This window comes from Pseudomonas beijingensis, from assembly GCF_030687295.1.
Classification (GTDB): Bacteria; Pseudomonadota; Gammaproteobacteria; order Pseudomonadales; family Pseudomonadaceae; genus Aquipseudomonas; species Aquipseudomonas beijingensis.
The window spans coordinates 173,015-402,693 of sequence record NZ_CP117425.1 but is presented as its reverse complement, the minus strand read 5'-3'; the positions used below and the strand labels follow the sequence as shown (position 1 = coordinate 402,693).

The window sequence follows — 229,679 nt, the reverse complement described above, 5'->3', positions numbered from 1 at the left end:
GCGGACTGACAGCCGCCAATAACAAAGAGGCTGCCTACTGCTTCCAGCGATCCGCCGCCGCATGATCACTGTCCCGCCCTTCAACCCAGCGCGGGCCGTCGACGGTGTTTTCCTTTTTCCAGAACGGCGCACGGGTCTTGAGGTAGTCCATGACAAAGGCGCAGGCGTCGAACGCCGCCTGGCGATGGGCACTGGCGGCCGCGACGAAGACAATCGGCTCGCCCGGTTCCAGCGCACCGATACGGTGCAGCACCTCCAGCTTGAGCAGCGGCCAGCGCTGCTCGGCCTCGGTGGCGATCTTGCCCAGGGCTTTTTCGGTCATGCCCGGGTAATGTTCCAGGAACATCCCGGACACATCGAGGCCGTCATTGAAATCACGCACGTAGCCGACAAAGCTCACCACCGCCCCCACGCCGACATTGGCCGCGTGCATCGCATTGACTTCGCCCCCTGCGTCGAACGGTTCGACCTGCACACGAATCGCCATGGTTCAGCCTCCGGTCACGGTGGGGAAGAACGCGACTTCATCACCGTCCGCCAACGGTTCGTCGAGCTGGCACAGGTCTTCGTTGCGCGCGCACATCAGGTTTTGCTCCTTCAGCACTTCGGCACCGTCCCGCTGGGCGAGCAGTGCGCGCACATCGTCGACTGTGGCGAAATCACCTTCTACCTTGAGCGAATCCACGCCAAGCGCTTCACGGTAACGGGCAAAGAACTTCACGGTAATCTTCATGACGCATCCGCCTGGAAATGGCCGCTCTTGCCGCCGAGTTTCTCCAGCACTCGCACGCCTTCGATGGTCATGCCACGGTCGACGGCCTTGCACATGTCATAAATGGTCAGCGCGGCGACGCTGGCGGCGGTGAGAGCTTCCATTTCCACGCCGGTCTGCCCCGACAGTTTGCAGCGGGCGACGATGCGCACCCGATCCTCGCCTTCGGCGTTGAGCTCGACCTTGACGCCGGTGAGCAGCAGCGGGTGGCAGAGCGGAATCAGGTCACTGGTTTTCTTGGCAGCCTGGATGCCGGCAATGCGCGCGACGGCGAACACATCGCCCTTGGGATGACCGCCGCTGACGATCATCTGCAGCGTGTCGGGCAGCATGCGCACAAAGGCCTCGGCCGTGGCTTCACGGAAGGTCACGGCCTTGTCGGTCACGTCGACCATATTGGCGCGACCTTGGGAATCGAGATGAGTCAGCACAGGGTTACTCCTGATCGGGAGTGTCGATTGTAAACCTGTGGGTCAGATTCCGGCAGGGCTGATTGTCGCACCCACTTGCGCCTTGGATTCGGAAGTCACCGCAAAAAACCCTGTGGGAGCGAGCTTGCTCGCGATCGCGGTGTATCAGATAAAAATATTTGGCTGACACACCGCGATCGCGAGCAAGCTCGCTCCCACAGGGGGTTATTTATCGGGCACCAAAAACCGGGCGACCTTGAGGTCGCCCGGTTGTGATGGTCAGTTACAGATGGGATTCGGCGTATTCGGCCAGGATCGAGCGCGGTACGCCCTGCAGGGTGATGTGGACCCCGTTGGGGAAGTCCTTGAAACGTTCGGTCAGGTAGGTCAGCCCGGAGCTGGTCGCGGACAGGTAAGGGGTGTCGATCTGCGCCAGGTTACCCAGGCACACCACTTTGGAACCGGCACCGGCACGGGTGATGATGGTTTTCATCTGGTGCGGGGTCAGGTTCTGGCATTCGTCGATCAGGATCAGGCTCTGCTGGAAGCTGCGCCCGCGAATGTAGTTAAGGGATTTGAACTGCAACGGCACTTTGCTCAGGATGTAGTCGACGCTGCCATGGGTGCTTTCGTCATCCATGTGCAAGGCTTCGAGGTTATCGGTGATCGCCCCCAGCCACGGCTCCATTTTTTCCGCCTCGGTGCCGGGCAGGAAACCGATTTCCTGGTCCAGGCCCTGCACGCTGCGGGTGGCGATGATACGCCGGTAGCGTTTGCTGACCATGGTCTGCTCGATGGCGGCGGCCAGGGCCAGGATGGTCTTACCGGAACCGGCGGCGCCGGACAGGTTGACCAGGTGGATATCGGGGTCGAGCAAGGCGAACAGGGCCAGGCTCTGGTAGATGTCACGAGGCTTGAGGCCCCAGGCTTCCTGGTGCAGCAGCGGTTCCTGGTGCAGGTCGAGGATCAGCAGTTTGTCGACATGGATTTCCTTGATCCAGCCGACGAAGCCTTGTTCGTCGATGATGAACTCGTTGATGTGCACGGCCGGCAGGTTGTCGATCAGTTGCACCTGGTGCCAGGTGCGACCATGGTCCTGGCGGGTCTCGACCTTGCTCACACGGTCCCAGAATGAGCCGGTCATGGTGTGGTAGCCGTTGGGCAACAGCGAAACGTCGTCGACCAGTTGGTCAGTGCTGTAGTCCTCCGCCGCGATCCCGCAGGCGCGGGCCTTGAGGCGCATGTTGATGTCTTTGGTCACCAACACCACGGCCTGGTCCTTGTTGCGCGCGTGCAGGTCGATCAACTGGTTGATGATGATGTTGTCGTTCAGGTGTTCAGGCAGCACCAGATTGGGTTCGGTGCGCTTGCTCATCAGGATCGAAAGCAGGCCCTTGGGACCACTCTTGCCGCGCTGGATCGGCACGCCGAGTTCAACGTCTTCCGGGGAGGCATCACCCAAGGTCTTGTCGATCAGACGGATCGCCTGCCGGCATTCGGCCGCAACGCTGTGGTGTCCGCTCTTGAGCTTGTCCAGCTCCTCAAGCACGGTCATCGGGATGGCAACGTGGTGTTCTTCGAAGTTCAGGAGCGCGTTTGGATCGTGGATCAATACGTTGGTATCGAGTACATAGAGGATTGGCTGGTTGGAGGAAAGGCTACGTCCGTGGTCATCCATACTCGGTCACCTATGTGGGGGCCATTCGACGCAATACCTTGACAGTGCTGCGCCTCGAGGTAGCCACCGAATTCACCCGCGAGGATTCAGGTGAACTGCACACAATCTGGGTCTTGGAAGACGCCACCTGTGTTGCAGGTTTCGGCGGTCTGACTTCTTGATACTCCAAAAACCATGACAGGAAAAAGCACTTTGACGCTTTTTTGAAGTTTATTTTTCAGAGTGACGAATAACCCTTGGCGTACCGCCATTGCACCGTTAAAGTCGGAAGTCCGGTTGTCATGAATGTGTCCCGGGTTTTCCTCCTTCCCCAATGTTTCCGGGCCTTTGCCGGTTTCAGCGAAACGCCTCCTGACAGTCAGCCCAACCGATCCCGCTCTGCGCCGTCTGCGCCATGAGCCAGGGCACCGCCGTTTTCACCCCATCCTGCTTGGCGTTGAAATTGATCACCCCGTGGCGCCACAACAGCATCAGGGTCAGCACACGCTGGGCGCTTTGCTCAGGCTTGAGCCGATTGCCGCTGTCCTGGGGGTCGATATCCCACAACGCCACCTGCAAGCCCTGCTGCCGGAAAAACCCTTCGGCATCGCCACGACGCTGGCCTTGGGGCGGGCGGAACAGCGGCACATAATTCTCGGGCAGCTTGCCCTTGACCAGCTCGACACTGCGCCGGACCGAGTCTTGCCAGTCCTGCCAATGGCTGTGGGAACGAAACTCCCAGCCCTGCACACCCACGCACTGTCCGGCATACAACATCTGAAGACTGTTGGCCGAGCGCTCTTCCAGTCGCGCCTGGATGTCCTTGCCCAGCACGAAGAAGGTGCCGTTCATGTTCGCCTTGCGCAGGTAGTCGGTCAGCCACGAGGTGTTGTCCGGCACAACGTTGGCAGCGCTGTCGAAGGTCAGCAGGAACAGCCGGTCGTTCATGTCCTCGCCGTTGCGCTCGTAATCACCGAAACGGGCGATTTCACTGCTGGTTTGCGGAAAAAGCGCGGCTTTACGCAGTAGTTCATCGCGGTATTGGGTATGAAAGATCTGGCTCGGTGCCGCCCACTTGATGTAGTAGGAATTGTCATCCAGATGGAACCTGCGGGCCTCTTCGCGCAGGGTCGCCATGTCCTCGACCAGATAACAGAAGGACGCATCCTGATCGCAACTGCGCTGGGCAAAGTTGTAGTTGGTCAACAGCCGCTGCCACAGCCGTGCGCGTAGGGCATCAATCGCGGCCATATTGACCGTGCGCAGCCCCAGGTACTGCTTGAGCGCGATTTCGTCCATGGCATCGACGTCCAGCAACCCCCGGGCGAACATCAGGATCTCGGCCCGCGAGGCCACATCGAACAGCGTCGGGCTGGTGAGTTGTTCCGGCCAGGTGCTGCGGTCCAGGGTGGCGACGTCGTTGGGCGCGGCACTGGCGCCCAGGCTCAACAACCAGGCCAATAACAGAAGGGCGATACGCAAAAGGGATGTCTCCATAACGAAACCCGCGCGGCATCATAGCCGATCCTGGTGTAATCCCCTTGTGATCAGCGGACTTGGGGAGCAGTCCTGTGGGAGCAAAGCTTGCTCGCGATGCAGGCGACACGGTCCATCTGCAAGACTGCGCCATCGTTCATCGCGAGCAAGCTTTGCTCCCACAGACTTTGCTCCCACACCTCCCTTACCAAAAATGCCCGTCAATACTCGCCCATCCATCACCTATCACCCCAATAGCTGGAGTCCACCCGGACAACCCCCTAGAATCGCCGCACCTTCAAGGAGACGATTGCATGCTGATGGTGATTTCCCCCGCCAAGACCCTCGACTACGAAACACCGCCGGCTACCGCGCGTTTTACCCAGCCGCAGTACCTGGATCATTCCCAGGAACTGATCGAACAGCTGCGCGAACTCTCGCCGGCACAGATCAGCGAGTTGATGCACGTCTCCGACAAGATCGGCGGCCTCAATGCCGCGCGATTCGGCAGCTGGACGCCGGCGTTCACCCCGGCCAACGCCAAGCAGGCGCTGCTGGCCTTCAAGGGCGACGTGTACACGGGCCTGGATGCGCAAAGCTTTGGCGAAGCCGATTTCGACTATGCCCAGCAACACTTGCGCATGCTCTCCGGCCTTTACGGCCTGCTGCGGCCATTGGACCTGATGCAGCCCTATCGCCTGGAGATGGGCACGAAGCTGGCCAATGCCCGGGGCAAGGACCTGTATGCCTTCTGGGGCACACGCATCAGCGAATGGCTGAACGAAGCCCTGGCCGAACAAGGCGACGACGTACTGCTGAACCTGGCGTCCAATGAGTACTTTTCGGCGGTCAAGCGCAGCGCATTGAAAGCGCGCGTCATCGATACCGAATTCCGCGACTTGAAAAATGGCCAGTACAAGATCATCAGCTTCTACGCCAAAAAAGCCCGGGGCCTGATGAGTCGCTTCGTCATTGAAGAACGCATCAACGACCCTGCGGCACTCCGCCAATTCGATGTGCAGGGCTACCGCTTCAACGCACAACAGTCGAGCCAGGACAAACTGGTGTTCTTGCGCGATCACGCTCCCGAATAAGGCATAACCTTATATCGCTCTCTGATCAGGGGCTTCGATCAAGCCCCGATCTGTCATCTTAGTTCCCCACCTGTTTCGCCAGTTTCATGACGCCAATAAATCGGCCCACTCCCCCGCTAACTTTTCTTTCACTCGACACTCGTCAGTTTTTTGCGTAGTGGCACCAAAAATTTTTATCGGTAGTGGCACAAAACTATCCCCCCCTCCTAACTCCCCATTAATAAAGGATGAAACGGCAAGTGCCATCATATTGAGGGCAGTGCCATCTTCGATAATATTTCGAAAAATTTCGAAAATCGCGATGAGCGGATCGGAACTATGTGAAATTGCACGGCTCATACCACCCGTAACGATTCTCACGGAGCGTGTAAGAGAAGACTTACATAGGCCGTCGATCCAAGTAACCAAGTTGTCATGGCAATTTAGCGAAACGGTCGCCTATTTGGATCCATCTTATAAAGGACAGGAGATAACGCACCATTACTATCCCCTACAAGGCCAAGGCTGCGCCCCTATAACGTGCTCACCCGAGCACACAAGCTTCTGATTTTGTGGGCTTTTTGCCAGGAGTCGGAAGTGAAGGACCTTTGCACGAGCGTTCCCGATAACGAGGACTGGCTGCATAACAGGGCAGGTCATAACAACTAGGCCACATTGCGCACAACTTGAGTGCATTTATTTAGACACTCGGAACTTAGTATGCCTGCACACGGCATTGTGGCGCCTGCATTCCACACTTCCGAGTGCACTATGACCGCTGAACACTATTAACTCCGGCCATTTAATGGCGTGAAAAACAGAGGGAAATGCGATGCGCATTAGCATATTTGGTTTGGGTTACGTCGGTGCAGTATGTGCCGGTTGCCTGTCTGCACGGGGCCATGACGTAGTTGGCGTAGATGTCGCCAAAGACAAAATCGACATGATCAACGCCGGCAAATCGCCCATCGTTGAACCGGGTCTTGGCGAGCTATTGGCGCAAGGCATTCAAACAGGTCGACTGCGCGGTACTACCAACTTCGCCGAAGCCATTCGCGATACTGACTTGTCGATGATTTGCGTCGGTACACCGAGCAAAAAGAACGGCGACCTGGAACTGAACTACATCGAGGCCGTGTGCCGCGAGATCGGTTTTGTCCTGCGTGACAAGACCACCCGCCACACCATCGTCGTACGCAGCACCGTGTTGCCGGGTACCGTGGCAAACGTTGTCATCCCGATCCTGGAAGACTGCTCCGGCAAGAAAGCCGGCGTCGATTTCGGTGTCGCGGTGAACCCTGAGTTCCTGCGCGAAAGCACCGCGATCAAAGACTACGACCAGCCGCCAATGACCGTTATCGGTGAGTTCGACACCGCCTCCGGTGACGTTCTGCAGTCGCTGTACGAAGAGCTCGACGCGCCGATCATCCGCAAGGACATCGCCGTCGCCGAGATGATCAAGTACACCTGCAACGTGTGGCACGCCACCAAGGTGACCTTCGCCAACGAGATCGGCAACATCGCCAAGGCCGTCGGTGTCGATGGTCGTGAAGTGATGGACGTGGTCTGCCAGGACAAGACCCTGAACCTGTCCCAGTACTACATGCGCCCAGGCTTCGCTTTCGGCGGTTCCTGCCTGCCCAAGGACGTTCGCGCCCTGACCTACCGCGCCGGCGCCCTGGACGTGCAAGCGCCGCTGCTCAACTCGCTGATGCGCAGCAACGAGTCCCAGGTGCAGAACGCCTTCGACATCGTTTCCAGCCACGACAAGCGCAAAGTCGCCCTGCTGGGTCTGAGCTTCAAGGCCGGCACCGACGACCTGCGTGAAAGCCCGCTGGTGGAACTGGCGGAAATGCTGATCGGCAAGGGTTTCGACCTGAAGATCTACGACAGCAACGTCGAATACGCCCGCGTCCACGGTGCGAACAAGGATTACATCGAGTCGAAGATTCCTCACGTCTCGTCCTTGCTCAACGCCGACTTCGACTCGGTGATCGACAGCTCCGACATCATCATCCTGGGTAACCGCGACGAGAAGTTCCGCGCGCTGACCGAAAACGTACCGGAAGGCAAGCAGGTCATCGACCTGGTCGGCTTCATGTCCAAGGCCTCCAACCCGAGTGGCCGGACCGAAGGCATCTGCTGGTAAGTCTGTTTGCCGGCCGGGGCATGCCTCGGCCGGCCTTTCGCCTGCCTTAACCCATCGGGCCGCCCACAAGGCCCGCCCGAGATAGAGACGGATGCAGATTATGCACAGGCTAAAGCACGGCCTGCTTCAGGCCGCCGGTTGGCTGTTTTACTTGAGTTTATTGATGGGCATCGCCATGGCGCTGCCCACGTCCACGTTCGACTCCGAATCCAAGGACTTCATTTTCCTGATCGGCGCCGTGGGCATCTGGCGTTACTCCATGGGAGCAACGCATTTCGTGCGCGGCATGATCTTCCTGTACATCGTCTACCCACACCTGCGCCGCAAGGTCCGCAAGCTGGGCAAGGCGGCGGATCCGTCCCACGTGTACCTGATGGTCACCAGCTTTCGGATCGACGCGCTGACCACTGCACAAGTGTATGGCTCGGTGATCCGCGAGGCCATCGACTGCGAGCTGCCCACCACCGTGGTCTGCTCCATCGTGGAAATGTCCGACGAACTGTTGGTCAAGAGCCTCTGGGCCCGCATGAACCCGCCAGAACGGGTCAAGCTGGACTTCGTGCGTATCCCAGGCACCGGCAAGCGTGACGGCTTGGCCTACGGCTTCCGCGCCATCTCCCGCCACCTGCCGGACGATCGCGCCGTGGTCGCCGTGATCGATGGCGACACCGTGCTCGCCGAAGGCGTCGTGCGCAAGACCGTGCCGTGGTTCCAGCTGTTCGGCAATGTCGGCGGCCTGACCACCAACGAGTTCTGCGAAGTGCGCGGCGGCTACATCATGAGCGAGTGGCACAAGCTGCGCTTCGCCCAGCGTCACATCAACATGTGCTCCATGGCCTTGTCCAAGCGCGTGCTGACCATGACCGGGCGGATGTCGGTGTTCCGCGCCACCGTGGTCACCAACCCGGACTTCATCGCCGACGTGGAAAGCGACTCGCTGCAACACTGGCGCCTGGGCCGCTTCAAGTTCCTGACCGGCGATGACAAGTCGAGCTGGTTCAGCCTGATGCGCCTGGGCTACGACACGTTCTACGTGCCCGATGCGGCGATCAACACCGTCGAGCATCCGCCGGAGAAGAGCTTCATCAAGGCCAGCCGCAAGCTGATGTTTCGCTGGTACGGCAACAACCTGCGGCAGAACTCCCGGGCACTGGGCCTGGGCATGCGCCGTCTGGGCCTGTTCACCTCGGTGGTGCTGTTCGACCAGCGGGTGTCGATGTGGACCTCGCTGCTTGGCCTGACCGTGGCACTGATCGCCAGCTTCAAGTACGGCACCGCGTTCATCTTGGTGTACCTGCTGTGGATCGGCATCACCCGGTTCCTGCTGACCCTGCTGCTGTCGTGCTCCGGACACCGGATCGGCCCTGCCTACCCGGCGATCCTCTATTACAACCAGATCGTCGGTGCCCTGGTGAAGATCTACGTGTTCTTCCGCCTCGACCAACAGTCCTGGACTCGCCAGCCCACCCACCTGACCCGTGATCTCGCCAGCTTTCAACGTTGGTTCAACACTTGGTCGTCTCGGACCATGACCTTCTCCGCCGGCAGCATTTTTGTCGCCGTGCTGCTGACGATGGTCTGACCGGACTTGAATGAATTAACCAGGAAATCGCCCCTATGAACACCGCCGTGAATGTCAACGTAGTGCATGAATCCGAAGCCCAGCGCCAACACGCCCGGGTCAAAATCCCGGCCAAGCTGCGCTTCTTCGGTCCCGACCGCACGCCCATGGAAGTCAAGGTCCTGGACCTGTCCGCCGGTGGGCTGTGCTTCAACGCCGGCCAACTGCCGCTCAAGGTTGGCGAGACCTACAAGGCTCGCCTGCAGTTCGTGATCGACAACCTTGGCCTGGCCATGGACGTGGAATTGCAGATCCGTTCCTACGACCGCCAGACCGGCCGCACCGGTTGCCAGTTCCAGAACCTGGAGCCACGTGACATCTCGACCCTGCGTCACATCATCACCTCGCACCTGGCCGGCGACATCGTCGGTGTCGGCGACGTGCTGGCGACCCTGCAACGCGACAACTTCACCAAGGCTCGCAAGCAGAAAGACGAAAACGGTGGCATGAGTGCCTTCGGTCGCCTGCGCGCCGTGACCTTCAGCCTGGGGATCTTCATCGTTGGCCTGGCGGCGTTCGGTTTCATCTTCAAGTCGGTGTACGGCATGTACTTCGTCAGCCACGCCCAGGCAGGCCTGGTGAACGTACCGGGCATGGCCATCACCATGCCGCGCGACGGCACCGTGCAGAGCCTGGTCAAAGCCGATGGCGTTGCCGCCAAGGGCGCTCCGCTGGCGACCTTCAGCACCAGCATGCTCGATGTGCTCAAGGGTCACCTGGACGACAACCAGTTGCAGCCGGCCAAGGTCGAGGAGCTGTTCGGCAAGCAGATGACCGGCACCCTGACCTCCCCATGCGACTGCATCGTGTCCCAGCAACTGGTCGCCAACGGACAATACGCCAGCAAGGGTGACGTGATCTTCCAACTGGTTCCACGGGGCACCGAAGCCAACGTCGAAGCGCGCTTCTCCTATCGCCAGTTCGGCGACGTGCGCCCAGGCACGCCGGTCAGCTTCCAGGTCGCCGGCGAAGACACCACCCGTACCGGCAAGATCGTCAGCAGCACCAGCCTGAAAAGTGCCGACCTTTCCTCCGATATCCGTGTGCTGATCCAGCCTGACGAACCCCTGGACAGCTCGCTGGCCGGCCGTCCGGTAGAAGTCACCAGCGACCGTGGCCCGAACCTGAACTGGCTGATCGACAAAGCCATGGCCGTCGGTATTTAAGTCGAGGATATGCCCGTGATCACTCCACAAAACAACAATGCACCGCATTCCCTGTGGGAGCGAGCTTGCTCGCGATGGGATCGACGCGGTCTGTCTGGTACACCGAGCGGCCTGCTTCGCGAGCAAGCTCGCTCCCACACGGGGTATGCATTGTGTGCACTGGCGCTGGCGATCGGCCTCAGCGGTTGCGCCGGCCTGCCCGACCAGCGCCTGGCCAACGAAGCCCTCAAGCGCGGCGACACGGCGTTGGCGCAGCAGAACTACCAGCAACTGGCCGACCTGGGCTACAGCGAGGCCCAGGTAGGCCTGGCCGACATCCAGGTGGACAGCCGCGACCCCGAGCAGATGAAAAAAGCCGAGGCGACTTACCGCGCCGCGGCCGATATCTCGCCACGGGCCCAGGCGCGCCTGGGTCGCCTGCTGGTGGCCAAGCCCGGTTCCACCGAAGCGGAAAAACACGAAGCCGAAGGCCTGTTGAAGAAAGCCTTCGCCAATGGCGAAGGCAACACCCTGATCCCGCTGGCAATGCTGTACCTGCAATATCCCCACAGCTTCCCGAACGTCAACGCCCAGCAGCAGATCAGCCAATGGCGCAGCGCCGGCTACCCGGAAGCGGGCCTGGCGCAGATTCTGCTCTACCGCACCCAGGGCACCTACGACCAGCACCTGGATGAAGTCGAGAAGGTCTGCAAGGCCGCGCTGGCGACCACGGACATCTGCTACGTCGAACTGGCCACGGTCTATCAGAAACGCGGCCAGCCGGAACAACAGGCCCAATTGCTCAAGCAGATGCAGGACGGTCACGCCCGTGGCGTCGTGTCCGCCCAGCGCGTGGACAGCGTCGCCCGTGTCCTGGCCGATGCCAGCCTGGGCAAGACCGACGAAAAGACCGCCCAGTCGTTGCTCGAAGGCATCGCCCCCGGCTACCCCGCTGCCTGGGTCAGCCTGGCGCAACTGCTCTACGACTTCCCGGAACTGGGTGATGTCGACAAGATGATGCAATACCTGGAAAACGGCCGCGCCGCCGACCAGTCGCGCGCCGAGCTGTTGCTGGGCAAGCTCTACTACGAAGGCAAGTGGGTCCCGGCCGATGCCAAGGCCGCCGAGGCGCATTTCCAGAAAGCCGTTGGCCGCGAAGTAGCCGCCGATTACTACCTCGGCCAGATCTATCGCCGCGGTTACCTGGGCCAGGTGTACTCGCAAAAAGCCCTGGACCACCTGCTCAAGGCCGCCCGCAACGGCCAGAACAGCGCCGACTTCGCCATTGCCCAGCTGTTCTCCCAGGGCAAGGGCACCAAGCCCAACCCGGTCAATGCTTATGTGTTCAGCCAGTTGGCCAAGGCGCAGAACACCCCGCAAGCCATCGAGCTTGCCCAAACCCTCGAAGCACAATTACCGCCGCAGCAACTTGCACAAGCGCAACGCCTGCTACAACAAGAGCAGGCCATTCGCGGCGCAATGAGCCCCGATACGCTGGAACTGCAAGCCCTAAAAGAAGATGACGGCGAGGAACCTCTATGAAGCTTTTGAAGCTCAATCCTTTTGTACAGGCTGGTATTGGCCTGTCGTTTGCCCTGTTGTGGTCCAGCCCGAGCCTGGCGGCCCTGACTGACACCAAGAACTTCGGCCTGGAAGTGAAGATCACCGGCCAGTCCGAAGACGACCGCGACCTCGGCACCCAGAGCGGTGGCGACGTTAACGGTGTCGGCCTGGACCTGCGTCCGTGGGTCTACGGTGAAAGCGAAAGCGGCGCCTGGAGCGCCTACGCCATGGCCCAGGCCGTGACGTCCAGCGACATCATCGAAACCGACACCCTGCAACAATCCGACGGCGCCACCCAAGAAACCGACAGCGGCGATCGCGAAGCCAAGAAAAGCTACCTGGCCATGCGCGAGTTCTGGATCGGCTACCGCGGCCTGACCCCCTACCCGGGCGAGCAGTTGAAGTTCGGTCGCCAGCGCCTGCGCAATGACGACGGCCAATGGCGCGACACCAACATCGAAGCCCTGAACTGGACCTTCGACACCACCTTGCTGCGAGCCAACCTCGGCGTGGCCGAACGCTTCAGCGAATACCGCACCGACCTCAAGGAATTGTCCCCCAAGGACAAGGACCGCCTGCACGTCTATGGCGACGTGGGCTACCAGTGGATGCCAGGCCAGTGGGCCGGTATCCGCGCCCACCATTCCCATGACAATGGCAGCCTCGATTACCCGACCCCGGGCGAAGCCACCGATACCCTGGACAAGACCGAGAATGGCGACTTGACCTGGCTGGGCCTGGAAGCCAACAGCGACGCCTACAACTGGCGCAACACCAACACGGTCAACTACTGGGCCAGCCTCACCGGCATGACCGGCGACCGTGACACCGTCAATCCGCTCAACGCCGACGGCACGCGCCCAACAGAAGCCAAGCACAGCGATGACGTGGACGGCTGGGCCACTGACCTGGGTATCCGCCTGCGTCTGGACCCGCAATGGCAAGTCGGTGCGGCCTATGCCCGCGCCAGCGAGGACTACGAACAGAACGGCCTGCAAAGCAACCGCTCGAACTTCACGGGTACCCGCTCGCGGGTGCACCGTTTCGGCGAAGCGTTCCGGGGCGAAATGGCCAACACCCAGAGCGCCAGCCTGTTCGGTTCCTGGCAGTTGCGCGACGAATACGACGCAAGCCTTGTGTACCACAAGTTCTGGCGCGTGGACGGCAACAAGCCGGTGGGCAGCAACGGCATCAACGCCGTGGAAAACAACACCGACGACGTGACCGGCGCAATCCTGTCCACCTCGTCCCTGCCACTGCGCGACGGTAACAAGGACCTTGGCCAGGAAGTCGACTTGGTCGTCACCAAGTACTTCAAGCAAGGCCTGCTGCCGGCCGCGCTGAGTCAGTCCATAGATGAGCCGTCGGCGCTGGTGCGCTTTCGTGGCGGCGTGTTCAAGCCAGGCGACGCCTACGGCAAAGAGGTCGATTCGTACATGCATCGCGCCTTTGTCGACGTGATCTGGCGCTTCTGATGCGAATGGCCATGGGAGTGCCCGATATGAACCGCTACCTCAGGAACAGCCAGGCGATGAAAGGTTCGATCAGCCTGTTGGTCGCAGCGATGCTGCTGACCGGCTCGCCGGCGTTCGCCAACGTTGAACCGGTGGTCAAGCCGGGCAACGTGGTCAAGGAACTGCAACAAGCCAGGACCTACACCGTCAGCAGCGCGCCGACCGCACCGCTGGAGCTGGCCGCGCCGACCTTGCCCGACCTCAAAGGCTATACCGCCGAAGCCGTCGCGGCCAAGATCGTGCGCAGCAAGCCCGGCAAGATCAGCGTGCGCCGGATGATGCAGGAAAATGCCTTGAAGGACTTCATCGGCGGCGACAACAAGATGGCCGAGTGGGTGGTGCGCCAGCGTGGCATCCCTCAGGCCGTCTTCCTTGACGACGGTTACATGAACCTCAAGGACCTGGCCAAGAAAGTCCCTAAGTACGTCATCGAAACTTCGCCAGGTGTGTACCTGGCGAAGATTCCGATCGTGGTCGGCCAGAAGGGCATCCTGGAAATCGACAAGCAGACCCAGGAATTGCGCCTGTCCCAGGAGGGCGGCTCATTCCTGGTCAACGATGGCCGGATGTTCATCCGCGACACCAAGGTCACCGGCTGGCGTGAAAAGGACAACGGCCCCGCCACGTTCCGTTCGCCCAAGGAGTTCCGTCCGTTCCTGCTGTCCTGGGGCGGCACCGAGACTTACATCGTCAATACCAAGATGGCGAGTTTCGGCTACGCCAACAGTAAGTCGTACGGGGTGAGTATTTCCCAGTACACGCCGAACATGGCCAAGGTCCTCAAGCGCCCGGAACCGACCGGCTGGATCATCGGTTCCGAGTTCTCGGACATGTGGTACGGCTTCTACTGCTACGAAACCAACGATTTCGTGGTCAAGGGCAATACCTACAAAGACAACATCGTCTACGGCATCGACCCCCACGACCGTTCCCATCGGCTGATCATTGCCGACAACACCGTCTACGGGACCAAGAAGAAGCACGGGATCATTATTTCCCGTGAGGTCAACGACAGCTTCATTTTCAACAACCGCAGCTACGACAACAAACTCTCGGGCCTGGTGATCGACCGTAACAGCGTAAACAACCTGATCGCCTACAACGAGATCTACAAGAACCACACCGACGGCATCACGCTTTACGAGAGTGGTGACAACCTGCTGTGGGGCAACAAAGTGATCAGCAACCGCCGCCACGGCATCCGGATTCGTAACAGCGTGAACATCCGCCTCTACGAAAACGTGTCCATGGCCAACGGCCTGACCGGTCTCTACGGTCACATCAAGGACCTGTCCGACACCGACCGGGACATCAAGCTCGACCCGTTCGACGCCCAGGTCTCGCTGATCGTGGTCGGTGGCGAACTGGCCGCCAATGGCAGTGGCCCGTTGTCCATCGACTCACCATTGAGCGTTGAGCTGTACCGCGTGTCCATGCTCGCGCCGACCAAATCCAGCGGCATCAGCTTCTCGGGAATCCTCGGCGAGCGCCAGGATGAAATTCTCGACCTGCTGGTGCGCCAGCAGAAAGCCGTGCTGATCGACCCTGTCGAACGCCAGACCGAATTGCGGGACTGAGGATGACCTTTATGAACCCACAGATGATCAAACTCCTGGGCCTGTCCGCGCTGACTGCCGGCATTCTCGCCGCTGCAAGCGGCGCACGCGCCGATGAAATCAAGGCGCCGAGCTTCACCGCCGAACCGTGCTGCAACCTGTGCCCGGCGGCCCATGACGCGAAGAACTACACCACGCGCTACCAGCAGAACTTCACTACGCTGGTGCAGGCCCAGGGCGACTGGCTGTTCCGGACCCAGGAAGACCTGCGCACCGAATTCAACACCACCCCGGCCGGCTACAAGCGCATGCAGCAGTTGCACGATGCGTTCAAGGCAAAAGGCGTCGAGCTGGTGCTTGTCTACCAGCCGACCCGAGGCCTGGTGAACCGCAACAAGCTCAATCCGCAGGAGAAGGCCAGCTTCAATTTTGACAAGGCCCTGACCAACTACAAATCCATGCTCGGCCGTTTCGCCCAGATGGGTTATGTGGTGCCGGACCTGTCGCCGCTGACTAACGAAAACCTGCCCGAGACCCTGCCGGCCCACGATTTCTATTTCCGTGGCGACCAGCACTGGACCCCATACGGCGCCCAGCGCACGGCCAAGATCGTCGCCGAGAAGGTCAAGCAGATTCCGGCCTTCGCCGACATTCCCAAGCGTGAATTCGAGACCAAGAAGTCCGGCCGCATGGGCAAGACCGGCACCCTGCACAACATGGCCGGGCAACTGTGCGGCACCAGCTATGCGATCCAGTACATGGACCAGTTCACCACCGAACCCAAGGGCGAGGCCGGCGACGGCGACCTGTTCAGCGATTCCGGCAACCCGCAGATCACCCTCGTGGGCACCAGTCACAGCGGCAAGAACTACAACTTTGCCGGTTTCCTGCAGGAAGCCATCGGCGCCGACATCCTCAACGTCGCCTTCCCTGGCGGTGGCCTGGAAGGCGCGATGATCCAGTACCTGGGCAGCGAAGAGTTCCAAAAGAACCCGCCGAAAATTCTCATCTGGGAATTCTCCCCGCTGTATCGCCTGGACCAGGAAACCATCTACCGCCAGATGATGGCGCTGCTGGACAACAACGGTTGCGAAGGCAAGCCGGCACTCATGAGCAGCAAGACCGCGCTCAAGCCGGGCAAGAACGAATTGATGGTCAATACCAAGAACATGGATCTGCGTAATGGCAGTCACCAGGTCGACATCCGCTTCACCGACACGTCGGTGAAAACCTTGCAAGCCACCCTCTGGTACATGAATGGGCGCCACGAGGATATCAAGATCGAAAAACCGGATACCTCCGACACCGACGGACGTTTCGCCTTCCAATTGCGCACCGACGAGGACTGGGCTTCGCAAAACCTGCTAGCCGTTGAAGTCCAGGGTCCTGAAGCCGGTAAAGAGCCGCTGCAAATCGAAGCGAAAGTCTGCAAACGCAACGCATCTCCGCAAGCCGGGCAACAAACGGCTCAAATCGGACAATGAGGTCTCGTCTCATGACCAGTACCACGCGCACCCGAACGTTGAAAACGCTGCTGGCGCCCTCCCTGCTGACCCTGGCGCTGTTCGCCGGGGCCACGCAGGCGGCGGCCCCGCTGCGCCCGCCCCAGGGTTACTTCGCACCGATCGAAAAGGTCAAGACCGGCGACGCCGCCAAAGGTTGCGACGCCACGCCGACGCCCTACACCGGTTCCCTGCAATTTCGCAGTAAGTACGAGGGCTCCGACAAGGCCCGAGCGACATTGAACGTACAATCGGAAAAGGCGTTCCGCGACAGCACCGCCGACATCACCAAGATCGAGCGTGGCGTCAGCAAGCAAGTCATGCAGTTCATGCGTGACGGCCGCCCCGAGCAACTGGAATGCACGCTGAACTGGCTGACCGCCTGGGCCCAGGCCGATGCGCTGATGTCCAAGGACTTCAACCACACCGGCAAATCCATGCGCAAATGGGCGCTGGGCAGCATGGCTTCGGCCTATGTGCGCTTGAAGTTCTCCGAATCCCGTCCATTGGCCAATCACCCGGAACAGGCGCAACTGATCGAAGGCTGGTTCAGCCGGATGGCCGATCAAGTGGTCAGCGACTGGGACAACCTGCCGCTGGACAAGACCAACAACCATTCCTACTGGGCCGCCTGGTCGGTAATGGCCACCTCCGTGGCAACCAACCGCCGCGACCTGTTCGACTGGGCCGTCAAGGAATACAAGGTCGGCGTCAACCAGGTCGATGCCGACGGTTTCCTGCCCAACGAACTCAAGCGCAAGCAACGCGCCCTGTCCTACCACAACTACGCCCTGCCGCCACTGGCGATGATCGCCAGTTTCGCCCAGGTCAACGGTGTGGACCTGCGCCAGGAAAACAACGGTGCCCTCAAGCGACTGGGTGACCGGGTGCTGGCCGGGGTGAAAGACCCGGAGATCTTCGAAGAGAAAAATGGCGACGAGCAGGACATGAAGGACCTCAAGGTCGATTCGAAATTCGCCTGGCTCGAACCGTTCTGCAGCCTCTACACCTGCTCCGAGGATGTGCTGGAGCGCAAGCATGAAATGCAACCCTTCAAGACCTTCCGCCTCGGCGGGGACTTGACCCGGGTGTATGACCCGTCGCGGGAGAAAGGCGAAAAAGGAAGCTGACACCACATCTCCTGCCTGGCAGGAAACCTGTGGGAGCGAGCTTGCTCGCGATTGCGGTCTGACATTCACCATGGATGTCGACTGACACTCCGTCATCGCGAGCAAGCTCGCTCCCACAGGGAATGTGGTCTGTTTCGAATGCAATAGCCCCCCGGTTTTCACGGGGGGGTTTGGGGGGGCTCTGGCCCTTGACTGTTGATTCAACATGGAGAGATCGGGATGGTATTTTCATCCAACGTGTTCCTGTTCCTGTTCCTGCCGATCTTTCTCGGCTTGTACTACTTGAGCGGGCAACGCTATCGCAACCTGCTGCTGCTCATCGCCAGCTACGTGTTCTATGCCTGGTGGCGGGTGGACTTCCTCGCGCTGTTCGCCGGCGTGACCCTGTGGAACTACTGGATCGGCCTGAAAGTCGGGGCCGCCGGTGTGCGCACCAAACCGGCCCAGCGCTGGCTGTTGCTCGGCGTGGGCGTGGACTTGGCCATCCTGGGCTATTTCAAGTACGCCAACTTCGGCGTGGACAGCCTCAACGCCATCATCACCGGCTTCGGTCTCAACCCGTTCATCCTGACCCACGTGCTGTTGCCGATCGGGATTTCGTTCTACATCTTCGAGTCCATCAGCTACATCATCGACGTCTATCGCGGTGACACCCCGGCGACCCGCAACCTGATCGACTTCGCAGCGTTCGTGGCCATTTTCCCGCACCTGATCGCAGGCCCCGTGTTGCGTTTCCGCGACCTGGCCGACCAGTTCAACAACCGCACCCACACGCTGGACAAATTCTCCGAAGGCTGCACCCGCTTCATGCAGGGTTTCATCAAGAAAGTGTTCATCGCCGACACCCTGGCGGTGGTAGCCGACCATTGCTTCGCCTTGCAGAACCCGACCACGGGCGATGCCTGGCTCGGCGCCCTGGCCTACACCGCGCAGCTGTACTTCGACTTCTCCGGCTACAGCGACATGGCCATCGGCCTGGGCCTGATGATGGGTTTCCGTTTCATGGAAAACTTCAAGCAGCCCTACATCAGCCAGTCGATCACCGAGTTCTGGCGCCGCTGGCACATCAGCTTGTCGACCTGGCTGCGTGACTACCTCTACATCACCCTGGGCGGTAACCGCAAAGGCACGCTGATGACCTATCGCAATCTGTTCCTGACCATGCTGCTCGGTGGTCTGTGGCACGGCGCGAACATCACCTACGTGATCTGGGGTGCCTGGCACGGCATGTGGCTGGCCATCGAAAAAGCGGTGGGTATCGACACCAACCCACGCAGCATCAACCCGATCCGCTGGGCACTGACCTTCCTGCTGGTGGTGATGGGCTGGGTGATTTTCCGCGCCGAGAACCTGCACGTGGCCGGTCGCATGTACAGCGCCATGTTCAGCTTCGGCGACTGGTCGCTGTCGGAACTGACCCGCGCCAACCTCACCGGCCTGCAGATCGCCACGCTGGCGGTAGCCTACGCCACCCTCGCCTTCTTCGGCCTGCGGGACTTCTACACCAACCGTCCGCCAGTCAAGACCAAGCCTGAAGTGACTACCGAGGCCGATGGTCCGGCCACTGCACAACCGGGTCTGATCAAAGCCGCGCCGGGCGAAAATCCGACGAACATTCATGAACCTGGCTACACCGTTGGCGTCGAAGCCCAGGTGCAACCGGCCTACTGGACCGTGGACTGGTCACGCTACGTGATGCGCACCCTGGTGCTGCTGCTGTTCATCGCCTCGATTCTCAAACTCTCGGCGCAAAGCTTCTCGCCGTTCCTTTACTTCCAGTTCTGAGGGATCTGAACATGACCCGCTCATTACGCATCTTTTACATCGCACTGTTCATGCTGATCCTGACAGCGCTGGGTATCTGGTCGATGCGCAGCTTCCTAGGCTTCAGCACCAACCCCGACGCGACCGTGCTCAACGGGCGCTGGGCCAAGGCCGTGGAAACGCACTACGATGAAGAGTTCCCGATCAAGCGCCTGGGCACCAACATCTGGGCCGCGCTGGACTACAAGCTGTTCAACGAGGGCCGCAAAGGCGTGGTCCTGGGCCGCGACCAGTGGCTGTACAGCGACGAAGAGTTCAACCCGATCGTCAACGAAGAGCTGAACCTGCAAGGTAACTACGCCCTGGTCGAAGGCGTGCGCCAGAAGCTCAAGGAACAAGGCATCACCTTGGTCATGGCGATCGTGCCGGCCAAGGCGCGGCTGTACCCCGAGCACCTGGGCGAAGTGAAGCCATCGAGCATTCACACCAACCTCTACCAGGATTTCCATGCTCGCGTGGCGGCCGACAAGATCCTCGCGCCCGACCTGCTCGGCCCGATGCAACAGGCCAAGCAAAGCGGCCAGCAAGTGTTCCTGCGCACCGACACCAACTGGACCCCGGAAGGTGCCCAGGTCGCTGCCGAGAACCTGGCCAAGGCCATTGCCGAACGCACGCCGCTCAACGGTGAGCCGCAGCGCTTCGTCACCGAACCTGCGGAAAAAATCACCCACAAGGGCGACCTGCGCCAGTTCCTGCCGCTGGATCCGCTGTTCGAAAACCTGATGCCAGCCCAGGAGCCGCTGGTCAAGCGCAACACTCGCGAAGCCGACGACCAGCCGGCCGGCGACGACGCGCTGTTCGCCGATGCCCAGGTGCCCGTGGCCCTGATCGGCACCAGCTACAGCGCCAACCCTAACTGGAACTTCGTCGGTGCACTCAAGCAAGCCCTGCACAGCGACGTCGTGAACTACGCCGAAGACGGCCACGGCCCGATTCTGCCAATGCTCAGCTACCTCAAGAGCGATGCCTTCAAGAACAGCCCGCCACAGGTGCTGATCTGGGAGTTCCCTGAACGCTATCTGCCCGTGAACAACGAAATCGGCGACGCCGACCCACAGTGGGTCGCAGAGCTCAAGCAAGCCGGCGCTCGCCAACAGAATGTCGCCGCCAACACCCCATCCGAGACGCCCGACCGGGCGCAAAACTGAAAGAGAGGTCCACCATGACTTTCAACACTACTCCTCGCCGTCTCGCTGCTCGCTCCTTCAAGGCCGTTGCCCTCGTCGCCAGCATGAGCGCCCTTTCCCTGTCCGCCTTTGCCGGTGACTCGGCCCTGTACGGCCCGGTCGCGCCAAAAGGCTCGAGCTTCGTGCGGGTCTATAACGCCGCCAACGCCGAAGTCAGCGCCACCGTCGGCAGCACCAACATCAGCGACGTAGCCCCCCTGGCCAGCAGCGACTTCAGCTTCATGCCCGGTGGCGACTACAGCGCCAAGGTCGGCAGCCAGACCGTGCCGGTGAAACTGGCCTCCGATCACTATTACACCCTGGTCAACAACGCCGCCGGCCAGCCTCAACTGATCGAAGAACCGCCGTTCAAGAACAAGCAGAAGTCCCTGGTCCGCGTCCAGAACCTCAGCGACAAGGCACTGACCCTCAAGACCGCCGACGGCAAGACCGAAGTGGTGCCTAACGTGGCCGCCAAGGGCCGTGGCGAACGTGAGATCAACCCGGTGAAAGTGTCCCTGGCCCTGTTCGAAGGCGACAAGAAAGTCGGCGACCTCAAGCCCGTGGCCCTGGAGCGCGGCGAAGCGGCCGTGCTGTACGTCACCGGTTCTGGCAGCAGCCTGTCGCCAGTGTGGGTGAAACGCCCTGTGTCGACCCGCTGATGAATTCACCTGATTGACGCTGTACCCCTGTGGGAGCGAGCTTGCTCGCGATTGCGGTACGACATCCAACCTTGATGTCGACTGACACTCAGCCATCGCGAGCAAGCTCGCTCCCACACTGGACACAGGCGTCATTCGGGTACGGAACAACAACAAGAGAGTGAAACGACAGAACGCAGTAGCTCTAACAACCATTTCGCTTCAAGGAGTAACAAACATGATTCCGGTGATCATGTCAGGTGGTAGTGGCTCACGTCTTTGGCCGCTTTCGCGCAAGCAATTCCCTAAACAGTTCCTGGCCCTGACCGGTGAACACACCCTGTTCCAGCAGACCCTCGAGCGCCTGGTGTTCGAAGGCATGGACACGCCGATCGTGGTCTGCAACAAAGACCACCGCTTCATCGTCAACGAGCAGTTGACCAACCGTAAGCTCGAAGCCCAGCGCATCCTGATGGAACCGTTCGGGCGCAACACCGCGCCGGCCGTGGCGCTGACCGCGATGATGCTGGTCAACGAAGGCCGCGACGAGCTGATGCTGGTGCTGCCGGCCGACCACGTGCTGGAAGACCAGAAAGCCCTGCAACGCGCCCTGGCCCTGGCCACCGTGGCCGCCGAGCGTGGCGAGATGGTGCTGTTCGGCGTACCGGCCACCAAACCGGAAACCGGCTATGGCTACATCAAGTCGACCAACGATGCATTGCTGCCCGAAGGCGTGAGCCGCGTCTCGCACTTCGTCGAAAAACCCGACGTCAAGCGTGCCACCGAGTTCGTCGAGGCCGGCGGCTACTTCTGGAACAGCGGCATGTTCCTGTTCCGCGCCAGCCGTTTCCTCGAAGAGCTTAAAAAGCACGATCCGGACATCTACGACACCTGCCTGCTGACCCTGGAGCGCAGTGAGCAGACGGCCGACACCATTACCTTCGACGAAGCCACCTTCGCCTGCTGCCCGGACAACTCCATCGACTACGCGGTGATGGAAAAGACCCAGCGCGCCTGTGTGGTCCCACTGTCGGCCGGTTGGAGTGATGTCGGCTGCTGGTCGTCGCTGTGGGAAGTCAATGCCAAGGACGCCAACGGCAACGTTACCAAGGGCGACGTAGTCGTCCAGGACAGCCGCAACTGCATGATCCACGGCAACGGCAAGCTGGTGTCGGTGATCGGCCTGGACAACATCGTGGTGGTCGAAACCAAGGACGCCATGATGATCGCCCACAAGGACAAGGTCCAAGGCGTCAAGCAGATGGTCAACACCCTCAACGCACAGGGCCGCACCGAGACCCAGAACCACTGCGAGGTCTATCGTCCGTGGGGTTCCTATGACTCGGTGGACATGGGCGGTCGTTTCCAGGTCAAGCACATCTCGGTCAAGCCGGGCGCGTGCCTGTCGCTGCAGATGCACCACCACCGCGCCGAACACTGGATCGTGGTCAGCGGCACCGCCGAAGTGACCTGCGACGAGAACGTGTTCCTGCTCTGCGAAAACCAGTCGACCTACATCCCGATCGCGTCGGTCCACCGTCTGCGCAACCCGGGCAAGATCCCGCTGGAAATCATCGAAGTGCAGTCCGGCAGCTACCTGGGCGAAGATGACATCGAGCGTTTCGAAGACATCTACGGTCGCTCCACCCCGATCGAACGCGGCGTCTCGGTGAAAACCATCGCCCAATGATGATCGGCTACGATCAGTAAGGATCAGCCGTACAAGAAGCCCCCGTCCAGCCCACTGCGTCCCCTATCCGCAGTGGGTTGGGTGGGGGCTTTTTTTTCAAGTGGACGCTGGGCAGGCATCATTGCTTCAACATTGCCCGCTGCCTTCGGTAGGATGTGCCTACGGTAACGGAGGTTTCCACCATGCTTATCGGCGTCTTGCTGGTCATCACCTGGCTCATCCTGCTGTTGCGCTACCCGGCCAAGGCCTTGCCGGTCTCCCTGGCTGCGTTCATCGGGCTGGGGCTGGTCGCCGCGTGGGTGCTCTGGCAGGAAAACCGCGAGACCCGGCAGTTGGAGCGCCTGGAATTGCGCATCAGCTATGCCCCCGGACAATGCCCCGCCGACCGGCCGCTGTCGCTGACCATAAAAAACACCAATGACGTGCCGCTGATCGAACTGCAGTGGCGGGTCGCGGCCTATGCGCCCGGCGATACCATCAACCTGGCCGACACCCCCTACGACGCACCGCGCTACCGTGGTCCCGGCGAATTGCAGGCCGGCGCCGACTGGCAAGACTGCCTGCCGCTGCCGCCCCTGCGCCCGGGTTATCGCCCGCAGACCCTGGAGTTTCGCGCCGAGCGATTGCACGGGAGTTTTTCCAACTGATTGCCCTCCCCCCAACTTTTTAACCCAAGGAACGCGTCATGCCTGTTGCGTTGATTACCGGATGTTCCAGCGGCATTGGCCGCGCCCTCGCCGACGCCTTCAAGGCTGCGGGTTATCAGGTCTGGGCCACGGCGCGCAAGGCTGAGGACGTGGCGACACTCGGCGCGGCCGGGTTCACCGCCGTGCAACTGGACGTCAACGATGGCCAGGCCCTGGAACAACTGGGTGAGCGGATCAACCAGCAGCACGGCGGCCTGGATGTGCTAGTCAACAATGCCGGCTACGGCGCCATGGGCCCGCTGCTGGACGGCGGCGTGCCGGCCATGCAGCGGCAGTTCGAAACCAACGTGTTCGCCATCGTCGGAGTCACCCGGGCGCTGTTCCCGGTGTTGCGTCGGGCCAGGGGCTTGGTGGTGAATATCGGCAGCGTGTCCGGGGTGCTGGTCACGCCATTTGCCGGCGCTTATTGCGCCTCGAAGGCGGCAGTGCATGCCCTGAGCGATGCCTTGCGCATGGAACTGGCGCCGTTCGGCATCCGCGTGATGGAGGTCCAGCCCGGCGCGATTGCCTCCAGCTTCGCCAAGAATGCCGGCCATGAAGCCGAGCAATTGATCAGCGAGCAATCGCCCTGGTGGCCCCTGCGCGATGGTATCCGCGCCCGGGCCAAGGCCTCCCAGGACAACCCGACCCCCACCCACGAATTCGCCGCCGCGCTGCTCAAGGCGGTTCAACAACCCAAGCCACCCCGCCTGCTGCGCCTGGGCAATGGCAGCCGGTCACTGCCCTTGATGGCCGGCTGGCTGCCCAAAGGGTTGCTAGAGAAGGGGTTGATGAAGCGGTTTGGGTTGGGTAGGTCGCTTTGATAAATGGCGGCCACCTCGAAAACTGTGGGAGCGAGCTTGCTCGCGATGACGGCGGCACAGTCAACATCCTTGCAAACTGACCCACCGCTATCGCGAGCAAGCTCGCTCCCACAGGGACTTGGGGTGAACACAACACTCATGCCCGCTCCCACGGGGGCTGTGGTGTGTATCAAATCTCCCTAGCCAGTGCGCTCAGCGCTTGCCGCGGGGTTCTAGCACCACCGTACAGGTCATCCCCGCCGCCAGCAGCACACCCTCCGGCACTTCATCGAGATGAATCCGCACCGGCACCCGCTGGGCCAGGCGAACCCAGTTGAAGGTCGGGTTCACGTCGGCGATCAGTTCGCGGCTTTCGGGGTTGTCGCGGTCGTAGATGCCTCGGGAAATGCTTTCCACATGGCCCTTGAGCGTCTCACCGCTCATCAACTGCAACTGCGCCGAATCTCCAACCCGCACCTTGGGCAATTTGGTCTCTTCGAAGAAGCCATAGACCCAGAACGAATTCATATCCACCACCGCCATCTTCGCCTCGCCGATGCGCGCATAGTCGCCACGATGCACATTGAGGTTGGTGACGTAGCCATCCACCGCCGCGCGAACCTCGGTGCGCGACAGGTTCAGCTCGGCGGCTTCCAGTTGTGCCTGGGCCTGCTGGTAGTCGGCCAGGGCCGAGTCGGCGATGTTGCTGGCGTCGTCGCGGTTTTCACGGGAGATCACCAGGCTGTCCAGGTCGGCGCGGCGATGGGCGTTGACCTTGCGCATTTCCCAAGTGGCCTTGCGCGACGCCACCAGGGAGCGAGCCTGTTTGACCGCGATGCGGTAATGCTCAGGATCGATGCGCATCAGCAGGTCGCCTTTTTTCACCGATTGGTTGTCGCGCACCGGCACCTCGACCACCTCACCGCTGACATCGGCGGCCACGTTGATGATATCGGCTCGCACCCGGCCATCGCGGGTCCACGGCGTGTTCATGTAGTGGACCCACAGCGTACGGCCGATCCACAACGCCAGGGCCAGTACCAACAGCGTCGCCAGCAGGCTGAAAAATTTTTTCATCGCATCGATCTCAACGGTAGACCGTCAGCGCCAGCGCGCCGAACAGACAGGTAAACAGACTCAGGCGCAACAACGCCGGGTGCCAGAAGAAGCGGTACAGGTCCAACCCCGACAGGAAGCGGTCCAAGGCCCAGGCCAGGCCGGCGGCGATGAAAAACATCAGGGTCATGGTGGGCATGTACACGCCATGGAAGGCGATCTCACGGGGCATGTTCAGGTTCCTGGGAAAGCGGTGTGGCATGGGGCATGGCATAGCCGGCCAAGGGCGATTGCGGGTCCAGTAGCGAGGTGCGGATGAAATGCAGGTAGCTTTTCACCCGACGCAGGGCCGAGGTGTCGAAATGCGGGGCGAAGGGTTCGTCGGTGGCCTGCACGCGACCGATGGCGTGGTCCACCGCCACCAGCGCACGCTCAAGATTGCTCGGGCTCGGTTGGCGGAACAGCCGCACCAGCGCCCGCCCCATCACCCGAATCGCCTGGCGCCATGACTGGCTTTCGGCATACGCAGGATGCACCGGCAAGATTGCCTGTTCCTTGCGCAATTCGATAATCGCGTGACCGACTTCCAGCACCACGAACATCCAGCGCAGCAAGTCCCGTTGCACCCGCGGCTGCCCCGCCGCCAACCCGTAGGCCTGATGCAGCAAGTCGCGGGTACGGCTTTCGAAACCCGAGGCCAAGCCCTTGAGCTTGCCACTGATGGCGAACACCACTTGCTCGCGCAGGTCCTGTTCCAGCCGGCGCCACAACCAGCGGCTGTTGGGCGGCAAGATGATCGCCCCGGCCGCAGCGCACACCAGCATGCCGAGGATCATCGCGATGTAGTCGTTGATGAAGGCGTAGGGGTTGTAGAGCGTCAGGTTGTCCGGCACCGAGCCGGTGCAGAAAAAGATCAGCAGCCCCAGCCCAACCCCGGCGTATTGGGGTCGCGAGCTGAGGAATGAACCCAGCATGATCACCGGCGCGAGCATCACACACAGCAGCGCGAAACCGTCGATCAACGGGAAAATGAAGAACATCTCGACGAAGCCGATCAACGCCCCGAACAACGTGCCGCAGGCCATCTGGAAGGCCATGCGCTTAGGGTTCGGCGTCGCGGCCGACAAGCCCACGGTGGCGGCGGCGATCATCGTCATGGTCGCGCCGCTCGGCCAGGCCGTGGCGACCCAGTAGCTGCCCAGCACCAACAGGATGAAGGCGGCGCGAACCCCCGATGCCGTGGCGGCCAGCCAGTTGGTCTGTGGTACGAACGGTTCATCCCAGCGCTCGCGTTCGTGGCGATGCTCGGCCAGGGAAGCGTGGGTCTGGGCGTAGCCGTGCAGGTCTTCGACGAAGCGATAAAGCAACTCGTAGGCGGTATGGAAATCCAACTGCTGTCCGTCAGTGGGCGCCGTTTCCTGGAACGACACCCGCAGCCGGCGCACCTGGGCTGGCAAGTCGGCTTTGTACTCGGCCAGCACCGCCGCCAGACGGGCCGCATCGGCGTCGGTCAGGGCGCGGCCACTGAACCCGTCGAGCAGTTCGGCCAGGGTTTGCAAACCAGGCTTGATGGCGCTGACCACATGATCCGCCGCGCTGCCGCGCAAGCGCTCGAGCAACTGGTGCAAGGCGTTGAAACGGGTGGTGATGCCCATGAACTCGCTGTTCAAGCGACTGAGCCGGCCGTTGCGCCGACGCATGTGCGGGTCTTCGAACACGGTCACGCTGCGCAGGCTTTCCAGACCCACCGCCTCGGCAATGAAACCCACGTTGCGCGCTTCGAAGGCCTCCCGCTGGCTGCGCCCACGCAGGCCATCGGTGACGAACAGGGCAAATACCCCAAAGCGCTGGTACAAGGCGTTTCGCATGGCGGCACTGGCGGTTTGCGGCAGGATCGCGGCGCTGATCAGGGTGGCGCAGAGAATCCCCAGGGAAATCTCCAGCACCCGCCAGACCGCCGCCATGAATGCGCCTTCCGGATGGGCCAGGGCCGGCAGGCCGATCATCGCCGCGGTGTAGCCGGCCAGCACGAAACCATAAGCGCGGAAGTTGCGATAACGCGCCGCCCCCGCCGAACAGAGACCAACCCAGATCGCCAGGCAAGCGAGAAACGGCTCGGTGTTCTGGGCAAACAAGGCGATCAACGCCACCATCACCGCCGAGCCGGCCAAGGTGCCGAGCAAACGATAGAAACTCTTGGCGAACACCTGCCCGCTCTGGGGCTGCATGACGATGAACACGGTGATCATGGCCGTGCGCGGCTGTGGCAATTCCAAGCGCATCGCCAGCCACAAGGTCAGGAACGCGGCGAACAGCACCTTGAAGATGTAGACCCAGGTCACCCCGTCGCTGCGGGCCCAGTCGAAGAAACCTCGGCGCCATTCGAGGCGATGGAGCCAGCGTGCGGAGGCGAACAAAGACATCACAATAGAACGACTCAGCATCGTGGCGAGGGAGCTTGCTGTGGGAGCAAGGCTTGCCCGCGACGAGGGCAATGTGGTCTTCCAGAAATCGAGTCGCCCCGGTCGCGAGCAAGCTTTGCTCCCACAGCAAGCTCCCCTCGCCACGGGGCATAACTCACGTCAGGGGTATCGCTCCCAGCCTCCAACCCACCACCCAACGCCGTCACCAGGTCAGCATGGGCACTCAGCCGGGCGGCTTGCACCTGCTGCTGCACCTGTTGCTGCTTGAACAGCAGGCTTTGGGCATTGAGCACGTTGAGGTAGTCGGTGAGCCCACGCTGGAACGCCACCATCGCGATGTCGTAGGTACGCTGGGCGGCGGCCACCGATTCGGCGGCGAAGGCCTGCTGTTTGTCCATGGACTGGCGACGGATCAACTGGTCGGAAATACCCTTGAGGGCATTCACCAGTTGTCTGGTTGTAGTGCGCCACGGCGATGTCATACCCGGCGGCCGCCTCGCCCAACTGCGCACGCAGGCGCCCGCCGTCGAAGATCGGCAACGTGATCGCCGGCCCGACGTTGTAGGTGAGCTTCTTGCCGGTCAGAAACTCCAGCGCCCCGCCACCGGTGGCCATGTAGCCGAGGCTCCCCACCAGATCGACGTTGGGATAAAAACCGGCCCGGGCCACATCGATGCCCCGGGCCTGGGCCGCCACTTGCCAACGCCCGGCCACCACATCCGGACGCTGGCCAAGCAGCTCGGCAGGCAAGGCCGACGGCAACTTCAAGGACGCGCCGAGGGCCAGGGTGGGTCGTTGCAACTGCGCGCCCGCTCCTGGTCCCTTGCCGGCCAGGGCCGCCAACTGATTGCGGCTCAAGGCGATGGCTTCGTCCAGGACGTCGAGTTGGCGATGGGTTTCGGGCAGTGGCGCCTGGGCCTGGCTGACTTCGAAATGAGTGCCGATGCCACCGTCCAGGCGCTTTTGCGCCAGGTCGAGAATCTGCGTTTGTTGGCGCAGGGTCGCGGCGACGATATCGCGCTGGGCGTAGTGCAGCGAAAACTGAATGTAGGCGCGCACGATGTTGTTCTGCAGTTCTAGCTGCGCCTGTCGCGCTTCAGCGACGCTGACGTGGGCCAGGTCAACCGCCCGTTCACTGGCATTGCGCTCACGGCCCCACAGGTCCAGGGCATAACTCAAACCCAGGGAAGCATTGTTGTCCCAAGTCGTGGTGTCGGCCAGCTCGCCCGGCCCGTAGAACTGATCGGAGGGCCAGTTATGGCGCTTGAGTGACGCCTGACCATTGATCTGCAACGACTCGGCGGCCTCGGCGATGCCGGCCATGGCCTTGGCCTGGCGCACCCGGGCAGCGGCCATGGTCAGGCTCGGGCTGTCGTGCACGGCCAGGTCGATCCAGCGATCCAGTTGCCGATCGCCATAGGCTTGCCACCACTGGCGGGTGGGCCAGTGGGCGTCGCGGGCGGCCTCGCGGATGGCCGCATCGGTAGCCAATTGGTTGGCCGGTAATACCTGGCTTTGCGGCCCAATCCCTCCTGTCCCGATGCAACCACTGATGGTTAATGTCAGAACCCAAACACTGAGAGTCTTCAGCTCTCTGCTGATGCAACGCGGCACTTGCGTAAAATTCCTGAGAGGGGGGCATGACGACGAGGATGGCTGCCTGTTAACGCAAACCTGTGGGAGCGAGCTTGCTCGCGATGGCGTCTGGACACTCACCTCAAATGTTGAATGTGACGGCCTCATCGCGAGCAAGCTCGCTCCCACAAGTGTCCGCCAAGGCCCGCTCCTGCTTTGGCGGCAATTCTAGGCATCGCCCCCGACCGCGATAAGCCGACCTTTCTGCGAATCTTTGTTACCGTTAACGCGATAATCCATTAGTCGGGTCCCGCATCTCTGTAACTTCATGTCACAATTTGCCACCTCCCAAGAGAGCCCTCCATGGACACCTTGCAAAACATGCGCGCGTTCAGCTGTGTGGCCGAAGCCGGCAGTTTCACCGCCGCCGCCGTACAACTGGATACCACCACAGCCAATGTCTCGCGTGCGGTTTCCAACCTGGAAGCCCATCTGCAAACCCGCCTGCTCAATCGCACCACCCGCCGTATTGCCCTGACCGAGGCGGGTAAACGCTACTTGCTGCGTTGCGAGCAGATCCTGGCTTACGTCGAAGAAGCGGAAGCCGAGGCCAGCGACGCCCATGCGCGCCCGGCCGGGCAGTTGAAGGTCCACACCATGACCGGCATCGGCCAGCATTTCGTGATCGACGCCATCGCCCGCTACCGCAAGACGCATCCGGATGTAACCTTCGACCTGACCCTGGCCAACCGGGTGCCGGACATCCTGGACGAGGGCTACGACGTCTCCATCGTGCTCGCCAGCGAGCTGCCGGATTCAGGCTTCGTCTCCCAGCGTCTGGGGATCACCTACAGCATCGTCTGTGCGTCGCCCGCCTACGTGAAAGCCAGCGGCTGCCCGCAAAAACCCAGCGACCTGCTCAACCACGCCTGCCTGCGCCTGGTCAGCCCGGTCATCCCGCTGGAAAAATGGGTGTTCGACGGCCCGGAAGGCCAAGAGATGGTCACCATCAACAGCTCACCGTTCCTGGTGAACTCCGCCGATGCGATGAAAACCGCGATCACCAGCGGCATGGGCGTGGGAGTATTGCCGGTGTACGCCGCCATCGAAGGCTTGCGCAACGGCACGCTGGTGCGGGTCATGCCCAACTACCGCTCCCAGGAACTGAACCTCTACGCCATCTATCCATCGCGCCAATACCTGGATGCGAAGATCAAGACCTGGGTCGAATACCTGCGCGGCTCGTTGCCGGAAATCCTCGCGGCGCACCAGGCTGAACTGACGGCTTACGAATTGAGTGGCAGCCTGGCAGGCGCACGGGTCACGAGCTGAAGTCGTCCCCGTGCTTGAAGAATGAATTCAGCGCTTGCCCATGGAACGCCGCGTGCCGGGAGGCGCCGCGCCCGGGGTCTTGGTATGGCCATTCTTCGCGCCATTCTTGTACCACGGCTGTTGCCCGGCGCCCTTGGCCGCAGCCAGTTCACCGGGTTTGAACGGGAATTTGAAAGCAGGGATCGCCGCCTTGACGTCCTCACTGCTGGAAACATCGCTGTCCGTTTGGCCAGACGATTCGCCTTGCGAACGTTCGTCCGCAGGCGATGGTATTGAGGAAGTCATTTGAATTATTCACCTGAGTAGGACAACAACCCGTGGCGAGGGAGCTTGCTCCCGCTGGGCTGCGAAGCAGCCCATCCCTGTGAGCGCTTCGCACTCAAGCGGGAGCAAGCTCCCTCGCCACAATTCAGTATGTCGGGCTCCGTAGGCGAGCCGCGAAAGGCGGCAGTATACCTGCCCGATATCACCGCGCGCTGGCCGTTTCATCCGGCATCTGCATTCATCCGACAGCAAACCGGGACAAAACTGACAAGCCTGTCAGTTAGCCGTCACCTTCCTGACCGGCTCGCAACGCTATATAAGAAAGCTCCAACTCCTGCGTCCCGAACCGGCCCTTCATATCCATGCGCATCCAGAAGAAAACTGTCCTGCTTGTCGTGCTGTTGATCGCCCTGGCGGCCCTCGCCCTCTGGTTTGTGCTCAAGCCCGTCACCGCCAAGCCCGGCGCTCCCGCCGCCGTTCCGGTACGGGCCATCAGCGTGATGCAAAAGGATGTACCGCGCTTCGCCAGCGGCATCGGCACGGTGCTCTCGCTGCACAGCGTGGTGATCCGGCCGCAGATCGACGGCATCCTTACCCGCCTGCTGGTCAAGGAAGGGCAACTGGTGAAGAAGGGTGACCTGTTGGCGACCATCGACGACCGCTCGATCCGCGCCAGCCTCGACCAGGCCCGGGCCCAGCTTGGCGAGAGCCAGGCGCAACTGGCGGTGGCCCAGGTCAATCTCAAGCGCTACAAATTGCTGAGCGTCGATGACGGCGTTTCGAAGCAGACCTACGACCAGCAACAGGCGCTGGTCAACCAGCTCAAGGCGACCGCCCAGGGCAACCAGGCGGCCATCGACTCGGCCCAGGTGCAACTGTCCTACACCCAGATCCGTTCCCCAGTGAGCGGTCGCGTCGGCATTCGCAACGTGGACGAAGGCAACTTCCTGCGTACCAGCGACGCCGAAGGCCTGTTCACGGTGACCCAGATCGATCCGATCGCCGTGGAGTTCTCCCTACCCCAGCAAATGCTACCCACCTTGCAACGGTTGATCGCCGCCCCCGAGCAAGCCTTGGTCAAGGCCTATATCGGCGCCGATGGCGCCCCCGGGGAGCTGCTCGGCGAGGGGCGCCTGAGCCTCATCGACAACCAGATCAACGCCAACACCGGCACCCTGCGGGCCAAGGCCGAATTCAACAACGCCGCGCAACGGTTGTGGCCGGGGCAACTGGTGACGCTGAAGATCCAGACCGCCGTCGACAAGGACGCCCTGGTGGTACCGCCCACCGTGGTCCAGCGCGGCCTGGAGCAACACTTCGTGTACCGGATCAAGGACGACAAGGTCGAGAGCGTGCCGGTGGTGATGGTTTACCAGGACAGCGACCTGCACATCATCAAGGGAGTGAACGCCGGCGATCAGTTGGTGAGCGACGGCCAGTCACGGCTCAAGCCGGGCAGCCATATCCAGGTGCTCAGTGATCCGCCCGCCCTGGCCAAGACCGCGGAGCCCCAGCCATGAAGGGCCGCGGCTCGGTTTCGGCATGGTGCATCGACCACCCCATCGCCACGGTACTGCTGACGTTTGCCCTGGTACTGCTGGGAGTGATCGCGTTTCCCCGCCTGCCCGTCGCGCCGTTGCCGGAGGCGGAATTCCCGACCATCCAGGTCAACGCCCAGTTGCCCGGGGCCAGCCCCGAAACCATGGCGTCGTCGGTGGCGACGCCGCTGGAAGTGCAATTCAGTGCCATTCCCGGCATCACCCAGATGACCTCCAGCAGCGCCCTGGGCTCGACCAACCTGATCCTGCAATTCAGCCTCGATAAAAGCATCGACACCGCCGCCCAGGAAGTGCAGGCGGCGATCAACACCGCCGCCGGCAAACTGCCCAACGACATGCCGAACCTGCCCACCTGGCGCAAGGTCAACCCCGCCGACAGCCCGGTGCTGATCCTCAGCATCAGCTCCAGCCTGATGCCCAGCACCGAACTGAGCGACTACGTCGAAACCCTGCTCTCCCGTCAGATCAGCCAAATCGATGGCGTAGGGCAAATCTACATCACCGGCCAGCAACGTCCGGCAATTCGGGTCCAGGCCTCGGCCGACCGGCTCGCTGCCATCGGCCTGACCCTGGCGGACATTCGCCTGACGCTCCAACAGGCCAGCCTGAACCTGGCCAAGGGCGCCTTGTACGGTGAGTCGAGCATTTCCACCCTGTCCACCAACGACCAGTTGTTCAAACCCGCAGAGTACGGCGAGCTGATCGTGTCCTATAAGGACGGGGCACCGGTTCATCTCAAGGACATCGCCAAGGTGGTCAACGGCTCGGAAAACGCCTACGTCCAGGCCTGGTCCGACAACGAGCCCGGGGTCAACCTGGTGATCTTCCGGCAACCGGGGGCCAATATCGTCGAGACCGTCGACCGCATCCAGGCGGCCCTGCCCACCCTGCAAGCCATGTTGCCCGCCGCGGTGCAGGTCAAGGTGTTGATCGACCGCACCCAGACCATCCGCGCCTCGCTGCACGAAGTGGAAATCACCTTGCTGATCGCGGTGCTGTTGGTGGTGGCGGTGATGGCGCTGTTCCTGCGCCAGCTCTCGGCGACCCTGATCGTCTCGGCGGTGCTGGGGGTGTCGCTGACCGCCAGTTTCGCCCTGATGTACGTGATGGGGTTCAGCCTGAACAACCTGACCCTGGTGGCCATCGTCATCTCGGTGGGGTTCGTGGTGGACGATGCGATTGTGGTGGTGGAGAACATCCACCGGCACCTGGAGGCCGGCGACGGCATGCGCGAGGCGGCGATCAAGGGGGCCGGCGAAATCGGCTTTACCGTCGTTTCCATCAGCTTCTCACTGATCGCCGCGTTCATTCCGCTGCTGTTCATGGGCGGCGTGGTCGGGCGCCTGTTCAAGGAGTTTGCCCTGACCGCCACGTCGACCATCCTGATCTCGGTGGTGGTGTCCCTCACGTTGGCACCGACCCTGGCCGCGCTGTTCATGCGCGCCCCGATGCACCCTGCCCACGGCGCGCCAGGGTTCGGCGAACGCCTGCTGGGTGGGTATGAACGCGGTCTGCGTCGGGCCCTGGCCCATCAAAAGCTGATGATCGGCGTGTTCGGCCTGACCCTGGCACTGGCGGTGGTGGGCTATGTGTTCATTCCCAAGGGCTTCTTCCCGGTACAGGACACCGGCCTGGTGCTGGGCACCAGCGAAGCCGCCGCCGATGTGTCGTTCCCGGACATGGTGGCCAAGCACAAGGCCCTGGCCGACATCGTCGCTGCCGACCCTGCGGTGCAGACCTTCTCCCATTCCGTCGGTGTCTCGGGCAACAACCAGACCATCGCCAACGGCCGCTTCTGGATCGCCCTCAAGCCTCGGGGCGAGCGGGATGTCTCGGCCAGCGGGTTCATCGACCGAATCCGCCCCAAGCTGCTGAAAATCCCTGGCGTGGTGCTGTACCTCAGGGCTGGGCAGGACATCAACCTCAGCTCCGGCCCCAGCCGCGCCCAGTATCAATACGTGCTCAAGAGCAACGACGGGCCGAGCCTCAACGCCTGGACACAAAAACTCACCGACAAGCTGCGCGGCAACCCGGCATTCCGTGACATCTCCAACGACCTGCAACTGGGTGGCAGCATCACCCACATCAACATCGACCGCAGCGCGGCGGCGCGCTTCGGCCTCACCGCCACCGATGTCGACCAGGCCCTGTACGATGCCTTCGGCCAGCGGCAGATCAATGAGTTCCAGACCGAGACCAACCAGTACAACGTGATCCTGGAACTCGACACCGCGCAACGGGGCAAAGCCGAGAGCCTGGCGTATTTTTACCTGCGTTCGCCCCTGAGTGGGGAAATGGTGCCGCTCTCGGCCCTGGCCCGCTTCGATGCGCCCAGCAACGGCCCGCTGTCGATTGCCCACGACGGCATGTTCCCGGCCGCCAACCTGTCGTTCAACCTCGCGCCCGGCGTGGCCCTGGGGGACGCGGTGCGCCTGCTCGACCAGGCGAAGAACGAAATCGGCATGCCGGCCGCCATCACCGGTAATTTCCAGGGCGCGGCCCAGGCCTTCCAAAGCTCGCTGGCGAGCCAGCCGTGGCTGATCCTCGCCGCGCTGGTGGCCGTGTACATCATCCTCGGCGTGCTCTACGAGAGTTTCGTGCATCCCTTGACGATCATCTCCACCCTGCCCTCGGCCGGCCTCGGCGCGCTGATCATGCTCTGGCTGCTGGGCCAGGATTTTTCGATCATGGCGCTGATCGGGCTGGTGCTGCTGATCGGGATCGTCAAGAAGAACGGCATCCTGATGATCGACTTCGCCCTCGATGCCCAGCGCAACAAAGGGCTGGCCCCCCAGGAGGCGATTTTCCAGGCGTGCCTGACACGCTTCCGCCCGATCATGATGACCACCCTGGCGGCCCTGCTCGGTGCCCTGCCGCTGATGCTCGGCTATGGCCCCGGCGCGGAACTGCGCCAGCCCCTGGGCATCGCGGTGGTAGGCGGCCTGTTGGTGAGCCAGGCGCTGACGCTGTTCACCACACCGGTCATATACTTGTGGCTCGAGCGAGTGTTCCATCGGCCCGCCCATCAGCCAGGGTCGGCGCCGACGACGGCGCTGGCGAGCACAGACCACTGAGGCGGGGCCATGCGCGTTCTGATCATCGAAGACGAAGAAAAAACTGCGGACTACCTGCACCGCGGTTTGACCGAACAAGGCTACACCGTGGACGTGGCGCCGGACGGCATCGAGGGGCTGCACCTGGCCCTGGAAACCGACTATGCGGTGATCGTGCTCGACGTGATGCTGCCGGGCCTGGACGGCTTCGGCGTGCTCCGCGCCCTGCGCGCCCGCAAGCAGACCCCGGTGATCATGCTCACCGCCCGGGAACGGGTCGAGGACCGTATCAAGGGTTTGCGCGACGGCGCCGATGACTACCTGGGCAAGCCCTTCTCCTTCCTCGAACTGGTGGCCCGCCTGCAAGCCCTGACCCGCCGCAGCGGCGGCCATGAACCGATGCAGGTGAGCATCGCCGACCTGTGGATCGACCTGATCAGCCGCAAAGCCACCCGCGCCGGCCAGCGCCTGGACCTGACCGCCAAGGAGTTCTCCCTGCTCAGCGTCCTGGCCCGCCGCCAGGGTGAAATCCTCTCGAAAACCGCCATTGCCGAAATGGTCTGGGACATCAACTTCGACAGTGACGCCAACGTGGTGGAAGTGGCGATCAAACGCTTGCGGGCCAAGCTCGACGGGCCATTCGAGCAGAAGTTGCTGCACACCATTCGTGGCATGGGATATGTGCTGGAGAGTCGCAGTGATGACCTTCCCTGACAGCATCGCCTTGCGCCTGAGCGGCATGTTCACACTGGTGGCGGCGCTGGTGTTCCTGTTGATCGGGGGCGCTTTGTACCAACAGGTCGCCAAGGGCCTGGGCCTGTTGCCCGAAGCCGAGCTCGATGCCCGCTACAGTGTCCTGGAGTCCACCGTCGGCCGCTACGGCACGCCTGAACACTGGGTGAAGATCAACAACAAGCTGCGTTTGCTCGGCGAGGAAGACAAGCGCATCCATTTCTGGATCGTCAGCGACGACCCGCGCTTTGAATATGGCAATCCCGATGCACAGATCCGCGCTTTTGCCCAAGGCCCCCTGGGTAAACGCGACCTGACGTTGCCCCATCGGCACTACCCGATGAAAGTGCTGGTGAGCCAGTTCCCGGCCAAGGACCAACGCCCGCCACTACGCTTCATGATCGGCATCGACACCGAGACCTTCTACCAGACCCAGCATCGCCTGTTGGTGGCGCTGGTGAGCCTGGCGATTGTCGGCGTGTTTCTGGCTTCGTTGCTGGGCTACTGGGTCGCGCGCATCGGTCTCAAGCCGCTGATCAAGCTGTCCGATGAAGCCCAACGCCTGGCCCCGCCCCGCCTGTCCGGGCGCTTGCAACTGTCGCCCTTGCCGCCGGAGCTGAGCCAGTTCGTCAGTTCCTTCAACGCCACCCTGGACCGGGTCGAACAGGCTTACTCGCGGCTGGAGTCGTTCAACGCCGACGTCGCCCATGAATTACGCTCGCCCCTGACCAACCTGATCGGCCAGACCCAGGTGGCGCTGACCCGTGGACGCTCGGCCGAACACTACTTCGAGGTGTTGCAATCGAATCTCGAGGAGTTGGAGCGGCTGCGCTCGATCATCAACGACATGCTGTTCCTGGCCAGCGCCGACCAGGGCAGCAAGGCCACCAAGTTGACCAGCACCTCCCTGGCCGGCGAAGTGGCGACCACCCTCGATTACCTGGACTTCATCCTGGAAGATGCCCAGGTCCAGGTCCGAGTCTGCGGCGACGCCCAGGCCAACATCGAGATCGCCCACCTGCGGCGGGCACTGATCAACCTGTTGAGCAATGCCGTACAACACACCGCGCCCGGGCAAGTCATCGACGTGCGCATCGAAACCCTTGGCGAGCAGATCAGCCTCGCCGTCACCAACCCCGGCGAACCGATTGCCGGCGAGCACCTGCCACGCCTGTTCGAACGCTTCTATCGCGTCGATGCCTCGCGAAGCAACAGTGGCGCCAACCACGGACTGGGGCTGGCCATCGTCAAGGCCATTGCACTGATGCATGGTGGCGATGTGTTTGTGCACAGCGACCAGGGCGCCAACACGTTCGGGATCCGCTTGCCCACCTGACGCCCCTCCCCCCTAAGTTTGTACGAGTCATCAGGCCTTTCCTGGCCAATGAATGCTGGGCGAAAGGCAGCTGTAGCAAAATCGGAAGACCGTCCGAACGCGACCCGGGCTTTCATCAATTACCGGGTTATTGCGCAAACACTGATTGCCCGCTCTCATTGATCCAAGCACAATCAGCAAAAGGCCAGCATCTGGTGCATTGCCGGTTTGCAATCCTTGGGGACGGATCCCAGCCACATGACAATGCAGACATCGGAACCATGAGCGCGCGCAGTGCGACACCCGGCAACACCCCGCCTTCGATACGTTCGGAACGGGTACTCGTACTGGCCAGCTCGCTGGTTGTCATTGCCATCCTAAGCATCGTGACGTTCCTGTTGATCCGCGAACATGCCGCCGCACAACAGGCAGCGACACGTGCGGCGACCAATATCGTGCAACTGATTGACGCCGATGTGCTGCGTAACGTGGAGCTCTACGATCTGTCGCTACAAGGTTTGGCCGCCGCCGCTAAACGCGACGACCTGAAAGACGTTTCGCCGGCGATTCGCCATCTGGCGCTGTTCGACCGCGCCACCGCCGTTCCCTATAAAGGCGACATCCTGCTTCTGGACAAACACGGCGATGTGATCGCCGACTCCGCCTCGGTCGAACCGCGCAAAGGCAATTACGCCGACCGGGAATATTTCCAGTCTCATGTCCAGGACCCGAGCCCGGGCATGATGATCAGTCGTCCGTTCCGTTCCAGGAGTGCCACCCACGATTGGCGCATCAGCTTCAGCTATCGACTGAGCGACGAACGGGGCGAGTTCATGGGCGTCGCCGAGGCAGCGATGCGGTTGAACTACTTCAACCAATTATTCAAAAGCCTGAACATCGGACATGGCGGGACGGTTAATCTGGTCAGCAGCAAAGGCATTCTATTGGCCCAAGAGCCGCCCTTGGCTGACGATATGATAGGCAGGGACTTCAGCAACCGCCCGAACTTCGTACGAATCCTGCGCGAAGGCAACGGCAGCTTCACCAGCGTATCTGGCCAAGATCAAAAAACGCGCCTGTACACCTTTTCCCAGGTAGGCGACTTACCGCTGATTGTCGTGGTAGCCCTCTCGACCCGGGAGGTTTTTGCCTCCTGGCAACGCACGGCATTGTTGGTCAGCGGCGCCACCGGTGCGCTGTGCATCGGTTTGCTCTGGCTCACCTGGCTGCTGCGCCGCGAATTGCGCCGCCGCTACAGAGCTGAACGGGAATTGGCCCAACTGGCGTCCGTCGACGCTCTCACAGGCCTGGCCAACCGACGAACACTGGACGAGACATTGCAACAGGAATGGCTACGTGCCCAACGTTCGGGCCAACCGTTGTCTGTGCTGATGATCGATGCCGATCACTTCAAGGCGTTCAACGATCGTCATGGTCATCAACAGGGTGACGAGGCCCTGCGCACCTTGGCGCAATTGATCGGCCAACATGTCCGCCGTCCCGCCGACCTGGCGGCGCGCTATGGCGGTGAAGAGTTCTCGGTGGTGCTGCCGGAGACCACCACCGCTGGCGCCTTCACCATGGCCCAGCATATTCGCGACGCGGTTGAACAACTGCCACCGATGTCGGAGGGGGGAGCGCCCATGACGGTGAGTATTGGCATCGCTACTTGGACTCAGGGACCGTACAGCGAACTCAAACAACTCTTGTTCGCTGCGGACAAGGCGTTGTACCAGGCCAAGGCCAGCGGGCGCAATCGGGTGGTTTGTGCGATGTGATGCCCGTCTTGTTGCTGTAGGGCGCTCTGTGTGTATATCCGTTTCTGCGGTAACGGCCACTTAGGGTTCCGCCCTTACGGCCATCCCTTTCAAGGTCTTAGGTAAAATCCCCTGAAGTTTCTATCAGGGATACCCGAACGATGTGGGCCGATGTTCTGGAGCGTTTCGAGAAAAAAGCACCTGCCAGCGTTATGGCCAAATTGGCGCTGGAGCACGCTATTGCTCCTGAGTGGGTCGATCAGGTTTTCGAAGAACATCGGCAACGGCAGTATTCTCGTGAGCTACTGTTCTCGACCATCATCAAGCTGATGTCCCTTGTTTCATTGGGTTTGAAGCCATCCCTGCACGCCGCGGCGCGGCAACTGGAAGATCTTCCTGTCAGCCTGGCGGCCCTCTACGACAAGATCAGTCGTACCGAGCCAGCTTTGTTGCGCGCCCTGGTCACGGGCTGTGCGCAGCGCCTGGCTCCAACCATCAAGGAGTTGGGTTGCACGACGATGTTGCCGGGTTGGCAGGTTCGGGTGGTGGACGGTAATCACTTGGCATCCACTGAGAAACGACTGGGGGCTTTACGCCACGAGCGCGGCGCCGCTCGGCCCGGGTTTTCGGTGGTTGTCTACGACCCCGACCTGGATCAAGTCATCGACCTGCAGGCATGTGAAGATGCCTACGCAAGCGAGCGTGTTTGCGTGCTGCCTCTCTTGGCGGATGCCGAGCCGGGCCAGGTGTGGCTGGCTGATCGACTCTATTGCACGCTCCCGGTCATGGAGGCTTGCGAACAGGTCAAAACCTCCTTTGTCATTCGTCAACAAGCCAAGCATCCACGCTTGATTCAAGAGGGGCATTGGCAAGAACCCGTGCCTGTGGACGCGGGCACTGTGCGTGAGCAGATCATTCAGGTCAGAGGCGGTTATCAGTGTCGGCGTGTCGAACTGACGCTTCATTCGCCAACAGACTCGGGTGACAGCAGCTTGATGTTCTGGAGCAACCTGCCTGAAAGCGTCAGCGCGCAGCAGATCGCGGAACTCTATCGCCGCCGCTGGAGCATTGAAGGCATGTTCCAGCGACTGGAAACAATCCTGGAGAGTGAAATCGAAACCCTTGGTAGCCCAAAGGCTGCGTTGCTCGGGTTCGCTACTGCGGTGTTGGCCTACAACGTCCTGGCCGTACTCAAACGAAGCGTCGAGCAAGCCCATCAGGCTTCCCAGCCTGACGGCTGGGAAGCCTCAACCTATCACTTGGCGGTTCAGGTCCGGAGTGGTTATGAAGGCCTGCAAATTGCGCTGCCCTCGGAATGTTTTCCCGTCATACCTCTGGAAAAACTGGCCCATCGCTTGTTGGAACTGGCCAGAAACATCCAACCAAAACAAGTTGCGAAAAATCCCCGGGGCCCCAAGGTGCCTAAACCCAAAACATGGGTGCAAGGCACTGCGGTGCATGCACATGTTTCAACGGACCGGGTAATCAAGGCCGCCAAAACGAAAAGACCTTGAAAGGGATGGCCCTTACGGCGGGTCACTTTTGAAGAGCCCGGAAGCCGGCCCAGTCAAAAGTGACTAAAACGCTTCTGCCCCACCACTCGGTGCCTCGCCTAGGCTCGGCATGCCTGAACGAAGGCATTGCTCCGTGGGCCGCCGCGAAGGCGGAGTGTCAGTTTGCGGTGATGTTGGATGTGGCGGCCTTTTCGCGAGCAAGCTCGCTCCCACAGTGGTTTTGTGTTGGACTTAAATTTCGTGGCTGTTGAATATCGAAATGTGGGAGCGAGCTTGCTCGCGATGGCGGTGGTTCAGTCACAGGGATGTTGGGCTTGCCGGCCTCATCGCGAGCAAGCTCGCTCCCACAGGAGAAACGCGGTCCTCATCAAGAATCAGGTCGGCTATAAGGCCGCCTCGCGGTGGACGTTGATCTCGGACGCCCCGTTAACCACGATGGCCGAACGCAGGCATTGTGGAGTGGGCATCCCGGCATGGATGCCGGGATAGCCGCGCTGGGCCATGGATGGCCCTTCGCGGCGGGCCCACGGAGCAATGCCGGAGTGAGGGCATGCCGAGCCTAAGCGAGGCACCGAGTGGTGGGGCAAAAGCGCTTTGGTTACTTTTGACTGGGCCGGCTTCCGGGCTTCTCAAAAGTGACCCGCCGTAAGGGCGGAACCCTAAGCAGCCGTCACCGCAGCAATGGATATACACACCAACCAAGCACCCATAAAAAAAGGCCACCCAAAGGCAGCCCTTAAAAAACTAGAGAGGTTTTTTGCTTACACAGCCGCAACAGGGCGCATGTAAGAGATTGGTGCGGTGCTGGCGTCTTCGAACGTCACGACTTCCCAAGCATCTTTCTGCTCAATCAACTTGCGCAGCAGTTGGTTGTTCAGTGCGTGGCCGGACTTGAAGCCCTTGAACTCACCAATCAGGCTATTGCCCAGCAGGTAGAGGTCGCCGATTGCATCGAGGATCTTGTGCTTGACGAATTCGTCTTCATAACGAAGACCGTCTTCGTTCAATACACCATCGGAATCGACCACGATCGCATTTTCAACACTGCCGCCGAGTGCGAGGTTGTGCTTGCGCAGATACTCGATATCACTCATGAAACCAAAGGTACGGGCGCGGCTGACTTCTTTTACGAACGAAGTGCTGGAAAAATCCACGCTTGCACTCTGGGTGCGGTCACGGAAAACCGGGTGATCGAAATCGATCTCGAAGCTCACCTTGAAACCTTCGAAAGGGACGAAAGTGGCGCGCTTGTCGCCGTCTTCCACTGTCACTTCCCGCAGGATGCGGATGAACTTCTTGGCTGCGTCCTGCTCTTCCAGGCCAGCCGATTGAATCAGGAATACGAAGGGTCCGGCACTGCCATCCATGATCGGGACTTCGGACGCGGAGAGCTCGACGTAGGCGTTATCGATGCCCAGGCCAGCCATGGCCGAGAGCAAATGCTCCACCGTATCCACTTTGGTGTCACCGTTGACCAGTGTGGTCGACATAGTGGTTTCACCAACGTTTTCCGCGCGAGCAGGAATCTGCACCACAGGGTCGAGGTCGGCACGACAAAACACAATGCCGGTATCGATAGGCGCGGGCTTGAGGGTCAGGTAGACCTTCTCGCCGGAGTGCAAGCCGACACCTGTGGCACGGATAATATTCTTCAGGGTGCGTTGTTTAATCATGGCATGGGCCGCTTCAGCGCAAATTGCGAACTGGTATCAACAAAGGCTGGCGATGATAGCAGACCAGACCTTTGCTGAACACCAATCACCCGTATCCCCCTGATACATTTCATCAATCGGCCTGACGACGCAGGAAAGCCGGGATGTCCAGGTAATCCAGATCGTCTTGCGGATTCATCTTCGCGGCAGTCGCAGTACCGGCCCTGGGCCTGGTTGCGCATGACGGTCGGACGGTCCAGGTCACGGTAGTTCACCGCAGGCGCTTCCTGACGCGAAGCCACTTGTTGTTGCGGTTGCGAAGCCATGGAAGTGTGAACGGTGTTGTCGATGACCTTCACGGGCTTCTCGATTTTCGCGCCCAGGCCCGTGGCAACCACGGTCACGTGCAACTCGTCGCGCATGTCTGGATCGATAACGGTACCGACCTTGACCATCGCGTGCTCGGAAGCGAAGGCTTCGATGATGCTACCCACGTCGGAGTACTCACCCAGGGACAGGTCAGGACCGGCGGTGATGTTCACCAGGATGCCGCGTGCACCTTGCAGGTTCACGTCTTCGAGCAACGGGTTGCGGATGGCCGCTTCGGTGGCCTCGCGTGCACGGTTCGGACCGCTGGCGCAGCCAGTGCCCATCATCGCCATGCCCATTTCGCTCATGACAGTCCGTACGTCGGCAAAGTCGACGTTGATCATGCCCGGACGCTTGATGATGTCGGAGATACCGCGAACGGCACCGGCCAGTACATCGTCAGCCTTGGCGAAAGCCGACAGCAGGCTTGCGTCTTTACCCAGGATGGTCAGCAGCTTCTCGTTAGGAATGGTGATCAACGAGTCAACGCTTTCAGACAGCAGACGGATACCTTCGTCGGCGATCTGCATACGCTTGCGGCCTTCGAACGGGAACGGACGAGTCACCACCGCAACGGTGAGGATCCCCATTTCCTTGGCCACTTCGGCAATGATTGGCGCCGCACCGGTACCGGTACCGCCGCCCATGCCCGTGGTGATGAACACCATGTTGGTGCCTTGCAGGACTTCAGCAATGCGCTCACGGTCTTCGAGAGCGGCCTGACGACCGACTTCCGGGTTGGCGCCGGCGCCCAGGCCTTTGGTTACGCCAGTGCCCAATTGCAGGATGGTCCGCGCGCCGATGGATTTCAGCGCCTGGGCATCAGTGTTGGCGCAGATGAATTCAACGCCTTCAATGTTGCTCTTGACCATGTGGTTGACAGCGTTGCCGCCGCCACCGCCGACACCGATTACTTTGATAACCGGGCTAGCGGGGATGTTGTCTACGAGTTCGAACATTTTCCCTCTCCTTTCATTCTCTAGTTTTTTCGCCTACTGCGTTTGCTGCGTCTTCCAGCGCCAAGCCTGAAACCTGCCGCGTGAAGCTTTGAAACTGTTTAGAAGTTGCCTTTGACCCAAGCCTGGAGCCGCTCGAACAGCGGTGCCTTCGGCTCGTCGCTGCTGTAGCTGTCGCGGCTGCCAATCCCCGAAAACGAGATCCCGTCGGACTGTTTCTGCAGGCCGTACATCAACAGGCCTACGCCAGTGGAATAGATCGGGTTGCGGACCACGTCATCCAGGCCCTTGACGCCATGGGGCACGCCCAGGCGCACCGGCATGTGGAAAATCTCTTCGGCCAGCTCGACCGCGCCTTCCATCTTCGACGTACCGCCCGTCAGCACGATGCCGGCCGGGATCAGGTCTTCGTAGCCACTGCGACGCAGCTCGGCCTGGATCAGCGTGAACAGTTCGTCGTAGCGCGGCTCGACCACTTCGGCCAGGGCCTGGCGCGACAGTTCGCGCGGTGGACGGTCGCCGACGCTCGGCACCTTGATGGTTTCACCGGCACCGGCCAGCTTCGCCAGGGCACAGGCGTAACGGATCTTGATTTCCTCGGCGTACTGGGTCGGGGTGCGCAACGCCATGGCGATGTCGTTGGTCACCTGGTCACCGGCAATCGGTATCACCGCCGTGTGGCGGATCGCGCCTTCAGTGAAGATCGCGATGTCGGTGGTACCGCCGCCGATGTCTACCAGGCACACGCCCAGTTCTTTCTCGTCGTCGGTCAGCACCGAGTAGGCCGAGGCCAGTTGCTCGAGGATGATGTCGTCGATTTCCAGACCGCAGCGGCGCACGCACTTCTCGATGTTCTGCGCGGCGTTCACCGCACAGGTCACGACGTGGACCTTGGCTTCCAGGCGCACGCCGGACATGCCCAAGGGCTCACGCACGCCTTCCTGGTTATCGATCACGTAATCCTGTGGCAGGGTGTGCAGCACACGCTGGTCGGCCGGGATCGCCACGGCCTGGGCCGCGTCGAGGACGCGCTCAAGGTCGGCGGAGCTGACTTCGCGATCACGGATCGCCACGATGCCGTGGGAGTTCAAACTGCGGATGTGATTGCCCGCCACGCCGACGAACGCCGAGTGAATCCGGCAACCGGCCATCAGCTGCGCCTCTTCGATGGCGCGCTGGATCGATTGCACGGTGGACTCGATGTTCACCACCACGCCTTTTTTCAAGCCGCGGGACGGGTGTGTACCGATCCCGACGATGACCAGCGTGCCGTCGTCCGCGACTTCGCCTACCAGCGCCACCACCTTGGAAGTGCCGATATCGAGACCGACGATCATTTTCCCGCTTTGCACGTTTGCCATGGGTCCTGCCTCTTCTTAATTCTTCGCGACGGCGGGTACGGCCGTCGTCGGCGCTACAGGTTCCCGCCAGCCAACAGCCAGGCCGTTGGCGTAGCGCAGATCGATGCGCGCAATGTTCGTAATCTGTTCTTTGAGCGTCTTGTCATAGATGGCGATGAAGCGGCGCATCTTTTCCACCAGGTTGCCGCGCCCGAGCAACAGCTCGATGCCCGGCCCCGAGCTGCCCGCGCCAGTGGTCAGGAACCAACTGCCGCGCTCACGCAATTCCAGGCGCGCGATGGAGAAGCCCAACGGCCGCAACATCTGGCTCAACACCTGGTACTGCTGCATCACTTGCTGCTGGGCCCGCTGTGGACCGAACAGTTGTGGCAAATGTTCATAGTTGGCCAGTTCTCGCGGCGTAAACGCCTGGCCCTGGTTGTTCAACAGCGACTCGTCGCCCCAACGGGCCACCGGCAGTTGTTCTTCCAGGCGTATCGACACCTGGTCGGGCCACACCCGCCGGACTTCGGCGTGAGCGATCCAGGGCATCTGCTCCAGCTCCGTGCGCATGCCCGCCAGGTCGATGGTGAAGAAGCTCGACGCGACGAACGGGGCGATCCGTTGCTGCACCGCCTGCTGGCTGATGTAGCTCAGGTCGCCCTGGACGTTGATCCGGGCGATCGGCCGGTCGGCATAAGGCAGTAACCGCTGCGCGCCTTCATAGGTGCCGAACCCCAACGCCACCAGCAGTACCGGCCAGAACAGGCTCTTGAGAAAACCAAAATTGGCTTTCGGCAAGCGCGCCGACATCGGCTCTTTGGCCACCATTCGGCTGGCACCCCGCGGCACCGGCTTGCGACCGGGTGCGGATGGCTGATGACGAAGCGATGCGCCTTGCATGGCTTAACCTCTTGGCTCTTGATGGCCGACACTGGCGGCCAGGATCGACAGCACCAGTTGCTGGAAATCCAGACCGGCGGCACGGGCCGCCATGGGCACCAGGCTGTGATCGGTCATGCCAGGTGCGGTATTGACTTCCAGGAACCAGAACTGCCCATCGGCGTCCTGCATCACGTCTGCCCGGCCCCAACCGGCGATACCCAGCGCCTCACAGGCCTTGGCCGTGAGGTCCATCAGTTCTTTTTCCTTGGCAGCGTCCAGCCCGCAGGGAATGCGGTACTGGGTATCGTTGGCGATGTACTTGGCGTCGTAGTCGTAGAACGTGTGGGGCGTGCCCAGCGCAATCGGGGGCAACACCTGGTCACGCAGGGTGGCGATGGTGAACTCGGGACCGGTGATCCATTGTTCGACCAACACTTGCGAATCGTAGGAACTGGCGTCTTTCCATGCCGCGGTCAACTCAGGCAGCGAAGTCACTTTCGCCATGCCGATACTTGAACCTTCATGGGCCGGTTTGACGATCAAAGGGAAGCCCAGTTCCGTGGCCGCCGAAATACAATCGGCCTCGGACGCCAGCACGGCGTGACGCGGCGTCGGAATGCCAAGGCTGTGCCAGACCTGCTTGGTGCGCAGCTTGTCCATCGCCAGGGCGGATGCCAGGATGCCGCTGCCGGTGTAGGGAATCCCCAGGCATTCGAGCAGGCCTTGCATGCTGCCGTCTTCACCGCCACGGCCGTGGAGGATGATGAACGCGCGGTCGATCTTTTCGCTCAGCAGGCGCTGCAGGAAATCGTCGCCCACGTCGATGCCGAAGGCGTCGACGCCGGCGCTTTGCAAGGCTTGCAGCACGGCATTGCCGGACTTGAGGGACACCTCGCGCTCGGCGCTCTTGCCACCGAACAGCACGGCCACGCGGCCGAAGGCTTTCGGATCGAGGGTCGAAACCAGGTTGGCGTAGGCAGCAGTCATTTCAGTTTCCCCTCGCTGGAGGCCACGATTGCTCCGGCGAATAACGGACTTTTCAATAGTTTCGGGGCCAGGCCACCGATGTCACCGGCACCCTGGCACAGCAGGATGTCGCCGGCGCGCAGCAGCGGCTTGACCAACGGCGCGAGGTCCACGCCGCGTTCGATGTAGATCGGGTCCAACTGGCCGCGTTGACGAATGCTGTGGCACAGCTGGCGGCTGTCGGCCCCCGGGATCGGTTCTTCACCGGCCGGGTAGACTTCCATCAGCAGCAGCACGTTGGCGTCGGCCAGCACTTGGACGAAATCGTCATACAGGTCGCGGGTGCGGCTATAGCGGTGCGGCTGGTAGACCATCACCAGGCGCCGCTCCGGCCAGCCACCGCGCACGGCCTTGATCACCGCCGCGACTTCGGTCGGGTGATGGCCGTAGTCGTCCACCAGCATCACGTTGCCGCCGTCCACCGGCAGTTCGCCGTAGACCTGGAAGCGTCGGCCCACACCCTGGAACCCAGACAGGCCCTGGACGATGGCTTCATCGCTGACACCTTCGTCGGTGGCGATGCAGATGGTGGCCAAGGCATTGAGCACGTTGTGGTTGCCGGGCATGTTCACCGACACGTCCAACGGCTCGCGATCAGGGCGCAACACAGTGAAGAACGTCTGCATGCCCTGCTGGCGCACGTTGATGGCGCGCACGTCGGCGTCTTCGCCAAAGCCGTAGGTCACGGTCGGACGCTTGATCAGCGGCAGGATTTCACGCACCACCGGGTCGTCCAGGCACACCACCGCCAGACCGTAGAACGGCAGGTTGTGCAGGAACTCGACGAAGGTTTTCTTCAGTTTGTTGAAGTCACCGTCGTAGGTCGCCATGTGGTCGGCGTCGATGTTGGTCACCACGGCCACCAGCGGTTGCAGGTGCAGGAAGCTCGCATCGCTCTCGTCGGCTTCGGCGATCAGGTAGCGGCTGGTGCCGAGCTGGGCATTGGTGCCCGCGGCATTCAGACGACCGCCGATCACGAAGGTCGGGTCCAGGCCACCGGCAGCGAACACCGAAGCGATCAGGCTGGTGGTGGTGGTCTTGCCGTGGGTACCGGCAACGGCGATGCCGTGGCGATAGCGCATCAGCTCGGCGAGCATCTCGGCCCGTGGCACCACGGGAATACGGCGCTCCAGGGCGGTGGCGACTTCCGGGTTGGAGGTGTTAACGGCGCTGGAAACCACCAGCACGTCGGCATCGGCGGCGTTTTCGGCACGGTGGCCGATAAAGATCTGCGCACCGAAGGACTCCAGGCGCTCGGTGACCGGGGAAGCCTTCAGGTCGGAACCCGAGACCTGGTAACCCAGGTTCAGCAACACCTCGGCGATCCCGCACATGCCCACGCCGCCGATACCGACGAAGTGGATGCGGCGGATACGGCGCATTTCCGGTTGCGGCATGGCTTTGCGATTCTCAACCATGGGCCACCTCCAGGCAGGTATCGACCACTTGGGCCGTGGCATCGGGTTTGGCCAGGCGGCGGGCGGCGCGGGCCATGTCTTCAAGTCGTTGCGGCTGCATCAAAACCTCTGTCAGGCGGGCGGCAAGATCCGCGGCGCCAGTCGTTCTTTGCGGCATCAGGAAGGCAGCGCCTTCACGGGCCAAATAATCGGCGTTACGGGTCTGGTGATCGTCGATGGCGTGGGGCAAAGGCACCAGCATCGAGGGCAGACCGGCGGCAGCCAGTTCACTGATGGTCAGCGCGCCTGCGCGGCAGACCACCAGGTCGGCCCAGCCATAGGCTTGGGCCATGTCTTTGATGAAAGGCTGCACTTGCGCCTCGACGCCGGCGGCGCGGTAGCGCTCGGCGGTCACTTCATCGTGGTGCTTGCCGGCCTGGTGAAACACTTCCGGGCGCAGTTCGGGGGCGACCTGCGACAGGGCTTCGGGCAGCAATTTATTCAACGGTTCTGCCCCCAGGCTTCCGCCCAGGACCAGCAAACGCGCTTTGCGTCCGGCCAGGGCCGGGCGCGGTGTTTCGAGGAACAGCTCGGTACGCACCGGGTTACCGGTGGTGCGGCGGCTGCCCGACAGGGTAAAGGTGTCGGGAAAAGCTTCACAGACCCGGGCGGCCAACGGCACCAGTAACCGATTGGCGGTACCGGCCACGGCGTTTTGTTCGTGAACGATCACCGGCACACCGGCCAATTTCGCCGCAACACCGCCAGGACCGGTCACATAACCACCGAAACCGACCACGCACACCGGGCGCAACCGACGGATGATCGCCCGCGCCTGCCAGATCGACTTGAGCAGCATCAGCGGCGCCTTGAGCAACGACAACTTGCCCTTGCCACGCAGGCCACTGGCGTCGATCCGGTGCAGCTCAAGGCCCGCACCCGGTACCAATTCGTTCTCGATACCCCGTGGCGTACCCAGCCAATGCACGGTGTAGCCGCGCGCCTGGAACTCCCGGGCACAAGCCAGCGCCGGGAACACGTGCCCGCCGGTACCGCCGGCCATGATCAGCACATTAGCGCCCATGAGTCGGCTCCTCGGCGAAGTCGCTCTCCTGGAATTCCATCTCTTCGCTGCCCAGGTGGGTTCGACTCTCCCATTCGATGCGCAGCAACAGGCCGAGACAGGCGCAGCAGATCACCAGGGAACTGCCGCCATAACTGAGGAACGGCAACGTCAGGCCCTTGGTCGGCAACAGGCCGACGTTCACACCGATGTTGATCAGGAACTGGCCGATCCACAGGAACGACAAGCCATACGCCACGTAGGCGGCGAAAAACTGCTTGGCCTTCTCGGCCCACAAGCCGATGTACATGCCGCGCACACAGACGAACACGAACAGGGCAACGGTACACAGGGAACCCACCACGCCCAGCTCTTCGGCCAAGACCGAGAACACGAAGTCGGTATGGGCTTCCGGCAGGTAGAACTGTTTCTGCACGCTGTTGCCCAGGCCGACGCCCAGCCATTCGCCGCGACCGAAGGCGATCAGGGCCTGGGTCAACTGATAGCCGGAACCGAACTGGTCGGCCCACGGGTCGGTAAAGGTGATCAGGCGCGCCATCCGATACGGTTGCGCCTGTACCAGCACCGTCACCGCGCCGACCGCCAGCGCCACCATCAGGGTGAACCGGAACAGCCCGACGCCGCCCAGGAACAGCATCGCCGCCGCCGCGCCCATCATCACCACCGTGGCGCCGAAGTCCGGCTCCATCAGCAGCAGGCCCGCCATCGGCAGCAACACGATGAACGGCTTGAAGAAACCCATCCAGCTCTCACGCACTTCCTTCTGGCGACGCACCAGGTAACCGGCGAGGTAGATCACCACGAAGACCTTGGCGATCTCCGAAGGCTGGACGTTGAAGAAACTGAAGCCGATCCAGCGCATGGAACCGTTGACCTCGCGGCCGATTCCCGGCACCAGCACCATCACCAACAGGCCAAAGGCACCGAGCAGCATCAGCCAGCCCAGGCGTTGCCAGGTGGCGATCGGCACCATCATGGTGACGATGCACGCGCCCAGGCCGATCACCAGGTAAATGAGGTGGCGGATCATGTGGTAAAGCGTGTTGCCCGACTGCACGGCGGCCACTTCCGACGACGCGGAGGTAATCATCACCAGGCCCAGGCCCAGCAAGGCCAGGCAACCGGCGAGCATCGGGAAATCCAGGTCGATGCCGCGGCCGGTGATCAGCGGCGACGGGTACGGCTTGATGATGTTCATCAGGCTCATGCCAAGTCCTCCGCGGCCCGGGCGAACAACTGCCCGCGCTCTTCATAGTTCTTGAACATGTCGAAACTGGCGCAGGCCGGTGACAACAGCACCGCGTCGCCCGGGTGCGCGAGGGCGCGGCACTGCTGCACCGCTTCGTCCAGCGAACTGACGCGAACCAGCGGCACGGCGTCGCCGAGGGCCTGGGCGATCAATTCGCGGTCGCGGCCCATCAGCACCACGGCACGGCAGTTGGCCGCCACCGGGTCGCGCAGGTCCTTGAAGTCAGCGCCCTTGCCGTCGCCGCCGGCGATCAGCACGAGCTTGCCTTCGATGTCCGCACCCAGCCCTTCGATGGCCGCCAGCGCAGCACCGACGTTGGTGGCTTTGGAGTCGTTGTACCAAGCCACGCCATCGAGGTCGCGCACCCACTGGCAGCGGTGCTCAAGGCCGGCGAAGGTGCGCAGGGCCGCAAGCATGGCGTCGAACGGAAGGCCAACCGCGTGCCCCAGGGCCAACGCGGCCAGGGCATTGGCCTGGTTGTGGGCGCCACGAATCTTCAGCTCGCGCACCGGCATCAGGTTCTGGAATTCGAAGGCCAGGTATTTCTCGCCATTCTCTTCGCGCAAGCCGAAGCCTTTGAAATCAGGAACGCCCAGGCCGAAGGACCAGCACGGCATGCCCTCGCCCAGCAGCGGACGGGTCAACGCATCCTGGCGGTTGAACACCACTTGCCGCGCGCCACGGAAGATCCGGTGCTTGGCCAGGTGATACGCCGGCAGGCCGCTGTAGCGGTCCATGTGGTCTTCGCTGATGTTGAGCACGGTGGCCACTTCGGCGCCCAGGTGGTCGGTGGTTTCCAGCTGGAAGCTCGACAGTTCCATCACGTACAGCTCGACGTCGTCGCTGAGCAGGTCCAGCGCCGGGGTGCCGAGGTTGCCCCCCACGGCGACGCGCTTGCCGGCCGCCGCGGCCATCTCGCCCACCAGAGTGGTGACGGTGCTCTTGGCGTTGGAGCCGCTGATGGCAATGATCGGCGCCTTGGCGTTACGCGCGAACAGCTCGATGTCACCGGACAGTTTCACGCCACGGGCCGCGGCAGCCTGCAGGGCCGGAGTCGCCAGGGCCAGGCCGGGGCTCACGTAGAGCTCATCGGCGCGGCACAGGAACTCGACGTCCAGCTCGCCACAACGCACGTCCACCTGGGGATAGTCACGGCGCAGCGTGGCCAGCTCAGGCGGATTTTCCCGCGTATCGGCCACGGCAAACGACACGCCCCGGTTCGCCAGGAAGCGAACCAGGGACATGCCGCTCTTGCCGAGGCCGACAACGATGCGGAAGTGGTCAGAAGCGATCAGGGACACTCGTTCTACCTCAGCTTCAGGGTGGCAAGGCCGATCAGCACCAGAATCACGGTGATGATCCAGAAACGGACGATCACACGCGGCTCGGGCCAGCCCTTGAGTTCAAAGTGGTGGTGGATCGGCGCCATGCGGAATACGCGGCGGCCGGTCAATTTAAAGGAAGCAACCTGAATGACGACTGACAGGGTCTCCATCACGAACACACCGCCCATGATGAACAGGACGATTTCCTGGCGAACGATGACGGCGATGGTGCCCAGGGCCGCGCCCAGCGCCAGCGCGCCGACGTCGCCCATGAAGACTTGCGCCGGGTAGGTGTTGAACCACAGGAAGCCCAGGCCGGCACCGATCAGCGCACCGCAGAACACGATCAACTCGCCCGCCCCCGGCACATACGGGATCAGCAGGTATTCGGCAAATTTCACGTTACCCGACAGGTAGCAGAAGATCCCCAGCGCGCCGCCGACCATGACCGTCGGCATGATCGCCAGGCCGTCGAGGCCGTCGGTCAGGTTGACCGCGTTGCTCGAACCGACGATCACCAGGTAGGTCAGCACGATGAAACCTGCGCCCAGCGGGATGCTGTAGTCCTTGAGCATCGGCAGGATCAGGGTGGTCTCCACCGGCGAGGCAGCGGTCATATAAAGGAAGATCGCCGCGCCGAGGCCGAACACCGACTGCCAGAAATACTTCCAGCGGCTTGGCAGCCCACGGGAGTTCTTCTCGATGACCTTACGGTAGTCGTCGACCCAGCCGATGGCGCCGAAGAACAGGGTCACCAACAGCACGACCCAGACGTAGCGGTTCGCCAGGTCAGCCCAGAGCAAGGTGCTGATGCCGATGGACGACAGGATCAGCGCGCCGCCCATGGTCGGCGTACCGGATTTGGACAGGTGCGATTGCGGGCCGTCGTTACGGACCGACTGGCCGATTTGCAGGTTCTGCAAAGTGCGGATCATCCACGGGCCCAGGAACAGCGACAACGACAACGCGGTCAGCACACCCAGGATCCCGCGCAGGGTCAGGTACTGGAAGACCGCGAAGCCTTTGTGGAACTGTTGCAGGTACTCCGCTAGCAGCAGCAGCATTAATGTTTCTCCATGGCGGTGCCGCACAGGGCCGCGACGATGTTTTCCATCGCTGCGCTGCGTGAACCCTTGATCAATAAGGTGGTGTTCGGGTCCTGCTCGGCGCCCAGGGCCTGGATCAGTTCGGCCTGGGTGGTGAAATGCCGTGCGTGGTCGCCAAACGCGGCGACCGCATGGGCCATCATTGGACCAACCGCATACAGTGCATCGACCTTGCCGCGTGCATAGGCTCCGACGTCGTGATGGCCCTGTTGCGCCCATTCGCCCAGTTCACCGATATCCCCCAGCACCAGCACGGTACGGCCGGAGAAACCGGCGAGGATGTCCACGGCCGCGCACATGGACGACGGGTTGGCGTTGTAGGTGTCGTCGATCACGCGCATGCCGTTGCTGGCCAGTTGCGCGACGGAGCGACCCTTGACCGGCTGCACGGCGTTCAACCCGGCGACGATGCCCGGCAGCGACACGCCCAGGGCATGGGCGGCAGCCGCGGCGGCCAGGGCGTTGGCAACGTTATGGGTGCCCAGCAGGTTCAATTGGACCCGCTCGGCGCCGTCGGGGCTGTGCAGGTTGAAGGCCGGGCAACCACGGGCATCACGGTCCAGGTCGCTGGCGTAGAAATTCGCGGCGAGGTTGCTCAGGGCAAAGGTCAGCACCTTGCGCTCCCCCGCCCGGGTCTTCCAGATTTCGAAAGCCTTGTCGTCGAGATTCAACACGGCGACGCCATTGGCATCCAGCCCCTCGATGATCTCGCCCTTGGCCTCGACGATTTTTTCCGGGCCACCGAACTCGCCGACATGGGCGGTCCCGGCGTTATTGAGCACCGCCACATGAGGCTTGGTCATGGCCACGGTGTAGGCGATCTCGCCGAGGCGCGAAGCCCCCAATTCAATAACGGCGGCGCTGTGTTCCGGCGCCAGTTCCAGCAAGGTCAGCGGTACGCCAAGGTCATTGTTCAGGTTGCCACGGGTCGCCAGCACCGGACCACGGGTGCGCAGGATGCTGGCAAGCATTTCCTTGACCGTGGTCTTGCCGCTGGAGCCGGTGATGGCCGCGACCGGGTTGCCATACGCCGCACGGTTCAACGCACCGAGCTGGCCCAGGGCCTGCCGAGTGTCGTTGACAAGCAATTGCGGCAACGTACTGTTGCTCACTTCCCGCTCGACCAGGGCCGCGACCGCACCTTTGCCCGCGACCTCGTTCAAGTAATCGTGACCATCGAAACGCGGCCCGGTCAGGGCGACGAACAATTGCCCCGGCGCGATCGCCCGGCTGTCGATGCTGACACCGTCGAAGCTGGCGTCCGTACCGATGAGGCGTGCATTCAGGGCGTTGGTCAGTTCGCTGAGTTTCAGGGCCTTAAGCATGGGCCACCTCCCACGCGGTCAGGGCGTGATCGGCTTCCACCAGGTCGGAAAACGCATGGCGTTCGCCGTTGATTTCCTGATAATCCTCATGGCCCTTGCCGGCCAGGACGATGACATCGTCCGCCGAAGCGCTGGCGATCAACTGGGCAATGGCCTCGCCGCGTCCGGCGACGAAGGTGACGTTATCCACAGCGGTAAAACCGGCGCGGATGTCGTCGAAAATCCGCAGCGGGTCTTCGCTGCGCGGGTTGTCGTCGGTGACCAGCACGCCGTCTGCCAAGCGCTCGACCACTTCGGCCATCAGCGGGCGCTTGCCGCGGTCGCGATCGCCACCGCAGCCGAACAGGCACAGCAACTTGCCCTTGGCATGAGGACGCAGGGCCGTGAGGACTTTTTCCAACGCGTCGGGGGTATGGGCGTAATCGACCACCACCAACGGTTGGGCACCACCGCCCAGGCGCTGCATGCGCCCGGCTGGCCCTTCCAGTTTTGGCAACACCTTGAGAATTTCGTCCAGCGCATAGTCCAGGCCGAGCAAGGCGCCGATGGCCGCCAATACGTTGCTCAGGTTGAAGCGACCCAGCAAGGTACTGCGCACATGGTGCTCGCCCTGGGGCGTGACCAGCGTGGCGCGCACGCCTTCGTCGTCGAACTGCGCCTGACGTATATAAAGGTAGGCGCTGGCATCTTCCAGGCTATAGGTGATCAACCGGGACTCGCGCTTGTCGGCGGCCAGTTGCCGACCGAATTCGTCATCGAGGTTGATGACCCGGCACTTCAAATCATTCCAGGCAAACAGCTTGGCCTTGGCTTCGCCGTAGGCCTGCATGGTGCCGTGGTAATCCAGGTGGTCCCGGGACAGGTTGGTCAACACCGCCACATCGAATGCCAGCGCCGTCACTCGGCCCTGGTCCAGGCCATGGGACGAAACTTCCATCGCAACGGCCTTGGCACCGGCCTTTTTCAGGTCCGCCAGGGTCGCTTGCACGGCAATCGGGTTCGGCGTGGTGTGCAGGCCGCTTTCCAGCGCACCATGAAAACCGTTGCCCAAGGTGCCGACAATGCCGCAATGCTGGCCGAGCAGGTCCAAGGCCTGGGCCACTAGTTGGGTCACGCTGGTCTTGCCGTTGGTGCCCGTCACGCCCACCAGGTTCAGGTGGCGGCTCGGGTCGCCATAAAAACGCCCGGCGATGTCCGACAGCTGCGCCGCCAGGCCCTTGACCGGAATCAATGGCACGTCAGTGATTGGCAGCACGGTGGCGCCTTGCACTTCATAAGCCACGGCAGCCGCGCCACGCTTCAGGGCGTCGGCGATATGGTCGCGACCATCGACACGGGCGCCCGGCACCGCCAGGAACAAGTCCCCAGCACGTACATTACGGCTGTCCAGGGCCAATTCGCGAATCAGCAGATCGTGACCGGCGTGGGCAAAAATCTTGTTCAGGCTCAGGGACATCAGCCACGCCCTCCTTCGGCTTTCAAGGGAATGACCGGTGCGGTATTGGCCTGCTGGGTCGGCGGCAGGTTATCCGGGGTAATGTTCATCAGGCGCAGGGTGCCGGACATCACTTTGCTGAACACCGGCGCCGAGACCAGGCCACCGAAGTAGCCCGCCTTGCTCGGTTCGTCGATGACCACGACGATGGCGTAGCGCGGGTCGCTCATCGGGCCGAAGCCGGCAAACAGCGAGCGGTAGGAGTTCTCGGCGTAGCCTTTGGTGCCCACGGAGGTTTTACGGGCCGTACCCGATTTTCCTGCCACGTGGTAGGCCGGCACCTGGGCGCGATAGACACCGCGCGGCGCCTCGATCACCTGTTGCAGCATGCCCTGCATGGTCTTGGCGACGTTTTCCGGGATCACCTGGGTGGTCTGCGGCGCCTTGTCGGTCTTGATCAGGGTCAGCGGCGCCATGCGCCCGTTGTTCGCCAACGCGGAAAACGCGTGGACCAACTGGATCGCGGTCACGGAAACACCGTAGCCGTAGGACAACGTGGCGGTTTCAGCCTTGCGCCAGTCACGGTAGTTCGGCAGGTTGCCAACACGCTCGCCCGGGAAGCCCAGGCCTGTGTCCTGACCGAGGCCGATTTTCTGGGCCAGCCGATAGATCGTTTCCCCGCCGATATCGAAGGCGATCTTGCTCATGCCGACGTTACTGGAGTTGATCAGGATGCCGGTCAGGTCGAGCACCGGGCCTTCGGTCTTGGACACGTCGCGGATGGTGTACTTGCCGATCTGCAGGGTGCCTGGGTACACCTCGACGGTGTCGCTCGGCTTCCAGCGCCCGGTTTCCAGGGCGGCGGCCATGGACACGGCCTTCATGGTCGAACCCGGCTCGAACACGTCGATCATCGCGCGGTTGCGCATCATCGCCGGTTGCAGGTTGCGACGGTTGTTCGGGTTGTAGGTCGGCTGATTGACCATCGCCAGGATCTCGCCGGTCTTCACGTCCATGATCACCAGGCTGCCGGCCTTGGCACCGTTCTCGACGATGGCATTGCGCAGCTCGCGGTTGGCCAGGTATTGCAGGCGCAGGTCAATGGACAACGCCAAGGGCTTGCCGGCCTTGGCGTTTTTGGTGACTTGGACATCCTTGATCAGCCGGCCGCGCCGGTCCTTGATGACCTGTCGCTTGCCGGCGACCCCGGCGAGCCATTCGTCATAGGCCAGTTCGACACCCTCGCGCCCTCGATCATCGATGTCGGTGAACCCGACCATGTGGGCGGTGACTTCACCGGCCGGGTAGAAACGCCGGAACTCTTCGATGCCGTAGACACCGGGCACTTTCAAGTCGAGCACGCTCTGGCCCTGCTCGGGCGTCAAGCCGCGCACCAGATAAATGAACTCCTTGTTGGCCTGGGCTTCGAGGCGTTCGGCCAGGGCCTTGGGATCCTGCCCGAGGGCGGCGGCCAGCGCCGGCCACTTTTCTTTGGCCTGCTGCATTTCCTTGGCGTTGGCCCACAAGGTGGTCACCGGGGTGCTCACGGCCAGGGGTTCGCCATTGCGGTCGGTGATCAGGCCACGGTGAGCCGGGATCGGAATATGACGCACACTGCGGGCATCGCCCTGTTCCTTGAGGAAGTCACGGTCGACGACCTGCAGGTCGATGATGCGCCAAGAAATCGCCGCCACCATGAGCCCGAGCAAGCCCAGGACCAGACGAAACCGCCACGGGAACAGCGCCCCTTCGAGTTTCATCATGGCGCCACCATCTGCACTTCGGCGGCGCCGGGAATGCGCATTTTCAACTGTTCGGTGGCCAAGACTTCGATACGGCTATGGGCGGTCCAGGTGCTTTGCTCCAGGATCAACCGGCCCCACTCGGCCTGCGCCTTGTCACGCACGCTCAGCTCGCTGTAAAGATTATTGAGCAACTGCCGGTTCCAGTGCGCGCTATAGGAAACGGCGATGGCCGACACGAGCACGCCGATAAACAGCAACAGCATGAAAAAGCTGCCGCCGGGCAGGGGCTTGGCGAAGAGCTTGCTCACCGCAACTTCTCCGCGACACGCATGACGGCGCTACGGGCGCGAGGGTTAGCCTTGAGTTCGGCGTCGGACGCGAACTGCGCTTTGCCATGGATCTTGATTTTCGGCACGAAGGCTTCGAAACGCACCGGCAGGTTGCGCGGCAGGTTATCGGCTTCACCCTTGGTGAGCTTGCGCATGAACAGTTTGACGATGCGGTCTTCCAGGGAATGGAAGCTGATCACCACCAGGCGACCGCCGATCTCCAGCGCTTCCAGCGCCGCCTCGAGACCCACTTCCAGATCGCCCAGTTCGTTATTGACGTGGATGCGCAAGCCCTGGAAAGCCCGGGTCGCCGGGTTCTTGCCCTTTTCCCAGGCCGGATTGGCAACCTTCAGCACCTCGGCCAGGTCGCCGGTGCGCTCGAAAGGCTTGATGTCGCGGCGCTCGACCACGGCGCGGGCCATGCGGCCGGAGAAACGCTCTTCACCGTATTCCTTGAAGACACGGGCGATTTCTTCCACCGGGGCGGTGTTGACGAATTCGGCGGCGCTGATCCCACGGGACGGATCCATGCGCATGTCCAGCGGGCCGTCATTGAGAAAACTGAAGCCGCGCTCCGGGTCGTCCAGTTGCGGCGAAGACACGCCCAGGTCGAGCAGCACGCCACTGACCTTGCCGGCCAGGCCACGCTCGGCAACTTCCGCGCCCAGCTCGGCAAAGCTGCGCTGCACAACGACAAAGCGGCCGTCTTCGGCCGCCAGCGCTTGCCCGGTGGCAATCGCTTGAGGATCCTTGTCGAACCCCAGCAACCGGCCGCCCGGACCAAGCTGGCTGAGAATCAACCGGCTGTGTCCGCCACGCCCGAACGTGCCGTCCAGATAGCAGCCATCAGGACGTACGGCGAGAGCCTCGACGGCTTCGTCAAGCAGTACGGTGATGTGGTTAAAGCCGCTATCAATAGTCACAGGATCAAATCACGCAGTTCATCAGGCATGGCGCCCGGTTGTTGAATAGCAGCAAGGTCAGCGGCAGAAACCGCATTCCAGGCGTCTTCGTCCCACAGTTGGAACTTGTTCAGTTGGCCCACCAGCATCGCGCGCTTGTCCAGCTTGGCGTACTCGCGCAGGCGCGGTGGCACCAGGAAACGACCGCTGCCATCGAGTTCGAGGTCGACGGCATTACCGATCAGCAAGCGTTGCAGGCGGCGGTTTTCTTCACGCAGCGAAGGCAGTGCGCGCAGTTTGGTTTCGATGATTTCCCACTCATCCAGAGGGTAAACACACAAACATGGGTCAACGGCATCGATCGTGACGATTAACTGCCCCGAACTTCGCGAAACGAGCTCGTCACGATACCGGCTGGGCATGGCGAGCCGGCCTTTTGCATCGAGACTGATAGCGTTAGCTCCGCGAAACACGTCAGCGTTTCTCCACTTTTTGGCGTTTTACCTTCAAAAAAACCCACTTCATGCCACTTTCCGCCACTTGCGCACACTATAGGAATGCGCCCACCGCACCGTCAAGGCGCGTAATGAAGGAAAAGCCTTATAGATCGGAGATTTAGGAGCGTTTCAGGAGGGGTAACAAGAATCTGACGTAGGAAAATTCGCCTCAACCTGAAGCAGCACAGGGGACTGCGCGCACAAGTTAAAGTGATTTGTTAAGAGTAAGATTTTTTTGGTATTAGGAACTGCGTCTGCCAGTGATTCCGGCAGGAAGGGAAAAGGTGGAGAGTCGATCTGTAAGCCGGGTTCTGTCTTGAACAGTCATTCGTCTACGATGGCCATCACTGGACATCTTTAGCAACCTACCCGGTCCCAGCGCGGGCCACGCCTTGGGACCCTATTTGGTCTTGCTCCAAGTGGGGTTTACCTAGCCACGAACTGTTGCCAGCCGTGCGGTGCGCTCTTACCGCACCTTTTCACCCTTACCGGCGCCGAAACGCTTAGGCGGTTATTTTCTGTGGCACTTTCCGTAGGCTCACGCCTCCCAGGCATTACCTGGCACTTCGCCCTATGGAGCCCGGACTTTCCTCCCCCCCCTAATTCTCATAGAGGGCAGCGACTGTCCGATCGACTCTCCGCCGCGAAGGTTAACGGTAGAGCGCTTGAAGAACAAGCGCTAAAAGCCCCGGGCCAGCACCGCGCCCCGGTTTCACTGGTCTTTCTGTTTTTCCAGTGCGACCTGATACAGCACATTCTTGCGCTCGCCCGTGATCTGCGCCGCAAGGGCCGCGGCGCGCTTGAGGGGCATTTCCTCGAGCAGCAGGTTCAGGACGCGCATCGCCTCGCTACTGACGGCGTCCTCGCTTTGCGGCGGCGTCCAACCTGCCACCAGCACGACACACTCGCCGCGCTGCTGGTTGCTGTCGCCTTCGACGAAGGCGCGCAATTGGGCCAACGGCAGGCCCTTGAGGGTTTCAAAGGTCTTGGTCAACTCACGGGCCAACAGTGCCTGGCGCTCGGGGCCGAACACCAGCTCCATGTCTTGCAGGCATTCCAGGATGCGGTGCGGTGCCTCATAGAAGATCAACGTGCGCGGCTCTTCCTTTATAGCTTCCAAGCGTGCCCGCCGCCCCACCGCCTTGGCCGGCAGAAAACCTTCGAAGATGAAACGGTCCGACGGCAGGCCTGCCGCCGACAGCGCCGCGATCAACGCGCAAGCCCCCGGCACCGGCACCACGTTGATACCAGCCGCCCGGGCCTGGCGCACCAGGTGGTAGCCGGGGTCGGAAATCAACGGCGTACCCGCATCGGAAATCAGCGCGACGTTATCGCCTGCCAACAACCGGGTAATGAAACGACTGCCTTCGTCTCGCTCATTGTGTTCATGACAGGCCGCCAACGGCGTGGAGATGCCGAAATGTTGCAGCAGGCGCTGGGAGTGGCGGGTGTCTTCAGCCGCGATCAGCGCCACCTCCTGCAGGATTTTCAGCGCCCGAGCACTGATATCGTCCAGGTTGCCGATGGGCGTCGCCACCACATAAAGCGAGCCGGCAGCGGAATTCAAAGCACCTGGAGCAGTCAAAACGCGCACCTCATGATCGTAAAAACCGCCATTGTAGCGTGTGCCAGCCATCTCAGTTGTTCACATCAGCCATTGTGGTGAGTGTCGCCACCTGAGTGAGTAGCGGCTTTTGTGCTGCGCCGCACTCTTTGAAATACCTAAATTGATCGATTCACGCCACTAACATCGCGCCCCGGCCAGTGCTTGGGTACAATTCGACGCTAATTTGATCTCGTATCAGGAACACTTACATGATCGCTTGCCTGCGGCTGCTCTCCGCCCTCTGCCTCGCTGCCCTCCTGGCGGCCTGCGCCAGCTCGCCCTCGTCCAGCCTTGGCGAACTTCCACGCACCCCGGATGCCAGTATCGAGCAGTTGCTCGAACAGGCCAACCAAAGCAAAACCCCGGAAAAAGCCGCCCTGCTGCGCCTGAGCGCCGCAGACCTGGCCTACCGCCAGGGCAATGCCGGCCAGTCCGCACAAATCCTGCAACAAGTGCCGATGGAACAACTCAAGCCCGGCCAGCAGATTTTCGCCAGCACGCTGTCGGCTGAACTGGCGATGACCCGCAACCAGCCCAAGGCCGCACTGACCGCCCTGAGCCACCCAAGCCTGCAACACCTGAGCGAAATGCCGGTGGAGCAGCAGGTCCGCACCGGCACCGTTCGCGCCCGCGCCCTCGAGGCCGATGGCCAGACCCTGGCCGCCGCCAAGGAGCGCATCTTCATCGCGCCTCTGCTGGAGAACGACGCCGCGGCGAAAAATCACGAAGCCATCTGGTCGCTGATCGCCTCCCTGCCCACCGATCAGTTGCAGCCAGCCTCCAACGATGACCTCGGCGGCTGGCTGAGCCTGGCCCAGGCCGTCAAGACCGCCGGCACCCTGGAACAGCAGCAGGCAGCCATCGACCATTGGCGCGAACAGAACCCGAAACACCCCGCCGCCCTGCAACTGCCGACGCCCCTGGTCAAACTCAAGGAGCTGGCCAGCCAGCCACTGAGCAAGATCGCCCTGCTGCTGCCACAGAGTGGCCAGTTGGCCGCGGTTGCCAAGGCCTTGCGTGAGGGTTTCATGGCCGCGCACTACCAGGCCCAGCAGGCCGGGCAGACGCCGCCAAGCATCCAGTTCTACGACAGCGCCAGCCTGACCTCCATGGACGAGCTCTATCGCAAGGCCCAGGCCGACGGCGTGCAACTGGTCATCGGCCCGCTGGAAAAACCCCTGGTCAAGCAGATCAGCACCCGCCCGCAATTGCCGATCACCACCCTGGCGCTGAATTACAGCGAAGGCGAACAAGGGCCACCGCAACTGTTCCAGTTCGGCCTGGCACCTGAGGATGAAGCCCGTGAAGTGTCCCGTCGCGCCCGCGCCGATGGCCTGCACCGCGCAGCTGCCATGGTGCCGAAGGGCGAATGGGGCGATCGTGTACTGAAGGCCTTCAGCCAGGACTGGCAGGCCAACGGCGGCACCATCGTCGCCATCGAACGGGTCGACCAGCCGGTCCAACTGGCCCAGCAGATCGCCGACATGTTCCAGTTGCGCCAGAGCGAAGGTCGCGCCAAGAGTCTGCAAAGCACCGTTGGCACCACAGTCGCGGCACAGCCGTCCCGTCGCCAGGACATCGAGTTCATCTTCCTGGCCTCGACACCGCAGCAGGCCCAGCAGATCAAGCCGACCCTGAACTTCCAATACGCCGGCGACGTGCCGGTCTACGCGACGTCTTCGGTGTTCAGCGCCAGCGGCGACCAGAACCAGTACAACGACATGAGCGGTATCCGTTTCTGCGAGACCCCGTGGCTGCTCGACGCCAATGACCCGTTGCGCAAGCAGGTCACCGCGCAGTGGCCCCAGGCGGCTGGCAGCCTGGGTCGGTTGTACGCGATGGGCGCGGACGCCTATCGCTTGGCACCACGCCTGGGCCAGCTCAAGACGTTGCCGGACAGCCGCATCGAAGGCCTGTCGGGCAGCCTGGCCGTGTCTCCCACCCAGCGTGTACAGCGTCAACTGCCATGGGCCGAGTTCGTCAACGGCCAAGTGCAGCGCCTGCCGGACACCCAGCGCTGATGCCTGACCGATCATGCCAGCAAAGCGGACGGGATGCCGAGGGCCAGGCCCTCGCGCATCTCCAGCAACACGGCCTGCGGCTGGTGGCGCAGAACTGGTTGTGCAAACGCGGCGAGCTTGATCTGGTCATGCTTGACGGCGATACAGTAGTATTCGTCGAAGTCCGCTACAGAAAAAATACCCAATGGGGTGGCGCGCTCGACAGCATTGACGAGCGCAAGCGCCGGAAGCTGGTGTTCGCCGCGCAGTATTTCCTGCAACGCGAATCTCGCTGGGCCGATTATCCCTGCCGCTTCGACGTGGTTGCCATCGACAGCGACGCCGCCCAGTTGAACTGGCTGCAGAACGCCTTCGACAGCTGAGCGCCCATGCCGAGCCGGACACCTTCACCTAACTCTTTTGCTCTTTGCTTTGCGCGCCGCACATGTTTGTGCCCATAAGCCGCGCTACTTAAGGTCACACAGATGGACATGCAATCGCGAATTCGCCAGCTTTTTCAGGCCAGTATCGACACCAAGCAACAGGCGATGGACGTACTTGCACCGCACATCGAGCAAGCCAGCCAAGTGATGGTCAACGCCTTGCTCAACGAGGGCAAGATGCTTTCGTGCGGCAATGGTGGCTCGGCCGGCGACGCCCAGCACTTCTCCTCGGAACTGCTCAACCGCTTCGAGCGTGAACGCCCGAGCCTGCCGGCGATCGCCCTGACCACCGACAGCTCGACGATCACCTCGATTGCCAACGACTACAGCTACAACGAAGTCTTCTCCAAACAGATCCGCGCCCTGGGCCAACCCGGCGATGTGCTGCTGGCGATTTCCACCAGCGGCAACTCGGCCAATATTATTCAAGCGATCCAGGCCGCACATGATCGCGAAATGATTGTCGTAGCATTGACCGGTCGTGACGGCGGTGGCATGGCATCACTGCTATTGCCCGAAGACGTCGAGATCCGCGTACCGGCCAATGTCACCGCACGTATCCAGGAAGTCCACCTGCTGGCGATCCACTGCCTTTGCGACTTGATCGACAGCCAACTGTTCGGGAGTGAAGAATGACCCCTAATCGCCTAGGCCTTCTGGCCCTGACCCTATGCCTCGGCATCAGCGGCTGCACATCGGTGGTTAACGCCAGCCGGGAAAAGCCGATTGAAGACGACCGCGGCACCCGCACCTTCGGCAGCAAGATCGACGACTCCCTGATTGAAACCAAGGTCGGCGTGAACATCGCCAAGGCCGACCCGGACCTGGACAACAACTCGCACATCGTCGTTACCAGCTTCAACGGTGTCGTGCTGTTGGCCGGCCAGACCCCGCGTGCCGACCTCAAGGCCAAGGCCGAGCAGGAAGCCAGCGCCGTGCAACGGGTCAAGACCGTGCACAACGAACTGCAGGTCCTGCAACCTTCCTCGCTGCTGGCGCGCCAGAATGACGCCTGGCTGACCACCAAGATCAAGACCCAGATGCTCACCGACGCCAGCATTCCTGGCTCGCGCATCAAGGTTGTGACCGAGAATGGCATTGTCTATTTGCTGGGGTTGTTGACCAAGAAAGAGGCCGCGCAGGCGACTAATTTGGTGCAGGGTGTGTCCGGGGTGCAGAAAATCGTCAAGTTGTTTGAGTACATTGACTGATACTTCAGTGGCCCAAGAAAAACGGCGCTTCTTCCGAGACGGAAAGCGTCGTTTTTTTTGGCTTCGTTTTTTGGTGTCGGCGTGTATATCCGTTGCTGCGGTAACGGCGGCTTAGGGTTCCGCCCTTACGGCGGGTCACTTTTGAGAAGCGCAAAAGTAACCAAAACGCTTCTGCCCCACCACTTGGCACCTCGCCTAGGCTCAGTGTGCCCTCACTCCGGCATTGCTCCGTGGGCCCGCCGCGAAGGGCCATCCATGGCCCAGCGCGGCTATCCCGGCATCCATGCCGGGATGCCCACTCCACAATGCCTGCGTTCGGCCATCGTGGTTAACGGGGCGCCCGAGATCAACGTCCACCGCGAGGCGGCCTGATAGCCGACCTGGTTCTTGGTCGGATCGCGTTTCTGCCGCAGGAATGAGTGTGGGAGCGAGCCTGCTCGCGACGGTGGTGGTTCAGCCACATGGGTGTTGGGCTTTCCGGCCTCATCGCGAGCAAGCTCGCTCCCACAGGGGGGCTGTGTTTGGACATGAATTTTGTGCCCACTGAAGATCGAATGTGGGAGCGAGCTGGCTCGCGATGGCGGTGGTTCGGTCACATGGATGTTGAGCTGCAGGCCTCATCGCGAGCAAGCTCGCTCCCACAGGGGGCTGTGTTTGGATATGAATTTTGTGCCCACTGAAGATCGAATGTGGGAGCGAGCTGGCTCGCGATGGCGGTGGTTCAGTCACATGGATGCTGGGCTTGCCGGCCTCTTCGCGAGCAAGCCCGCTCCCACAGGGGGTCTGTGTTTGGACATGAATTTTGTGCCCACTGAAGATCGAATGTGGGAGCGAGCTTGCTCGCGATGGCGGTGGGTCAGTCACATGGATGCTGGGCTTGCTGGCCTCATCGCGAGCAAGCTCGCTCCCACAGGGGATCTGTGTTTGGACATGAATTTTGTGCTCACTGAAGATCGAATGTGGGAGCGAGCCTGCTCGCGACGGTGGTGGTTCAGTCACAAGGATGTTGGGCTTGCCGGCCTCATCGCGAGCAAGCTCGCTCCCACAGGGGGTCTGTGTTTGGACATGAATTTTGTGCCCACTGAAGATCGAATGTGGGAGCGAGCTTGCTCGCGATGGCGGTGGTTCAGTCACATGGATGCTGGGCTTGCCGGCCTCTTCGCGAGCAAGCCCGCTCCCACAGGGGAAACGCGGTCCCCATCAAGAGCCAGGTCGGCTATAAGGCCGCCTCGCGGTGGACGTTGATCTCGGACGCCCCGTTAACCACGATGGCCGAACGCAGGCATTGTGGAGTGGGCATCCCGGCATGGATGCCGGGATAGCCGCGCTGGGCCATGGATGGCCCTTCGCGGCGGGCCCACGGAGCAATGCCTTCGTTCGGGCATGCCGAGCCTAAGCGAGGCACCAAGTGGTGGGGCATGTAGCGTTTTGGTTACTTTTGCGCTCTTCAAAAGTGACCCGCCGTAAGGGCGGAACCCTAAGCCGCCGTTACCGCAGCAACGGATATACACACAAACCATGACACCACAAAAAAAAATGCCCGTATCTCACGACACAGGCATTTTCCTAACCAAGCTGCCAGGCTTTCACCCAGTCCATGACCGGATGGCCTTTAGCACAACCCGCTATTTCACCACTTTCAAACTCGGCCGCCCGCTAGGACGCGGCGGCTCGTCATCCGGTGGCGGCAGGTCATCATCCGGCTCGAACTCTTCTTCACCGTCCAACGGCGTTTCCAGCTCAAACACCATACCCTGGCCATTCTCCCGGGCATAAATCCCCAGAATCGCAGCAACAGGCACGTACAGGGTGTGTGGCACACCACCGAAACGCCCTTCAAAGCTGACGGCGTCATTATCCATATGCAGGTGACGCACAGCGGCTGGCGACACGTTCAAAACAATCTGCCCATCATTGGCAAAACCCTGCGGCACCTGCACCGACGGAAACTCGGCGTTGACCAGCATGTGCGGGGTGCAATCATTGTCCACAATCCACTCGTAGAGCGCGCGGACCAGATAAGGTCGACTGGAGTTCATAGCGGCTCCCTAAGCCTTAGCGCATGTCGCGTTCGACGCCAGACAGACTCGCCTGGAATGCCTCACGCGCAAATTGGCGCTCCATATAATCAAGCAGCGGCTTGGCAGGCCGCGGCAGTTCGATACCCAGAATCGGCAAACGCCAGAGTATGGGCAATAGGCAGCAATCCACCAGACTTTGTTCCTCACTGAGGAAAAACGGTTTGTCGACGAACAGCGGCGATACGCCCGTCAGGCTTTCACGCAACTCCTTGCGCGCCACGACCCGCGCCGGCTCCTTGGTCCGGGAATCCAGGATCAGATCCACCAACCCGCACCAGTCACGCTGGATGCGATGGATCAGCAAACGGCTGTTGGCACGCGCGACAGGATAAACCGGCAGTAAAGGTGGATGCGGATAACGCTCATCCAGGTATTCCATCACCACGGTCGACTCCCACAACGCCAGGTCACGATCGACCAGTGTGGGCAGGCTACCGTAAGGGTTCACTTCGATCAGCTTCGGCGGCTGACGACCCGCTTCGACGTAAATGATCTCGGCGCTGACACCCTTCTCTGCCAGTACGATACGTACCCGGTGGGAATAGTGGTCGGCGGGGTCGGAGTAACAGGCCAACCGATTGGTCACGCCCATGGCGATCCTCCTCGCTTGTTGAAATTATCGAAAAACGGAAAAACGAGCGCGCCCAGAGGGCGTCTCCCGTAACACCTGGCGGGCCAGGTTCGTTACATATCTAGAGACGCCCTTGGGCGCGCACGATTAACAGCAATGGCTTACAGCTTTATCAATGCACGTCTTTCCAGTATTCACGCTTGAGCAGGTAAGCGAATACGAAGAAGAACGCCAGGTACAGCAATACATAGGTACCGATGCGCTGATGCTCCAGCTTCACCGGGTTGGCCGAATAGGCCAGGAAGGTCACCAGGTTCTTGACCTTCTCATCGAACTGCTCCGGGGTCAGGCTGCCGGTGTTCGGCAATACGGTCAGCTGGTCGCAGGCTTCATGGGTCAAAGCGGAGCCTGTCAGCGGGTCGAATTGCTTTTTGCCGTCTTCAACGATCTGAACCTGTTTGCAGCCTACCACCTGACGCCCCTGGAGGCCGACCAGAACGTTAGGCATGCCGACGTTCGGGAAGACCTTGTTGTTCACACCCCAAGGACGTGCAGGGTCTTCGTAGAACGAACGCAGGTAACCGTAAAGCCAGTCGGTGCCACGCACACGGGCCACCAGGGTCAGGTCCGGCGGCGCGGCGCCGAACCAGGTCTTGGCGTCCGCAGGCTGCATGCCGATGGTCATGTGATCGCCCAGTTTGGCACCGGTGAACACCAGCTTCTCGAGCATCAGCTCGTGGGGGATGCCCAGGTCATCGGCAACGCGCTCGTAGCGCTGGAACTTGGCACTGTGGCAACCCATGCAGTAGTTGGCGAACGTACGTGCGCCGTCCTGCATGGCCGCTTTGTCGGAAACGTCGATGTCGACCTTTTTCCAGTTCCGGCCCACTCGACGTGGACGCAAAGGACAGTACGGGCAAAGCAGCAAGAATCAGTACAGAAAATAGCTTTTTCATCAGCCAGTCACCCTTTCCGGAACCGGTTTGGTCTTCTCGAGCCTGGTGTAGAACGGCATCAGAATGAAGTAGGCGAAGTACAGGAAGGTGCAAACCTGCGACAGCAGCGTACGCCCCGGTGTCGGTGCCAGTACGCCCAGCACGCCCAGGATCACGAACGAGATGCAGAACACCACGAGCCAGATCTTGCTCAGCCAGCCTTTGTAGCGCATCGACTTGACGGGGCTGCGGTCCAGCCACGGCAGGACGAACAGCACGGCGATGGCCGCGCCCATGGCAATAACGCCCAATAGCTTGTCCGGAATCGCTCGCAGAATCGCGTAGAACGGCGTGAAGTACCAGACCGGGGCAATGTGCTCAGGGGTCTTGAACGCGTTCGCCTGTTCGAAGTTCGGCTTCTCGAGGAAATAACCGCCCATTTCCGGGAAGAAGAACACGATGGAGCAGAAGATGAACAGGAAGACCACCACGCCGACGATGTCTTTCACGGTGTAGTACGGGTGGAAGGCGATGCCATCCAGCGGTACGCCGTTCTCGTCCTTGTGTTTCTTGATGTCCACGCCATCCGGGTTGTTCGAGCCGACTTCGTGCAGCGCGAGGATGTGCAGCACCACCAGACCGAGGATCACGATCGGCAGGGCGACCACGTGCAGGGCGAAGAAGCGGTTCAGGGTGATGCCCGAGATCAGGTAGTCACCACGGATCCACTGGGTCAGGTCGTCACCGATGACCGGGATCGCACCGAACAGCGAGATGATCACCTGGGCGCCCCAGTAGGACATCTGGCCCCACGGCAGCAAGTAACCCATGAAGGCCTCTGCCATCAGCGCCAGGTAGATCAGCATGCCGAAGACCCACACCAGCTCACGCGGCTTCTGGTACGAACCGTAGAGCAAGCCACGGAACATGTGCAGGTAGACCACGATGAAGAACGCCGAAGCGCCGGTGGAGTGCAGCAGACGCAGGATCGAGCCGTACTCGACGTCGCGCATGATGTATTCGACGGAGGCAAACGCTTCTTCCGCCGACGGGGTGTAGCTCATGGTCAGCCAGACACCGGTGACGATCTGGTTGACCAGAACGAGCAGTGCCAGGGAACCAAAAAAGTAGAAGAAGTTGAAGTTTTTCGGAGCGTAGTACTTGCTGAGATGGTCTTCCCACATTTTGGTCGCGGGAAAGCGCGCATCAACCCAATCCATTAGTTTGCTCATCACGCTTTCTCCGTATCGACGCCAACGACAATGATGTCATCGGTCTCATAGGAATGCGGGGGAACTGGCAGGTTCAGAGGTGCAGGTTGCGACTTGTAGACGCGACCGGCCAGGTCGTAGTGGGAGCCGTGGCATGGGCAGAAATAACCACCGACCCAATCCTTGCCCAAATCGGCAGGGGCCACTTCAGGGCGGAACGTTGGCGAGCAACCCAGGTGCGTACAAATACCGATCAGCAGCAAAACCTCTGGCTTGATCGAACGCGTTTCAGGATTGACGTATTCCGGTTGGACCGAGTTCTTGGAGGTCGGGTCGGACAACTGACCCTCGATCTTTTTCAGATTCCCCAGGATTTCCTCTGTACGGCGGACGATGAACACCGGCTGGCCGCGCCACTCAGCAATCATCTGCTGGCCTGGCTCGATCTTGCTGACATTCACTTTCACCGGTGCACCTGCGGCTTTCGCCTTGGCGCTGGGAAACCATGACCCCACGAACGGGACCGCAGCCCCCACCGCTCCTGCAGCACCCACCACGGATGTGGCTGCTACCAGGAAGCGACGCCGGCCTGCATTCACGCCGTCATTGCTCATTCAGTCCTCTCCCATCAGCTTTGTGGCCTGTTAGATCAGGCGTCTACTAAGTAAAAATCTGAACTTATAAAAATTTTGCCGAATGGTAATGAAAAGCCCCAATTCTGACAAGGTAATTACCAAGCGGCCAAACCGCCAAGCCTTGTAGTATAGGGGCTCTACGAATGTGGCAAGTTGTCACAGAGCAATTATTTTGCCCATAAAAAAACGCCCAGCTCCGTGAGGAACTGGGCGCCTTTTGAAAGCGGAAGCGAAATTAACGCTTCGAGTACTGCGGACGCTTACGCGCTTTACGCAGACCGACTTTCTTACGTTCAACTTCGCGAGCATCGCGAGTTACGAAGCCGGCTTTGCGCAGAGCACCACGCAGAGTCTCGTCGTAATCCATCAGGGCGCGAGTGATGCCGTGGCGGATTGCGCCAGCTTGACCACTTACACCACCACCGATAACAGTGACGTAGATGTCGAATTTTTCGACGGTCTCGGTCAGTTCCAGCGGCTGACGAACTACCATGCGGGCAGTTTCGCGGCCGAAGAAGTTATCCAGAGAGCGGTTGTTGATGGAGATGTTACCAGTGCCCGGAGGCAGGAAAACGCGTGCGGTTGCAGTCTTGCGACGGCCAGTGCCGTAATTTTGAGTCGCCGACATAATGAACTATTCCGTTAAAACTTCAGTTCTTGGGGCTGCTGAGCAGTATGAGGGTGAGCAGCGCCCGCATAAACCTTCAGCTTACGATACATGTCGCGACCCAGTGGGTTTTTAGGCAGCATGCCTTTAACCGCGGTCTCGATCACGCGCTCAGGGGCTTTGGCGATCAGCTTTTCAAAGTTGATCGACTTGATGCCGCCAGGAAAACCGGAGTGGGAGTAGTACATTTTGTCAGTGGTTTTAGCGCCAGTAACACGTACTTGCTCAGCGTTGATCACGACGATGTAGTCACCGGTGTCAACGTGAGGGGTGTACTCAGGCTTGTGCTTGCCACGCAGACGGCTCGCGATTTCGGTGGCCAGACGACCCAGGGTCTGACCAGCAGCGTCGACGACAAACCAGTCGCGCTTTACTGTTTCCGGTTTAGCAGTAAAAGTTTTCATTCTTTATAGCCTCAGGGGCCGCCCTGTAAATTAGACGGCGGATCTTACTGAATAGTGCGTACTTTGACAAGTCAAAGGCAGCCGGATACAGACGCTTTCGGGGGCTCGGGTCGGCGCGTCCGTTCAACGGCAAGATTCTTCGGCGGCGGCGCATCACTTCCACTGCAGAAAGAGGTGCGCAATTATGCAGATTGCGAAAAATATTTCAACCTGCTTTTATGATTGTTTTGCCCAAGGAGTTCCCGATGGACTATCGCCAGCTAGGCCGTACCGACCTGAACGTGAGCGCCCTGTGCCTCGGCACCATGACCTGGGGTGAGCAGAACAGCGAGGCCGAGGCCTTCGCCCAGATCGAACGCGCCAAGGGTGCCGGCATCAACTTCATCGACACCGCCGAGATGTACCCGGTGCCGCCCAAAGCCGAGACCTACGCCACCACCGAGCGCTACATCGGCAATTACTTCAAAAGCCGCGGCGACCGCGCCGACTGGATCCTGGCGAGCAAGATCGCCGGCCCCGGCAACACCATCGACTACATCCGCGACAAGAACCTCAAGCACAACCGCCGCCATATCGTCGAAGCCGTGGACGCCAGCCTCAAGCGCCTGCAGACCGACTGGATCGATCTTTACCAACTGCACTGGCCGGAACGCAGCACCAATTTCTTTGGCCAACTGGGCTACCAGCACAAGGCCGACGAAACGTTCACTCCGCTGGAGGAAACCCTCGAAGCCTTGGACGAACAGGTCCGCGCCGGCAAGATCCGCCATATCGGCCTGTCCAACGAAACGCCGTGGGGCACCATGAAGTTCCTCGCCCTGGCCGAGGCCCGTGGCTGGCCGCGGGCGGTGTCGATCCAGAACCCCTACAACCTGCTCAACCGCAGCTTCGAGATCGGCCTGGCGGAAATCGCCATTCGCGAGCAATGCGGCCTGCTGGCCTATTCACCACTGGCGTTCGGTTTCCTGTCGGGCAAGTACGAAAACGGCGCACGCCCCGCCAAGGGCCGCCTGACCCTGTACAGCCGCTTCATGCGCTACTTCAACCCGCAATCGGAAGCGGCCTGCAGCCGTTATGTCGCCCTGGCCCTTGAACATGGCCTGGACCCGGCGCAGATGGCCCTGGCGTTCGTCACCCAACAGCCGTTCGTGACCAGCAACATCATTGGCGCCACCACGCTGGAGCAACTGGACAGCAATATCGCCAGCTTCGACCTGAAGCTGTCCGATGAAGTGCTGGCGGGGATCGAGGCGATTCACAAGGATCAGCCGAACCCGGCGCCTTGATCCGCAGGCCTCATCGCAAGCAAGCTCGCTCCCACAGGGTTCGATGCTGATTACGAAATAGCGATCAGACATGAATTCCTGTGGGAGCGAGCTTGCTCGCGATAGCGGCCCCAGGCTCACCACCGCATCAAAGCGACCGCGCAATGATCTCCTTCATGATTTCATTGGTCCCGGCATAGATCCGCTGCACCCGCGCATCCGCCCACGCCCGTGCGATCGGGTATTCCCACATGAAGCCGTAGCCGCCATGCAACTGCACGCACTCGTCGAGCACCTTGCATTGCAGGTCGGTGCCCCAGTACTTGGCCATCGCCGCCGTCGGCACGTCCAGCTTGCCTTGCAGGTGCAATTCCAGGCAACGGTCGACGAAGACCCGACCAATCTGGATTTCGGTGGCCATTTCCGCAAGCTTGAAACGGGTGTTCTGGAAGTCGGCGATGGTTTTGCCGAACGCCTTGCGCTCGCGGGTGTAATCCAGGGTCCATTGCAGCGCCGCTTCGGCCGAAGCCAGGCCGCCGATGGCAACCGTCAGGCGCTCCTGGGGGAGCTCTTGCATCAGGTAGGCAAAGCCCATTCCAGCCTGCCCGAGCAGGTTGTCCTTCGGCACGCGGACATCCTGGAAGAACAATTCCGACGTGTCCTGGGCTTTCATGCCGACTTTTTCCAGGCGCTTGCCCTTTTCGAAGCCCGGTGTGCCCGCTTCCACCAGAAACAGGCTGGTGCCCTTGGCGCCAGCCTTGGGATCGGTCTTGGCGACCACGATCACCAGGTCCGCCAGGAAGCCATTGGTGATGAACGTCTTGGAGCCGTTGATGACGTACTCATCGCCGTCGAGCACCGCCGTGGTCTTCACGCCTTGCAGGTCGGAACCGGCGCCCGGCTCGGTCATGGCGATGGCCGTGACCATTTCGCCGGACACCAGTTTGGGCAAGTACTTGTGTTTCAGCGCTTCACTGCCGTAATGCAGGATGTACGGCGCGACGATGTCGGAATGCAGCGAGAAACCGATCCCCGTCAGCCCCAGGCGCCCGATCTCCTCGATCACCACCGTGCTGTAGAGGAAGTCCGCGTCCAGCCCGCCATAGGCTTCTGGAAGGTGCGAGCACAACATGCCCGCCTCCCCTGCCTTGTTCCAGAGCTGGCGATCGACATGCCCCTGTTTTTCCCACTGGCTGTGGTACGGCACGGCTTCTTTTTCGAGGAAGGTTCGTACGCTGTCGCGAAATAATTCGTGCTCGGGACTGAACAGTGTTCTTGGGATCATGGCTCACCTTTGGTTATTGTTGGACGTGGTTATCCGACAGAGCCTAAGCCTGCGGTGTGCGACAGGACACTGGACACATCCGACAAAAAATAAGACGATCCAGCCGTCTGTTGACCACTTTCCCCTATAAAAATAAAGATGAACTATGTCTATGCACGTCTCCACGCCCTTGCGGCGCGTCAGCATCCTGGCAATCGACCGGGTCTTCGCCTTCACGCTCATGCAAGCCAAGGATTTTTTCCACCTGGCCAGCCTGCGCTATGGCAAACAACTGGGCCAAGGCCTGACGCCGGCGTTTGAAACCCGCCTGGTCAGCCCCGATGGCAAACCGGTGAACAGCTTCAGCGATGTGATCATGCCGGTGGACGGTGGCCTGGAAAATACCGACGTCATCATCCTGCCAGCCTTCTGGGATGATTTCGCCAGCCTCTGCCAACGTTACCCCCAGATCCTGCCCTGGCTGCGCGAACAACACGCTCGCGGCGCGGTGCTCTGCGGCGAAGCCACCGGGGTGTTCTGGCTGGCCGAGGCCGGGCTGCTCGACGGCAAGGAAGCCACCACCTATTGGCGTTTCTTCAATGCCTTCAAGGAACGCTTCCCCCAGGTGCACCTGAACCAGGACAAGCACCTGACCGACGCCGACAACCTGTTCTGCGCCGGCGGCACGACCTCAGCCTGCGACCTCTACATTTACCTCATTGAACGCTTCTGTGGCGCCAACGTGGCCCAGGCCGTGGCGCGGGACATCCTGTATGAAGTGCAACGCAGCTATTCGCCAGGACGGATCGGCTTCGGCGGGCAGAAATTGCACCAGGACGTGATCATCCTGCAGATCCAGCAATGGCTCGAAGAGCACTTCGCCGACAAATTCCGCTTCGAGGACGTTGCCCGGGAACACGGCATGAGCATCCGCAATTTCATGCGCCGCTTCCAGACCGCTACCGGCGACAAACCGCTGCATTACCTGCAACGGCTGCGGATCGAAACCGCCAAGGGCCTGCTTTCCGGCAGCCGCAAGAGCATCAAGACCATCAGCTACGAAGTTGGCTATGACGACGCGAGCTTTTTCGCACGGCTGTTCCGGCAACATACCGACCTGTCGCCGAACCAGTATCGGCAGCAGTTTCAGCAGGCGGCGTGAATCAAGGGTTGAATACAGTCCAATGTGGGAGCGAGCTTGCTCGCGATGGCGACGGCTCAGCAGCATGGATGTTGACTGACACGGCGCCATCGCGAGCAAGCTCGCTCCCACAGGGTTATGCAGTGAACTGCTCAATCTCACGCGCACAAAAAAGGCCTGCAATCGCAGGCCTTTTTTTGTGCTCCGAGTCATCTATGGCTTATGCGCCCGCGACAGGAACTCGTGGGATTGCATCTCCAGCAAACGACTCAAGGTCCGCTGGAACTCGAAGGTCAAGCGACCGCCGGTGTAGAGGTCCTTGAGTTCGACTTCGGCCGAAATGATCAGCTTCACGTTACGGTCGTAGAACTCGTCGACCATGTTGATGAAGCGCCGGGCGATGTCGTCAGTGGTGACGCTCATCTGCTCGACGCCGCTGAGCAACACGGCGTGGAAGATCTTGCCCAGTTCGATGTAGTCGTTCTGGCTGCGCGGGCCGTCGCACAGTTCGCGGAAGTCGAACCAGGCCACGTCGTCGCAGGTGCGGATGGCGCGGATCTCGCGGTTTTCGATGATCAGCACATCGTTTTCCACCGCCTGGGTGCACTCCGGCGTCAGGGCGCGAAAGCTCTTGCGCAGGCTTTCTTCGGCGGCGGCATCCAAGGGAAAGTGGAACAGCTCCGCTTGTTCGAGGTGACGCAGGCGGTAGTCGACGCCGCTGTCGACATTGACGATTTCGGTGTGTTCCTTGATCAGCGCAATGGCCGGCAGGAACCGTGCCCGCTGCAGGCCGTCCTTGTACAGGCCGTCCGGCACGATGTTCGAGGTGGCGACCAGGGTCACGCCGTTCTTGAACAGCTCTTCCATCAAGGTGCCGAGGATCATGGCGTCAGTGATGTCGGAAACGAAAAACTCATCGAAGCAGATCACCCGGGTCTCGTCGGAAAAACGCTTGGCGATGATGGTCAGCGGGTTCTTCTCGCCACCCAAGGTCTTCATTTCCTCGTGCACGCGCTTCATGAAGCGGTGGAAGTGCGTCCGTGTCTTTTCCTTGAACGGCAACGCTTCGAAGAAGGTGTCCACCAGGTAGGTCTTGCCACGGCCGACGCCGCCCCAGAAGTACAGGCCCTTGACCGGTGCCTGGTCTTTTTTGCCGAACAGTTTGCCCAACAGGCCCGGCTTGTTGTTCGAGGCCGCGACCAGGTCGTCGTACAGGCGCTGCAAATGCCGCACCGCCGTTTCCTGGGCTGCGTCGTGGAAGAACTCCGGGCGTTTCAGATCAGCTTGATATCGTTCTAGGGGCGTCATATTCGTTAGCAAGGCAACAAAAACGGGCCGTCACTGTAGCGATGGCCCAGAGGAATGGCAATCGGCCCTTATTCGGGCCGATGGTCGGGTGACGCGCCGGAGTCAGTCCTGGGCAGGCGTCAGGGCGACGCGTAGCGCATCGATGGCCGCATCCCGGGCGGCGCTGTCGGCGAAGGCCGGGCTGTTCGCCACGCACTCGCCTTCGAGCCAGACGCTGAAGCTCAGGTCGTCGCTGCGCACGTCCAAGGGCTGGCCGGACTGCAATTGCTTGGTCACCTGCCCGGCGGTCTTGCCGTCGGCAAAATTGTTCGACAGCAACAGTTGCTCGCCATCGGCAGAAAGCAGGCGGAAACGGAAGCTGCCGTCCTCCTCGCGAAAGCTGACGAAACGTGCCGCCTTGGCCGCTTTCTTTTTGGTCTGGGTGGCCACCTGGACCTGGCTGACAAACGAACGCAGGCCAACAGCCTCGCGCAATTCGTAGAGGAACGGCGTTGCCACGGCCCGGGCCTTGCTCGCGCCCAGTTGCAGGATGTCTTCAAGGTCCGATGGACGCTCGATGAATTGGTGATAACGCTCGCGCGCTTCACCCAGCTCGCTGTCGAGCAACTGGAACAGACGGTTCTTGGCTTCGCCCCAACCCAGGCCTTGCAGCAGCTCGCTGCGGAACTCGGCGGACTGTTCGGCAGTGGCGAAGGCCTGGAACAGGGTGAACAGGTGCGAATTGTCCGGATCCTTGGCTTCGCCCGGGGCGCGGGAGTCGGTGACGATCCGCGAGATCGCGTCTTTCATGTCCTTGGCGCTGGTGAACAACGGGATGGTGTTGTCGTAGCTCTTGGACATCTTGCGGCCATCGAGGCCTGGCAGCGTGGCCACGCTTTCTTCGATCAGCGCCTCGGGCATGGTGAAGAACTCTTTGCCCTGGCCAAACAGATGATTGAAACGCTGGCCGATGTCGCGGGCCATCTCCACGTGCTGGATCTGGTCGCGGCCGACCGGCACCTTGTGGGCGTTGAACATCAGGATGTCGGCGGCCATGAGGATCGGGTAGCTGTAGAGGCCCATGGTGACGCCGGCGTCCGGGTCTTCACCGACTTCGACGTTCTTGTCCACCGAGGCCTTGTAGGCGTGGGCGCGGTTGAGCAGGCCCTTGGCGGCGACGCAGGTCAGCAGCCAGGTCAGTTCCGGGATCTCGGGAATATCGGACTGGCGATAGAACGTCACACGCTCCACGTCCAGGCCGCCGGCCAGCCAAGTGGCGGCAATCTCCAGACGCGACCGCTGGATACGCAGCGGGTCATCGCACTTGATCAGGGCGTGATAGTCGGCCAGGAAGTAGAACGAATCGGCGTTGCTGTCGCGGCTGGCGAGGATCGCCGGACGGATGGCGCCGGCATAGTTGCCCAGGTGCGGGGTGCCGGTGGTGGTGATGCCGGTCAGGATACGGGTACGCGTCGTCATGGGTTATCGCTTGTCAGACTGCTGTCAATTCGAGAGGCGCGGCAGGATCAGATCCTTGAGATCGGTCAGCTTGCCATGAAAAAAGTGTCCGCATTCTGCCACTTTCAGCAGCTCATGGGGGCGCTGAAGCGTATCGGACCATGCGTAAACCAGCTGCGGATCGACCACTTCGTCGGTTTCCGGCTGGATCACGGTCAACTCGCCACCGGTCGGCAAGGGCGATTGCTCGTCCAGGCGCATCACCGCCGGGGCCACCATGAACAGGTGCTTGACCGGTTGCCCCTGGGCTTCCAGGCGCCCGCCCAGGCTGGCGGCGACAAAGCCGCCGAAGGAAAAACCGAACAGGGTCAGGGGCAGTTGCGGGTATTTTTCACGCAGCCATTGGGCGACCGCCTGGGCATCGTCCACCTCGCCGGTGCCCATGTCATGACTGCCTGCACTGGCGCCCACGCCACGATAATTGAAACGCAACGTAACCAGGCCAGCATCACGGGCAGTGCGTTGCAGGGTCGAGACTACTTTGTTGAGCATGGTCCCGCCTTGCACCGGGTTCGGGTGGCAGATCAGCGCCAGGCCACGGGGGGCCTCACTGTCCAGGTACAAGGCTTCCAGTTGGCCCACGGGGCCATCGATGACGACAGGGGTTTCGCGCATAAGCAAGGGAAAGAACTCCGTGACCCCGAATTGGGTCGACTCGTCTAGCTAAAGTCTGTGCCTGGCATGATTGCGATGTTCTTCGCGGTATACAGCGCAGGTCCGAGCCGTTAACGTAAAGCAAAGCCGTTTATAGAGGAAGGACTCGTGGAACACTCGCTCTTAGTTTGGTTGTTGCCGACTCTTGCCCTGGTTGCCGGTGTCGCCATTGGATTCCTGCTTGCCCGACTGCTGCCCAACGCGGTGCCCAACAGCACGCAACGTCAGCTGGACGACATTCAGGAACGTTTCGACAGTTATCAGAATGAAGTGGTCACTCACTTCAACAGCACCGCTTCTCTGGTGAAAAAACTCACCCAGAGCTACCAGGATGTCCAGGATCATTTGTCCGAGGGTGCCAATCGCCTGGCCCTGGACGAGCAGACTCGCCAGCGCCTGCTGGCCGCCCTGCAAGCCGATGCGGCACAGACTCCACGGGAACGCCTGACCCCACCCAAAGGGATTCAGGAACCGCCGCGGGACTACGCCCCCAAGGCCCCGAATTCACCCGGCATGCTCGATGAGCATTACGGTTTGAAGAAGTAATACCGAGCGACACCCAAAAGCCCGCCCGATTACCTGATCGGGCGGGCTTTTTATTGACTTAAGAAAACCCCTCTGTGGGAGCGAGCTTGCTCGCGATGACGGTGGCATATCCAACATCATCGGTTCAGGCGGACCGCTATCGCGAGCAAGCTCGCTCCCACAGGTGTGATCGGGGCATGCGCAAATGCTGCGTCCGCCACAAACTCCCTGTGGGAGCGAGCTTGCTCGCGATGACGGATGGCGATTGCCCAGGCGCTGGCGATGCGGCTCACCACAAAGGTCTAAACACTAGCGGCAAAAAAAGGGCCCCCTGTTTCCAGAGGGCCCCTTTCATTTACCACCCAGCGGTTTACGGGTATTGCTGATAAGTCTGGCCCTGCTGCTGCGGTGCCTGCTGGTAATTCTGGCCCGGAATGGCCTTGAGGTTGACCTCGACCCGACGGTTCTGCGCACGACCATTGACGTCGGCGTTGCTCGCCACCGGGTTGTCCGGGCCGGCGCCACGGGCCGACAGGTTGGCACCGCTCACGCCCTGGGACGTCAGGTAGGTCGCCACGCTCTGGGCACGGCGCTGGGACAGGTCCATGTTGTGCTGGCGGCTGCCGGTGCTGTCGGTGTAACCGACGATCTCGATCTGGTTCTGGTTGAACTCCTTGAGGGAGTTGGCCAGGTTGTTCAGCGGCTGGTAGAAGCTGGACGCGATGTTCGCCGAGTCAGTGGCGAAGGTGATGTTGCCCGGCATGATCAGCTTGATCTGGTCACCCTGGCGCTGCACTTCAACACCGGTATTGGCCATGCTGGCGCGCAGTTTCTTTTCCTGCTGGTCGGCGTAGTAGCCGTAGCCGGCCGCGGAAGCCCCCACCACCGCCGCGCCGATCAACGCGCCCTTGCCACGGTTATCGTGACCGATGGCCGCACCGGCCAAAGCTCCCGCCAGCGCACCAAGGCCGCCGTACTTGGCGGTTTTGCTCATTCCCGACGATTCGGTAGAGGCCTGGCCCTGGTTGTCATAGGGGTTAGGCGACGCACAGCCGGACAACAAGGCCACAGCAGTAGCGACAACGATCAAGCGACGCGAGGTGAACATGGAATGCTCCTGGTTTTCAGTCTGAAGTGCCAGGGCGTAGGCAATCGACTCTGGCAGGCGTTGGAACGCGCCAATCGTTAAAAATTCCGTCCCGCTGCGTTGCGCTTCGCCCGGCTCACCGATAAAAACCGTCCGCCGGGCGAACGCCCCTCAGCCCTGCGCCAGACAGCGGCTCACGCCCCTGACAATCATCTCCACTTCCCGCCCATCGAGCGTCAGCGGCGGCAGCAGGCGGATGGTCTGCCCCCGGGTGACATTGATCAGCAGGCCGTGGTCCTGGGCGGCGCGAAGGGTCAGGTCGCGGACCGGTTGCTTGAGCTCAATGCCGATCATCAAGCCCTGGCCGCGAATCGCCAACACATTCGGGTTGTCCGCCAACTCCGTCCGCAGCCGGCTCAGCAACTGTTCGCCCTGGTGCCTGGCGTTATCCACCAGCGCTTGTTCCTCGATGATGTCCAGCACCGTGCAACCGACCCGACAGGCCAGCGGATTGCCGCCAAACGTACTGCCATGGCTGCCAGGGGTAAACAGCTCGGCAGCCTTGCCCCGTGCCAGGCAGGCACCGATGGGCACACCGTTGCCCAGGCCTTTGGCGAGGGTCATGACGTCCGGCACGATGCCCTCGTGCTGGAACGCGAACCACTGGCCGGTGCGACCGATGCCGGTCTGGATCTCGTCGAGCATCAACAGCCAGGCGCGCCGGCTGCACAGCTGCCGCAAGGCCTTGAGATAACCCGGTGGGGCGAGTTGCACACCGCTTTCGCCCTGGATCGGCTCCACCAGCACCGCGACGATGCGTTCGGCGTGAGCCTGTTGAATCTGCTCCAGCGCCGCGAGATCGCCGAACGGCACCTTGATGAAATCCCCCGGCAAACGGTTGTAGCCCAGCCGCACGGACGGGCCGTCGCTGGCGGACATGGTGCCCAAGGTGCGCCCATGGAACGCATTGTCCATGACCACCACCAACGGCTGCTCGATGCCCTTGTGCCAGCCGTATAGGCGCGCCAGTTTCAGCGCGGTTTCGTTGGCCTCGGCGCCTGAGTTGTTGAAAAACGCCCGCTCCAGCCCCGACAGCCGGGTGAGCTTTTGCGCCAGGCGTTGCTGCCAATCGATGCTGTACAGGTTGGAAGTATGCAACAGCAGGCCGGCCTGCTCGCTGATGGCGGCCACCAGCCGCGGGTGGGAATGGCCGACATTGGTCACCGCCACGCCCGCCACCGCATCGAGATATTCGCGGCCGTCCTGGTCCCACAGGCGCGTCCCCAAGCCATGGGTGAAATTCAGCGCCAGGGGTTGGTAAGTGGTCATCAGGCAGGCAGCAGTCATGGCATCAGGCTCCATTGGTTGGTTTTTTCCAGTATGGTTAGCCACCAAGACTGGATAAACACTGCTTTACTTCAATCATTTAAAAGCCGAGCTTGATAATGGACCTGTTCCAGGCAATGACCGTTTACGTGAAGGTGGTCGAAACCGGAAGCCTGACCGCGGCATCCCAGGCGTGCGAAATGTCCACCACCATGGTGGGCAATCATCTTCGTGCCCTGGAGCAACGCCTCGGCGTGCGCCTGATCAACCGTACGACACGGCGCCAGCGCCTGACGGAATTCGGCTCGACCTACTACCAGCGCTGCCTGGAAGTACTGGGGCTGGTGGCCGACTCCGAGCGCCTGGCCGAACAGACCCAAGGCGAGCCCACCGGCACCCTGCGCATCACCGCACCGCTGACCTTCGGCACCGAACGCCTCGCGCCGGCCCTGGCCGAATTCAGCCAGCGCTTCGCCCAGGTCAAGCTCGACGTGGTGCTGACCAACCAGCGCCTGGACCTGCTCGACCATGGATTCGACGTCGCCATCCGCCTCGGCCATCCCGACCCGAAACTGATTGCCCGCCCATTGCTGGACTACACCCTGACCATCTGCGCTTCCCCCGCTTACCTGGCCCGGCGCGGCACGCCGGAACAACCTGCGGATCTGCAGCAACACGATTGCCTGTCGTTCGCCTATTCGGCAGCAGACGAATGGCGCTTCGCCCAGGATCACTGGCCCATCAACGGGCCGGACGGCGAGATCAAAGTGCCGGTGAACGGACCGATGCTGATCAACAGTTCCTCGGGTCTGCATCGCGCAGCCCTGGCCGGGATGGGCGTGGTGATGCTGCCCGATGCCCTGGTCGCCCAGGACCTGAAGCATGGACACCTGGTGGCGTTGCTGCAGGACTACCAATTGCCCCATCGGCCGATGAGCCTGATGTATGCGCAGGATCGCTACCGTTTGCCGAAACTGCGCAGTTTTGTCGAGTTTGCGCTGGAGAAATGGGGCAAACCCCACCCCCCAGCCGGGTGATGTTGTGGCGAGGGGATTCATCCCCGCTGGGTTGCGCAGCAACCCCAAGGCTGTCGGTTCACATAGCAGGTGAGTCGGGTTTGATGACTTTGGGGGCCGCTATGCGACCCAACGGGGATAAATCCCCTCGCCACAAAAGCAAATCCCGCCTGAACATCCCCCGCTAGTGACGCCCCGCCCCATCAGCTACTCTTTCTCCTTGGACGAGCATTTTGATATCAAGGCTGATTGAGGAAACGACGATGGGAGATGCCTCGAACATCGACATGCTGCGGTTCGACCTGTCCGATCTGGACGAAGGCGTGCTGCACACCATCCTGGAACTGGTCAGCGATGGCATCTGGGATTGGAATGCCAACACCGGCTTCGTCTACCGCAACCCCGGCTGGTACACGATGCTTGGCTACCTGCCCCATTCACTGGACAACACCGTGCTGACTTGGGAAAGCGTGATCCACCCGGAGGATTACCCACGGGTCATGGCGTTGTTCGACAACTACCTGGAACAACGATCCCACCGCTACCAGGCCGAATACCGTTGCCGCGCGCGCGACGGGTCCTACATCTGGATCGAGGATCGCGGCTACGTGATCGCCCGCAACCCGGACGGCACGGTGGCACGCATGATCGGCGCCCATCGCAGTATCGACGACAAGAAGCGCCTGTTCGAACAACTGGAACGGCGCAACAAATCCCTGGAAGCCATCATCGAAGAACGCACCCGCGAACTGTCCCGGGTCAACCATCAGTTGCAGATCCAGCTCGACGAAAACCGCAGGCTTGCCGAAACCGATGCCCTGACGCGAGTCGCCAACCGCTATCGCCTGGACCAGGCGCTGCCGCTGGCCTGTGAGCGCGCACAGCGTTTCCGCGAACCGCTGTCGCTGATCGCCATGGACGTCGACGACTTCAAGGACATCAACGATCGCTACGGCCACGCCTTCGGGGACGCAGCGCTGGTGCAAGTGGTGCAGAGCGTCCAGCACTGCGAGCGCGACGGTGATTTGCTGGTGCGCTGGGGCGGTGACGAATTCATCATGATCTTGCCCAACACCACCCTGGCCGACGCCTGCCTGCTGGGCGGAGAACATTCGCCGAGGCCTGTCCGACCTGCTGCCGGTGGGCGACTTTCAGATCACCATGAGTTTTGGCGTGGTGCAGCGGTACGACGATGAACAGCACGCGACGTTGTTGCACCGTGCGGACCAGGCGCTGTATCGCTCCAAGATGGCGGGCAAGAATGTGATTTGTGAATGAACGGTGCCCCGCCAACGACAAAAAACAATGCAGACATGAGGCGCTGGCTGCGGTCATAGGCTGTATCCGCCGCCATCAGGCCTTCGCCCTTGCCGACTCGACCTCTCCCCCCCTCATCACGTCTTTACCTGGGCTGCGCCGGCTGGTCGCTGCCCCGGGAGCATTGGCCGGCCTTCGCGGCGGAAGGAACGCATTTGCAGCGCTACAGCAGCCGATTCCCCGCCGTGGAGATCAACAGCTCGTTCTACCGCCCGCACCGACCCGCCACGTATGCAAAGTGGGCCGACAGTGTTGCCGGGGACTTTCGCTTTTCGGTCAAGGTGCCCAAGCAGATCACCCATGAACGGCGGCTGATCGATTGCGAAGGGCTTGTGGATGAATTCCTCGGGCAATGTTCGCAACTGGGGGGAAAACTTGGCTGCCTGTTGATTCAGTTGCCACCGTCGCTGGCCTTCGAGGCGGCCGTGGCCGGAGCGTTCTTCAAGGCCTTGCGGGACCGTTACCAGGGGTATGCGGTGCTTGAGCCGCGACACCCGAGCTGGCTCGCCCCCCAGGCTGCCGCGATCCTGCAAGACGAATGCATCGGCCGTGTCGCCGCCGACCCGTCGCCATTACCCGGCGGCGATCAACCCGCTGGCTGGCCTGGCATTCGCTACTACCGGCTGCACGGTTCGCCACGGATTTACTACTCGGCCTACGAAGACGCCTGGCTGGAGCGTCTCGCCCAAGCATTGAAAGCCGACTCCGACACACCGACCTGGTGCATTTTCGACAACACCGCCAGCGGCGCCGCGACCGCCGATGCGTTGCGACTGATGGACCTGATGCGAGACTGAAACCCGCCACCGGCAACAAATGGTCAGTTGCTACCGGTCCGACCGTGACAACACCGCTCGGGTCCAATAGATTAGGCGACCGGAAAAAAGCTCAATGCCTTTCTCGCCTCATCCCGCTAACAGAAGTAGTGAAATTTCAATGTCCGATTCCAACACCGCTGAATCCGTAGTCACCCTGTCGTCCAAAGCGGAATACGAAAACTCCATCAATCTTTCACAGCATCTGCCCCAGGCCAAAACCATCAGCGAAATGGTCCTCGATGCGTTCCAGTCGAACCGCGAAAGCGACCAGATCCGCGAACTGCGCAACGCCATCCGCCAGGCCCACGATGCCTTCGACGACGACAAGGCCTACGAACTGATGGGCCAGCTCAAACAACTCAAGGACGCCGAAGCCGCCGACTTCGCGGCCCTGGAAGACCTGAGCAGCCGCTTCCCGATCAGCCGCATCCTCTCCAGCTATAAGGACGACCCGTCGTTCCAGGAACTGGTCTACGGCCTGGCCCTGAAAGTGCTGAACCAGACCCACCAGGCCATCAGCAACCCGAGCGGCAGCAAAGGCAAGGCCTCGCGGGCCAAGAAGGAAGCCGAAGTGTTTGTCATCAGCAAGGACGGCATCAGCGTCACCCTGCCCCTGCGCACACCACGCTCCAAGCCGAACGTCGACCGCGAAGCCTTCGAATTCCTGGGCTTCAACTTCGTCGGCGAAGGCGACGAAGCCGAGCTGGAAAGCGAAACCTTCCTGGACAACGACGGCACCGAACAACCGGCCACCCGCAAGGGCATCGTCACTGCATTGCAGCAGCAGAAAGCCTTCGACGGCTACAGCATCGCCCAGCAATAAGCCGAGGTTGAGCCCGCTCCCACAGAAGTCCAAAGTGATACCCATTAAAAAGCCCCGCGCTTCTCTCGAAGGCGGGGCTTTTTAATGGGGACCAGCTATTCAAACAGCGCCAAGCCGTTCAACCATATCTGGAAACTTCTCGACCAGTTTGATCAACAAAGCCGCCTGAGCATTAGGCTTGGATTTTTCCTGTTCCCAGTTTCTAAGGGTACCTGGGCTGGTCCTGATGCTCTTGGCGAAAACGGCTTGAGACATGTGGAGCTTGTCGCGCAACGCCACGATTTCCTGGGCCGACACCTCGGGAGCCGGTTTGTCTTCGATCGATATCTGGCGAAGGGTAATCTTGCCATCGCGGTGAGCGGCCATCTCCTCGACACCTTGCATCATCTCGGCAAACAGATCGCGCTTTTTCATAAGGTACCTCGTACTTTCAACTCAGCTTCTATGGCACGCTTGAGCGTCTTCTCTTGCTCGGAGGTCAGGTTTTCCAACTCATCCTTGTCATAAATCGCGAACATCCAGAACTGACGATCGTTCATGAGCCAATAGTAAATGACTCGCAACCCACCTCGCTTCCCTTTGCCACGACGTTCATCGAACCAGCGCAGCTTACGAAAGCCACCGGTACGTGGCATGACGTCACCGACCTCTGGATGCTGCAGCATATAGGACTGAAGCAGGCGATATTCATCGTCAGTCAGGTAATTGCCAACCGTAGAGGTGAACGTAGTCGTTTCAAAAAATAGGGTACGCATGGCAGAAACTATAGGCAAATTGCGCATAGTTCAACAAACCAGAATCTATTGCGACGAATGACAGCCAATCCATGCCCTCCTCGACAAAAAGCCCCGCGCTTCTCTCGAAGGCGGGGCTTTTTTTGCAGCGTCTGAAGCTTAAGGCGCGTACGTCAGCAACAGCTCACTCGGCACTTTGAAGTCCAGGGACATCATGACGCTCAGGGCGGTGATGGTGAGGATCGAGAACACGAACAGCTTGCGTGCCCAGACCGTGTCATCCACCGCCTTATAGCCGGTCCAGGCCATGTACAGCCAGTACATGCCCATGGCGGCGGCGACGGCGAGGTAGCTCATGCCGGCGTAGCCGCTGAAGGTCAGCATCAAGGTCGCCACCAGGAAGGCCAGGATGTAGAGCAGGATGTGCTTCTTGGCCACGCGGATGCCGCGCTTGACCGGCAGCACCGGAATCGAGGCCGCCAGGTAGTCGTTGAAGCGGAAGATCGCGATGGCGTAGGAATGCGGCATCTGCCACAGGCTGAACATCACCAGCAGCGTCAGCGCCGCGATGTCGAAGCTGTTGCTCACCGCCACGTAGCCAATCACCGGCGGCATCGCCCCCGACAGACTGCCCACCAGCGTGCCGTGGACCGACTTGCGCTTGAGGTACAGGCTGTAGAGGCCGACGTAGATGACAAAACCGATCACCGCGAACAACGCCGCCAACGGATTGGCCACCCAGTACAGCAGCGCCACGCCGGCCACGCCCAGCACCGTGGCGAATGCCAGGGCCAGTTGCACCGGAATCAGGCCTTGGACCAGCGCCCGATTCTTGGTGCGTTCCATCTTGATGTCGATGTCGCGGTCGATGCAGTTGTTGAACACGCAACCGGACGCCACCACCAGGGAAGTGCCAATCATCGCAGCCAGGAAGATGGCCAGATCGACATGCCCTTTCGAGGCCAGGAAAAACCCGCCTGCCACAGAAAGCACGTTACCGAAAATGATCCCCGGCTTGGTGATTTGGATAAAGTGCTTCAGGGACATCCGGATTTTCCTCAGTGCGCCATCATGTTGGTGTGGATGCTGAACATGATCCACAACGACAGGCCGACCAGCAGGACAATCACGATCGCGGCAAAGACAAACGCGACCACATTGTTACGTTGGGCGGCGGAGCGGTCCAGGTGCAGGAAGTACACCAGGTGCACCAATACCTGGACCACGGCGAAGATCAGGATGATCCACAGGGTCAGGCTCTTGGGCAGCGACGGGTACATCACTAGGCCGAACGGGATGACGGTCAGGATCACCGACAGGATGAAACCGATGGCGTAGGACTTGACGCTGCCGTGGCCGGCGTCGTGACCATCATGAGAATGAGCGTTAGCCATTTACAGGGTCCCCATCAGATAAACACCGGTGAATACGCAGATCCACACCACGTCCAGGAAGTGCCAGAACAGGCTCAGGCAGCTCAGGCGTGTCTTGTTGGTAGCGGTCAGGCCGTTTTTGTGGACCTGGTACATCATGATCGCCATCCAGATCAGGCCGCTGGTCACGTGCAGACCGTGGGTGCCGACCAGGGTGAAGAACCCGGACAGGAAGCCGCTGCGGCTAGGGCCGTAGCCTTCGGCGATCAGGATATGGAACTCGTTGATCTCCATGCCGATAAAGCCGGCACCGAACAGGAAGGTCATGCCCAACCAGCCCAGCACCTGGCTCTTCTTGCCTTTGAACAACGCCAGCATGGCGAAGCCGTAGGTGATCGAACTGAACAGCAGCAGCGCGGTTTCGCCCAGTACGTACGGCAGTTCGAAGATGTCGTGGCCCGACGGGCCACCGGCGACGTTGTTAACCAGCACCGCGTAGGCCGCGAAGATCGACGCAAACAGAATGCAGTCGGTCATCAGGTAGAGCCAGAAACCGAATACGGTCATCTCGCCCGAGTCGTGGTGATGGTCATCGTGCCCATGGTCATGACCATGGGCGTGTCCAACAGTGGTCACTAAGTTCGACATGGTTTAAGCCTGTTCCAACGAGGTTTCAACACGGGTGGCGGTGGCTGGGACTTTCCCGGCCGCTACCAGACGTTTGTGCTGCTCGGCTTCGATGCGCTCGATAACATCCACCGGCACCATGTAGCCCTGATCGTCACGGGCGGCATGGATAGTGAAATACACCACGGTGCCGACCAGGCTGGCGATGGCCAGCCACCAGATGTGCCAGATCATCGCGAAACCGAACACGGTCAACAGAGCGCCCATGACCACACCGGTGGCGGTGTTGTTGGGCATGTGGATCGGCTCGTACTTGGCCGGAACCGGGTACGCGGTGCCGTTTTCCTTGGCTTCGGTGAACGGGTCGATGACGTCGGCTTTTGGCAGCACGGCGAAGTTGTAGAACGGCGGTGGCGAAGAGGTCGACCATTCCAGGGTATGGGCATTCCACGGGTCGCCGTGTTCGCACATGTTCTCTGGCTTGTTGCGGTCACGCACGCTCACATACAACTGGATCAGCTGGCAGGCGATGCCGACAGCGATCATCACCGCACCGAACATGGCGACGTACAGGTACGGCACCCACTCAGGGTTGGTGGTGGTGTTCAGGCGACGGGTCATGCCCATGAAGCCCAGTACATAGAGCGGCATGAACGCGACGAAGAAGCCGGTGATCCAGAACCAGAACGCAGCCTTGCCCCAGCCTTCGTGCAGCTTGAAGCCGAACGCTTTCGGGAAGTAGAAGGCGAAGCCGGCGATGTAGCCAAACACCGCGCCGCCGATGATCACGTTATGGAAGTGCGCGATCACGAACAGGCTGTTGTGCAACACGAAGTCAGCACCCGGGATCGCCAGCAGTACGCCGGTCATGCCGCCGATGGCGAAGGTCACCATGAAGCCCAGGGTCCACATCACGTGGCTGGTGAAACGCAGGCGGCCCTGATAGATGGTGAACAGCCAGTTGAACAGCTTCACCCCCGTCGGGATCGAAATCAGCATCGTCGCCAGGCCGAAGAAGGCGTTGACGCTGGCACCCGAACCCATGGTGAAGAAGTGGTGCAGCCAGACCATGAAGCCCAGTACCGAGATCGCGCCGGAAGCGTAGATCATCGAATGGTGGCCGAACAGTTTCTTGCCGGAGAAAGTCGAGATGACTTCAGAGAAAATACCGAACGCCGGCAGGATCAGGATGTACACCTCAGGGTGACCCCAGGCCCAGAACAGGTTCACGTACATCATCGGATTTCCACCCAGTTCATTGGTGAAAATGTGGAAATCCATGTAACGGTCAAGCGTCAGCAGAGCCAGGGTAGCGGTCAGGATCGGGAAGGAAGCGACGATCAGGACGTTGGCCCAGGTGCAGGTCCAGGTGAAGATCGGCATGTCCATCAGCTTCATGCCCGGGGTACGCATTTTCACCACGGTGGCCAGGAAGTTGACCCCCGTCAGCGTTGTCCCCAACCCGGATAGCTGTAGCGCCCAGATGTAGTAATCCATCCCCACGCCCGGACTGTATTGCAAGCCCGACAGCGGTGGATAGGCCACCCAGCCGGTCTTGGCGAATTCGCCAACGCCCAGGGACAGGTTGATCAGCACCACACCGGACACCAGCAACCAGAAGCTCAGGGAGTTCAGGAACGGGAAGGCCACGTCACGGGCACCGATCTGCAGCGGCACCGCAAGGTTCATCAGGCCGGTGAAGAACGGCATCGCCATGAAGATGATCATGATCACACCGTGGGCGGTGAAGATCTGGTCATAGTGTTCAGGCGGCAGGTAGCCAGGCGAACCCTCGGTGGCCATGGCCAGTTGGGTACGCATCATGATGGCGTCGGCGAAACCGCGCAGCAGCATGACCATGGCGACGATGATGTACATCACGCCGATTTTCTTGTGGTCGACCGACGTCAGCCACTCGGTCCACAGGTAGGTCCACTTCTTGAAATAAGTGATACCGGCGAACAATGCCAGACCACCGAGCGCGATGATGGCGAGGGTCACCATGACAATCGGCTCGTGGAACGGGATCGCTTCCCAACTTAATTTACCTAACATCGTTTACTCCTCTGCCCCGGCAGCTGAATGCGAGCTCATGTCCATCCCTTCCATGTTGTGAGCCACTTCCTTCTCTTTCTTCTCGTGGTGCATCGGCTTGCCCGGATTCATCCCTTCATACTTGTCGATGATGGTCTGGAACAGGTTCGGCGTAACCGACGAGTAGAGTTCGACTGGGTTGTTCTGGCTCGGTTTGGAAAGGGCTTCGTATTCAGCTTTTTCAAGCTGTTTAGGTGCCTTCTTCACATCGTTGACCCAGGCGTCGAAATCTTCCTGGGTCGTGGCGATTGCTTTGAACTTCATGCCGGTAAAGCCCGCGCCGCTGTAGTTGGCGGAGATACCGTCGAGTTCGGCGTTCTGGTTGGCGATCAGGTGCAGCTTGGTCTGCATGCCCGCCATCGCGTAGATCTGGCCGCCCAGGCCCGGGATGAAGAACGAGTTCATCACGGTGTCGGAGGTGACCTTGAAGTTGATCGGCGTATGGGCCGGGAACACGATCTTGTTGACGGTGGCGATGCCCTGTTCCGGATAGATGAACAGCCACTTCCAGTCCATCGAGACCACTTCAATGGTGATCGGCTTGACGTCGGAATCCAGCGGACGATACGGGTCCAGGGCATGGGTCGACTTGTAGGTGATGTAACCCAAGGCAATGATGATCAGCACCGGAATGGTCCACACCGCCACTTCGATCTTGGTCGAATGCGACCATTTTGGCGTGTAGGTGGCCTTGGTGTTGGTTGCGCGGTACTTCCAGGCGAACAGGAAGGTCATGACGATGACCGGCACGACGACCAGCAACATCAGCAGCGTGGCGGTGATGATCAGGTTTCGTTCATCCAGGCCGACCTGGCCCTTGGGATCGAGCAAGGTCATGTTGCAGCCTCCCAGCAGCAACGTGCCGAGCAGCGGCAACAAGCCTAGTAATCGGGGGTACCTGTTTTTACTCATCTCACGACCTCTAAAGCAGCTTGCGCAATGCAGTTGGGTTTTGATCGCCAACACTTCACCCTGCCAAGGGTTGGCATTTTCTTGGATTGAATAAGGGCTGCCCATCGAACGTCAGCGGCTGTTCGACACATCCTGGGCCAGCGGTGAGTTCTTATTCGTTGGTCAAAAGGCCTAGTTCAAGCCCAATTCCATTTGGTGCGGGTAGTTGGAGGCACCGACACCTGGGGTCGCATGGGGCGCTGGCGCCCTTCGACCACTCTCATGCTCAAGCCTGAGCCGGGTCGGAAAATCGGTGCGGGCGATTGTAGTGAGGTGAGGCGCTGTAGACCATGTCTCATCCCGAAATAATTTTTATCCGATCCGGCAACAATCTCTTGCCGATATTGCAACGGGCCAGCATCTTATCGAAATTAATTCTCAACAAGAACCCCAAAAAACGTAGGTCTACTACGCCCGATTTAGACAGCTCGAGAGGATTAAGAAGGGCTTTTTCGTCTGGCAAGGGCCCAGTTTTCGGGGCCTTCGGCGCCTGACGCTACGCTGTTAAAAATGCCTGCTGCAGGTCATGCGCGGGTTGCGAAAGCAGACGTTTTTTTGTTACAGGAAACAGCGCTTGATCACCTTCGCAGAGGCTAAACGCCGCAAGATATGTGACAACGTGTCGCACATTGCCGCAGGTCATTCTTGCCTCGGATCAAGGACGCTCCGGTTCTAGCGTGAAACGCAAAACGCCCCGGTTCTCCAAGAGAGAAACCAGGGCGTTTCGTTGAGGCGTTTCAGCGAAGCGGTTTGCGGTTACGTGACACCAGCAACGGCACCAGAATCGCCGTCAACACGAAGGCCACCAGTGCCCATTGCGCCAGAGACAGGCCCAGGATCGGTGGGTAGGGGGTGGAGCAAAAGCCATCGACCTGGAAACCCAGCGGGAAGATCTTCGCCAACGGCAAGTCATCGACAATCGGTTGCAACACGTCGATGCCGCAACTGACTGCGGGGAAGAACTGGGTGTACACGTGATGCCCAGCCACACCGGCACCCGCCAGGGCACAGAGCACCACCAGGCCTTCGAAGATCGTCAGGCTGCGACGGGTGCGCATGGCGGCGCCGATGAAGGCGAAGATCGCGATCAGCAACAGCGCATAGCGTTGCAAGATACACAGCGGGCACGGTGCCTCGCCGAGGGCTACCTGCATGTACAGCGCACCGCCGATCAGCGCTAGGCAGATCAGCCCCAGCAGCACCAGATAGCGCCGCTCACGGCCCAATCGCATCATTTCCTCACTCATTGCGTTTCCCTTTGTCTGCATGGATCGACGCGCAGCCTCGCGACACCCGGCGCGCGATCGGATGTACCGAAGTCTACACGCTGACCATGACAGTGAACGAGCAGAGGACGTCGACATTGGAGGGGAATAGACCGCAAGAAGGTTAACTGCGGATTAATGCGGGTCCGTTGGACAGGGGCGGACCTGCCGCCGCTATCGCGAGCAAGCTCGCTCCCACAGTTTTTTTGTGGTGTTCACAGGAGTTGTGTCCACCGCCAATCCCTTGTGGGAGCAAGCCTGCTCGCGATGAAGGCAACCGGGTCTTCCGGTTTGCCGCGACCTTACTCCAGCGCCGCCGCCGGGCCGAAGAATTCGTAGCGGCTCTGCCGGTCCGGCACGCCCAGGGCCTTGAGGTGGCGCTTGACGGCGCCCATGAAACCCTTCGGCCCAAGGAAATAGGCATCCAGGTCACGCTGCTCCGGCAGCCATTGCGCCAACTGCTCCTGGCTCAACAGCCCCACCTTGTCCGCCGCCGGGCTCAAGCCGTCGTCTTCGTCGTAGCAGTAGAAGCGCTTGAGTTGCGGATGCCGCTTGGCCAGATCGTCGATCCAGTCGCGGAAGGCATGGGCGCGGCCGTTGCGTGCGCAGTGAATGAAATGCACCGGACGCTCGGTTTGCAGCGCCGCCTGCAACATGGCCAGGGTCGGGGTGATGCCGACGCCGCCGCTGATCAGCACCAGGGGCTTGTCGCTGGCGGTCAGGTAGAAGTCCCCGGACGGCGGGAACAACTGGATGCGGCTGCCAACCTCGAAATGATGATGCAGGTGATTCGACACCCGCCCGCCCGGCTCACGCTTGACGCTGATCCGGTACTGGCCATTGTCCGCCAGGGCCGACAGCGAATAGTTACGGCGCACTTCCTCGCCATCGAGGATGAGCTTCATGCCGATGTACTGGCCCGGCTCGGCCACCAGGATCGAGCCCTTGTCCGCCGGTTCGAAATAGAACGAGGTGATCTCCGAGCTTTCCTGGACCTTGGCCGCCAGGATGAACTCACGCTCGCCACGCCAGCCGCCCGGCGCCTCGGCTTTCTTGTCGTACATGCCGGCTTCGGCACCGATCAGGATATCGGCCAATTGGTTGTAGGCAGCGCCCCACGCCGCGATCACTTCGGGCGTGGCGATCTCGGCACCCAACACCTCGGCGATCGCCCGCAGCAGGCACGCACCGACAATCGGGTAATGTTCCGGCAGGATCTGCAAGGCAACGTGCTTGTTGACGATTTTCGCCACCAGGTCGCCCAATTGGTCGAGTTGGTCAATGTGTCGCGCATACATCAACACACCGTTGGCCAGCGCACGGGGTTGATCGCCACTGGCCTGGTGGGCCTGGTTGAACAGCGGGCGCACTTGCGGGTATTCGGACAGCATCATGCGGTAGAAGTGAGTGATCAGCGCTTCACCGCCGCTTTCAAGCAGGGGCACGGTGGAGCGAATGATGGCGCGTTCTTCTCGACTGAGCATAAGGTGACTCCTGACGTATGACCGATAACAGTTGTGTAATTCATATCAGTTTCCGTGCCATAAATTTTTATCTTTAATATCAGCAAGTTAAAAACAATGTAGTCATATCGACACGACCCGTTTTATAGTCGCTATGACTACATGGAGTCATTATGACCGCAACTGCCCTGCTCACCTCGCTGCTGCCGCTGGTGGCCGACTTGTCCCGTGAACTGCCTGAGGGCGAACGTTATCGACGCCTGCTCGGCACTTTGCGCGCCCTGCTGCCTTGCGATGCGGCGGCGTTGTTGCGCCTGGACGGCGACTGCCTGGTGCCGCTCGCCGTGGATGGCTTGAGCACCGATACACTGGGCCGGAGATTCCGCGTCAGCGAGCACCCACGCTTCGAAGCGCTGCTGGCCAACCCGCAGCCCACCCGCTTCGCCGCCGACAGCGGACTGCCCGATCCGTACGACGGGCTGGTCGAGGGGCTGGCCGAGCACCTGGAAGTCCACGACTGCATGGGCTGCCCGCTGTTCGTCGACGAGCGCCCCTGGGGCCTGCTAACCCTGGACTCTCTGGATCCGGAGCGCTTCGAGCCCATCGACCTGAGCGCCCTGCAAGCCTTCGCCAGCCTTGCTGCCGCCACGGTCAGCGCCGCCGAACGCATCGAGCGCCTGGCCTTGAAGGCCGAGGACGAACACCGCCGCGCCGAGGTCTATCGCCAAGCCAGCGGCCAGCAACACCGCGACATGGTTGGCCAGAGCAAGGCCCACAAGCGCCTGGTGGAAGAGATCACGCTGGTGGGCGGCAGCGACCTGACGGTATTGATTACCGGCGAAACCGGCGTGGGCAAGGAGCTGGTTGCCCAGGCCATCCATGCCGCGTCGAAACGCGTCGGGCAACCGCTCATCAGCCTCAACTGCGCCGCCCTGCCGGATACGCTGGTGGAAAGCGAACTCTTCGGCCATGTACGAGGCGCCTTCACCGGGGCCACGAACGACCGGCGCGGCAAGTTCGAACTGGCCGACGGCGGCACCTTGTTCCTCGACGAGGTGGGTGAGTTGTCCCTGACCGTCCAGGCCAAGTTGCTGCGGGTGTTGCAAAGCGGCCAACTGCAGCGCCTGGGTTCGGACAAGGAGCATCGGGTCGATGTGCGCCTGATCGCGGCCACCAATCGCGACCTCGCCGACGAAGTGCGCAACGGCCATTATCGGGCCGACTTCTACCATCGCCTGAGTGTGTACCCGTTGCAGGTGCCGGCGCTGCGCGAGCGTGGACGGGACGTGTTGCTGCTCAGCGGCTTCTTCCTGGAACAGAATCGTTCGCGCATGGGCCTGGGCAGCCTGCGCCTGACCAGCGACGCCCAGGCCGCATTGCTGGCCTACGACTGGCCGGGCAACGTACGCGAACTGGAACACCTGATCGGTCGCAGTGCCCTGAAGGCCTTGGGCCGGTGCCCGACGCGCCCGAAAATCCTCAGCCTCAGCGCCCAGGACCTGGATTTGCCCCAGGCGCCTGTGGATAACCCTGCACCATCGTCCACCGGCCCGGCACCGGCCCTGTCCGGCGTGACGGGGGACTTGCGCGAAGCGGTGGACCAATTCCAACGCAATTTGATCGCCGCCTGCCTGGAACGTCACCAGCACAACTGGGCCAGCGCCGCCCGGGAGCTGGGTCTGGACCGGGCGAACCTGGGGCGGATGGCCCGCAGGTTGGGGCTGAAATAGAAACCTGTGGCGAGGGGATTTATCCCCGCTGGGCTGCGCAGCAGTCCTGAAACCTTTCGCCTGCGAGTATCAGACCGAACGCGCTCGACCGCTCTGGGGTTGCTACGCAACCCAACGGGGATAAATCCCCTCGCCACAGATAAATCCCCTCGCCACGGTTCGCACATTCAAAGGAGGTTGATCGAGTGATTTGGGTCGCCGATGGCTTTCGCCCTAAAGCCTGCCCCCGACAAGTCGATAACCCGATATCACAAGCTGTTCTGGCGATCTCTTTGCTCGCCCCACCTTTTTCCACAGAAGGTTTTTATGTCTTCCAACAAAGCCCGCGCAGATTCACTTTCGCTTCTGCTGTTTACCTTGCGCAGCGGCAAGCTGATGGCGATCAACCTGCTCAAGGTCAGTGAAATCATTCCCTGCCCACCGCTGACCAAGCTGCCGGAGTCCCATCCACACGTCAAAGGCATCGCCACCCTGCGCGGAACATCGTTGTCGGTGATCGACCTGAGCCGCGCCATTGGCGAGCGGCCGCTGGAAGACCCGGACGGCGGCTGCCTGATCGTCACCGACGTGAGCCGCTCCAAACAGGGTCTGCATGTACAGGCGGTGAGCAAGATCGTGCATTGCCTGACCACCGACATCAAACCGCCGCCCTACGGTTCCGGCGGTGTGCGCGCGTTCATCACCGGCGTGACCTCGGTGGACGGCACGCTGGTGCAGGTATTGGATATCGAAAAGGTCATCCATGGCATCGCACCGGCGCAGATCGAAACCGCACCGACCGAACTGAGCATGGAAGATGCCGAAGTCCTGGGCAACGCCCGGATCCTGGTGGTCGATGACAGCCAGGTGGCATTGCAGCAATCGGTGCACACCCTGCGTAACCTGGGCCTGCAATGCCACACCGCCCGCAGCGCCAAGGAAGCCATCGATTGCCTGCTGGAGCTGCAAGGTACTGCGCAGGAGATCAACCTGATCGTTTCCGATATCGAAATGTCGGAAATGGACGGCTACGCCCTCACCCGGACCCTGCGCGAAACGCCGGACTTCGCTCACCTCTACGTGTTGCTGCACACTTCCCTCGACAGCGCCATGAACAGTGAGAAAGCGCGACTGGCGGGCGCCAACGGGGTGCTCACCAAGTTCTCGTCGCCCGAATTGACCAAGTGCCTGATCACAGCGGCCAAGGCCGTCGCTGAACAAGGTCGCTGAACTCTATCCGCGTCGATGCGGGCCAAGCTCAACGAGGCTGCGATCTTCGCGGCCTCTGAACACTGTCCTGACCTCAGGCATACTCCTGCCCTGATTCCCCTGAACAAGGACATTGTTGATGAAAACCCCTACGCTGATCCTCCTCGGCCTCACTGCCGCCATGGCCTTTCAGGCCCAGGCTTCCAGCCCCGACGCCTGGGCCGCCTACGACAAAAAAGTGCTCGCCAGTTGCCTCAAGGCCAGCGGCCTGAAAGATCCCAAACCCGTCGGCACCGCCGCGCAATTCGACGACCGGGTGGGCTACACCGCTTTGTTGCTGCAAGGCCAGTACCCGCAGAAACACATGAAGGGAGCGACGGGCACCGAGCTATGCCTCTACCGCAAGAAAACCAGGACCGCCTTCGTGACCGAATGGGACTCGATCCGTCCGACCGACGCCCCTCGATGAATGGCGCATAACTTGCTTCGCACGGCTTATCGCGGCGTTTTTCTGTCGCCGCTTTCAGCCTATTGCCTTCGGTCGATCAATGAACACAACGTTTTCCTGCGTAGGGTGCGGTAAATGCTGCACGGGTCATCACGTTCCCCTGACGCTCGACGAAGCCAGGATGTGGGCGAATGACGACGGCCAGGTGATTGTCCTGGTCGAGGCCTTCCTGGCCAATGGTCTCGGTCTGCCGGTGGCGCAACGCGAACACGCCGAACGCCGTTCGGCGGTGGTCCGTAGCGGCAATTGCGAGGCCCTCGTGGCGATCACCTTCGCCGCTTATAACCCCGGCCCTTGCCATAATCTGGACGCTGACAACCTGTGCCGCATCTACGAGCGCAGGCCCTTGGTCTGCCGCATCTACCCCATGGAAATCAACCCCCACATCCCGCTCAATACCGCCGCCAAGGATTGTCCCCCGGAGTCATGGGAAACGGGGCCGCAGTTGATCGTCGGCGGTGAACTGGTGGACCAGGACCTGGCCCGGCTGATCGAGCGTTCACGCCAGGCCGATCGTGAGGAAATCGCCATCAAGGAACGCATTTGCGTGTCCCTGGGCATCCACACGACAGCGTTGAAGGGCGACGGATTCACGGCCTACCTGCCGAACATGGCTGCGTTTGCCGCCGCTATCGATCAGGCTCGCTCGCAGCCGGTGGACCAAGAGGCGGGTGAATGGCAGTTCCATCTGTCCGGTGATGACATTGCCAGCCAAGTAACGGCCAGTGGAGCAAGCGTTGTCAGCGAAGCGCCGGTCAACTACGCTTTCATTTCCTTGCGGGCCGCCTGAGCTTGTAAAGATCCCCCTGTGGGAGCGAGCTTGCTCGCGATGGCGCCAGCCCTGTCACTCTCAATTGATTGGCATACCGCTATCGCGAGCAAGCTCGCTCCCACAGGAGACTGGCGGCGCTGCGATTACACTCTCCCCTCTCGCCTAACCCGCGCCAGGAATGTTAGCGTGCTTGGTATTCCCTGCAGATGAGCCTTGCACGATGAAAAAAACCGTACTTGCCTTCAGCCGTATCACGCCGCCCATGATCGAACGCTTGCGCCAGGACTTCGACGTGATCGTGCCCAACCCGTCGAACGGCGACATCAACGCGCAGTTCAACGAAGCCTTGCCCCACGTCCACGGGCTGATCGGTGTCGGTCGCAAGCTCGGCCGCGAACAACTGCAGAACGCCACGAACCTGCAAGTGGTCTCCAGCGTGTCGGTGGGCTACGACAACTATGACCTAGCCTACTTCAATGAACGCGGGATCATGCTCACCAACACCCCGGACGTACTCACCGAAAGCACCGCCGACCTGGCCTTCGCCCTGCTGATGAGCAGCGCCCGGCGCGTGGCCGAGCTGGACGCCTGGACCAAGGCCGGGCAATGGCAAGCGACGGTTGGCCCGCAGTTGTTCGGCAGCGACGTGCATGGCAAGACCCTGGGCATCGTCGGCATGGGCAACATCGGCGCAGCCATTGCCCGACGTGGCCGGCTGGGGTTCAACATGCCGATCCTCTACAGCGGCAACAGCCGCAAGACCGAGCTGGAAAACCAGTTGGGCGCACAATTCCGAGAATTGGACCAGTTGCTGGCCGAAGCCGACTTCGTCTGCCTCGTTGTGCCGTTGAGCGAGAAAACCCGCCACCTGATCGGTCAACGTGAACTGGGCCTGATGAAGTCAAGCGCCATCCTGGTCAACATTTCCCGTGGCCCTGTGGTAGACGAACCAGCGCTGATCGAAGCCCTGCAAAACAACCGCATCCGCGGTGCCGGGCTGGATGTCTACGAGAAAGAGCCACTGGCCGAATCGCCGCTGTTCCAGCTGAAAAACGCCGTCACACTGCCCCATATCGGTTCCGCCACCCACGAAACCCGTGAGGCCATGGCCAATCTTGCTGTGGATAACTTGCGCAGTGCCTTGTTGGGCGAGCGACCGCAGAACCTGGTCAACCCGCAAGCCTGGAAATAACCCGCAGATACCACGAGAAATACGCCGTGGGGAGGGAGCTTGCTCCCTCGCCACGGGGGTTCGCTAGACGTTGTGTCTCAGCGAGCACCCAGCGCGACTTTCGCTGCCACTGGCCGGGGCTTGCGAAACACCAGTACGTTCCCCAGCATCACCAGCACCAACCCCACCAATGCCGGCGCCGTCCACTGGTAGCCCTCGACAAACGCCGAGACATTCAACGCCACCACCGGGAACAATACGGTGCAATACGCCGCCCGCTCCGGCCCCATGCGCCCCACCAGTGTCAGGTAGGCGGTGAAGCCGATCACCGAACCCGGGATCACCAGGTACAACAACGAGCCGATGTAGCGCGTGTTCCATTCCATGTCGAACGGGATGCCTTTGACCGCACACCACACCGCCAACATCGCTGCGCCATAAGCCATGCCCCAGGCATTGGTGGTCAGCGGCTTGAGGCCGGCTTTCTGTTGCAGGCTCGACAGCATGTTGCCTGCCGAGAAACACAACGTCCCCAACAGCGCCAGCGCCAAGCCAAGCAAAGTTTGCGGACTCGCGCTGTGGCCGGCCAGTTCCGGCCAGAACAGCAGCGCCAACCCCGAAAGCCCCAGGGCGCCACCCAACAGTACGTTACGTGCAATCCGCTGACCGAAGAACACGCGAGCATTGAAGGCGTTCCAGAGCGTGGCGGTGGAAAACACCACGGCGACCAAGCCACTGGGAATCCATTGGCTGGCGGTCAGGAAGCACATGAAGTTGATGCAGAACAGACACAGGCCCTGGGCAACGCAAATCAAATGGCCGCGCCGGTTCATCACCTGCAAGCGCCGGCGGAGCAAGAGCATCGCAAACAGGATCAACGCCGCAAGGCCAAAGCGATAAACGATCGAAACCGGGATGGCGACCACACCCAGTTGCAATTTCAGGGCAATCCAAGTGGTGCCCCAGATGAGCACGGTAAGCAGGTACAACGAGAGGTTCATGACGGCGACTCCTGGCAATGGCTCCCAGTGTCATGCCGATGCTTGTCCGTCGCTTGCGTAAACTTGCGGTTTTTATGAGCGATGGGCTGGCAGGGAGCGGTCTACGGAGTAGGATGCAAGCGTTGGAGAACCAATCATGTCCACACTGCAAAGCCTGCAAGTCTTTCAAGCCCTCAACAGCTCGCCCAACGCTCGCCTGGAGCACAGCGCCGAGCTCGGAGACGGCTTGGCGGCCGCTTTGTGGAGCAATCATCACGACGCCCAGGACTATGAGGGGCCGACTCACCATACGTTGTCCTGCTACATCGCCGGCGGCACCGGTACGTTTCGCCGCGAGCGACCCGATACCACGGGGGCGCCGGGCAAACTCTGCGTACTGCCCGCCGGGCATGAATCGGCCTGGGTCATCAACGGCGACATTCGCCTTGCCCACCTGTATTTCAGCCCTGAACAATTCGCCCTGGGTTGCATCACGTTGCTGGACCGCGAGCCCCGGCAGGTGCAACTGCACGAGGAGACCTTTCTCGACGACCCGCAACAGGCACAACGCTTTCGCCAGTTGATCGCGCTGAACTGGGACGAACCCGCTGAACGCCTGCTGACCACCAGCCTGGCCCATGACCTGCTCAACCACCTGCTGCTCAGCCAGGTCGGCCAGCGCCAGGGGCTTCGCCTCAAGGGCGGCCTGGCGGCTCACCAGCGGCGGTTGCTGGTGGATTACGTCGACAGCCACTTGGCCGAGGCCATTAGCCTCGGGCAACTGGCGGCACTGTGTGCATTGTCCGAATACCACTTCGCGCGGATGTTTCGCGAAAGCTTCGGGCTGCCGCCGCATCAATATGTGCTGGCACGACGGCTTGCCCTGGCGCGGCATCTGTTGCGTAGCACTTCGCAACCGTTGGGCGACGTGGCACTGGCCTGCGGATTTGCCAGCGCCAGTCACTTCACCCATCGTTTTCGCCAGGCCCTGGGCGCGACGCCCGGAGAGTATCGGCAGGCGTTTTTGCGCTAGCCCCGGCTATCGCCATCGCGAGCAAGCTCGCTCCCACAGGGGTTCTGTGCTGAACATAAAATTCATCCACTGAAGATCCAGTGTGGGAGCGAGCTTGCTCGCGATGACGCCGGCACATTCAACATCCATGCAAGCCGACCCACCGCTATCGCGAGCAAGCTCGCTCCCACAGGGGTTCTGTGCTGAACATAAAATTCAATCCACTGAAGATCCAGTGTGGGAGCGAGCTTGCTCGCGATGACGCCAGCACACTCAACATCCATGCAAGCCGACCCACCGCTATCGCGAGCAGGCTCGCTCCCACATTGATTGCTCTTCACCAGATAAACGGGTCACATACAAAAGCAAAACGGGCCTGCAATTGCAGGCCCGTTTTTTTTCGGTAGGAATTGAAATGAACAAGGCTTCAGCCGTGAAGCGAGGCCCGTTCGTTCTCCAGGAATTCTTCTTCCAGCATGGCATCAGCCACGGCCATCGAGTCGGTCGGACCGTTGGTCACGGCACGCTTGCCGCGCAGTTTGCCGAACAAATGCTCCAGGGCATTTTCAAGTTTGGTGGCCGCGCCTTCGATCGCCAGTTCCAGCGAATCGGCCTTGTGGGTCACGGAAATCGGCTGATGGCCCTTTGGCCGTGCTTCAAGCTGGCAACGCAGGTCATGAGGACCCGGCTTGTCGCCGTTCTCGTCCCGCAGATGAACCTCGACCCGTGTCAGGTCCTCTTCGTAACGTTCGAGCGTGCTTTCGATGGTAGTACGTACCCACTCCTCCAGTCGGATGCTGCTTTGAATATGGTTATCGCTGTTGACTTGGATTTGCATAGTTCATCCCTTATTTCAGCTAGCTCGCCGGGGGCCGTCGACGTTGATGCAACGACCCCTTGAATACAGAGTCGGGCTGGCGGAGGAACAATTCAACCCCTGGGAAAAGATAAATATTCATATGCAAATAAAGCCGGACAACGGGCAAAAGCACTGTTAATGTCGGGAGTTGCCCCGCCCTGCCCACCCTCCGCAAATTGCCTCCCCTCCTGCACCGTCAACGAACATCCGCACGTTATTGCCCCGAAACGGGCAGCCGCATTCCAGAGCGTTCGGCGCTTGGGCACCGGGATCATTGTCCGACGGTTTTTCCGGCATGCCACTTGCTAACTCCCTGTAGGAGCTGCCGCAGGCTGCGATCTTTGATTTTTGAAGTCTGCCTGGTCCCAGGAATCTCGAGATGAACACGATCATGGAATGGCCGATGGTCCGGTGTTGCGAACTAATCCCGATCACGGCCGGTCAACAACTGCACGTTCAATCAGGCGGTGACGCATCATGGACAACCCTTTTCAGATCATTACCGACGCTTTTGCGCCGCACTATCAGATCAACCTGAGTATCCAGGGCCTGGATGGCAGCATCATGCTGACCCTGTCCAAGAGCGGGCGCATCGTCGCCAAACGCATGATCAGCGCCCAGCAACGCAACGACCCGGAGCGGCTCAAGCGCCTGGTGCAAAGCATTCAGTTCGGCATCGCCATCGAGCAGGGCCACAGCGCTGTGGCCATCCTCGAAGCCATGACCGGCGGCGACAACATCAAGTTGCCGCCACCGCATGCACAGGGTGTGGCACCTTCTGCCGCTGGCCTTTAAATCTCGCCTTTCTCCACTTCGGCATGTTCGCTTGAACCCGCGCCGACCTTGCGGTGCGGGTGCTCGATCTTCACCGAGGGGAACTGCGACGACGCATAGCGCACCACCAGGATCGAAAACGCCAGCAGCAGGATGCCACCGCACAGGTAGATGATCCCCAGGTCGGGCGGGCTGTGGTGGGAAACGTTGGAAATCAACAGCCGCGTCAGCGCAGTGATCGCCACGTAGATCAGAAACCGCACCGGCATGTGGTTGGTTTTGAAGTAGATCCCGACCATCGCCCCCAATTCCAGGTAGATGAACAGCAGCAGGATGTCATCGATCTTGATGTGCCCCGCCTCGAGCATCTGCAAGAACTCCATCACCGCGGCCCACGCGGTCACCGCACCGATGGCGAACAGCGCCAGGTAGTGGAAGGTCTCGACGAACAGGTTTCCCAGGGACTCGGCCAGTTGATGGACGTTCTGCCGCAGATTCTCGGCCCAGTTGATTTTCACGATGTAGTTTCCTTAGGTCGACTCGACCGGATGATGCGGGTTGGACGTGACGGTTGTTCTGCATGCAGAAAAAAGGCCAGCGACTGAGGGTGAGATGGCGATAGGCTGGTATGCGGCACTTTTGGGGCTTCATGCGGCCGGATCGCGAGCAAGCTTTGCTCCCACACAAGCTTTGCCCACATTAGCTTCGCGCTCACATGCCGAAATCGGTCTACATTAAAAAGCCACTATCCAAAGCAACAGGATTCGCTTATTCTTTTGCCTGTATATAAATACAGTAGCCGCAAAGACAAACCAATGTGAAGGCATGTGAGGTGGTGAATGGCCGTCGAAGTGGTATACCGCAGCAGCCGAGATCTGGAGCGCTTGTTCATGGATAAAGCCGAAGCTGACCGTCATGACAAAATGCTGGAACTCGCCGAATTGCTGGCTGAAGTGTTGCAAAAAGCCGTTCCATCGCTGAGCGAGCAACAGGTCGAGGAAGCCGGGATCTACATGGCGAAGAATCGGGATGTGTTCGCCAAGGCATTCAAGAGCCAGCCGGACGCCTTGTCCGAACTGCTCAACCCGTCGGACGAGTAACCAAAAAGATCGCAGCCTTCGGCAGCGCCTACACCGCGTAGGAGCTGCCGAAGGCTGCGATCTTTTTTTTCAATAATAACGACGTGGGTCCGAATCGATCAGGCTCGCCAGCTTGGTCAGGGCGAAGCGCAGTTCGTCCTGGCTGGTGGGCGACATCAATACCAACCGCACGCACCGGGTGGTCCCTGAACGCTCGGCCTGGAACTGGGTGCCGCTGAGCACCAATACGCCGTTGGCCCGGGCGAGCATGGTGAATTCGTCGCTGGTCCATGGCTCGGGCAGCGTCAACCAGACGTGATAGGAATACGGCTGGGTCTTGAGCTCGAAATTGGCGAAAATTTCCCGGGCGATCGCTTGTCGCCCCGCCGCCTCGTTGCGCTGGATGCGGATCAGTTTCTTGTCCAGGCCTTCGGTAATCACATTGCTGGCCAGTTGCGCAGTCAACGGCGACGGCATCCAGACACTGCTGCGGACCATCGAAGTCAGGCGTGACAGCAATTTCGGTGGACTGTAGATATAACCGATGCGAAGCGCCGGCATGACTGACTTCGACAGGCTGGTCAGGTACACCGAACGATCCGGCGCAAAGGCCGACAACGGCTTGATCGACGGATCGGTAGCCAGGAAGCCATAGATGTCATCGTCCAGGATGATGAAGTCGAATTCCTCGGCCAGCGCGGCAATCTGGGCCCGACGTTTCTGCGACATGATCGCCGCCGTCGGGTTCTGGCAGGTCGCCACGCACACCAGCATCGCCGGCTTCTCTCGCAGGCACAGTTCGCGCAAGGCTTCAGGGATGATGCCTTCGTCATCCATCGGCACGCCGCGCAGGCGACGCTCAAGGCCGTGAGCCAGGGAAATGATACCGGGGTAGCAGAGCGCCTCGCAAAGCACCAGGTCACCGGCGTTGGTCAGGGCGCTCATCGCAACCATCAAGCCGTGCTGGGCCCCGGCGGTAATCACCACTTGCTGCCATTGCGCGTCGGGCAATGAATGACGCAACCATTGCGCCCCCGCCTCACGATGGGCCGGGTGACCGCCGTCCGGCGCGTAATCCAGCGCGCGCGCGAAGTCGGTGCTTTTCGCCATGCCCACCAGCGCGCCGCGCAACCAGTACTCCAGGGTCTCGCTGTAGGGCTTGATGATCGAAAGGTCGAGCAGTTCGGATTGCCCCAGGTTCAGCGGCGCGGCGGCGCTGTTGCTGGCCGGCAGTTCCAGCTGCTTCTGGTTGAGCACATAAGTGCCACGCCCCACTTCTCCCTGCACCAACCGACGCCGATGGGCTTCGCTATAGGCACGGCTGATGGTGCCTGGCGTGACATTCAAGGTGGTGGCCAGCTCCCGCAAGGTCGGCAAGCGATCGCCCTCGTTCAGCACGCCGTTGTTGATATCGCGCGCCAACGCATCGGCAATCGACAAATACATCGGCTGGCTGAACTCGCTTAGCTGGGGAACCCACATGAATGATCACTGCCCATCGTAGAAATGATGAATATCCGAGCATATCACATGGAGGTTAGGCAACTAATAATTCGACACATACGATTCATTGAGTCGATTGATACGATTTTTGAATTGTTTATCAATGTGGATTCAAGAAATCTTACAACAAATAATAATTATAAAAATCAATATATTAACCATCAAATATCCTAAAAATGCTCCGTAATAGCAGAAAAATATCTCGTAACAATCCCGCCACCTATTGAATCAACTCAATCCATTCAAATACACTGATTCCGAATCGAAGCAATCGACTCAATCATCCACTGCGCGCTCCTGCCGCGCCAAGTCGAGACATCATGGACACACTCAGAAAGGATCTATCCCTGTCAGCGATCATCGCGGGCTTCATCGCCGTGATCATTTCCTACGCCGGCCCGCTCATCATCGTGTTCCAGGCAGCCAAGGAAGCGCACCTGCCCGATGACGTGGTGTCTTCGTGGATCTGGGCCATTTCCATCGGCAGTGGGATTACCGGCCTGCTCCTGAGCTGGCGCCTGCGTGCCCCCGTCATCACCGCGTGGTCGACACCGGGGGCGGCGTTGCTGGTGTCGATGCTGCCTACCGTGACCCTGCCCCAAGCCATTGGTGCCTATGTAGTGGCATCGGTGATCATCGCCCTGGTCGGTTTGTCCGGGGCGTTCGACAAGCTGATGAGCCGCCTGCCCAAGGCCATTGCCGCCGCCATGCTCGCCGGCATCCTGTTCCGCTTTGGTGCCGAGCTGTTCACGTCGATCAAGCTGCAGCCGGCATTGGTGCTGGCGATGATCGCGGCGTACCTGGCCTTCAAGCGCTTTTCGCCACGCTACGCGATCCTGTCGGTGCTGATCGTCGGTTGCGCGGTGGCCGCCTCGTTCGGTGAGCTCAACAGCAGCTCGATCACCATCGCCGTGGCCCACCCGGTCTTCGTCGCCCCTGAATGGAACTGGCACGCAATCATCAACATCGGCCTGCCACTGGCGCTGGTGACACTGACCGGCCAGTACGTGCCAGGCATGGCCGTGTTGCGCACCTCGGGCTACAACACGCCAGCGCGCTCGATCATTTCAGTCACCGCAATTGGCTCGGTCCTGATGGCCCCGTTCGGTTCCCACGGTTTTAACCTGGCGGCCATTACCGCAGCGATCTGCACTGGTCGCGAAGCCCACGAGGACCGCGACAAACGCTACATGGCCGGGATAGCCTGCGGGGTGTTCTACATTCTGATGGGCACCTTTGGCGCGACCCTGGCCTCGGTGTTTTCCGCCCTGCCAAAAGAATTGATCGCTTCCCTCGCCGGCCTCGCCTTGTTTGGCGCGATCAGTGCCGGGCTGACCGGCGCCATGGCGGATGAGAAGCAGCGGGAAGCAGCACTGATCACCTTCCTGGTGACGGCCTCGGGCATGAGTTTCCTCGGCCTGGCCGCCGCGTTCTGGGGGCTGATTTTTGGTCTCGTGGCGCACTTCGTGCTGACCTACACCCGGGAAAGCAAAGCCGCCGCTATCGCCGAGGGCAGCCGACCATGATCGCTCGTTACGACTTCATCGTGGTCGGTGGCGGCATCGCCGGCGTCTCAGCCGCTTATGAGCTGGCGACCCATGGCAGCGTCTGCCTGCTCGAACAGGAACAGCAACTGGCCTACCACACCACGGGGCGTTCGGCCGCGATCTCGATGGAAAGCTACGGCAACCAGCAGATCCGCTCGCTGACCTGTGCGTCCCGACGCTTTTTCGAGAACCCGCCCGAGGGCTTGGCCGAGCATCCGCTATGGGCGCCGCGGGGCGCACTGATCGTGGCCCAGGCGGCACGGGTGGACAAACTCAAAGCACGTTTCAACGCCGTGCTGGAGCAAGTGCCCACGGCCGAGTTGCTTGATGACAAGCAAGTACAGGAACTGGTCCCCTACCTCGCCGAAGGCGCCTGGAGCGCCGGGATCTACGAGCCCAGCGCCTTCGACCTGGATGTGCATGGCATTCATAGCGCTTACCTGAGTGGCCTGCGTGCCCGTGGTGGCGTGGTCAAGCGCGAGACCGAAGTACTGCGTGGCGAGCGTCGCGACGGGTACTGGCGCTTGCACACCCGGGACGGCCAGCAACTGCAAAGCGCCATTGTGGTCAACGCCGCCGGTGCCTGGACCGATGAGTTTGCCGAGCGCTGTGGCGTGCCCAAAGTCGGTGTCCGACCGTTGCGGCGCACCGTGCTGGCGGTCGATCCACAGTGCGACGTGCACCACACGCCCTACCTGGGCACGGTGGACGAGGACATTTTCATCAAGCCTGAAGCTGGGCGACTGATCGTCTCCCCCTGCGATGAAAGCCCGTCGTTGCCCTGCGACGCGCTGCCGGAAGAGCTTGACCTGGCCATCACCATGGATCGCCTGCAAAACACTACGCGCCTGCGCCCCCGCTCGATCATCAATAAATGGGCCGGTCTGCGCACCTTCGTCGCCGACCGCTCGCCGGTGCTCGGCCAGGACCCGCAGCAAGAGAGCTTTATCTGGCTTGCGGCCCTGGGTGGCTACGGCATCCAGGCCGCACCCGCCATTGCACGCCTGTGCAGTCATGCGGCGCTGGGCATCGCCATGCCGGCCGACCTGGCGGCGCTGCAACTCAACTACCAGCACTTTTCCCCGGCCCGTTGCCGCGACGAGGAATTTTCCAGCCTGGCTGTCAAGCAGGTTGCCGATTTGCACTAACCCCATCCACTTAACAAGGAACGTCACCATGCAAACCACCGCTCAAATCCAGCCGGCCGCCAAACCTTTCCTGGGCGAAGAGAACGTCATTTTCACCGACAAGGCGCCACTGCCGCTGGGCACCTATTCCCAGGGCATCAAGGTCAGCCACGGGCAAACCATCTACCTGTCGGCACAGACCCCGGTCTCGGCGCTGAACAACGAAGTGCTGGCCAAGGATTTTGAAGGCCAACTGCGCCAGACCCTCGACAACCTGGTGCAAATGGCCGAAGCGGCAGGCGGCACCCTGGCGAACGTGGTCAAGGTCACGGCGTTCATTACCGACCTGAGTGAGTTCCCGACCCTCAATCGCGTCATGGAGGAGTACTTCACCAAGCCCTACCCGGCCCGCACCACCGCCGGCGCCAGCGCGCTGGCACGCCATACCCTGGTCGCCATCGACGCCATCATGGTGATCTGAAACACCTTCTGTCAGCGGAGTGCCCGTCGGTCCGGTGAGCCGGACCGACGTTGGCAAGGAAAGCACCAGCACAGCGTACTTTCAGAGGGTGACCATGAAAAATTCGTACAGAGAGTATGTATTGCAGTGCCTGGTTTGCGATCGAAGCTACCAGCCCCATGAGGTCAGCTACTACTGCCCTCATTGTAAAGTCGATGGTGCACTGGACGCGCTTTACGATTACCCGACGCTCAAGCGCGAATGGTCCCGGGACAGCCTGGCCCATAACCATGCCCGTGGCATGTGGCGCTATGACCGCTTGATGCCGTTGAGCTCGACGCAATTCATTCCACCATTACTGGTGGGCAACACGCCGCTGTACTCGCGCCCGGAACTGCTCGGCAAAGGTGCCCGGATCAAAGTCTTCGTAAAAGACGAGTCGCGGCAACCGACCGGGTCATTGAAGGATCGCGCCAGCGCCCTGGCCGTGGCCCACGCCATGCAATCCGGTGCCCGCACCGTGGCGGTGGCCAGCACCGGCAATGCCGCTTCGGCACTGGCCGGGATGAGCGCCAGCCTGGGCTTGCACAACGTCATCTATCTGCCCAGGAGCGCGCCCCGCGAAAAGCTCGCGCAGATGCAGGGCTACGGCGCCGAGATCGTGCTGGTCGACGGACAATACGACGAAGCCTTCGAACAATGCCTCAACGCCTGCGAAAAACACGGCTGGTACAACCGCACCACCGGAATCAACTCGTACATGAGCGAAGGCAAGAAGACCGTCGCCTTCGAAATGTGCGAGCAGCTCAACTGGCAAGTGCCGGACCTGGTGTTCGTGCCCGTCGGCAACGGCTGCATCCTGGGTTCGGTCTACAAAGGCTTTTTCGACTTGCTGCAATTGGGCTGGATCGAACGCATCCCACGCCTGATCGGCGTGCAGGCCGAACACAGCAACTTCATGTACCGCGCCTGGCGCTACGATCGCTCGATGCAGCAAACCGAACGCGTGCCACCTACCAGCCTGGCCAGCAGCATCAACGTGGCGTTGCCGCGTGATCGCCTCAAAGCCATGCGTGCGGTGACCGCCAGCGACGGCGAGTTCATTTGCGTCAGCGACCCGAGCATTGTCGCCGCCGCCTCCCGATTGGCCGCCAGCACCGGCGTGTTTCCGGAAGCCGGCGCCGCCAGCGCCTTCGCCGGCCTGCTCCAGTACGCGCAAACACACCCCGACACCCCGCAAACCGCCGTGATCCTGATCACCGGCAGCGGTTTGAAAGACACCTCCATTTTTCTATCCGATTCGTCCAAAAGCCAGCCACGGGTGTTGCCGCACCACGTGACTGCGTCACCGGCCGAAGCGCTTATCTAAGGAATCACACCATGAGCCTGCAAAATTTCGACCCCACCATTGCCCGCCTGATCGACCGCGAGCGCAACCGCCAGGAAACTCACCTGGAGTTGATCGCGTCGGAAAACTACGTCAGCGAAGAGGTGCTCCAGGCCCAGGGCTCCGTGCTCACCAACAAGTACGCCGAAGGCTATCCGGGCAAGCGTTACTACGGCGGCTGCAAGGTCGTCGATGAAATCGAGAACCTGGCCATCGAACGCGCACGCAAACTGTTCAACTGCGAATACGTCAACGTGCAGCCGCACTCCGGCTCCCAGGCCAATCAGGCGGTTTTCCTGGCGGTACTGGAACCCGGTGACACGATTCTGGGCATGTCCCTGGCCCACGGCGGCCACTTGACCCACGGCGCCTCGGTAAATTTTTCCGGTAAAATCTACCGGGCCTTTTCCTATGGCCTGGACGCAGAAACCGAAACCCTCGACTACGAAGAAATGGAAGCCCTGGCCCGGGAACACCGGCCGAAGATGATCATCGCCGGGGCCTCGGCCTATTCGCGGACCATCGACTTCCAACGCTTTCGCAAGGTCTGCGATGAAATCGGCGCCTACCTGATGGTGGACATGGCGCACTACGCCGGGTTGATCGCTGCCGGCGTATACCCCTCGCCGGTGGGCATCGCCGACTTCATCACCTCCACCACCCACAAGACCCCTGCGCGGCCCCCGCGGCGGCTTGATCCTGGCCAAGGCGCAATACGCCGCCCTGCTCGACAAGACGATTTTCCCGGTGTACCAGGGCGGCCCGCTGATGCATGTCATCGCCGCCAAGGCCGTGGCCTTCAACGAAGCCTTGGGCGACGGGTTCAAGCATTACCAGCAGCGGGTGATCGACAACGCCCGGGTCATGGCCGACATCCTGACCCGGCGCGGCTTGCGGGTGGTGTCCGGCGGTACCGACTGCCACATGTTCCTGCTCGACCTGCGTTCGATGAAATATCACCGGCAAAGACGCCGAAGCGCTGCTGGAAAGTGCCCATATCACGTTGAACAAAAACGCGATCCCCAATGACCCGCAGAAACCGGCGATCACCAGCGGCATTCGCATCGGCACACCAGCGCTGACCACACGTGGCTTTGGCGAAGCGGAATGTGCCGAAGTGGCGAACCTGATCGCCGACCTGCTGGAACAGCCGGACAACGCCGCACGCCTGGATAACACCCGGCGCCGGGTGATGCATTTGTGCGAGTGCTTTCCGGTGTACCTGTTGAGGTAATGGCAGCTGTGGGAGCAAAGCTTGCTCGCGATGAACGATGACTCGGTCAGCCTGAACAGCCGCGGCACCTGCATCGCGGGCAAGCCTTGCTCCCACAGATAGGCAGCTTCACTGCTACCCATTACTTCCTTTTGATTTTCAGCGGTACAGCAGGCGCTCCGCCAGCTCATCGGCCACCCGGGCCGGTGAGCGTTTTTCCGCCTGGGCGTGGGCGAAGACTTCCGTAAGCCGCGCACCGATCTTCGACAAATGCGCGGTGATCGTCGACAGTTCTTCGCCGCGATGCTTGAGGGCGACGTAGATCAGCCCGCCGGAGTTGATCACATAGTCCGGCGCATAGAGAATCCCGCGCCTCTCCAACTGGTCGGCCACTTGCAGGTTGCTCAACTGATTGTGGGCCGAGCCGGCAACGGCCGAGCAGCGCAGTTGCGCCACGCTGTGGCTGTTGAGTACCCCGCCCAGGCCGCAGGGGGCAAGGATGTCGCAGGGGGTACTGAGTAGCGCGTCGTTGGCGATCGGATGGGCGCCCAATTGCTCCATGGCCAGTTGCACCTTACCCGGATCGATATCGCTGACCAGCAATTCGGCACCCGCCGCGTGCAGTTGTTCGGCCAGGGCATAACCGACATTGCCCAAGCCCTGGATCGCCACCCGCAGGCTTTCGAGGTTATCGCTCCCCAGGCGGGCCATGGCGGTGGCACGGATGCCGGCGAAGACGCCCATTGCCGCGTGGGGCGCGGGATCTCCCGAGGCCGTGGTGCTGGTGACGTGGCGGGTCTGCTGAGCGATGCAATCCATGTCGGCCACCGACGTGCCGCTGTCGATGGCGGTGATGTAGCGCCCGTCCAATTGCTCAATGCAACGGCCAAAGGCTTCGAACAGCGCCGCCCGACTCTCGACATGGGCCGGTCGCATGATCACCGCCACCCCACCGCCCACAGGCAAACCGGCCAGCGCCGCCTTGTAGCTCATGCCTTGGGCCAGGCGCACGGCGTCAGCCACGGCACTTTCGTCGTCGGGGTAGGCAAGATAACGACAGCCTCCCAGGGCGGGCCCGGGACGGCTGCAATGAATGGCAATCACCGCCTTCAACCCGGTCGTCGGGTCTACGCTTAGGTGCAGCGATTCAAGGCGGGAGCTTTGCATGAGAGCAAACATCGTAAGGCTCCCGAATCACTTTTGTTTGTTTCGCCAGTATAGGCGTGCAGTCGAAAATTGCTGGAGCACGCCGGAATAAGTCGCCAGGGTGGTCAGTCTTTTTCGGCATAACCTGTCACAGCCCATGTCCGAGACTGGACGAAAATCCATGGCAGGGCTAAAACGGGAGCATAGCCCGGAGAGTTTGATGAAACCGCGCCAAGCCTTTTTTGACTGTCTGCACCGCTCACCGCCGGCGCTGTTCGAAGCGGCGTTGTGGATCGCTGCCGAACATGATCGCGACGTCGACGTCCCGGCCTTGCTGAAGGATTTCAAGGAGCTGCAACAGCAGGTCAGCCATGACCTGCCGATGCTGCCTGTCAGCGAACTGGGCCAGCCCCTGTTGCGACGGCTCAATGACCTGGGCTTCGCCCAGGACGACTTCACGCCCCTGCGACCGCGAGCGGCGCTACTGGATAAAGTCCTGGCCCGCAAAACGCGGGCAGCCCCTGGCCCTTGGACTGATTGCCCTGGAATTGGCCCGGGGCCTGGAAATTCCGATGGTCGGTGTCAATTTTCCCGGGCATTTCCTGTTGAAGGTGCCCGGCGCCGATCACCTGCTCGATCCGTGCGGTGGGCGCCGGCTGTACCCCAATGACTGCCGGGAACTGCTGCAACGCCAATACGGCGCGAACATGTCGCTCAAGGCGGAGCACCTGGTCAACGCCGAGCCGACGCAGATCCTGCAGCGCCTGTCGCGCAACCTGCGCCAACTGCATCTGGCGAATGACGATTACATCGCGGCACTGATAGACGCCGAACGGGTGCTGGAACTGGGCAACGCCAGCGCCGCCGATTACCTGGCGCGCGCCAGCCTGTATCAGCGACTCGATTGCCCCAACGCCGAACGCTTCGACCTGGAACATGCGCTGATGCTCAGTGAAGATCCGATCCAGCGAATCCGGCTGACGGAGCGGCTGGGGCATTTGCCGCCGAATTCGGTTGTGCATTGAGCGGTTGCAAGCGTGCAGATTCAGGTTGCTTGTTGAATCGCTATCGCGAGCAAGCTCGCTCCCACATTGGATCTGCGGCGAACATCAACAGTGAGTTCAATGCGATCAACTGTGGGAGCGAGCTTGCTCGCGATGAGGCAAGCAGCCTCACCATCATTGTGTCTTCCCTATTGCTATCGCGAGCAGGCTCGCTCCCACAGGAGGGATCAAGGGGTATCCGGCTGCTTCGCCGGATGCGCCTGTTGGAACGCCGGATGCCCTGCCACCAATGCCGCCACGCGCCGGATCCGTGGGTATTCCTGCAAGGAAACATTGAACCGCTCGGCCGCGTACAACTGCGGGATCAGGTACACATCCGCCAGCCCCGGTAGCGCGCCGAAGCAATAGCCGTCGTCGCCAATCAACTGCTCCACCGCCGCCAAGCCCTGGCTGATCCAATGCCCGATCCACTCCGTCACCTGCGCTTCATCGTGGCCCCACTGCCGCAGCTTGTTGAGCACGCTGACGTTGTGCAGGGGATGAATGTCGCAACCGATCAGCGCAGCGACACCACGCTCGTGGGCGCGCACTGCCAGGTCGGCGCTGAGCAGCGGTACCTGGGGATAACGCTCCTCCAGGTATTCGATGATGGCCGGCGATTGCACCAGCAACGCCCCTTCATCGGTACGCAGCGCCGGCACCCGGCCCTGGGGGTTGATCGCCAGGTAGGCCGGCTGGCGATGTTCGCCCGCAGGCGCAGCGATCAGGTTGACAGGCAAGGCCTGGTAATCCAGGCCCTTGAGCGCCAGCGCAATACGCACCCGATAGGACGAGGTGGAGCGGTAGTACGTATAGAGTTCCATGCACTGCCCCTCAACGCGCCGGCAGGATCTTGCCCCGACACTCGCCGAAGCCGATGGAGGCGAAACCCTCGCGGCGGCAGCGGGCCCGCAAGATGATTTCGTCACCGTCCTCGAGGAATCGGCGCACTTCGCCAGACGCCAGTTCGATCGGTTTTTTACCGCCTTCGGTGATTTCCAACAGGCTGCCGAACTGATGGTTTTCAGGCCCCGACAAGGTGCCCGAACCAAACAGGTCGCCGGCCTGCAACTGGCAGCCATTGACGCTGTGGTGCGCGACCATTTGCGCCACGGTCCAGTACATGTACTGGGTGTTGCTCAACGTCAGGCGCTGGGCCGGCAGGTTCTGCTCGACCATGGCCTCGGTCAGCAGCAGGACTTCCAGCTCGATGTCGAAAGCACCGCCGGCCTGGTCACGGGTGTCCAGCAGATACGGCAGCGGTTGCGGATCGCCTTCCGGGCGCGCCGGTTGCGGGCGGCGGAACGGTTCCAGGGCTTCAGCCGTCACCACCCACGGCGAAATGCTGGTGAGGAAACTCTTCGACAGAAACGGCCCCAGGGGCTGGTATTCCCAGGCCTGGATATCCCGGGCCGACCAGTCGTTGAGCAGGCAGAACCCGCCAATGTGCTCGGCGGCATCGCCGATGGGAATCGGTTCGCCCAGTGCGTTGCCTTTGCCGATCCAGATGCCCAGCTCCAGCTCATAGTCCAGCCGCGCACACGGGCCGAAGGTCGGTTCGGTCTGGCCGGCCGGCAAGGTCTGGCCCTTGGGCCGGCGCACGTCGGTGCCGGACGGGCGAATGGTCGAGGCGCGACCGTGGTAACCGATGGGCACGTATTTGTAGTTGGGCAGCAATGGATTGTCGGGGCGAAACAGCTTGCCGACATTCTGCGCGTGCTCGATACCGACGTAGAAGTCGGTGTAGTCGTTGATCCTGGCCGGCAGGTGCATTTGGCAGTCAGCGGCGACGAGCAGCAGCTTCGCCTCCAGCGCTTCGACCTTGCCGCGCAGCGGACTGTCTTCGCGCAACAGTTCCAGCAGCCGTTCACGCAGGGCCACCCGGGCGTTGCGGCCCAGGTCGAAAAAACCATTCAACTGGCCGCCGGCCATGGCTTCGACGGCTTGTTGCGCCGCGCCATCGAACAAGCCCGCGTGCAATGCCGCCTGCAGATCGAAAATCCGCTCGCCAATCGCCACGCCGCTGCGCAAGGCACCGCCATCGACGCTGAAGACACCCAATGGCAGGTTCTGCAACGGGAAGTCGGCATGGCCGTTGGCGCTGGCGACCCAGCTACGGGCAGGGGAAAGTTGAGTCATGGTTATCTCCGGGTCGGGTCGAACGTGACAGGCAGCGAGGCCCAACAAGCATCGTAGTCGGTTTGCAGTTGCGGGCAGTCCAGGGCGAAACGGCTTGGGCGCAAGACCTGGCTGGTCTCGAACATGAACGCCATGGTGTTGTCGATTTTCGCCGGCTGAAGGTCAGCGTTGATCGCCTTGGTACAGGTCTCGCCGTCCGGGCCATGGGCGCTCATGCAACTGTGCAGCGACGCACCGCCCGGCAGGAAACCTTCGGCCTTGGCATCGTAGGCGCCTTGGATCAGGCCCATGAATTCGTTCATCAGGTTGCGATGGAACCACGGCGGACGGAAGGTGTTTTCCGCCACCATCCAGCGTGGCGGAAAGATCACGAAATCGAGGTTGGCCAGGCCGTGGACGCTGGTGGGCGAGGTCAGCACGGTGAAAATCGACGGGTCCGGGTGATCGAAGCTGACCGTGCCAATCGTGTTGAAGCGGCGCAGGTCATATTTGTACGGCACGTTGTTGCCGTGCCAGGCCACCACGTCGAGGGGCGAATGATCCAGCTCGCACCCCCACAACTCACCGAGGAATTTCTGCACCAGGGTGGTCGGTTGCGCGAGGTTCTCGTAATGGGCGACCGGCGTCAGGAAGTCCCGTGGGTTCGCCAGGCCGTTGCTGCCGATGGGCCCTAGGTCCGGCAAGCGCAGCGGCGCGCCATGGTTTTCGGCGAGGTAACCACGGGCCTGCGGGTCGAGCAGTTCAACGCGAAACTTCAGGCCCCGGGGCAACACGGCGATTTCCAGCGGCGCCAGTTCCAGCACGCCCAGCTCGGTGGCGATCCGCAGCCGTCCCAGTTGCGGCACGATCAGCCATTCACCGTCGGCATTGAAAAACACTCGCTCCATGGCGCGGTTGGCCCGGTAGTGATAAAGGCTGACGCCGGCCGGTTTGTCCGCGCCGGCATTGGCCGCCATGCACACCAGCCCGTCGATGAAATCGGTGGGCTCGGCGGGAATGTCCAGCGGGTTCCAGCGCAGGCGATTGGGCGTGACTTCGCCCAATGGACCGCCCGCCAATTGCCGTTCGAGCTTGGTGAAGGCCGGGTGATTGGCCGACGGCCGGATGCGATACAGCCAGGTACGCCGCGCTTCGCTGCGGGCCATGGTGAACGCCGTGCCAGAGAACAACTCGGCATAGAGACCGTACGGGGCTTTCTGTGGGGAGTTCTGGCCGACGGGCAAGGCGCCGGGCAAGGCTTCGCTGGCAAATTCGTTGCCCAAGCCTGATTGGTAAGCCAGGTCCGACGCGGTGGAATCGAGGTTCATGGAGCCTCCTGGGGATGCGGCCCGTCACTCATCGGAGTGATTGAGGCGCACCGGGTTATTTTTATCGTAATCCAATTACGCATAACGTAATTTGCTCGACAGCGACCGTCAAGCTATAAAGACGCCCATTCGCCTCTGGACCCTGCGCCTCCATGGAAACCCCGCTCAGCAACGGTAAACAGAAAGTCCGCTCGGCCGAAGTCGGCACCGACATTCTCAAGGCCCTGGCCGAACTCTCCCCCTCCACGTCGCTGTCGCGCCTGGCCGAACACGTGCAGATGCCGGCCAGCAAGGTTCATCGCTACTTGCAGGCCTTGATCGCCAGCGGGTTTGCCGAGCAGAACGCCGCCACCAACCACTATGGCCTGGGCCGCGAAGCCCTGCGCGTGGGCCTGGCAGCGCTGAACGGCATGGACGTGCTGCAAGTGGCCGCCCTGCCCCTGGCCGAACTGCGCGACGACTTGAACGAAACCTGCTTCCTGGCGGTGTGGGGCAACCATGGCGCGACCGTGGTGCGCATCGAGCCCGCCGTTCGGGCCGTGACCGTGGTGACGCAACTGGGCTCGGTACTGCCGCTGCTCAGTTCGTCCACGGGGCTGGTGTTCAGCGCTTATCTGCCGGCACGCGAGACGATCGGCCTGCGCGAGCAGGAAGTGCAAGGCACCGAACACCACGCCCTGGCCGACGACCGCGCCTATGCCGCGCTGTGCGAGCAAATTCGCAGCCGTGGCCTGCACCATGTGCATGGCTTGCTGATGCCGGGCGTGGACGCCTTGTCCGCCCCGGTCTTCAATGCGGTCGGCGAGGTGAAGGCGGTGATGACCATCGTCGGCCCGACCTCACTGTTCCACGCCGACGAAAACGGCCCGGCGGCGCAACGCCTGTTGGCGGCGACCCGGGCCGTGAGTTGGCGGATGGGGTATGAGGCGGGTCCAGGATCAGCCCAGGAAATCCGGGACAATCCTGATCACTAGATCGTTGAGATGCGAGGTGATCAGTTGCGGATGGAGATAGCGATCTTCGCCGCTGAAGGGGACAGTAAAGACCCCTTGGTGGCTGCCCTTGGAATGATAGGGAATCACATCATTCTCGAAGTGGCCCAGTAGGTACTCGATCAGTCCCTCGGAAGACGACACCAGGCGCTTGCCGTGGCCATCCTCAACAAAGCTGGTCAGGTACACGCCGTCCGGATCGACGCTGGGCACATGGACTTTCAATGCACCGTGAATATCCTCGACGGTCAAGGGCCTGAGGGTACGCGGGGCTAAATCGATCGCAGGTTCTTCAGTCAAACTTACAACAACGGCGGTGACGATTTTTTCAAAGGCTATCAAGTCCAGCGCCTTTAACCGGTCTTCGGCGGCGAAGGAATAACGCTTGCTGAATAGATTGCTGGAGCCTTGCGTATAAGTGGGCAGGTTTTGCTTTTCAACCCAGGCCAGGGTTTCGTCGAACAGTGTTCGAGAACTTTCCACTTCAGGACTTGGAAAGGGTTTCAATGTATTCACATAGGCCGTGAATGGGTTAACGCCCAACGGCTCCAGGTAATGCCCCAATAGCACCTGCACGGCAAAATCCACGCGGGTGCTCTTCAGCGCGATCAATCTTTCGGAGTGGGAAGAAAACAACGGGGTATTCATAAGACATCCTTGTCATTTCATGGACTCGAACTTCCTGTTCGAGCCGTTTTTAGTTGTGCGGCTGATGCAACAGTACGGCATCTCGGTTCAACTGAAGCGACAACTTAGGCTTGAACTTCAGTCACGCAGTTATACACAGGCCAGTGCCCGACTGTAAAAAAGGCAAGTGTAAGCGTGCGTGAAGTTTCGAAATCATTGCATCTAACCCATCACGCCCATGACCTTGGCTTTTGCCACCGCCTGTGTACGCCGTTGTACACCCAACTTGCTGTGGATACGCCGCGCATGGGTTTTCACCGTATGCAACGAGATGAACAACTGTTCGGCAATCTGTTGGTTTGAATGACCCTGGGCAATCAGCTCCAGGACCTCCAGCTCGCGATGGCTGAGCAAGGTGTCCTCGACGGTGACGGGAGACTCGACCTGTTCTGCCGATTGGCCCCAGCGCAACAGCTCGGGCTGGCGCATGCGCAGCTCCCACAATGCCTGGTGGGCCCGCCAGCACGTGACACGCTTGAGTCCCTCTTGCAGGCGTTCCCGGGCCTGGGCGCGATCGCCGGACAACCAGACGACCTCCGTCAGCACCAGGTGCAGTTCGGTTTCCAGGCTGTGCATTTCGCCGTGCTGCGCCTGGGCGATCAGGACCTGCAGGCGCGCCTGCGGATCCTGTGCCCGCTGCAAGTAGACCTCGGCCAGCACCAGCAGATATTCAAGTTTCGCAATCAACTCCAGGGTCGCGGGAGGCGCGTGCTTGGCCTGCGGCCCGCGGAAATGCCGCAAGACGCGGGTCAAGGCTTCATGGGCCAGTTCCGCCCGCCCCTGTTGCAACCAGAACTGGCAGCTGGTTTGCAACAACACGCCACGGTAGACGGTGTCGGGGATGTGCCGTTGCTGCATGGTCCGCTCGGCGTCGCGCAGGTGCATGAAGGCCTCGCCATAGTCACCCTGGTTGGCCGCCAGGCAGGCCTTGCCGAGAAAACCATAGAGCACCTGTTTGTCTTGGCTGTGCAGGCCCGTTTCCAGGCCCGTTTGAAAGTGCTCGGCAGCCCGTTCCTCAAACCCCATGCGCAGCGCCAGGCGACCGCGCCGCAGGACAATACGCCCCAACAATGGAGAAAAATCCTGGCCCGGTTTATCCAGCAGCGCCTGGACGGCGGCCAGCAAATGATCGGCCCGATGCGGCGCGCCGCGTTGTTCCAGGACCTGGGCGTGATCCAGTTCCAGCAATCCTTCGAAGACCAGCGAGCCTTGCGCACGCGCCAGGCATAACGCCTGACGGTTGAGCCCGTGCGCCGAGGCCAGTTCTCCAGCAAGCAGCGCCTGCTGCGTCAGTCCACCCAGGCACAGCACCCGTTGGGCCCAGGCCTCGGGGTCCAGGCTGGCCTGGGCCTGGAGGAAATGTTCACGCGCCGGTTCACCATCGCCCGAAAGGTGCAGCAACCAGCCGCGCAAGACCAGCCACCTTGCCAGCACCTGTCGCTGTCGACAGGCCGAAGGCTGCGGCAGGAACCTGGCCAGTTGCTCGATACAGGTCGACGCCTGGTCGAAGCGTCCGGCGAACAACAGCGCAGCGGTGACCAGCCCCACCGATTGCGGCGTGCCGAGGGTCAGCGCGTCGCCTTGTTGATCATGCAAGCTCAGCAACAGCACCGCGTTGCGGCGCTGCAAGACGTGCTCGAAGCTCAAATGCTGCAAAAAACTGACGGCGGTCTCGAATTCCTCGGCCAACATGGCTTGCTCGAACGCCATTTGCCAGTCCTGCTCGGCCGCAAACCACTGGCAGGCCCGTCGATGCCAGGAGCGGCCTTGCGACCAGGGCTCTTCACGCACCAGCAGGGCCAGGGCTGGGAAGATTTGCAACCAGTCCGAGGGTCTGCTCCCACGGTTCGATGAAACATCCCAGCTCCAGCAACAACGGCAGACATTGCGCACCCACCGTGTCGCCGAACAGGTGCTCGCACAGCCGGGCATTGAAACGCGGCAGATGCGCCAGTACCCGCCAGGCCTGTGCGAGGTCCGGGGTCAGCGTGCTGAACAGTTCGTACTCCAGGTAGTCGAGCAAGGTCCCTGGCCGGCCTGGCGATGCATGACTGCGCGCCCATTCGCAGCGCTCAAGCAGGGTGATGCGCACCCCGGCACACAGCCACCGTTGCGCTGAATCACCTCGCGGGCCGTGCGGGCGGCCTGGGGAGCGGGCAGATGACGAAGCAGTGGCTGGACATCGTCAGGGGTGAAGAACAACGCCTGCGGGTCAAACTCGTACAACTCGTCATCGAGCAACAACCGCGGCCAGTTGCAGTGGGGGCGGCGGCGACCATTGAGCCACAGGTGCAACGCCGGGCTGCTGGTGTTCAACAAACGGTCGAGCAGTTGGTCCAGCTCGGGATTCGGCACCCGGCAATAGTCGTCCAGGAATAACCAGGTAGGCGTCTGCAAACGCGCCAGGTGGGCCAACAGCCCCCCTTCATCCAGCATCGCCAGCCCGAGGGTCTGTGCCAGGAGCTCGCACATTTGCACCACGCTCAATGCCGCGCCCCCCAGGGGCAGCCAATGCAGCCGACAGTCGCCGGGGGCCTGCAGGAAACACTCGGCGAACAACGCACTCTTGCCACTGCCCGCCGGCGCGCAGAGCAGTTTTACCCGCGCCTCGGAAGTCAGCAGCGACTCGCTCAGGGACCGCCGCGGCAGATGCGTCGAGGACAGGCGAGGCAGCAATCCTGGACGGTCCGGACACGGGGTCATGGCGGTCATGTGGGCGATCCTGTTTATTGTTATCTCAACACCCTAGTCCTGTGTCGCCGACCTTTGGAGAAGTATTCAGCGCGCTGATTGGCGCCCATAAAAAAACGACCGGCAGGGGCACTGCCGGTCGATCACGATTATCAAGTCAGGCACAACCTTGCGAGGGTTGGATTTACTGTGGGAGCAAGGCTTGCCCGCGATAGACTCACTGCGGTCCAAAAGCTGAACCGCGTTATCGTTCATCGCGGGCAAGCCTTGCTCCCACAGATAAATCCCCTCGCCACAGTTGACTGCAGACCTTAGCGAACCCCGGTCGAGCGCAGCGCCGCCGGCGTGTAGTCGGCTGCCCGGGCTTCGAAGCCGTACTCGTAGCTGTGTTTCTCTTCGTTCTTCATCCCCAGCGCGATGTAGCGGCCGGCGATGATGTCGTAGAGCGCCTCCAGGGTGTAGCCCGGGTTCTGATGGTCGTAGTAGAACTGGGCATGACCTTCGGCCACCCGCCACAGTTGGCCGCGACCGTCATAGTGATCCACCAGCGCCGCCTGCCAGCTGTCCTCGTCGATGTACATGTGGCGCTTGGCATAGATGTGCCGTTCGCTGGGCTTGACCGTCCCCACCACTTCCCAGACCCGGTGCAGCTCGTAGCGGGTCAAGTCCTGGTTGATGTGGCCGGCCTTGATCACATCGTCGTACTTGAGGCTTGGCGAATCGAGCTTGTAGCTGTTGTACGGGATGTACATTTCCTTCTTGCCGATCAGCTTCCAGTCGTAACGGTCCGGCGCGCCGGAAAACAGGTCGAAGTTGTCGGAGGTACGCAAGCCGTCGGCGGCGGTGCCCGGGCCGTCGTAGGCCACTTGCGGGGCGCGACGCACACGACGCTGGCCGGCATTGTAGATCCAGGCCAGGCGTGGCTCCTTCACTTGGTCGAGGGTCTCATGCACCAGCAGCACGTTACCGGCCAGGCGCGCCGGGGCGGTGACCGATTGTTTGAAATAAGTCAGCACGTTGCTGGCCTTTTCCGGGTCGGCGTCCTTGATCAGGAACGGCACGGCGATTTCTTCTTCGAAGCGGATCGGTGTGAAGCTGCCATTGGTCTGCGGCGTGACCTGGGTGATGACCCGACGCAGGTTGCCACCGTGATAACGGGTGACGTGGTTCCACAGCACTTCCACGCCATTCTTGGGAATCGGGAAAGCGTAGTAGCGGTTGCCGGTAAAATTCGACAGGCCGTTACCGTCGTTGATGGATGTCACGTTGAGGGCGCTGCGCTTGGCCGACTCGTAGATTTCCGGCGGCAGGCCGACGCTGCGATGGGTCGGGTAGACCGGAATCTTGTAGGTCTGCGGGTAGCGCTTGAACATCGCGACCTGGCCTTCGGAGAGTTTGTCCTTGTACTTGTCCACGGTCGCGGCGGTGATGGTGAACAGCGGTTTTTCATTGGCGAACGGGTCGGCCAGAAAGCCCTTGCTGTCCACGGCCCCGGCATTTTTCGGGATGCCGCCGGTCCAGGCCGGGATCGAGCCATCGGCATTGCCGGCCTTCTCCGCACCGATTGGCGTGAGGCTGGTGCCCAGTTTGTTCGCTTCCTCCGGCGAAACCGCCGCCATCACATTCGCGGCCAGCAGGCTCAAGGCCAGGGCACCGCATTGCAGGATCATCTTGCGCATTGGGTTTTCCTTGTCAGCCAGATCAGAAGTTCACGCCGAAGCTCAACGCGAGGAAATCGCGGTCTTCGAGAACGTTGTAATCGCCGCCAAAAAAGTCGGTGTAGCTCAAGCTGGCGGTGTAGGTGTTGCGGTAATCGGCATCGACACCAACGCTGACGGCCTTGGCGCCTTCGTTGAACAGACCGTTGGGGCCATAGCCGGCCACGTCGTGGGACCAGGACACGTTGGGCTTGAAGTTCACCCCGCCGATCACGTTGGAGTAGTCGAGAATCGCCCGGGCGCGATAGCCCCAGGACGTCGAGGTGACGAAGCCATCGGTGTCACCGTTGAAGCCGTACTGGCCGTAGACCGAATCACGCCCATAACGCAGCTTGTCCTTGGACTCCAGACCGCCGACATGCACCACCGCCGCCTCGCCGACCAGGGTCAGGCGATCAGCCCCCAGCACCTGATCGAAGAAGTGCGTCAGGGTGCTCTGGACCTGGGTGACTTCCTTGCGGCGGTAGCCGGTGTTGTCGGCGCCCGGCGTGGTCGCGATGGGCGACGCCGCGCCACCGGCAATCGGGTTGACCAGGGCCAGGGTCAGGTCGTTGGTATTGACCTGCACTGGCGCGTTTGGACGGTAGCTGACTTCCCCGGTCCACGCCGTGCCGGTGGGCAACGTGGTGGAGAAACTGGCGCCGTACAGGCGGATGTCTTCCGGGTATTCAAGGTAGTACCCACCACGGCCCAGCATCACGCTTTGCGCCAGACCCGCACCGCTGCCAGGGGCCAGGCCGTTGGCAATCGCGACCATTCCCGGCAACGCCGCCAGCGTCGAGAGCCCCGCCGTGGTGGTCCCGACGGTAGGCGTACGGCTGTGGTAATTCATGAAGTACAGGCCGTACTCGGTGTCATCACCGAGCCAGCGCAACGCCGTGCCCCACTGGCCAGAGTCGCGGGCGTCGCGGTCGCCGCCACGGGGAATGATCACCCCTTCGCTGGACACCTGGATCCCCTGCCCGAATGCCTGGGTCAAGGGCACGAACGGCGCAATCGCCGGGCTGCCCACGGTGTAGCCACTGGTGCAACCGTCCGCCACCACGTCATTGCCGAAGAACGTGCCGCAGTTATCAACAACCGTCTGGTCCCACTCCAGCTGGTAGAACCCTTCGATGGTCAGCTTGTCAGTCAAGCCCTGGGAGGCGAACAGCATGTTCACCGGGATCAGGCCTTCCTTGATCTCCGCACCGGGACGACGGAAGGCGGACACGTCCACCGGGTTGATGCTGTTGATGGAGTTGCCGATGAAGGTACTCTCACCCCAGCTGACCACCTGCTTGCCGGCGCGCACGGTGCCCGGCAGATCGGCGATGGAATAGTTGTGATAGACGAAGGCATCGAGAATCTGCGCCCCCGAGGACTTGGCGCCTTCCTTGCGATTGCTGTCGCTGATGTCCTTGAACTCGCGCCCCTCATCCTTGAGCTCGAAGTCATACCAGTACTTGCCACGCACGAACACACCAGTATCGCCGTACTTGAGCTCGAGGTCGTGCAGGCCCTTGAAGATTTTGGAAAAGGTTTCGCCTTTCTTGAAGTTCAGCCGTCCGTCATCACCGGTGGAGGATTGGCCCCGCCCGCCGTTGACCGTGCCGACCAGGTCCTTGTCGGCATCGCGCATGCCCCAGCTCGCGCCCACGGACAGCGACGAATCGAACTGACCCTCGATCTCGCCAATGTTGAATGAAACGGCCTGCGCCTGGGCACAGCAACCCAAGGCCACCGCGACGGCCAGCGCCTGCGGCTTGAAGATGGCGCGCATTGTTATTGTTGTCATGCGTCTTCCCCGGTGAGTGACAGAGGCTTCACCCTACTGCCGCACGCCATGGGCGATAAGCGCACCAAGGAGGTATTCGCGCTGTACCTCAAAAGGATTACAGCCCCTGCGCAGCGGGCCTTTGCGCGGCGCATGGACGGACTGGATGATGGGTCATCAGCGCCACGCATACTCCTGTCCCGCCTGCGACTGTTACGCGCCCTGCAACGGTGCATGTCCGGATCCGGGCTGTTTCCCGTCGGGCTCGATCCCTATGCTGGCCGGGCTTGCAGGGCAACGGGCCTGCAAGCGCAAGTCGGCCATGGCATTCCTCCTGCCTGGCGCACCGTCATTCGGATGGATTGGCGCATCGGTCCATCATCCCGTGTTCACCGACGTTGGTTTGTAGCTCCTTTGCAACGTCACGCTTAGGCCGCTGCTTTTGCAGTGGCCTTTTTTATGTGAACGAAAGACAGCGCGCCCGGCATACGGGGATGAGCCGTTGGGGAGTCGACGCAATCTGAACGAGACTTCGAGTGGCGTTGAAATCGTCGACCTCGTCACTGATCACCAAGGGCACTTTCGCCCGGCGAAATATGACGGTGTGATGGATATCGAGACCGCCGAGAACCCGGCGGCCCTAGCGAAAACATTGTCCATGAGCACGGTTGCCACAGCTGGCAGCAACCGGCCCGGGCAGTGAGTCTTAAATGGCGTGATGTTGCAGATTCGCCATCATTTCCTTCAAGGCTTCCAGATTGTCGTTCGGGTGCACGGCATTTTCGAAATCGCAGATCTGCTGCCAATGGGCGGCGACGTCTTCAGGTGAAAAGCCTTTGCGCGGGTCGAAGCCCGCCCCCAGGCTGCGCTCCCAGCGCACCTTGCCCATCCAGCCGCCGCCCACTTCGAACAAGCCGGAGGTTTCCTGGCAGGTTTCGCTGGCCAGGTACACCACCAGCGGGCTGACGAGTTCGGGCTTGAGTTGTTCGAAGACCTGCGGCGGAATCAGGCCTTCGGTCATGCGGGTGCCGCCGGTGGGGGCGATGGCGTTGACCAGGATGTTGTTCTTGCGGCCTTCGATGGCCAGGGTCCGCGTCAGGCCATAGAGGCCGAGCTTGGCCATGCCGTAGTTGGATTGGCCGAAGTTGCCGTAGATGCCCGAGGTGGAGGCGGTGAAGATCACCCGTCCGTAGTTTTGCTCACGCAGGTGCGGCCAAGCGGCGCGGGTCACCTTGTAGGCGCCCTCGACGTGGACGCGGTAGACCAAGTCCCAATCGGCGTCGTCCATTTTGTGGAACGTCTTGTCCCGCAGGATCCCGGCGTTGTTGACCACCACATCGACGCGACCGAACGCGTCGAGCGCGTTTTGTACCAGCTTGTCGCCATCGGTCACCGAGTCGTGGTTGGCCTCGGCGACGCCGCCCGCCTCGCGGATTTCGGCGACCACCCGGTCCGCAGCCGAGGCATTGGCCCCTTCCCCTTGCGCCGAGCCGCCCAGGTCGTTGACCAGCACTTTCGCGCCTTGTTTGGCGAACAGCAACGCATGGGCGCGTCCCAGGCCTCCGCCTGCTCCTGTGACGATCACGACTTTATCTTCGAAGCGCACAGACTCACTCATGGCAGAACTCCAGCAGGCGGATAGGACAATGGGTACGAGTGTCCGGCACCTGTCGGCCGGTCACAATCAACACGGTTGCCAGTGAATGGTGGGCGATAAGGTGGGGGGATGATGCACGCTCAAGCCTCGGCGGCGCATTCGATTTTCCTGCTGGCAAATGCACCGCCATCGCGAGCAAGCTCGCTCCCACAGGGTGATTTTTGTTGTCCACAAATGCTGTATTCACCATCAATCCACTGTGGGAGCGAGCTTGCTCGCGATAGCGGTCTTTCAGTCAATACACAGGGTGGCTGTGCTGACGCTATCGCGAGCAAGCTCGCTCCCACACACAGATCTGCTTCTGCAGTGCCGAGTCGTCAGGAGCAGGCCATTTGTCTGTGCGGCGCGGCGATGGCTTCGCGAAACGCCTGGTAATGCTTGAGCACCTGCACCGGTGCCTCGGTGTGCGGGTAATGACCGATGTCGGGCAGCAATACCGTGTCCGGGTTCGGGATCAGCGCCTCGTAGCGCGCCACCATGTGCTCACCGGAAATCGGATCGACCGCGCCGTCGATCACCCGCAACGGCACGTCGCCGCGCTGCATCGCCTGCACCCAGCGATCACGCTGCACACGGCGTTCGGGAATATAGCCGATGAGTTTGTGCATGATCCGCGGACCGTGATGGGTCTCCACCAGGCTCCAGAAGTCATCCAGCTCACTTTCGGTAGGACCGGTCCTGGGGCCGAAAATCTTCCGAAAGCTGCAGGCCAGGCTTTCCCGGCAGAACATCCGCCCCAGCAGCCAGCCCAGGGGGCTTAACAAGAGTTTCTGGGCCCATACCGGACGGTGGGTTTCGGGGAACAGTCCACCATTGAGAAAGACACAGCTGTCGAGATGGATGCGTGCTTCGTAATGCCGCGCAAGCAGCTCCTGGGCCACGCTGTCGCCATAATCATGGGCCAGCACATGCACCGCGCTCTTCACATTCAGGTGCGCCAGCAAGGCCTGTTGCAGATCGGCCTGCTCCAGCAGGCTGTAGACGTGATCCGCCGGTTTGGCGGAATCGCCGAAACCGAGCATGTCGCACGCGATCACCCGATAGCGTTGCGCCAAGGGTTGCCACAGGTGATGCCAATCCCAACTGGCAGTGGGAAAACCATGGATCAGCAGCAGCGGCTCGCCCTGGCCCGCCGTCCAATAATGGATGGCATGGCCACGGAACAGGAAGGTCTGGCTGCGCTGGCGCCAGATACGCAGGGGAATCTGGGCCAGGGGCATCAACTTCTATACCCGGTGTCGTGTTGATCGAGCTTGCGCAGCAACGCCGGCCAGGCCAACGCGCCGCCCATGCCTTGGGCGCTTTTGGTCACCCCGGCGATCATCGCCCGGGCGCCGGCCAGAATCTGCGGCTCGATGGCTATCAATTCGGCTCCACCATTCTGGGCCAGGACCTGGATGTCACAAGCTCGTTGAAAGGTGAACATCATCAGGAAGGTATCGGCGATGGTGCCGCCGCAGGTCAGCAAGCCATGGTTGTGCAGCATCAGGAAATTGCTTTCCCCCAGGTCGGCCTGCAGGCGCGCTTTCTCTTCGTGATTCAAGGCCACCCCTTCGTAAGCGTGATAGCCCAGGCTCGACAGCACGAACAGCGCTTGCTGGCTGATCGGCAACACACCTTGCTTCTGCGCCGATACCGCGACGCCGGCGGCGGTGTGGGTGTGCAGCACACACGCCACATCATGGCGCACCTCATGCACCGCACTGTGGATGGTGTAGCCGGCCGGGTTGATCTCGTAGGGGCTGTCCATCAACTTGTTGCCGGCCTGGTCGACCTTGACCAGGCTCGAGGCGGTGACTTCATGGAACATCAACCCGAACGGGTTGATCAAGAAATCCTCGGTGCCGGGGACCTTCGCGGAGATATGGGTGAAGATCAGGTCATCCCAGCCGTGCAGCGCGACAAGCCGATAACAGGCGGCAAGGTCCACCCGGGTTTGCCATTCGGCCGCACTGACCTGTTCCTGGATACTGAGTGTCGTTTGGACGGGCGCTACGCTCACGGCTCTGACCTCTGGTTTCTTCTTATAGGAGTCTTGTCATCAAAACGTCTTACGCAAGAAAATCAGTCTAGTCAGGTCTTCCAGAGGCGGTAGTTGCATTGGCAGCCAGCTTACTGGCCAAACGAGTCACCACAATCGCTTCAGGGGCGCAACGTGTCGATCAATTCAGCCAGCCACGGCTCGGCGTCGGTTTCCGGGGTGACGCTTTCGCTGGCATCCAGGCGCAGCATCGGCAGCACCTCGCGCACGCCCAGTTCGGCGAACAGCTCGCCCATCTGCTCGCCGCCGGCGCAGAAAGTATCCCCGTAGCTGGCGTCGCCCAGGCCGATCACCGCGCCGGGCAAGCCGCGAAAGAACCCTGGCAATTGGTCGCGAATGGTCGAATACAACGGCATCAAACTGTCTGGCAACTCTCCCATGCCGGTGGTGGAAGTCACCGCCAACAAGGCTTCTGGCGCAAATGCCTGGACATCCGCCAGGGTCGCACGAGGGTTGTGCCAGGCATCGAAGCCCGCGTCGCGAAGCAGTTTGGCAGCATGCCGGGCGACTTCTTCGGCGGTGCCATACACTGAGCCGGAAAGAATGGCGACTTTCATCAATCTGATCCTGAACCTGAAAAAGAGCCGGGATAGTAACAGTTGCACCTGCCAGGCTGCGAATGGCTCTCAACGGCAGTAGTGGCCAGTAGACATCCCTTCGATTTCTTCTAGAATGCGGCTTCAACAGGGATGTTCAAAAGGGCTCTTCCCATGATCAACGCTCAACTGATGCAACTGGTCATCAATGCTTCCAACGATGGGATTGTCATCGCTGAAAAAGAAGGCGAAGACAACATCCTGATCTACGTGAACCCGGCCTTCGAACGCTTGACCGGTTATCACCGCGACGAAATCCTTTATCAGGATTGCCGTTTCCTGCAGTCGGGTGATCGGGACCAACCTTCCCTGGAGCCCATTCGCAAGGCCTTGAGAGAAGGCGGTGTCTGTCGTGAGGTGCTGCGCAACTATCGCAAGGACGGCACGCCGTTCTGGAATGAGCTGTCCTTATCCACGGTAAAAAACCAGGCTGACGGGCACACCTATTTCGTGGGCGTGCAAAAAGACGTCACGACTCAGGTCAAGGCTCAACAACGTGTCGCCCAGTTGGAAAAGGAGTTGGCCGAAGCCCGAGAAACGATTGCCCGGCTTGAAGCGACGAACGGCACAAACAAAACCACGAATTAATGGTCAGTCACTACAATCACCAGTGAAAATGTAAATTATCATTTCGAGCCGACCATGCAGCGCGATGCCCTCCTGACGCAGGATGAACTGGATTTCATCCGGACCATGCAACACAACCCGCAGTTGAACGAGCGGGATGTCACGTCGAGCTTGCTGGTCAACGGTGGGTCGCAGATCCGTGACTTGCTGACGCGCCTGGCGGCGAATGAGCAGGTCACGCTCCAAGCCAATTTCGAAAACCAGCAAATGACCTTTCCGCTGCATCTGGTGGAAGACGAATTCCATGCGATGCACCTGCGCCTGGGTGTGCCAAGCATCTACGAGGACGGACCGAAGATCCGCCCGTGGCGCCTGACGCTCGACGAGCCGGTGGCGCTGGAAAATATCAAGGGCCAGCCGGGACCGCTGTGGGTCCACGAAGTGTCCTGCAAGGGCGTATTGCTGGAAAACCGCAGCCGCACCAAGCCACCGAAGCAGTTTGCCTTGTGGTTCAGCCCGTCAGGCTACGAGAGAATTTCGTTGCGAGGCACCTTCGAACGGGAAACCGATCGAGGATGGCTTGCCTATCACCTGAACCAGAATGACCAGGACGAGACCGAGCGCCTGCGCCAGTACATCCTGCAGCAACATCGCCTGACCCATCCCACCATGCATCTCTAATATCCTGTTTCGCAGGATGCTCCCTCAGGTATCGAGGTTGCCTTCCAGAAATTGACGCAGGCGCTGGCGCATCACCGTTCCTTCATTACCCAGGCAACCGATTGACGAGCCAGCCAGGCTTTCCTGCGCCAGATCGGATGCATCACCGGCCAGCATCAACGGACAATCCAGGCTCATCGCCAATTTGCCCAGGCGCTTGGGCAAGTCCGGGAGCGGCGCATGATTGGAAACCAGCACCAATGCCAGCGGCTGGATCTTCTGGCACACCAGGGCCAGCTCGTTGAACGGCAGGCCGATCGACAGCGCCCTGACGCCCACGTCCGCCTTGGATAGAAACAGCGCCGTGACCAGCAACTCCAGTTCACGGCATTGGCCGGCAAGGGCGCAGACCAAGACTCGCGGCGACTGGCCTTCGCGCTTGAGCAACAGCCGCTGGATGATGCGCGAACGCAGGAACCCATCCAAAAACACCCATTCACTGATCTGCCCGAACTCTGGCTGGCGATGCAGCATTCGTCGCCAAAGCGGCATCAGGATGTCCTGGAACACGATCGGCACGCTGTAGGTGGAAAAAACCTGCCCGTAGACGCGATCCAGTTCCACATCGTCAAAGTTGCCAACCGCGTCCGCCACTTGTTGCTGCCACCGGGCGTGATCGGCCATGACCAGATCCGATGAAATCAGCGTGGAGACCGGTTGCACCGACTCGGTCTTCGCCAGGATCTTTCCCACTTTGCTCACGGCTACCCCGCGCTCTATCCAGGCCAAGATGCTGCGAACCTTTTCGATATCGCTCAACGAGTACAGGCGATGCCCGCTTTCGGTGCGGGTGGGCTGGATCAGACCGTAGCGTCGCTCCCATGCACGCAGGGTCACGGGATTCACGCCGGTCATGCGCGCGACTTCGCGGATGGGAAACAAGTCTTCCCGCTTCAAGGCACCTGATGCCTGGAAAACAAAGCCATCCTCTGTGATTACACTCATTTTGGCAGACAATTCCGGCTGGCAAATTGGATCCCAGTGTCCTCCTCCAAGACACGTCATGACAAGAACAAACGTAGTCGATGCGCGGTTTTGTTGTTTTTTGCGCAATCGGGAATAATCCTTGCCTGTTTTTTGGCGACCAGACGCTACCCACCATCCCGGGGCGTCCCCCGCGAATCTCCTACCCGGAGTGCTGCGCTTGTCTTACGGAGATACATAATGTCTACCTCACCCGTCACCCTGATGGTTGCCCGCCGCGTCGCCAATGGACGCTATCAGGATCTGATCGCCTGGTTGCGCGAAGGCGAACGACTGGCAACTGACTTCCCCGGCTACCTGGGTTCCGGCGTGCTCGCACCACCGCCCCAGGACGATGAATTCCAGATCATCTTCCGTTTTGCCGACGAGCAGACGCTGCACGCCTGGGAACACTCCGCTTCACGCACGGCCTGGCTGGGACGGGGCAGCGACCTGTTCGCCCATCCCTCCGAACATCGGGTGCGTGGCATCGATGGCTGGTTCGGCGCGGTCGGCCAGCGCCCACCACGCTGGAAACAGGCCGTGGCCATCTGGCTGGCGTTCTTTCCCGTGTCGCTGTTGTTCAATTTCCTGCTAGGCCCGCTGCTGGGCGAACTGGGCCTGTTGAGCCGTGTGCTTATCAGCACCGTCATCCTGACGCCGCTGATGGTCTACCTGTTTATCCCGATGTCGACCCATCTGCTGGCGAACTGGCTCAACGGCGCGCCGCAGCGGGCATTGCCGGCTACGCAGAATCATTGATGCCACCCGCCTACACAGTGATTCCTGTGGGAGCCCCGGATCCATGGACGACAAAAAACCGGTGGGAGCGAGCTTGCTCGCGATAGCGTCAGTTCAGCCGACATTGATGCTGACTGACATACCGTCATCGCGAGCAAGCTCGCTCCCACTGGGGGCAGTTGAGTCGTTGCTGGATTGACCTTTGTACATAGGACGCGCCCCGTGTCGCTGTTATAGTTTTGCTCTTGCCGCGAACCGAGCCGTCCTATGTCCAGCGCCACCGCTCCGATCCTGATCACTGGTGCAGCCCAGCGCGTCGGCCTGCATTGCGCCCGGCGCTTGCTGGAGGACGGGCACCCGGTGATCGCGACCTATCGCACCGAACGCCCCGGCGTGCAAACGTTGCGGGACCTGGGAGCGGTGGTGCTATTCGCCGACTTCTCCAGCGAAACGGGGATCCTGGCCTTTATCGAACAACTCAAGCAGCACACCGACCGGCTGCGAGCCATCGTGCACAATGCCTCGGCCTGGATGACCGAGGCGCCTGGCAACGAAGCGGCAGCCTTCAACGCCATGTTCGGCGTGCACATGCTGGCGCCTTACCTGATCAACCTGCATGGCGCCGAGTTGCTGCGGCGTTCAACGCCGGCCGATATCGTGCACATCAGCGATGACGTGACTCGCAAAGGCAGCGCCCGGCATATCGCCTATTGCGCCACCAAGGCCGGCCTGGAAAGCCTGACCCTGTCGTTCGCGGCCAAGTTCGCCCCGGCGATCAAGGTCAACGGCATCGCGCCGGCCCTGCTACTGTTCAATCCCGAAGACGACGCGGCTTACCGCGCCAAGGCCCTGGCCAAGTCCGCATTGGGTATCGAACCCGGCAGCGAAGTGATCTACCAGAGCCTGCGTTATCTGCTGGACAACCCTTATGTCACCGGCACGACCCTGACCGTCAACGGCGGGCGGCACGTCAAATAGCCTTGTTTCGAGGATGCACCATGACGCTATCCCTGCCCCAGAACTACCGCGAGATCCTCATCGGCCTGGGGGAAAATCCCGAGCGCGAGGGTCTGCTCGATACCCCGGTACGTGCCGCCAAGGCCATGCAGTACCTTTGCCATGGCTATGAACAAAGCGTCGAGCAGATCGTCAATGGCGCGCTGTTCGCCTCTGACAGCGATGAAATGGTGATCGTCGCCGACATCGAGCTCTATTCGCTCTGCGAACATCACCTGTTGCCCTTCATCGGCAAGGCCCATGTGGCTTATATTCCTACCGGCAAGGTCCTGGGGGCTGTCGAAGATCGCCCGGCTGGTGGACATGTTCGCCCGCCGCCTGCAAATCCAGGAGAACCTGACCCGGCAAATCGCCGACGCGGTGCAGCAGGTCACCCAGGCCGCTGGCGTAGCGGTGGTGATCGAGGCCCAGCACATGTGCATGATGATGCGCGGTGTCGAAAAACAGAACTCGACCATGAACACCTCGGTGATGCTCGGCGCCTTTCGCGACTCCAGCACCACGCGCCAGGAGTTCCTGCAATTGATTCGACGGAGCAAGTAAATGCCACAACTTCAGCCAGCCATGGCACGCATCAAGGTCAAAGGACCTGCGCCTGCGCACCTTCATTGGCATCAACGAGGATGAAATCCTCAACAAGCAGGATGTGTTGATCAACCTGACCATCCTCTATGCCGCCCAGGAGGCGGTGCGCGACAACGACATCGACCATGCGCTTAACTACCGCACCATTACCAAGGCGATCATCGCCCACGTGGAAAGCAACCGCTTCGCCCTGCTCGAACGCCTGACCCAGGAATTGCTCGACCTGGTCATGGCCAACGAGTCGGTGCTGTACGCCGAAGTCGAAGTCGACAAGCCCCACGCCTTGCGATTTGCCGAGTCGGTGTCGATTACCCTCGCGGCAAGCCGGGCTACTGCGTAGCCGCTAAAAGCTTCAAGCTGTAAGCTTCAAGCCTGAAGACCGCATACCCACTTGCAGCTTGAAACTTACAACTTGAAGCTGTCTCGCAGAGATCACCATGAACGACCAACAACGCCTCGAACTCGAAGCCGCCGCTTTCCGTCGGCTGGTTGCCCACCTGGACAGCCGCAAGGATGTGCAGAACATCGACCTGATGAACCTCGCCGGCTTCTGCCGCAACTGCCTGTCCAAGTGGTACAAGGCCGCCGCCGATGAACGCCAGGTGGACGTCAGCCTCGACGACGCCCGCGAAGTGGTCTACGGCATGCCGTACGCCGAGTGGAAAGCCCAATACCAGAAAGAAGCCAGCGCCGAACAACAGGCGGCGTTCGCCAAAGGAAAACCCGATGCTTGATCTTGCTACCCTGCGTACCCGCCTCAAGAGCGGTGAACATGCCTTCGCCGACACCCTGGCCTTTATCGCCGCCGGCTACGACTACCAGCCCCAGGCCTTCAACAACGGCGGCGTGGAAAACGCCGCCGGGCAGAACGAAGGTTCGTGCAAGACCCTGGGCCTGGCGCTGCTCGAAGGCTTGAGCGATGAAGAAGCGCTGCTGGCATTTGGCGAACATTACCGTTCGGTGCTGGCCACGCCCGAAGGCAGTGATCACGGCAATATCCGTGCGCTGATGATCCATGGGCTGGCAGGTGTGAAGTTCGAGGCACCGCCACTGCAACGGCGCTGATCCACAGACTCTTGCAACCCTCTTTTGTGGCGAGGGAATTCATCTGTGGGAGCATGGCTTGCCCGCGATGGGCGCGCCGAGGTTTAACAGCCGAACCGCGTTATCGTTCGTCGCGGGCAAGCCATGCTCCCACAGGTCTTCCTCCCCCAAATAAATCCTTCCGCTCCACATCCCGACTTTTAAGATTGACCCAGCAACTTTATTTCGTTTGCCGGGCCCCTCTGCTCGCGGCTTAGATAACGGAAATTTCTCCTTCGTCCGAGCCGTCATCCATGAGCAGCGACACCATCAGTCAATCGATCTCCATCGTGCACCCCGTCAGTCTCAGCCACGGCAAGAATGCCGAGGTCTGGGACACCGACGGCAAACGCTACATCGATTTTGTCGGGGGCATTGGTGTGTTGAACCTTGGGCATTGCCATCCGCGCATCGTCGAGGCGATCCGCGAACAGGCTACCCGGCTGACTCACTACGCCTTCAACGCTGCCCCTCACGCGCCCTACATTGAGTTGATGGAACGCCTGGCGGCGTTTATCCCGCTGGATTACCCGGTCAGCGGCATGCTCACCAACAGCGGTGCCGAGGCGGCGGAGAACGCCTTGAAGATCGTGCGGGGCGCCACGGGCCGTACCGCGGTGATCGCGTTTGACGGCGCCTTTCACGGCCGCACCCTGGCGACCCTCAACCTCAACGGCAAGGTCGCGCCTTACAAACAGAAAGTCGGCGTCCTGCCCGGGCCGGTCTATCACCTGCCCTACCCCAGCCAGGACAACGGTGTCACCTGCGCAGAGGCCTTGAAGGCCATGGAGCGGCTGTTCAGCGTCGAGATCGACGTAAACGACGTCGCCTGTTTCATCGTCGAGCCGGTACAGGGCGAAGCTGGCTTCCTGGCAATGGATGTGCCCTTCGCCCAGGCCCTGCGGCAGTTCTGCGACGACAAGGGCATTGTGCTGATCATCGATGAGATCCAGTCGGGCTTCGGCCGCACCGGCGAGCGTTTTGCCTTCTCCCGGCTGGGCATCGAACCAGACCTGATCCTGTTGGGCAAAAGCATTGCCGGCGGCGTGCCCCTGGGGGCCGTGGTGGGACGCAAGGCGCTGTTGGACAACCTGCCCAAGGGTGGCCTGGGCGGCACCTATTCGGGCAACCCCATCGCCTGCGCCGCCGCACTGGCGACCTTGGACGAAATGACCGACGCCAACCTGCGCGCCTGGGGTGCACAACAGGAAGAGGCGATCGTCAGCCGCTACCAATCCTGGCGCAACCGCGGGCTGAGTCCTTACCTGGGCCGCCTGACCGGCGTCGGCGCCATGCGCGGCATCGAACTGAGCCACGCCGACGGTACCCCGGCTTCGGCACAATTGACCCAACTGCTGGCCCTCGCACGGGAATCGGGCCTGCTGCTGATGCCCAGTGGTAAATCGCGGCACATCATTCGACTGCTGGCGCCGTTGACGACCGAGCCGGCCGTGCTGGAAGAGGGGTTGGATATTCTGGAAGCGTGCCTGGCGAAGCTGGCCTGAAATGCAGTGTTTTTGACTGCACACAAACCCTGTGGGAGCGAGCTTGCTCGCGATGACGGTGTATCAGTCACCATCCATGTCGACTGACCTGAAGCCATCGCGAGCAAGCTCGCTCCCACAGGGGTTCGCTGGCAGATATCCAGGCATAAAAAAACCGGCCGAAGCCGGTTTTTTAATGCCCGATAAATCAGAACGAAGCGTTCTGCAGGCCATCCAGGTAACGCTCGGTGTCCAAGGCTGCCATGCAACCAGCACCGGCCGAGGTGATCGCCTGACGGTAGACGTGGTCGGCCACGTCGCCAGCCGCGAAGATACCTTCGACGCTGGTGGCAGTGGCGTTGCCGTCGCGACCGCCCTTGACCACCAGGTAGCCGTCCTTGAGTTCCAGTTGGCCTTCGAACAGCGAGGTGTTCGGCGTGTGGCCAATGGCGATGAAGACGCCGTCGACCTTGATCTCGTCAAAGCTGCCGTCGTTGTTCTTCAGGCGGGCACCGGTCACGCCCATGTTGTCGCCCAGCACTTCGTCCAGGGTCGCGTTGAGCTTGAGGATGATCTTGCCTTCAGCGACACGGGCGTTGAGCTTGTCGATCAGGATCTTCTCGGCGCGGAAGGTTTCGCGACGGTGGATCAGGGTGACCGTGCTGGCGATATTGGCCAGGTACAGCGCTTCCTCGACCGCAGTGTTGCCGCCACCGACCACAGCCACTGGCTTGTTGCGGTAGAAGAAACCGTCGCAGGTGGCGCAGGCCGAAACACCTTTGCCCATGAAGGCTTCTTCCGACGACAGACCCAGGTAACGCGCACTGGCGCCGGTGGCGATGATCAGGGCATCGCAGGTGTAGGTCGCGCTGTCGCCGGTCAGGGTGTACGGCTTGGCGGCAAAATCCACGGCATTGATGTGGTCGAAAACGATCTCGGTCTCGAAACGCTCGGCGTGTTCCCTCATGCGCTCCATCAGCGCCGGGCCGGTCAGGCCGTGGACATCGCCCGGCCAGTTGTCGACTTCGGTGGTGGTGGTCAATTGACCGCCGGCCTGCATGCCGGTGATCAGCAGCGGCTTGAGGTTGGCACGGGCCGCATAAACCGCAGCGCTGTAGCCGGCAGGGCCGGAACCGAGAATAATCACTCGCGAATGACGCACTTCAGACATGACCTGCTCCTGTTGACCGGACCTTGCGGGCCGGAACGCCGGGTGAGCGGCGCGAATAAAAAGGACCGTTGACGCACTTGGGGAAGGCTTGGGTTCGACAGTCCTGAAAAAGAATGGGTGCAGCGTATCGAGGGAGCGAAGATTAAGGAAATACGGTTTAACAATCCAGCTCATAGGTGAGCTCTATCTGCAGCAAGCCTTTCAATAGGCGCCTTCGCCTCAAGAAACGTTGTTACACGCCATGTCGCCGCTTTCCCAGGCGGGGCAAAGCCGGTAAGGTCGGCGCGTTCATCCTCGCTCGGAGCCACCTATGCCCGCCCCCGTCCTGTCCGGCCCGCAATATTTGCAAGAAGGCCTCAAGCTGGTCCTGAGCCCGGGCCTGCGCCTGTTTGTACTTTTGCCCCTGGCGATCAACCTGGTGCTGTTCTTCGGATTGATTTACCTGGCCGGCCATCAGTTCAGCCTCTGGGTCGATACGCTGATGCCGTCGCTGCCAGAGTGGCTGAGTTTCCTCAGCTATGTGCTCTGGCCGCTGTTCGTGGTGCTCGTCGTGCTGATGGTGTTTTTCACCTTCACCATGCTCGCCAACATCATCGCCGCACCGTTCAACGGTTTTCTCGCGGAAAAAGTCGAAGTGGTCATCCGTGGCACCGACGACTTCCCGGCCTTCAGTTGGACCGAGTTGATCGCCATGGTGCCGCGGACCCTCGGTCGGGAAGCGCGCAAGCTCGGCTATTTTCTGCCCCGCGCCCTGGGGCTGTTCGTGCTGTCGTTCATCCCCGTGGTCAATCTGGTGGCGGCACCGCTGTGGCTGCTATTCGGCGTGTGGATGATGGCGATCCAGTACATCGACTACCCGGCGGACAACCACAAGCTGGGCTGGAACGAAATGCTCGCCTGGCTGCGGGAAAAACGCTGGCAGAGCCTGGGTTTTGGCGGCAGCGTGTATTTGGTGCTGCTGATCCCGGTGGTGAACATCCTGATGATGCCGGCGGCGGTGGCCGGGGCGACCTTGTTCTGGGTGCGCGAGCAAGGCGCCGAGACCGCGTTGGCCCGCCAGGGCTGAGCCGTCACAAATCCATCATCCTGTCGTCACAATGACGAAATGGCCCCGGTCGACACTGGGGTCATGACCACACCCCTGCACATTACCCTGATCACCGAAACCTTCCCGCCGGAAATCAATGGCGTGGCCAATACCTTGGGCCGCCTGTACGACGGCTTGCGCGCCCGCGGGCACCAGGTCGAGCTGATACGGCCGCGCCAGGTCGACGACCCACGCCAGGCCGGTGACGAGCAGTTGCTGCTGTGCCGGGGCTGGCCGTTACCGGGTTATCCGGGGCTGCAGTGGGGCCAGGCGTCGATGCACAAGCTGCTCCGGCGCTGGAAACGTCATCGTCCGGACGTGCTCTACATCGCCACGGAAGGGCCGCTGGGCTTGTCGGCACTGCGGGCGGCACGGCGCCTGGGCATCTCGGTAGTCAGTGGCTTCCACACCAATTTCCAGCAATACACCCAGCAGTACGGCCTCGGGCTGTTGAGTCGCATGCTCACCCATTACCTGCGCTGGTTTCACAACCGCTCCAGCCTGACCCTGGTGCCCAGTCTCAGCCAGCGCCTGGAACTGGAGCGACGACACTTCGAGCGCGTGGCATTGTTGTCCCGGGGCGTGGACAGCCAACTGTTCCATCCGGTCAAGCGCTCGTCGAGCCTGCGCGAAGCGTGGGGTCTGGGCGACGACGACATCGCCGTGCTCCATGTCGGGCGCCTGGCACCGGAGAAAAACCTGGGGCTGCTCAAGCGCAGTTTCGACACGCTGTGCAGCGCTTTTCCGGGGCGACGGATAAAGCTGGTGGTGGTCGGCGACGGCCCGCAGCGGTCCGAGCTGGAGCAGGCATTGCCCGAGGCGATCTTTTGCGGCTCGCAACGGGGCGAGGCGTTGGCCAGCCACTATGCGTCCGGGGATGTGTTTGTCTTTCCGAGCCTGACCGAAACCTTCGGCAATGTGGTGTTGGAGGCGCTGGCGTCCGGGCTGGGCGTGGTGGCCTACGATCAGGCCGCGGCGGCGCAACATATTCGCCACGGCTATAACGGCGTGCTGGCGATGCCGGGAGATGAAGAGGCATTCTGCGATGCCGCCCGTTGGCTGCTGGAAGAGCGCGAGACCTTGCGTTGCGTGCGGCTCAATGCGCGCCAGCATGCCAGTCGCCAGGGTTGGACGGCGGTGATTGAGCAGTTTGAAGCGCAGTTGCGCGGAGTTTGCGTGGGTGAGCAGTTGATGCCTGTTACACCAACTGTGCGTTAATTATTCGGTGATACTGATATCGCCATCGCGAGCAAGCTCGCTCCCACATTGGATCTTCAGCGAACGCGATATCTGTGTCCGGCCGCCCGCCCCTGTGGGAGCGAGCTTGCTCGCGATGGCGTCAGTTCAGGCGATACTCAAACCAGGGTCATCAAAGCCTCGCGACTGAACGGCAAGATCTCCTGCTCGCGCCCTTCACGGACTTTTTGCGCCCAGTCCGGATCCACCAGCAGCGCACGCCCCACCGCCACCAGGTCGAACTCATCGTTGTTCAAGCGCTCCAGCAGTTTTTCCAGGCTGGCCGGCTGCGCGACTTTGTCGGTGTTGACCATGAACTGCAGGAACTCGCCATCCAGGCCAACGCTGCCGACGGTGATGGTCGGCTTGCCGGTGAGCTTGCGGGTCCAACCGGCCAGGTTCAGCTCGGAGCCTTCGAATTCCGGCTCCCAGAAACGCCGTGTCGAACAGTGGAAAATATCCACGCCCGCCTCGGACAACGGCTTGAGGAATTCGCCCAAGGCTGCGGGGGTCTGCACCAGCCGCGCGGTGTAATCCTGCTGCTTCCATTGGGAGAAACGGAAAATGATTGGGAAGCCCTCGCCTACGGCGGCACGCACGGCACGGATCAATTCGATCGCAAAGCGCGAGCGGTTGGCCAGACTGCCGCCATAACCGTCCGTGCGCTGATTGCTGCCTTCCCAGAAAAACTGGTCCACCAGGTAACCGTGGGCGCCGTGGATCTCCACCCCGTCCATGCCGATGCTCTGGGCATCTTTTGCCGCTTGGGCGAACGCGGCAATGACGTCATCAATATCCGCCTGGGTCATGCCGTGGACGACCACCTGGCCGTCCTTGAGCTTTTCGCTCGGACCATAACCCGGCACGCTGGCGTCCGGCTCGGTGCCGATGCGTCGCACACTGCCCACGTGCCACAACTGTGGAACGATCTTGCCGCCTTCGGCATGCACCGCATCGACCACCTGTTTCCAACCGGCCAGCGCGGCATCGCCATAGAAATGCGGCACGTTCGGATAACCGTTGGAGGCCTTGTGCCCGACCGTCGTGCCCTCAGTGATGATCAAGCCGACCCCGGCCGCCGCACGGCGACGGTAGTACTCGACCACCTTGGCGTTCGGCACGCCGCCCGGCGAAAAGGAACGGGTCATCGGCGCCATCACCACCCGGGTCGGCAATTCGAACGCGCCGAGGTGGAAGGGTTTGAACAGGGCTTTTGCAGGCATGGGGCACTCCACGGGACAACGTCACAGGTCGATATGACGAGGATAATATGTGCCGTGCTGGGTGCTGGGTAGCACTATTGATTTGGGTGATTAAGGATTAGAAGATCGCGACTGTCGGGATTGAGCCGAATGCCCAGCCGGGTGCAAAACCTGTGGCGAGGGGATTTATCCCCGCTGGGTTGCGAAGCAGCCCCCCAAAACCTGCTAACTCGGCGTGTCAGAAAGGCCCGGTCGCAGTTGATGGGGTTGCTGCGCAACCCAGCGGGGATAAATCCCCTCGCCACAAGGGTCCAGTGCCTGACTTCAGCTCAGCGCTTTTTCGATCGCCTGGATCACGGAAGGATCATCCGGCGCCGTGCGCGGCGAGAAACGCGCCAGCACCCGACCGTCCTTGCCGACCAGGAATTTCTCGAAGTTCCAGGTAATGTCCCCGGGAAACTCGGCCCCCTCGCCCGCTAGCAGGCGGTACAACTGATGACGATCATGACCATTCACTTCCAGCTTGCTGGACAGCGGGAACGTCACGCCATAGTTGAGGCTGCAGAACTCCTGGATTTCCTGCTCGGTCCCAGGCTCCTGCCCGGCGAACTGATTGCAGGGCAGGCCCAGCACGCTGAACCCCTTGTCCTTGTATTGCTGATAGAGACTTTCCAACGCCGCGTACTGAGGCGTCAGGCCACATTTGGAGGCGACGTTGACCACCAGCACGACTTGCCCCTTGAACGGTGCCAGATCAAGCTCCTGACCATCCAGGGCTTTCAGTTTAAGGTCGTGGAAAGCACTCATGACGAACTCCAGGGTTTGCGGATCTTTTGAAACAGACATGGGCGATGCTAACAGCAAGCGACTAAAAAGGCGCCATAGGGCGCCTTTCCAATTCACTGGTTACCTGAGCGTAGCGCAGAAATCAGTGGTGATGGCCGCCTTCGCCATGGACGTGACCATGGGCGATTTCTTCCTGGCTGGCGTCACGGATATCGACGATCTTGACTTGGAAGTTCAAGCGCTGGCCGGCCAACGGGTGGTTGCCGTCGACAGTGACGTCGTCGCCTTCCAGGTCGCGGATGGTGACGATCTGCATCTGGCCGTCGGGCGCCGAGGCGTGGAACTGCATGCCCACTTCCAGCTCATCCACACCTTCGAACATGCTGCGGCTCAAGGTGCTGACCAGTTCAGCGGAATATTCGCCATAGGCGTCTTCCGGCTCAACGGCCACTTTCAGCTCGTCACCGACGGCTTTGCCCTCCAGAGCCTTTTCCAGGCCTGGAATGATATTACCTGCGCCTTGCAGGTAGACCAGCGGAGCGCCGCCGGCAGAACTGTCGATGACCTCACCAGCGTCGTTGGTCAGGGTATAGTCAATGGAGACAGCCTTATTGGCGGCGATCAGCATGGGGCGAGACCTTTTGCATAAGAATGAAGAACGGACAAGTCTAAACAAGGATTTGCCCGAAAGCGAACGGAACCCGGACAAACGGGCCTGCTCGAACAGACCGACGGTCATCGGTTTCCATCAGGACGAGGACGGGCACTGGGTGGCCGAGCTGTCCTGTGGCCATACCCAGCACCTGCGCCACCAACCCCCGTGGCAATCCCGGGCCTGGGTACTGGACTCGGCGCAACGTATTGAAAAAATAGGCCAGCCCTTTGATTGCGGCTGGTGCGCTCAAGGCCCGGTTAGCGATAACCTTGGCGACTGAATTGTGGGTAGACGACCAGTCATAGGTCGCGCCATTCCCCCTTAGAGAATTCGCATGCAAACTTTTTTTATCGCACCCACCGATTTTGGTGTGGGTCTGACCTCCATCAGCCTCGGGCTGGTGCGTACCCTCGAACGGGCCGGGCTGAAAGTCGGCTTTTTCAAACCGATTGCCCAGCCGCATCCCGGCGACACCGGGCCGGAGCGCTCCACCGAGCTGGTGGCCCGCACCCATGGCCTCAAGCCTCCACAGCCCCTGGGTTTGGCTCATGTCGAGCGGATGCTTGGCGACGGCCAGCTCGATGAGTTGCTGGAAGAAATCATCACCCTGTACCAGCAAGCGGCCATCGGCAAGGACGTGCTGGTCGTCGAAGGCATGGTCCCGACCCGCAACGCCAGCTACGCCGCCAGGGTCAACCTGCACCTGGCCAAGAGCCTCGACGCCGAGGTCATCCTGGTGTCGGCACCGGAGAACGAAGTGCTGACCGAGCTTTCCGGGCGGGTGGAGTTGCAGGCTCAATTGTTCGGCGGGCCTAAAGATCCGAAAGTCCTCGGGGTGATCCTGAACAAGGTACGCACCGAGGAAAGCATGGAAGCGTTTTCCGCACGACTCAAGGAGCACTCGCCCCTGTTGCGCAGTGGCGATTTCCGCCTGCTGGGTTGCATCCCGTTTCGCCCCGAACTCAACGCCCCGCGCACCCGCGACGTGGCCGACCTGATGGGCGCCCAGGTGCTCAATGCCGGCGACTACGAAACCCGGCGCATGAGCAACATCATCATTTGCGCCCGCACCATGCGCAACACCGTGGAATTGCTCAAGCCTGGCGTGTTGGTGGTGACCCCCGGCGATCGTGACGACATCATCCTCGCCGTGAGCCTGGCGGCGATCAACGGCGTGCCACTGGCCGGCCTGCTGCTGACCAGTGACACCCTACCCGACCCACGCATCATGGACCTGTGCCGCGGCGCCTTGCAGGCAGGATTGCCGGTGCTGTCGGTAAGCACCGGCTCCTATGACACCGCCAACCTGCTCAACGGCCTGAACAAGGAAATTCCCATCGATGACCGCGAACGTGCGGAGATCATCACCGATTTTGTCGCCAGCCACCTGGACGCCAACTGGCTGCACCAACGCTGCGGCACACCACGGGAAATGCGCCTGTCGCCGGCGGTGTTCCGCTATCAGTTGATCCAGCGCGCCCAGGCCGCCAACAAACGCATTGTGCTGCCCGAAGGCAGCGAACCGCTGACCGTCCAGGCCGCCGCCATTTGTCAGGCCCGGGGCATCGCCCGCTGCGTGTTGTTGGCAAAACCGGCCGACGTCGAAGCGGTGGCCCGCGCCCAAGGCATCGAGTTGCCGCCGGGGCTGGAGATTCTCGACCCGGATTCGATTCGCGAGCGTTATGTCGAGCCGATGGTGAGGTTGCGCAAGAGCAAAAGCCTGAACGCGCCGATGGCCGAGCAGCAATTGGAAGACACCGTGGTCATCGGCACCATGATGCTGGCCCTGGATGAAGTCGACGGACTGGTCTCCGGGGTCATTCACTCCACCGCCAACACCATCCGTCCGGCGCTGCAACTGATCAAGACCGCGCCGGGATGCTCCCTGGTGTCCTCGGTGTTTTTCATGCTGTTTCCCGAAGAAGTGCTGGTCTACGGCGACTGCGTGATGAACCCGCACCCCAGCGCCGCGGAACTGGCGGAAATCGCCTTGCAAAGCGCCGACTCGGCCGCGGCGTTCGGCATCACGCCGCGGGTGGCGATGCTCAGCTATTCCAGTGGCGAGTCGGCCAGTGGCGAAGAGGTGGAAAAAGTCCGCGAAGCCACGCTGCTGGCCCACGAGGCCCAGCATGGCCTGCTGATCGACGGTCCGCTGCAATACGACGCCGCCGCCAACGAAACCGTGGCGCGACAATTGGCGCCCAACAGTCAGGTGGCCGGCCGGGCGACGGTGTTCATCTTCCCGGACCTCAACACCGGCAACACCACCCACAAGGCCGTGCAGCGCAGCGCCGACTGCGTCAGTCTCGGGCCGATGCTGCAAGGCTTGCGCAAGCCGGTGAATGACTTGCCCCGCGGCGCCCAGGTCGACGACATCGTGTACACCATCGCCCTGACCGCGATCCAAGCCGCCAACCGACCATTGGATATTTAAATGCTGGACTTCCTGCCTGCCCCCTTGCGCGGCGTCATTGCCTCGCTGCTGTTGGCGCTGAACACCATCGCCTGCTGCACACCGCTGTTCATCGTGGCAATTTTCAAGCTGTTGCTGCCCTTCCCCGCCGCCCAGCGCTTCACCAACTGGTTGATGAGCCACATCCATGAAGCCTGGATCAGCAACAACAAGGCCTGGATGAACCTGCTGCGTCGTACCCGCTGGCACCTCAGCGGCCTGGAGAGCCTGGACTACCAGCATTCATACCTGATCACCAGCAACCACCAGAGCTGGGTCGACATCATGGTGCTGCAGTACGTGCTGAACCGACGTATCCGGCCGTTGAAGTTCTTTCTCAAGCAGGAACTGATCTGGGTGCCGGTGATCGGCCTGGCCTGGTGGGCCCTGGGCTTCCCGTTCATGAAACGCTACTCCAAGGCTTATCTGGAAAAACACCCGGAAAAGAAAGGCAAGGACCTGGAAACCACCCGCAAGACCTGCGCGAAGTTTCGCGACAACCCCGTGGGCATTTTCAACTTCGTCGAAGGTACGCGCTTCACTGAAGGCAAGCATGCCCAGCAGCAATCACCGTTTCGCTACCTGCTCAAGCCCAAGGCCGGCGGCATCGCCTTCGTGCTCGATGCCATGGGCGAACAACTGGAATCGATCATCAACGTGACCATCCATTACCCGGGCGGCCGACCGGGGTATTGGGATTTGCTCTGCGGCAACGTTGGGGAAGTGGTGGTGCATTTCCAGGAGCTGAAGATCCCACCGCAGTTCATCGGCAAGAACTATGACCAGGACGGTGTGTATCGCCTGGAGTTCCAGGGCTGGATCAACCAGTTGTGGCAGGACAAGGATGCGTTGTTGGAACAGATGCATCGGGAGTATCCCTGCAAGTCTTGAGGCGCCTGTACTGGCCTCATCGCGAGCAAGCTCGCTCCCACAGTCGATTTGTGGTGTTCACACATACCCTGTGGGAGCGAGCTTGCTCGCGATGGCGTCCCTCCAGACAACGAAAAAGCCCGCGGATGATCACTCATCCGCGGGCTTTTTTATTTACAGCGGCGGTCCTTAGATCGCCCCACGCTTGCGCAGCAGATCCAGCACCTGCTTGACGCTCTCTTCCAGTGTCAGCGCCTGGGTGTCGATCACCAGGTCGGCATCCAGCGGCACGTCATACGGGAAGGATTCGCCCGGGATGTTGTCGCCAGCGGCGGCATATAGCCCTTGCGGGTCACGCTGGGCACACACCGTTGGCGAAGCCTGGACGTAGACCGTCAGCAGACGCTCACGTCCGATCAAGTCCTTGGCCTGCTCACGCCCTTCGGCACTCGGTGCGACGAATGCGGCGAGGGTCAGCAGGCCGGCTTCGTTGAACTGACGAGCGACATGGGCCGCACGGCGCCAGTTCTCGGTCCGCCCAGCGCGATCCTGGGGCAGGCCCTTGTTCAGGTCATGGCGCAGGTTCTGGCCATCGAGGACAAAGACCGCACGACCCGAATCGAACAACTTGCGCTCGACCGCGTAGGCCAGCGTGCTTTTGCCCGCGCCCGAAAGGCCACTGAACAAGACCGTGGCCGGTTGCTGGCCGAAGCGCTGGGCGCGTTCTTCCACCGACACATGGGCGAGTTTGCCGTGGTGCGTGCTGCTGCCGTGGGTCAGCGGCTGGGCGACGATCATGCCGGCGCCGACCGTACCGTTGGTCAGGCGATCGATGACGATGAACGCGCCGGTGGTGCGGTTGCTCTCGTAACCGTCCAGGGCGATCGGCGCATCCAGGGCGATCTTCACCTTGCCGATTTCGTTGAGCTGCAACGCGCTGGCCGGGCCTTCTTCAAGGGTGTTCACATCGACCTTGTTGACGATGCTGGCAATCGAGCCCGGCACATAGCTGGTGGCGCGCTTGATGTCGTATTTCTTGCCCGGCAGCATCGGCTCTTCGGCCATCCACACCAGCATCGCTTCGAAGCTGTCGGTGACCGGCGGGACGTTGTCGGCATGCACCAACAGGTCGCCACGGGAGATGTCGATCTCGTCTTCCATAGTCAGCGTGACCGCTTGACCAGGGCCTGCGTGTTCCAGCTCGCCTTCGAAGGTGACGATGGATTTCACGCGGCTGCTCTTGCCCGACGGCAGCACCACCACTTCGTCGCCCTTGTGCACGATGCCGCTGGCGAGGGTGCCGGCAAAACCGCGGAAGTTCAGGTTCGGACGGTTGACGTACTGCACCGGGAAACGCAGGTCGGTGAAGTTGCGGTCGCCCGCCACCTCCACGGTCTCGAGGATTTCCATCAGCGACTGGCCGGTGTACCACGGCGAACGCTCGGACTTGTTCACCACGTTGTCGCCCTTGAGGGCGGACATCGGCACGAAGTGCATGCTGGTGGGCTTCATCTTCAAGCCTTCGGCGAACTTCAGGTAGTCGGCCTTGATCGACTCGAACACGCCCTGGTCGAAGTCCTTGAGGTCCATCTTGTTGATGGCCACGACGATGTGTTTGATGCCCAGCAACGAGGCGATGAAGCTGTGGCGACGGGTCTGGGTCTGCACGCCGTAGCGGGCGTCCACCAGGATGATCGCCAGGTCACAGGTGGACGCACCGGTGGCCATGTTGCGGGTGTACTGCTCATGGCCCGGGGTATCGGCGATGATGAATTTGCGCTTGGCGGTGGAGAAATAGCGGTACGCAACATCGATGGTGATGCCTTGCTCGCGCTCGGCCTGCAGGCCGTCGACCAGCAACGCCAAGTCGATATCGTCACCGGTGGTGCCGACTTTCTTCGAATCGCGGGTGATGGCTTCCAGGTGATCTTCGTAGATCATCTTGGAGTCGTGCAGCAGGCGCCCGATCAGGGTGCTCTTGCCGTCGTCGACGTTACCGCAGGTCAAAAAGCGCAGCAGCTCTTTACGCTCGTGCTGGCCCAGGTAGGCGAGGATGTCCTCGCTGATCAAATCAGATTGATGCGACATGACAGCCCCTTAGAAATAACCTTGACGTTTTTTATCTTCCATCGAGCCTGCGCCATCGTGGTCGATGACCCGGCCCTGGCGCTCGGAAGTTCGCGTCAGGAGCATTTCCTGGATGATGTCCGTCAGGCTTTCGGCCTCGGACTCCACCGCGCCCGTCAACGGGTAGCAGCCAAGGGTACGGAAACGCACTTTCTTCTTGACGATACGGGCTTTGTCTTCGTCGGACAGGTGCTCGAGGATGCGCTCGTCGTCGATCATGATCAGCGTGCCGTTCTTCTCGATCACTTCACGCTCGGCAGCGAAGTACAGCGGCACGATCGGGATGCCTTCGAGGTAGATGTACTGCCAGATGTCCAGCTCGGTCCAGTTCGACAACGGGAATACCCGGATCGACTCGCCCTTGTTGACCTTGCCGTTGTAGACGTTCCACAACTCCGGACGCTGGTTCTTCGGGTCCCAGCGGTGCTTGCTGTCACGGAACGAGTACACACGCTCCTTGGCGCGGGATTTCTCTTCATCGCGACGGGCACCGCCGAACGCGGCATCGAAACCATACTTGTCCAAGGCCTGCTTGAGGCCTTCGGTCTTCATGATGTCGGTGTGCTTGGCACTGCCGTGGGTGAACGGGTTGATGCCCTGCGCCACGCCATCCGGGTTCACGTGAGTGATCAGGTCCAGGCCGAGTTCCTCGACCATGCGGTCGCGGAACTTGTACATTTCCTGGAATTTCCAGCGGGTGTCGACGTGCATCACCGGAAACGGCAGCTTGCCGGGGAAGAACGCCTTGCGTGCCAGGTGCAGCATCACGGCGGAGTCTTTACCGATGGAGTACAGCATCACCGGGTTATCGAACTCGGCGGCCACCTCGCGGATGATGTGGATGCTTTCCGCCTCCAGCTGTTTCAGATGCGTCAGTTTGTCGACCATGGCTACTCACGAAAACTTTCTTATGAACGGCCAGCGGGCCGTGTTCGAGCGGGGAATCCTAGCACAGCGACCTCTTCTAATCAGGGCGCCAACTAGATCGAAACAGCATATGGATATGCCTGGTGGTTCGGGCATTGCACGGGCCTTTTGTGGGAGCGAGCTTGCTCGCGATAACAGTGTATCAATCGGCATTGAAGTGGACTGACCCACCGCTATCGCGAGCAAGCTCGCTCCCACAGGGGTTACAAGCAGTCAGATGGGGTTCGGGCAATCGATGAAGATGTGCTCCAGGGCAAAGCGTCGCGCCAGGTACTCACCCAACGCCTGCACGCCGTAGCGCTCAGTCGCATGATGCCCGGCGGCGATGAAGCTGATGCCGTTTTCCCGCGCGCTGTGGAACGTCTGCTCCGAGGCTTCGCCGCTGAGGTACAGGTCGACACCGGCCAGTACCGCCTGATCGATATACCCCTGGCCGCCGCCGGTGCACCAGCCGACCCGGCGGATCATCTGCTCGCCTTCGATCAGCAAGGGCTCGCGGCCCAGGGTTTCCTGGACCTTGCGCGCGAAGTCCCGCGCCGTCATCGGTTCGGACAGGGAGCCGACCAGGCCGACAACCTTGGGGTTATCCGGGTCCAGCGGCCCCTCGACGGTGATGTCCAACTGGCGAGCCAGTTGCACGTTGTTGCCCACCTCGGGGTGCAGGTCCAAGGGCAAGTGGTAAGCCAGCAGGCTGATGTCATGCTTGAGCAATGTCTTGAGGCGACGCTGCTTCATGCCGGTGATGCAAGGGTTCTCGCCCTTCCAGAAATAACCGTGATGCACCAGCACCAGGTCGGCCTCGGCCTCGACAGCCGCATCGAGCAGTGCCTGGCTGGCGGTGACGCCGCTGACGATGCGCATCACCTGGGGCGCGCCTTCGATCTGCAGGCCGTTGGGGCAATAATCGGCAATTCGGCTGCTGGCCAGATAACGGTCCGCTTCTTCAACCAGGGTGTTCAGGGCTACGGCCATGAAAAGACTCCTAAATATCCCGTTCAGAGGCGCGCGCGGCCTCGTATAATGCGCGACATTATGGGCGGTCTCATACCGCCTGCAACCTTTGTAGGACGTGCTTAATGCTCAAGGCGCTGCGTTTTTCCGGCTGGCCGCTGTTGGCCGGCGTGCTTGTCGCTCTACTGATTATCCAGCGCTACCCGGAATGGGTCGGCCTGCCGAGCCTCGACGTCAACCTGCAGCAGGCGCCACAAACCAAGGCGGTGCAACAGGGGCCGGTGTCCTATGCCGACGCCGTGACCACCGCCGCGCCGGCGGTGGTGAACCTGTACACCACCAAGGTCATCAACAAACCCAGCCATCCGCTGTTCGAAGACCCGCAATTCCGGCGCTTCTTCGGCGACAACTCGCCCAAGCAGAAGCGCATGGAATCAAGCCTGGGATCGGGTGTGATCATGAGCCCGGAAGGCTACATCCTGACCAACAACCACGTCACCAGCGGTGCCGACCAGATCGTGGTGGCCCTCAAGGATGGCCGTGAAACCCTGGCCCGGGTGATCGGCAGCGACCCGGAAACCGACCTCGCGGTGCTGAAGATCGACCTCAAGAACCTGCCGGCCATCACCATCGGCCGCTCCGACAGCATCCGCATCGGCGACGTCGCCCTGGCCATCGGCAACCCGTTCGGCGTTGGCCAGACCGTGACCATGGGCATCATCAGCGCCACCGGGCGCAATCAATTAGGCCTGAACAACTACGAGGATTTCATCCAGACCGACGCCGCGATCAACCCCGGCAACTCCGGCGGCGCACTGGTGGATGCCAACGGCAACCTCACCGGGATCAACACGGCGATCTTCTCCAAGTCCGGCGGCAGCCAGGGCATCGGTTTCGCCATTCCGGTGAAGCTGGCGATGGAAGTGATGAAGTCGATCATCGAACACGGCCAGGTGATCCGTGGCTGGCTGGGGATTGAAGTCCAGCCGCTGACCCAGGAACTGGCGGAATCCTTCGGTTTGTCCGGGCGGCCCGGCATCGTGGTGGCGGGGATCTTCCGCGACGGTCCGGCGCAGAAGGCCGGTCTGCAACTGGGCGATGTGATCCTGAGCATCGATGGCGAACCGGCCGGCGATGGCCGCCGCTCGATGAACCAGGTGGCGCGGATCAAGCCCACCGACAAAGTGACGATCCAGGTCATGCGCAACGGCAAGGAGCTCAAGCTCACCGCTGAAATTGGCCTGCGCCCACCGCCGGCGCCGGTGGTGCTCAAAGAAGAGCAGTAAACCGCGCAACGCTCCCTGAAGTGGCCAAACAAATCCCTATGGCGAGGGGATAAATCCCCTCGCCACAAAAAAATCCTACCCGCCCCTCCAGAGTGATCCCCCTGACAATCCATCCGTATTTCCCTCGAAAATACAGATAGCATGAATTCTCATTAGTAGTGTTATATTATTTCAATACTAAAAATTGGAACAACATAACATGTCATCCCTAAAACGGATTTCCGTTGCCAGTCTCGCCCTGGGCCTGCTCGGCGATCCCGCCTACGCCGAAGAAATCCAGCCCCTGGAACTGGACGCCATCAGCGTCACATCCGAGTACGAATCGCCCACTGGCCCCGTGACGGGCTATCGTGCCACCCGCTCTGCCAGTGCAACCAAAACCGACACGGCCCTGCGCGACATCCCGCAATCGATCAGTGTAATTCCCGCCAGCGTACTCAAGGACCTGGGCAGCACCAGCGTCGAGCGGGCATTGGAATATGCCGGCGGCGTGTCGAAGCAGAACAACTTCGGTGGCCTGACGCTTTACGAGTACAGCGTGCGCGGCTTTACGACGTCGGAGTTCTACAAGGACGGCTTCAGCGCCAATCGCGGTTATCCGAGCACGCCCGACGCGGCGAACATCGAACGCATCGAGGTGCTCAAGGGCCCGGCCGCCAGCCTGTATGGCCGGGGCGATCCCGGCGGTACGGTGAACATTGTCACCAAGAAACCCCAGCCTGAAGCCTTCACCACCCTGCAGACCAGCGCCGGCAGTTGGGACCGCTACCGCACCGCATTGGACGTCAACACGCCCCTGGACGCCGAAGGCCAGTTGCTGTCGCGGGTCAACCTGGCGGTCGAGGACAACCACAGCTTTCGCGATCACGTCGACAGCAAGCGCGTCTTCGTCGCGCCTTCCATCAGCTGGCAATTGAACCCCGACACGCGGTTGCTGGTGGAAAGCGAAATCGTGCGCCACAGCTCGACGTTCGACCGTGGCATCGTCGCCCCGAACAATCGCTGGAGCGGCGTTTCCCGCTCGACCTTTTTGGGCGAACCCAACGACGGCGACATCGACAATCACAACAACATGCTCCAGGCCGCCCTCGAACATCAGCTCAACGACACTTGGCAGTTGCGCCTGGCCAGCCACTACAAGCAGGGGGAACTCTGGGGTTTCGCCTCCGAAGCGCGTCCGCTGAACCCCGACGGCCACACGGTGAACCGCCGCTATCGCGAGCGCGACAACAATTGGCATGACAGCATCACCCAACTGGAATTGCGCGGCTTGTTCGACCTCGGCCCGTGGCAGCACGAACTGCTGATCGGCAGCGAATACGAGGACTACCGCAAGAACGAGCGCGTGACCACCATCGGTGGCAGCACCTACCCCATCGACATCTATCAGCCGATCTACGGCCAGCCGAAACCCAATGGTGCTCGGACCGGCACCGACTTCTTCGAACATGTGCAAAGCCGCGCGCTGAACCTGCAGGACCAGATCGTTTTCACCGACAAGCTGCGGGGCATGCTTGGCGTGCGTTATGAGCATTTCGAGCAGAGCATCGACGATCACACCCGCAGTAAAACCAGCCGCCAGCGCCACGACACCCTGACGCAACGGGCCGGCCTGCTGTATCAACTGACCCCCGAAGTCGGCCTGTTCGCCAACGCTTCCACCTCGTTCAAGCCCAACAATGGCCTGGATGCCAGCGGCAAGACGTTCGATCCCGAGGAAGGGGTCGGCTATGAAGTGGGGATCAAGAGCGAGTGGTTCGACGACCGCCTGAGCACCACCCTGGCGGCATTCCATATAGAGAAGGAAAACGTCCTGAGCCCGGTCGCCGGGACCGACTTCAGCCGCGCCATCGGCAAGGCCCGCAGCCAGGGCATCGACCTCCAGGTGACCGGGCAGGTGACCGACGCCGTGCGGGTGATCGGCGCCTATGCCTACATCGATGCCGAAGTGACCCAGGGTGACCGGGACAATCCCACCGGCAGCCGGATCCTCGGCGTTGCCAAACACAGCGGCAGCCTGCTGGGGGTCTACGAATTCCAGGATGGGCACCTGCGCGGTTCGGATGTCGGCGCGGCGTTCACGTACGTCGGCGATCGTTCGGGCGAAGCCGGCAAGGATTTCGAATTGCCGGCCTACCACACCGTGGATCTGCTGGCCCATTACAAGGCCAGCGATGACGTCACCGTGGGCCTGAACCTGAACAACGTCTTCGACGAAAAATACTACGAGCGCGCCTACAGCAACTACTGGGTCACCCCCGGCGATCCGCGCAACTTCACCATCAGTCTTACCCTCGCTCTGTAAAAGGAAAATCGCAATGAAACACCCCAAGACCTTCGTCCTGCTCGGCCTGCTCCTGGCCACACAAGCCTCGGCCCATGGCCTGTGGACCGAGCAGCGCCGCGGCAACATCGAAGTGATCTACGGCCACGGCGCCGAAGACAATGCCTTCAAAGCGCAGAAAATCAGCGGTGCCTGGGCCTATGACTTGGGCGGCAAGATGATTCCGGTCACCGTAGAGCGCCTACCGGACCACGCCCGTCTGCAACCGCTCAAGCTCCCGGCCGTGCTGGCGGTGGCGCTGGACAATGGCATGTGGTCCCAGACGGCGGACAAGAAATGGATCAACGAAGGCCGCAGCAAAGTGCCCGGGGCGATCGAGTCGACCCAAACGTTCAAGTACAGCCTGGCGATCTATGAGCCGGGGGCGAAACTGCCGGCGCTTGCACCGATCAAGTTCGTGATCCTGCCGGAAGTCGACCCGCTGACCGTAGGTCCGGGCCAGTCATTGCCGGTGCGGGTGCTGCTGGACGGCAAACCGGCGGCCGGTGTGAAACTGGTGGGCGACTACCGCAGCGCGCCGGACACCGTCTCGGCGGAAACCGACGCAGAAGGCCGGGCCAAGGTGCTGGTGCGCAACGAGGGCTTGAATGTGATCGCGGCGCAGATGGAAATTGCCCTCAAAGACAACAAGGACGTGGCCACCCGTGGTGTATTCACCTCGCTGACCTTCCTGGGCGAACCGCACCACGAGTAACCCCAGAACCTAATGTGGGAGCGAGGTTGACTGACACGGCGCCATCGCGAGCAAGCTCGCTCCCACAGGGAATAGCGGTGAACACATTTTTTGTAGACACCGGCAGCCTATTGTGGGAGCGAGCTTGCTCGCGAAAGCGGTGGGTCAGCTTGCATGAATGTTGGATGTCACGCCCCTTTCGCGAGCAAGCCCGCTCCCACAGGGGATGGCGGGTGTACGGAAGATTTGAATACACCTGCCGCCCATTGTGGGAGCGAGCTTGCTCGCGATGAGGCCAGCACAATCGCCGCAAGACTCAAGCCGGCGTCAGGCACTCCGGCCCATTGAGCTTCGGATCATTGACCATGTTGGCCAATACCCGCTCGCGCAGCGGCGCTGGCTCGCTTGCCAGCAGCCCTTGCAAGGCATGCAACGGTGTCTCGGGGTCGAGCCAAAGGCGCTGGCCTTCTTCGTCCAGGATCAACGGCCGGCGTTGACCCGCCGCAGGCTGGGTGATGACCGCCGTGCTCAGCCACACCTGTTCCTGTACCGGGTACGCCTCCCAGATCGCGGCGAAAAACAACGACGAGCCCTCCCCCGGCGTCAGCCAGTACGGACGCTTGCGCGTGCCTCCGCGCCATTCATAAAAGCCGTTGGCCGGCAGCAGGCAGCGGCGCAGGCGCAAGGCCTCGCGGAACATCGGTTGCTCGGCCACGGTTTCGGCCCGGGCATGGGCCGGGGTGCGGGACAGGTCGGTCAGCCACGGCGGCGTCAGGCCCCAGCGCGCCCGAGCCAGTTCACGCTGGCCCTCGGCGCCAACCCGCAGCATCAGCACCGAGTCGTTGGGCGAAATATTCCACTGCGCCTTCTGATCGGCGGGAAAGCCGGGCAGGGCCGCGAAGGCGGGGTTCCAGCGAAACAGGGCATAACGTCCACACATGGGGTAACACGACTCTTGATCAACAAACGACCGCCAGCCTAACAGACCAGCGTGCCGGGGTAGCTGTCCGGTTCATCGCCGGGCAGCGGCAGTGCGGCATTGTACGCGGCGATCAACTCCCGGGCGTATTGCGCCTGCTCGTCTTCCACCGCCAGCCCCAGCAGGCCCTGCATGGGCAACTCCCCCGCGCCGCCCAGCAGATCGCGCCCCACCAGATGCGCCGTGATGCCTTCGCTGGCAAGCATGCCCTGCAATAATTCACCTTCCATCAGGTTTTCCAGCTCGTAGATTCGCTGCATGGGCGCCCCATCATTCGTTTTCGCTGAAGACTTCCAGATGCCATTCCTCGCCGTGGACCTGCAACACAAAGGTGATCGGCCGACAGCACACCTGACAGTCCTCGATGTAGGTCTGGTCGCCGCCGGACAAATCCACGGATGTCTCAACTTCCTCCCCGCAATAGGGACAATCATAACGAGCGTTTTCCAGCATCGCGGTCTCCCAGGTGACTTGTGCGTATAATCGCCGGTCTATTTGCAGGGCTATTTTCGTCTGGCTTATCTTCCAGGCCGTGCCCCGTCGTTTTTTCGATCCGAACCTTTACTTACCCTAGCCGTTTCCAACAAGAGAGCATGATGGGCGAATTCGATGCCATCCGACCTTACGACGACAGCGAAGTCCCAGCGGTGCTGGCACGGCTGCTCGGCGACAAGGCGTTTCTAGATATCCTCACCCACTTCCGCTTCCCACGCCTGGCCGGCGCCTTCGGCTGGATGCTCAAACCCCTTATAGCGCAAAGATTGCGCCGTGAGTTCGCCGGTGTGACGTCGGTCGCCACTTTGCAGGACAAGGTGGAGTTTTACGTCGACCACACCATCGAGCGCGCCACCGATGGCGTGACCTACACCGGGGTGGAGCAATTCAAGTCCGGCAGCGCGTACCTGTTCATCGCCAACCACCGCGATATCGTGATGGACCCGGCCTTCGTCAACTACGCCGTGTACCACGCCGGCCTGCCGACGCCACGCATCGCCATTGGCGACAACCTGCTGCAAAAGCCCTTTGTCAGCGACCTGATGCGCCTGAACAAGAGTTTCATCGTGCACCGCTCCATCACCGGGCGGCGGGAAAAAATGGCGGCGTACCAGTTGCTGTCGGCGTACATCAACCACTCGATCCGCAACGACTGCGCCTCGATCTGGATCGCCCAGGCCGAAGGTCGGGCCAAGGACGGTGACGACCGGACCGAATCGGCGATCCTCAAGATGTTCCACATGAGCCGCAAGGACGAGCCGTTCGGCGAGGTGATCCAGTCGCTGAACCTCACGCCGGTGTCGATCAGCTATGAATACGACCCCTGCGACCAGGCCAAGGCCCGCGAGTTGTACATCCGCGCCACCACCGGCACCTACACCAAGGCACCGGGCGAGGACGACGTGAGCATCGCCAAGGGCATCACCGGCTATAAGGGCCGGGTCCACGTGAACTTCGCCGCGCCCATCACCGAGCTGTTCGAGGATACCAAGCAATTGGCCCTGGAAATGGACCGGCAGATTCTCGGCGGCTACCGCCTGTTCCCGGTGCATTACCTGGCTTACGCCCAATGGGCCGACGCCGACCCGCAGTTGCAGGTGCCAACGGCGGCCGAGGTGTTTGAAGCCGATGAACTGGCCAAGGCCCAGGAAGAATGGCAGCGCCGGCTGGACGCTTGCCCGCCGGAACACCGGCCATTCCTGGTGCTGCAATATGCGACGCCGGTGCGTAATCAGTATCGGGTCAAGGCGGGGTTGGCGCTTTAAGCGATAGGTCTGCGGACACCGGTTCCCTGTGGCGAGGGAGCTTGCTGTGGCGAGGGGATTTATCCCCGCTGGGCTGCGCAGCAGACCCAAACCCTGACAGCTCGGTGAGTCAGGTCGATCACATCAAACCGATCAGGGCTGCTACGCAGCCCAACGGGGATAAATCCCCTCGCCACAGGTCACCATGTCCCAGATCAAAACGGCTGCTTCGTCAGAACTGCGTACTGATCCACGACACCAGCAACGCCAGCGCCAGGCAGCCAAAGCCGAAGCGGTAGAAAAATCGGTTCATGCGCTGGGTGGCCAGGTCCAGCAGTGCTTCGAAACGTTCCTCGCCCTTGCCATTGCGTGCTTGCAGGCAGGCCCGCGCCCGTTGTTCACGGCGGCGCGTCGCATGTAGCACCCAGCCGCCGGGACAGGCAAACAGCAGCGCGAGCAGGTTGATCAGTTTGGCGGGGTGGGCGGCGAACAACGAAAACAGATGCGACGACATCACGAACCTCAAGCGAAAAACGGACAGGACAGACACGCCCGTGGCCTATGAACAGGGCGCGGATTCTACCGAAAGCCTGACGCCCTGCGCCGTTTTTTCCGACCAGTAACGACCCCGCCGCCGCACTGTAATGCTGTTCACTTAAGGCTTGTGTGAGTCATTGTGACGAGGGAGCTTGCTCCCGCTGGGCCGGGCTGGCGCTCCAGCGCGAAGCGGCCCTGTTTTGGGGCTGCTGCGCAGCCCAGCGGGAGCAAGCTCCCTCGCCACAGGATCGTCGCCAGGCGTTCGGGCCGTGTGCATTTTGTTGAGCAGGCTTGGTCATTACAGGGTCGGCAACCACGTCTTGGATTAATTTCCCCGTCACGGTTTCGTCATCTGATTAGGCCACTCTGTCGCCCTTCAAACCTGCACGGAACCCGTCATGCTGCACGCCGAAAACCAGGATCGCCTCTATCTCATCAGCCCGAGCGACGAACAACAGAACCTCGTCGACAGCCTGTCCTTCAATGTGCAGGACCGCCATTGGCTGGTGTATTGCGCCCTCGGCGGCCATCAACATGCCGACCTGCCGGAGACAGACCTGCTGACCGGGATCAGTGTGCTGGAATTTTATTCCCAGGCAGCCTGAAAATCTCACCCATAAAAAACCCCTGTGGCAGCGAGCTTGCTCGCGATAGCGGCGTGTCAGCCATCGCAATGTCAGCTGATCTACGCTATCGCGAGCAAGCTCGCTCCCACAGGGGATACAGGGCTTAACGCTTACTCGGCCAGCACCTGGCCAACGGTCGGGTCCTTGAACAGCCGGGTCAGGGCATCGCTCAACACGTCGCTGACCAGCTTGGTGTTGGTGTCCTGGTTAGGCGCCATGCCGAAGCGTTGGTCCAGGGACGCACCGTAACGACCGCTGTAGCGGCGGTTGGCGTTCTGCACATCGGAGCGGAAAGTCGCGCCGATGGTGGCTTCGGTCACGTACATGCCTTCCTTGGGCGACTGATACTTGAGCTCGGCCAGGGTCACGGTCAGTTGCGGTGCATTCAAGGCATTGGCGGTCGGCGTGAAGCCCAGCAAACGCACCGCGGCTTCAGCCTGGGCCTGCAGCTTGGGCAGGATCTGCGCGCCCTGCACCGTGATCACGCTGGTTTCCGGATACAGCCCGCCACGGGTGCCGAGCGTCGGCGACGGACGACCGTCCACGACCCGCACCACCACCGGCTGGCCACGACCCACAGGCGCCAGTTGGGCATTGAGCTTGGGCTCCGGGTTAAGTTGTTGCGGGCTGTGGGCGCAGCCGACGAGGGTCAGACTGGTCACAGCGATCAAACCGAACAACAGGCGTTGCAACATGCTCTTCTCTCCAGAATCGGGCACAAACAGGCCGGCAGTATAGCGGTGCGCCATCGCGGTGAACTAGCGCCTTACGATGAATACTGAAATGTCTGACACGGGGCATGGTTGCCGGTTCCTGTCACCCCATTGTCACGGTCCTTACACCGGCATGTCATGCCTCGCTGTCAGGCTTGCTCCAAGCTTCCTGACCCGGTATCCGCTCATGCGCTTCCTCATTTCCCTGTTCACCCCGCGTCCCCATCACCGCAGCTTCGCCCTGCTCGATCGCAACGGCCGTTGCCAGGCCTTCAAGCAGTGCAGCCTGCAACCCATGGGCGAAGGCTGGGTGGAAATCGACGAGATTCGTCTCAACTGGTTGCACCAGCCATTGCCTGCCAGCGCCCGCGTGCAACCGCTCCGTGCCCGCGCACGCAACCGGCAACTGTTGACCATCTGACCGGACGGCTAATAAAAGTCATTAAACACGACCATTTCCCTGCGTTTCTTCGATACAATCTCCCCCCGATTATAAGGACGTCTCCTGATCGGGCCTCGCAACACCGCTGATGCGCTGGTATTGGCACCCCGCACCGCCCACAGAGAGCCGCCCACACAGATCGAGTGAAGCTGGCGCGCTTGCTGTTCTCTCAGGCAAATCACCACTTTTCGCGAATCTGCAGAGCTGTCATTACGCTCGGTCACTGAGCTGTCTGCCCGTTTTGCCTGTCATGTACTCCATGGGGGCAACCAAACCGGGCGCAGTGCCAGGCTGGGACAGCCCTTTTTTGAGGTTCACGTCTTCAAAAGAGCGTGAAAAAACGGGTTTTCACAACTTCACGAGAGTGTGGCGAGCAAATGAAGAGTTTTGCGTCTGAACAAGCACCATTAGCGTCTGGAACAGCCCAACGACACAGGACCGGATATCGCTCAAGAACCGGCGCCTGAAGCCTGTCCGCTACGGATTTGGTTGCACGAACGGATGTCTCGGCCATAAGTCGAATTGCCCGCCCGGCGCTTAAATGAGTTCATGTGACTCTTGAGGCCAGGCTGCATGCATCCGCAGTAGGTGCGAAAAATTGCGAAGATTCGGACATGGCGATCCTGGCCATGGATAACTGGGGCGCAACTGACCTGCCCCGCCACTCCTGGCCGCTATGCCGACAATTTGGTGCTGCAGATTTTGGAGACGCGTTAAATGGCGCATAACGAAGCAGTCGATGTAGTTCTGGTAGGGGCCGGCATCATGAGTGCCACCCTGGCCGTGCTGCTCAAGGAGCTCGACCCCGCGATCTCGCTGGAAGTCGTCGAGCTGATGGATTCCGGTGCCGCGGAGAGTTCCAACCCGTGGAACAACGCCGGCACCGGCCACGCCGGGCTGTGTGAGCTCAACTACACGCCCCAGGCGGCCGACGGCACGGTCGACATCAAGAAAGCCGTGCACATCAACACCCAGTTCGAAGTGTCGAAGCAGTTCTGGACGTACCTGACCAAAAAAGGCACGTTCGGCTCCTCCAAGTCCTTCATCGCCCCGGTGCCACACCTGAGCTTCGTGCAAGGCGAAAAAGGCGTGGAGTTCCTGAAGAAGCGCTTCGAGCTGATGCACCAGCATCACGCCTTCGCCGACATGGAATACACCGAAGACAAAGACCAGATGGCCGAGTGGATGCCGTTGATGATGCCAGGCCGGCCGGACGATGAAGTCATCGCCGCCACCCGCGTCATGAACGGTACCGACGTCAACTTCGGCGCCCTGACCAATCAGTTGCTCAAGCACCTGACCAGCGCTCCGGACACCCAGGTCAAATACTGCAAGCGCGTCACCGGCCTCAAGCGCAACGGCAGCGGCTGGACCGTGAGCATCAAGGACGTCAATTCCGGCAGCACCCGCGACGTCGACGCCAAGTTCGTCTTCCTCGGTGCCGGCGGCGCGGCCTTGCCGCTGCTGCAAGCCTCGGGCATCGAGGAAAGCAAGGGCTTCGGTGGCTTCCCGGTCAGCGGCCAGTGGCTGCGTTGCGACAATCCGGAAGTGGTCAAGCACCACCAGGCCAAGGTCTACAGCCAGGCCGCCGTAGGCTCGCCGCCCATGTCGGTACCGCACCTGGACACCCGCGTGGTCGATGGCAAGAAATCCCTGCTGTTCGGGCCATACGCCGGTTTCACCACTAAGTTCCTCAAGCACGGCTCGATCATGGACCTGCCGCTGTCGGTACGCGCCGGCAACATCGGCCCGATGCTGGCCGTGGCCCGGGACAACATGGACCTGACCAAGTACCTGATCAGCGAAGTGATGCAGTCCATGGAGCAGCGCCTGGAATCCCTGCGTCGCTTCTACCCCGAGGCGAAAGCCGAAGATTGGCGTCTGGAAGTAGCCGGCCAACGGGTGCAGATCATCAAGAAAGACCCGAAGAAAGGTGGCGTCCTGCAGTTCGGCACCGAACTGGTGGCCGCCAAGGACGGCACCCTCGCCGCCCTGCTCGGCGCATCGCCGGGTGCTTCGGTGACCGTATCGATCATGCTGGAACTGATCGAACGCTGCTTCCCGGACAAGGCCAAGGGCGAGTGGGCCAACAAGCTCGCAGAGATCTTCCCGGCCCGGGAAAAAGTGCTGGAAACCGACGCGGCGTTGTATCGCAAGATCAACGCGCAGAACAACATTGCGTTGGAGTTGGTTGAGGACAGCAAGGCTAAAAGTTACGCCTGATACCTTGCAGTCAATATAAAAAGCCTCCCATGCAAATGGGAGGCTTTTTATTTTCCGCGTCGTTAGTTCATGCTGAATTTGATACGCGTTCCACCGTGACGAACATACTCGTCATCATCTTCAACATAAAACAATTCAGCGACACAGGCACCCGCCGGTTCCGCTTTGACCCAGCGATGATAAAGCATTGCACTTTCATCACTGACCGGTGCCCTTGGGACATGCCCAAAGCTGAAATAGCAAGTGCGGCTGCCTTGTGTATAGCTGAAGGCCTCTCGTTCGGCACGCGATTGGGGCAAGTAGTAGGTTAATTCCTGGCTCTCACCCGGGCCTATCGAAAAGCTGTGGCCCGCATTGGCCGGATTCTGCGTCCAGGTAAAATCGCTGCCGGGAACGATGAGCGCGGTGGTTGCGTTGTAGATTTCGACGTTGACAATGTCATCCCGCGCACAAGAAGCTGAACTTGCCAGACACGCCGCCAGAGACAACAACACTCCGGCAATACACTTTTTTTGATCTTCCATGATAAATACAGCTCCATTAAAACAATGACGTTAAAGCCAATTGGCTTCGACGCAAAAATAATGGAAATTCAAATAAAACAAAACCGCCCGAATGGTGACATAACCTTTCGGAGCAACTTGCAAAGAAAGAAATTAGTTGCGGTCAAGCGCAATGCTCAACGCTCCGAAGAGCGTTGACAGGGTTTCAACGTGCTCAGCCGCGCGCCTTGTTGAATAACTCGATGTATTCCTCGGCATTACGCTGGTCCTGGATCAGCGCAACAAAATCGTTGCCGTGTTCATCCTTGCCATTGAGGTCATGGCCGGCCTCGACGAAGAACGTCAAAAAGCGCTCGAAATCGTCGACCCGCAGGCCACGGTAGGCCTTGATCAATTTGTGCAACGACGGCGAAGTGGCATCGACCGGTTCGAAATTGAGGAACAGCTTGATCTGCTCATCGCCAATCTCGTCGCCAATCACTTGTTTCTTGTCTTTACGCATTGCCGGCTCCAACTCGCACAATTCACGGGGCGGGCAGTTTACCCCCGCCAGGCCTCGGGGCTCAACGCGGGCGTTCGGTGCCGGTGTGCAGGTCGGCCCAGATATGGCCGTTGGCGTAGGTGAGGAACTGCACATAAACGGTGTTGTTGCGCAGCAGATCGATGACCACCCGGTACTGAGCCTGTGGATAAGACAGCGTCAGGGTCTTGCTCGCCTCATCGAAGACTGGCTTCTTCAGGCTTTTGCTTTCGCCGTCGAAGTTGAGGATCACCTGGCTGATGCTCGCCCCCTTGTTCAAGGACTTGCCCTTGAGGCGGACCAGCAAGGGCGAAGTGACCGGGATCGGTTGCTGGTTGGACTGGCGCTGGTTACCCAGCACCACCGAATACTCGGTCACTTGCAGCAATTGCTGCTGTTCCGGCTGTTCCTGGCGCACCACCAGGTCATCCGGCGGCAGGAACTGGCTGTGCATCGGCGCGGCCACGGCCGTCAACGGCAGGCTGGCGATCAACAGCGAAGTGGCGCAGCGACGGATCGATACACGCATGACAACCTCCAGAATCTTGGCCTGGCACTCTAGCATGAGCCCGGACGGTAAAAATAAGCGATCCGGATCAATACATCCGAACAGCGGGCGCGGCATACTCGAAGGGCCATCAGAGCTGACACCCGCCAGGCGATGCCTCTGTGGCGAAGGAGCTTGCTCCCGCTGGTTGGCGCAGCCGCCCCAACAACAGACAGCTGCAATTCCCCAGTAAACTGCGTCAACCTTTTTACGACGGCTGCGCCGCCGAGCGGGAGCAAGCTCCCTCGCCACAGGGATCGGTGCTCGGCAGGCCCAGGTGTAACACCCGTTCATTTTGTGTGGAGTACTTATGTCTTTCTCCGCCCCACCGCTGTTCGCCGCCTGGCGCCAAACCTGGCGTGCCGGCTACACCCTGGAACGACTGCGCGGCGATCTGGTGGCCGGGCTGACCGTTGGCATTATCGCCATCCCCCTGGCCATGGCCCTGGCAATTGCCGTCGGCGTACCGCCGCAGCACGGCCTGTACACGGTGTTGGTGGCGGCGCCGCTGATCGCCCTCACCGGCGGCTCGCGCTTCAACGTCAGCGGGCCGACAGCGGCGTTCGTGGTGATCCTGCTGCCCATCACTCAACAATACGGCCTGGGCGGCCTGCTGCTGTGCACCATGCTCGCCGGCCTGATCCTGATCGCCCTGGGCCTGATACGCGCCGGCCGCTTGATCCAGTACATTCCCTATCCGGTCATCCTCGGTTTCACGGCGGGCATCGGCGTGGTCATCGCCACTTTGCAACTCAAGGATCTGCTGGGGCTGACCACCGCAGGCCAAGCCAAACACTACATCGAACAGCTGGGTGAATTGATCGTGGCGCTGCCCGGTGCCCGTCTCGGCGATGGAGTGATCGGCGCCGTGTGCCTGGCGGTGCTGATTGCCTGGCCACGCTGGGTGCCACGGGTGCCCGGGCATCTGGTGGCCCTGCTGGTGGGCACACTGTTGGGGCTGGCGATGGAGCGCGGCGGATGGCCGATCGCGACGTTGGGCGAACGTTTCAGCTACGTCGTCGATGGCGTCGCTCATCCGGGCATCCCGCCCTTCTTACCGAGCTTCGACTGGCCCTGGAACCTGCCGGACAGCCAGGGGCATCCGCTGATCCTGTCCTATGACCTGATCCGCCAATTGCTGGCGCCCGCCTTTGCCATCGCCATGCTCGGTGCCATCGAATCCCTGTTGTGCGCGGTGGTGGCGGACGGCATGACCGGCAGCAAGCACGATCCCAACGCCGAGCTGATGGGCCAGGGCCTGGGTAATCTGGTGGCGCCGCTGTTCGGCGGCATCACCGCCACCGCCGCCATTGCCCGCAGCGCCACCAATGTGCGCAGTGGCGCCTTTTCACCACTGGCCGCGATCATCCACAGCCTCGTGGTGCTGGTGGCGATTGTGCTGCTGGCGCCGCTGTTCAGCTACTTGCCCATGGCCGCACTGGCCGCGCTGCTGGTGATGGTTGCCTGGAACATGAGCGAAGCCGGGCATGTGCTGCACACCCTGCGCATCGCCCCGCGCAGCGACGTACTGGTGCTGCTGACCTGCCTGGGCCTGACGGTGCTGTTCGACATGGTCCTGGCCGTCGCCGTCGGCCTGCTGCTGGCCGCCGGGCTGTTCATCAAGCGCATGAGCGAACTGACCGACAGCGCCGAGTTGCCGCGCCACTTCCACCAAGCCTTGCTGGACATGCCCGAGCATGTCCGCTGCTACGCCATTCGTGGACCGTTGTTCTTTGGCGCGGCGGAAAAAGCCCTGGATGTGCTGCGCAGGTTCGACCCGGGCGTTCGGGTGGTGGTCGTGGAAATGAGCGCCGTGCCGATGCTGGACATGACGGCGCTGGCCGCGTTTGAAAATATCCTGAAGGATTACCGCAAGCACGGCATCGGCCTGATCCTGGTCGCGACCGCGCCCAGGGTGCGCCTGAAACTGCGCCGCGCCGGGATTCATCGCGAACAGCGGCAATTGGCGTATGTGCAGACCCTGGAGCAGGCGCGAGTCAAGAGCGAAAAATGGCTCACTGCCGGCAGCGCCGCTCATTCAAGACTGGCTTGATCGGTAGTGAGGGTGAAGCTGATTCATGTGGCAAGGGGATTTATCCCCGCTGGGTTGCGAAGCGACCCAAACCGATCGACTCGATCAGCCTGACATACCGGGTTGCCTGTTTTTAGGGCTGCTTCGCAGCCCAGCGGGGATAAATCCCCTCGCCACAGTTCAGTCGAACTGGGCACGCATCCAGGCGTGGTACTCGGCCACGCCGGCCTCGCCTTCACGGGGCGCCCAGTGGGCCAGTTCGCCCTCGCCCACGGGCCGGTAAGGGCCGGCCTTGCATTCGAACATCAGGCTGTCGGCTTCCAGCACCACCAACCCGTGATACACGCCAGCCGGCAGGTCGACGCCGAGGCAATCCCCACCGGCCTGCAGGATGCGTTTGTCCACCACCGTACCCGTTTCGTCGAAGATCAACACCCCCAGCCGCCCCTTGAGCACCAGCAAGGTTTCCGCCTTATCAGCGCTCAGGTGGCGGTGCGGTGGGATGTAGGTGGACGGCTGCAAGCCAACCGCCATGCGGTGGCACGGTTCATCCATTTCATGAAAGTTATGGTGCTGTCGTCCGCGAGGACTGGCCGCGGCTTTCTCGGCCAATTCATCGAACAACGCGTGGTCCAGAAAGCTTGGCCGAGTCATCGATTACATGCCCTTGACGGCGAAAATGCCGTTGGCGTTGCGCCAGTAACCTTTGTAGTCCATGCCGTAGCCGAAGATGTAGCGGTCGATACATGGCAGACCGACGAAATCGGCTTTCAAGTCCGGCCGCGCCTTGCGGTCATGGTCCTTGTCGATCAGCACGGCGGTGTGCACGGCGCGGGCGCCGGCGTGTTTGCAGAAGTCGATGATCGCGCCCAGGGTGTGACCTTCGTCGAGGATGTCGTCGATGATCAGCACGTCGCGGTCGATGAACGAGACTTCCGGCTTGGCTTTCCAGAACAGGTCGCCACCGCTGGTTTCGTTGCGATAACGCGTCGCGTGCAGGTAGGACGCTTCCAGGGGGAAGTTCAGATAGGTCAGCAGCTTGCCGGAGAAGATCAGCCCGCCGTTCATGACGCAGAACACCACCGGATTGGCATCGGCCAGTTGCTCATTGATTTGCGCACCGACACGGGCGATGGCCGCTTCGACTTCGGCTTCGGTGTACAGGCAGTCAGCCTCTCGCATGATTTGACGGATATGCTCGAGATCAGCGGACATGGCGCTCTCCAGGGGAAGTTGAGGGGCGGGACGGGTTCGGAAAAGCCGGCAAAGGTACGCATCAAGCAAGGCCAGATCAAGCGTTTGTGGACTAACGTTCTGTATTGTCTATAGGACAACACCCTCGGATAGATTAATCTAGGCCGGTTTTTTTGCCCGCCGCCGGAGCCTTCCCCATGCCCATCCTCGAGATCCGCCACCCGCTGATCAGACACAAACTCGGCCTGATGCGCCGCGCCGATATCAGCACGAAAAACTTCCGTGAACTGGCCCAGGAAGTCGGTGCCCTGCTCACCTACGAGGCCACCAAGGACCTGCCGCTGGAGTCCTATGAAATCGACGGTTGGGCCGGTACGGTCCAGGTCGAGAAAATCGCCGGCAAGAAAATCACCGTGGTGCCGATCCTGCGCGCCGGCATCGGCATGCTCGAAGGCGTCCTGAGCCTGATCCCCGGGGCCAAGGTCAGCGCGGTGGGCGTGGCTCGCAACGAGCAGACCCTGCAAGCGCACACCTACCTGGAAAAACTGGTGCCGGAAATCGACGAGCGCCTGGCGATGATCATCGACCCGATGCTCGCTACCGGCAGCTCCATGGTCGCCACCATCGACCTGTTGAAAAAGGCCGGTTGCCGGGACATCCGCGCCATGGTGCTGGTCGCCGCCCCCGAAGGCATCAAGGCCGTGCAGGACGCTCACCCGGACGTGACCATCTACACCGCGTCCATCGACCAGAAACTCAACGAGCATGGCTACATTATCCCGGGCCTGGGCGATGCCGGCGACAAGATCTTCGGCACCAAGCAGAAGGACGCTTGAGCATGCAGGATGAGTTCAACGATCCGCTCTGGCGCCAGGTCCTGTCCGGCGCGCAGATGCTGTTCGTCGCCTTCGGCGCGCTGGTATTGATGCCGCTGATCACCGGGCTGGACCCTAACGTGGCGCTGTTCACCGCCGGCCTGGGGACGATCCTGTTCCAGCTCGTCACCGGACGCCAGGTGCCGGTGTTCCTGGCCTCGAGCTTTGCCTTCATCACCCCGATCATCCTCGCCAAGGGTCAGTTCGGCCTGGCGGCGACCATGGGCGGCGTGATGGCGGCGGGTTTCGTCTACACCTTCCTGGGCCTGGCGGTGAAGATCAAGGGCACCGGGTTCATCGACCGGCTGCTGCCGCCTGTGGTCATCGGCCCGGTGATCATTTCCATCGGCCTGGCCATGGCGCCGATTGCCGCCAACATGGCGATGGGCAAGGCCGGCGACGGCACCGAGCTGATTCATTATCAGACCGCGATGATGATTTCGATGCCGGCCTTGCTCACCACCCTGATCGTCGCGGTGTTCGGCAAAGGCATTTTCCGCCTGGTGCCGATCATTTCCGGCGTGCTGGTGGGCTTTGCCATGGCGTTTTTCTTTGGGGTCGTGGACACCGCGAAGATCGCCGCCGCGCCATGGTTCGCCCTGCCGGCCTTCACCGCACCGGAGTTCAACTGGCAGGCGATCCTGTTCATCGTGCCGGTCGCCCTGGCGCCGGCCATCGAGCACATCGGCGGCGTGATCGCCGTGGGCAGCGTGACCGGTCGCGACTACCTGAAGAAACCCGGCCTGCACCGCACCCTGCTCGGTGACGGCATCGCCACCACCGCCGCTGGCCTGTTCGGCGGCCCGCCCAACACCACCTATGCCGAAGTGACCGGCGCGGTGATGCTGACCAAGAACTACAACCCGAAGATCATGACCTGGGCGGCGATCTTTGCCATCAGCCTGGCGTTCATCGGCAAGTTCGGCGCGCTGCTGCAAAGCATCCCGGTGCCGGTGATGGGCGGGATCCTGTGCCTGTTGTTCGGTTCGATTGCGGCGGTGGGCATGAACACACTGATCCGCCACAAGATCGACTTGGGCGAGGCGCGCAACCTGGTGATCGTTTCGGTGACGCTGGTGTTCGGCATCGGCGGCGTGCTGGTGGGCACCGGCACCGGCCCGGACGATTTCGGTCTCAAAGGCATCGCGCTGTGCGCGGTGGTGGCGATCGCGCTGAACCTGCTGCTGCCGGGCAATGACGGCTGGAAGCAGAAGAAGGCGGATGAGCCGCTGATCTGACCCCAGCTTGATATTTTGTTGTCAGCCAGATAGCTATCGCGAGCAAGCTCGCTCCCACAGTGGATCTCGAGTGGTCACACAATTTGTGTACACAGCAGATCCCATGTGGGAGCGAGCTTGCTCGCGATGGGGCCCTTGAATTTTACAAAGCGATCGGCGCCCGTTCGCAGAGGGTACTCAACGCCTGCGCCCACTGCGCCCCATCATTGAGGCAAGGCACCAGCACCAACTCCTCCCCCCCTGCCGCGCGGAACTGCTCACGGCCGCGATCACCGATTTCTTCCAGGGTTTCGATGCAGTCGGCCACGAACGCCGGGCACATCACCAACACTTTCTTCACGCCGCTTTTGGCCAGTTCCTCCAGGCGCGCCTCGGTGTAGGGTTCGATCCACTTGGCCCGCCCCAACCGCGACTGGAACGACACCGACCATTTGCCCTCCGCCAGCCCCATGCGTTGGGCGAACAGTTCGGCCGTGCGGATGCATTGCGCGCGATAACAGGTCGCCATGACCTCCGGCGGCGCATTCTTGCAGCAGTCGGCATCCTTGAAGCAATGAAACCCTGTCGGGTCGAGCTTGGTCAGGTGCCGTTCCGGCAGACCGTGGAAACTCAACAACAGATGATCGTGTTCTTGCATCAGGTACGGCTTGGCGCTGGTCACCAGGGCGTCGAGGTATTCGGGCTGATCGTAGAACGGCTGGAGAATCGAAAACTGCACATTGAGTTTCTTTTCCCGTACGACCCGCTTGGCCTCCTCGATCACCGTGGTCACGGTGCTGTCGGCGAACTGCGGGTACAACGGCGCCAACGTGATCTTCTTGTGCCCCTGGCTCGCCAGTCGCACCAGTGCCGACTCAATGGACGGCTCGCCATAACGCATCGCCAGCTCCACCGGGCCCTGGGTCCACTGCGCGGTCATGGCCTGCTGCAGCCGGCGACTGAGCACCACCAGCGGCGAACCCTCGTCCCACCAGATCGAGGCGTAAGCATGGGCCGACTGCTCGGGACGTTTGATCAGGATCAGCGATACCAGCAGACGCCGCACCGGCCAGGGCAGGTCGATGACATACGGGTCCATCAGAAATTGATTGAGGTAGCGGCGCACATCGGCCACTGAGGTGGAGGCAGGCGAACCCAGATTCACCAGAAGCAACGCGTGATCGGTCATGCAACGTCCTATTTCAAAGGCGGCTGGACAAGTCTTCCAGGGCCGCAGGCAAATCAGTGAAGCGGAATGTGAAACCCGCCGCCTGCAATCGGGCTGGGCGTGGCGCGCTGGCCGCCGAGCAACAGCAAGGACAATTCCCCCAGCGTGACCTTCAGCGCAAGCTCCGGCATCGGCACCACGGCCGGCCGATGCAATACGCGCCCCAGGGCCTTGGCAAAATCGCGGTTGCGCACCGGGTTCGGCGCGCACGCATTATAGGGACCGCTGGCATTGGTGCGGTGCAGAAGAAAATCAATCAGGGCGATTTGATCGTCAATGTGAACCCACGGCATCCACTGCCGACCATTGCCGATACGCCCGCCCAGCGCCAGTTTGAAGGGCAACAGCAGCCGCGACAAAAAGCCGCCCTCTGCAGACAGGACCAGACCGGTACGCACCAGCACCACGCGCAGCCCCATGGCCTCGGCCCGTTGCGCGGTTTCTTCCCAGGCGATGCACAACTGGCTGGCGAAATCTTCGCTCACCGGTCCCGATTCCTCGGTCAACTCACGTTCGCCACCGTCGCCGTACCAGCCCACCGCGGAACCGGAAATCAACACCTGCGGTTTCTGCTCGCAACGCTCCAACCACGCCAGCAAAACTTCCGTCAACGTGATGCGACTGCTCCACAACAACATCTTGCGTTTATGGCTCCAGGGGCGGTCGGCGATGGGCGCGCCGGCGAGGTTGACCACCGCGTCCACCGGCTCGTCAATTTCGTCGAGCCGGGCCACGCCCCGCACCGGTGCCCCGCAGATTTTCGCCACCTCTTCGGGGCGGCGACTCCATACCGTCAGGCGATGTCCCTGCTGCAACCAGAGGCGGCAGAGCTGACGTCCGATCAAACCAGTACCGCCGGTCAGCAATATGTGCATGAGATGTTCCTCGCATCGCGTTTTACCCGGCCCATTAGTCTATTTTTATAAGCAGGGATTTTTCGTATCGGACAGGGTCTGTGTTTAACAATAGGACAACCTGTCCAAGCGCGAACGGTAAAACTTATACCAAAAACCCGAATTGTACAGGTTTAAACGACGGCGTAGTCTGTACAGAAAGGTAAACGAGGCCCTCATGACTGTACCTATCGCAATCATCGGCACCGGCATCGCCGGACTTTCAGCCGCTCAGGCCCTGACGGAGGCCGGGCATATCGTTCAACTCTTCGATAAAAGCCATGGCAGTGGCGGACGCATGTCGAGCAAGCGCAGCGACGCCGGCGCGCTGGACATGGGCGCACAGTACTTCACTGCCCGCGATCGCCGCTTTGTCACGGAGGTCCAGCGCTGGCAAGCCAACGGCTGGGCCGCGGAATGGAACCCGCAGCTCTACCATTTCCAGAATGGACAACTGAGCCCATCGCCGGACGAACAGACCCGCTGGGTCGGCACCCCACGCATGAGCGCTATCACCCGCGCCTTGCTCGACAAGCTGCAAGTGCAGTTTTCCTGCCGGATCACCGAGGTGTACCGCGGCCAGGAGCACTGGCATTTGCAGGATGCGGAAGGTTTCACCCACGGCCCCTTCGGCCAAGTGGTGATCGCCACGCCCGCCCCCCAGGCCACCGCATTGCTGGCCGCCGTACCGAAACTGGCCGCCGTGGCCGCCGGGGTGAAGATGGACCCGACCTGGGCCGTGGCCCTGGCCTTCGAAACACCGCTGGACACCCCCATGGAAGGCTGCTTCGTACAAGACAGCCCCCTGGACTGGCTAGCGCGCAACCGCAGCAAACCGGGACGCGACAGCAAGCTCGACACCTGGGTACTGCACGCCACCAGCGACTGGAGCCGGCAGCATATCGACCTGTCCAAGGAAGCCGTGATCGAACACCTGCACGGTGCCTTCGCCGAACTGCTGCACAGCGCGATGCCCGCACCGAGCTTCAGCGTGGCCCATCGCTGGCTCTACGCCCGCCCCGCCGGCAGCCACGAATGGGGAGCGCTGGCCGATGCCGACCTCGGCCTGTATGTGTGCGGCGACTGGTGCCTGTCCGGCCGGGTCGAAGGTGCATGGCTCAGCGGCCAGGAAGCTGCACGTCGCCTGCACGCAAGCCTGCAGTAGATCGCGTCCCCCTCGCTCTTCGCTGCTGTCGAAAGAGACAGCAGCCTGCCTGCGACACCCACTGATGTCGCCCAGCCCTCTCTGAATCCGGTTGACTTGCGTACGTTCGAGCCTATGATGAAAATATTGTACAGAAATATAAATATGTACAAGATTAAGCCATCAGAGGTCGCCCATGCACAGTGCAGCCATCGCCAAACCCAAGATCGCCATCAGCGCCTGCCTGATGGGTGCTGAAGTTCGCTTCAACGGCGGGCACAAGCAATCGCCGTTGTGCAGCCGCACCCTCATCGAATATTTCGACTTCGTGCCGGTGTGCCCCGAAGTCGCCATTGGCTTGGGTATTCCCCGGGAACCGATCCGCCTGGTGGGCGACCCCGAACACCCCGAGGCACTCGGCACGGTGAATCGCGACCTCGACGTGACCCGACCGCTGGCCGACTACGGCCGGCAAATGGCTGGTGAACTGGATGACATCTGCGGCTACATCTTTATGCAGAAATCGCCATCCTGCGGACTGGAGCGGGTCAAGGTCTACGACCACAACGGCGTGACCCAGGACGGCGGCGGGCGCGGCATCTATGCCCAGGCCTTTTGTGAACGCCATCCCGATCTGCCGGTGGAGGAAGACGGCCGCCTCAACGACCCGGTGCTGCGGGAGAACTTCCTGACCCGGGTGTTTGCCTATGCCGCCTGGCAACCCTTGCGCCGCCAGCGCCTGACCCGGCGCGACCTGATCGAATTCCACTCGCGCTACAAATACCTGCTGATGGCGCACAACCCGGAGCAGTACAAGGCCCTGGGCAAACTGCTGGGCACCATGGGCAAGGCCGATGCCAATGAGCTGGGCCCACGCTATTTCGGTGCATTGATGGCCGCCTTGAAGAAATGCGCCACCCGCCGTACCCACACCAATGTGCTGCAACACCTGAGCGGGTACCTCAAGCGCGACATCGACGCCGAGGACAAACAGGAGGTGCAGCACCTCATCGGGCAATACCGCCTCGGCATCGTGCCCTTGGTGGTACCGCTGACCTTGCTCAAGCATCACCTGCGCCAGCACCCCGATCCTTACCTGGCGCAGCAGGTCTACCTGCAACCGCACCCGGAAAACCTCAGCTTGCGAAACGCTATTTAATGAACCACGACCCCGATGCCAGCGCCCGCGAAGACCTGGGAGCCGACTTTGCCAAGGCCTTGGCGCAAGGCTGGTTGCCCATCCGCGAAGTCGCCCGGCAGACCGGTGTCAACGCCGTCACGCTGCGGGCCTGGGAGCGCCGGTACGGCCTGATCGTGCCGCACCGCACGCCCAAGGGCCACCGCTTGTTCAACGCCGACCATGTGCAACGGATCCGGAATATCCTCACCTGGATCGATCGTGGCGTTGCGGTGAGCAAGATCAAGCCGTTGCTGGACATACCGCCGCTGCCGATGGAGCCCACACAGCCACCGGAGAACGATTGGCAGCGTCAGCGTCACGCCCTGGCGCTGGCGGTGACGCAACTGGCCGAACGTCAGATCGATGACCTGGTCAACCAGGCGATGGCGCTGTATCCACCCTGGACCGTGTGCGAACAATTGCTCCTGCCGCTGCTGGCCGAACTGCACCTGCGCTGGCAAGGCCAGTTCGGCGCGCAACTGGAACAGGTTTTCCTGTACTCGTGGCTGCGCAGCAAATTCGGCAGCCGGATCTACCACAACAACCGTCAGGTGCGCGGCGCGCCACTTTTGTTGGTCAATCATTCGGACTTACCCCAGGAGCCGCATTTGTGGCTCACCGCCTGGCTGGTCAGCAGCGCCGACTGCCCGGTGGAAGTGTTCGACAGCCCGCTACCGGCGGGCGAACTGGCCCTGGCAGTCGAACGCCTCAAGGCCCGTGGCGTCCTGTTGTATTCCAATCACGCCCTCAATCTGTCCCAACTGCCCAGGCTGCTCAGCGGTATCGATTGCCCGATCATCATTGCCGGCCCGGCCGCGTCGATCCACCAGGCCCGGTTATCCACAGGCGTTGCGAAGATTGACCTGTCCTGGGCCGAAGACCCGCTATCGGCTCACCGCGAACTGAGCCGCAGAGAACTCCTTTAAATGAAAAACAGCCTGCAACTGATCTGGTTGCGCAGCGACTTGCGCCTGCACGACAACACCGCCCTGGCGGCTGCCGCAGCCCGAGGGCCATGCGCAGCGGTGTACCTGACCAGCCCCGAGCAGTGGCGCGTCCATGACGACGCACCGTGCAAGATCGATTTCTGGCTGCGCAACCTCGGCGCGTTGAGCGCGACCCTGGATGAATTGAACATCCCGCTCTTGATCCGCGAGTCAGCGCATTGGCACCAGGCGCCGTCCGTGCTGCTCAAGCTGTGTCGCGAACTGAACATCAGTGCCGTGCATGTCAATGAAGAGTACGGCGTGAATGAAACGCAACGCGACGCCGAGGTCGCACGCGCGTTGAATGACCAGGGCATTGAGTTTCGCAGTCATCTCGACCAACTGCTGTTCAAGCCTGGCAGCGTGCTGACCAAGACCGGCAACTATTTCCAAGTGTTCAGCCAGTTCCGCAAAGTCTGCTACAACCGTCTGCACTTTTCATTGCCGAGCCTGGTCGCCACGCCGCCCCGGCAGGCTCCCACGGGCATTGCCCGCGATACTGTGCCGACGCAAGTCGATGGATTCGCCCCGCCCCGTGAAGCGCTGCGCGCCCTCTGGCCCGCCGGGGAAACCGAAGCCCGACGGCGTCTGGACAGCTTTGTCGACCAACACCTCGACGATTACCAGCACGAACGGGACTTCCCCGCCCGGCCCGGCACCAGCCAGCTCTCGGCCTATCTGGTAGCCGGGGTGGTGTCGCCACGTCAGTGCCTGCATGCCGCACTGCAAGCCAACCGGGGTGAATTCGAGAGTGGAAGTGCCGGCACTGTGACTTGGATCAATGAATTGCTCTGGCGGGAGTTCTATAAACACATTCTCGTGGGCTATCCACGTGTGTCGCGCCACCGCGCGTTCCGCCCGGAGACCGAGGCGCTCGCGTGGCGCAAAGCCCCCGCAGAACTGGAGGCCTGGAAACAGGCGCGCACTGGCCTGCCGATTATCGATGCGGCCATGCGCCAATTGCTGGAAACCGGCTGGATGCACAACCGTTTGCGGATGGTAGTCGCCATGTTTCTGACCAAGAACCTGCTGATCGATTGGCGTGAAGGCGAGCGTTTTTTCATGCAGCACCTGATCGACGGCGACCTGGCCGCCAATAATGGCGGCTGGCAGTGGAGCGCCTCCACCGGCACCGACTCAGCGCCTTGGTTCCGCATCTTCAACCCGTTGAGCCAGTCGGAAAAATTTGACCGCGAGGGACTATTCATCAAGTACTGGCTACCGGAACTGAACGATCTGACTGGGCAACAGGTCCATAGCCCAAATACCCCAGGCGGCTTGTTTGGCGCCATGGATTATCCGGCACCGATCGTCGATTTGCGCGAGTCCAGGGCGCGGGCGCTGGCAGCGTTCAGAAACCTGCCGGTGCGACAGGATGCCGCCGTTGAAGGGGTGGGCGATCAGCGAACATGAATTTGCCGGGCCGCAGGATGCAATATTTACCCGATAACATATAGTCTTACTAATCGTGCCGCGCCTACTGAAGGCTGTGTCTCAGGGCGCCGCGCAATCGAAAGGAGTATGGAATGGGTCTAAGACTGCCACGGCGCTATTGGCTCACCGGGGCTGGCAATGGAGTCGGCGCTTCGTTGGCTGAAGCGATACTCGAGACAGGTGCCTACCTGGCCGTCAGTTCGCGCTCGGCTCAAGCGTGCGAAACCCTTTCGACACGTTATCCAGGACGAGTGCTGACCGTGCCCGGCAATTTGACCGACAGCCAGGTCGTGCGCGAGATCGGCGAGCAAATCTCTCGACAATGGGGTGCCCTGGATCAGGTGATTCTCAATGCCGGAACGGCTGAGTACGTTGACGGACAACCTGCCGACCAGACATTGATCGAGCATATCGTGCGCAGCAACCTGCTGGCCGCCAGCTTCTGCATCGAAGTGGCCATACCCTTGTTGCGCGCCGGGACCCAACCTCATCTGGTGGGTATTGCCAGCCCGGCGACTTTTCTGCCGCCCTCGAAAATCGAAGCGGGTGGAAGCGGGATGCGCCATCTGTTCGAATCGGCTCGGACAGAGCTGACGTCTGCGGGCGTTGATGTGACATTGGTGCACCCTGGCTACGACGACCCATCGCTGGGGCCCGACGATTGTTTCCCATTCCCGGCCCACTGGTCGCCAGAAGAAGCTGCGCGGCATGTGTTGAATCACTTGGTCGAACGCCCCCGAGAAGTCGCACTCCCCATCGCGTTCATGCCCGCCCTGTGGCCCTTGCCTTCATCCGCCGAAGCCCTGCCGGCCGACATCGACTCATGCCAGGCGAAAAACGGCTATCCGATCAAGGGACGCCCCTGAGCCGCCGATTGCCTTACACTGCGCGCCATGAAAACCATCCCCCTCCATGAAATCCCGGCACCGGCCGTCACATGTTCGACGTGCGCGGCGTGCTGCTGCCAGTTGGAAGTGATGCTGATCACCGACACTGGGGTCCCGGAGCGTTTTATCGACACGGACGATTGGGGTGGGGAAGTGATGCTGCGGCTCGACGACGGTTGGTGCGCGGCCTTGGATCGCGACAGCATGATGTGCACCATCTATGAAAAGCGCCCGCTGATCTGTCGCGAGTTCGATATGGGGGCGCCGGAATGCCTGGAAGAGCGCCAGGGAATTGCGACGGCGTATCGCTAAAAGAATGATCTGACAGACCTGATTTACTGTGGGAGCGAGCTTGCTCGCGATAGCGGTAGGTCAGACAACTTCAGGGTGGCTGGTCTATCACTATCGCGAGCAAGCTCGCTCCCACAATTGTTGCTCAGGTGTTATAGCGGCATCGTGTAGTGCAGCGCGTAGCTTTCCACACCGTCGTTGGTCGACTTGATACCGGCGTTGGAGTAGTGAGTGGCGCGAATGCCCACTTCATGTCCACCATTGAAGCGCAGGCCGAACCCGATGCGATCCTCGAACTGGAAGGCGGTCCCCAACTTGTTGCTTTCCACTTCGGTATTGGCGAACAGTGCAACACCGACACCCGCCTCGATGTAAGGCTTCACGTTCTGGCCGGAAAATTCATACACAAACACAGGCGAGAACGACAGGCTGTGGTTGCTGGATGTCTCGTCCCCGTCCCAATAGGTATAGGCACCGCTCCAGTAGCCGGTCAGGCGACCGACGTCACTTTGCAGCCAGCTCTTGTCCCAGTCGAACTGCATGCCCAGGCGATAGGTCATGGTCGAGTCGCTGGTCTGGCCCACCCCAAATTCCACACCCGCTGCTTGCGCAGTGTAAGTGTGCCCCAACAACGCAGCCGCAAACGCGGCAAAGCAGAATAAGCGCTTCATTAGAAACATCCTTTTCCGAACAGATTTAGTTGATTTTGTTACAAACACTCGAAGCTATAGAAATCCGCGCTAAAACAGAAGTTCAGCACGATTTACATAATTTTCACGTTTTTTTTACAGATCGAAGCTTCGCACAACGCCAGACGAATGCCATAGGGTTGGTAGGATTTTTCTTAGATGCATCGGGTCTGCGCTGGTCCAGAAGTGCGTTTCACTGGCCGGTCCTTCAGCCAACAGCCCCCGTTCAATCAACAGGCGTTGAAGTTGCCGGGCCACCGCGGCCCCCGTGTCGATGAGGCTGATGTGTTCAGGAATCATCCTCGCGAGCAATGGCTTGAGGAACGGATAGTGCGTGCAACCCAGGATCAGCGTATCGCAGCCGGCCGCCAGCAAGGGGTCGACGTAATGCTGCAGCAATTGATGCAAGGCCGGGTTGTGCAGATCACCCGCTTCGATCAGCTCCACCAGCCCAGGACACGGTTGCGTGATGACCCGCACATCGGTGGCGAAACGGTCGAGCAACGCGGCGAACTTGGCGCTCTGCAAGGTGCCGGTGGTGGCCAGTACGCCGACGATACCGCTACGGGTGGCGGCGGCGGCGGGCTTGACCGCCGGCTCCATGCCGACGATGGGCCAATGGGGGAAATCACGGCGCAGGTCGGCAACGGCAGCGACCGTTGCGGTGTTACAGGCGACGACCAAGGCCTTGGCGCCTTGGCCCAGGAGAAAGTCGGCAATGATCGCGCAACGTTGTCGGATGTATTCCGGAGTCTTCTCGCCGTAGGGAATATGCCCACAGTCAGCCACGTACAACAGCGACTCATTGGGCAGCAGCCGACGGATCTCCCCCAGCACCGACAGCCCGCCAACCCCCGAGTCGAGCACACCGACCGGCGCTTCACTCATGTTGACCACCACAGACGCTGCAACCTGGATCACGCTTGACCCGCAACTCACGGAATCGTGTGCCCAAGGCATCGATCAACAGCAGGCGCCCCACCAGCGGCTCACCGAAACCGACCAGCAACTTCAAGGCTTCAAGAGCTTGCAAGCTGCCCACCAATCCCACCAGCGGCCCGATCACACCGGCTTCGCTGCAGGTCAGTTCGGCTTCGCTGCCGTGGCCGTAGAGGCAGTGGTAGCAAGGGCTTTCAGGACGGCGCGGATCGAACACCGACAACTGCCCTTCCAGGCGAATCGCCGCGCCGCTGACCAACGGTTTACCCGCTGCGACACAGGCCGCGTTTACCGCTTCGCGGGTCGAGAAATTGTCCGAGCAATCGAGCACCACATCCACCACCGCGACCGCAGCGGCCAGGCTGTCTTCGTCCATGGCCACCCGGTGAGGCACCAGCCGAACCTCGGGGTTGATCGCCCCCAGGCGCCGCATCGCCGAATCGACCTTGCTCAGGCCGACGCTGTCGGTGTCGTGAATGACCTGGCGTTGCAGGTTGGTCAAATCGACGCTGTCGAAATCCGCCAGGTGCAGCTCACCCACGCCGGCAGCGGCCAGGTACAACGCCACCGGGGCACCGAGCCCGCCGAGGCCGATGATCAACACGCGGCTTTGCTTGAGGCGCAATTGGCCGTCGATGTCGACGTGCTGCAACAGAATCTGCCGACTGTAGCGCAACAGCTCCTGATCGTTCAGCACGGCAGGCACCCCAGGCTGATGCGCTCATGGCTCCCCAGGTCCTTGCGGCTGTGGACTTCAACAAACCCTTGGGCGCTCAGCAAATCGCGCACCGCTTCGGCCTGATCGTAACCGTGCTCGAGCATCAGCCAGCCACCCGGTTCGAGGTGCGCCGGCGCCTGGGCCACGATCTGGCGTAGATCATCGAGCCCATCCGGCCCGGCCACCAAGGCACTGGCCGGCTCGAAACGCACGTCGCCCTCGGCCAGGTGCGGATCGCTGGCGGCGATGTACGGCGGGTTGCTGATGATCAACTGGAAACGCTCGCCTTCCAAAGCGCTGAACCAGTGGCTGCTCAACACCGTGACGTTGCGCAGGTCCAGGCGCTGGCGATTGCGTTCGGCCAGGGCCACGGCCTCCAGCACCCGGTCGACCGCCGTGACGTTCCAGGCCGGGCGCTCACTGGCCAACGCCAGGGCAATCGCGCCGCTGCCCGGTGCCCAGGTCCAGGACCCGGGCCGGTGTCGCGGGCAGCAAGGCCAGTGCGGTTTCCACCAGCAGCTCGGTGTCGGGACGCGGGATCAGCGTGTGGGGCGCGACCTCCAGGTCGAGCTTCCAGAAACCCTGTTGCCCGAGGATGTAGGCCACCGGCTCGCCGGAGCGACGGCGGCGCAGGTATTCGGAGAACAGCAACGCCGCCTCGCTGGGCACGATCCGCTCAGGCCAGGTATGCAGGAAGCTGCGGGACTTGCCCCAGGGCAGCGGCCAGCAACAACTCGACATCCAGCCGTGGCGTGGGCGAATCCGGTAGCTCGGCGGCGCGTAACAGACTGGCGATAATGGTCATTCATTCACCTGTGCTTACTCGCCAATCGCCGCCAACTGGTCGGCCTGGTATTCGGCCAGCAACGGCTCGATCACCGCATCGACACCACCGGCAAGGATCTCATCCAGGGAATACAGGGTCAGGTTGACGCGATGGTCGGTGACCCGGCCCTGGGCGAAGTTGTAGGTACGGATCCGCTCGGAACGATCGCCCGAGCCCACCAGCAATTTGCGTTCGCTGGCGATGGCATTGGCGGCGGCGCTGGTCTGCTGGTCGTTGAGCTTGGCCGACAACCAGGCCATGGCCCGCGCACGGTTCTTGTGCTGGGAACGCTCTTCCTGGCACTCGACCACGATGCCCGAGGGCAAGTGCGTAATGCGGATCGCCGAGTCGGTCTTGTTGACGTGCTGGCCGCCCGCGCCGGAGGAACGGTACGTGTCGACCCGCAGGTCCGCCGGGTTGATCTCGATGGCTTCCTGCTCGTCTGGCTCGGGCAATACCGCCACGGTGCAGGCCGAGGTGTGGATACGCCCCTGGGATTCGGTGGCCGGCACGCGTTGCACGCGGTGGGCGCCGGACTCGAACTTCAGCTTGCCGTAGACATTGTCGCCTTCGACCCGGGCGATGACTTCTTTATAACCGCCGTGTTCGCCTTCGTTCTCCGACAGGATCTCCACCCGCCAGCCGCGACGCTCGGCATAACGCGAATACATACGGAACAGGTCGCCGGAAAAAATCGCCGCCTCGTCGCCGCCGGTGCCGGCACGGATCTCAAGGAACACGTTGCGCCCGTCATTCGGATCCTTGGGCAGCAGCATGCGTTGCAGGTTGCTTTCCAGTTCGAGCAACTGTTCCTTGGCTTCGCGCACTTCCTCCACGGCCATTTCGCGCATGTCCGGGTCGCTGTCCTTGAGCAGCGCCTGGGCGCCTTCGAGGTCGCCCTGCACTTTAAGCAGCTGTTTATAGGTGGCGACAATCGGCTCGACTTCCGCGTATTCCTTGGAATAGGTACGGAATTTGTTCTGGTCGGCAATGACCTCGCCATCGCCCAGCAAGGCGGTCAGTTCTTCGAAACGGCCCTGGAGGATGTCCAGTTTGTTGAGCAGTGACGCTTTCATTGCGGTTTTTTATCCGAAAAGCTATCCGGTGAGCCCCTCACCGAGGGCAAAGAGTTCCTGGGCCATGGCCAGCGCATCGAGGCGGCCCTCGGCGGTCAGCTTCTTGAGCTGGACACTGGGGGCGTGTAGCAACTTGTTGGTCAGGCCGCGGGCCAGTTGCACCAGCACCTCTTCGGCACTGCCGCCGTTGGCCAGCAGGCGCTGGGCCTTTTGCAGTTCCTCGTCACGCAGGCGTTCGCTCTGTTGACGATACGCCTTGAGCACATCCACCGCCGCCAGCTCGCGCAGGCGCACCATGAAATCCTCGGCGCCGACGCTGATCATCTCTTCCGCCGCCTGGGCCGCGCCCTGCCGGCTCTTGAGGTTCTCGGCCACTACCTCATGCAGGTCGTCGACGCTATAGAGATAAAACGTCGTCCAACTCGCCGACTTCCGGCTCGATGTCGCGGGGGACGGCAATGTCCACCATGAAAATCGGCTTGTGCTTGCGCAGCTTCAGGGCACTTTCCACGGCGCCCTTGCCGAGGATCGGCAACTGGCTGGCGGTGGAACTGATGACGATGTCGCTATGTACCAGCTCGGCGGGGATGTCCGACAGCAGCACCGCATGGGCACCGAACTGTTCGGCCAGGGTGCTGGCCCGCTCCAGAGTCCGGTTAGCGACGACAATGCGTTTCACACCCAGGTCGTGGAGGTGGCGAGCGACCAGGGTGATGGTCTCGCCGGCGCCGATCAACAGCGCCTGGCTGCGTTGCAAATCACTGAAAATCTGTTTCGCCAGGCTGACGGCGGCGAACGCCACGGACACCGGGTTCTCGCCAATGGCGGTGTCGGTGCGCACCTGCTTGGCGGCATTGAATGTGGCCTGGAACAAGCGCCCCAGCAGCGGGCCGACGGTGCCGGCCTCGCGGGCCACGGCGTAGGCCGACTTCATCTGGCCGAGAATCTGCGGCTCGCCCAGCACCAGCGAATCGAGCCCCGAGGCGACGCGCATCATGTGACGAACGGCCGCATCGTCTTCGTGCACATAGGCACTGGCGTGCAGCTCTTCAAGGCTCAAGTTGTGATATTCGGCCAGCCAGCGCAGCACTGAATCGGCCGAAACGTGATCCTGTTCTATATAAAGCTCACTGCGATTGCAGGTGGAGAGGATCGCAGCTTCGCGGCTGTCGGTGAGTCGGCAGAGCTGCTGCAGGGCCTCAACCAGCTGCTCAGGCGTAAAGGCCACGCGCTCGCGGACGTCTACTGAAGCAGTCTTGTGGTTAATACCAAGTGCAAGGAAGGCCATTCAAGGTCGCTGATGGTGACGTGAAGCCGGCAATTGTCCTACTTCGTCAGATTCAGAACAACCACTCGATCTCTATCGCCTCTGCCCGGGTGGTAAATCGACGGGGCGGTTATGTTTGACTCAAGGCTTGTGTCATGATGATCCGACCGCAGGTTAGTCGTCCTCTTCCTATATGAATAGATCTTCCGCGTTGCTCCTCGCCCTTGCCGTGCTCAGCGGCTGCCAGTCCATGGCCCCCGTTTCGACGGACGGTACGCCGCCAGTCGAAGACAGCGTGCAGGCCCCTGAAAAACCCAAGGTCTATGGCTCGTTCAGCGAAGAAACCATCTTCAGCCTGTTGAGCGCCGAACTGGCCGGCCAACGCAATCGCTTCGACATTGCGCTGGACAACTACGTGACCCAGGCCATCAACACCCAGGACCCGGCCATCTCCGAGCGGGCATTTCGCATCGCCGAATACCTGGGCGCCGACCAGCCTGCGCTGGATACCGCGCTGATCTGGGCCAGGAATGCCCCCGATGACCTGGAAGCGCAGCGCGCCGCCGCTGTGCAACTGGCCCGGGCCGGACGCTACGACGACTCCATGGTGTATATGGAGAAAGTCCTGCTGGGCAAGGGCGACACCCATTTCGATTTCCTGGCGCTGTCCGCCGCCGATACCGACCAGGAAACCCGCAACGGCCTGATGAAAAGCTTCGATCGCCTGTTGCAGCGCCACCCGAACAACGGCCAGCTGATTTTCGGCAAGGCCCTGCTGCTGCAACAGGATGGCGACACCCAGGGCGCCCTCACCCTGCTGGAAGACAACCCGCCGGAAGCCGGCGAAGTGGCGCCGATCCTGCTGCGTGCCCGCCTGCTGCAAGGCTTGAACCGTGGCGACGAAGCGCTGCCGTTGCTGGAAAAAAGCATCAAGAAATACCCGGACGACAAACGCCTGCGCCTCACCTACGCCCGCATGCTGGTGGAAAACAACCGCATGGACGATGCCAAGGTGGAGTTCTCCAGCTTGGTCCAGCAATACCCGGAAGACGACGAGTTGCGTTATTCCCTGGCACTGGTCTGCCTGGAAGCCAAGGCCTGGGAAGAGGCCAAGGGTTACCTGGAAGACCTGATCGCCCGGGAAAGCCACGTCGACTCGGCCCATCTGAACCTGGGTCGCATCGCCGAGGAACGCAACGACCCCGAGAGCGCACTGATCGAGTACGCCCAGGTTGGCCCGGGCAACGACTATCTGCCGGCGCAACTGCGCCAGGCCGATATCCTGATCAGCAATGGCAAGACCGCCGATGCCCAGAGCCGCCTCGCCGTACAACGCGACTCCCAGCCGGACTACGGCATCCAGTTGTACCTGATCGAAGCCGAAACCCTGTCGGCCAACAATCAGGGCGACAAGGCCTGGAACGTACTGCAGCAAGCCTTGAAGCAGTACCCGGACGATCTGAACCTGTTGTATACCCGCGCCATGCTGGCGGAAAAACGCAATGACCTGGCCCAGATGGAAAAAGACCTGCGCCTGATCATCCAGCGTGACCCGGACAACGCCATGGCCCTCAATGCCCTGGGCTACACCTTGTCGGATCGCACCACCCGCTACGACGAAGCCAAGCTGCTGATCGAACAGGCCCACCAGATCAATCCGGAAGACCCGGCGGTACTCGACAGCCTTGGCTGGGTGAATTTCCGCCTGGGCAATCTCGACGAAGCCGAACGCCTGTTGCGCCAGGCCTTGGAGCGCTTTCCCGACCAGGAAGTCGCCGCTCACCTGGGCGAGGTCCTGTGGGCCAACGGCAAACAACGCGAAGCGCGGCAAATCTGGAGCCGATTCCTCAAGGAACAGCCTGACAGCGCCATCTTGCGCAGCACCATCAAACGCCTGACCGGATCCGAGACTCTTTAAGATTATGTTTTTGCGCCATCTCATCGTTTTCAGCTTCATTGCCCTGCTCGCCGGTTGCGCGGGCTTCGGCGCCCGTGAATCCGTCCAGGGCCAGGGCAACCAGGCCCAGTGGCGCGAGCATAAACAACAACTGAGCGGCCTCGACGGCTGGCAGATCGACGGCAAGATCGGCATCCGCGCCCCGAAAGACTCGGGCAGTGGCACGCTGTTCTGGCTGCAACGCCAGGACTACTACGACATTCGCCTGTCCGGCCCACTGGGTCGCGGTGCGGCCCGCCTGACCGGCCGGCCAGGCCAGGTTTCACTGGAAGTCGCCAACCAGGGACGCTACGAGGCCCCGACCCCCGAAGCGCTGCTGGAAGAACAACTGGGCTGGAAACTGCCGGTCTCCCACCTGACCTGGTGGGTTCGCGGGCTGCCGGCGCCGGACAGTAAAAGCCGCCTGACCCTCGACGCCGACAGTCGCTTGTCCAACCTGGAACAGGACGACTGGCAGATCGAATACCTCAGCTATGCCCAGCAGAACGGCTACTGGCTGCCCGAACGCATCAAGTTGCACGGCAGTAACCTCGACGTCACGCTGGTGATCAAGCAATGGCAGCCGCGCAAGCTGGGGCAATGACATGACCGCTGCACGCCTGACCCTGCCCTCCCCGGCCAAGCTCAACCTGATGCTGCACATCCTCGGCCGTCGTCCGGACGGCTATCACGAGTTGCAGACGATTTTTCAGTTCCTGGACTACGGCGACGAAATCACCTTTGCCGTGCGCGACGACGGCGTGATTCGCCTGCACACCGAATTCGAAGGCGTCCCCCACGACAGCAACCTGATCGTCAAGGCCGCGAAACAACTCCAGGCGCAATCCGGTTGTGCCCTGGGCATCGATATCTGGATCGAAAAAATCCTGCCCATGGGCGGCGGCATCGGTGGCGGCAGCTCGAATGCGGCGACGACTTTATTGGGCCTCAATCATTTGTGGCAGCTGGGCTGGGACATCGATCGCCTGGCCACCCTGGGCCTGACGCTGGGTGCCGACGTGCCGGTTTTCGTGCGTGGCCACGCCGCTTTTGCCGAAGGCGTTGGGGAAAAACTCACCCCGGTGGACCCCGAGGAACCCTGGTACTTGGTGCTGGTGCCGCAAGTATCTGTAAGTACAGCAGAAATTTTTTCAGATCCGCTGTTGACACGTAACTCTCCTCCCATTAAAGTGCGCCCCGTTCCCAAGGGAAACAGTCGAAATGACTGCTTACCGGTGGTAGCAAGGCGTTATCCAGATGTTCGTAACGCTTTGAATTTGTTAGGTAAATTTACCGAAGCAAAACTCACCGGAACTGGAAGTTGTGTGTTTGGGGGCTTCCCAAGCAAAGCTGAAGCTGATAAAGTCTCGGCCCTTCTGACAGAGACCCTTACAGGGTTTGTAGCAAAAGGAAGCAACGTTTCGATGTTGCATCGCAAGCTGCAAGGCCTGCTCTAAAAGGAATCGAGTGCTGGGCACTCGCAGCAACAGATACAGGGGCGTCGCCAAGCGGTAAGGCAGCAGGTTTTGATCCTGCCATGCGTTGGTTCGAATCCAGCCGCCCCTGCCATTTTCCTATACTCATCCAGGTATACCCTCAGCCTTCAGGTACTGCGCGTGTCCAAGATGATGGTCTTTACGGGGAACGCCAACCCCGATCTGGCTCGGCGTGTCGTACGTCAGCTGCATATCCCTCTCGGTGACATTTCTGTCGGTAAGTTCTCCGACGGCGAAATCACTGCCGAGATCAATGAAAACGTTCGCGGTAAAGACGTCTTCATTATTCAGCCGACTTGCGCTCCGACCAACGATAACCTGATGGAACTCGTCGTGATGGCTGATGCCTTCCGCCGTTCCTCGGCTACTCGTATCACTGCTGTTATTCCTTACTTTGGTTATGCCCGTCAGGATCGCCGTCCGCGTTCCGCACGTGTGGCGATCAGCGCGAAAGTCGTGGCTGATATGCTCACCGTAGTCGGCATCGACCGTGTCCTCACGGTTGATCTGCATGCTGACCAGATTCAGGGTTTCTTCGATATTCCCGTAGATAACATCTACGGCTCCCCGGTCCTGGTGGATGATATTGAAGATCAGCGCTTCGAAAACCTGATGATCGTGTCCCCGGACATTGGCGGCGTCGTGCGTGCACGGGCTGTTGCCAAATCCCTGGGCGTGGATCTGGGTATCATCGACAAACGCCGTGAGAAAGCCAATCACTCCGAAGTGATGCATATCATCGGCGACGTCGAAGGGCGCACCTGTATCCTGGTCGATGACATGGTCGATACCGCCGGCACCTTGTGCCACGCGGCCAAGGCCCTGAAAGAGCATGGCGCTGCCAAGGTCTTTGCCTACTGCACACACCCTGTGCTGTCGGGTCGGGCGATCGAGAACATTGAAAACTCCGTGCTGGACGAGCTGGTGGTGACCAACACCATCCCGCTGTCCGCTGCAGCACAAGCCTGTGCGCGTATCCGTCAACTGGATATCGCACCGGTGGTTGCCGAAGCGGTTCGCCGCATCAGCAATGAAGAATCGATCAGCGCGATGTTCCGTTAAGGGCCCTACCCTTTTCAGGACATCTCGTTGACGAAAAGCGCCCCGCCCCAACACTCATGTTGGGGCGGGGCTTTTTTGCCCATACCGCTTTGGCGTCGGTCGCAGACGTCATGCGGAAATGGCTATTTTGGAGATACAACATGAACGATTTTACTCTGAATGCTGAAGTGCGTTCCGACCTGGGGAAAGGTGCGAGCCGCCGCCTGCGTCGTCTCGCAAGCCTGGTTCCAGCTGTAGTCTACGGTGGCGACAAAGCCCCTGAGTCCATCAGCATGCTGGCCAAAGAAGTTGCCAAACTGCTCGAAAACGAAGCGGCCTACAGCCACATCATCGAGCTGAACGTTGGCGGCACCAAGCAAAACGTCGTGATCAAAGCCCTGCAGCGTCACCCGGCCAAAGGCCACGTGATGCACGCTGACTTCGTCCGCGTTGTTGCCGGCCAGAAGCTGACTGCTGTTGTTCCAGTGCACTTCATCAATGAAGCTGCTCCGGTCAAGAAAGGCGGCGAAATCTCGCACGTGACTTCCGAGCTGGAAGTGTCCTGCCTGCCGAAAGACCTGCCTGAATTCATCGAAGTCGACCTGGCTGACGCCGAAGTCGGCACGATCATTCACCTGTCCGACCTCAAGGCTCCTAAAGGCGTTGAGTTTGTTGCTCTGGCACACGGCGATGACAAGGCTGTTGCCAACGTCCACGCTCCACGTGTTGCTCCAGAAGCCACTGAAGAAGGCGCTGCAGAGTAATTTCACTCTGTCGCCGGAGTGACCGGAAACATCGCGGACTGGAACGTAGCGAGACAGCGGGCGAGAACGCGAAGTTTACTTAACGGTGAATCCGCCATTATCGTCCACTGTCGCAACACCGCCTGATTGCGACATCGTTATCCACACTCCAGGAAGGGCCCCTATCGTGACTGCCATTAAACTGATCGTTGGCCTGGGAAATCCAGGCGCTGAATACGAACAGACCCGGCATAACGCAGGGGCCCTTTTTGTTGAGCGCATCGCGCACGCACAAGGCGTCAGCCTGGCAGCCGATCGCAAGTATTTCGGCCTGACCGGGCGCTTCTCGCACCAAGGTCAGGATGTTCGCCTGTTGATTCCCACCACCTACATGAACCGCAGCGGCCAGGCCGTGGCGGCATTGGCCGGTTTCTTTCGCATCACGCCTGAAGACATCCTGGTGGCCCACGACGAACTCGACCTGCCTCCGGGCGTTGCCAAGCTCAAGCAGGGCGGCGGCCATGGCGGTCACAACGGGTTACGCGACATCATCGCGCAACTGGGTAATCAGAATACCTTTCACCGCCTGCGGCTCGGCATCGGCCACCCAGGCGTTGCCAGTATGGTTTCAAACTTTGTCCTGGGTCGTGCGCCTCGCGCCGAACAGGAAAAACTCGATGCCAGCATCGACTTTGCCCTCGGCGTGCTGCCGGATATCCTCGCCGGTGAATGGAACCGCGCGATGAAAAACCTGCACAGCCAGAAGGCCTGACACTTATCCGAGGGGAAACACCATGGGATTCAATTGCGGCATCGTCGGCCTGCCTAACGTCGGCAAGTCCACCCTGTTCAACGCCCTGACCAAATCCGGTATCGCGGCCGAGAACTTCCCCTTCTGCACCATCGAGCCGAACAGCGGCATCGTGCCGATGCCCGATCCGCGCCTGGAAGCCTTGGCCGCTATCGTCAACCCCAAGCGCATCCTGCCGACCACCATGGAATTCGTCGACATCGCAGGCCTGGTGGCTGGCGCGTCGAAAGGCGAAGGCCTGGGTAACAAGTTTTTGGCCAACATCCGTGAGACCGATGCCATCGCCCACGTGGTGCGCTGCTTCGAAGACGAGAACGTGATTCACGTTTCCAACAGCGTCGACCCGAAACGCGACATCGAGATCATCGACCTGGAACTGATTTTCGCCGACCTCGACAGCTGCGAAAAACAACTGCAGAAAGTTGCCCGCAACGCCAAGGGTGGCGACAAGGACGCGGTCGTCCAGAAGGGCCTGCTGGAGCAGTTGATCGCCCACTTTACCGAAGGCAAGCCTGCGCGCAGCCTGATGAAGAACATGAGCACCGACGAGAAGCTGGTGATCAAGGGCTTCCACCTGCTGACCACCAAGCCGGTCATGTACATCGCCAACGTCGCTGAAGACGGTTTCGAGAACAACCCGCACCTGGACGTGGTCAAGGCCATCGCCGAAGAAGAAGGTGCCATGGTCGTTCCGGTCTGCAACAAGATCGAAGCGGAAATCGCCGAACTGGACGACGGTGAAGAGAAAGACATGTTCCTCGAGGCCCTGGGCCTGGAAGAACCTGGCCTGAACCGCGTGATCCGCGCCGGCTACGAGATGCTCCACCTGCAGACCTACTTCACTGCCGGTGTCGAAGAAGTCCGCGCCTGGACCGTCCGCGTGGGTGCCACCGCACCGCAAGCCGCCGGTGTGATCCACACTGACTTCGAAAAAGGCTTTATTCGTGCCGAAGTCATCGCCTATTCGGATTTCATTCAGTACAAGGGCGAAGCGGGCGCCAAGGAAGCGGGTAAATGGCGTCTGGAAGGCAAGGAATACATCGTCAAGGATGGTGATGTGATGCACTTCCGCTTCAACGTCTAACGTTTTTTCGCATCCGGTCATTGGAGGCGATCAAAGTCTTCATGAGCCCATCGCGTGGCAGCGACTCGCTGCCACGCGACCTTCTGGAGCCGATGTCAGGTCAATAGATGCCCTGGATCAGCCTCGGGCGCTACCCCGACCAGCCCTATCTCGGCGTCGGGAGCAAAGATCATGTCATCTTCATCAAGGCTTTCTCGCCAGTCCCCGGCAAGCGCGACCTGGAACCAATGGCCTTGTGCGTCCGCTTCCACATCCCTCAGGTAAGTGCGGTCCAGTTCGTTGTTGTAAACCATCTCCAGCGTAGTGTCCGTGCCATCTCCGAAGCCGGTATAGCCCAGGGCCGATACATCGATCTTGTCGTCAACGGTGAAGCCTTCGATAAGATCGGCAAAGCTTTGGCTGTCCGTACGATAGCTGTCCTCGGTAGACAGATAGCGGAACACGTCGTCATTTTGGTGGTTATCCGTCCACAACGAGATGTCGGCTCTATCCCCACCGTTGAGACGGTCTGCGCCCGCGCCACCGATGATGACATCGGCTCCAGCACCACCGTTGATACGGTCATTGCCGTCCAGGCCATAGATGATTTCCGCCAAGGCAGAACCGGTAATCGTATCCTTGGCAGACGTACCTTCAACAGTGGGCGCGGTGAACACCAGGTTGGTGCTGTCCAACTGCCCCACCAGGTTGCCATCCAAGGCCAGTTCAAACCGTTGCCCGGAGGCATCCGCATCGTAGTTCTTGAGGTAGGTGCGAGTGCCGTCTGCGCTCGCCATGACAGCCAAGGTGCCGTCATGGCCGTCGCCAATGCCGGTGAAGCCCAAGGCAATCAGGTCGATGCGGTCCTGAGAAGCATCGAAGTCCTGGACCCGGTCGCTGTTGTTTTGCGTGGCAGTGCGGAAACTGTCGCTCAGTTCGGTGAAGCGGAAAATGTCAGCGCCAGCGCCGCCCTGCAGAAAGTCGCGTCCACCGTTGCCTTGGAGCACATCATCACCCGCCAAGCCGTGGATGATTTCAGCGGCATCGGTCCCCTGCAGGATTTCTTCCCCGGCGTATCCGCTCACATGAAGCTTGCCGTCCTGGCTGCCGAAGTGAGTATCCACACTGCCATCGGCGTTCAAACGGATGACGCTGAAGTCCCCGTTGCTCGTGCCGGCGGCCAGAATCTTGCCATCGCCTTGTACCGTCAAAGCCACAGGCGTGTCGGCTTCGAAGGTCACCCTGCCATTGGAGCCAAAGCTGGTATCGAAGGAGCCGTCAGCGTTAAGCCGCGCGACAGTAGCCAAAGTATCGCCTTCGCCATGGCCCATCACGATGATCTTGCCGTCAGCCTGCACGGTGACCACTGAGTCTTCGCCAAAACCCGTGGCAGCGCTCAAGGAGAGTACACCGTCATCACCGAAACGGGTATCCAGCTGACCGTCGGGATTGAAGCGCTGCAGGGTGTACGTCGGATCACCTACGCCGGCGACATTGTAGGCAGCCCCGACCACAACACTTCCATCCGCCTGCACCGCAGTAGAAATCCCTCCGTTGTAGTAGGCGTCTTCGGGAATATTGACAGTCAGCGCGCCATTGTCGCCAAAGCCATCGACGAAAGTGCCGTCATTGCCGATCCTGGTCACTGTGGCCTGGTCAAACCCACGAGCGCTGATCTGGAATGTGCCATCCGTACTCGCCGTCAGGTCGATGTCCTTGAAGTCGTGGCTGATGTCGACCGTCCTAGCGCCATTTTGGCCAAAGCTGGCATCGCGTGTCCCGTCGCTGTTGAAGCGCTCCACCTGTACGCCGGTGTTCAGCACGACGGCGACAAGCACCTTGCCATCGGACTGCGCCGCCGTCAGCTCGTAGCGCGACGCCGGGGCTATCGCAGCAGGTACGATGTCGATGCCACCTTCATGGAAGCTGGTGTCCAGGCTACCATCGGCGTTCAGCCGGACAACGGAGTGGTTCTGTTCGTAACCGTAGCTTTCCTCGCCTGGCGCGCCGGGGTATCCCCATGCCAGGTACTCGGTATAGCCTCCAACCAATATCTTGCCGTCTGGTTGGATAATGATGCTCTGGTTATCGTCGAACTGACCGGTGAGGTCGACTTGGACAGTGCCCGGGCCAGTTCTCACGGTATGGGTACTTGCCATCGTGCTATCGCTGGTTGCCATGGGTTAATCCTTTAACGGGGGCTGGATCCGTCACTCTAGTAGAGCAGTAAGGATTTGCACGCTGCCCCAGCGTTGGCACGAGCAGAGTTCGACCGGTGGTTTGTTGAAGCCTAAGAAAAGGGGCTGTCCCCAATTCTCTAGCGTCTAAGTTGCAGGTGGTGTTGTGGGTGATGAGGTGATGGGGTGTATATCCGTTATTTAGGTAACGGCTACTTAGGGTTCCGCTCTTACAGCGGGTCACTTTCGAAAAGCCCGGAAGCCGGCCCAGTCGAAAGTAACCAAAGCGCTTCTGCCCCACCACTCGGCACCTCGCTTAGGCTCGGTGTGCCCTCACTCCGGCATTGCTCCGTGGGCCCGCCGCGAAGGGCCATCCATGGCCCAGCGCGGCTATCCCGGCATCCATGCCGGGATGCCCACTCCACAACGCCTGCGTTCGGCCATCGTGGTTAACGGGGCGCCCGAGATCAACGTCCACCGCGAGGCGGCCTGAGAGCCGACCTGATTCTGGGGGATTGCGTTTCTCCTGTGGGAGGGAGCCTGCTCGCGAAGGCGGTGGGTCAGTTTGCGGTGATGTTGGATGTGCCGGCCTCTTCGCGAGCAAGCTCGCTCCCACAGGGGATCTTGGTGTTCATCAGTCTTGTGTTCACCGCAGGCCCATTGTGGGAGCGAGCTTGCTCGCGATAGCGGTGGCTCAGCCACATAGATGCTGACATGTGCCCCGCTCCTGCTCTTGCTTTGGATCTTGATCTGGACGCCCCGTTAAACCACGCTGGCCGAACGCAGGCATTGCGCAGTGGGCATCCCGGCATGGATGCCGGGATAGCCGCGCTGGGCCATGGATGGCCCTTCGCGGCGGCCCACTGAGCAATGCCGGAGTGAGGGCATGCCGAGCCTAAGCGAGGCACCAAGTGGTGGGGCAAAGCGTTTTTGGTTACTTTTGGCGCTCTTCCAAAAGTGACCCGCTGTAAGAGCCATCCCTTTCAAGGTCTTAGGTAAAATCCCCTGAAGTTTCTATCAGGGATACCCGAACGATGTGGGCCGATGTTCTGGAGCGTTTCGAGAAAAAAGCACCTGCCAGCGTTATGGCCAAATTGGCGCTGGAGCACGCTATTGCTCCTGAGTGGGTCGATCAGGTTTTCGAAGAACATCGGCAACGGCAGTATTCTCGTGAGCTACTGTTCTCGACCATCATCAAGCTGATGTCCCTTGTTTCATTGGGTTTGAAGCCATCCTGCACGCCGCGGCGCGGCAACTGGAAGATCTTCCTGTCAGCCTGGCGGCCCTCTACGACAAGATCAGTCGTACCGAGCCAGCTTTGTTGCGCGCCCTGGTCACGGGCTGTGCGCAGCGCCTGGCTCCAACCATCAAGGAGTTGGGTTGCACGACGATGTTGCCGGGTTGGCAGGTTCGGGTGGTGGACGGTAATCACTTGGCATCCACTGAGAAACGACTGGGGGCTTTACGCCACGAGCGCGGCGCCGCTCGGCCCGGGTTTTCGGTGGTTGTCTACGACCCCGACCTGGATCAAGTCATCGACCTGCAGGCATGTGAAGATGCCTACGCAAGCGAGCGTGTTTGCGTGCTGCCTCTCTTGGCGGATGCCGAGCCGGGCCAGGTGTGGCTGGCTGATCGACTCTATTGCACGCTCCCGGTCATGGAGGCTTGCGAACAGGTCAAAACCTCCTTTGTCATTCGTCAACAAGCCAAGCATCCACGCTTGATTCAAGAGGGGCATTGGCAAGAACCCGTGCCTGTGGACGCGGGCACTGTGCGTGAGCAGATCATTCAGGTCAGAGGCGGTTATCAGTGTCGGCGTGTCGAACTGACGCTTCATTCGCCAACAGACTCGGGTGACAGCAGCTTGATGTTCTGGAGCAACCTGCCTGAAAGCGTCAGCGCGCAGCAGATCGCGGAACTCTATCGCCGCCGCTGGAGCATTGAAGGCATGTTCCAGCGACTGGAAACAATCCTGGAGAGTGAAATCGAAACCCTTGGTAGCCCAAAGGCTGCGTTGCTCGGGTTCGCTACTGCGGTGTTGGCCTACAACGTCCTGGCCGTACTCAAACGAAGCGTCGAGCAAGCCCATCAGGCTTCCCAGCCTGACGGCTGGGAAGCCTCAACCTATCACTTGGCGGTTCAGGTCCGGAGTGGTTATGAAGGCCTGCAAATTGCGCTGCCCTCGGAATGTCTTCCCGTCATACCTCTGGAAAAACTGGCCCAGCGCTTGTTGGAACTGGCCAGAAACATCCAACCAAAACAAGTTGCGAAAAATCCCCGGGGCCCCAAGGTGCCTAAACCCAAAACATGGGTGCAAGGCACTGCGGTGCATGCACATGTTTCAACGGACCGGGTAATCAAGGCCGCCAAAACGAAAAGACCTTGAAAGGGATGGCTGTAAGAGCGGAACCATAAGCAGCCGTTACCTAAATAACGGATATACACACAAACCAAAAAACGTATCTAAGGCCTTCAAATAAGGCACTCACACGATCAACCACACGCAGAAAAAACCCATAAAAAATCATCGACTTCTTGAAATCACACCACTCATATACTGATTCAAATCGCGAAAGTCCTTAACCCCCCAAGAAAACGGCGCTAACTTCACCCCATTCTCTTTCAAAGTCCTGGGAATCAAGTCCCCATTGGGACGAAGTATTACCGACGACACAATAACCCCCGGATAAACCCTCAAACGCTCCTTGAAAGCCGCAGTCGTAAGATCAGGCGTAGGAGGATTGCTTTTATGAGCCAATGGCCCCGTTCCCTTGAGGTCCACCCCATGGCACATGACACATCGCTGCAAATAAATACCTTTCCCATTAGCATTTTCCGCGAAGGACAGTGATGTTTGAATGAGCGACAAAATTCCTAGCGAAGCAATGACCAACATTCTCACTATTCATGCAGCCTTGTTGTATAGATCAGATCGGCGCTATTGATGCGGGAGCAAGCTCGCTCCCACACCTCACTAGAACAGATAACCCATGTAGATCGCCGCACCACCACCGGCCTGCAAACCAGCATTCACACCCGCCATGACCACGGCCCCCTTGGCCGAGCGCGCCAGTTGCCGGTTGACCGTGGTCGAAGCGATGAGCGAAGTTGCCGGGTTGGAGCTCAAGGCCACCGACAACGCCAGCAACTTGGGATCGAGCCCGAACAGCAGTGCCGTGGCCGAGCCGCCGACCACCAGGCCCACACCCACTTCGGTATACATGCATGGGCCGGTGATGTCGTCGCTGGTCAGGTCGCGATTGACCAAGGCATCGCTGACAAACACCTTGCCGGTGCTGGGAAACGCCTCTGCAGCACCGGCGCCAGCCACGCTCTTGCCCTTGATCTGGATATTGATCTTGCCGAAGCGCGGCAGCCGTGCGCCAAAGCCGACACCCACGCCGACACCGCCATAGCGGTAGCTGACGTCCTCGCCTTGGGGCGAACGCAGGATAATCGAGCCGCCGCTGCCCGCCACCATGACCACGGTCAGGCCACCGCCGCTGGCGGTCTGGTACTGCCAGCGACTTTCATTGACCGGGAGTGGGATGTTGTAGCTCATACGTTCAAAGTCCTTTATATGAATGAACCGCACCGCGGCCGCGTTGACGGAAAGCTTTTAGCAGGCCGACAAGGGTGAACACCAGGCCGATAAACCCCAACACCCCGGAGGTGCCCCATAGTGCGGCCGGGGCATCGACGATGGCGCTGCCAGCCGGCTGCTCGGGCAGGTAATGCACCCGCACCGGTTGGTCTTTCTGATAGCCGAAGATAAAACCGCCCTGGGGGTAGGAAATTTTTTCACCGCTGGCGGTGGTGAAGGCGATTTCAGGATGGGAACCGCCGGCATTCAAGTGGCTGACGATGCCATCGGCGGTCTGTGCCCGAGCGAGGAAGTCGCGTCGGTCGAGAGAGAGATTGACGGCAATGCCCAACAAGCCAATGCCAATCAGGGCAAACAGCAGGCCCAGCAGAATCGTCCCGATGCGTGACGGGGTGTCGTTAGCCATGGCGGGTCTCAGTATTCATCCATGAAAGAAGAAGATCAGGGTATCAAGAAACCCTGGCGATATCCTATCCCCCTTACGTGGCTTGACTCACCAACGGCAACCTCACCACGAACTCGCTACCCTGCCCATCCCCTGCACTCTTGCCGATTACCGTGCCGCCGTGGCTTTCGACCAACTCGCGCACCACCGTCAAGCCAATGCCCAGGCCAACGCCGTTGAAACCGACGGCGTGAACGTCCTGCACGAACGGCTCGAAGATGAACGGCAGCGCCTTGGGCGAGATCCCTATGCCGCTATCGCGGATGCCGATTTCCACCCTATCGACCTCGACGGTGGCCCAAAGCCTGATCGTACCGCTGGCAGGTGTGTACTTGGCGGCATTGCCCAGCAAGTTGCCGAAAATCTGCGCGAGCCGCACCGGATCGCCGTTCACCCATAATGCACACCCGGGTAATTGGGCACTAAAATGCAAGTCGCCAGAGAGCATGATCGGCCGACAGTTGTCGATGGATTCATGAATGATCTGAACGATATCGACAATCTCGCAATCGAGGCGAAACTTGCCGGTCTTGACCCGAGAGACGTCGAGCAAGTCTTCAACCAACCGAGACATGTGCCGCACCTGGCCTTCGATCAACTTCTGCATGCGCGGCAGTTCCTCACTGGGCGCCCGCGCCAGTCGGCCGGCAATCATACTGATGGGGTTCAGTGGATTGCGCAGTTCATGGGCCACCAGGGCGAGGACGCTACGCTGGCGCTCCAGTGCGCGTTCGGCCGAGGCCTTCAGGTGTTGCGCGCTGAGGGCGGCGATGACCAATAGCTCATTGGCTTCGCGCATATCCTGATACAACTGTTGTTGTTCTAGTGCCTGCGTGCTTTTTGGCTTTTCAGCCTCGGACTGGGCCGACAGGATCGCCAGGACCAATTGCTGGTTGGCCTCGATCAACTGCTCGATATGTTGCTTATCGGCGAGTTGGGTGTTGGCCTCGCGCAGCTCCTTATGCAACGCCGCCAACACCGCCCGCGCCTCGACGGTTTTCTGGCCAAGCAGGAACAGCTCGCGAGCGGCCGAGGCCTTCGCTTGCTCATTCTTGCCATTGGTCTCATTCATGATCGCGACTCATCCGGCGCCGTTGCCGGAAAGCTGCAGGGTCGGCCGACCGCCGAGCAACCCCTCCCGATCCGGCAACATTTCGCCGATCTGCAAGCCGTTGTCGTCGATGCGATAAAGGCGTAGCTCGTCGGAGTGAGCACTGGCCCGCACCTTGACCACCGCCATGATGCGCAATAAACGGCTCTGCACTTCAATGTAGCGCTGAACGATAATGGCGTCGGTGAGAAAAGCCGTGCCATAAGGGCTGAAGCGCAGGTCGGTGTAGCGGTCTTCCAGCTCCGAGGTCAGCAACACACTGACACCGGCGCTGGTCAACGCTGTGACCATGCGTGACAGCGACTCGCGAAAATCCTCGCGAAAGGTCGGCGCCAGCGCCAGTTCGAAGCCCGACAGCGAATCAATGACCACCCGGGTCGCTTTCAAGCGGGCGATCTCGCCCAGCAGCAGGTGCACGATTTCGTCGATGGACAAGTCCGGCGCGCGGCTATCCACCAGTCCGACTTTTCCACATTGAATCAAGTGGGCGAGCGTGGCGTTCTGGGAATGATTGGGACGTTGTTCAAACACCGCGATCACGCCGGTCTCACCGTTGCGCGCGCCTTCGGCGAGAAAGGACGCCGCCAGTATGCTCTTGCCTGAACCGGACGGCCCCGCCACTAGCAAGGAATACCCGCGTGGCAGGCCACCGCCGAGCATTTCATCGAGCTGCGGTACGCCCATGGCCAGGCGCTTGATCGGAAACTCCAGCGGCGCTTCGCCCGGATTGAAGGGAGCGGGGGCAAATACCTTGATTCCCGACGAAGCGATACGGAAGGTGTGCAGGCCCGGCAGCGTCGGCTGGCCGCGCATCTTCATGATTTCCATCTTGCGCACCATGGAATTGCGCTGAACGCTCTGGCGCAGCCAGATCAATCCATCGGCCACGGTGAAAATCGGGTTGGTATCGGTTTCGTTGAAATACTCGCCGATCAGGAAAGTCGTGGCCTGCCAGGTGGTCATCAACATGCCCAACTGCTGGACGAACTGCGGCAGGTTGTTATTCGGGTTGTCCTGGGTCTGGCTGGCCAGCACCACCGAACGGAACGAGTCAACGAATACCAGCGCCGGGGAGTGAGCCTCCACCTCGCTGACAATGCGCCGCAGCACTTCGTCCAGATCCCCGGCCAGGGTATCGTCAGCCAGATTGACGTAGCGGATCGATTGATTGACCGCTTCGCTGTCGAAGAAGTCGAACTGCTGCTGATAACGCAGCATCTTCAGCGGCGGCTCGCCCAGCACGGTAAAAAACAGCGCGGGACGCTCCGGAGTCGCCAGGGCAAACATCATCTGGTGCGCGAGGGTAGTTTTGCCGCAACCGGGGGGACCGGCGATCAGGTTGAACGAAAACTCCGGCAATCCTCCGCCCAAGACCTCGTCCAGCCCTGGCACGCCGGTAGCCAAGCGGTTGATAGTCACTTTGGTGTTCATGGCGAATTTTCCTGCGAAGGGGTGTCGCTCAAGGAAGGCTCCCACACGTCACGAAGCAACCGTGCGGTGAGCGAGGGCCCGATCAGCGTGGTCAGCAACTCATAAAAGACTGTCAGCATCGCTTCACCGAAAAACAGCGCATCGGCTTCGCTTTGCTCAACAAGTACCGATTTAAGAGCAGTCAGAACCAGGCCTGGCTGCACCCTGTCGCAGGTGCTGGTCAGGCGCGGATGAGTAGACCCACACAAGTGCAGGCTGCGGCGATACAGCGCGGCGACCCCTTGTTGACCAATGACGGGCGTAAGGGTCGCCTCTATATCCTGCAAAATTGAAATGATCGCGTGAGCGATCCTTGCAGTGTCAGCGTTGGGGCCAACGCGGTGCGTCAGAGAAGCTACGATCTGACGGCTCTCTTCGCTTAGCGTGGACATAGCTAACTGATATCCGATGGGCAAGTATCGATAGTACACCCTCAAGGACGTTATCGAGCCCCCATTGGACAAAGCAATGCAATTGCGCCCCTCTACAGCCAGCGAACAAACCTGGCTTGAACGATCCCCCAAACTGAAAAATCCCCGGCATCACTCGCTGATACGGGGATTTTGCTTCATCACACGCCAGACGGGCGCCTGGAGCGGACTGGAAAAAACTAACCTCTTTTGACTTTGAAACGTCCCAACACACGCTGCATCAGTGAGGCTCGCTCCGAAAGGTCCTTGGCCGCCACCGCGCACTCTTGTGAGTTGGACTGGTTTTTCTGCGTCACTTCATCGATCTGCTCCAAACCGATGCTGGCCTGCTGCAAGCCCGAAGCCTGCTCGCTGGAGGCCTGGTAGATCAACGAAACCAGGTTGGAAACCGCGCTGGTTCCCGTGACGATGTTTTTCAGCGATTCGGCGGTCCGGCCGGCGATGATCATGCCGCGCTGCGTCTTGCTCGATGAGTCGGCGATCAATGCCGCCGTCTGCTGGGCGGCCTCGGCGCTGCGGGCGGCCAGGCTGCGTACTTCGTCGGCAACGACGGCAAAACCGCGCCCAAGCTCACCTGCCCGGGCGGCTTCGATGGCCGCGTTCAGCGCCAACAGATTGGTTTGTGCGGCAATATTGTCGATGGTGGTGATGATCGCGGTGATGTCCTTGCCCGAGTTGTCGATTTCGGCCATGGCGGCAATCAGCTCGCTCATCAATTTATCGCTCTCCCCCGCATCAGCCCGCGATGCCTGGGATTGCTCATCGGCTTTCTTGGCGTTGGCGGCGTTGTCCCGGGTCTGCGCAGCCATTTGCGTCATCACCGCGCTGATTTCGGTAATGGACGACGCGGAATTCGACGCGCCATCGGACAACGACTGGCTCAGATCAGTGACCTGCGCCGAGCTGCCGGTAATCTGCGTAGCGCTGGTCTGCACCTCGGAAATCAGCTGGTTCAGGTTGCTGACCATCTTCTCCAGCGACTTGCCCAGGGTATCGTGGGGCGAAGACAAGCGGACCTCCAGGTCCAGATCACCTTCGGAAATACGCTCGGCCACACGAACCTGGCGTTGCAGACTTTCGGACATGTCGTTAAGCGCCACAGACAATTGCCCGACTTCATCCTCGGATTTCTGCACCAGGCGACGAGAAAAATCCCCCAGGCTGATGTTGGCGGCCAAGGCCGCGGCCTCGCGGATCGGCCCGACGATTTTCGCGGCGGCAAACCACAGGGCGGCCAGGGCCAACAGGGAAATGACCATCCCCACCGACACTTGCCAGATGCTGTTGCTGATACTGCGCGCCTGCAGCTCTTGCTCCAGGGCTATCGCCTGGCTCATGACCACGGCCTTGGGCAGACGAATCAGCACCGCCCAGGGCTTGCCTGTGCGACCCAGCGTAATGGGCATCAGCACTTCGATATGCTGGGTTTGTGGATTGAGCAGGCCATTGCCACGACCGCTCTGGATGTCGCGCAGCACGCTTTCCCAGGACTCAGGTAACAACGCCTTGATGGGCTGGCCAATCAAGTCAGTACGCTGGCTGTCCGCAACCACCAGGCCCTGGTTACTCAGGATCGTCACCGTGCCTTTGCCGCCGTAGAGCTCGGCAGACATCTGCTCGCTGAGCTTCTGGATAAAAGCGATGTCGAAGTCAGCACCGACCACACCGTAGAACTTGCCATTGGCGACGATCGGAACCGACAAAGTGGTCAGCCAAACGTTTTTACCCTGGACCACATAAGGAATGGGGTCCAGCACGCTTTCCTTCAGGGTGTCGCGCGGGCCGCTGTACCAGCCGCCTTTGGGCACACCGTTAGGGTGACGGTCCGGGGAGTCATACTCGACCAACGGCTGCACCGCGACATGGCCACCGGCGCTACGTGTCCAGTAAGGCGTGAAGCGCCCTGTCTGTGGATTGTTACCGTCCTGGGCATTGCGCAACGCCAGATCCTGTCCATCCAGCGCATCCGGTTCCCAACAGGAATAGGTGCCATTGAAATCAGGGTTGTCCTTGAGGACGCTGAGCAACACCGTATTGATCTGCTCCCTGCCCAATGCCAGGGGGCTTTGCGTGCTCTTGCTGGCGGCAAAGGTATTGGCCATGGTGCGGGCTGCATCCAGGGCATTCTGCAACTTGGCCTGGATGGCATTGGCCCGGGACTCGGCCAGGTTCTGAATTTCCCGGATCGTTGATTTTTCAACCAGCGCCGAGACTTCGGTGGCCACGTATTGCTCATTGGCCCGAGCGGTAAAGAGCCCGTAGATAATCAGGCTGACCGATGAAACAAACAGACAAACGCCTGCCGTGACACAAATGCGTGCCTGCAATGACTTGAACTTCATATCATCCCCTGCCTGATTCTATTTATTGCCAACGTTAAAGACGAAGGCCTCTAACTTGTGCGCGACGCGGCGAATAACAATCAATCATGGCTGTTTACGCGGCCCACGAGGCAATCGCCTTGAAAGGGCACGGCGATACAGCTGCTTTATAAGTATTTGAGACGTGGCAGGTGGGGCACAAAAAGCAGTAGAGATATTCAAGTCAGGAACCGAAGGCCTTATGTCCAGGACAGTAAGGGCGATAGCTGGAAAGAATGCGAAGCCTGCTTGTCCAGTCACCACAAGGTCACCCTTGAATAATGCCGCAGAATCCATTCAGACCAATAACCACGACAGCAAATTAACACGACCGGGTTTTATACAAAATCAAACTTAGGCGTTATACAAAACAGTACTTTAGTCTTAATTCACCAAAGGCCCGACATCCAGGGTGAAAGTGCCCGCGCGCGAGGTGTCACGCCGGGCTATTCGATCCTGAAAGAGGCTGGGCACGCCGTCGCGTTATCGGCTATAGGAGGGCATCGCCAATGGCACCGGCTGCGGGTTGGCGATGACCCAACGCACAGCCAATTCACAGAGACGCTCGGTCTGCTCGGCGTTATCGTTGCCATTGCGCAGAACGGCAGCCAGCGCCCGTGCTTCAGCGAGCTCGGCCGCAGGCAAGGGCACGGCGCTGCCCACATGGTCAACCAGAGCCGCCAACATCGCTTTGAAATCCGCGTCCCAGTTGGCCGAGCCGTTGTGGTGAATCTCTCGGGAAATACGGCCACTGATGCGGATCACCTCACCCTGCGCCGTCGCTGCGGCGCCAGAGGATGGCACCAGCAGCTCCCACAGTTGCTGATGCTGGTCACGCCAGTCACTGGCCGCTACGACGATAGCGGCCTGACCGTCGTGAACCTTGCGAGGGGCGACGGGAGTGACGTTGAAAAGACGATAAAGACTGGCCAGGGCAGCGTCCGTTGTCTCGAGGTAGTCCGGGTTGAAGGAGGCCCGGTGAAACTCGAACTCACGACCGATGCGCTGCACTTCAGCGAGCATGCGGTCATCGGCTTGCAGCCCTGCCGCCAGCAGCGTCTGGACGATTTCCGCGGTGGCCTCGATATCGGCATTGCGGGTAGTCGCCAGGGCAATATGCAACACACCCTGTCCCTGCCGACTCTTGGCATCGACATTGGCGCCACGGCGGATCAGGGCAGCAATGGCCTCGGCCTTGTGACTGTTGGCCGCGGCATGCAATGGCGTGTAGCCCTGGTAATCCTGCGCCTCGATATCGGCGCCCAAATCCAGCAGCAGATCGACACCACCGATCCAACTCGAACTGCGATGGTGCAGGGGCGTTCGTTGGTAAGTGTCACGGGCATTAATGTCGGCGCCCTGCTCCACCAGCCAACGGACCAGTTCGTCGGGGCAGTTGTAGAAGCCCAGCGCGGTGCTCTTGCTGTAACCCCCGGTGGCTTCAAGCTCGCACGCATCGAAGACGGCGACCAGTTCGGCAAACGAGGCCTGCTCCAGCCGCTGACCAAAATCCTTCGGCAGAGTCTTGCGTTTACGCTTACCCATGGCGACGGCCACCGTTCTGATCCAAAGATTTTTCAGCATAAAAACAAATACTCATCGGTCACGGCCATCTGAATGTAGATCAGACTTTTTTAGTTCTCGGCAGGAATATCGCCAACACCCCGAACAACGGCAGGAACGAACACAGCCAGTACACGTACTCGATACCCCGGATGTCCGCCAGGTGCCCCAGCAGCGCAGCGCCAATCCCGCCGAAACCGAACATCAGCCCGAAGAACACACCGGCGATCATCCCGACATTGCCCGGCACCAGTTCCTGGGCGTACACGACGATGGCCGAGAACGCCGAGGCGAGGATGAAGCCGATGACCACGCTGAGGATGCTGGTCCACAGCAGGTCGACGTGAGGCAGGATCAGGGTGAAGGGTGCCACGCCGAGGATCGAGAACCAGATCACCGCCTTGCGCCCGATCCGGTCGCCAATCGGGCCGCCAAAAAAGGTCCCCGCCGCCACCGCGCCGAGGAACAGGAACAGGTGCAACTGCGAAGAAGCCACCGACAGGTCGAACTTCTCGATCAGATAGAACGTGAAGTAGCTGGTAAAACTGGCCATGTAGAAGTACTTGGAAAACACCAGCAGCCCCAGCACCACCAGCGCACTCAAGACCCGGCCCTTGGACAGACCATGGGTGGCCGCCTGGCCTTGCTTGAGCTTGAACAGGTTCAAGTGGTTGGCGTACCAGCGGCTGATGCGGTACAGCACGAACAGCGCAAACAGGGCGAACAGCCCGAACCAGGCCACGTTGCCTTGCCCGTAGGGAATGATGATCGCCGCCGCCAGCAGCGGGCCGAAGGCAGAGCCGGCGTTACCGCCCACCTGGAACGTCGATTGCGCCAGCCCGTAGCGGCCACCCGAGGCCAGTCGTGCCACCCGCGATGCTTCCGGGTGGAAGGTCGACGAGCCGATGCCGATCAACGCCGCCGCCAACAGGATCAAGGCAAAACTACCGACCATGGACATCATCACAATGCCGATCAGCGTGCACACCGTCCCGGCCGGCAGTAGCCAGGGCTTGGGATGTCGATCCGTGTGATAGCCGACCCAGGGCTGCAACAAAGATGCGGTTAACTGGAACGTCAGGGTGATCAGGCCAACCTGGGTGAAGGTCAGGCCGTAGCTGTCCTTGAGCATCGGGTAGATCGAGGGCAGCACCGCCTGGATCAAGTCGTTGATCAAGTGCGCCAGCGCCACGGCGCCGATGATGCGCATGACCAACGGGCTGCTTTGCGCTGTGCCGGCAACGGATGGGGCGGCGGCCTGGGTATTGCTGATAGCCATGGGAGTTTCCATACGACAGAGGGTGCACACGGGCAGGTGCGTCAATGTGCCATTTTTCGGTGCGACAAGGCTATCCCCTTAGCTTGCTATCGACCTTGAAAAATTGTCGAATTCCAAGGTGATAGCCCAACGCCATGGTCTGAATCTTGCCTTGTTAATGCCCTACAACGCGGCTCCTTACAAAGGAGACCGAGAATGGGAAGTTTCGCTACAGAGCTGGCCTACCGAGCCGATTTGGACAAACTTTCGAAGCCTTTTAAAAGGGCACCCGTTTTGGCACTTGTGTAGAAACGCACAAAAACAGTGCAAGGGTGTTCAGGGGAGTATGGGCATGCAGGCTTTTTTATCACCGGGAATCAGGTTGTTGGGGCATTTCGGCTTCGCCCGTAAATTCCAATTGCTGTTCCTGCTTTTTATCCTGCCGCTCATGGGCAGCCTGTGGCTCATCGGCCAGGACTATCGCGACAAACTCAGCCTGATTTCCGGGGAACGCGCCGGGGTTCGTCAATTGCTGGCACTGGATAACCTCGACAACCTGCTCACCGCCCAGCGCAACCGCGCCGCCCGCTGGCGTGCCACCGAAACCAATCGGCAGCCGACACCCGCGACGCTGGCCGCGCATGGCGGCGTACGATGCCGTGCAACCGGCCCTCAACCAGGCCGCCAGTGACCTGGCCAATACGCTGCAAACCGAAGGGGCCGAAGCCGATACCCTCGCCCGCTATCAAACCCTGCAAACCAGCCTCAACGGCCTGGATTCGAAAAGCCTGGGCAGCGTGGGTTGGTGGCCGGATGGCTATGACCGCTTCACCGCGGCCCTCAGCGCCCTGCAAGCGTTGCGCGAGCAGATGGTCATGGACAACCGCCTGACCCTCGCCTCCTGGTTGGAGACTTATCTGCTGACCCAGATCTCCACCCAACAGACGCCGGACCTGATCGAACGGGTCGGCCGCCTGGCCAGCGTCGGCCAGTCCTCCGTAGTATCAGGCCAGTTCACGCTGCAGAGTCGCCTGCAACTGCGGGACCTGCGCAGCCGTATCGGCGATGCCCGGGATCAACTGGTCAAGACCGGAGCACTGCTGGAAACCCGCCTGCCCAGCAACCTGCAGACCTGGGCCGGACAATTCCAAGGTAGCCTCAAGCACTTGGACGCCGGCCTGAAAGTGCTGGATGACGGCGTGTTCGGCGGCTCCATCAACCTGAAGCCGGAAGACTTCGAAAAACACATGGACGCCCTCCTCGCCGACCTGGCGACCCTGCGGCAACAATCACTGGTGGCATTGGATACGCGACTGGAACACTACCACGGTTCGGCGATTCGCCAGTTCACCCTGGTAGCGACGGTGCTGGGTTGCCTGCTGCTGGCGGCGCTGTATCTTTTTGTGTGCCTGCAAGCGTCGATCCGGCGCAGCGCCAGCGGCATCACCCTGCTGGCCGAGGCCCTGCGCGATGGCAATCTCAGCCTGCAAGTGCCGGTGCAAGGACGTGATGAACTGGCGGCCATCAGCACCGCCCTCAACGTCGCCGTGGTGCAGTTGCGCAACAGCCTGCTGGGGGTGGATCACGAGACCTTGCAGTTGAGCAATGCCGTGCGCACCCTCAATACACACTCCAGCGGCGCCCTGGGAGAAGTCGAGGCCCAACAGATGCAGATCAGCCAGATCGCTGCCGCCGCGACGCAACTGGCCGCCACCTCCCAGGGCGTGGCGAAGAGTTGTGAACAGGCATCTGACAGCGCCCAGCAAACCCGCCGCATCGCCGCCGACAGCAGCCGCGACAGCCAGCGCACCACGGCGAGCATCCAGCAACTCAACCAGCGACTCAACGAAACCGCCGCCGCACTGGGGCGGGTCAGCGAACAGGGGCAACAGATCCAACTGGTGGTCGATACCATTCGCGGCGTGGCCGAGCAGACCAATCTCCTGGCCCTCAATGCCGCCATCGAAGCGGCTCGCGCCGGGGAACAAGGGCGTGGTTTCGCGGTGGTGGCCGATGAAGTGCGCAGCCTGTCACAACGCACCCAGTCCTCCACGCAACAGATTGCCGGCACCGTCGACAGCCTGCGCGCCACGGTCAACGAGGCCGTCAGCCTGATGGAAGCCGCTTGTGGCCAGGCCCAGACCGACGCCGAAGCCGTCACCGGTCTGGGCGAACGGCTGGGAGAAATTGCCAGCGCCGTGCAAAGCGTCACCGACACCCTGGCGCAAATCGCCACCGCCGTGGATGAACAGGCCAGCACCGCCGACGAGGTCAGCGGCAATATCCAGCAGGTCGACCAGGCGGCCATGCGCTTGCTCGAAGGCGCACGGGCCGTGAACGTGGCGGCCGATACCCTGAGCCAGGGAAGCAAAGCCTTGAGTGCCAACACAGGGAGATTTCAGCTCGGCTGACAGGGATTTGCAGCGAGGATTGTTAAGCGGTTGAAAGCGCAGAGAAATATTTCAGATTTACGCTTGACACATCTTCGTTACCGGCGAATAATGCGCGCCACTTGGCTACATAGCTCAGTTGGTTAGAGCATAGCATTCATAATGCTGGGGTCCGGGGTTCAAGTCCCTGTGTAGCCACCAAGTACCGATCCATAGATGTCTACAGCAGTCTATGAATCACCTCAAGAAGCCCGCCTCGTGCGGGCTTTCTTGTTTCTGGCTGTTTCTTTTTGTCTCTCTTCATACCCCACGGCATATCCCCTCCAGATACAGAGGGGATACAGGCCAATGGGTTTTATGTGGTTTCCTGGAAATCCATCTCCGGTGGCTGGCGCTGAAAGCCGCCTGTCAGCACCGCCAGATACACCACGCCAATCGCCAGCCAACTCAGGCCCAGATAGATCGCCAGGTGATCAAGGCTGACCATCAACCACACATCCGCCGCCAGACCGATAAACGGGAACAGCAGGAACAGCACCCATTCACGCAGCCCCTTCTTCTCAGCGCCGATCCAGTAGTGAAAGATCACTGACAGGTTCACCAGGCTGAACGCCAGGAATGCGCCGAAGTTGATGAACGAGGTTGAGGTGGTGACGTCCAGCTTCAGCGCCAGCAAAGCGACCACGGCACACAACAGAATGCTATTGACCGGCGTACCAAAGCGTTCATGCAGCGTGCCGAAGAACGATTTTGGCAGCACACCATCCCGGCCCATGGCGAACAACAGGCGTGAGCCACTCGCCTGGGCCGACAGCCCCGACGCGAACTGGCCGACGATCAGGCCGATCAGGAAGATCGACACGAACAGGTCACCACCAATGTTGCGGGCGATTTCATAGGCGGCCGAGTCCACGCTGTCGAACTGTAACGATGGGTGCGCGATTTGCACGAAGTACGACACACTGACAAAGATCAATCCGCCAATCAGGGTAATCAACATGATCGCTCGCGGAATGGTACGGCGTGGGTCGCGGGTTTCTTCGGTCAAGGTGCTCACCGCGTCGAACCCGAGGAATGAATAACAGGCAATGGCCGCACCGCTCATGATCAACGGCATCTGCATGTCACCGTTGAAGAATGGCTTGACCGACCACAACGGCGTGCTCGCATCACCACCGACGTAATGAATGCACAGCGCAACGAAGGCGATCAGCACCAGGAATTGCACCAGCATCAATAATGCGTTGACGCCGTTGGCCAATTTCAGGCCGACGATGTTGATCGCACTCGTGATGCCGATGAACACCAGCACCCAGAGCCACTGCGGCACGCTCGGGAATGCGGAATGGAGGTAGGCGGCGCCGATCAGCCAGATCGCCATGGGCAAGAACAGATAATCGAGCAACACCGCCCAGCCGGCGATGAAACCGAGTTTCGGGCTGATCGCCTTGCGCACGTAGCTGTAGGCCGAACCCGCGACGGGAAATGCAGTGGCCATTCGGCCGTAGCTCATGGCGGTAAAAAACATCGCCACCAGTGCCGCCAGGTAAGCGGCGGGGACCATACCGGTGGTGGATTGCGCGAGGATGCCGAAAGTGCCGAGGACAATGATGGGTGTCATATAGGCGATGCCAAACAGCACCACCGCCCCCAGTGAAAGGGTGCGTTGCAAACGAGCCATGAGCGACTACTCCGAATTTATTAGATTTATGGCAGAGCCGAGTTCGGCGCAAATTTCGGGTGCTACGTTGTTGTTCTGGTTTTTGGCCAACAGAAATGAAGGTGTTGTCGGGGTCAACGTGCGGGAATCAGCAGCTCCCGCAATCCGCAGGGGTACTCAACGATCTCTCCCGCTATTTTCAGCCGCTGATCGTCCAGATACCGATAATCACGTCGCGCCGCCTTCAGCTGATTCAGGTCCAGTTCCACGGCAAACTGCCCCTCCTCACGGCCGGCCTCGAACAGCAACTTGCCCAGCGGGTCTACCAAGGCGCTGCCACCGGCAAAGACCAACCCGCCATCACCTTCTTTTACCCGGTTGACCATCAGCGCAAACGCTTGGTTTTCCTGGGCACGCGCCATGACCGCGGTGCGGTGAGTCGGACCATAGGGGTCCATGTTGCCATTGGTGACGATCAGCAACTCGGCGCCCAATTGCGCCAAGGCTCGGGCGGTTTCCGGGAATTCGATGTCGTAACAGATCAGCAGGCCGACCCGCACGCCATTCCACTCACACGTGGCGTAGCGATCACCGGCCTCGAACACACCGCGATCCGACGCCCAGAGGTGCGTCTTGCGGTATTTCAGCGCGATGCCTTGCGGAGTGATCAGCAGGGTGGTGTTGTAGAAGCGGCCGTGGTCGTTCTCGGCGACGCCGATCACCACGGCGACGTCATGTTCGCGGGCCGCAGCAATCACCGCACTGACGGTCGGACCGTCCAGCGGTTCGGCGCTCTGGGCCACTGTCTCAAACGATGGAAATCCCATCAGGTGAGTTTCGGGAAACACGATCAATTGCGTATCGGCCGCACAGGCGGCAATCGCCTCGAGAGCGCGTTTGAGGTTGTAAGCCGTATTGTTATCACGGCCCGCAAACTGGGCGAGTTCGACTTTCATGTGTATTCCTTGTTCTTGACCAGACGGAAAGATTGCCCGGTCGTTGTCTGTGCGCCAGTATGCGCAGCAAGCCAACGGCCGGAAAATCACGCCGCTGGGGTAACCCGATAGGGGTAGGCATGACACTTTCGTTAGACGATATCGCGTGGCACCGCTCGATCGGGCAATTGATCGAGGCCTTGGACAAGCCCAATTTCTGGACGCAGCTAGTACGTTTGCTGGACCAGTACGTCCCTTTCGACAGCTGGGTCGCGCTGCTTTTCAGTGCTGATCAGCACCCGCAAGTGTTTGCCGAATGCCCGGGCGCGCACGGCAGCCCCGATCAATTGTTCCAGGATTATCTGCGAGGGTTGTATCTGCTCGATCCGTTCTACATCGCCTGTCGGGAGCAGTCGCGTAGCGGCCTGTATCGCCTGTCGGAAGTGGCACCGGAACATTTCGAGTTGACCGAATATTACCAGCGGTACTTCCGGCTGAATGTGGTGTCCGATGAAATCCAGTTCAATTGCCAGCTCGAAGACGATCGCACGCTGTGCCTGTCGTTAGGCAGCAAGCAGCGGTTCAGTGGCCAACAGATTGCCCTGCTGTCGCTGATCCAGCCCTGGGTACTCGGCCTGTTGCGCCAGCGCCTGCCGTACGAAATCAACGAAGTGGTGGCCCTCACGCCAGTATCGCCGCAAGTCGATTGGCGAGTGCAACTGGAAGCGTCCGTTCAGCAACTCAAAGGCGCACAACTGACGGCGCGGGAGTTGGATGTAGGCCGCTTGATGCTCAGTGGTTGCTCCAGCAAGGAAATTGCCCGCAAGCTGGAAATTTCTGTCGAAACAGTGAAAGTTCATAAAAAACATATGTATAGCAAACTGGGAATCAAGTCCCAGTCCGAGCTGTTTTCGATTTTTCTCCAGGCGCAGAACGCCTGACTTCTCCAAATCCCCCCGCTGATTTGCACCCCACGTCCCGCGTCGCTACAGTCGGTCTCAATATTCTTGGCCCACGGATGGAGCGACACATGCTTACAGATCTGAAACCGAACCTTCATCGCCTGTCAGCCGTTTCGTTGCTGGCTGTCGCCCTGACACTCGTCGCCTGTAAGGCCCCACCCTCCTCCACCACCACGCCTGCATTGCCTGCCCAACCGGAGGTCGTCTCCGGCTACCGCACCGACCTGCAGACCCGCCACGCCGACAAGCACATGGCGGCCGCGGCCAACCCACTGGCCGCCGAAGCCGGGCGAGAGATGTTGCGACGCGGAGGCTCGGCCATCGACGCAGCCATTGCGATGCAAGCGGTGCTGACCCTGGTGGAGCCGCAATCTTCAGGCATCGGCGGCGGTGCGTTCATTGTGCTGTGGGATGGCAAGGCCGTGCGCACCTACGACGGTCGCGAAACGGCACCGGCCGGCGCCACTGAAAGACTTTTCCTGCAAGCCGACGGCAAACCCATGCCGTTTACCGCCGCGCAGATCGGTGGTCGCTCGGTGGGTACACCGGGGGTATTGCGCGGACTGGAACTGGCCCATCGCAAACACGGGCGCCTGGAATGGGCGACGCTGTTCGAGCCGGCCATCGCGCTGGCGGAACAGGGCTTCGCGATCTCTCCAAGGCTGCACGCGACTTGATCGCGTCCGACTCGTCGTTGCCGGGCTCACCAGACATGGCGGCGTACTTTCTCAATGCCGATGGCAGCCCGAAAGCAGTCGGCACCGTGCTGAAAAACCCGGCATTGGCAGCCGTACTCAAGCGCATCGCCAACGAAGGTCCCGATGCTTTGTACAACGGGCCGATTGCCGAGGAAATCGTCGCCAAGGTGCAGGGCCACGCCAACCCCGGCAGTCTTTCGCTGAACGACCTTAAGGGCTATACCGCACGGGAGCGGCCCGCGTTGTGCACTGACTACAAGCGCTGGCAAATCTGCGGCATGCCACCACCGTCTTCGGGCGGGGTTGCCGTGGCGCAGATCCTCGGGACATTGCAGGCCCTGGAACAGCGCGACAGCAACGCCGCCCTCACCCCCTTGAAACCTCTCAAGACCGATAAACCCGCCGGCATTGAACCCACCCCCGAAGCCGTGCACCTGATCGCCGAGGCCGAGCGCCTGGCCTACGCCGACCGCGCCCAATACATCGCCGATCCGAATTTTGTAGCCGTGCCGCTCAAAGGCCTGGTCGATCAAGGTTACCTTGCCAGCCGCGCCAGCCTGATCGGCCCGCGTAGCATGGGTGTCGCCAAGCCTGGCACGCCACCGGGCATCCAGGTGGCCTACGCCCCGGACCGCTCCCCCCTGCGTATTTCCACCTCGCAAGTGGTGGCCGTGGATGACCAGGGTGGCGCGGTGTCCATGACCACCACGGTGGAGTCGGCGTTCGGCTCACATTTGATGGTCCAGGGCTTCATGCTCAATAATCAGATGACCGACTTTTCGTTCATCCCCGAAGAGAATGGGCAAAAAGTCGCCAACCGTGTCGAACCGGGCAAACGCCCTCGCTCGTCCATGGCACCGACGCTGATCTTCGATCATCAGGGTAGACTGCTGGCCGCTGTCGGCTCTCCCGGCGGCTCGCAAATCATCGAATACGTCGCCAAGTCAGTGATCGGCCTGCTGGACTGGAACCTGGATCCGCAAACCGCCATCAATCTCCCCAACTTCGGCAGCCGCAATGGCCCCACCGAACTGGAGAAAGGACAGTTCAGCCCGACGCTGATCCAAGCGCTGAAAGACAAAGGCCACACTGTGAGCGAGATCGACATGAACAGCGGCACCCAGGCCATTGTCCGGATGCGTGATGCACAAGGGAAAACCTCACTGGCCGGCGGTGCGGATCCACGGCGCGAGGGTCAAGCACTGGGCGACTGATCGAACTCATCCTGCGGTTGATAGACCAGCAAGTCCGCGGGCTGACATTGCAGATAACTGCAAATGGCCTCGAGGGTCGCCAAGCGTATGCCCTTGACCTTTCCTTGTTTCAACAAGGAAAGGTTGGCTTCAGTAATGCCGATTGCAGCGGCAAGGTCCTTGGATTTGACCTTGCGCATGGCCAGCATCACATCGAGTTGAATAACGATGGGCATAAGAATCTCAAACGAATGTTCTGTTTTCTGAATCGACTTCACTGGCCTGGGACAGTATCCGGGCAATGATCGCAATACAGGCGGCAAGAAATAAAGCGACGAAAGACGGCGCAGTAATACTGAAGGTCAGCAATCGCTGGCCAACCGGCGCATTGATCGTTACCAGCAGGCTGAGAAACGGTTCGCAGATGAAGTCCAACAGCACCCACAACGCCACCGCACGACCCGCATTTCCCAGGTAGACCGCCGCTGCGGTGGAAAAGTATTGGCCTTGGGCGTAGTGCTTGAAGAGCCTGCGCAAGTTGGTGAGCCCGACCGCCAGGGCCAGCAAGGGAATGCTGGTCAGCAGTATCCCACCCAGGCATTGCCATCCCGTCAATCCCATCGCCTCTTCAGGCAGACTCGACAATTGCCGCTCGGTGAGGGCGAATCCCAGGCCGTATCGCGAGGCCGCTTCAGGATACAGCCAGGCCACAGCGTTGACGACCATCATCGCGACCATGAAAACCAGGGTGATGGCTGCCATCCGTTGGCTGTACAAGGCAAGACGATTCGAGTGCATGTGAGGCTCCAATAGAGTAAGGGAGCCCAGAACATAGCCACTAAATTATCGTAAAACAACAATTAATATGTAAAAAACAATAATGACATTCTAAGTGGAGAGCTGATTGGCAAACTGGCTCACGGCATCGACCACCTTCTTCGCTCCGTCCTGGATCTCGACGATCACCGTCCCCGCCTCGGCGGCCAGGGCCAGGCCGTGCTCGGCTTGGTGCTGGCCGTCGGTCATCAGCGCCACGGCGTTGCGCGCCATGTCCTGGTTCTGGCGGACCACGCCGACGATTTCATCGGTCGCCTGGCTGGTACGCGATGCCAGTTGACGCACCTCGTCGGCCACCACCGCAAAGCCCCGGCCCTGCTCACCGGCCCGGGCTGCCTCGATCGCGGCGTTGAGCGCCAGCAGGTTGGTCTGTTCGGCGATGCCGCTGATGGTCTTGACGATGGTACCGATCACCAGGGATTGCTCGTTCAACGCCTCGATGCCTTCGCCGGCGGTTTGCATGTGCCGGGCCAGGTCGCGCATCACGTCCACGGCTTGGGTCACCACAGTCGTGCCGCGCTGGGCGCTGTTGTCGGTTTGCAACGAAGTGCTGTAGGCAATGTTGGCTGCCTCGGCGACGGCTTTTTCCTGGTTGACCTGATCCGTGATATTGGTGGCGAACTTGACCACTTTATACAACCGCTCGTTGGCATCGAGCACGGGGTTGTAGGAGGCTTCCAGCCAGACCTCACGACCACTGCTGTCCAGGCGCTTGAAGCGGCCAGCCACGAACTCACCGCTGGTCAGCCGCTTCCAGAACTGCTGGTAGGCCGCGCTGTTGTATTCCTCAGGCTCACAAAACGTGCGGTGGTGCTTGCCCTTGATCTGCGCAAGGCTGTAACCCATGGCGTTGAGGAAGCGATCGTTGGCCGTCAGGACATGACGGCCCAGATCGAACTCGATCACCGCCGTTGAGCGCACCAGCGCGCCGATGAGGTTTTCATGTTCCCGGGAGGCCTCGATGGTGCGGGTCAGGTCATTGGCATACATCGAAAAAAAGCGGATCCGCCCGTCAGCATTTCGTACGGGCTGGAGGATCGAACGCAGCCAGGCCTCCTGGCCATTGCCCCGCAGCAGGCGCACGGCACCGGAGAAGTGCTCGCCACGGGTCAGCGCCGCCTTGAAGCGCATCTGGAATTCATTGGATTTCAGATACGCGGGAACCAGCTCATCCACAGGCCGGCCGATCAGGTCCTGGCTCTTGTAGTGCATCTCGTCGAGGAAATTCTGATTGACCGATTGAATCCGTCCATCGGCATCCAGAGTGAGGCCAAGCATTTCACGGTCCAGACTTTCCTTGACTTGCACAAGACTGGACAGTTCTTGGCGAAGAGCCAGTAGCTCCTGCTTCAGGCGGTTGTTGAACATGGGCAGCTCCGGACAGCGGAAGAATTAAATGGCTGTTCCCTTTGCCATCGGCCCGGCGTTTTTTTTCTAAAGAGCGCTGAGAGCCCCTATTGAAAATAATCCAGAGCGTCTCTCGAACCCGACAAGCCTCCCATGGTCACTGGATTGTTCTACTGTTGCGCCTGACCTTTGAAGCCCTGCCGCCATGAATACCCATAACCATAAAAACGAGGTAATTGCCGTGACCACTGACATCGAAGACAGCCGTTCCGCCCGCTTCGCCTTGCGCTGTTCCAGTTTCGCCGAGCGCTGGTTCCCCGACTCCTGGGTCTTCGCCGCGCTGGCGGTGCTGGTGGTCGCCGTGGCGACGCAATTCATCGGTGCCACGCCCACGGCAGCGGCCATGGCGTTCGGCGACGGCTTCTGGAGCCTGATCCCGTTCACCATGCAAATGGCCTTCGTGGTGATTGGCGGTTACGTGGTTGCCAGCTCGCCACCGGCCGTCAAGTTGATCGATCGCCTGGCGCGTATTCCGACCAACGGCCGCTCTGCCGTGGCGTGGGTGGCACTGATATCCATGGTCGCATCGCTGCTTAACTGGGGCCTGTCGTTGGTATTTGGCGGTTTGCTGGTGCGCGCCCTCGCCCGCCGCACCGACCTGAAGATGGATTACCGCGCCGCCGGTGCCGCCGCGTACCTGGGCCTGGGCGCGGTGTGGGCGCTGGGGTTATCTTCGTCGGCGGCGCAATTGCAGGCCAACCCGGCCAGCCTGCCGCCTTCGATCCTGTCGATTACCGGCGTCATTCCGTTCACCCAGACGATATTCCTCTGGCAGTCTGGCGTAATGCTGCTGGCGCTGATCGTGATCTCGTTGATCGTCGCCTACGCCACCGCTCCCGGCCCCAACAGCGCCCGTGACGCCGCCGCTTGCGGTATCGACCCGAGTTTCAGCATGCCGGCGTTGCAGCCCCGCACCCGCCCAGGGGAATGGCTGGAGCACAGTCCGCTGCTGACCATCGCCCTTGTGCTACTGGCCGCCGGCTGGCTATTCCATGAGTTTTCGACCAAGCCTGCGATCAGTGCCATTTCCGGGCTCAACACCTATAACTTCCTGTTCATCATGCTCGGCGCCTTGCTGCACTGGCGGCCACGCAGCTTTCTCGACGCCGTGGCCCGCGCGGTGCCGACCACCACGGGCGTGTTGATCCAGTTTCCGTTGTACGGCTCGATCGCCGCGCTGCTGACTACGGTCAAAGGCAGCGATGCCCAGACCCTGGCCCACCATATCTCGACCTTTTTCGTCCAGATCGCCTCCCATGACACCTACGCCTTGCTGATGGGCGTCTATTCGGCGGTGCTGGGCTTTTTCATTCCTTCCGGCGGCGGCAAGTGGATCATCGAAGCGCCTTACGTCATGCAGGTGGCCAACGACCTGAACTATCACCTGGGCTGGGCCGTGCAGATCTACAACGCCGCCGAAGCGCTGCCGAACCTCATCAATCCCTTCTACATGCTGCCGTTGCTGGGGGTGCTGGGACTGAAGGCCAGGGACTTGATCGGCTTTTCCTTCGTGCAGTTGCTGGTACACACGCCACTGGTGCTGGGTGCGCTGTTGTGGGCGCTGGGGACGACATTGAGTTATCTACCGCCAGTGATGCCATAAAGCCATAAAAAAGGGCCGATATTTCCATCGGCCCACTTTTTCTTCGGCTCGGTCTGTTTCAGTATGGATACGCCCTGCTTTTGAGGGTCCCTCACGCTGAAAAGGATCTGAGCATGTTCAAACTCGCCGTACTTCCTCTTGCCGCCCTTACCCTGAGCGCCACCGTCCACGCCGCCGACGTGACCAAGATCGATGTGCAGCTGGGCAGCACCGAGCGCGTCACGCGCCTCTTCGCCTACCCCAACAACTGCAACGTCATCTGTTTTCGCGACTGGACTCTGGAGCAGACCGTCGAGCATTACCTGACCCAAAGTGTGCAGCGCGACGGCTACGCCAAGGCCAAGGTCCAGGTCACAATCGACAACGATAAGGTCTATGCCAACATCGATGGGGTGCCGAAGAGCTACGGCCAACCGCTGAAAGCGCTGCTCGACGCAGGGGACCTTGCGTACAACGGTGCCTCGAAACTCAACAGCGACAAGAAATGGTCCTACAACTGGTACCTGTTCCTGCCGCTGGGCATGGCCCTGGAAAACCGCAAGAGTGTCGAGTTGCTGCACTTCCCGCCAGATTATTCCCTGACCCAGGCCCAGGATTACCTGGAGTCGGCGACCACCGACCGTTGGGCCACGCTGCTGACCGCCAACGGCATTGCCGCTGAACAAACCCCGGCCTACCAGACCATCATCGACATCGCGCCCATCGCGGCACCGTCCAATGCTGGCAGCACGTTAGAGGGGCTCTACAGCTACTTCAACGATTACCAGACCACGATGGTCACAGAGGTCACCCAAACCGCCAGCGGCGCCGCACTACCGATGGTGGCCTTCGGAGCACCCGTTCGGAACTGGATCAAGACCCAGTACGGCCCGACCGTGAACGTGCTCGGCCTGGCAACCATCACAACTGGTAGCGGGGCCAAGGTCCCGGTCCTGGGCTCCAACCATCCAAGCTACATCTGGTACGCCGCCGACAAGGACAGCTACGACGGTGACGAAGCCAAGGCTGATGCCGCCGGCTTGAAAGTCATGGGCCAGGACCTGAGTGCTTCATGCTGGCAGGCCGGCATGGGCAGCAAGCCGGGCACCGACCCGAGCGCCCTGCTGAACCAGTGCACGCAAACCTGGCAGGTCACGCAAAAGGAAAAGACCTGCGAGCTGTTCTACACGTCCATTCGCAACCTGACGCCGGCTGATGCAGCGAAAAAATGCGAAACGCCGGCGATCAAGTCGCAACTTCCGCAGTTGAAGGTGCCTATGCCGCTGCCTGCCGAGGCGGTGTAAACCTTGAGGCGCTTCCCGCGTAAGCTTGCGCTGACACGGGAAAGCGCCTTTGGCTCCTGTCAGACTCGACAGTAGATGCGCCCTCCGACTTGGGCGAAGCTATCAAAGCTTTTTCAACGACCGCCGGCAGGATCGCCAGCGCCAGCCAGTCGAGTGTCCATCACCGACAAGGATCGTCATGAGCCTGTTCATCCGCGACAACACCTGTTCACAGCGCCGGGATTGCATCTACCCGGAAAAACAACTCAGCACCCGCCTGGGCTACCCTTCTGTGCGCGATTTTGAAGTGCACCAGACGACCGACGGGCGCGGCAACGGCATCATCATCGCCCGCAAGTCGTTCGCGCCCATGACGCGGATGTGCAGGGTGTCAGGGCTGCTGGTAAGCCGGCGACGCCTGCACACGCTGCAGATCCTGCCGGACGTGCACATGTATGACCCACGCTTCGCCGGATTGCTGCTGCACTCCTGCAACCCGAATGTATTCCTCGACATGAGCGAACTGTGGCTGTGGTCACTGGCCCGTATCGATGAAGGCGACAGCTTGACAATGGACTACGCCAGTACCGAACAGAAACTCTACCGACAGTTCGCCTGCCGGTGCGGTTCGTACAACTGTCATGGCTGGATTACCGGCTATGACGAACCGCCCAATGAGCAGGGAATGACATTTCTTCGGCACTGGCGTCGTCAGTGTCACCGCGACTGACGAGCCGGGGTCAGGGCGCGCCGACCGGACGCAGCCGATACTGCGGCGGCAATTGCTCGAAACCGCTGATCGTGGTGTCCAGGCTCTTCCAGCGTCCATCCTTGATGCCGTAGATGCAGCCATGGATCGACAGTTTCTGCCCACGGTGCCAGGCGTTCTGCACGATGCTGGTATGGCCGACGTTGGCCACCTGCTGGATCACGTTCAGCTCGCACAGGCGATCGACACGTTCCTCTTCCGTCGGCAACTGGCCCAACGCCTCGCGATGCTCGTAGTACAGGTCGCGAATCGAGCGCAGCCAGCCGTCGATCAAGCCCAGTTGGCGGTCCTGCATCGAGGCCCGCACGCCGCCACAGCCGTAATGGCCGGTGACCAGGATGTGTTTGACCTTGAGCACGTCCACCGCGTACTGGATCACCGACAGGCAGTTGAGGTCGGTGTGCAACACCACGTTGGCCACGTTGCGGTGCACGAACAGATCGCCCGGCAGCATGCCGACGATCTCGTTGGCCGGCACCCGCGCATCGGAACAACCGATCCACAGATACTCCGGGGTTTGCTGACGAGCCAGCTTGGCGAAAAAGTCAGGATCCTCCTGCTTGATCGCATCGGCCCAGCGCGCGTTGTTATCAATCAGATCTTGTAATTCGTTCATGCTGTCTAGCCTCGATAGAGAGTGCGCAACTGTGACAGACGACCGCCGGTCGAGGTCACGTCGGCGATGCATTGGAATTCCTGGCTGCGCTTCCGGTCGACACCAGTAAGGCCCACAGTACGAGGAATTGCCATGAATGATTCACGACGCCCCTTCGATGCGACGCAACCGGAACCCATCGACGACAATGAAGACCGCATGGGCTCGATGCATGAGTTGGAGTTCGACGACGAGCAGCCCAGTGCGAGAATCGGCGACGAATTGCCGGAAAACGAACGCGAACAGCTGATGCCGCGTGAACGCGTCCGTGAAGCGGGCATGACCGGCGCCTCAACGGAGGATCACGAACCGACCGACGACGACATGAGCCCGGAAACCCTCATCCGAGAAGACGGCGCCCGGGACGCCTCTGAGGCCGGCGACGACGAACGGGCCGATTGGGACCTGAGCGTAGTGGATGAAAATGACATTGGCGGGGGTGACGGGCTCGACGAAGCGGAAATGGCCGATATCGATCCGTTGGATGGCAAGCGGTAAGTGTCGATAGAGCTGCTCGCGATAGCGGTGGATCAATTTGCACTGGGGTTGAATGTGCCGCCGTCATCGCGAGCAAGCTCGCTCCCACAGGGTTTTGTGTTCGAGCGCAAATTTGATGCACACCGCCAAGCTCCCTGTGGGAGCGAGCTTGCTCGCGATGGCGGCGTTGCGGTTAACCTCGATGTGGCAAGTTCAGTCCACCAAGGTACACGCCATGACCACCGCATCTTCGCGCCCACCCACCGCCGGGTAGTAATCCCGGCGTCGGCCAATCTCGTTGAAGCCATAGCGCTCATACAGCCGGAACGCCGTGCGGTTGCTGTCGCGCACTTCCAGGAAACACTCCCGGGCCTCGGCCTTGTAGGCAATCGACATCAAGTGTTCCAGCAGGCGCAAGCCCAGGCCACGGCCCTGGTTTTCCGGTTTGACGGTAATGTTGAGCAGGTGCGCCTCATCCAGGATGATCTGCACCACGCCATGGCCCACTTGCTGCTGGCCTTCGAACATCAGCCAGATCTGGTATTTGCCCAGCCCATCGAGAAATATCCCCCGGGTCCAGGGGTGGCTGTAGGCCGCGTATTCGATCTTCAGTACAGCGTCGAGGTCCGCCTCGGTCATCGGGCGGAACGATACAGCGTCACTCATTCGATTCTTTCCAGCGCGCCATCAGCCGGCGCATGGCTTGCCAGACATCAGCCTTGCGCTGTGGCGTGTCCATTAACAGTTCCAGCCCGGGCAGTGCCCAGGCCGAGCCCAGGCCTTCGACCTGCAGTTCGCGATTGAACGCTTCGGCATCCGCCTCGCCGGCAAACTTCACCGCCGGCAGGCCGATCAGCCACAGGCACACACAGGGCTCATCTTCGAGACGCGCCGAAACAAACCCCTGGACGAAATCTCGCGCCGCTTCCGGCCCCTGGTCCATGGTGCCGCGAGACAGCAGCGGCCAACGCACCGGTTCGCCGATGATTTGCGGGCTGTCCGGCAGACCGGCGGCGCGCAGCATGTCCTTGAGCAGCAAGTAGGCCGGATCGCGGCTTTGGAACGGCTCGCCCGTGGGCAACTCCACCAGCAGCAGGCAACGTCCGGCTCGCAGCAATTGCAGGGCGAAACGCGGCGGGGCGACGTAGGGGGCCTTGGGCGGCGCCTCGACCACCTCTTCCACCGGCTTGGCATTGGTGCGGGTCGAGGCCAGGCTCGGGCGCGGCACTTCGATTTTTGGCCGCTCGGCGGCTGGCGCTGGCGGCTCGACGACCGTCTTGGCCACGGGTGCCGTCACGACCGGCGCGATGGACTCGGGCTCGGGCGCTTCCAGCAGCTCGGGCCGCGACGGGGCGGCGAACGGCAATTCGGTGCGCGGCAGCCAGTTGACCACCTGCATGGCGGTCAGATAGGCGCGGCGACGGGACTCGATAAGCAAGGGTCGGCCACTTGTGGATAACTGAAAGTGGAAGCGATTCTACCGCCCTTCGAGGCGGATCGCTTCCCTGTTGAGCCAATAGTTGATCGATTGAGCACGACAGTCCGTCCAAGGGGTGAATCGCAACCGGCTCGATGCAGTACAATCGCCGCTTTTAATTGCCAACCCGACGGCCATTGCGATGATCGAACCCAAGCGCGTCTTGCGCGCCCTCGCTGAACACTGGGCATTGCTGGAACCTTTGTGCGAGCACTTCGACCAGGGCACCCTGAGCCTCAACGAATTGCGTTCACAGCTGGCCGCCCAACAACTGGACAGCACGCCTCAGGACATCACCAGCCTGCTGGACGTGTGGATCCGCCTGGACATCCTCGTGCCGGTGGCGAAAAGCCCGAACCGTTTCGAGCTCAACGCCCAGATCCATGATTTCCTCGCCTACCTGCGCCGCGAGCACCGCCTGGGCCTGTGCCTGGAAATCGAAGCCTACCTGCGCCACCTGGAGCGCCTGGCCGGCTACATCCAGGACGCCTTCGACATTCGCGACGGCAACGACCTGGCCCGCCAGCTGCGCCTGCTGGACATGCGCGTGCGCGACGTGCTCAAGAAACTCGCCAACGATGAACAGGCCCTGGTGGCCGTGGCCGAACGGGCCAAGACCAGCGACCGGCAGATCCCGTTGCGTCAACGCTACGCCGAAGTGCTGGCGACCTGGGACGAATACGTCGAGCCGATGATCCAACTGGTGAACGCCGACGGCGCCTTCGAGCAAGGCGTGCGCAAGGTCGAGAACGTGCTGTTGCGCATGCTCACCGAACACAGCAGCGCCTCGGGCACCTGGTGGACGACGACATGCTGCTGCGCACCCACGCGCGCATCCTCGAGATGCAGACCAGCGCCCAGCTGACCTTGCGCCATGCCCGCGAACTGCTGCTGCCATTGCGCGAAGAAGCCCGTCGCCACAACGCCGTGACCCGTGGCGCGGCGTTGGCCCTGGCCGCCATTCGCCGCAAGGGCATCGATGCCGTACCGCAAGCCGCCATGCCGCTGTTCACCCGGCCGCAGAGCACCTTCCTGGGCAGCGCCAGTCAGGTCGAAGCCTATGTCTACGCCCTGGCCCGTTTCGAACCCAAACCGGCGCGCTTCCCCAAGTCTCACAAGACCCACAAGGGTGGCGAAGCGCCGCGTGCGCCACGCACCGTGCGCGAGATGGTTGAGCGTTGCGAAGACGCCTTGCCGATGCCGGACCTGATGACCTGGCTGCTGGAGCAGGAACCGGACGGCGCCACCGACGAATTGCTGTACTGGTTCTCGCGCCTGTCGCGGGAAAAACGCTTCAAGCGCGAGCGTCTGGAGCGCCGCGATTATCACACTCACGAGCATCAGGTCAGCCTGCGCTCCTTCGCCCTGCTCTCGGCCGGCGACACCGCCGCCGAGGATTCTGCGAGCATCCCCCATGCATCTTGATCTATCCGAACTGTCCCAGCTGGCGCCGATCTTCCGCGAGCTGTTCAAGGGCTATCACGTCAGCCGCCGCGACCCGGAGCTGTACGCCCAACTGTCGAACTTCCAGGACCAGTACCGTACGCTGTTCAAGGCCCTGGGCTTCGAACTGGTGTGCGACACCCGTGGCTTCTACTACTTCGTGCCGGACCTGGCCGCCGCGGCGGTGAACAAGACCGCCCAGCGCCTGGCCCTGTTCACCTTCATCCTGGTGGAGCACCTGGCCGACCAGGGCCGCGACCCGATCGCCGTGCTCGACGGCGGCAGTCTGGGCCGCGATGAGCTGCCTTCGTTGCTGGAGAAATACCGCGACCTCTTCATCCAGGCCGAAGTACAGACCCAGGAAGAACTGGAAGAAAAAATCATGCGCCGCATGACCCAACTGGGTTTTGCCAGCGAAGAAAACGGCGTGTACCGCTTCCTGCCGCCGATGCACCGCTTCCTCGACGTCTGCCTGTCGGTCCAGCAGGACCGCGACCTGGCCGCCAGCCTGCACAGCGTGCTGCCGTTGCCGGCACCGGTATTGATCGACGAAGACAGCGACGAGAAGCTGCTGCAGACCGACGATCCGCTGGACCTCAGCGAATTCGAAGGTGAAAGCGAAGAAGACGCACTGGCCCGCGCCATTGCCGAAGAACAGGAGACCGACGCATGAGCAAGGAACGCTACGGCATCCGCCGCTTTGCCCTTTTGAACACCGCCGGCTACAGCCTCGGTTTGTTCCCGCTGGAAGAACCACTGTCGGTGTATGGCGCGAACAACCTGGGTAAATCCGCCTCGATCAACGCCTTGCAGTTCCCGATCCTGGCACGCATGTCGGACATGAGCTTCGGCAAGTACAGCCTGGAGCAATCCCGCCGTTTCTACTTTGCTTCGGACACCAGCTACATCCTGGTGGAAGTCGCCCTGCCCCACGGCCCGCACGTGATTGGCGTGGTCGGTCGCGGCCCCGGCGGCGGTTTCGGTCACCAGTTCTTTGCCTACGCCGGCAAACTGGACCTGGCCCACTATCAGAAAAATGACACCTGCCTGCGGCAGAAAGAGCTGTTCACCAACCTGGAACGCGAAGGCCTGAAAGCCTACGAACTCAAGCCGGATGAACTGCGCCGGCTGTTGGTGGGTGGTCATACGTCCATTCCGCTGGACCTGACGCTGATCCCGCTGCGCTCCACCAGCGAGCAAAGCCTCAAGACCTTCCGCGCGCTGTTTATCAACCTGCTGCACATGCGCGAAATCACCGCGGCCAAGCTCAAGCAGCTGTTCCTCGATGCGTTCGAGCACAGCCTGCGCTCCGGCAGCGTGGACTACATCGCCGCGTGCGAAGAAGCCTTCCGCGATGTGCGTCGCATGGAGCAGGACTACAACTCCCTGGTGGCGGCCGGGCCGCTGGTGGAAGCCCTGGCCAATGGCGTGAAGCAGCGCGATATCCTGCGCGGCAAATTGCATCGTCTCTCGCCGTTGCTCGATTCGTTGCTGGGCACCTGGTCGGACTACGCCAGTGCGCGTAAGGAAGAGCTGACCATTCAGGCCGAACACTACCGCAACGAACAGGATTCGCTGCAGAACGACCAGCGCGGCGGCACTCAGGAGCTGATGCGTCTGGAGCGGGAAATCAGCGGCATCCAGCGCTGGCTCGGCGAGCTGTCGGTGCTCAAGCACCGGTTTGCCCTGGTGGATGACGTCAAGGTCCTGGAGCAGCAACTGCTCGCCGCCAAGGACGCCCACGACGAACTCGCTGGCGCCCTGGCCCAGTCCCGGCAGTTCAGCGCCGAAGACCTGGAAGAGCGCCTGCGGGACCTGGAAAAACGCCTGAAGTCGGTCAAGCAGCAACTCGATCACGCCGACAACAACAGCTACGCCCGCCTGCGCGAAGAGTTCTCGCAGCAGGACGTCGAACGCCTGATGCGCCTGTTCAACAGCGCCCTGTTCAGCCTGCCATTGGGTGAGCACGGCATTGCGCTGGACGAGAACGGCGAGTGGGTCAAATCCATGGAGCTGATTCTCGACGGCTTCAAGGGTGAACGTTTCGAAGTGCCGGGTCTGTCCATCGACCTGTCCCACATCGAGCCGCCCGCCCTGCAAGCCCTGGCTGACCGGGCCGCGCTGCGGGACCAGAAAGAGCGCCTGGAAAAAGAACTCAAGCAGCTCAAGACCCAACAAGCCGTGGCTGCGGACCGCGCCGCGAGCAAGACCCAGACCGAGGCGCTGTACCAGCAGGTGCTGGATGCGCAAAAGGCCTTGGAAGACTTCCGCCGCAGCCAGACCTTGAGCGCCGAAGAAGGCGAAAAGCTCGAGCAATTGGCGCAGATGGAAGCCGCCCAGGACGAACTCAAGCGCTCCAGCGATGCCTTCACCGAACGCGTCCAGCAGTTGTCCGCCAAGTTGCAACTGGTGGGCCGGCAGATCGCCGACATGGAAGCCAAGCAACGCACCCTCGACGACGCCCTGCGCCGTCGTCAATTGCTGCCGGCGGACCTGCCGTTCGGCACGCCGTTCATGGACCCGGTCGACGACTCCATGGACAACCTGCTGCCGCTGCTCAATGACTATCAGGACAGCTGGCAAGGGCTGCTGCGGGTCGACGGCCAGATCGAAGCGCTGTATGCCCAGGTGCGCCTCAAGGGCGTGGCCAAGTTCGACAGCGAAGACGACATGGAGCGGCGTCTGCAATTGCTGATCAACGCCTATGCCCACCGCACCGACGAGGCCCTGACCCTGGGCAAGGCGCGCCGTGCGGCCGTGACCGACATCGCCCGGACCCTGCGCAACATCCGCAGCGACTACGACAGCCTCGAGCATCAACTGGCGCTGTTCAACCGCGAGATCAACAAGCGTCAGGTGTCCAACCTGCAGAGCTTCCGGATCGTCCTGGCGCCGAACAAGGAAGCGCTCAAGCACATCGACCAGATCATCCACAGTGCCGGCCAGTACGAGGAAGGCGAGACGCTGTCGGTGTTCGACCTCAGCCAGAGCGCCGAGCAGGACAACAAGAACGAAGAGGCCAAGGAATACCTGGCGCGGTTGGTGGCGGCGAACCACAACCAGCTCGGCCTCAAGGACCTGTTCGAACTGGCGTTCGAGATCACTAAGGTCAACGGCCAGCCCGTGATCCACACCGACATCGACGGCGCGGCGTCCAACGGCACCACCATGACCATCAAGGCGCTGACCAACATGTACTTGTTGCTGCACCTGATGGACCGCGAACAGGCCGGCCGCGTGCGCCTGCCGTACTACCTGGACGAAGCGGCAGACATCGACGAGAAAAACCAGGCCGCCCTGCTGGAAACCAGCCTGCAACTGGGCTTCGTGCCGATCCTCGCCAGTGTGAAGCCGCAAGTCTGCGCCAGTGTTGCCATCGACCTGGAAGGCGGCAGCGGCCCGAACGGCATCTACATCGACGAAGCGGACTGGAAATACATCCGTCGTCACGATGCGGTGAAGGCCACGGTGAATGTCCAGGCCGATGAGCCGGAGCTGGATCCGGTGTGAGGTGAATAGCCGGACATGAAAAAGGCCGCGATCCAAATGGACCGCGGCCTTTTTTTATTGCGCTAGTTTTGAGTCTTCAGTGCGAGGGATGGCCTCATCGCGAGCAAGCTTGCTCCCACATTGGAATGCTTTGGATGGACGATCCTGCATTCCTGTGGGAGCGAGCTTGCTCGCGATGGCGCCAGAACAGACTAGCGCCATCCCATTTACTTACCGAGACTGATCTTCGGCGCCCAGGTCAGCCATTCATCTTCGAATTTATCGAACAACGGGAACGTCTGCTCCGGCCGGGCCGGATTGCCCATGCGTTCACCGTCCGGCGTTGCGAACGCAATGCCACCCTGGATCAGCGTTTCAAGCGACTCGGTTCGCACCGTCGCGCCCTTGAACAGACCGAAGTCCAAACCGAAGCCACTGCTATTCCAGAAACGTGTGCCGCTGCGCACCAGTGGTGCATATTTGGGTTCGATCAGGATATGGATCAGTACCCGGTCCGCCGTCTGGCCCAGTTCATAACCGGTGACCTTGCCCACCGTGATCTCGCGATAAGTGACCGGCACGCCGATCTTCAACGAACCACGGCGTGCCGCGCTCAGCACCAGGCTCAGACCCGCTTCGGGTACAGCGCTTTCCGGTGGGTTGGCCAGGGCGACGAAGCTTTTCTGTGGCCCGAGGTTTTTCGCCGAAGGCTGCACTTCAATGTATTGGCCGGTGACCAGCGTCTCCAGGTTGGAGGTCTTCATCAACCCCAGCTCAGGCTTGACCACCCAGAACAGGGACCCGACCCGGGCGATACGCTCCGGCACTTCGGTGATACGCGCCGTGAGCAGCACCGATTGCATGTCGGCGCTGAGATCGACATCTTCGATCTTGCCCACATCCAGGCCTTTGAAACGGATCGGCGTACCGCTGCGCAAGCCATCGGCGCGGTCGACCTTGATCGTCACGACCGTGCCCTTCTGTTGTGCGGCTTCGCGATCTGCATGCAAACGAAAGCGTGGGATGCGCCTTTTCAACGGCACGTTCGGCTCCGGCGTTTCGAAGGCGATCCCGCCGGCCATCAGGCTTTGCAGGGACTCGCTCTTGACCTGTATCCCGCCGGTCAAGCCGCCCGTGAGGGTAACGCCGCTGGCGTTCCAGAATCGCGTCGAGCCGTTGACCAGTCCTTCGTATTCCTTCTCGATATGCACGCCGATGATCAGTTGCTTTTTCTTGCGAGAAAACTGGTAGCTCTGCACCGATCCGACCTTGACCTGCTTGTAGAGAATCGGGCTACCGACCTCGAGCGATCCGAGGTTCTCCGTCAACAGGACCAGATGCAGTCCCGGTGAACGCAGGTCCAACGGTGGTGCCTTCGCCCTGGCTTCAAACTCGCGTTGCGGCGCTCCACCCTTGTCGCCGGGACGCACGGCAATGTAGTTGCCCTTGACCAGCGCCTCCAGGCCAGTGATGCCCGCCAGGGAAATCGACGGCTTGACGACCCAAAACTGAGCGCCGGCCACCAGATAATCTTCAGCCAACGGATCGAGGGTCAACTCCGCGCTGGCGCTGGACAGGTCCGGGTCGACTTTCAAAGTCTTCAGGCTGCCGACCTGGATGCCCTTGTACATCACCGGCGTACGGCCAGCCTGCAACCCTTCGAAGTCGCTGAGCTTGACCTTGACGCGAATCCCCGCGGCGGCGGCATCGAAATCTTCGTACAGACGAAACGGCAGGCTTGGGTCCGTAGGTGGACTGTCTTTACGGTTTTCCGGCGTAGCAAACGCGATACCTCCCGCCACGATGCTGGCCAAGGACTCGCTGCGCACTTTGACGCCCGAGAGGTTGGCATCGATGCTGATGCCACTGGCGTTCCAGAAACGCGTGTGTTTACGCACCAGGCTGGCGTAGGTCGGCTCGATGAAGACTTTGATTTCGACAGTGCGCTGATCTTCGGACAGCAGGTAGCTTTTCACCTGACCGACCTGGATCTGCTTGTAGAACACCGGACTGCCACGGTCGAGCGAGCCCAGGCGGTCAGCCTTGAGGGTCAGGTGCAAACCCGGCTTGGCGTCCGACAGCGGCGGCTCTTCGGCCAAGGCCTTGAACTTGCGCGTCGACTCGCCTTCACCCGGACTGATCGCCACGTAGTTACCCGACACCAGGGTTTCCAGGCCTGTGATCCCGGCCAGGCTCACGCTCGGCTTGACCAGCCAGAAACGTGTGCCGGTCTTGAGATACTGCTCGACGTCCTTGTTCATCTCGACCGTCGCGACCACGCCCTTGGAACTGCCTTCGTCATCGAGCGTGAGCGCCTTCACTTTACCGACCGTCATCCCTTTGTAGACGACTTCGGTTTTGTTGACCTGGATGCCCTCGCCACTCTCAAAGCGCACAGTGATCTCGATTCCGGTCTCGTTATATGCCCGCCAGCCGAGCCAGCCGCCGATGATCAATGCAATCAGCGGCAAGACCCAGATAGCAGACCAGTTCGAAGCCGGTCGGGTTTTAGCGGTAGGCAAATCAGTCATGGTCGTTATCCGACTCCGTGTTATCCCAAATCAGTCGGGGATCGAAGGTTACTGCGGCAATCATTGTCAAAATCACTACGCTGGCGAAAGCAATCGCGCCGAGACCGGCTTCGACACTGGCCAGTCGCCCAAAATTCACCACCGCGACCAGAATGGCGATCACGAAAATATCCAACATCGACCAACGCCCGATGAACTCGATAAAACGGTACATAAGGATGCGTTGCCGCGCCGACATGGGCTGGTGCCGCTGTACGGAAAACAATAACAAAGCGATGCCCACCAGCTTGAAGGTGGGTACAAGGATACTGGCGATGAACACCACCGCGGCGATAGGAATCATGCCGTGGTGAACCAACTCGATGACGCCGGCCATGATGGTGCTCGGGGCGCCCTGGCCCAGCGAGTTGATGGTCATGATCGGCAGCATATTGGCCGGGATATAAAGAATCGCGGCCGTGATCAGCAATGCCCAGGTTCGCATCAAGCTGTTCGGCCGACGGGGGTGAACCAGTGCGCCACAGCGAGTACAGGTTTGGTTGTCGGTTTCGACGTCTTGCCGATTCAACTCATGGCATTCCGTACAAACCAGAATGCCGGCATCAATCGCCCTCATGGGCATCTTCTCCTGATAACGCCTGCCAGATCTGATGCGGTGACATCACCACCTCCAGCCAGACCTGGACCAGCAACAAACTGATGAAGCACACCAAGCCAAGGCCTACGGTGATGGCCGCCATGTCTGCCAATTTGACGATGGCCACCAGCACGCCCATGAGGTAAACCTCGAGCATCCCCCAATCGCGTAGATGGTGATAAATGCGGTACAGCAACAAACCGTAGCTACGGCCAAGGTCCAAGCGAATGGTCAGCAGCACAGCCAACTGACAAAGCAACTTGAGCAACGGAATACCCATGCTGCACAGGAACACAACTACCGAGACGCCTTGCATGCCGGTATCGAACAGACCCACTACCCCACTCCAAACGGTGTCCTGGGAGGTCTGTCCAAGCAGATTGAGTTGCATGATGGGTAAGAAGTTGGCCGGCACGTATAACAGCAGGGCGGCGATCACCAACGCAAGACTGCGTTCGACTACATTGTGCCGGTGAGCATAAAGTTCATAACCGCAGCGGGGGCACTCGGCTTTCTCGCCATGGGACAGTTGGGGCTTGCGCATCAACAAGTCGCACTCATGACACGCCACCAGTTCGCCCAGGGGTAGATCTGGCAACCTATCAGTGTCTGACGGATCGGGCATAAACAGCTCTGGCTCAGCTAAGGTGGGGCTATTCTAGTGCTCCAGCTCGAAAATAACTGTGCAAATTTATCACGAGCTTTCGCAGACTTTTATGACGGGCAAAACAAAACCCCTACCTGCATCAGCAGATAGGGGTTTCGGAATTTAATCTTGACGATGACCTACTCTCACATGGGGAAACCCCACACTACCATCGGCGATGCATCGTTTCACTGCTGAGTTCGGGATGGGATCAGGTGGTTCCAATGCTCTATGGTCGTCAAGAAATTCGGTAGCCGGTGCGTGCCTTGCGGTCACGTGCCAGCGAATGGGTATGCGATAGTTTGTGTGCTGCTTGTGAGTATCTCGAACTTTCGGTTCGTTTCGTCTTCACACACCGCAATCTGGTCTCTTTGCCTTTGGGCTTGGAGTTACAAATTGCTTGGGTGTTATATGGTCAAGCCTCACGGGCAATTAGTACAGGTTAGCTCAACGCCTCACAGCGCTTACACACCCTGCCTATCAACGTCGTAGTCTTCGACGGCCCTTCAGGGGACTCAAGGTCCCAGTGAGATCTCATCTTGAGGCAAGTTTCCCGCTTAGATGCTTTCAGCGGTTATCTTTCCCGAACATAGCTACCCGGCAATGCCACTGGCGTGACAACCGGAACACCAGAGGTTCGTCCACTCCGGTCCTCTCGTACTAGGAGCAGCCCCTCTCAAATCTCAAACGTCCACGGCAGATAGGGACCGAACTGTCTCACGACGTTCTAAACCCAGCTCGCGTACCACTTTAAATGGCGAACAGCCATACCCTTGGGACCGGCTTCAGCCCCAGGATGTGATGAGCCGACATCGAGGTGCCAAACACCGCCGTCGATATGAACTCTTGGGCGGTATCAGCCTGTTATCCCCGGAGTACCTTTTATCCGTTGAGCGATGGCCCTTCCATACAGAACCACCGGATCACTAAGACCTACTTTCGTACCTGCTCGACGTGTCTGTCTCGCAGTCAAGCGCGCTTTTGCCTTTATACTCTACGACCGATTTCCGACCGGTCTGAGCGCACCTTCGTACTCCTCCGTTACTCTTTAGGAGGAGACCGCCCCAGTCAAACTACCCACCATACACTGTCCTCGATCCGGATAACGGACCTGAGTTAGAACCTCAAAGTTGCCAGGGTGGTATTTCAAGGATGGCTCCACGCGAACTGGCGTCCACGCTTCAAAGCCTCCCACCTATCCTACACAAGCAAATTCAAAGTCCAGTGCAAAGCTATAGTAAAGGTTCACGGGGTCTTTCCGTCTAGCCGCGGATACACTGCATCTTCACAGCGATTTCAATTTCACTGAGTCTCGGGTGGAGACAGCGCCGCCATCGTTACGCCATTCGTGCAGGTCGGAACTTACCCGACAAGGAATTTCGCTACCTTAGGACCGTTATAGTTACGGCCGCCGTTTACCGGGGCTTCGATCAAGAGCTTCGCGTTAGCTAACCCCATCAATTAACCTTCCGGCACCGGGCAGGCGTCACAC

199 protein-coding genes, 2 tRNA genes, 2 rRNA genes, 1 other RNA gene and 17 pseudogenes (1 of these 221 cut by a window edge) are annotated in these 229,679 nt (G+C 60.9%); 100 read left to right on the top strand and 121 right to left on the bottom strand.

Going from position 1 to position 229,679, the window contains the following annotated elements; translation table 11 throughout:
• Positions 1–34: 34 nt before the first annotated feature.
• The 5 genes from moaE to PSH84_RS01865 all read right to left on the bottom strand — a co-directional run bounded on the left by moaE (position 35) and on the right by PSH84_RS01865 (position 4,321).
• On the bottom strand, positions 35–487 hold the full coding sequence (gene moaE / locus PSH84_RS01885) for a molybdopterin synthase catalytic subunit MoaE (RefSeq protein WP_122566530.1): 453 nt from the start codon (positions 485–487) through the stop codon (positions 35–37).
• 3 nt (positions 488–490) lie between these two features.
• Positions 491–733, bottom strand: a complete 243-nt coding sequence (moaD, locus tag PSH84_RS01880) for a molybdopterin converting factor subunit 1 (RefSeq protein WP_122566531.1) — start codon at positions 731–733, stop codon at positions 491–493.
• Positions 730–1,203 carry a cyclic pyranopterin monophosphate synthase MoaC gene (gene moaC, locus PSH84_RS01875; protein WP_058542774.1) on the bottom strand — a complete coding sequence of 158 codons (474 nt, stop codon included), beginning with the start codon at positions 1,201–1,203 and terminating at the stop codon, positions 730–732. Before moaC ends, moaD begins: the two co-directional genes overlap by 4 nt.
• Positions 1,204–1,465: 262 nt before the next feature.
• Entirely contained in the window at positions 1,466–2,860 is a 1,395-nt protein-coding gene (locus tag PSH84_RS01870; protein ID WP_122566532.1) for a PhoH family protein, read from the bottom strand.
• Between the two features lie 336 nt (positions 2,861–3,196).
• Complete coding sequence (locus PSH84_RS01865) at positions 3,197–4,321, bottom strand: polysaccharide deacetylase family protein (RefSeq protein WP_122566533.1); 1,125 nt, start codon at positions 4,319–4,321, stop codon at positions 3,197–3,199.
• Positions 4,322–4,629: 308 nt separating this feature from the next.
• On the opposite strand from PSH84_RS01865, the gene yaaA reads away from it, so the two are divergent.
• Positions 4,630–5,409, top strand: coding sequence for a peroxide stress protein YaaA (yaaA, locus tag PSH84_RS01860; protein ID WP_305468345.1), 780 nt, complete (start codon positions 4,630–4,632; stop codon positions 5,407–5,409).
• 84 nt (positions 5,410–5,493) lie between these two features.
• Here the strand turns inward: yaaA and PSH84_RS01855 are convergent, their stop codons facing one another.
• Entirely contained in the window at positions 5,494–5,748 is a 255-nt protein-coding gene (locus PSH84_RS01855; RefSeq protein ID WP_163006757.1) for a hypothetical protein, read from the bottom strand.
• A gap of 472 nt (positions 5,749–6,220) precedes the next feature.
• Between PSH84_RS01855 and PSH84_RS01850 the strand changes: the two genes are divergently transcribed.
• The 14 genes from PSH84_RS01850 to PSH84_RS01785 all read left to right on the top strand — a co-directional run bounded on the left by PSH84_RS01850 (position 6,221) and on the right by PSH84_RS01785 (position 24,399).
• Positions 6,221–7,537 (top strand): nucleotide sugar dehydrogenase, encoded by a 1,317-nt coding sequence (locus tag PSH84_RS01850; protein ID WP_122566535.1) that lies wholly within the window; start codon positions 6,221–6,223, stop codon positions 7,535–7,537.
• Between the two features lie 100 nt (positions 7,538–7,637).
• Entirely contained in the window at positions 7,638–9,119 is a 1,482-nt protein-coding gene (gene alg8 / locus PSH84_RS01845) for a mannuronan synthase (RefSeq protein WP_436278738.1), read from the top strand.
• A gap of 35 nt (positions 9,120–9,154) precedes the next feature.
• Entirely contained in the window at positions 9,155–10,324 is a 1,170-nt protein-coding gene (locus tag PSH84_RS01840) for an alginate biosynthesis protein Alg44 (protein WP_122566537.1), read from the top strand.
• Positions 10,325–10,339: 15 nt separating this feature from the next.
• Positions 10,340–11,845 carry an alginate biosynthesis TPR repeat lipoprotein AlgK gene (gene algK, locus PSH84_RS01835; protein ID WP_439800548.1) on the top strand — a complete coding sequence of 502 codons (1,506 nt, stop codon included), beginning with the start codon at positions 10,340–10,342 and terminating at the stop codon, positions 11,843–11,845.
• Positions 11,846–11,850: 5 nt separating this feature from the next.
• Positions 11,851–13,341 carry an alginate export family protein gene (locus PSH84_RS01830; protein ID WP_122566554.1) on the top strand — a complete coding sequence of 497 codons (1,491 nt, stop codon included), beginning with the start codon at positions 11,851–11,853 and terminating at the stop codon, positions 13,339–13,341.
• A 26-nt stretch (positions 13,342–13,367) separates the two neighbouring features.
• The gene (algG, locus tag PSH84_RS01825) at positions 13,368–14,957 is read left to right on the top strand and encodes a mannuronan 5-epimerase AlgG (protein WP_305468349.1); all 1,590 of its coding nucleotides are present in this window, start codon (positions 13,368–13,370) and stop codon (positions 14,955–14,957) included.
• 11 nt (positions 14,958–14,968) lie between these two features.
• A complete protein-coding gene (locus PSH84_RS01820) occupies positions 14,969–16,420 on the top strand; it encodes an alginate O-acetyltransferase (protein ID WP_122566540.1) in 1,452 nt (483 codons plus the stop codon).
• Positions 16,421–16,431: 11 nt separating this feature from the next.
• Positions 16,432–17,568: a mannuronate-specific alginate lyase gene (locus tag PSH84_RS01815; RefSeq protein ID WP_122566541.1), complete on the top strand. Its 1,137-nt coding sequence runs from the start codon at positions 16,432–16,434 to the stop codon at positions 17,566–17,568.
• Between the two features lie 219 nt (positions 17,569–17,787).
• Positions 17,788–19,353 (top strand): MBOAT family O-acyltransferase, encoded by a 1,566-nt coding sequence (locus tag PSH84_RS01810; RefSeq protein ID WP_122566542.1) that lies wholly within the window; start codon positions 17,788–17,790, stop codon positions 19,351–19,353.
• An 11-nt stretch (positions 19,354–19,364) separates the two neighbouring features.
• The gene (locus PSH84_RS01805) at positions 19,365–20,540 is read left to right on the top strand and encodes an alginate O-acetyltransferase (protein ID WP_305482208.1); all 1,176 of its coding nucleotides are present in this window, start codon (positions 19,365–19,367) and stop codon (positions 20,538–20,540) included.
• Between the two features lie 14 nt (positions 20,541–20,554).
• Entirely contained in the window at positions 20,555–21,220 is a 666-nt protein-coding gene (locus PSH84_RS01800) for an alginate O-acetyltransferase AlgF (protein ID WP_122566544.1), read from the top strand.
• A 217-nt stretch (positions 21,221–21,437) separates the two neighbouring features.
• Positions 21,438–22,889 (top strand): mannose-1-phosphate guanylyltransferase/mannose-6-phosphate isomerase, encoded by a 1,452-nt coding sequence (locus tag PSH84_RS01795; RefSeq protein WP_305482207.1) that lies wholly within the window; start codon positions 21,438–21,440, stop codon positions 22,887–22,889.
• Between the two features lie 182 nt (positions 22,890–23,071).
• Positions 23,072–23,536: a multidrug transporter gene (locus tag PSH84_RS01790; RefSeq protein WP_122566546.1), complete on the top strand. Its 465-nt coding sequence runs from the start codon at positions 23,072–23,074 to the stop codon at positions 23,534–23,536.
• A gap of 38 nt (positions 23,537–23,574) precedes the next feature.
• On the top strand, positions 23,575–24,399 hold the full coding sequence (locus PSH84_RS01785) for an SDR family oxidoreductase (protein WP_305482206.1): 825 nt from the start codon (positions 23,575–23,577) through the stop codon (positions 24,397–24,399).
• Positions 24,400–24,591: 192 nt separating this feature from the next.
• Here PSH84_RS01785 and PSH84_RS01780 read toward each other — a convergent pair whose 3' ends face one another.
• The 4 genes and pseudogenes from PSH84_RS01780 to PSH84_RS01765 form a co-directional block, all read right to left on the bottom strand.
• A complete protein-coding gene (locus PSH84_RS01780; RefSeq protein WP_305482205.1) occupies positions 24,592–25,455 on the bottom strand; it encodes an efflux RND transporter periplasmic adaptor subunit in 864 nt (287 codons plus the stop codon).
• Between the two features lie 10 nt (positions 25,456–25,465).
• Complete coding sequence (locus tag PSH84_RS01775; protein WP_003205331.1) at positions 25,466–25,666, bottom strand: DUF1656 domain-containing protein; 201 nt, start codon at positions 25,664–25,666, stop codon at positions 25,466–25,468.
• Positions 25,656–27,860 carry an FUSC family protein gene (locus tag PSH84_RS01770; protein ID WP_305482204.1) on the bottom strand — a complete coding sequence of 735 codons (2,205 nt, stop codon included), beginning with the start codon at positions 27,858–27,860 and terminating at the stop codon, positions 25,656–25,658. The genes PSH84_RS01775 and PSH84_RS01770 overlap by 11 nt, the downstream gene beginning before the upstream one ends.
• 158 nt (positions 27,861–28,018) lie before the next feature.
• Positions 28,019–29,471, bottom strand: a pseudogene (locus PSH84_RS01765) (efflux transporter outer membrane subunit); the annotation flags it as partial.
• A 324-nt stretch (positions 29,472–29,795) separates the two neighbouring features.
• Between PSH84_RS01765 and PSH84_RS01760 the strand changes: the two are divergent.
• Entirely contained in the window at positions 29,796–30,764 is a 969-nt protein-coding gene (locus tag PSH84_RS01760; RefSeq protein WP_060740766.1) for a LysR family transcriptional regulator, read from the top strand.
• A gap of 27 nt (positions 30,765–30,791) precedes the next feature.
• Here PSH84_RS01760 and PSH84_RS01755 read toward each other — a convergent pair whose 3' ends face one another.
• A complete protein-coding gene (locus PSH84_RS01755; RefSeq protein ID WP_122566549.1) occupies positions 30,792–31,049 on the bottom strand; it encodes a hypothetical protein in 258 nt (85 codons plus the stop codon).
• A 341-nt stretch (positions 31,050–31,390) separates the two neighbouring features.
• Here PSH84_RS01755 and PSH84_RS01750 point away from each other — a divergent pair, with 341 nt between their 5' ends.
• The 6 genes from PSH84_RS01750 (at position 31,391) to PSH84_RS01725 (ending at position 40,958) form a co-directional block, all read left to right on the top strand.
• Positions 31,391–32,548, top strand: a complete 1,158-nt coding sequence (locus PSH84_RS01750) for an efflux RND transporter periplasmic adaptor subunit (protein WP_122566550.1) — start codon at positions 31,391–31,393, stop codon at positions 32,546–32,548.
• Positions 32,545–35,661: a multidrug efflux RND transporter permease subunit gene (locus PSH84_RS01745; RefSeq protein WP_305482203.1), complete on the top strand. Its 3,117-nt coding sequence runs from the start codon at positions 32,545–32,547 to the stop codon at positions 35,659–35,661. Before PSH84_RS01750 ends, PSH84_RS01745 begins: the two co-directional genes overlap by 4 nt.
• Positions 35,662–35,670: 9 nt before the next feature.
• Entirely contained in the window at positions 35,671–36,354 is a 684-nt protein-coding gene (locus tag PSH84_RS01740) for a heavy metal response regulator transcription factor (RefSeq protein ID WP_305482201.1), read from the top strand.
• The gene (locus tag PSH84_RS01735) at positions 36,341–37,708 is read left to right on the top strand and encodes a heavy metal sensor histidine kinase (protein WP_305483152.1); all 1,368 of its coding nucleotides are present in this window, start codon (positions 36,341–36,343) and stop codon (positions 37,706–37,708) included. Before PSH84_RS01740 ends, PSH84_RS01735 begins: the two co-directional genes overlap by 14 nt.
• Before the next feature lie 260 nt (positions 37,709–37,968).
• Positions 37,969–39,465, top strand: a complete 1,497-nt coding sequence (locus PSH84_RS01730) for a sensor domain-containing diguanylate cyclase (RefSeq protein ID WP_122566553.1) — start codon at positions 37,969–37,971, stop codon at positions 39,463–39,465.
• Between the two features lie 191 nt (positions 39,466–39,656).
• Complete coding sequence (locus tag PSH84_RS01725) at positions 39,657–40,958, top strand: IS4 family transposase (RefSeq protein WP_305483151.1); 1,302 nt, start codon at positions 39,657–39,659, stop codon at positions 40,956–40,958.
• A 761-nt stretch (positions 40,959–41,719) separates the two neighbouring features.
• Here PSH84_RS01725 and lpxC read toward each other — a convergent pair.
• The 18 genes and pseudogenes from lpxC to rsmI form a co-directional block, all read right to left on the bottom strand.
• Positions 41,720–42,631 (bottom strand): UDP-3-O-acyl-N-acetylglucosamine deacetylase, encoded by a 912-nt coding sequence (gene lpxC / locus PSH84_RS01720; protein WP_003178240.1) that lies wholly within the window; start codon positions 42,629–42,631, stop codon positions 41,720–41,722.
• 112 nt (positions 42,632–42,743) lie between these two features.
• Positions 42,744–43,938: pseudogene (gene ftsZ / locus PSH84_RS01715) on the bottom strand (cell division protein FtsZ).
• Between the two features lie 98 nt (positions 43,939–44,036).
• Positions 44,037–45,296, bottom strand: coding sequence for a cell division protein FtsA (gene ftsA, locus PSH84_RS01710; protein WP_003205342.1), 1,260 nt, complete (start codon positions 45,294–45,296; stop codon positions 44,037–44,039).
• Positions 45,297–45,311: 15 nt separating this feature from the next.
• A complete protein-coding gene (locus PSH84_RS01705) occupies positions 45,312–46,178 on the bottom strand; it encodes a cell division protein FtsQ/DivIB (protein WP_030139675.1) in 867 nt (288 codons plus the stop codon).
• A 3-nt stretch (positions 46,179–46,181) separates the two neighbouring features.
• Complete coding sequence (locus PSH84_RS01700; protein WP_122567003.1) at positions 46,182–47,147, bottom strand: D-alanine--D-alanine ligase; 966 nt, start codon at positions 47,145–47,147, stop codon at positions 46,182–46,184.
• Positions 47,144–48,604, bottom strand: a complete 1,461-nt coding sequence (gene murC, locus PSH84_RS01695; protein WP_122567004.1) for a UDP-N-acetylmuramate--L-alanine ligase — start codon at positions 48,602–48,604, stop codon at positions 47,144–47,146. The genes PSH84_RS01700 and murC overlap by 4 nt, the downstream gene beginning before the upstream one ends.
• A complete protein-coding gene (gene murG / locus PSH84_RS01690; protein ID WP_305482199.1) occupies positions 48,597–49,667 on the bottom strand; it encodes an undecaprenyldiphospho-muramoylpentapeptide beta-N-acetylglucosaminyltransferase in 1,071 nt (356 codons plus the stop codon). The genes murC and murG overlap by 8 nt, the downstream gene beginning before the upstream one ends.
• Positions 49,657–50,874: a putative lipid II flippase FtsW gene (gene ftsW / locus PSH84_RS01685; protein WP_122567006.1), complete on the bottom strand. Its 1,218-nt coding sequence runs from the start codon at positions 50,872–50,874 to the stop codon at positions 49,657–49,659. Before ftsW ends, murG begins: the two co-directional genes overlap by 11 nt.
• Positions 50,871–52,217 carry a UDP-N-acetylmuramoyl-L-alanine--D-glutamate ligase gene (gene murD / locus PSH84_RS01680; RefSeq protein ID WP_305482198.1) on the bottom strand — a complete coding sequence of 449 codons (1,347 nt, stop codon included), beginning with the start codon at positions 52,215–52,217 and terminating at the stop codon, positions 50,871–50,873. Before murD ends, ftsW begins: the two co-directional genes overlap by 4 nt.
• A 5-nt stretch (positions 52,218–52,222) precedes the next feature.
• Positions 52,223–53,305 carry a phospho-N-acetylmuramoyl-pentapeptide-transferase gene (gene mraY, locus PSH84_RS01675; protein WP_053124966.1) on the bottom strand — a complete coding sequence of 361 codons (1,083 nt, stop codon included), beginning with the start codon at positions 53,303–53,305 and terminating at the stop codon, positions 52,223–52,225.
• The gene (locus PSH84_RS01670; protein WP_305468365.1) at positions 53,305–54,672 is read right to left on the bottom strand and encodes a UDP-N-acetylmuramoyl-tripeptide--D-alanyl-D-alanine ligase; all 1,368 of its coding nucleotides are present in this window, start codon (positions 54,670–54,672) and stop codon (positions 53,305–53,307) included. The genes mraY and PSH84_RS01670 overlap by 1 nt, the downstream gene beginning before the upstream one ends.
• On the bottom strand, positions 54,665–56,128 hold the full coding sequence (locus PSH84_RS01665) for a UDP-N-acetylmuramoyl-L-alanyl-D-glutamate--2,6-diaminopimelate ligase (protein WP_122567009.1): 1,464 nt from the start codon (positions 56,126–56,128) through the stop codon (positions 54,665–54,667). Before PSH84_RS01665 ends, PSH84_RS01670 begins: the two co-directional genes overlap by 8 nt.
• A complete protein-coding gene (locus tag PSH84_RS01660) occupies positions 56,128–57,867 on the bottom strand; it encodes a peptidoglycan D,D-transpeptidase FtsI family protein (protein ID WP_163006792.1) in 1,740 nt (579 codons plus the stop codon). Before PSH84_RS01660 ends, PSH84_RS01665 begins: the two co-directional genes overlap by 1 nt.
• Positions 57,867–58,160, bottom strand: a complete 294-nt coding sequence (ftsL, locus tag PSH84_RS01655) for a cell division protein FtsL (RefSeq protein ID WP_305468366.1) — start codon at positions 58,158–58,160, stop codon at positions 57,867–57,869. Before ftsL ends, PSH84_RS01660 begins: the two co-directional genes overlap by 1 nt.
• Complete coding sequence (gene rsmH / locus PSH84_RS01650) at positions 58,157–59,104, bottom strand: 16S rRNA (cytosine(1402)-N(4))-methyltransferase RsmH (RefSeq protein WP_163006791.1); 948 nt, start codon at positions 59,102–59,104, stop codon at positions 58,157–58,159. Before rsmH ends, ftsL begins: the two co-directional genes overlap by 4 nt.
• Positions 59,101–59,556 (bottom strand): division/cell wall cluster transcriptional repressor MraZ, encoded by a 456-nt coding sequence (mraZ, locus tag PSH84_RS01645; RefSeq protein WP_003205355.1) that lies wholly within the window; start codon positions 59,554–59,556, stop codon positions 59,101–59,103. Before mraZ ends, rsmH begins: the two co-directional genes overlap by 4 nt.
• A 308-nt stretch (positions 59,557–59,864) precedes the next feature.
• An RNA gene (gene rnpB, locus PSH84_RS01640) (RNase P RNA component class A) lies at positions 59,865–60,218 on the bottom strand.
• A gap of 74 nt (positions 60,219–60,292) precedes the next feature.
• Positions 60,293–61,165 carry a 16S rRNA (cytidine(1402)-2'-O)-methyltransferase gene (rsmI, locus tag PSH84_RS01635; RefSeq protein WP_122567012.1) on the bottom strand — a complete coding sequence of 291 codons (873 nt, stop codon included), beginning with the start codon at positions 61,163–61,165 and terminating at the stop codon, positions 60,293–60,295.
• Between the two features lie 230 nt (positions 61,166–61,395).
• On the opposite strand from rsmI, the gene PSH84_RS01630 reads away from it, so the two are divergent.
• The 4 genes from PSH84_RS01630 to PSH84_RS01615 all read left to right on the top strand — a co-directional run bounded on the left by PSH84_RS01630 (position 61,396) and on the right by PSH84_RS01615 (position 64,840).
• Positions 61,396–63,207 (top strand): penicillin-binding protein activator, encoded by a 1,812-nt coding sequence (locus PSH84_RS01630; protein WP_122567013.1) that lies wholly within the window; start codon positions 61,396–61,398, stop codon positions 63,205–63,207.
• Entirely contained in the window at positions 63,207–63,569 is a 363-nt protein-coding gene (locus tag PSH84_RS01625) for a YraN family protein (protein ID WP_305468367.1), read from the top strand. The genes PSH84_RS01630 and PSH84_RS01625 overlap by 1 nt, the downstream gene beginning before the upstream one ends.
• A 102-nt stretch (positions 63,570–63,671) precedes the next feature.
• Positions 63,672–64,265, top strand: a complete 594-nt coding sequence (locus tag PSH84_RS01620; RefSeq protein ID WP_007928463.1) for a phosphoheptose isomerase — start codon at positions 63,672–63,674, stop codon at positions 64,263–64,265.
• Entirely contained in the window at positions 64,262–64,840 is a 579-nt protein-coding gene (locus PSH84_RS01615) for a BON domain-containing protein (RefSeq protein ID WP_003178201.1), read from the top strand. The genes PSH84_RS01620 and PSH84_RS01615 overlap by 4 nt, the downstream gene beginning before the upstream one ends.
• 1,216 nt (positions 64,841–66,056) lie before the next feature.
• Here the strand turns inward: PSH84_RS01615 and PSH84_RS01610 are convergent.
• From PSH84_RS01610 to rplM, 8 genes and pseudogenes are all read right to left on the bottom strand, one after another.
• Positions 66,057–66,260 (bottom strand): nucleoid-structuring protein H-NS, encoded by a 204-nt coding sequence (locus PSH84_RS01610; RefSeq protein ID WP_305483207.1) that lies wholly within the window; start codon positions 66,258–66,260, stop codon positions 66,057–66,059.
• Positions 66,261–66,465: 205 nt separating this feature from the next.
• The gene (locus tag PSH84_RS01605; protein WP_122567016.1) at positions 66,466–66,879 is read right to left on the bottom strand and encodes a ClpXP protease specificity-enhancing factor; all 414 of its coding nucleotides are present in this window, start codon (positions 66,877–66,879) and stop codon (positions 66,466–66,468) included.
• Between the two features lie 16 nt (positions 66,880–66,895).
• A complete protein-coding gene (locus tag PSH84_RS01600; protein WP_003178195.1) occupies positions 66,896–67,513 on the bottom strand; it encodes a glutathione S-transferase N-terminal domain-containing protein in 618 nt (205 codons plus the stop codon).
• 151 nt (positions 67,514–67,664) lie between these two features.
• Positions 67,665–68,448, bottom strand: a pseudogene (locus PSH84_RS01595) (cytochrome c1).
• Positions 68,448–69,659, bottom strand: a complete 1,212-nt coding sequence (locus tag PSH84_RS01590) for a cytochrome b (RefSeq protein ID WP_030138561.1) — start codon at positions 69,657–69,659, stop codon at positions 68,448–68,450. Before PSH84_RS01590 ends, PSH84_RS01595 begins: the two are co-directional and overlap by 1 nt.
• Positions 69,659–70,252, bottom strand: a complete 594-nt coding sequence (petA, locus tag PSH84_RS01585) for a ubiquinol-cytochrome c reductase iron-sulfur subunit (protein WP_122567018.1) — start codon at positions 70,250–70,252, stop codon at positions 69,659–69,661. The genes PSH84_RS01590 and petA overlap by 1 nt, the downstream gene beginning before the upstream one ends.
• A 256-nt stretch (positions 70,253–70,508) precedes the next feature.
• A complete protein-coding gene (gene rpsI / locus PSH84_RS01580) occupies positions 70,509–70,901 on the bottom strand; it encodes a 30S ribosomal protein S9 (RefSeq protein ID WP_305482196.1) in 393 nt (130 codons plus the stop codon).
• A 14-nt stretch (positions 70,902–70,915) separates the two neighbouring features.
• Positions 70,916–71,344, bottom strand: a complete 429-nt coding sequence (gene rplM / locus PSH84_RS01575; RefSeq protein WP_003205365.1) for a 50S ribosomal protein L13 — start codon at positions 71,342–71,344, stop codon at positions 70,916–70,918.
• Positions 71,345–71,589: 245 nt separating this feature from the next.
• Here rplM and PSH84_RS01570 point away from each other — a divergent pair, with 245 nt between their 5' ends.
• Complete coding sequence (locus tag PSH84_RS01570) at positions 71,590–72,630, top strand: NADP(H)-dependent aldo-keto reductase (RefSeq protein ID WP_305468371.1); 1,041 nt, start codon at positions 71,590–71,592, stop codon at positions 72,628–72,630.
• A gap of 127 nt (positions 72,631–72,757) precedes the next feature.
• On the opposite strand, the gene PSH84_RS01565 is transcribed toward PSH84_RS01570, so the two are convergent.
• Complete coding sequence (locus PSH84_RS01565; RefSeq protein ID WP_060740744.1) at positions 72,758–73,894, bottom strand: acyl-CoA dehydrogenase family protein; 1,137 nt, start codon at positions 73,892–73,894, stop codon at positions 72,758–72,760.
• A gap of 244 nt (positions 73,895–74,138) precedes the next feature.
• On the opposite strand from PSH84_RS01565, the gene PSH84_RS01560 reads away from it, so the two are divergent.
• A complete protein-coding gene (locus PSH84_RS01560) occupies positions 74,139–75,035 on the top strand; it encodes a GlxA family transcriptional regulator (RefSeq protein WP_205929626.1) in 897 nt (298 codons plus the stop codon).
• A 192-nt stretch (positions 75,036–75,227) separates the two neighbouring features.
• Here PSH84_RS01560 and zapE read toward each other — a convergent pair whose 3' ends face one another.
• From zapE to PSH84_RS01545, 3 genes are all read right to left on the bottom strand, one after another.
• On the bottom strand, positions 75,228–76,322 hold the full coding sequence (zapE, locus tag PSH84_RS01555) for a cell division protein ZapE (RefSeq protein ID WP_072409535.1): 1,095 nt from the start codon (positions 76,320–76,322) through the stop codon (positions 75,228–75,230).
• Between the two features lie 102 nt (positions 76,323–76,424).
• A complete protein-coding gene (locus PSH84_RS01550) occupies positions 76,425–77,780 on the bottom strand; it encodes a tryptophan--tRNA ligase (protein ID WP_305482195.1) in 1,356 nt (451 codons plus the stop codon).
• A gap of 24 nt (positions 77,781–77,804) precedes the next feature.
• Positions 77,805–78,434 carry an alpha/beta hydrolase gene (locus tag PSH84_RS01545; protein WP_122567024.1) on the bottom strand — a complete coding sequence of 210 codons (630 nt, stop codon included), beginning with the start codon at positions 78,432–78,434 and terminating at the stop codon, positions 77,805–77,807.
• A gap of 147 nt (positions 78,435–78,581) precedes the next feature.
• On the opposite strand from PSH84_RS01545, the gene PSH84_RS01540 reads away from it, so the two are divergent.
• A complete protein-coding gene (locus PSH84_RS01540) occupies positions 78,582–79,019 on the top strand; it encodes a Z-ring associated ZapG family protein (protein WP_003205372.1) in 438 nt (145 codons plus the stop codon).
• Between the two features lie 349 nt (positions 79,020–79,368).
• On the opposite strand, the gene PSH84_RS01535 is transcribed toward PSH84_RS01540, so the two are convergent.
• Both PSH84_RS01535 and PSH84_RS01530 read right to left on the bottom strand, forming a co-directional pair.
• Positions 79,369–80,106: a YiaD family glycine zipper/OmpA-like lipoprotein gene (locus PSH84_RS01535; RefSeq protein WP_109754827.1), complete on the bottom strand. Its 738-nt coding sequence runs from the start codon at positions 80,104–80,106 to the stop codon at positions 79,369–79,371.
• 150 nt (positions 80,107–80,256) lie between these two features.
• On the bottom strand, positions 80,257–81,432 hold the full coding sequence (locus PSH84_RS01530) for an aspartate aminotransferase family protein (RefSeq protein ID WP_305468374.1): 1,176 nt from the start codon (positions 81,430–81,432) through the stop codon (positions 80,257–80,259).
• A gap of 98 nt (positions 81,433–81,530) precedes the next feature.
• On the opposite strand from PSH84_RS01530, the gene PSH84_RS01525 reads away from it, so the two are divergent.
• The 4 genes and pseudogenes from PSH84_RS01525 (at position 81,531) to PSH84_RS01510 (ending at position 85,385) form a co-directional block, all read left to right on the top strand.
• Positions 81,531–82,448: a LysR family transcriptional regulator gene (locus PSH84_RS01525; RefSeq protein ID WP_122567027.1), complete on the top strand. Its 918-nt coding sequence runs from the start codon at positions 81,531–81,533 to the stop codon at positions 82,446–82,448.
• Positions 82,449–82,690: 242 nt separating this feature from the next.
• Positions 82,691–83,705: pseudogene (locus PSH84_RS01520) on the top strand (sensor domain-containing diguanylate cyclase).
• A gap of 89 nt (positions 83,706–83,794) precedes the next feature.
• Positions 83,795–84,541, top strand: coding sequence for a DUF72 domain-containing protein (locus PSH84_RS01515; RefSeq protein ID WP_305468376.1), 747 nt, complete (start codon positions 83,795–83,797; stop codon positions 84,539–84,541).
• 139 nt (positions 84,542–84,680) lie between these two features.
• The gene (locus PSH84_RS01510; RefSeq protein ID WP_046063592.1) at positions 84,681–85,385 is read left to right on the top strand and encodes a hypothetical protein; all 705 of its coding nucleotides are present in this window, start codon (positions 84,681–84,683) and stop codon (positions 85,383–85,385) included.
• Positions 85,386–85,484: 99 nt separating this feature from the next.
• Here the strand turns inward: PSH84_RS01510 and PSH84_RS01505 are convergent, their stop codons facing one another.
• From PSH84_RS01505 to hmpA, 9 genes are all read right to left on the bottom strand, one after another.
• Positions 85,485–85,799, bottom strand: coding sequence for a helix-turn-helix domain-containing protein (locus PSH84_RS01505; RefSeq protein ID WP_305468379.1), 315 nt, complete (start codon positions 85,797–85,799; stop codon positions 85,485–85,487).
• Positions 85,796–86,140 (bottom strand): toxin, encoded by a 345-nt coding sequence (locus tag PSH84_RS01500; RefSeq protein ID WP_122567031.1) that lies wholly within the window; start codon positions 86,138–86,140, stop codon positions 85,796–85,798. The genes PSH84_RS01505 and PSH84_RS01500 overlap by 4 nt, the downstream gene beginning before the upstream one ends.
• A 138-nt stretch (positions 86,141–86,278) precedes the next feature.
• Positions 86,279–87,166: a heme o synthase gene (cyoE, locus tag PSH84_RS01495; protein WP_305468380.1), complete on the bottom strand. Its 888-nt coding sequence runs from the start codon at positions 87,164–87,166 to the stop codon at positions 86,279–86,281.
• Positions 87,167–87,177: 11 nt separating this feature from the next.
• Positions 87,178–87,513, bottom strand: a complete 336-nt coding sequence (gene cyoD / locus PSH84_RS01490) for a cytochrome o ubiquinol oxidase subunit IV (RefSeq protein WP_014340102.1) — start codon at positions 87,511–87,513, stop codon at positions 87,178–87,180.
• Positions 87,514–88,140, bottom strand: a complete 627-nt coding sequence (locus PSH84_RS01485) for a cytochrome o ubiquinol oxidase subunit III (RefSeq protein ID WP_305482191.1) — start codon at positions 88,138–88,140, stop codon at positions 87,514–87,516. It abuts the gene before it with no gap.
• A gap of 3 nt (positions 88,141–88,143) precedes the next feature.
• Complete coding sequence (gene cyoB, locus PSH84_RS01480) at positions 88,144–90,174, bottom strand: cytochrome o ubiquinol oxidase subunit I (protein ID WP_122567034.1); 2,031 nt, start codon at positions 90,172–90,174, stop codon at positions 88,144–88,146.
• Positions 90,175–90,177: 3 nt separating this feature from the next.
• A complete protein-coding gene (gene cyoA, locus PSH84_RS01475) occupies positions 90,178–91,125 on the bottom strand; it encodes a ubiquinol oxidase subunit II (RefSeq protein ID WP_122567035.1) in 948 nt (315 codons plus the stop codon).
• Positions 91,126–91,901: 776 nt separating this feature from the next.
• Positions 91,902–92,411 carry a disulfide bond formation protein B gene (locus tag PSH84_RS01470; protein ID WP_122567036.1) on the bottom strand — a complete coding sequence of 170 codons (510 nt, stop codon included), beginning with the start codon at positions 92,409–92,411 and terminating at the stop codon, positions 91,902–91,904.
• 320 nt (positions 92,412–92,731) lie between these two features.
• Positions 92,732–93,913 (bottom strand): NO-inducible flavohemoprotein, encoded by a 1,182-nt coding sequence (gene hmpA, locus PSH84_RS01465; RefSeq protein ID WP_122567038.1) that lies wholly within the window; start codon positions 93,911–93,913, stop codon positions 92,732–92,734.
• 152 nt (positions 93,914–94,065) lie between these two features.
• On the opposite strand from hmpA, the gene norR reads away from it, so the two are divergent.
• The 5 genes from norR to PSH84_RS01440 all read left to right on the top strand — a co-directional run bounded on the left by norR (position 94,066) and on the right by PSH84_RS01440 (position 99,282).
• Positions 94,066–95,622, top strand: a complete 1,557-nt coding sequence (gene norR / locus PSH84_RS01460; RefSeq protein WP_305468383.1) for a nitric oxide reductase transcriptional regulator NorR — start codon at positions 94,066–94,068, stop codon at positions 95,620–95,622.
• A gap of 306 nt (positions 95,623–95,928) precedes the next feature.
• Complete coding sequence (locus PSH84_RS01455) at positions 95,929–96,831, top strand: chemotaxis protein CheV (protein WP_030139917.1); 903 nt, start codon at positions 95,929–95,931, stop codon at positions 96,829–96,831.
• A 118-nt stretch (positions 96,832–96,949) separates the two neighbouring features.
• Positions 96,950–97,279, top strand: a complete 330-nt coding sequence (locus PSH84_RS01450; protein WP_122567040.1) for a hypothetical protein — start codon at positions 96,950–96,952, stop codon at positions 97,277–97,279.
• A gap of 79 nt (positions 97,280–97,358) precedes the next feature.
• The gene (locus tag PSH84_RS01445; RefSeq protein WP_122567041.1) at positions 97,359–98,108 is read left to right on the top strand and encodes a YkgJ family cysteine cluster protein; all 750 of its coding nucleotides are present in this window, start codon (positions 97,359–97,361) and stop codon (positions 98,106–98,108) included.
• Between the two features lie 202 nt (positions 98,109–98,310).
• Entirely contained in the window at positions 98,311–99,282 is a 972-nt protein-coding gene (locus tag PSH84_RS01440; protein ID WP_305482190.1) for a 2-hydroxyacid dehydrogenase, read from the top strand.
• 77 nt (positions 99,283–99,359) lie between these two features.
• Here PSH84_RS01440 and PSH84_RS01435 read toward each other — a convergent pair whose 3' ends face one another.
• A complete protein-coding gene (locus tag PSH84_RS01435; RefSeq protein WP_305482188.1) occupies positions 99,360–100,262 on the bottom strand; it encodes a DMT family transporter in 903 nt (300 codons plus the stop codon).
• Positions 100,263–100,398: 136 nt separating this feature from the next.
• Between PSH84_RS01435 and PSH84_RS01430 the strand changes: the two genes are divergently transcribed.
• Complete coding sequence (locus PSH84_RS01430) at positions 100,399–101,274, top strand: helix-turn-helix domain-containing protein (protein ID WP_305482187.1); 876 nt, start codon at positions 100,399–100,401, stop codon at positions 101,272–101,274.
• A 406-nt stretch (positions 101,275–101,680) separates the two neighbouring features.
• Here the strand turns inward: PSH84_RS01430 and PSH84_RS01425 are convergent, their stop codons facing one another.
• A complete protein-coding gene (locus PSH84_RS01425) occupies positions 101,681–102,091 on the bottom strand; it encodes an HPF/RaiA family ribosome-associated protein (RefSeq protein ID WP_122567046.1) in 411 nt (136 codons plus the stop codon).
• 498 nt (positions 102,092–102,589) lie between these two features.
• On the opposite strand from PSH84_RS01425, the gene PSH84_RS01420 reads away from it, so the two are divergent.
• A complete protein-coding gene (locus PSH84_RS01420; protein ID WP_122567047.1) occupies positions 102,590–102,907 on the top strand; it encodes a DUF3509 domain-containing protein in 318 nt (105 codons plus the stop codon).
• On the opposite strand, the gene PSH84_RS01415 is transcribed toward PSH84_RS01420, so the two are convergent.
• The gene (locus PSH84_RS01415) at positions 102,904–103,404 is read right to left on the bottom strand and encodes a phosphate-starvation-inducible protein PsiE (protein ID WP_053125067.1); all 501 of its coding nucleotides are present in this window, start codon (positions 103,402–103,404) and stop codon (positions 102,904–102,906) included. The genes PSH84_RS01420 and PSH84_RS01415 overlap by 4 nt on opposite strands.
• Positions 103,405–103,725: 321 nt before the next feature.
• On the opposite strand from PSH84_RS01415, the gene PSH84_RS01410 reads away from it, so the two are divergent.
• A complete protein-coding gene (locus PSH84_RS01410; protein ID WP_003205410.1) occupies positions 103,726–103,986 on the top strand; it encodes a YebG family protein in 261 nt (86 codons plus the stop codon).
• A gap of 69 nt (positions 103,987–104,055) precedes the next feature.
• Here PSH84_RS01410 and PSH84_RS01405 read toward each other — a convergent pair whose 3' ends face one another.
• Positions 104,056–105,447 (bottom strand): aminotransferase-like domain-containing protein, encoded by a 1,392-nt coding sequence (locus tag PSH84_RS01405; RefSeq protein WP_060740717.1) that lies wholly within the window; start codon positions 105,445–105,447, stop codon positions 104,056–104,058.
• A gap of 341 nt (positions 105,448–105,788) precedes the next feature.
• Between PSH84_RS01405 and PSH84_RS01400 the strand changes: the two genes are divergently transcribed.
• From PSH84_RS01400 to glyA, 5 genes and pseudogenes are all read left to right on the top strand, one after another.
• Positions 105,789–106,994: a benzoate/H(+) symporter BenE family transporter gene (locus PSH84_RS01400; protein ID WP_122567048.1), complete on the top strand. Its 1,206-nt coding sequence runs from the start codon at positions 105,789–105,791 to the stop codon at positions 106,992–106,994.
• Positions 106,991–108,163 (top strand): NAD(P)/FAD-dependent oxidoreductase, encoded by a 1,173-nt coding sequence (locus PSH84_RS01395; protein WP_305482185.1) that lies wholly within the window; start codon positions 106,991–106,993, stop codon positions 108,161–108,163. Before PSH84_RS01400 ends, PSH84_RS01395 begins: the two co-directional genes overlap by 4 nt.
• Before the next feature lie 28 nt (positions 108,164–108,191).
• Positions 108,192–108,623 (top strand): Rid family detoxifying hydrolase, encoded by a 432-nt coding sequence (locus PSH84_RS01390; protein WP_122567050.1) that lies wholly within the window; start codon positions 108,192–108,194, stop codon positions 108,621–108,623.
• A gap of 94 nt (positions 108,624–108,717) precedes the next feature.
• A complete protein-coding gene (gene thrC, locus PSH84_RS01385; protein ID WP_122567051.1) occupies positions 108,718–109,971 on the top strand; it encodes a threonine synthase in 1,254 nt (417 codons plus the stop codon).
• 11 nt (positions 109,972–109,982) lie between these two features.
• Positions 109,983–111,223: pseudogene (gene glyA, locus PSH84_RS01380) on the top strand (serine hydroxymethyltransferase).
• 138 nt (positions 111,224–111,361) lie between these two features.
• On the opposite strand, the gene PSH84_RS01375 reads toward glyA, so the two are convergent.
• Positions 111,362–112,381: a Glu/Leu/Phe/Val dehydrogenase family protein gene (locus PSH84_RS01375; protein ID WP_109754854.1), complete on the bottom strand. Its 1,020-nt coding sequence runs from the start codon at positions 112,379–112,381 to the stop codon at positions 111,362–111,364.
• Positions 112,382–112,568: 187 nt separating this feature from the next.
• Between PSH84_RS01375 and PSH84_RS01370 the strand changes: the two are divergent.
• Positions 112,569–113,373: pseudogene (locus PSH84_RS01370) on the top strand (SirB1 family protein).
• A gap of 206 nt (positions 113,374–113,579) precedes the next feature.
• On the opposite strand, the gene maiA reads toward PSH84_RS01370, so the two are convergent.
• Genes maiA through hmgA form a run of 3 tightly spaced genes read right to left on the bottom strand, consistent with a single transcriptional unit; the run spans position 113,580 to position 116,837 of the window.
• Positions 113,580–114,215 (bottom strand): maleylacetoacetate isomerase, encoded by a 636-nt coding sequence (maiA, locus tag PSH84_RS01365; protein ID WP_305482183.1) that lies wholly within the window; start codon positions 114,213–114,215, stop codon positions 113,580–113,582.
• A gap of 10 nt (positions 114,216–114,225) precedes the next feature.
• On the bottom strand, positions 114,226–115,530 hold the full coding sequence (gene fahA, locus PSH84_RS01360; RefSeq protein WP_305482182.1) for a fumarylacetoacetase: 1,305 nt from the start codon (positions 115,528–115,530) through the stop codon (positions 114,226–114,228).
• Positions 115,531–115,532: 2 nt separating this feature from the next.
• On the bottom strand, positions 115,533–116,837 hold the full coding sequence (hmgA, locus tag PSH84_RS01355; RefSeq protein WP_305468398.1) for a homogentisate 1,2-dioxygenase: 1,305 nt from the start codon (positions 116,835–116,837) through the stop codon (positions 115,533–115,535).
• 152 nt (positions 116,838–116,989) lie between these two features.
• On the opposite strand from hmgA, the gene PSH84_RS01350 reads away from it, so the two are divergent.
• Positions 116,990–117,811, top strand: a complete 822-nt coding sequence (locus PSH84_RS01350; RefSeq protein ID WP_305482181.1) for an IclR family transcriptional regulator — start codon at positions 116,990–116,992, stop codon at positions 117,809–117,811.
• Here PSH84_RS01350 and PSH84_RS01345 read toward each other — a convergent pair.
• The 10 genes from PSH84_RS01345 to PSH84_RS01310 form a co-directional block, all read right to left on the bottom strand.
• On the bottom strand, positions 117,776–118,477 hold the full coding sequence (locus PSH84_RS01345) for a hypothetical protein (protein WP_122567058.1): 702 nt from the start codon (positions 118,475–118,477) through the stop codon (positions 117,776–117,778). The genes PSH84_RS01350 and PSH84_RS01345 overlap by 36 nt on opposite strands.
• A gap of 201 nt (positions 118,478–118,678) precedes the next feature.
• Positions 118,679–120,208, bottom strand: a complete 1,530-nt coding sequence (locus tag PSH84_RS28880; RefSeq protein ID WP_439800562.1) for a LuxR C-terminal-related transcriptional regulator — start codon at positions 120,206–120,208, stop codon at positions 118,679–118,681.
• A gap of 91 nt (positions 120,209–120,299) precedes the next feature.
• Positions 120,300–120,539 carry a winged helix-turn-helix domain-containing protein gene (locus tag PSH84_RS28875; RefSeq protein WP_439800547.1) on the bottom strand — a complete coding sequence of 80 codons (240 nt, stop codon included), beginning with the start codon at positions 120,537–120,539 and terminating at the stop codon, positions 120,300–120,302.
• Positions 120,500–121,228: a hypothetical protein gene (locus PSH84_RS28870; RefSeq protein ID WP_439800546.1), complete on the bottom strand. Its 729-nt coding sequence runs from the start codon at positions 121,226–121,228 to the stop codon at positions 120,500–120,502. The genes PSH84_RS28875 and PSH84_RS28870 overlap by 40 nt, the downstream gene beginning before the upstream one ends.
• Positions 121,229–121,518: 290 nt before the next feature.
• Entirely contained in the window at positions 121,519–122,886 is a 1,368-nt protein-coding gene (locus PSH84_RS01335) for a DUF1329 domain-containing protein (protein ID WP_305482180.1), read from the bottom strand.
• Positions 122,887–122,908: 22 nt separating this feature from the next.
• Positions 122,909–124,702, bottom strand: a complete 1,794-nt coding sequence (locus PSH84_RS01330) for a DUF1302 domain-containing protein (RefSeq protein ID WP_122567061.1) — start codon at positions 124,700–124,702, stop codon at positions 122,909–122,911.
• A 685-nt stretch (positions 124,703–125,387) separates the two neighbouring features.
• Positions 125,388–126,299, bottom strand: a complete 912-nt coding sequence (locus PSH84_RS01325) for an SDR family oxidoreductase (RefSeq protein ID WP_305482178.1) — start codon at positions 126,297–126,299, stop codon at positions 125,388–125,390.
• A gap of 356 nt (positions 126,300–126,655) precedes the next feature.
• On the bottom strand, positions 126,656–127,558 hold the full coding sequence (locus PSH84_RS01320) for an alpha/beta fold hydrolase (RefSeq protein ID WP_305482177.1): 903 nt from the start codon (positions 127,556–127,558) through the stop codon (positions 126,656–126,658).
• Entirely contained in the window at positions 127,558–128,340 is a 783-nt protein-coding gene (locus PSH84_RS01315) for a class II aldolase/adducin family protein (protein ID WP_305482176.1), read from the bottom strand. The genes PSH84_RS01320 and PSH84_RS01315 overlap by 1 nt, the downstream gene beginning before the upstream one ends.
• Before the next feature lie 140 nt (positions 128,341–128,480).
• Positions 128,481–128,936, bottom strand: a complete 456-nt coding sequence (locus PSH84_RS01310) for a flavodoxin (protein WP_305468412.1) — start codon at positions 128,934–128,936, stop codon at positions 128,481–128,483.
• 153 nt (positions 128,937–129,089) lie between these two features.
• Here PSH84_RS01310 and PSH84_RS01305 point away from each other — a divergent pair, with 153 nt between their 5' ends.
• Entirely contained in the window at positions 129,090–129,563 is a 474-nt protein-coding gene (locus tag PSH84_RS01305) for a PAS domain-containing protein (RefSeq protein ID WP_305482174.1), read from the top strand.
• Positions 129,564–129,617: 54 nt separating this feature from the next.
• On the top strand, positions 129,618–130,223 hold the full coding sequence (locus tag PSH84_RS01300) for a hypothetical protein (protein ID WP_305468416.1): 606 nt from the start codon (positions 129,618–129,620) through the stop codon (positions 130,221–130,223).
• Positions 130,224–130,247: 24 nt separating this feature from the next.
• Here the strand turns inward: PSH84_RS01300 and PSH84_RS01295 are convergent, their stop codons facing one another.
• Complete coding sequence (locus tag PSH84_RS01295) at positions 130,248–131,207, bottom strand: MerR family transcriptional regulator (protein WP_305468417.1); 960 nt, start codon at positions 131,205–131,207, stop codon at positions 130,248–130,250.
• A 219-nt stretch (positions 131,208–131,426) separates the two neighbouring features.
• Here PSH84_RS01295 and PSH84_RS01290 point away from each other — a divergent pair, with 219 nt between their 5' ends.
• The 7 genes and pseudogenes from PSH84_RS01290 to PSH84_RS01260 all read left to right on the top strand — a co-directional run bounded on the left by PSH84_RS01290 (position 131,427) and on the right by PSH84_RS01260 (position 136,156).
• Positions 131,427–131,987: an antibiotic biosynthesis monooxygenase gene (locus PSH84_RS01290; protein ID WP_305468419.1), complete on the top strand. Its 561-nt coding sequence runs from the start codon at positions 131,427–131,429 to the stop codon at positions 131,985–131,987.
• 246 nt (positions 131,988–132,233) lie between these two features.
• Positions 132,234–132,944 carry a dihydromonapterin reductase gene (gene folM / locus PSH84_RS01285; protein WP_305482173.1) on the top strand — a complete coding sequence of 237 codons (711 nt, stop codon included), beginning with the start codon at positions 132,234–132,236 and terminating at the stop codon, positions 132,942–132,944.
• 20 nt (positions 132,945–132,964) lie between these two features.
• Positions 132,965–133,526, top strand: a pseudogene (gene folE / locus PSH84_RS01280) (GTP cyclohydrolase I FolE).
• Positions 133,527–133,908, top strand: a pseudogene (folX, locus tag PSH84_RS01275) (dihydroneopterin triphosphate 2'-epimerase).
• Between the two features lie 97 nt (positions 133,909–134,005).
• Positions 134,006–134,302 carry a DUF1244 domain-containing protein gene (locus PSH84_RS01270; protein ID WP_305468423.1) on the top strand — a complete coding sequence of 99 codons (297 nt, stop codon included), beginning with the start codon at positions 134,006–134,008 and terminating at the stop codon, positions 134,300–134,302.
• On the top strand, positions 134,295–134,633 hold the full coding sequence (locus tag PSH84_RS01265) for a HopJ type III effector protein (protein ID WP_305482171.1): 339 nt from the start codon (positions 134,295–134,297) through the stop codon (positions 134,631–134,633). The genes PSH84_RS01270 and PSH84_RS01265 overlap by 8 nt, the downstream gene beginning before the upstream one ends.
• Positions 134,634–134,905: 272 nt before the next feature.
• Positions 134,906–136,156: a 2-aminoadipate transaminase gene (locus tag PSH84_RS01260; protein ID WP_305482170.1), complete on the top strand. Its 1,251-nt coding sequence runs from the start codon at positions 134,906–134,908 to the stop codon at positions 136,154–136,156.
• Positions 136,157–136,343: 187 nt separating this feature from the next.
• Here the strand turns inward: PSH84_RS01260 and trxB are convergent, their stop codons facing one another.
• Positions 136,344–137,306: a thioredoxin-disulfide reductase gene (trxB, locus tag PSH84_RS01255; RefSeq protein ID WP_305482169.1), complete on the bottom strand. Its 963-nt coding sequence runs from the start codon at positions 137,304–137,306 to the stop codon at positions 136,344–136,346.
• A 310-nt stretch (positions 137,307–137,616) separates the two neighbouring features.
• On the opposite strand from trxB, the gene cysZ reads away from it, so the two are divergent.
• Entirely contained in the window at positions 137,617–138,372 is a 756-nt protein-coding gene (gene cysZ / locus PSH84_RS01250) for a sulfate transporter CysZ (protein WP_305482168.1), read from the top strand.
• Positions 138,373–138,411: 39 nt separating this feature from the next.
• Positions 138,412–139,611, top strand: a complete 1,200-nt coding sequence (locus tag PSH84_RS01245) for a glycosyltransferase family 4 protein (protein WP_305482166.1) — start codon at positions 138,412–138,414, stop codon at positions 139,609–139,611.
• 137 nt (positions 139,612–139,748) lie between these two features.
• Here the strand turns inward: PSH84_RS01245 and PSH84_RS01240 are convergent, their stop codons facing one another.
• The 3 genes from PSH84_RS01240 to PSH84_RS01230 all read right to left on the bottom strand — a co-directional run bounded on the left by PSH84_RS01240 (position 139,749) and on the right by PSH84_RS01230 (position 142,245).
• Positions 139,749–140,852, bottom strand: coding sequence for an NADH:flavin oxidoreductase (locus PSH84_RS01240; RefSeq protein WP_305468430.1), 1,104 nt, complete (start codon positions 140,850–140,852; stop codon positions 139,749–139,751).
• Positions 140,853–141,155: 303 nt separating this feature from the next.
• Positions 141,156–141,638 carry a glutathione peroxidase gene (locus PSH84_RS01235; protein WP_305482165.1) on the bottom strand — a complete coding sequence of 161 codons (483 nt, stop codon included), beginning with the start codon at positions 141,636–141,638 and terminating at the stop codon, positions 141,156–141,158.
• Positions 141,639–141,759: 121 nt separating this feature from the next.
• A complete protein-coding gene (locus PSH84_RS01230; RefSeq protein WP_018612607.1) occupies positions 141,760–142,245 on the bottom strand; it encodes an FKBP-type peptidyl-prolyl cis-trans isomerase in 486 nt (161 codons plus the stop codon).
• On the opposite strand from PSH84_RS01230, the gene PSH84_RS01225 reads away from it, so the two are divergent.
• Genes PSH84_RS01225 through yihG form a run of 3 tightly spaced genes read left to right on the top strand, consistent with a single transcriptional unit; the run spans position 142,214 to position 145,615 of the window.
• Entirely contained in the window at positions 142,214–142,552 is a 339-nt protein-coding gene (locus PSH84_RS01225) for a DUF3565 domain-containing protein (protein ID WP_122567095.1), read from the top strand. The two genes, PSH84_RS01230 and PSH84_RS01225, sit on opposite strands and share 32 nt — an antisense overlap.
• Before the next feature lie 54 nt (positions 142,553–142,606).
• Complete coding sequence (pta, locus tag PSH84_RS01220) at positions 142,607–144,706, top strand: phosphate acetyltransferase (RefSeq protein ID WP_305468435.1); 2,100 nt, start codon at positions 142,607–142,609, stop codon at positions 144,704–144,706.
• A complete protein-coding gene (gene yihG / locus PSH84_RS01215; protein ID WP_305482164.1) occupies positions 144,707–145,615 on the top strand; it encodes a 1-acylglycerol-3-phosphate O-acyltransferase, YihG family in 909 nt (302 codons plus the stop codon). It begins immediately after the preceding gene.
• A gap of 168 nt (positions 145,616–145,783) precedes the next feature.
• Here the strand turns inward: yihG and cysN are convergent, their stop codons facing one another.
• The 3 genes from cysN to PSH84_RS01200 form a co-directional block, all read right to left on the bottom strand.
• The gene (gene cysN, locus PSH84_RS01210; RefSeq protein ID WP_092172079.1) at positions 145,784–147,682 is read right to left on the bottom strand and encodes a sulfate adenylyltransferase subunit CysN; all 1,899 of its coding nucleotides are present in this window, start codon (positions 147,680–147,682) and stop codon (positions 145,784–145,786) included.
• Positions 147,683–147,691: 9 nt separating this feature from the next.
• Positions 147,692–148,609 (bottom strand): sulfate adenylyltransferase subunit CysD, encoded by a 918-nt coding sequence (gene cysD / locus PSH84_RS01205; RefSeq protein WP_003178041.1) that lies wholly within the window; start codon positions 148,607–148,609, stop codon positions 147,692–147,694.
• A gap of 252 nt (positions 148,610–148,861) precedes the next feature.
• Entirely contained in the window at positions 148,862–149,620 is a 759-nt protein-coding gene (locus tag PSH84_RS01200) for a Nif3-like dinuclear metal center hexameric protein (RefSeq protein WP_305482162.1), read from the bottom strand.
• Between the two features lie 104 nt (positions 149,621–149,724).
• Here PSH84_RS01200 and algW point away from each other — a divergent pair, with 104 nt between their 5' ends.
• The 3 genes from algW to PSH84_RS01185 all read left to right on the top strand — a co-directional run bounded on the left by algW (position 149,725) and on the right by PSH84_RS01185 (position 153,923).
• Positions 149,725–150,885 carry a Do family serine endopeptidase AlgW gene (gene algW, locus PSH84_RS01195; protein WP_072344423.1) on the top strand — a complete coding sequence of 387 codons (1,161 nt, stop codon included), beginning with the start codon at positions 149,725–149,727 and terminating at the stop codon, positions 150,883–150,885.
• 199 nt (positions 150,886–151,084) lie between these two features.
• A complete protein-coding gene (locus tag PSH84_RS01190; RefSeq protein ID WP_305482160.1) occupies positions 151,085–153,190 on the top strand; it encodes a TonB-dependent siderophore receptor in 2,106 nt (701 codons plus the stop codon).
• Positions 153,191–153,203: 13 nt separating this feature from the next.
• Positions 153,204–153,923 carry a DUF4198 domain-containing protein gene (locus tag PSH84_RS01185; RefSeq protein ID WP_305482158.1) on the top strand — a complete coding sequence of 240 codons (720 nt, stop codon included), beginning with the start codon at positions 153,204–153,206 and terminating at the stop codon, positions 153,921–153,923.
• A gap of 295 nt (positions 153,924–154,218) precedes the next feature.
• Here PSH84_RS01185 and PSH84_RS01180 read toward each other — a convergent pair whose 3' ends face one another.
• From PSH84_RS01180 to PSH84_RS01170, 3 genes are read right to left on the bottom strand one after another with little or no spacing between them, the layout of a single operon-like run.
• Entirely contained in the window at positions 154,219–154,842 is a 624-nt protein-coding gene (locus PSH84_RS01180; RefSeq protein WP_122567090.1) for an SOS response-associated peptidase, read from the bottom strand.
• A gap of 38 nt (positions 154,843–154,880) precedes the next feature.
• Positions 154,881–155,141 carry a putative signal transducing protein gene (locus PSH84_RS01175; RefSeq protein WP_092202539.1) on the bottom strand — a complete coding sequence of 87 codons (261 nt, stop codon included), beginning with the start codon at positions 155,139–155,141 and terminating at the stop codon, positions 154,881–154,883.
• 10 nt (positions 155,142–155,151) lie between these two features.
• The gene (locus PSH84_RS01170; RefSeq protein WP_122567091.1) at positions 155,152–155,334 is read right to left on the bottom strand and encodes a CPXCG motif-containing cysteine-rich protein; all 183 of its coding nucleotides are present in this window, start codon (positions 155,332–155,334) and stop codon (positions 155,152–155,154) included.
• 140 nt (positions 155,335–155,474) lie between these two features.
• Between PSH84_RS01170 and PSH84_RS01165 the strand changes: the two genes are divergently transcribed.
• On the top strand, positions 155,475–156,641 hold the full coding sequence (locus tag PSH84_RS01165) for a 1-acyl-sn-glycerol-3-phosphate acyltransferase (protein ID WP_122567092.1): 1,167 nt from the start codon (positions 155,475–155,477) through the stop codon (positions 156,639–156,641).
• A 211-nt stretch (positions 156,642–156,852) separates the two neighbouring features.
• Here the strand turns inward: PSH84_RS01165 and PSH84_RS01160 are convergent, their stop codons facing one another.
• Positions 156,853–157,134, bottom strand: coding sequence for a hypothetical protein (locus PSH84_RS01160; RefSeq protein ID WP_122567093.1), 282 nt, complete (start codon positions 157,132–157,134; stop codon positions 156,853–156,855).
• A gap of 421 nt (positions 157,135–157,555) precedes the next feature.
• Between PSH84_RS01160 and PSH84_RS01155 the strand changes: the two genes are divergently transcribed.
• Positions 157,556–157,762, top strand: coding sequence for a hypothetical protein (locus PSH84_RS01155; protein WP_003185312.1), 207 nt, complete (start codon positions 157,556–157,558; stop codon positions 157,760–157,762).
• 131 nt (positions 157,763–157,893) lie between these two features.
• Here the strand turns inward: PSH84_RS01155 and PSH84_RS01150 are convergent, their stop codons facing one another.
• A complete protein-coding gene (locus PSH84_RS01150) occupies positions 157,894–158,478 on the bottom strand; it encodes a YajG family lipoprotein (protein ID WP_106270605.1) in 585 nt (194 codons plus the stop codon).
• A gap of 205 nt (positions 158,479–158,683) precedes the next feature.
• Between PSH84_RS01150 and PSH84_RS01145 the strand changes: the two genes are divergently transcribed.
• Together PSH84_RS01145 and mqo are read left to right on the top strand one after the other, a co-directional pair.
• Positions 158,684–158,917 (top strand): hypothetical protein, encoded by a 234-nt coding sequence (locus tag PSH84_RS01145; RefSeq protein ID WP_014340171.1) that lies wholly within the window; start codon positions 158,684–158,686, stop codon positions 158,915–158,917.
• Positions 158,918–159,655: 738 nt separating this feature from the next.
• On the top strand, positions 159,656–161,161 hold the full coding sequence (gene mqo / locus PSH84_RS01140) for a malate dehydrogenase (quinone) (protein ID WP_122564688.1): 1,506 nt from the start codon (positions 159,656–159,658) through the stop codon (positions 161,159–161,161).
• 62 nt (positions 161,162–161,223) lie between these two features.
• Here the strand turns inward: mqo and PSH84_RS01135 are convergent, their stop codons facing one another.
• From PSH84_RS01135 to PSH84_RS01125, 3 genes are all read right to left on the bottom strand, one after another.
• The gene (locus PSH84_RS01135; RefSeq protein ID WP_305468446.1) at positions 161,224–161,685 is read right to left on the bottom strand and encodes a hypothetical protein; all 462 of its coding nucleotides are present in this window, start codon (positions 161,683–161,685) and stop codon (positions 161,224–161,226) included.
• Positions 161,686–161,878: 193 nt separating this feature from the next.
• On the bottom strand, positions 161,879–162,166 hold the full coding sequence (locus tag PSH84_RS01130; protein ID WP_122564690.1) for a PA4642 family protein: 288 nt from the start codon (positions 162,164–162,166) through the stop codon (positions 161,879–161,881).
• A 61-nt stretch (positions 162,167–162,227) separates the two neighbouring features.
• Positions 162,228–162,713 carry a hypothetical protein gene (locus PSH84_RS01125; RefSeq protein ID WP_305468449.1) on the bottom strand — a complete coding sequence of 162 codons (486 nt, stop codon included), beginning with the start codon at positions 162,711–162,713 and terminating at the stop codon, positions 162,228–162,230.
• 328 nt (positions 162,714–163,041) lie between these two features.
• Between PSH84_RS01125 and dauA the strand changes: the two genes are divergently transcribed.
• On the top strand, positions 163,042–164,784 hold the full coding sequence (gene dauA, locus PSH84_RS01120) for a C4-dicarboxylic acid transporter DauA (protein WP_122564692.1): 1,743 nt from the start codon (positions 163,042–163,044) through the stop codon (positions 164,782–164,784).
• 159 nt (positions 164,785–164,943) lie between these two features.
• Here the strand turns inward: dauA and PSH84_RS01115 are convergent, their stop codons facing one another.
• Positions 164,944–165,417, bottom strand: coding sequence for a WbuC family cupin fold metalloprotein (locus tag PSH84_RS01115; protein WP_122564693.1), 474 nt, complete (start codon positions 165,415–165,417; stop codon positions 164,944–164,946).
• Between the two features lie 3 nt (positions 165,418–165,420).
• Complete coding sequence (locus PSH84_RS01110; protein WP_053125250.1) at positions 165,421–165,978, bottom strand: hypoxanthine-guanine phosphoribosyltransferase; 558 nt, start codon at positions 165,976–165,978, stop codon at positions 165,421–165,423.
• A gap of 176 nt (positions 165,979–166,154) precedes the next feature.
• Between PSH84_RS01110 and upp the strand changes: the two genes are divergently transcribed.
• Together upp and PSH84_RS01100 are read left to right on the top strand one after the other, a co-directional pair.
• A complete protein-coding gene (gene upp, locus PSH84_RS01105; protein WP_003185330.1) occupies positions 166,155–166,793 on the top strand; it encodes a uracil phosphoribosyltransferase in 639 nt (212 codons plus the stop codon).
• Positions 166,794–166,795: 2 nt separating this feature from the next.
• Positions 166,796–168,070 carry a uracil-xanthine permease family protein gene (locus tag PSH84_RS01100; protein WP_207280930.1) on the top strand — a complete coding sequence of 425 codons (1,275 nt, stop codon included), beginning with the start codon at positions 166,796–166,798 and terminating at the stop codon, positions 168,068–168,070.
• 142 nt (positions 168,071–168,212) lie between these two features.
• Here PSH84_RS01100 and hemH read toward each other — a convergent pair whose 3' ends face one another.
• Together hemH and PSH84_RS01090 are read right to left on the bottom strand one after the other, a co-directional pair.
• Positions 168,213–169,238, bottom strand: a complete 1,026-nt coding sequence (gene hemH / locus PSH84_RS01095; protein ID WP_122564695.1) for a ferrochelatase — start codon at positions 169,236–169,238, stop codon at positions 168,213–168,215.
• 13 nt (positions 169,239–169,251) lie between these two features.
• Positions 169,252–170,152: pseudogene (locus tag PSH84_RS01090) on the bottom strand (TIGR01777 family oxidoreductase).
• Positions 170,153–170,348: 196 nt separating this feature from the next.
• Here PSH84_RS01090 and PSH84_RS01085 point away from each other — a divergent pair.
• The 6 genes from PSH84_RS01085 to PSH84_RS01060 all read left to right on the top strand — a co-directional run bounded on the left by PSH84_RS01085 (position 170,349) and on the right by PSH84_RS01060 (position 176,113).
• Entirely contained in the window at positions 170,349–171,335 is a 987-nt protein-coding gene (locus PSH84_RS01085) for an NAD(P)/FAD-dependent oxidoreductase (protein WP_122564697.1), read from the top strand.
• A gap of 175 nt (positions 171,336–171,510) precedes the next feature.
• A complete protein-coding gene (locus tag PSH84_RS01080; RefSeq protein WP_305482156.1) occupies positions 171,511–172,473 on the top strand; it encodes a YbgA family protein in 963 nt (320 codons plus the stop codon).
• Positions 172,473–173,420, top strand: coding sequence for a MerR family transcriptional regulator (locus PSH84_RS01075; RefSeq protein ID WP_122564699.1), 948 nt, complete (start codon positions 172,473–172,475; stop codon positions 173,418–173,420). Before PSH84_RS01080 ends, PSH84_RS01075 begins: the two co-directional genes overlap by 1 nt.
• A gap of 12 nt (positions 173,421–173,432) precedes the next feature.
• Complete coding sequence (gene phrB / locus PSH84_RS01070; protein ID WP_305483150.1) at positions 173,433–174,893, top strand: deoxyribodipyrimidine photo-lyase; 1,461 nt, start codon at positions 173,433–173,435, stop codon at positions 174,891–174,893.
• Between the two features lie 113 nt (positions 174,894–175,006).
• The gene (locus PSH84_RS01065) at positions 175,007–175,780 is read left to right on the top strand and encodes an SDR family NAD(P)-dependent oxidoreductase (protein ID WP_122564700.1); all 774 of its coding nucleotides are present in this window, start codon (positions 175,007–175,009) and stop codon (positions 175,778–175,780) included.
• 27 nt (positions 175,781–175,807) lie between these two features.
• Positions 175,808–176,113 (top strand): YkgJ family cysteine cluster protein, encoded by a 306-nt coding sequence (locus PSH84_RS01060; protein WP_305482155.1) that lies wholly within the window; start codon positions 175,808–175,810, stop codon positions 176,111–176,113.
• Positions 176,114–176,244: 131 nt separating this feature from the next.
• Here the strand turns inward: PSH84_RS01060 and PSH84_RS01055 are convergent, their stop codons facing one another.
• The 6 genes and pseudogenes from PSH84_RS01055 to hemA all read right to left on the bottom strand — a co-directional run bounded on the left by PSH84_RS01055 (position 176,245) and on the right by hemA (position 181,628).
• On the bottom strand, positions 176,245–176,763 hold the full coding sequence (locus PSH84_RS01055) for an acyloxyacyl hydrolase (RefSeq protein WP_305482153.1): 519 nt from the start codon (positions 176,761–176,763) through the stop codon (positions 176,245–176,247).
• A 114-nt stretch (positions 176,764–176,877) separates the two neighbouring features.
• The gene (gene murI / locus PSH84_RS01050) at positions 176,878–177,669 is read right to left on the bottom strand and encodes a glutamate racemase (RefSeq protein ID WP_305482152.1); all 792 of its coding nucleotides are present in this window, start codon (positions 177,667–177,669) and stop codon (positions 176,878–176,880) included.
• A complete protein-coding gene (locus tag PSH84_RS01045; protein WP_122564738.1) occupies positions 177,662–178,417 on the bottom strand; it encodes a molybdopterin-synthase adenylyltransferase MoeB in 756 nt (251 codons plus the stop codon). The genes murI and PSH84_RS01045 overlap by 8 nt, the downstream gene beginning before the upstream one ends.
• Positions 178,411–179,243, bottom strand: a pseudogene (gene prmC, locus PSH84_RS01040) (peptide chain release factor N(5)-glutamine methyltransferase). Before prmC ends, PSH84_RS01045 begins: the two are co-directional and overlap by 7 nt.
• 14 nt (positions 179,244–179,257) lie before the next feature.
• Positions 179,258–180,340 carry a peptide chain release factor 1 gene (prfA, locus tag PSH84_RS01035; protein WP_305482151.1) on the bottom strand — a complete coding sequence of 361 codons (1,083 nt, stop codon included), beginning with the start codon at positions 180,338–180,340 and terminating at the stop codon, positions 179,258–179,260.
• Positions 180,341–180,361: 21 nt separating this feature from the next.
• Positions 180,362–181,628, bottom strand: a pseudogene (gene hemA, locus PSH84_RS01030) (glutamyl-tRNA reductase).
• A 172-nt stretch (positions 181,629–181,800) separates the two neighbouring features.
• On the opposite strand from hemA, the gene PSH84_RS01025 reads away from it, so the two are divergent.
• From PSH84_RS01025 to ychF, 8 genes are all read left to right on the top strand, one after another.
• Positions 181,801–183,525 carry a tetratricopeptide repeat protein gene (locus PSH84_RS01025; RefSeq protein ID WP_305482150.1) on the top strand — a complete coding sequence of 575 codons (1,725 nt, stop codon included), beginning with the start codon at positions 181,801–181,803 and terminating at the stop codon, positions 183,523–183,525.
• Positions 183,526–183,529: 4 nt separating this feature from the next.
• Positions 183,530–184,147, top strand: coding sequence for a lipoprotein insertase outer membrane protein LolB (lolB, locus tag PSH84_RS01020; RefSeq protein WP_003205525.1), 618 nt, complete (start codon positions 183,530–183,532; stop codon positions 184,145–184,147).
• A 1-nt stretch (position 184,148) separates the two neighbouring features.
• On the top strand, positions 184,149–185,000 hold the full coding sequence (ispE, locus tag PSH84_RS01015) for a 4-(cytidine 5'-diphospho)-2-C-methyl-D-erythritol kinase (protein WP_305468464.1): 852 nt from the start codon (positions 184,149–184,151) through the stop codon (positions 184,998–185,000).
• Positions 185,001–185,037: 37 nt separating this feature from the next.
• Positions 185,038–185,112: transfer RNA gene (locus PSH84_RS01010), tRNA-Gln, on the top strand.
• A 47-nt stretch (positions 185,113–185,159) separates the two neighbouring features.
• Positions 185,160–186,101 carry a ribose-phosphate pyrophosphokinase gene (locus tag PSH84_RS01005; RefSeq protein WP_003171603.1) on the top strand — a complete coding sequence of 314 codons (942 nt, stop codon included), beginning with the start codon at positions 185,160–185,162 and terminating at the stop codon, positions 186,099–186,101.
• Between the two features lie 140 nt (positions 186,102–186,241).
• Complete coding sequence (locus PSH84_RS01000; protein WP_060740648.1) at positions 186,242–186,844, top strand: 50S ribosomal protein L25/general stress protein Ctc; 603 nt, start codon at positions 186,242–186,244, stop codon at positions 186,842–186,844.
• Positions 186,845–187,010: 166 nt separating this feature from the next.
• Complete coding sequence (gene pth / locus PSH84_RS00995; RefSeq protein WP_305482149.1) at positions 187,011–187,595, top strand: aminoacyl-tRNA hydrolase; 585 nt, start codon at positions 187,011–187,013, stop codon at positions 187,593–187,595.
• Between the two features lie 22 nt (positions 187,596–187,617).
• Positions 187,618–188,718 carry a redox-regulated ATPase YchF gene (gene ychF, locus PSH84_RS00990; RefSeq protein ID WP_060740647.1) on the top strand — a complete coding sequence of 367 codons (1,101 nt, stop codon included), beginning with the start codon at positions 187,618–187,620 and terminating at the stop codon, positions 188,716–188,718.
• A 95-nt stretch (positions 188,719–188,813) separates the two neighbouring features.
• On the opposite strand, the gene PSH84_RS00985 is transcribed toward ychF, so the two are convergent.
• Positions 188,814–190,877 (bottom strand): calcium-binding protein, encoded by a 2,064-nt coding sequence (locus PSH84_RS00985; protein ID WP_305468467.1) that lies wholly within the window; start codon positions 190,875–190,877, stop codon positions 188,814–188,816.
• A gap of 322 nt (positions 190,878–191,199) precedes the next feature.
• Between PSH84_RS00985 and PSH84_RS00980 the strand changes: the two genes are divergently transcribed.
• Both PSH84_RS00980 and PSH84_RS00975 read left to right on the top strand, forming a co-directional pair.
• Positions 191,200–191,367 (top strand): nucleoid-structuring protein H-NS, encoded by a 168-nt coding sequence (locus tag PSH84_RS00980; protein WP_305483206.1) that lies wholly within the window; start codon positions 191,200–191,202, stop codon positions 191,365–191,367.
• Positions 191,368–191,959: 592 nt separating this feature from the next.
• Positions 191,960–193,260 (top strand): annotated as a pseudogene (locus PSH84_RS00975) (IS4 family transposase).
• 138 nt (positions 193,261–193,398) lie between these two features.
• Here PSH84_RS00975 and PSH84_RS00970 read toward each other — a convergent pair.
• The 10 genes and pseudogenes from PSH84_RS00970 to PSH84_RS00930 form a co-directional block, all read right to left on the bottom strand.
• Entirely contained in the window at positions 193,399–193,770 is a 372-nt protein-coding gene (locus PSH84_RS00970; RefSeq protein WP_305468469.1) for a c-type cytochrome, read from the bottom strand.
• Between the two features lie 78 nt (positions 193,771–193,848).
• A complete protein-coding gene (locus PSH84_RS00965) occupies positions 193,849–194,436 on the bottom strand; it encodes a hypothetical protein (protein ID WP_305468470.1) in 588 nt (195 codons plus the stop codon).
• A 4-nt stretch (positions 194,437–194,440) separates the two neighbouring features.
• Entirely contained in the window at positions 194,441–194,884 is a 444-nt protein-coding gene (locus tag PSH84_RS00960; RefSeq protein ID WP_305468471.1) for a DUF3592 domain-containing protein, read from the bottom strand.
• Between the two features lie 73 nt (positions 194,885–194,957).
• Entirely contained in the window at positions 194,958–195,995 is a 1,038-nt protein-coding gene (locus PSH84_RS00955) for a sensor histidine kinase (protein ID WP_305468472.1), read from the bottom strand.
• Between the two features lie 9 nt (positions 195,996–196,004).
• Entirely contained in the window at positions 196,005–197,465 is a 1,461-nt protein-coding gene (locus PSH84_RS00950; RefSeq protein WP_305468473.1) for an ATPase domain-containing protein, read from the bottom strand.
• Positions 197,462–197,896: a hypothetical protein gene (locus tag PSH84_RS00945; protein WP_305468474.1), complete on the bottom strand. Its 435-nt coding sequence runs from the start codon at positions 197,894–197,896 to the stop codon at positions 197,462–197,464. The genes PSH84_RS00950 and PSH84_RS00945 overlap by 4 nt, the downstream gene beginning before the upstream one ends.
• 218 nt (positions 197,897–198,114) lie before the next feature.
• Positions 198,115–198,903, bottom strand: coding sequence for a methyl-accepting chemotaxis protein (locus PSH84_RS28865; protein ID WP_436278775.1), 789 nt, complete (start codon positions 198,901–198,903; stop codon positions 198,115–198,117).
• A 159-nt stretch (positions 198,904–199,062) separates the two neighbouring features.
• Positions 199,063–200,277, bottom strand: a pseudogene (locus PSH84_RS28860) (cache domain-containing protein); the annotation flags it as partial.
• A gap of 501 nt (positions 200,278–200,778) precedes the next feature.
• Positions 200,779–201,840 carry an ankyrin repeat domain-containing protein gene (locus PSH84_RS00935; RefSeq protein WP_305482148.1) on the bottom strand — a complete coding sequence of 354 codons (1,062 nt, stop codon included), beginning with the start codon at positions 201,838–201,840 and terminating at the stop codon, positions 200,779–200,781.
• A 79-nt stretch (positions 201,841–201,919) separates the two neighbouring features.
• Positions 201,920–203,137 (bottom strand): MFS transporter, encoded by a 1,218-nt coding sequence (locus PSH84_RS00930; RefSeq protein ID WP_122564715.1) that lies wholly within the window; start codon positions 203,135–203,137, stop codon positions 201,920–201,922.
• Positions 203,138–203,468: 331 nt separating this feature from the next.
• Here PSH84_RS00930 and PSH84_RS28855 point away from each other — a divergent pair, with 331 nt between their 5' ends.
• From PSH84_RS28855 to PSH84_RS00920, 3 genes are all read left to right on the top strand, one after another.
• Positions 203,469–203,807 carry a hypothetical protein gene (locus PSH84_RS28855; RefSeq protein WP_439800545.1) on the top strand — a complete coding sequence of 113 codons (339 nt, stop codon included), beginning with the start codon at positions 203,469–203,471 and terminating at the stop codon, positions 203,805–203,807.
• Positions 203,758–205,527 (top strand): methyl-accepting chemotaxis protein, encoded by a 1,770-nt coding sequence (locus PSH84_RS00925; RefSeq protein ID WP_439800544.1) that lies wholly within the window; start codon positions 203,758–203,760, stop codon positions 205,525–205,527. Before PSH84_RS28855 ends, PSH84_RS00925 begins: the two co-directional genes overlap by 50 nt.
• 103 nt (positions 205,528–205,630) lie before the next feature.
• Positions 205,631–205,707: transfer RNA gene (locus tag PSH84_RS00920), tRNA-Met, on the top strand.
• 154 nt (positions 205,708–205,861) lie between these two features.
• On the opposite strand, the gene PSH84_RS00915 is transcribed toward PSH84_RS00920, so the two are convergent.
• On the bottom strand, positions 205,862–207,187 hold the full coding sequence (locus tag PSH84_RS00915) for an APC family permease (protein WP_305468497.1): 1,326 nt from the start codon (positions 207,185–207,187) through the stop codon (positions 205,862–205,864).
• 113 nt (positions 207,188–207,300) lie between these two features.
• Positions 207,301–208,122 (bottom strand): carbon-nitrogen hydrolase family protein, encoded by an 822-nt coding sequence (locus PSH84_RS00910; protein WP_305468498.1) that lies wholly within the window; start codon positions 208,120–208,122, stop codon positions 207,301–207,303.
• A gap of 119 nt (positions 208,123–208,241) precedes the next feature.
• Between PSH84_RS00910 and PSH84_RS00905 the strand changes: the two genes are divergently transcribed.
• Both PSH84_RS00905 and ggt read left to right on the top strand, forming a co-directional pair.
• Entirely contained in the window at positions 208,242–209,042 is an 801-nt protein-coding gene (locus PSH84_RS00905; protein ID WP_305468499.1) for a helix-turn-helix transcriptional regulator, read from the top strand.
• An 89-nt stretch (positions 209,043–209,131) separates the two neighbouring features.
• Positions 209,132–210,975 (top strand): annotated as a pseudogene (gene ggt / locus PSH84_RS00900) (gamma-glutamyltransferase).
• Here the strand turns inward: ggt and PSH84_RS00895 are convergent.
• The 4 genes and pseudogenes from PSH84_RS00895 to PSH84_RS28845 form a co-directional block, all read right to left on the bottom strand.
• The gene (locus PSH84_RS00895; RefSeq protein WP_122564726.1) at positions 210,957–211,190 is read right to left on the bottom strand and encodes a helix-turn-helix domain-containing protein; all 234 of its coding nucleotides are present in this window, start codon (positions 211,188–211,190) and stop codon (positions 210,957–210,959) included. The pseudogene ggt and the gene PSH84_RS00895 overlap by 19 nt on opposite strands.
• Positions 211,191–211,197: 7 nt before the next feature.
• The gene (locus PSH84_RS00890) at positions 211,198–211,752 is read right to left on the bottom strand and encodes a DUF2975 domain-containing protein (protein ID WP_305468503.1); all 555 of its coding nucleotides are present in this window, start codon (positions 211,750–211,752) and stop codon (positions 211,198–211,200) included.
• Positions 211,753–211,842: 90 nt separating this feature from the next.
• Positions 211,843–212,274, bottom strand: a pseudogene (locus PSH84_RS28850) (methyl-accepting chemotaxis protein); the annotation flags it as partial.
• A 156-nt stretch (positions 212,275–212,430) separates the two neighbouring features.
• Positions 212,431–213,003, bottom strand: a pseudogene (locus PSH84_RS28845) (PAS domain-containing protein); the annotation flags it as partial.
• Positions 213,004–213,379: 376 nt separating this feature from the next.
• On the opposite strand from PSH84_RS28845, the gene PSH84_RS00880 reads away from it, so the two are divergent.
• The 3 genes from PSH84_RS00880 (at position 213,380) to PSH84_RS00870 (ending at position 216,793) form a co-directional block, all read left to right on the top strand.
• Complete coding sequence (locus tag PSH84_RS00880) at positions 213,380–214,801, top strand: short-chain fatty acid transporter (RefSeq protein WP_305482146.1); 1,422 nt, start codon at positions 213,380–213,382, stop codon at positions 214,799–214,801.
• Between the two features lie 113 nt (positions 214,802–214,914).
• Complete coding sequence (locus PSH84_RS00875; RefSeq protein WP_305468506.1) at positions 214,915–216,084, top strand: hypothetical protein; 1,170 nt, start codon at positions 214,915–214,917, stop codon at positions 216,082–216,084.
• A gap of 178 nt (positions 216,085–216,262) precedes the next feature.
• Positions 216,263–216,793, top strand: a complete 531-nt coding sequence (locus PSH84_RS00870; protein ID WP_122564730.1) for an SET domain-containing protein — start codon at positions 216,263–216,265, stop codon at positions 216,791–216,793.
• Between the two features lie 10 nt (positions 216,794–216,803).
• On the opposite strand, the gene can is transcribed toward PSH84_RS00870, so the two are convergent.
• On the bottom strand, positions 216,804–217,448 hold the full coding sequence (gene can / locus PSH84_RS00865; protein WP_003185433.1) for a carbonate dehydratase: 645 nt from the start codon (positions 217,446–217,448) through the stop codon (positions 216,804–216,806).
• A gap of 132 nt (positions 217,449–217,580) precedes the next feature.
• Between can and PSH84_RS00860 the strand changes: the two genes are divergently transcribed.
• A complete protein-coding gene (locus tag PSH84_RS00860; RefSeq protein ID WP_305468507.1) occupies positions 217,581–217,985 on the top strand; it encodes a serine kinase/phosphatase in 405 nt (134 codons plus the stop codon).
• Positions 217,986–218,177: 192 nt separating this feature from the next.
• On the opposite strand, the gene rimI is transcribed toward PSH84_RS00860, so the two are convergent.
• Complete coding sequence (gene rimI, locus PSH84_RS00855; RefSeq protein WP_003205585.1) at positions 218,178–218,630, bottom strand: ribosomal protein S18-alanine N-acetyltransferase; 453 nt, start codon at positions 218,628–218,630, stop codon at positions 218,178–218,180.
• The gene (locus PSH84_RS00850) at positions 218,623–219,402 is read right to left on the bottom strand and encodes an energy transducer TonB (protein ID WP_122564732.1); all 780 of its coding nucleotides are present in this window, start codon (positions 219,400–219,402) and stop codon (positions 218,623–218,625) included. Before PSH84_RS00850 ends, rimI begins: the two co-directional genes overlap by 8 nt.
• 181 nt (positions 219,403–219,583) lie before the next feature.
• Between PSH84_RS00850 and mksB the strand changes: the two are divergent.
• The 3 genes and pseudogenes from mksB (at position 219,584) to mksF (ending at position 224,394) form a co-directional block, all read left to right on the top strand.
• Positions 219,584–220,866 (top strand): annotated as a pseudogene (gene mksB / locus PSH84_RS00845) (Mks condensin complex protein MksB).
• Positions 220,856–221,557, top strand: coding sequence for an Mks condensin complex protein MksE (gene mksE / locus PSH84_RS00840; protein WP_014340217.1), 702 nt, complete (start codon positions 220,856–220,858; stop codon positions 221,555–221,557). Before mksB ends, mksE begins: the two are co-directional and overlap by 11 nt.
• Positions 221,554–224,394: an Mks condensin complex protein MksF gene (gene mksF / locus PSH84_RS00835; protein WP_003205592.1), complete on the top strand. Its 2,841-nt coding sequence runs from the start codon at positions 221,554–221,556 to the stop codon at positions 224,392–224,394. The genes mksE and mksF overlap by 4 nt, the downstream gene beginning before the upstream one ends.
• Before the next feature lie 206 nt (positions 224,395–224,600).
• Here the strand turns inward: mksF and PSH84_RS00830 are convergent, their stop codons facing one another.
• From PSH84_RS00830 to PSH84_RS00810, 5 genes are all read right to left on the bottom strand, one after another.
• Positions 224,601–226,904 carry a PqiB family protein gene (locus tag PSH84_RS00830; protein WP_305468508.1) on the bottom strand — a complete coding sequence of 768 codons (2,304 nt, stop codon included), beginning with the start codon at positions 226,902–226,904 and terminating at the stop codon, positions 224,601–224,603.
• Entirely contained in the window at positions 226,897–227,520 is a 624-nt protein-coding gene (locus PSH84_RS00825) for a paraquat-inducible protein A (RefSeq protein WP_305468510.1), read from the bottom strand. Before PSH84_RS00825 ends, PSH84_RS00830 begins: the two co-directional genes overlap by 8 nt.
• Positions 227,507–228,166 carry a paraquat-inducible protein A gene (locus PSH84_RS00820; protein WP_305468511.1) on the bottom strand — a complete coding sequence of 220 codons (660 nt, stop codon included), beginning with the start codon at positions 228,164–228,166 and terminating at the stop codon, positions 227,507–227,509. The genes PSH84_RS00825 and PSH84_RS00820 overlap by 14 nt, the downstream gene beginning before the upstream one ends.
• Positions 228,167–228,314: 148 nt before the next feature.
• Positions 228,315–228,430: ribosomal RNA gene (gene rrf / locus PSH84_RS00815) — 5S ribosomal RNA — on the bottom strand.
• 168 nt (positions 228,431–228,598) lie between these two features.
• Positions 228,599–229,679, bottom strand: a 23S ribosomal RNA gene (locus PSH84_RS00810) (it continues 1,810 nt past the right edge of the window).

What these genes read in the sequence shown, in the direction of transcription:
- rpsI (WP_305482196.1), bottom strand. Translation starts at nt 70,901, where the DNA reads ATGTCGGCGACTCAAAATTACGGCACTGGCCGTCGCAAGACTGCAACC.
- PSH84_RS00915 (WP_305468497.1), bottom strand. Translation starts at nt 207,187, where the DNA reads ATGGCTCGTTTGCAACGCACCCTTTCACTGGGGGCGGTGGTGCTGTTT.
- folM (WP_305482173.1), top strand. Translation starts at nt 132,234, where the DNA reads ATGTCCAGCGCCACCGCTCCGATCCTGATCACTGGTGCAGCCCAGCGC.
- PSH84_RS01545 (WP_122567024.1), bottom strand. Translation starts at nt 78,434, where the DNA reads ATGCGCGAAACCCCTGTCGTCATCGATGGCCCCGTGGGCCAACTGGAA.
- PSH84_RS01570 (WP_305468371.1), top strand. Translation starts at nt 71,590, where the DNA reads ATGGACTATCGCCAGCTAGGCCGTACCGACCTGAACGTGAGCGCCCTG.
- PSH84_RS01455 (WP_030139917.1), top strand. Translation starts at nt 95,929, where the DNA reads ATGTCTTCCAACAAAGCCCGCGCAGATTCACTTTCGCTTCTGCTGTTT.
- PSH84_RS01025 (WP_305482150.1), top strand. Translation starts at nt 181,801, where the DNA reads ATGAATAGATCTTCCGCGTTGCTCCTCGCCCTTGCCGTGCTCAGCGGC.
- PSH84_RS01470 (WP_122567036.1), bottom strand. Translation starts at nt 92,411, where the DNA reads ATGAGTGAGGAAATGATGCGATTGGGCCGTGAGCGGCGCTATCTGGTG.
- ispE (WP_305468464.1), top strand. Translation starts at nt 184,149, where the DNA reads ATGACCGCTGCACGCCTGACCCTGCCCTCCCCGGCCAAGCTCAACCTG.
- moaE (WP_122566530.1), bottom strand. Translation starts at nt 487, where the DNA reads ATGGCGATTCGTGTGCAGGTCGAACCGTTCGACGCAGGGGGCGAAGTC.
- PSH84_RS01180 (WP_122567090.1), bottom strand. Translation starts at nt 154,842, where the DNA reads ATGTGTGGACGTTATGCCCTGTTTCGCTGGAACCCCGCCTTCGCGGCC.
- PSH84_RS00945 (WP_305468474.1), bottom strand. Translation starts at nt 197,896, where the DNA reads ATGTCCACGCTAAGCGAAGAGAGCCGTCAGATCGTAGCTTCTCTGACG.
- PSH84_RS01735 (WP_305483152.1), top strand. Translation starts at nt 36,341, where the DNA reads ATGACCTTCCCTGACAGCATCGCCTTGCGCCTGAGCGGCATGTTCACA.
- PSH84_RS01390 (WP_122567050.1), top strand. Translation starts at nt 108,192, where the DNA reads ATGCAAACCACCGCTCAAATCCAGCCGGCCGCCAAACCTTTCCTGGGC.
- PSH84_RS01435 (WP_305482188.1), bottom strand. Translation starts at nt 100,262, where the DNA reads ATGAACCTCTCGTTGTACCTGCTTACCGTGCTCATCTGGGGCACCACT.
- PSH84_RS00985 (WP_305468467.1), bottom strand. Translation starts at nt 190,877, where the DNA reads ATGGCAACCAGCGATAGCACGATGGCAAGTACCCATACCGTGAGAACT.
- PSH84_RS01445 (WP_122567041.1), top strand. Translation starts at nt 97,359, where the DNA reads ATGAACACAACGTTTTCCTGCGTAGGGTGCGGTAAATGCTGCACGGGT.
- ftsW (WP_122567006.1), bottom strand. Translation starts at nt 50,874, where the DNA reads ATGAGCCTGATGAACATCATCAAGCCGTACCCGTCGCCGCTGATCACC.
- PSH84_RS01345 (WP_122567058.1), bottom strand. Translation starts at nt 118,477, where the DNA reads ATGAATACCCCGTTGTTTTCTTCCCACTCCGAAAGATTGATCGCGCTG.
- PSH84_RS01775 (WP_003205331.1), bottom strand. Translation starts at nt 25,666, where the DNA reads ATGCCCCGTGAGATCGCCTTCCATGGCGTGTACATGCCCACCATGACC.
- PSH84_RS01350 (WP_305482181.1), top strand. Translation starts at nt 116,990, where the DNA reads ATGGAAACCCCGCTCAGCAACGGTAAACAGAAAGTCCGCTCGGCCGAA.
- can (WP_003185433.1), bottom strand. Translation starts at nt 217,448, where the DNA reads ATGAACGAATTACAAGATCTGATTGATAACAACGCGCGCTGGGCCGAT.
- PSH84_RS01820 (WP_122566540.1), top strand. Translation starts at nt 14,969, where the DNA reads ATGAACCCACAGATGATCAAACTCCTGGGCCTGTCCGCGCTGACTGCC.
- PSH84_RS01760 (WP_060740766.1), top strand. Translation starts at nt 29,796, where the DNA reads ATGGACACCTTGCAAAACATGCGCGCGTTCAGCTGTGTGGCCGAAGCC.
- PSH84_RS01150 (WP_106270605.1), bottom strand. Translation starts at nt 158,478, where the DNA reads ATGTTGCAACGCCTGTTGTTCGGTTTGATCGCTGTGACCAGTCTGACC.
- PSH84_RS00930 (WP_122564715.1), bottom strand. Translation starts at nt 203,137, where the DNA reads ATGGCTATCAGCAATACCCAGGCCGCCGCCCCATCCGTTGCCGGCACA.
- PSH84_RS01605 (WP_122567016.1), bottom strand. Translation starts at nt 66,879, where the DNA reads ATGAACTCCAGTCGACCTTATCTGGTCCGCGCGCTCTACGAGTGGATT.
- ychF (WP_060740647.1), top strand. Translation starts at nt 187,618, where the DNA reads ATGGGATTCAATTGCGGCATCGTCGGCCTGCCTAACGTCGGCAAGTCC.
- PSH84_RS01400 (WP_122567048.1), top strand. Translation starts at nt 105,789, where the DNA reads ATGGACACACTCAGAAAGGATCTATCCCTGTCAGCGATCATCGCGGGC.
- PSH84_RS01295 (WP_305468417.1), bottom strand. Translation starts at nt 131,207, where the DNA reads ATGAGTGTAATCACAGAGGATGGCTTTGTTTTCCAGGCATCAGGTGCC.
- PSH84_RS00860 (WP_305468507.1), top strand. Translation starts at nt 217,581, where the DNA reads ATGAATGATTCACGACGCCCCTTCGATGCGACGCAACCGGAACCCATC.
- PSH84_RS28880 (WP_439800562.1), bottom strand. Translation starts at nt 120,208, where the DNA reads ATGTTGGCCGAGGAATTCGAGACCGCCGTCAGTTTTTTGCAGCATTTG.
- alg8 (WP_436278738.1), top strand. Translation starts at nt 7,638, where the DNA reads ATGCACAGGCTAAAGCACGGCCTGCTTCAGGCCGCCGGTTGGCTGTTT.
- PSH84_RS01420 (WP_122567047.1), top strand. Translation starts at nt 102,590, where the DNA reads ATGGACAACCCTTTTCAGATCATTACCGACGCTTTTGCGCCGCACTAT.
- murG (WP_305482199.1), bottom strand. Translation starts at nt 49,667, where the DNA reads ATGGGCGCTAATGTGCTGATCATGGCCGGCGGTACCGGCGGGCACGTG.
- PSH84_RS01410 (WP_003205410.1), top strand. Translation starts at nt 103,726, where the DNA reads ATGGCCGTCGAAGTGGTATACCGCAGCAGCCGAGATCTGGAGCGCTTG.
- algG (WP_305468349.1), top strand. Translation starts at nt 13,368, where the DNA reads ATGAACCGCTACCTCAGGAACAGCCAGGCGATGAAAGGTTCGATCAGC.
- PSH84_RS01310 (WP_305468412.1), bottom strand. Translation starts at nt 128,936, where the DNA reads ATGAAAGTCGCCATTCTTTCCGGCTCAGTGTATGGCACCGCCGAAGAA.
- PSH84_RS01500 (WP_122567031.1), bottom strand. Translation starts at nt 86,140, where the DNA reads ATGCGTACCCTATTTTTTGAAACGACTACGTTCACCTCTACGGTTGGC.
- PSH84_RS01185 (WP_305482158.1), top strand. Translation starts at nt 153,204, where the DNA reads ATGAAACACCCCAAGACCTTCGTCCTGCTCGGCCTGCTCCTGGCCACA.
- PSH84_RS01630 (WP_122567013.1), top strand. Translation starts at nt 61,396, where the DNA reads ATGATCGCTTGCCTGCGGCTGCTCTCCGCCCTCTGCCTCGCTGCCCTC.
- PSH84_RS01000 (WP_060740648.1), top strand. Translation starts at nt 186,242, where the DNA reads ATGAACGATTTTACTCTGAATGCTGAAGTGCGTTCCGACCTGGGGAAA.
- PSH84_RS01190 (WP_305482160.1), top strand. Translation starts at nt 151,085, where the DNA reads ATGTCATCCCTAAAACGGATTTCCGTTGCCAGTCTCGCCCTGGGCCTG.
- cyoA (WP_122567035.1), bottom strand. Translation starts at nt 91,125, where the DNA reads ATGAGTAAAAACAGGTACCCCCGATTACTAGGCTTGTTGCCGCTGCTC.
- PSH84_RS01240 (WP_305468430.1), bottom strand. Translation starts at nt 140,852, where the DNA reads ATGCCTGCAAAAGCCCTGTTCAAACCCTTCCACCTCGGCGCGTTCGAA.
- PSH84_RS01535 (WP_109754827.1), bottom strand. Translation starts at nt 80,106, where the DNA reads ATGTTCACCTCGCGTCGCTTGATCGTTGTCGCTACTGCTGTGGCCTTG.
- PSH84_RS01660 (WP_163006792.1), bottom strand. Translation starts at nt 57,867, where the DNA reads ATGAAACTCGAAGGGGCGCTGTTCCCGTGGCGGTTTCGTCTGGTCCTG.
- PSH84_RS01740 (WP_305482201.1), top strand. Translation starts at nt 35,671, where the DNA reads ATGCGCGTTCTGATCATCGAAGACGAAGAAAAAACTGCGGACTACCTG.
- PSH84_RS01700 (WP_122567003.1), bottom strand. Translation starts at nt 47,147, where the DNA reads ATGACTGCTGCCTACGCCAACCTGGTTTCGACCCTCGATCCGAAAGCC.
- dauA (WP_122564692.1), top strand. Translation starts at nt 163,042, where the DNA reads ATGTCTTTCTCCGCCCCACCGCTGTTCGCCGCCTGGCGCCAAACCTGG.
- PSH84_RS01175 (WP_092202539.1), bottom strand. Translation starts at nt 155,141, where the DNA reads ATGCAGCGAATCTACGAGCTGGAAAACCTGATGGAAGGTGAATTATTG.
- cyoE (WP_305468380.1), bottom strand. Translation starts at nt 87,166, where the DNA reads ATGTCCCTGAAGCACTTTATCCAAATCACCAAGCCGGGGATCATTTTC.
- PSH84_RS00950 (WP_305468473.1), bottom strand. Translation starts at nt 197,465, where the DNA reads ATGAACACCAAAGTGACTATCAACCGCTTGGCTACCGGCGTGCCAGGG.
- zapE (WP_072409535.1), bottom strand. Translation starts at nt 76,322, where the DNA reads ATGACGCCCCTAGAACGATATCAAGCTGATCTGAAACGCCCGGAGTTC.
- PSH84_RS01565 (WP_060740744.1), bottom strand. Translation starts at nt 73,894, where the DNA reads ATGATCCCAAGAACACTGTTCAGTCCCGAGCACGAATTATTTCGCGAC.
- PSH84_RS00905 (WP_305468499.1), top strand. Translation starts at nt 208,242, where the DNA reads ATGACACTTTCGTTAGACGATATCGCGTGGCACCGCTCGATCGGGCAA.
- PSH84_RS01290 (WP_305468419.1), top strand. Translation starts at nt 131,427, where the DNA reads ATGTCTACCTCACCCGTCACCCTGATGGTTGCCCGCCGCGTCGCCAAT.
- PSH84_RS01450 (WP_122567040.1), top strand. Translation starts at nt 96,950, where the DNA reads ATGAAAACCCCTACGCTGATCCTCCTCGGCCTCACTGCCGCCATGGCC.
- PSH84_RS01425 (WP_122567046.1), bottom strand. Translation starts at nt 102,091, where the DNA reads ATGCAAATCCAAGTCAACAGCGATAACCATATTCAAAGCAGCATCCGA.
- PSH84_RS00825 (WP_305468510.1), bottom strand. Translation starts at nt 227,520, where the DNA reads ATGAGGGCGATTGATGCCGGCATTCTGGTTTGTACGGAATGCCATGAG.
- PSH84_RS01850 (WP_122566535.1), top strand. Translation starts at nt 6,221, where the DNA reads ATGCGCATTAGCATATTTGGTTTGGGTTACGTCGGTGCAGTATGTGCC.
- PSH84_RS01670 (WP_305468365.1), bottom strand. Translation starts at nt 54,672, where the DNA reads ATGCTTAAGGCCCTGAAACTCAGCGAACTGACCAACGCCCTGAATGCA.
- PSH84_RS01225 (WP_122567095.1), top strand. Translation starts at nt 142,214, where the DNA reads ATGGAGACAGCCTTATTGGCGGCGATCAGCATGGGGCGAGACCTTTTG.
- PSH84_RS01590 (WP_030138561.1), bottom strand. Translation starts at nt 69,659, where the DNA reads ATGAGCAAACTAATGGATTGGGTTGATGCGCGCTTTCCCGCGACCAAA.
- PSH84_RS01750 (WP_122566550.1), top strand. Translation starts at nt 31,391, where the DNA reads ATGCGCATCCAGAAGAAAACTGTCCTGCTTGTCGTGCTGTTGATCGCC.
- pta (WP_305468435.1), top strand. Translation starts at nt 142,607, where the DNA reads ATGCAAACTTTTTTTATCGCACCCACCGATTTTGGTGTGGGTCTGACC.
- PSH84_RS00955 (WP_305468472.1), bottom strand. Translation starts at nt 195,995, where the DNA reads ATGAATGAGACCAATGGCAAGAATGAGCAAGCGAAGGCCTCGGCCGCT.
- PSH84_RS00970 (WP_305468469.1), bottom strand. Translation starts at nt 193,770, where the DNA reads ATGTTGGTCATTGCTTCGCTAGGAATTTTGTCGCTCATTCAAACATCA.
- PSH84_RS01665 (WP_122567009.1), bottom strand. Translation starts at nt 56,128, where the DNA reads ATGTCCCTGAGCCTGAACAAGATTTTTGCCCACGCCGGTCACGATCTG.
- PSH84_RS01510 (WP_046063592.1), top strand. Translation starts at nt 84,681, where the DNA reads ATGTCCGATTCCAACACCGCTGAATCCGTAGTCACCCTGTCGTCCAAA.
- PSH84_RS00910 (WP_305468498.1), bottom strand. Translation starts at nt 208,122, where the DNA reads ATGAAAGTCGAACTCGCCCAGTTTGCGGGCCGTGATAACAATACGGCT.
- cyoB (WP_122567034.1), bottom strand. Translation starts at nt 90,174, where the DNA reads ATGTTAGGTAAATTAAGTTGGGAAGCGATCCCGTTCCACGAGCCGATT.
- lolB (WP_003205525.1), top strand. Translation starts at nt 183,530, where the DNA reads ATGTTTTTGCGCCATCTCATCGTTTTCAGCTTCATTGCCCTGCTCGCC.
- PSH84_RS28855 (WP_439800545.1), top strand. Translation starts at nt 203,469, where the DNA reads ATGCAGGCTTTTTTATCACCGGGAATCAGGTTGTTGGGGCATTTCGGC.
- PSH84_RS01405 (WP_060740717.1), bottom strand. Translation starts at nt 105,447, where the DNA reads ATGTGGGTTCCCCAGCTAAGCGAGTTCAGCCAGCCGATGTATTTGTCG.
- PSH84_RS01135 (WP_305468446.1), bottom strand. Translation starts at nt 161,685, where the DNA reads ATGGAAGATCAAAAAAAGTGTATTGCCGGAGTGTTGTTGTCTCTGGCG.
- murI (WP_305482152.1), bottom strand. Translation starts at nt 177,669, where the DNA reads ATGAGTGAAGCGCCGGTCGGTGTGCTCGACTCGGGGGTTGGCGGGCTG.
- PSH84_RS00820 (WP_305468511.1), bottom strand. Translation starts at nt 228,166, where the DNA reads ATGCCCGATCCGTCAGACACTGATAGGTTGCCAGATCTACCCCTGGGC.
- mqo (WP_122564688.1), top strand. Translation starts at nt 159,656, where the DNA reads ATGGCGCATAACGAAGCAGTCGATGTAGTTCTGGTAGGGGCCGGCATC.
- PSH84_RS01230 (WP_018612607.1), bottom strand. Translation starts at nt 142,245, where the DNA reads ATGCTGATCGCCGCCAATAAGGCTGTCTCCATTGACTATACCCTGACC.
- PSH84_RS01100 (WP_207280930.1), top strand. Translation starts at nt 166,796, where the DNA reads ATGCAGGATGAGTTCAACGATCCGCTCTGGCGCCAGGTCCTGTCCGGC.
- PSH84_RS01625 (WP_305468367.1), top strand. Translation starts at nt 63,207, where the DNA reads ATGCCTGACCGATCATGCCAGCAAAGCGGACGGGATGCCGAGGGCCAG.
- fahA (WP_305482182.1), bottom strand. Translation starts at nt 115,530, where the DNA reads ATGACTCAACTTTCCCCTGCCCGTAGCTGGGTCGCCAGCGCCAACGGC.
- PSH84_RS01785 (WP_305482206.1), top strand. Translation starts at nt 23,575, where the DNA reads ATGCCTGTTGCGTTGATTACCGGATGTTCCAGCGGCATTGGCCGCGCC.
- PSH84_RS01840 (WP_122566537.1), top strand. Translation starts at nt 9,155, where the DNA reads ATGAACACCGCCGTGAATGTCAACGTAGTGCATGAATCCGAAGCCCAG.
- hmgA (WP_305468398.1), bottom strand. Translation starts at nt 116,837, where the DNA reads ATGAACCTCGATTCCACCGCGTCGGACCTGGCTTACCAATCAGGCTTG.
- PSH84_RS00875 (WP_305468506.1), top strand. Translation starts at nt 214,915, where the DNA reads ATGTTCAAACTCGCCGTACTTCCTCTTGCCGCCCTTACCCTGAGCGCC.
- PSH84_RS01235 (WP_305482165.1), bottom strand. Translation starts at nt 141,638, where the DNA reads ATGAGTGCTTTCCACGACCTTAAACTGAAAGCCCTGGATGGTCAGGAG.
- PSH84_RS01870 (WP_122566532.1), bottom strand. Translation starts at nt 2,860, where the DNA reads ATGGATGACCACGGACGTAGCCTTTCCTCCAACCAGCCAATCCTCTAT.
- PSH84_RS01115 (WP_122564693.1), bottom strand. Translation starts at nt 165,417, where the DNA reads ATGACTCGGCCAAGCTTTCTGGACCACGCGTTGTTCGATGAATTGGCC.
- PSH84_RS01800 (WP_122566544.1), top strand. Translation starts at nt 20,555, where the DNA reads ATGACTTTCAACACTACTCCTCGCCGTCTCGCTGCTCGCTCCTTCAAG.
- PSH84_RS01335 (WP_305482180.1), bottom strand. Translation starts at nt 122,886, where the DNA reads ATGCGCAAGATGATCCTGCAATGCGGTGCCCTGGCCTTGAGCCTGCTG.
- PSH84_RS01300 (WP_305468416.1), top strand. Translation starts at nt 129,618, where the DNA reads ATGCAGCGCGATGCCCTCCTGACGCAGGATGAACTGGATTTCATCCGG.
- norR (WP_305468383.1), top strand. Translation starts at nt 94,066, where the DNA reads ATGACCGCAACTGCCCTGCTCACCTCGCTGCTGCCGCTGGTGGCCGAC.
- PSH84_RS00960 (WP_305468471.1), bottom strand. Translation starts at nt 194,884, where the DNA reads ATGGCTAACGACACCCCGTCACGCATCGGGACGATTCTGCTGGGCCTG.
- PSH84_RS01730 (WP_122566553.1), top strand. Translation starts at nt 37,969, where the DNA reads ATGAGCGCGCGCAGTGCGACACCCGGCAACACCCCGCCTTCGATACGT.
- lpxC (WP_003178240.1), bottom strand. Translation starts at nt 42,631, where the DNA reads ATGATTAAACAACGCACCCTGAAGAATATTATCCGTGCCACAGGTGTC.
- moaD (WP_122566531.1), bottom strand. Translation starts at nt 733, where the DNA reads ATGAAGATTACCGTGAAGTTCTTTGCCCGTTACCGTGAAGCGCTTGGC.
- PSH84_RS01085 (WP_122564697.1), top strand. Translation starts at nt 170,349, where the DNA reads ATGACTGTACCTATCGCAATCATCGGCACCGGCATCGCCGGACTTTCA.
- PSH84_RS01725 (WP_305483151.1), top strand. Translation starts at nt 39,657, where the DNA reads ATGGCCAAATTGGCGCTGGAGCACGCTATTGCTCCTGAGTGGGTCGAT.
- yihG (WP_305482164.1), top strand. Translation starts at nt 144,707, where the DNA reads ATGCTGGACTTCCTGCCTGCCCCCTTGCGCGGCGTCATTGCCTCGCTG.
- PSH84_RS01265 (WP_305482171.1), top strand. Translation starts at nt 134,295, where the DNA reads ATGCTTGATCTTGCTACCCTGCGTACCCGCCTCAAGAGCGGTGAACAT.
- PSH84_RS01260 (WP_305482170.1), top strand. Translation starts at nt 134,906, where the DNA reads ATGAGCAGCGACACCATCAGTCAATCGATCTCCATCGTGCACCCCGTC.
- PSH84_RS01430 (WP_305482187.1), top strand. Translation starts at nt 100,399, where the DNA reads ATGTCCACACTGCAAAGCCTGCAAGTCTTTCAAGCCCTCAACAGCTCG.
- PSH84_RS01165 (WP_122567092.1), top strand. Translation starts at nt 155,475, where the DNA reads ATGATGGGCGAATTCGATGCCATCCGACCTTACGACGACAGCGAAGTC.
- hemH (WP_122564695.1), bottom strand. Translation starts at nt 169,238, where the DNA reads ATGACCGATCACGCGTTGCTTCTGGTGAATCTGGGTTCGCCTGCCTCC.
- mraY (WP_053124966.1), bottom strand. Translation starts at nt 53,305, where the DNA reads ATGCTGCTGCTGCTAGCGGAGTACCTGCAACAGTTCCACAAAGGCTTC.
- PSH84_RS01525 (WP_122567027.1), top strand. Translation starts at nt 81,531, where the DNA reads ATGGACCTGTTCCAGGCAATGACCGTTTACGTGAAGGTGGTCGAAACC.
- PSH84_RS00935 (WP_305482148.1), bottom strand. Translation starts at nt 201,840, where the DNA reads ATGGGTAAGCGTAAACGCAAGACTCTGCCGAAGGATTTTGGTCAGCGG.
- PSH84_RS01815 (WP_122566541.1), top strand. Translation starts at nt 16,432, where the DNA reads ATGACCAGTACCACGCGCACCCGAACGTTGAAAACGCTGCTGGCGCCC.
- PSH84_RS01060 (WP_305482155.1), top strand. Translation starts at nt 175,808, where the DNA reads ATGAAAACCATCCCCCTCCATGAAATCCCGGCACCGGCCGTCACATGT.
- cyoD (WP_014340102.1), bottom strand. Translation starts at nt 87,513, where the DNA reads ATGGCTAACGCTCATTCTCATGATGGTCACGACGCCGGCCACGGCAGC.
- PSH84_RS01155 (WP_003185312.1), top strand. Translation starts at nt 157,556, where the DNA reads ATGCTGCACGCCGAAAACCAGGATCGCCTCTATCTCATCAGCCCGAGC.
- PSH84_RS00895 (WP_122564726.1), bottom strand. Translation starts at nt 211,190, where the DNA reads ATGCCCATCGTTATTCAACTCGATGTGATGCTGGCCATGCGCAAGGTC.
- PSH84_RS00890 (WP_305468503.1), bottom strand. Translation starts at nt 211,752, where the DNA reads ATGCACTCGAATCGTCTTGCCTTGTACAGCCAACGGATGGCAGCCATC.
- PSH84_RS01780 (WP_305482205.1), bottom strand. Translation starts at nt 25,455, where the DNA reads ATGAAAAAATTTTTCAGCCTGCTGGCGACGCTGTTGGTACTGGCCCTG.
- rimI (WP_003205585.1), bottom strand. Translation starts at nt 218,630, where the DNA reads ATGAGTGACGCTGTATCGTTCCGCCCGATGACCGAGGCGGACCTCGAC.
- PSH84_RS01375 (WP_109754854.1), bottom strand. Translation starts at nt 112,381, where the DNA reads ATGTTTGCTCTCATGCAAAGCTCCCGCCTTGAATCGCTGCACCTAAGC.
- maiA (WP_305482183.1), bottom strand. Translation starts at nt 114,215, where the DNA reads ATGGAACTCTATACGTACTACCGCTCCACCTCGTCCTATCGGGTGCGT.
- PSH84_RS01245 (WP_305482166.1), top strand. Translation starts at nt 138,412, where the DNA reads ATGGCCCCGGTCGACACTGGGGTCATGACCACACCCCTGCACATTACC.
- PSH84_RS01125 (WP_305468449.1), bottom strand. Translation starts at nt 162,713, where the DNA reads ATGCGTGTATCGATCCGTCGCTGCGCCACTTCGCTGTTGATCGCCAGC.
- prfA (WP_305482151.1), bottom strand. Translation starts at nt 180,340, where the DNA reads ATGAAAGCGTCACTGCTCAACAAACTGGACATCCTCCAGGGCCGTTTC.
- PSH84_RS01550 (WP_305482195.1), bottom strand. Translation starts at nt 77,780, where the DNA reads ATGACGACGCGTACCCGTATCCTGACCGGCATCACCACCACCGGCACC.
- trxB (WP_305482169.1), bottom strand. Translation starts at nt 137,306, where the DNA reads ATGTCTGAAGTGCGTCATTCGCGAGTGATTATTCTCGGTTCCGGCCCT.
- hmpA (WP_122567038.1), bottom strand. Translation starts at nt 93,913, where the DNA reads ATGCTCAGTCGAGAAGAACGCGCCATCATTCGCTCCACCGTGCCCCTG.
- PSH84_RS28870 (WP_439800546.1), bottom strand. Translation starts at nt 121,228, where the DNA reads ATGACCGCCATGACCCCGTGTCCGGACCGTCCAGGATTGCTGCCTCGC.
- cysN (WP_092172079.1), bottom strand. Translation starts at nt 147,682, where the DNA reads ATGTCGCATCAATCTGATTTGATCAGCGAGGACATCCTCGCCTACCTG.
- PSH84_RS01855 (WP_163006757.1), bottom strand. Translation starts at nt 5,748, where the DNA reads ATGAGCCGTGCAATTTCACATAGTTCCGATCCGCTCATCGCGATTTTC.
- PSH84_RS01755 (WP_122566549.1), bottom strand. Translation starts at nt 31,049, where the DNA reads ATGACTTCCTCAATACCATCGCCTGCGGACGAACGTTCGCAAGGCGAA.
- PSH84_RS01395 (WP_305482185.1), top strand. Translation starts at nt 106,991, where the DNA reads ATGATCGCTCGTTACGACTTCATCGTGGTCGGTGGCGGCATCGCCGGC.
- cysD (WP_003178041.1), bottom strand. Translation starts at nt 148,609, where the DNA reads ATGGTCGACAAACTGACGCATCTGAAACAGCTGGAGGCGGAAAGCATC.
- PSH84_RS01805 (WP_305482208.1), top strand. Translation starts at nt 19,365, where the DNA reads ATGACCCGCTCATTACGCATCTTTTACATCGCACTGTTCATGCTGATC.
- PSH84_RS28865 (WP_436278775.1), bottom strand. Translation starts at nt 198,903, where the DNA reads ATGGTCAGCAACCTGAACCAGCTGATTTCCGAGGTGCAGACCAGCGCT.
- PSH84_RS00830 (WP_305468508.1), bottom strand. Translation starts at nt 226,904, where the DNA reads ATGACTGATTTGCCTACCGCTAAAACCCGACCGGCTTCGAACTGGTCT.
- PSH84_RS01745 (WP_305482203.1), top strand. Translation starts at nt 32,545, where the DNA reads ATGAAGGGCCGCGGCTCGGTTTCGGCATGGTGCATCGACCACCCCATC.
- PSH84_RS01615 (WP_003178201.1), top strand. Translation starts at nt 64,262, where the DNA reads ATGACCCCTAATCGCCTAGGCCTTCTGGCCCTGACCCTATGCCTCGGC.
- PSH84_RS01530 (WP_305468374.1), bottom strand. Translation starts at nt 81,432, where the DNA reads ATGACTGCTGCCTGCCTGATGACCACTTACCAACCCCTGGCGCTGAAT.
- PSH84_RS01130 (WP_122564690.1), bottom strand. Translation starts at nt 162,166, where the DNA reads ATGCGTAAAGACAAGAAACAAGTGATTGGCGACGAGATTGGCGATGAG.
- PSH84_RS01110 (WP_053125250.1), bottom strand. Translation starts at nt 165,978, where the DNA reads ATGTCCGCTGATCTCGAGCATATCCGTCAAATCATGCGAGAGGCTGAC.
- PSH84_RS01270 (WP_305468423.1), top strand. Translation starts at nt 134,006, where the DNA reads ATGAACGACCAACAACGCCTCGAACTCGAAGCCGCCGCTTTCCGTCGG.
- PSH84_RS01075 (WP_122564699.1), top strand. Translation starts at nt 172,473, where the DNA reads ATGAACCACGACCCCGATGCCAGCGCCCGCGAAGACCTGGGAGCCGAC.
- PSH84_RS00965 (WP_305468470.1), bottom strand. Translation starts at nt 194,436, where the DNA reads ATGAGCTACAACATCCCACTCCCGGTCAATGAAAGTCGCTGGCAGTAC.
- PSH84_RS01330 (WP_122567061.1), bottom strand. Translation starts at nt 124,702, where the DNA reads ATGACAACAATAACAATGCGCGCCATCTTCAAGCCGCAGGCGCTGGCC.
- PSH84_RS01505 (WP_305468379.1), bottom strand. Translation starts at nt 85,799, where the DNA reads ATGAAAAAGCGCGATCTGTTTGCCGAGATGATGCAAGGTGTCGAGGAG.
- cysZ (WP_305482168.1), top strand. Translation starts at nt 137,617, where the DNA reads ATGCCCGCCCCCGTCCTGTCCGGCCCGCAATATTTGCAAGAAGGCCTC.
- yaaA (WP_305468345.1), top strand. Translation starts at nt 4,630, where the DNA reads ATGCTGATGGTGATTTCCCCCGCCAAGACCCTCGACTACGAAACACCG.
- PSH84_RS01305 (WP_305482174.1), top strand. Translation starts at nt 129,090, where the DNA reads ATGATCAACGCTCAACTGATGCAACTGGTCATCAATGCTTCCAACGAT.
- petA (WP_122567018.1), bottom strand. Translation starts at nt 70,252, where the DNA reads ATGAGCAATGACGGCGTGAATGCAGGCCGGCGTCGCTTCCTGGTAGCA.
- PSH84_RS01440 (WP_305482190.1), top strand. Translation starts at nt 98,311, where the DNA reads ATGAAAAAAACCGTACTTGCCTTCAGCCGTATCACGCCGCCCATGATC.
- algW (WP_072344423.1), top strand. Translation starts at nt 149,725, where the DNA reads ATGCTCAAGGCGCTGCGTTTTTCCGGCTGGCCGCTGTTGGCCGGCGTG.
- PSH84_RS01065 (WP_122564700.1), top strand. Translation starts at nt 175,007, where the DNA reads ATGGGTCTAAGACTGCCACGGCGCTATTGGCTCACCGGGGCTGGCAAT.
- PSH84_RS01620 (WP_007928463.1), top strand. Translation starts at nt 63,672, where the DNA reads ATGGACATGCAATCGCGAATTCGCCAGCTTTTTCAGGCCAGTATCGAC.
- PSH84_RS01080 (WP_305482156.1), top strand. Translation starts at nt 171,511, where the DNA reads ATGCACAGTGCAGCCATCGCCAAACCCAAGATCGCCATCAGCGCCTGC.
- mksE (WP_014340217.1), top strand. Translation starts at nt 220,856, where the DNA reads ATGCATCTTGATCTATCCGAACTGTCCCAGCTGGCGCCGATCTTCCGC.
- murC (WP_122567004.1), bottom strand. Translation starts at nt 48,604, where the DNA reads ATGGTTGAGAATCGCAAAGCCATGCCGCAACCGGAAATGCGCCGTATC.
- PSH84_RS01325 (WP_305482178.1), bottom strand. Translation starts at nt 126,299, where the DNA reads ATGAGTGAGTCTGTGCGCTTCGAAGATAAAGTCGTGATCGTCACAGGA.
- upp (WP_003185330.1), top strand. Translation starts at nt 166,155, where the DNA reads ATGCCCATCCTCGAGATCCGCCACCCGCTGATCAGACACAAACTCGGC.
- PSH84_RS01485 (WP_305482191.1), bottom strand. Translation starts at nt 88,140, where the DNA reads ATGTCGAACTTAGTGACCACTGTTGGACACGCCCATGGTCATGACCAT.
- PSH84_RS01200 (WP_305482162.1), bottom strand. Translation starts at nt 149,620, where the DNA reads ATGGCCGTAGCCCTGAACACCCTGGTTGAAGAAGCGGACCGTTATCTG.
- rplM (WP_003205365.1), bottom strand. Translation starts at nt 71,344, where the DNA reads ATGAAAACTTTTACTGCTAAACCGGAAACAGTAAAGCGCGACTGGTTT.
- PSH84_RS01160 (WP_122567093.1), bottom strand. Translation starts at nt 157,134, where the DNA reads ATGTCGTCGCATCTGTTTTCGTTGTTCGCCGCCCACCCCGCCAAACTG.
- ftsA (WP_003205342.1), bottom strand. Translation starts at nt 45,296, where the DNA reads ATGGCAAACGTGCAAAGCGGGAAAATGATCGTCGGTCTCGATATCGGC.
- PSH84_RS01705 (WP_030139675.1), bottom strand. Translation starts at nt 46,178, where the DNA reads ATGCAAGGCGCATCGCTTCGTCATCAGCCATCCGCACCCGGTCGCAAG.
- PSH84_RS00925 (WP_439800544.1), top strand. Translation starts at nt 203,758, where the DNA reads ATGGCGGCGTACGATGCCGTGCAACCGGCCCTCAACCAGGCCGCCAGT.
- mksF (WP_003205592.1), top strand. Translation starts at nt 221,554, where the DNA reads ATGAGCAAGGAACGCTACGGCATCCGCCGCTTTGCCCTTTTGAACACC.
- PSH84_RS01810 (WP_122566542.1), top strand. Translation starts at nt 17,788, where the DNA reads ATGGTATTTTCATCCAACGTGTTCCTGTTCCTGTTCCTGCCGATCTTT.
- PSH84_RS00870 (WP_122564730.1), top strand. Translation starts at nt 216,263, where the DNA reads ATGAGCCTGTTCATCCGCGACAACACCTGTTCACAGCGCCGGGATTGC.
- PSH84_RS01170 (WP_122567091.1), bottom strand. Translation starts at nt 155,334, where the DNA reads ATGCTGGAAAACGCTCGTTATGATTGTCCCTATTGCGGGGAGGAAGTT.
- PSH84_RS01320 (WP_305482177.1), bottom strand. Translation starts at nt 127,558, where the DNA reads ATGCCCCTGGCCCAGATTCCCCTGCGTATCTGGCGCCAGCGCAGCCAG.
- PSH84_RS01795 (WP_305482207.1), top strand. Translation starts at nt 21,438, where the DNA reads ATGATTCCGGTGATCATGTCAGGTGGTAGTGGCTCACGTCTTTGGCCG.
- PSH84_RS01055 (WP_305482153.1), bottom strand. Translation starts at nt 176,763, where the DNA reads ATGAAGCGCTTATTCTGCTTTGCCGCGTTTGCGGCTGCGTTGTTGGGG.
- PSH84_RS01145 (WP_014340171.1), top strand. Translation starts at nt 158,684, where the DNA reads ATGCGCTTCCTCATTTCCCTGTTCACCCCGCGTCCCCATCACCGCAGC.
- thrC (WP_122567051.1), top strand. Translation starts at nt 108,718, where the DNA reads ATGAAAAATTCGTACAGAGAGTATGTATTGCAGTGCCTGGTTTGCGAT.
- PSH84_RS01600 (WP_003178195.1), bottom strand. Translation starts at nt 67,513, where the DNA reads ATGGGCGTGACCAATCGGTTGGCCTGTTACTCCGACCCCGCCGACCAC.
- PSH84_RS01790 (WP_122566546.1), top strand. Translation starts at nt 23,072, where the DNA reads ATGCTTATCGGCGTCTTGCTGGTCATCACCTGGCTCATCCTGCTGTTG.
- PSH84_RS01610 (WP_305483207.1), bottom strand. Translation starts at nt 66,260, where the DNA reads ATGCCCCACCACTTGGTGCCTCGCTTAGGCTCGGCATGCCCGAACGAA.